The organism is Variovorax sp. (assembly GCF_965279555.1).
Classification (GTDB): domain Bacteria; phylum Pseudomonadota; class Gammaproteobacteria; order Burkholderiales; family Burkholderiaceae_C; genus Variovorax.
Genome location: NZ_OZ257247.1, coordinates 3,694,804 through 3,919,317 on the forward strand (window position 1 = coordinate 3,694,804; position 224,514 = coordinate 3,919,317).

Annotated in this window: 211 protein-coding genes, 2 tRNA genes and 3 pseudogenes (2 of these 216 cut by a window edge); 89 read left to right on the top strand and 127 right to left on the bottom strand. The window is 67.0% G+C overall.

Translation table 11 applies throughout. From position 1 onward, the window contains the following. Positions 1–1,579 carry the 3' portion of a penicillin-binding protein 1C gene (gene pbpC, locus ACQY8B_RS17480; protein ID WP_422087866.1) on the top strand. It extends 647 nt beyond the left edge of the window, so the window shows 1,579 of its 2,226 coding nt (coding positions 648–2,226); the start codon falls outside the window, past its left edge; it ends in the stop codon at positions 1,577–1,579. Then, positions 1,576–3,042 (top strand): TPM domain-containing protein, encoded by a 1,467-nt coding sequence (locus ACQY8B_RS17485; protein WP_422087867.1) that lies wholly within the window; start codon positions 1,576–1,578, stop codon positions 3,040–3,042. The genes pbpC and ACQY8B_RS17485 overlap by 4 nt, the downstream gene beginning before the upstream one ends. 6 nt (positions 3,043–3,048) lie before the next feature. Here ACQY8B_RS17485 and ACQY8B_RS17490 read toward each other — a convergent pair whose 3' ends face one another. Beyond that, positions 3,049–3,942, bottom strand: a complete 894-nt coding sequence (locus ACQY8B_RS17490; RefSeq protein ID WP_422087868.1) for a LysR family transcriptional regulator — start codon at positions 3,940–3,942, stop codon at positions 3,049–3,051. A gap of 348 nt (positions 3,943–4,290) precedes the next feature. Between ACQY8B_RS17490 and ACQY8B_RS17495 the strand changes: the two genes are divergently transcribed. After that, positions 4,291–4,971 carry a FadR/GntR family transcriptional regulator gene (locus tag ACQY8B_RS17495; protein ID WP_422087869.1) on the top strand — a complete coding sequence of 227 codons (681 nt, stop codon included), beginning with the start codon at positions 4,291–4,293 and terminating at the stop codon, positions 4,969–4,971. Continuing rightward, positions 4,968–6,293: a CynX/NimT family MFS transporter gene (locus ACQY8B_RS17500; protein ID WP_422087870.1), complete on the top strand. Its 1,326-nt coding sequence runs from the start codon at positions 4,968–4,970 to the stop codon at positions 6,291–6,293. Before ACQY8B_RS17495 ends, ACQY8B_RS17500 begins: the two co-directional genes overlap by 4 nt. A 13-nt stretch (positions 6,294–6,306) precedes the next feature. On the opposite strand, the gene ACQY8B_RS17505 is transcribed toward ACQY8B_RS17500, so the two are convergent. Beyond that, positions 6,307–7,107 (bottom strand): hypothetical protein, encoded by an 801-nt coding sequence (locus ACQY8B_RS17505; RefSeq protein ID WP_422087871.1) that lies wholly within the window; start codon positions 7,105–7,107, stop codon positions 6,307–6,309. A gap of 24 nt (positions 7,108–7,131) precedes the next feature. On the opposite strand from ACQY8B_RS17505, the gene ACQY8B_RS17510 reads away from it, so the two are divergent. The 3 genes from ACQY8B_RS17510 to ACQY8B_RS17520 all read left to right on the top strand — a co-directional run bounded on the left by ACQY8B_RS17510 (position 7,132) and on the right by ACQY8B_RS17520 (position 10,616). Further along, positions 7,132–7,773, top strand: a complete 642-nt coding sequence (locus ACQY8B_RS17510; protein WP_422087872.1) for an ABC transporter ATP-binding protein — start codon at positions 7,132–7,134, stop codon at positions 7,771–7,773. A 135-nt stretch (positions 7,774–7,908) separates the two neighbouring features. Continuing rightward, complete coding sequence (locus tag ACQY8B_RS17515; RefSeq protein WP_422087873.1) at positions 7,909–10,146, top strand: NADP-dependent isocitrate dehydrogenase; 2,238 nt, start codon at positions 7,909–7,911, stop codon at positions 10,144–10,146. Between the two features lie 119 nt (positions 10,147–10,265). Beyond that, a complete protein-coding gene (locus ACQY8B_RS17520) occupies positions 10,266–10,616 on the top strand; it encodes a DUF1161 domain-containing protein (protein ID WP_422087874.1) in 351 nt (116 codons plus the stop codon). Between the two features lie 15 nt (positions 10,617–10,631). Here ACQY8B_RS17520 and ACQY8B_RS17525 read toward each other — a convergent pair whose 3' ends face one another. Continuing rightward, the gene (locus ACQY8B_RS17525) at positions 10,632–11,192 is read right to left on the bottom strand and encodes a response regulator transcription factor (protein WP_422087875.1); all 561 of its coding nucleotides are present in this window, start codon (positions 11,190–11,192) and stop codon (positions 10,632–10,634) included. Between the two features lie 300 nt (positions 11,193–11,492). Here ACQY8B_RS17525 and ACQY8B_RS17530 point away from each other — a divergent pair, with 300 nt between their 5' ends. Continuing rightward, on the top strand, positions 11,493–12,431 hold the full coding sequence (locus tag ACQY8B_RS17530; RefSeq protein WP_422087876.1) for an AraC family transcriptional regulator: 939 nt from the start codon (positions 11,493–11,495) through the stop codon (positions 12,429–12,431). Here the strand turns inward: ACQY8B_RS17530 and ACQY8B_RS17535 are convergent. Both ACQY8B_RS17535 and ACQY8B_RS17540 read right to left on the bottom strand, forming a co-directional pair. Beyond that, entirely contained in the window at positions 12,403–13,290 is an 888-nt protein-coding gene (locus ACQY8B_RS17535; RefSeq protein WP_422087877.1) for an alpha/beta hydrolase, read from the bottom strand. The genes ACQY8B_RS17530 and ACQY8B_RS17535 overlap by 29 nt on opposite strands. A gap of 56 nt (positions 13,291–13,346) precedes the next feature. Continuing rightward, positions 13,347–13,907 carry a nucleoside 2-deoxyribosyltransferase gene (locus ACQY8B_RS17540; protein WP_422087878.1) on the bottom strand — a complete coding sequence of 187 codons (561 nt, stop codon included), beginning with the start codon at positions 13,905–13,907 and terminating at the stop codon, positions 13,347–13,349. Positions 13,908–14,272: 365 nt separating this feature from the next. On the opposite strand from ACQY8B_RS17540, the gene ACQY8B_RS17545 reads away from it, so the two are divergent. Further along, a complete protein-coding gene (locus ACQY8B_RS17545) occupies positions 14,273–15,031 on the top strand; it encodes an SDR family oxidoreductase (RefSeq protein WP_422087879.1) in 759 nt (252 codons plus the stop codon). A gap of 1 nt (position 15,032) precedes the next feature. Here ACQY8B_RS17545 and cynS read toward each other — a convergent pair whose 3' ends face one another. Further along, positions 15,033–15,476 (bottom strand): cyanase, encoded by a 444-nt coding sequence (gene cynS, locus ACQY8B_RS17550; RefSeq protein ID WP_422087880.1) that lies wholly within the window; start codon positions 15,474–15,476, stop codon positions 15,033–15,035. 49 nt (positions 15,477–15,525) lie between these two features. Beyond that, positions 15,526–15,939 carry a DUF1348 family protein gene (locus tag ACQY8B_RS17555; protein WP_422087881.1) on the bottom strand — a complete coding sequence of 138 codons (414 nt, stop codon included), beginning with the start codon at positions 15,937–15,939 and terminating at the stop codon, positions 15,526–15,528. An 86-nt stretch (positions 15,940–16,025) separates the two neighbouring features. Here ACQY8B_RS17555 and ACQY8B_RS17560 point away from each other — a divergent pair, with 86 nt between their 5' ends. From ACQY8B_RS17560 to ACQY8B_RS17585, 6 genes are all read left to right on the top strand, one after another. Further along, positions 16,026–16,616 carry a TetR/AcrR family transcriptional regulator gene (locus tag ACQY8B_RS17560; protein ID WP_422087882.1) on the top strand — a complete coding sequence of 197 codons (591 nt, stop codon included), beginning with the start codon at positions 16,026–16,028 and terminating at the stop codon, positions 16,614–16,616. Between the two features lie 65 nt (positions 16,617–16,681). Beyond that, entirely contained in the window at positions 16,682–17,569 is an 888-nt protein-coding gene (locus ACQY8B_RS17565) for a LysR substrate-binding domain-containing protein (protein WP_422087883.1), read from the top strand. A 109-nt stretch (positions 17,570–17,678) separates the two neighbouring features. Then, positions 17,679–18,836 carry an alpha-hydroxy acid oxidase gene (locus tag ACQY8B_RS17570; RefSeq protein ID WP_422087884.1) on the top strand — a complete coding sequence of 386 codons (1,158 nt, stop codon included), beginning with the start codon at positions 17,679–17,681 and terminating at the stop codon, positions 18,834–18,836. A gap of 128 nt (positions 18,837–18,964) precedes the next feature. Continuing rightward, complete coding sequence (locus tag ACQY8B_RS17575) at positions 18,965–20,311, top strand: MFS family transporter (RefSeq protein WP_422087885.1); 1,347 nt, start codon at positions 18,965–18,967, stop codon at positions 20,309–20,311. A 78-nt stretch (positions 20,312–20,389) separates the two neighbouring features. Further along, a complete protein-coding gene (locus ACQY8B_RS17580; protein ID WP_422087886.1) occupies positions 20,390–20,998 on the top strand; it encodes a hypothetical protein in 609 nt (202 codons plus the stop codon). A 285-nt stretch (positions 20,999–21,283) separates the two neighbouring features. After that, a complete protein-coding gene (locus tag ACQY8B_RS17585; protein WP_422087887.1) occupies positions 21,284–21,598 on the top strand; it encodes a hypothetical protein in 315 nt (104 codons plus the stop codon). 13 nt (positions 21,599–21,611) lie between these two features. Here ACQY8B_RS17585 and ACQY8B_RS17590 read toward each other — a convergent pair whose 3' ends face one another. The 15 genes and pseudogenes from ACQY8B_RS17590 to ACQY8B_RS17660 form a co-directional block, all read right to left on the bottom strand. Then, positions 21,612–21,950: a hypothetical protein gene (locus tag ACQY8B_RS17590; protein WP_422087888.1), complete on the bottom strand. Its 339-nt coding sequence runs from the start codon at positions 21,948–21,950 to the stop codon at positions 21,612–21,614. 229 nt (positions 21,951–22,179) lie between these two features. Continuing rightward, positions 22,180–22,602 (bottom strand): hypothetical protein, encoded by a 423-nt coding sequence (locus tag ACQY8B_RS17595; protein ID WP_422087889.1) that lies wholly within the window; start codon positions 22,600–22,602, stop codon positions 22,180–22,182. Positions 22,603–22,824: 222 nt separating this feature from the next. Further along, entirely contained in the window at positions 22,825–23,121 is a 297-nt protein-coding gene (locus ACQY8B_RS17600; protein ID WP_422087890.1) for a hypothetical protein, read from the bottom strand. Further along, on the bottom strand, positions 23,111–23,329 hold the full coding sequence (locus ACQY8B_RS17605; protein WP_422087891.1) for a hypothetical protein: 219 nt from the start codon (positions 23,327–23,329) through the stop codon (positions 23,111–23,113). The genes ACQY8B_RS17600 and ACQY8B_RS17605 overlap by 11 nt, the downstream gene beginning before the upstream one ends. Before the next feature lie 4 nt (positions 23,330–23,333). Beyond that, positions 23,334–23,768: a hypothetical protein gene (locus tag ACQY8B_RS17610; protein ID WP_422087892.1), complete on the bottom strand. Its 435-nt coding sequence runs from the start codon at positions 23,766–23,768 to the stop codon at positions 23,334–23,336. A gap of 50 nt (positions 23,769–23,818) precedes the next feature. Beyond that, positions 23,819–24,265, bottom strand: a complete 447-nt coding sequence (locus ACQY8B_RS17615; RefSeq protein WP_422087893.1) for a DUF4279 domain-containing protein — start codon at positions 24,263–24,265, stop codon at positions 23,819–23,821. Between the two features lie 2 nt (positions 24,266–24,267). Beyond that, positions 24,268–27,372 (bottom strand): RHS repeat-associated core domain-containing protein, encoded by a 3,105-nt coding sequence (locus ACQY8B_RS17620; protein WP_422089064.1) that lies wholly within the window; start codon positions 27,370–27,372, stop codon positions 24,268–24,270. Positions 27,373–27,918: 546 nt separating this feature from the next. Next, positions 27,919–28,767, bottom strand: a pseudogene (locus ACQY8B_RS17625) (DUF6531 domain-containing protein); the annotation flags it as partial. A 258-nt stretch (positions 28,768–29,025) separates the two neighbouring features. Next, positions 29,026–29,355, bottom strand: a complete 330-nt coding sequence (locus ACQY8B_RS17630; RefSeq protein WP_422087894.1) for an L-rhamnose mutarotase — start codon at positions 29,353–29,355, stop codon at positions 29,026–29,028. 21 nt (positions 29,356–29,376) lie between these two features. After that, on the bottom strand, positions 29,377–30,153 hold the full coding sequence (locus ACQY8B_RS17635) for an SDR family oxidoreductase (RefSeq protein WP_422087895.1): 777 nt from the start codon (positions 30,151–30,153) through the stop codon (positions 29,377–29,379). Positions 30,154–30,189: 36 nt separating this feature from the next. After that, positions 30,190–31,467: an L-fuconate dehydratase gene (locus ACQY8B_RS17640; RefSeq protein WP_422087896.1), complete on the bottom strand. Its 1,278-nt coding sequence runs from the start codon at positions 31,465–31,467 to the stop codon at positions 30,190–30,192. Positions 31,468–31,469: 2 nt separating this feature from the next. After that, positions 31,470–32,428, bottom strand: a pseudogene (locus tag ACQY8B_RS17645) (ABC transporter substrate-binding protein). A 29-nt stretch (positions 32,429–32,457) separates the two neighbouring features. Then, positions 32,458–33,483, bottom strand: coding sequence for an ABC transporter permease (locus tag ACQY8B_RS17650; protein ID WP_422087897.1), 1,026 nt, complete (start codon positions 33,481–33,483; stop codon positions 32,458–32,460). A gap of 19 nt (positions 33,484–33,502) precedes the next feature. Next, positions 33,503–35,009 (bottom strand): annotated as a pseudogene (locus ACQY8B_RS17655) (sugar ABC transporter ATP-binding protein). An 11-nt stretch (positions 35,010–35,020) separates the two neighbouring features. After that, complete coding sequence (locus ACQY8B_RS17660) at positions 35,021–35,896, bottom strand: amidohydrolase family protein (protein ID WP_422087898.1); 876 nt, start codon at positions 35,894–35,896, stop codon at positions 35,021–35,023. 172 nt (positions 35,897–36,068) lie between these two features. On the opposite strand from ACQY8B_RS17660, the gene ACQY8B_RS17665 reads away from it, so the two are divergent. After that, positions 36,069–36,872 carry an IclR family transcriptional regulator gene (locus tag ACQY8B_RS17665; RefSeq protein ID WP_422087899.1) on the top strand — a complete coding sequence of 268 codons (804 nt, stop codon included), beginning with the start codon at positions 36,069–36,071 and terminating at the stop codon, positions 36,870–36,872. On the opposite strand, the gene ACQY8B_RS17670 is transcribed toward ACQY8B_RS17665, so the two are convergent. From ACQY8B_RS17670 to ACQY8B_RS17680, 3 genes are read right to left on the bottom strand one after another with little or no spacing between them, the layout of a single operon-like run. After that, on the bottom strand, positions 36,860–37,834 hold the full coding sequence (locus ACQY8B_RS17670; RefSeq protein ID WP_422087900.1) for a tripartite tricarboxylate transporter substrate-binding protein: 975 nt from the start codon (positions 37,832–37,834) through the stop codon (positions 36,860–36,862). The two genes, ACQY8B_RS17665 and ACQY8B_RS17670, sit on opposite strands and share 13 nt — an antisense overlap. A 31-nt stretch (positions 37,835–37,865) precedes the next feature. Further along, entirely contained in the window at positions 37,866–39,212 is a 1,347-nt protein-coding gene (locus tag ACQY8B_RS17675) for a hypothetical protein (RefSeq protein WP_422087901.1), read from the bottom strand. Further along, the gene (locus ACQY8B_RS17680; RefSeq protein WP_422087902.1) at positions 39,209–41,947 is read right to left on the bottom strand and encodes a tannase/feruloyl esterase family alpha/beta hydrolase; all 2,739 of its coding nucleotides are present in this window, start codon (positions 41,945–41,947) and stop codon (positions 39,209–39,211) included. The genes ACQY8B_RS17675 and ACQY8B_RS17680 overlap by 4 nt, the downstream gene beginning before the upstream one ends. Positions 41,948–42,068: 121 nt before the next feature. On the opposite strand from ACQY8B_RS17680, the gene ACQY8B_RS17685 reads away from it, so the two are divergent. Then, positions 42,069–43,004 (top strand): LysR family transcriptional regulator, encoded by a 936-nt coding sequence (locus ACQY8B_RS17685; protein ID WP_422087903.1) that lies wholly within the window; start codon positions 42,069–42,071, stop codon positions 43,002–43,004. Continuing rightward, a complete protein-coding gene (locus ACQY8B_RS17690) occupies positions 43,001–43,996 on the top strand; it encodes a Bug family tripartite tricarboxylate transporter substrate binding protein (protein ID WP_422087904.1) in 996 nt (331 codons plus the stop codon). The genes ACQY8B_RS17685 and ACQY8B_RS17690 overlap by 4 nt, the downstream gene beginning before the upstream one ends. 21 nt (positions 43,997–44,017) lie before the next feature. Here the strand turns inward: ACQY8B_RS17690 and ACQY8B_RS17695 are convergent, their stop codons facing one another. Continuing rightward, positions 44,018–44,578, bottom strand: a complete 561-nt coding sequence (locus ACQY8B_RS17695) for a putative glycolipid-binding domain-containing protein (protein ID WP_422087905.1) — start codon at positions 44,576–44,578, stop codon at positions 44,018–44,020. A gap of 102 nt (positions 44,579–44,680) precedes the next feature. On the opposite strand from ACQY8B_RS17695, the gene ACQY8B_RS17700 reads away from it, so the two are divergent. From ACQY8B_RS17700 to ACQY8B_RS17710, 3 genes are all read left to right on the top strand, one after another. Next, positions 44,681–45,295, top strand: coding sequence for a YiiX family permuted papain-like enzyme (locus tag ACQY8B_RS17700; RefSeq protein WP_422087906.1), 615 nt, complete (start codon positions 44,681–44,683; stop codon positions 45,293–45,295). 183 nt (positions 45,296–45,478) lie between these two features. Next, entirely contained in the window at positions 45,479–46,669 is a 1,191-nt protein-coding gene (locus ACQY8B_RS17705; RefSeq protein ID WP_422089065.1) for a Y-family DNA polymerase, read from the top strand. A 14-nt stretch (positions 46,670–46,683) separates the two neighbouring features. Continuing rightward, positions 46,684–47,370: a TIGR02117 family protein gene (locus ACQY8B_RS17710; RefSeq protein WP_422087907.1), complete on the top strand. Its 687-nt coding sequence runs from the start codon at positions 46,684–46,686 to the stop codon at positions 47,368–47,370. Positions 47,371–47,380: 10 nt separating this feature from the next. On the opposite strand, the gene ACQY8B_RS17715 is transcribed toward ACQY8B_RS17710, so the two are convergent. Further along, the gene (locus ACQY8B_RS17715) at positions 47,381–48,427 is read right to left on the bottom strand and encodes a purine-nucleoside phosphorylase (protein ID WP_422087908.1); all 1,047 of its coding nucleotides are present in this window, start codon (positions 48,425–48,427) and stop codon (positions 47,381–47,383) included. Positions 48,428–48,541: 114 nt separating this feature from the next. Here ACQY8B_RS17715 and ACQY8B_RS17720 point away from each other — a divergent pair, with 114 nt between their 5' ends. Beyond that, on the top strand, positions 48,542–49,777 hold the full coding sequence (locus ACQY8B_RS17720; protein ID WP_422087909.1) for a DNA topoisomerase IB: 1,236 nt from the start codon (positions 48,542–48,544) through the stop codon (positions 49,775–49,777). Here ACQY8B_RS17720 and ACQY8B_RS17725 read toward each other — a convergent pair. The 5 genes from ACQY8B_RS17725 to ACQY8B_RS17745 all read right to left on the bottom strand — a co-directional run bounded on the left by ACQY8B_RS17725 (position 49,720) and on the right by ACQY8B_RS17745 (position 55,793). Continuing rightward, entirely contained in the window at positions 49,720–50,400 is a 681-nt protein-coding gene (locus ACQY8B_RS17725) for a hypothetical protein (RefSeq protein ID WP_422087910.1), read from the bottom strand. The two genes, ACQY8B_RS17720 and ACQY8B_RS17725, sit on opposite strands and share 58 nt — an antisense overlap. Positions 50,401–50,520: 120 nt before the next feature. Further along, positions 50,521–50,700 (bottom strand): DUF3606 domain-containing protein, encoded by a 180-nt coding sequence (locus ACQY8B_RS17730; protein ID WP_198085197.1) that lies wholly within the window; start codon positions 50,698–50,700, stop codon positions 50,521–50,523. Positions 50,701–50,811: 111 nt separating this feature from the next. Next, positions 50,812–52,314 carry a class I adenylate-forming enzyme family protein gene (locus tag ACQY8B_RS17735; RefSeq protein ID WP_422087911.1) on the bottom strand — a complete coding sequence of 501 codons (1,503 nt, stop codon included), beginning with the start codon at positions 52,312–52,314 and terminating at the stop codon, positions 50,812–50,814. A gap of 3 nt (positions 52,315–52,317) precedes the next feature. Then, positions 52,318–53,304 carry a Bug family tripartite tricarboxylate transporter substrate binding protein gene (locus ACQY8B_RS17740; protein ID WP_422087912.1) on the bottom strand — a complete coding sequence of 329 codons (987 nt, stop codon included), beginning with the start codon at positions 53,302–53,304 and terminating at the stop codon, positions 52,318–52,320. A 161-nt stretch (positions 53,305–53,465) separates the two neighbouring features. Beyond that, complete coding sequence (locus ACQY8B_RS17745; RefSeq protein WP_422087913.1) at positions 53,466–55,793, bottom strand: acyl-CoA dehydrogenase; 2,328 nt, start codon at positions 55,791–55,793, stop codon at positions 53,466–53,468. 106 nt (positions 55,794–55,899) lie between these two features. On the opposite strand from ACQY8B_RS17745, the gene ACQY8B_RS17750 reads away from it, so the two are divergent. From ACQY8B_RS17750 to ACQY8B_RS17760, 3 genes are read left to right on the top strand one after another with little or no spacing between them, the layout of a single operon-like run. Beyond that, on the top strand, positions 55,900–56,685 hold the full coding sequence (locus ACQY8B_RS17750) for a citryl-CoA lyase (RefSeq protein ID WP_422087914.1): 786 nt from the start codon (positions 55,900–55,902) through the stop codon (positions 56,683–56,685). Between the two features lie 10 nt (positions 56,686–56,695). Continuing rightward, entirely contained in the window at positions 56,696–57,859 is a 1,164-nt protein-coding gene (locus ACQY8B_RS17755; RefSeq protein WP_422087915.1) for an acyl-CoA dehydrogenase family protein, read from the top strand. 13 nt (positions 57,860–57,872) lie between these two features. Next, positions 57,873–59,237 (top strand): MmgE/PrpD family protein, encoded by a 1,365-nt coding sequence (locus ACQY8B_RS17760; RefSeq protein WP_422087916.1) that lies wholly within the window; start codon positions 57,873–57,875, stop codon positions 59,235–59,237. An 11-nt stretch (positions 59,238–59,248) separates the two neighbouring features. On the opposite strand, the gene ACQY8B_RS17765 is transcribed toward ACQY8B_RS17760, so the two are convergent. The 11 genes from ACQY8B_RS17765 to yaaA form a co-directional block, all read right to left on the bottom strand. Next, complete coding sequence (locus ACQY8B_RS17765; RefSeq protein ID WP_422087917.1) at positions 59,249–59,956, bottom strand: arylmalonate decarboxylase; 708 nt, start codon at positions 59,954–59,956, stop codon at positions 59,249–59,251. Between the two features lie 297 nt (positions 59,957–60,253). Beyond that, complete coding sequence (locus ACQY8B_RS17770; protein ID WP_422087918.1) at positions 60,254–61,264, bottom strand: Bug family tripartite tricarboxylate transporter substrate binding protein; 1,011 nt, start codon at positions 61,262–61,264, stop codon at positions 60,254–60,256. Between the two features lie 94 nt (positions 61,265–61,358). Continuing rightward, positions 61,359–62,513, bottom strand: coding sequence for a mandelate racemase/muconate lactonizing enzyme family protein (locus ACQY8B_RS17775; protein WP_422087919.1), 1,155 nt, complete (start codon positions 62,511–62,513; stop codon positions 61,359–61,361). 109 nt (positions 62,514–62,622) lie between these two features. Next, positions 62,623–63,510, bottom strand: a complete 888-nt coding sequence (locus ACQY8B_RS17780) for a LysR family transcriptional regulator (RefSeq protein ID WP_081265770.1) — start codon at positions 63,508–63,510, stop codon at positions 62,623–62,625. A gap of 13 nt (positions 63,511–63,523) precedes the next feature. Then, positions 63,524–64,414 carry a LysR substrate-binding domain-containing protein gene (locus ACQY8B_RS17785; protein WP_422087920.1) on the bottom strand — a complete coding sequence of 297 codons (891 nt, stop codon included), beginning with the start codon at positions 64,412–64,414 and terminating at the stop codon, positions 63,524–63,526. Between the two features lie 85 nt (positions 64,415–64,499). Next, a complete protein-coding gene (locus ACQY8B_RS17790) occupies positions 64,500–65,405 on the bottom strand; it encodes an SDR family NAD(P)-dependent oxidoreductase (RefSeq protein WP_422087921.1) in 906 nt (301 codons plus the stop codon). Positions 65,406–65,522: 117 nt separating this feature from the next. Continuing rightward, entirely contained in the window at positions 65,523–66,314 is a 792-nt protein-coding gene (locus ACQY8B_RS17795; protein ID WP_422087922.1) for a DUF4019 domain-containing protein, read from the bottom strand. A 38-nt stretch (positions 66,315–66,352) separates the two neighbouring features. After that, entirely contained in the window at positions 66,353–67,219 is an 867-nt protein-coding gene (queF, locus tag ACQY8B_RS17800; protein WP_081265767.1) for an NADPH-dependent 7-cyano-7-deazaguanine reductase QueF, read from the bottom strand. After that, complete coding sequence (locus ACQY8B_RS17805; protein ID WP_422087923.1) at positions 67,216–68,118, bottom strand: alpha/beta fold hydrolase; 903 nt, start codon at positions 68,116–68,118, stop codon at positions 67,216–67,218. The genes queF and ACQY8B_RS17805 overlap by 4 nt, the downstream gene beginning before the upstream one ends. A 14-nt stretch (positions 68,119–68,132) precedes the next feature. Continuing rightward, positions 68,133–68,975: a 2OG-Fe(II) oxygenase gene (locus ACQY8B_RS17810; protein ID WP_422087924.1), complete on the bottom strand. Its 843-nt coding sequence runs from the start codon at positions 68,973–68,975 to the stop codon at positions 68,133–68,135. Continuing rightward, the gene (gene yaaA / locus ACQY8B_RS17815) at positions 68,975–69,757 is read right to left on the bottom strand and encodes a peroxide stress protein YaaA (RefSeq protein WP_422087925.1); all 783 of its coding nucleotides are present in this window, start codon (positions 69,755–69,757) and stop codon (positions 68,975–68,977) included. Before yaaA ends, ACQY8B_RS17810 begins: the two co-directional genes overlap by 1 nt. 104 nt (positions 69,758–69,861) lie before the next feature. Between yaaA and ACQY8B_RS17820 the strand changes: the two genes are divergently transcribed. Next, positions 69,862–72,741 carry a valine--tRNA ligase gene (locus ACQY8B_RS17820; RefSeq protein WP_422087926.1) on the top strand — a complete coding sequence of 960 codons (2,880 nt, stop codon included), beginning with the start codon at positions 69,862–69,864 and terminating at the stop codon, positions 72,739–72,741. Positions 72,742–72,858: 117 nt separating this feature from the next. Continuing rightward, entirely contained in the window at positions 72,859–73,749 is an 891-nt protein-coding gene (galU, locus tag ACQY8B_RS17825) for a UTP--glucose-1-phosphate uridylyltransferase GalU (protein WP_422087927.1), read from the top strand. Between the two features lie 66 nt (positions 73,750–73,815). Here the strand turns inward: galU and ACQY8B_RS17830 are convergent, their stop codons facing one another. From ACQY8B_RS17830 to cysM, 3 genes are all read right to left on the bottom strand, one after another. Further along, positions 73,816–74,043, bottom strand: a complete 228-nt coding sequence (locus tag ACQY8B_RS17830) for a sulfurtransferase TusA family protein (RefSeq protein ID WP_422087928.1) — start codon at positions 74,041–74,043, stop codon at positions 73,816–73,818. Further along, entirely contained in the window at positions 74,033–74,617 is a 585-nt protein-coding gene (locus ACQY8B_RS17835) for an NUDIX domain-containing protein (protein ID WP_237679101.1), read from the bottom strand. Before ACQY8B_RS17835 ends, ACQY8B_RS17830 begins: the two co-directional genes overlap by 11 nt. 64 nt (positions 74,618–74,681) lie before the next feature. Beyond that, positions 74,682–75,584: a cysteine synthase CysM gene (gene cysM / locus ACQY8B_RS17840; RefSeq protein ID WP_422087929.1), complete on the bottom strand. Its 903-nt coding sequence runs from the start codon at positions 75,582–75,584 to the stop codon at positions 74,682–74,684. A gap of 42 nt (positions 75,585–75,626) precedes the next feature. Here cysM and ACQY8B_RS17845 point away from each other — a divergent pair. Next, a tRNA-Leu gene (locus ACQY8B_RS17845) sits at positions 75,627–75,711 on the top strand. 123 nt (positions 75,712–75,834) lie between these two features. Here the strand turns inward: ACQY8B_RS17845 and ACQY8B_RS17850 are convergent. Continuing rightward, positions 75,835–76,776 (bottom strand): SDR family oxidoreductase, encoded by a 942-nt coding sequence (locus tag ACQY8B_RS17850; RefSeq protein ID WP_422087930.1) that lies wholly within the window; start codon positions 76,774–76,776, stop codon positions 75,835–75,837. Between the two features lie 76 nt (positions 76,777–76,852). Here ACQY8B_RS17850 and ACQY8B_RS17855 point away from each other — a divergent pair, with 76 nt between their 5' ends. Further along, positions 76,853–77,917 carry a CDP-6-deoxy-delta-3,4-glucoseen reductase gene (locus ACQY8B_RS17855; protein WP_422087931.1) on the top strand — a complete coding sequence of 355 codons (1,065 nt, stop codon included), beginning with the start codon at positions 76,853–76,855 and terminating at the stop codon, positions 77,915–77,917. A 12-nt stretch (positions 77,918–77,929) separates the two neighbouring features. Beyond that, positions 77,930–78,910, top strand: a complete 981-nt coding sequence (locus ACQY8B_RS17860) for a Bug family tripartite tricarboxylate transporter substrate binding protein (protein WP_422087932.1) — start codon at positions 77,930–77,932, stop codon at positions 78,908–78,910. Between the two features lie 26 nt (positions 78,911–78,936). Here ACQY8B_RS17860 and ACQY8B_RS17865 read toward each other — a convergent pair whose 3' ends face one another. The 8 genes from ACQY8B_RS17865 to ACQY8B_RS17900 all read right to left on the bottom strand — a co-directional run bounded on the left by ACQY8B_RS17865 (position 78,937) and on the right by ACQY8B_RS17900 (position 88,244). After that, positions 78,937–79,701 carry an ABC transporter ATP-binding protein gene (locus tag ACQY8B_RS17865; protein ID WP_422089066.1) on the bottom strand — a complete coding sequence of 255 codons (765 nt, stop codon included), beginning with the start codon at positions 79,699–79,701 and terminating at the stop codon, positions 78,937–78,939. Between the two features lie 16 nt (positions 79,702–79,717). After that, complete coding sequence (locus tag ACQY8B_RS17870) at positions 79,718–80,497, bottom strand: ABC transporter ATP-binding protein (protein WP_422087933.1); 780 nt, start codon at positions 80,495–80,497, stop codon at positions 79,718–79,720. A 20-nt stretch (positions 80,498–80,517) separates the two neighbouring features. After that, entirely contained in the window at positions 80,518–81,726 is a 1,209-nt protein-coding gene (locus ACQY8B_RS17875; protein ID WP_422087934.1) for a branched-chain amino acid ABC transporter permease, read from the bottom strand. 10 nt (positions 81,727–81,736) lie between these two features. Beyond that, positions 81,737–82,666, bottom strand: coding sequence for a branched-chain amino acid ABC transporter permease (locus ACQY8B_RS17880; RefSeq protein WP_081265749.1), 930 nt, complete (start codon positions 82,664–82,666; stop codon positions 81,737–81,739). A 240-nt stretch (positions 82,667–82,906) separates the two neighbouring features. Continuing rightward, complete coding sequence (locus ACQY8B_RS17885) at positions 82,907–84,199, bottom strand: replication-associated recombination protein A (RefSeq protein WP_422087935.1); 1,293 nt, start codon at positions 84,197–84,199, stop codon at positions 82,907–82,909. A gap of 19 nt (positions 84,200–84,218) precedes the next feature. Then, positions 84,219–84,851, bottom strand: coding sequence for an outer membrane lipoprotein chaperone LolA (gene lolA, locus ACQY8B_RS17890; protein ID WP_422087936.1), 633 nt, complete (start codon positions 84,849–84,851; stop codon positions 84,219–84,221). Positions 84,852–85,027: 176 nt separating this feature from the next. Beyond that, positions 85,028–87,472 (bottom strand): DNA translocase FtsK, encoded by a 2,445-nt coding sequence (locus ACQY8B_RS17895; RefSeq protein WP_422089067.1) that lies wholly within the window; start codon positions 87,470–87,472, stop codon positions 85,028–85,030. Positions 87,473–87,569: 97 nt separating this feature from the next. Then, entirely contained in the window at positions 87,570–88,244 is a 675-nt protein-coding gene (locus ACQY8B_RS17900) for a Crp/Fnr family transcriptional regulator (protein ID WP_125947661.1), read from the bottom strand. Positions 88,245–88,423: 179 nt separating this feature from the next. Between ACQY8B_RS17900 and trxB the strand changes: the two genes are divergently transcribed. From trxB to rpmG, 3 genes are all read left to right on the top strand, one after another. Then, positions 88,424–89,383 (top strand): thioredoxin-disulfide reductase, encoded by a 960-nt coding sequence (gene trxB / locus ACQY8B_RS17905; protein WP_081265744.1) that lies wholly within the window; start codon positions 88,424–88,426, stop codon positions 89,381–89,383. 171 nt (positions 89,384–89,554) lie between these two features. Beyond that, positions 89,555–89,788 carry a 50S ribosomal protein L28 gene (gene rpmB / locus ACQY8B_RS17910; protein WP_007830293.1) on the top strand — a complete coding sequence of 78 codons (234 nt, stop codon included), beginning with the start codon at positions 89,555–89,557 and terminating at the stop codon, positions 89,786–89,788. A gap of 11 nt (positions 89,789–89,799) precedes the next feature. Next, the gene (rpmG, locus tag ACQY8B_RS17915) at positions 89,800–89,973 is read left to right on the top strand and encodes a 50S ribosomal protein L33 (RefSeq protein ID WP_007830291.1); all 174 of its coding nucleotides are present in this window, start codon (positions 89,800–89,802) and stop codon (positions 89,971–89,973) included. Between the two features lie 131 nt (positions 89,974–90,104). Here the strand turns inward: rpmG and ACQY8B_RS17920 are convergent, their stop codons facing one another. From ACQY8B_RS17920 to ACQY8B_RS17930, 3 genes are all read right to left on the bottom strand, one after another. Next, positions 90,105–91,319 carry a DesA family fatty acid desaturase gene (locus ACQY8B_RS17920; protein WP_422087937.1) on the bottom strand — a complete coding sequence of 405 codons (1,215 nt, stop codon included), beginning with the start codon at positions 91,317–91,319 and terminating at the stop codon, positions 90,105–90,107. Positions 91,320–91,451: 132 nt separating this feature from the next. Then, positions 91,452–92,723: an RsmB/NOP family class I SAM-dependent RNA methyltransferase gene (locus ACQY8B_RS17925; RefSeq protein WP_422087938.1), complete on the bottom strand. Its 1,272-nt coding sequence runs from the start codon at positions 92,721–92,723 to the stop codon at positions 91,452–91,454. Positions 92,724–92,764: 41 nt separating this feature from the next. Beyond that, positions 92,765–94,618 (bottom strand): M48 family metalloprotease, encoded by a 1,854-nt coding sequence (locus tag ACQY8B_RS17930; RefSeq protein ID WP_422087939.1) that lies wholly within the window; start codon positions 94,616–94,618, stop codon positions 92,765–92,767. A gap of 50 nt (positions 94,619–94,668) precedes the next feature. On the opposite strand from ACQY8B_RS17930, the gene ACQY8B_RS17935 reads away from it, so the two are divergent. Further along, the gene (locus ACQY8B_RS17935) at positions 94,669–94,905 is read left to right on the top strand and encodes a DUF1653 domain-containing protein (protein WP_422087940.1); all 237 of its coding nucleotides are present in this window, start codon (positions 94,669–94,671) and stop codon (positions 94,903–94,905) included. Between the two features lie 38 nt (positions 94,906–94,943). Here the strand turns inward: ACQY8B_RS17935 and ACQY8B_RS17940 are convergent, their stop codons facing one another. After that, positions 94,944–95,270, bottom strand: coding sequence for an I78 family peptidase inhibitor (locus ACQY8B_RS17940; RefSeq protein WP_422087941.1), 327 nt, complete (start codon positions 95,268–95,270; stop codon positions 94,944–94,946). Positions 95,271–95,306: 36 nt separating this feature from the next. Beyond that, positions 95,307–95,903, bottom strand: coding sequence for a phosphoribosylglycinamide formyltransferase (purN, locus tag ACQY8B_RS17945; protein WP_422087942.1), 597 nt, complete (start codon positions 95,901–95,903; stop codon positions 95,307–95,309). 129 nt (positions 95,904–96,032) lie between these two features. On the opposite strand from purN, the gene ACQY8B_RS17950 reads away from it, so the two are divergent. The 4 genes from ACQY8B_RS17950 (at position 96,033) to ACQY8B_RS17965 (ending at position 100,634) form a co-directional block, all read left to right on the top strand. Further along, positions 96,033–97,214 carry an acyl-CoA dehydrogenase family protein gene (locus ACQY8B_RS17950; protein ID WP_422087943.1) on the top strand — a complete coding sequence of 394 codons (1,182 nt, stop codon included), beginning with the start codon at positions 96,033–96,035 and terminating at the stop codon, positions 97,212–97,214. A gap of 12 nt (positions 97,215–97,226) precedes the next feature. Next, the gene (locus ACQY8B_RS17955) at positions 97,227–98,342 is read left to right on the top strand and encodes an acyl-CoA dehydrogenase family protein (protein WP_422087944.1); all 1,116 of its coding nucleotides are present in this window, start codon (positions 97,227–97,229) and stop codon (positions 98,340–98,342) included. 122 nt (positions 98,343–98,464) lie between these two features. Further along, on the top strand, positions 98,465–99,832 hold the full coding sequence (locus ACQY8B_RS17960) for an alpha/beta fold hydrolase (protein WP_422087945.1): 1,368 nt from the start codon (positions 98,465–98,467) through the stop codon (positions 99,830–99,832). A 13-nt stretch (positions 99,833–99,845) separates the two neighbouring features. Beyond that, the gene (locus ACQY8B_RS17965) at positions 99,846–100,634 is read left to right on the top strand and encodes an enoyl-CoA hydratase (RefSeq protein ID WP_422087946.1); all 789 of its coding nucleotides are present in this window, start codon (positions 99,846–99,848) and stop codon (positions 100,632–100,634) included. A gap of 2 nt (positions 100,635–100,636) precedes the next feature. Here ACQY8B_RS17965 and ACQY8B_RS17970 read toward each other — a convergent pair whose 3' ends face one another. Beyond that, the gene (locus tag ACQY8B_RS17970; protein ID WP_422087947.1) at positions 100,637–101,197 is read right to left on the bottom strand and encodes an HNH endonuclease; all 561 of its coding nucleotides are present in this window, start codon (positions 101,195–101,197) and stop codon (positions 100,637–100,639) included. Between the two features lie 166 nt (positions 101,198–101,363). On the opposite strand from ACQY8B_RS17970, the gene ACQY8B_RS17975 reads away from it, so the two are divergent. The 10 genes from ACQY8B_RS17975 (at position 101,364) to ACQY8B_RS18020 (ending at position 113,588) form a co-directional block, all read left to right on the top strand. Continuing rightward, a complete protein-coding gene (locus tag ACQY8B_RS17975; RefSeq protein WP_422087948.1) occupies positions 101,364–102,401 on the top strand; it encodes a bifunctional riboflavin kinase/FAD synthetase in 1,038 nt (345 codons plus the stop codon). Positions 102,402–102,533: 132 nt separating this feature from the next. Then, positions 102,534–105,383, top strand: coding sequence for an isoleucine--tRNA ligase (gene ileS, locus ACQY8B_RS17980; protein ID WP_422087949.1), 2,850 nt, complete (start codon positions 102,534–102,536; stop codon positions 105,381–105,383). After that, positions 105,383–105,895 carry a signal peptidase II gene (lspA, locus tag ACQY8B_RS17985; RefSeq protein WP_422087950.1) on the top strand — a complete coding sequence of 171 codons (513 nt, stop codon included), beginning with the start codon at positions 105,383–105,385 and terminating at the stop codon, positions 105,893–105,895. The genes ileS and lspA overlap by 1 nt, the downstream gene beginning before the upstream one ends. Before the next feature lie 147 nt (positions 105,896–106,042). Then, positions 106,043–107,062: a LacI family DNA-binding transcriptional regulator gene (locus ACQY8B_RS17990; protein WP_422087951.1), complete on the top strand. Its 1,020-nt coding sequence runs from the start codon at positions 106,043–106,045 to the stop codon at positions 107,060–107,062. Positions 107,063–107,107: 45 nt separating this feature from the next. Next, entirely contained in the window at positions 107,108–108,118 is a 1,011-nt protein-coding gene (locus tag ACQY8B_RS17995; RefSeq protein ID WP_422087952.1) for an ABC transporter substrate-binding protein, read from the top strand. Positions 108,119–108,319: 201 nt separating this feature from the next. After that, positions 108,320–109,135 (top strand): ABC transporter permease, encoded by an 816-nt coding sequence (locus tag ACQY8B_RS18000; protein ID WP_422087953.1) that lies wholly within the window; start codon positions 108,320–108,322, stop codon positions 109,133–109,135. A gap of 12 nt (positions 109,136–109,147) precedes the next feature. Next, positions 109,148–109,948, top strand: a complete 801-nt coding sequence (locus ACQY8B_RS18005; RefSeq protein ID WP_422087954.1) for an ABC transporter permease — start codon at positions 109,148–109,150, stop codon at positions 109,946–109,948. After that, entirely contained in the window at positions 109,938–111,002 is a 1,065-nt protein-coding gene (locus ACQY8B_RS18010; RefSeq protein WP_422087955.1) for an ABC transporter ATP-binding protein, read from the top strand. The genes ACQY8B_RS18005 and ACQY8B_RS18010 overlap by 11 nt, the downstream gene beginning before the upstream one ends. After that, positions 110,999–111,862 (top strand): phosphodiesterase, encoded by an 864-nt coding sequence (locus ACQY8B_RS18015; RefSeq protein WP_422087956.1) that lies wholly within the window; start codon positions 110,999–111,001, stop codon positions 111,860–111,862. Before ACQY8B_RS18010 ends, ACQY8B_RS18015 begins: the two co-directional genes overlap by 4 nt. A gap of 64 nt (positions 111,863–111,926) precedes the next feature. Next, positions 111,927–113,588, top strand: coding sequence for a Na/Pi cotransporter family protein (locus tag ACQY8B_RS18020; RefSeq protein WP_422087957.1), 1,662 nt, complete (start codon positions 111,927–111,929; stop codon positions 113,586–113,588). A gap of 27 nt (positions 113,589–113,615) precedes the next feature. On the opposite strand, the gene ACQY8B_RS18025 is transcribed toward ACQY8B_RS18020, so the two are convergent. Further along, entirely contained in the window at positions 113,616–114,620 is a 1,005-nt protein-coding gene (locus tag ACQY8B_RS18025; RefSeq protein ID WP_422087958.1) for a bile acid:sodium symporter family protein, read from the bottom strand. Between the two features lie 70 nt (positions 114,621–114,690). Here ACQY8B_RS18025 and ACQY8B_RS18030 point away from each other — a divergent pair, with 70 nt between their 5' ends. Continuing rightward, positions 114,691–115,620 (top strand): LysR family transcriptional regulator, encoded by a 930-nt coding sequence (locus ACQY8B_RS18030; protein WP_422087959.1) that lies wholly within the window; start codon positions 114,691–114,693, stop codon positions 115,618–115,620. Here the strand turns inward: ACQY8B_RS18030 and ACQY8B_RS18035 are convergent. Then, positions 115,574–115,999 carry a response regulator gene (locus ACQY8B_RS18035; protein ID WP_422087960.1) on the bottom strand — a complete coding sequence of 142 codons (426 nt, stop codon included), beginning with the start codon at positions 115,997–115,999 and terminating at the stop codon, positions 115,574–115,576. The genes ACQY8B_RS18030 and ACQY8B_RS18035 overlap by 47 nt on opposite strands. Positions 116,000–116,104: 105 nt before the next feature. Continuing rightward, a complete protein-coding gene (locus tag ACQY8B_RS18040) occupies positions 116,105–117,091 on the bottom strand; it encodes a quinone oxidoreductase family protein (protein ID WP_422087961.1) in 987 nt (328 codons plus the stop codon). A 102-nt stretch (positions 117,092–117,193) separates the two neighbouring features. Between ACQY8B_RS18040 and ACQY8B_RS18045 the strand changes: the two genes are divergently transcribed. Then, a complete protein-coding gene (locus tag ACQY8B_RS18045; protein ID WP_422087962.1) occupies positions 117,194–118,102 on the top strand; it encodes a DMT family transporter in 909 nt (302 codons plus the stop codon). Positions 118,103–118,218: 116 nt separating this feature from the next. On the opposite strand, the gene ACQY8B_RS18050 is transcribed toward ACQY8B_RS18045, so the two are convergent. The 4 genes from ACQY8B_RS18050 to ACQY8B_RS18065 all read right to left on the bottom strand — a co-directional run bounded on the left by ACQY8B_RS18050 (position 118,219) and on the right by ACQY8B_RS18065 (position 122,753). Then, positions 118,219–119,010 carry an SDR family oxidoreductase gene (locus ACQY8B_RS18050; RefSeq protein ID WP_422087963.1) on the bottom strand — a complete coding sequence of 264 codons (792 nt, stop codon included), beginning with the start codon at positions 119,008–119,010 and terminating at the stop codon, positions 118,219–118,221. A 33-nt stretch (positions 119,011–119,043) separates the two neighbouring features. Next, on the bottom strand, positions 119,044–119,997 hold the full coding sequence (locus tag ACQY8B_RS18055) for a DMT family transporter (protein WP_422087964.1): 954 nt from the start codon (positions 119,995–119,997) through the stop codon (positions 119,044–119,046). 39 nt (positions 119,998–120,036) lie between these two features. After that, the gene (locus ACQY8B_RS18060; RefSeq protein WP_422087965.1) at positions 120,037–121,650 is read right to left on the bottom strand and encodes a gamma-glutamyltransferase family protein; all 1,614 of its coding nucleotides are present in this window, start codon (positions 121,648–121,650) and stop codon (positions 120,037–120,039) included. A 131-nt stretch (positions 121,651–121,781) separates the two neighbouring features. Next, positions 121,782–122,753, bottom strand: a complete 972-nt coding sequence (locus ACQY8B_RS18065) for a Bug family tripartite tricarboxylate transporter substrate binding protein (protein WP_422087966.1) — start codon at positions 122,751–122,753, stop codon at positions 121,782–121,784. 95 nt (positions 122,754–122,848) lie between these two features. Between ACQY8B_RS18065 and ACQY8B_RS18070 the strand changes: the two genes are divergently transcribed. After that, entirely contained in the window at positions 122,849–123,781 is a 933-nt protein-coding gene (locus ACQY8B_RS18070; RefSeq protein ID WP_422087967.1) for a LysR family transcriptional regulator, read from the top strand. A 752-nt stretch (positions 123,782–124,533) separates the two neighbouring features. Here the strand turns inward: ACQY8B_RS18070 and ACQY8B_RS18075 are convergent. From ACQY8B_RS18075 to ACQY8B_RS18105, 7 genes are all read right to left on the bottom strand, one after another. Continuing rightward, the gene (locus ACQY8B_RS18075; protein ID WP_422087968.1) at positions 124,534–126,045 is read right to left on the bottom strand and encodes a tripartite tricarboxylate transporter permease; all 1,512 of its coding nucleotides are present in this window, start codon (positions 126,043–126,045) and stop codon (positions 124,534–124,536) included. Positions 126,046–126,064: 19 nt separating this feature from the next. Beyond that, complete coding sequence (locus ACQY8B_RS18080; RefSeq protein ID WP_422087969.1) at positions 126,065–126,553, bottom strand: tripartite tricarboxylate transporter TctB family protein; 489 nt, start codon at positions 126,551–126,553, stop codon at positions 126,065–126,067. A 144-nt stretch (positions 126,554–126,697) separates the two neighbouring features. After that, on the bottom strand, positions 126,698–128,506 hold the full coding sequence (locus tag ACQY8B_RS18085) for a GspE/PulE family protein (protein ID WP_422087970.1): 1,809 nt from the start codon (positions 128,504–128,506) through the stop codon (positions 126,698–126,700). Further along, the gene (locus tag ACQY8B_RS18090) at positions 128,503–129,288 is read right to left on the bottom strand and encodes a spermidine synthase (protein ID WP_422087971.1); all 786 of its coding nucleotides are present in this window, start codon (positions 129,286–129,288) and stop codon (positions 128,503–128,505) included. The genes ACQY8B_RS18085 and ACQY8B_RS18090 overlap by 4 nt, the downstream gene beginning before the upstream one ends. Next, a complete protein-coding gene (locus tag ACQY8B_RS18095; protein WP_422087972.1) occupies positions 129,288–129,821 on the bottom strand; it encodes a DNA-deoxyinosine glycosylase in 534 nt (177 codons plus the stop codon). The genes ACQY8B_RS18090 and ACQY8B_RS18095 overlap by 1 nt, the downstream gene beginning before the upstream one ends. 97 nt (positions 129,822–129,918) lie before the next feature. Continuing rightward, on the bottom strand, positions 129,919–130,359 hold the full coding sequence (locus tag ACQY8B_RS18100) for a hypothetical protein (protein ID WP_422087973.1): 441 nt from the start codon (positions 130,357–130,359) through the stop codon (positions 129,919–129,921). Positions 130,360–130,492: 133 nt separating this feature from the next. Beyond that, a complete protein-coding gene (locus tag ACQY8B_RS18105; protein WP_422087974.1) occupies positions 130,493–131,353 on the bottom strand; it encodes a TatD family hydrolase in 861 nt (286 codons plus the stop codon). 89 nt (positions 131,354–131,442) lie between these two features. On the opposite strand from ACQY8B_RS18105, the gene ACQY8B_RS18110 reads away from it, so the two are divergent. The 4 genes from ACQY8B_RS18110 (at position 131,443) to ACQY8B_RS18125 (ending at position 135,651) form a co-directional block, all read left to right on the top strand. Continuing rightward, a complete protein-coding gene (locus ACQY8B_RS18110; RefSeq protein WP_422087975.1) occupies positions 131,443–132,462 on the top strand; it encodes a S1C family serine protease in 1,020 nt (339 codons plus the stop codon). 40 nt (positions 132,463–132,502) lie between these two features. Further along, entirely contained in the window at positions 132,503–133,516 is a 1,014-nt protein-coding gene (locus tag ACQY8B_RS18115) for an AAA family ATPase (RefSeq protein ID WP_237679049.1), read from the top strand. A gap of 111 nt (positions 133,517–133,627) precedes the next feature. Then, a complete protein-coding gene (locus ACQY8B_RS18120) occupies positions 133,628–134,617 on the top strand; it encodes a DUF58 domain-containing protein (protein ID WP_422087976.1) in 990 nt (329 codons plus the stop codon). Next, the gene (locus ACQY8B_RS18125; protein ID WP_422087977.1) at positions 134,614–135,651 is read left to right on the top strand and encodes a VWA domain-containing protein; all 1,038 of its coding nucleotides are present in this window, start codon (positions 134,614–134,616) and stop codon (positions 135,649–135,651) included. The genes ACQY8B_RS18120 and ACQY8B_RS18125 overlap by 4 nt, the downstream gene beginning before the upstream one ends. Here the strand turns inward: ACQY8B_RS18125 and ACQY8B_RS18130 are convergent. Next, positions 135,635–136,264 (bottom strand): TetR/AcrR family transcriptional regulator, encoded by a 630-nt coding sequence (locus ACQY8B_RS18130; protein WP_422087978.1) that lies wholly within the window; start codon positions 136,262–136,264, stop codon positions 135,635–135,637. The genes ACQY8B_RS18125 and ACQY8B_RS18130 overlap by 17 nt on opposite strands. Before the next feature lie 64 nt (positions 136,265–136,328). After that, a complete protein-coding gene (locus ACQY8B_RS18135) occupies positions 136,329–136,931 on the bottom strand; it encodes a phenylacetic acid degradation protein PaaY (RefSeq protein WP_205367873.1) in 603 nt (200 codons plus the stop codon). Between the two features lie 149 nt (positions 136,932–137,080). Here ACQY8B_RS18135 and ACQY8B_RS18140 point away from each other — a divergent pair, with 149 nt between their 5' ends. From ACQY8B_RS18140 to ACQY8B_RS18240, 21 genes are all read left to right on the top strand, one after another. Then, positions 137,081–137,884, top strand: a complete 804-nt coding sequence (locus tag ACQY8B_RS18140; protein WP_422087979.1) for an enoyl-CoA hydratase-related protein — start codon at positions 137,081–137,083, stop codon at positions 137,882–137,884. Between the two features lie 3 nt (positions 137,885–137,887). Next, positions 137,888–138,331, top strand: coding sequence for a hydroxyphenylacetyl-CoA thioesterase PaaI (gene paaI / locus ACQY8B_RS18145; protein ID WP_106935490.1), 444 nt, complete (start codon positions 137,888–137,890; stop codon positions 138,329–138,331). Positions 138,332–138,346: 15 nt separating this feature from the next. Next, positions 138,347–139,660: a phenylacetate--CoA ligase PaaK gene (gene paaK, locus ACQY8B_RS18150; RefSeq protein WP_422087980.1), complete on the top strand. Its 1,314-nt coding sequence runs from the start codon at positions 138,347–138,349 to the stop codon at positions 139,658–139,660. Between the two features lie 42 nt (positions 139,661–139,702). After that, the gene (gene paaA, locus ACQY8B_RS18155; RefSeq protein WP_422087981.1) at positions 139,703–140,713 is read left to right on the top strand and encodes a 1,2-phenylacetyl-CoA epoxidase subunit PaaA; all 1,011 of its coding nucleotides are present in this window, start codon (positions 139,703–139,705) and stop codon (positions 140,711–140,713) included. After that, complete coding sequence (paaB, locus tag ACQY8B_RS18160) at positions 140,710–141,006, top strand: 1,2-phenylacetyl-CoA epoxidase subunit PaaB (protein WP_081265691.1); 297 nt, start codon at positions 140,710–140,712, stop codon at positions 141,004–141,006. Before paaA ends, paaB begins: the two co-directional genes overlap by 4 nt. 21 nt (positions 141,007–141,027) lie before the next feature. Then, positions 141,028–141,807: a 1,2-phenylacetyl-CoA epoxidase subunit PaaC gene (paaC, locus tag ACQY8B_RS18165; RefSeq protein WP_422087982.1), complete on the top strand. Its 780-nt coding sequence runs from the start codon at positions 141,028–141,030 to the stop codon at positions 141,805–141,807. Continuing rightward, positions 141,807–142,331, top strand: coding sequence for a 1,2-phenylacetyl-CoA epoxidase subunit PaaD (gene paaD, locus ACQY8B_RS18170; protein ID WP_422087983.1), 525 nt, complete (start codon positions 141,807–141,809; stop codon positions 142,329–142,331). Before paaC ends, paaD begins: the two co-directional genes overlap by 1 nt. Before the next feature lie 15 nt (positions 142,332–142,346). Further along, positions 142,347–143,432 (top strand): 1,2-phenylacetyl-CoA epoxidase subunit PaaE, encoded by a 1,086-nt coding sequence (paaE, locus tag ACQY8B_RS18175; RefSeq protein ID WP_422087984.1) that lies wholly within the window; start codon positions 142,347–142,349, stop codon positions 143,430–143,432. Between the two features lie 47 nt (positions 143,433–143,479). Then, positions 143,480–144,625 (top strand): ABC transporter substrate-binding protein, encoded by a 1,146-nt coding sequence (locus ACQY8B_RS18180; RefSeq protein ID WP_422087985.1) that lies wholly within the window; start codon positions 143,480–143,482, stop codon positions 144,623–144,625. A 142-nt stretch (positions 144,626–144,767) separates the two neighbouring features. Then, positions 144,768–145,796 carry a branched-chain amino acid ABC transporter permease gene (locus ACQY8B_RS18185; RefSeq protein ID WP_422087986.1) on the top strand — a complete coding sequence of 343 codons (1,029 nt, stop codon included), beginning with the start codon at positions 144,768–144,770 and terminating at the stop codon, positions 145,794–145,796. Continuing rightward, positions 145,793–147,700, top strand: coding sequence for an ABC transporter permease subunit (locus ACQY8B_RS18190; protein ID WP_422087987.1), 1,908 nt, complete (start codon positions 145,793–145,795; stop codon positions 147,698–147,700). The genes ACQY8B_RS18185 and ACQY8B_RS18190 overlap by 4 nt, the downstream gene beginning before the upstream one ends. A gap of 92 nt (positions 147,701–147,792) precedes the next feature. Next, positions 147,793–148,512: an ABC transporter ATP-binding protein gene (locus ACQY8B_RS18195; RefSeq protein ID WP_422087988.1), complete on the top strand. Its 720-nt coding sequence runs from the start codon at positions 147,793–147,795 to the stop codon at positions 148,510–148,512. A 144-nt stretch (positions 148,513–148,656) separates the two neighbouring features. After that, positions 148,657–150,717, top strand: coding sequence for a phenylacetic acid degradation bifunctional protein PaaZ (gene paaZ, locus ACQY8B_RS18200; protein ID WP_422087989.1), 2,061 nt, complete (start codon positions 148,657–148,659; stop codon positions 150,715–150,717). Continuing rightward, on the top strand, positions 150,714–151,478 hold the full coding sequence (locus ACQY8B_RS18205) for an SDR family NAD(P)-dependent oxidoreductase (RefSeq protein ID WP_422087990.1): 765 nt from the start codon (positions 150,714–150,716) through the stop codon (positions 151,476–151,478). The genes paaZ and ACQY8B_RS18205 overlap by 4 nt, the downstream gene beginning before the upstream one ends. Before the next feature lie 29 nt (positions 151,479–151,507). Then, on the top strand, positions 151,508–152,068 hold the full coding sequence (locus ACQY8B_RS18210; protein ID WP_422087991.1) for a methyltransferase family protein: 561 nt from the start codon (positions 151,508–151,510) through the stop codon (positions 152,066–152,068). Positions 152,069–152,176: 108 nt separating this feature from the next. Continuing rightward, positions 152,177–152,626, top strand: coding sequence for a hypothetical protein (locus tag ACQY8B_RS18215; protein WP_422087992.1), 450 nt, complete (start codon positions 152,177–152,179; stop codon positions 152,624–152,626). A gap of 160 nt (positions 152,627–152,786) precedes the next feature. After that, entirely contained in the window at positions 152,787–153,371 is a 585-nt protein-coding gene (locus tag ACQY8B_RS18220) for a phosphatase PAP2 family protein (RefSeq protein WP_422087993.1), read from the top strand. A gap of 107 nt (positions 153,372–153,478) precedes the next feature. After that, complete coding sequence (locus tag ACQY8B_RS18225; protein WP_422089068.1) at positions 153,479–154,453, top strand: glycosyltransferase family 2 protein; 975 nt, start codon at positions 153,479–153,481, stop codon at positions 154,451–154,453. Next, on the top strand, positions 154,450–156,078 hold the full coding sequence (locus ACQY8B_RS18230; RefSeq protein ID WP_422087994.1) for an ArnT family glycosyltransferase: 1,629 nt from the start codon (positions 154,450–154,452) through the stop codon (positions 156,076–156,078). The genes ACQY8B_RS18225 and ACQY8B_RS18230 overlap by 4 nt, the downstream gene beginning before the upstream one ends. Continuing rightward, positions 156,071–156,934 (top strand): ChbG/HpnK family deacetylase, encoded by an 864-nt coding sequence (locus ACQY8B_RS18235; RefSeq protein WP_422087995.1) that lies wholly within the window; start codon positions 156,071–156,073, stop codon positions 156,932–156,934. The genes ACQY8B_RS18230 and ACQY8B_RS18235 overlap by 8 nt, the downstream gene beginning before the upstream one ends. 136 nt (positions 156,935–157,070) lie before the next feature. Further along, positions 157,071–157,874 carry a CPBP family intramembrane glutamic endopeptidase gene (locus tag ACQY8B_RS18240; protein WP_422087996.1) on the top strand — a complete coding sequence of 268 codons (804 nt, stop codon included), beginning with the start codon at positions 157,071–157,073 and terminating at the stop codon, positions 157,872–157,874. A 37-nt stretch (positions 157,875–157,911) separates the two neighbouring features. Here ACQY8B_RS18240 and ACQY8B_RS18245 read toward each other — a convergent pair whose 3' ends face one another. From ACQY8B_RS18245 to ACQY8B_RS18275, 7 genes are all read right to left on the bottom strand, one after another. Then, positions 157,912–158,229 carry a hypothetical protein gene (locus ACQY8B_RS18245; RefSeq protein ID WP_422087997.1) on the bottom strand — a complete coding sequence of 106 codons (318 nt, stop codon included), beginning with the start codon at positions 158,227–158,229 and terminating at the stop codon, positions 157,912–157,914. 351 nt (positions 158,230–158,580) lie between these two features. Continuing rightward, positions 158,581–159,210, bottom strand: coding sequence for a flavin reductase family protein (locus ACQY8B_RS18250; RefSeq protein ID WP_422087998.1), 630 nt, complete (start codon positions 159,208–159,210; stop codon positions 158,581–158,583). Positions 159,211–159,234: 24 nt separating this feature from the next. Then, positions 159,235–160,803, bottom strand: a complete 1,569-nt coding sequence (locus ACQY8B_RS18255) for a TerC family protein (RefSeq protein WP_422087999.1) — start codon at positions 160,801–160,803, stop codon at positions 159,235–159,237. Between the two features lie 201 nt (positions 160,804–161,004). Then, positions 161,005–161,730, bottom strand: a complete 726-nt coding sequence (locus ACQY8B_RS18260; RefSeq protein ID WP_422088000.1) for a hypothetical protein — start codon at positions 161,728–161,730, stop codon at positions 161,005–161,007. 205 nt (positions 161,731–161,935) lie between these two features. After that, complete coding sequence (locus tag ACQY8B_RS18265; protein WP_422088001.1) at positions 161,936–163,240, bottom strand: c-type cytochrome; 1,305 nt, start codon at positions 163,238–163,240, stop codon at positions 161,936–161,938. After that, positions 163,237–165,486, bottom strand: a complete 2,250-nt coding sequence (locus tag ACQY8B_RS18270; RefSeq protein WP_422088002.1) for a molybdopterin cofactor-binding domain-containing protein — start codon at positions 165,484–165,486, stop codon at positions 163,237–163,239. The genes ACQY8B_RS18265 and ACQY8B_RS18270 overlap by 4 nt, the downstream gene beginning before the upstream one ends. Then, positions 165,483–165,986 carry a (2Fe-2S)-binding protein gene (locus ACQY8B_RS18275; RefSeq protein ID WP_081266484.1) on the bottom strand — a complete coding sequence of 168 codons (504 nt, stop codon included), beginning with the start codon at positions 165,984–165,986 and terminating at the stop codon, positions 165,483–165,485. The genes ACQY8B_RS18270 and ACQY8B_RS18275 overlap by 4 nt, the downstream gene beginning before the upstream one ends. A gap of 184 nt (positions 165,987–166,170) precedes the next feature. Here ACQY8B_RS18275 and ACQY8B_RS18280 point away from each other — a divergent pair, with 184 nt between their 5' ends. Next, positions 166,171–167,829, top strand: a complete 1,659-nt coding sequence (locus ACQY8B_RS18280; protein ID WP_428745031.1) for a SulP family inorganic anion transporter — start codon at positions 166,171–166,173, stop codon at positions 167,827–167,829. A gap of 40 nt (positions 167,830–167,869) precedes the next feature. Here ACQY8B_RS18280 and ACQY8B_RS18285 read toward each other — a convergent pair whose 3' ends face one another. From ACQY8B_RS18285 to ACQY8B_RS18320, 8 genes are all read right to left on the bottom strand, one after another. Continuing rightward, a complete protein-coding gene (locus ACQY8B_RS18285) occupies positions 167,870–168,442 on the bottom strand; it encodes a hypothetical protein (protein WP_422088004.1) in 573 nt (190 codons plus the stop codon). Beyond that, a complete protein-coding gene (locus ACQY8B_RS18290) occupies positions 168,439–168,909 on the bottom strand; it encodes an N-acetylmuramoyl-L-alanine amidase (protein ID WP_422088005.1) in 471 nt (156 codons plus the stop codon). Before ACQY8B_RS18290 ends, ACQY8B_RS18285 begins: the two co-directional genes overlap by 4 nt. Positions 168,910–169,273: 364 nt before the next feature. Then, the gene (locus ACQY8B_RS18295) at positions 169,274–169,903 is read right to left on the bottom strand and encodes a hypothetical protein (RefSeq protein ID WP_422088006.1); all 630 of its coding nucleotides are present in this window, start codon (positions 169,901–169,903) and stop codon (positions 169,274–169,276) included. Next, positions 169,903–171,498 (bottom strand): substrate-binding domain-containing protein, encoded by a 1,596-nt coding sequence (locus ACQY8B_RS18300; RefSeq protein ID WP_422088007.1) that lies wholly within the window; start codon positions 171,496–171,498, stop codon positions 169,903–169,905. The genes ACQY8B_RS18295 and ACQY8B_RS18300 overlap by 1 nt, the downstream gene beginning before the upstream one ends. Beyond that, positions 171,495–172,745, bottom strand: coding sequence for a toxic anion resistance protein (locus ACQY8B_RS18305; RefSeq protein WP_422088008.1), 1,251 nt, complete (start codon positions 172,743–172,745; stop codon positions 171,495–171,497). Before ACQY8B_RS18305 ends, ACQY8B_RS18300 begins: the two co-directional genes overlap by 4 nt. Before the next feature lie 49 nt (positions 172,746–172,794). Continuing rightward, positions 172,795–173,919: a hypothetical protein gene (locus ACQY8B_RS18310; protein WP_422088009.1), complete on the bottom strand. Its 1,125-nt coding sequence runs from the start codon at positions 173,917–173,919 to the stop codon at positions 172,795–172,797. A gap of 74 nt (positions 173,920–173,993) precedes the next feature. Then, positions 173,994–175,289, bottom strand: coding sequence for an aminotransferase class V-fold PLP-dependent enzyme (locus tag ACQY8B_RS18315; RefSeq protein WP_422088010.1), 1,296 nt, complete (start codon positions 175,287–175,289; stop codon positions 173,994–173,996). A 3-nt stretch (positions 175,290–175,292) separates the two neighbouring features. Continuing rightward, positions 175,293–176,189: a transporter substrate-binding domain-containing protein gene (locus ACQY8B_RS18320; RefSeq protein WP_422088011.1), complete on the bottom strand. Its 897-nt coding sequence runs from the start codon at positions 176,187–176,189 to the stop codon at positions 175,293–175,295. Positions 176,190–176,329: 140 nt separating this feature from the next. On the opposite strand from ACQY8B_RS18320, the gene ACQY8B_RS18325 reads away from it, so the two are divergent. Continuing rightward, positions 176,330–177,259 carry a LysR family transcriptional regulator gene (locus tag ACQY8B_RS18325; protein WP_422089069.1) on the top strand — a complete coding sequence of 310 codons (930 nt, stop codon included), beginning with the start codon at positions 176,330–176,332 and terminating at the stop codon, positions 177,257–177,259. A 115-nt stretch (positions 177,260–177,374) separates the two neighbouring features. On the opposite strand, the gene ACQY8B_RS18330 is transcribed toward ACQY8B_RS18325, so the two are convergent. From ACQY8B_RS18330 to ACQY8B_RS18375, 10 genes are all read right to left on the bottom strand, one after another. After that, a complete protein-coding gene (locus ACQY8B_RS18330; RefSeq protein WP_422088012.1) occupies positions 177,375–179,588 on the bottom strand; it encodes a ParB/Srx family N-terminal domain-containing protein in 2,214 nt (737 codons plus the stop codon). Positions 179,589–179,723: 135 nt separating this feature from the next. After that, a complete protein-coding gene (locus ACQY8B_RS18335) occupies positions 179,724–181,205 on the bottom strand; it encodes an N-acyl-D-amino-acid deacylase family protein (protein WP_422088013.1) in 1,482 nt (493 codons plus the stop codon). Then, positions 181,198–182,097: a MurR/RpiR family transcriptional regulator gene (locus tag ACQY8B_RS18340; protein ID WP_081266407.1), complete on the bottom strand. Its 900-nt coding sequence runs from the start codon at positions 182,095–182,097 to the stop codon at positions 181,198–181,200. Before ACQY8B_RS18340 ends, ACQY8B_RS18335 begins: the two co-directional genes overlap by 8 nt. A 10-nt stretch (positions 182,098–182,107) precedes the next feature. Continuing rightward, entirely contained in the window at positions 182,108–183,418 is a 1,311-nt protein-coding gene (locus ACQY8B_RS18345; protein ID WP_422089070.1) for an amino acid deaminase, read from the bottom strand. A 2-nt stretch (positions 183,419–183,420) separates the two neighbouring features. Next, the gene (locus ACQY8B_RS18350; protein ID WP_422088014.1) at positions 183,421–184,398 is read right to left on the bottom strand and encodes an ABC transporter ATP-binding protein; all 978 of its coding nucleotides are present in this window, start codon (positions 184,396–184,398) and stop codon (positions 183,421–183,423) included. 157 nt (positions 184,399–184,555) lie between these two features. Then, positions 184,556–185,587: an ABC transporter ATP-binding protein gene (locus ACQY8B_RS18355; RefSeq protein ID WP_422088015.1), complete on the bottom strand. Its 1,032-nt coding sequence runs from the start codon at positions 185,585–185,587 to the stop codon at positions 184,556–184,558. Beyond that, positions 185,587–186,426 carry an ABC transporter permease gene (locus ACQY8B_RS18360; protein ID WP_422088016.1) on the bottom strand — a complete coding sequence of 280 codons (840 nt, stop codon included), beginning with the start codon at positions 186,424–186,426 and terminating at the stop codon, positions 185,587–185,589. The genes ACQY8B_RS18355 and ACQY8B_RS18360 overlap by 1 nt, the downstream gene beginning before the upstream one ends. A 3-nt stretch (positions 186,427–186,429) precedes the next feature. Then, entirely contained in the window at positions 186,430–187,371 is a 942-nt protein-coding gene (locus ACQY8B_RS18365; RefSeq protein ID WP_422089071.1) for an ABC transporter permease, read from the bottom strand. A gap of 11 nt (positions 187,372–187,382) precedes the next feature. Next, a complete protein-coding gene (locus ACQY8B_RS18370) occupies positions 187,383–188,639 on the bottom strand; it encodes a lactonase family protein (RefSeq protein WP_422088017.1) in 1,257 nt (418 codons plus the stop codon). 16 nt (positions 188,640–188,655) lie between these two features. Then, the gene (locus ACQY8B_RS18375) at positions 188,656–190,230 is read right to left on the bottom strand and encodes an ABC transporter substrate-binding protein (RefSeq protein WP_422088018.1); all 1,575 of its coding nucleotides are present in this window, start codon (positions 190,228–190,230) and stop codon (positions 188,656–188,658) included. Between the two features lie 199 nt (positions 190,231–190,429). Between ACQY8B_RS18375 and ACQY8B_RS18380 the strand changes: the two genes are divergently transcribed. Beyond that, entirely contained in the window at positions 190,430–190,819 is a 390-nt protein-coding gene (locus ACQY8B_RS18380; protein ID WP_422088019.1) for a RidA family protein, read from the top strand. A gap of 8 nt (positions 190,820–190,827) precedes the next feature. Here the strand turns inward: ACQY8B_RS18380 and ACQY8B_RS18385 are convergent, their stop codons facing one another. Continuing rightward, positions 190,828–191,427: an ATP-dependent Clp protease proteolytic subunit gene (locus ACQY8B_RS18385; RefSeq protein WP_422089072.1), complete on the bottom strand. Its 600-nt coding sequence runs from the start codon at positions 191,425–191,427 to the stop codon at positions 190,828–190,830. A gap of 105 nt (positions 191,428–191,532) precedes the next feature. Here ACQY8B_RS18385 and ACQY8B_RS18390 point away from each other — a divergent pair, with 105 nt between their 5' ends. After that, a complete protein-coding gene (locus tag ACQY8B_RS18390; RefSeq protein WP_422088020.1) occupies positions 191,533–192,300 on the top strand; it encodes a sigma-70 family RNA polymerase sigma factor in 768 nt (255 codons plus the stop codon). 125 nt (positions 192,301–192,425) lie between these two features. Here the strand turns inward: ACQY8B_RS18390 and lolD are convergent, their stop codons facing one another. Both lolD and ACQY8B_RS18400 read right to left on the bottom strand, forming a co-directional pair. Beyond that, the gene (gene lolD / locus ACQY8B_RS18395) at positions 192,426–193,187 is read right to left on the bottom strand and encodes a lipoprotein-releasing ABC transporter ATP-binding protein LolD (protein ID WP_422088021.1); all 762 of its coding nucleotides are present in this window, start codon (positions 193,185–193,187) and stop codon (positions 192,426–192,428) included. Further along, positions 193,180–194,436, bottom strand: a complete 1,257-nt coding sequence (locus ACQY8B_RS18400) for a lipoprotein-releasing ABC transporter permease subunit (RefSeq protein ID WP_422088022.1) — start codon at positions 194,434–194,436, stop codon at positions 193,180–193,182. The genes lolD and ACQY8B_RS18400 overlap by 8 nt, the downstream gene beginning before the upstream one ends. A 143-nt stretch (positions 194,437–194,579) precedes the next feature. Here ACQY8B_RS18400 and ACQY8B_RS18405 point away from each other — a divergent pair, with 143 nt between their 5' ends. The 3 genes from ACQY8B_RS18405 to ACQY8B_RS18415 all read left to right on the top strand — a co-directional run bounded on the left by ACQY8B_RS18405 (position 194,580) and on the right by ACQY8B_RS18415 (position 198,707). Then, positions 194,580–195,548, top strand: a complete 969-nt coding sequence (locus ACQY8B_RS18405; RefSeq protein ID WP_422088023.1) for a hypothetical protein — start codon at positions 194,580–194,582, stop codon at positions 195,546–195,548. Continuing rightward, a complete protein-coding gene (recJ, locus tag ACQY8B_RS18410) occupies positions 195,545–197,362 on the top strand; it encodes a single-stranded-DNA-specific exonuclease RecJ (protein ID WP_422088024.1) in 1,818 nt (605 codons plus the stop codon). The genes ACQY8B_RS18405 and recJ overlap by 4 nt, the downstream gene beginning before the upstream one ends. 175 nt (positions 197,363–197,537) lie before the next feature. Beyond that, positions 197,538–198,707 carry a diguanylate cyclase domain-containing protein gene (locus tag ACQY8B_RS18415; RefSeq protein WP_422088025.1) on the top strand — a complete coding sequence of 390 codons (1,170 nt, stop codon included), beginning with the start codon at positions 197,538–197,540 and terminating at the stop codon, positions 198,705–198,707. Between the two features lie 38 nt (positions 198,708–198,745). Here the strand turns inward: ACQY8B_RS18415 and ACQY8B_RS18420 are convergent. The 7 genes from ACQY8B_RS18420 to ACQY8B_RS18450 form a co-directional block, all read right to left on the bottom strand. Further along, a tRNA-Thr gene (locus ACQY8B_RS18420) sits at positions 198,746–198,821 on the bottom strand. Positions 198,822–198,881: 60 nt separating this feature from the next. Further along, complete coding sequence (locus tag ACQY8B_RS18425) at positions 198,882–199,460, bottom strand: ClpXP protease specificity-enhancing factor (protein ID WP_422088026.1); 579 nt, start codon at positions 199,458–199,460, stop codon at positions 198,882–198,884. Between the two features lie 157 nt (positions 199,461–199,617). After that, a complete protein-coding gene (locus ACQY8B_RS18430) occupies positions 199,618–200,229 on the bottom strand; it encodes a glutathione S-transferase N-terminal domain-containing protein (RefSeq protein WP_081266420.1) in 612 nt (203 codons plus the stop codon). Between the two features lie 98 nt (positions 200,230–200,327). Continuing rightward, complete coding sequence (locus tag ACQY8B_RS18435) at positions 200,328–201,104, bottom strand: cytochrome c1 (protein WP_422088027.1); 777 nt, start codon at positions 201,102–201,104, stop codon at positions 200,328–200,330. 33 nt (positions 201,105–201,137) lie between these two features. Continuing rightward, positions 201,138–202,574 carry a cytochrome b gene (locus tag ACQY8B_RS18440; RefSeq protein WP_422088028.1) on the bottom strand — a complete coding sequence of 479 codons (1,437 nt, stop codon included), beginning with the start codon at positions 202,572–202,574 and terminating at the stop codon, positions 201,138–201,140. Positions 202,575–202,588: 14 nt separating this feature from the next. Further along, on the bottom strand, positions 202,589–203,206 hold the full coding sequence (gene petA, locus ACQY8B_RS18445; RefSeq protein WP_422088029.1) for a ubiquinol-cytochrome c reductase iron-sulfur subunit: 618 nt from the start codon (positions 203,204–203,206) through the stop codon (positions 202,589–202,591). Between the two features lie 190 nt (positions 203,207–203,396). Further along, complete coding sequence (locus tag ACQY8B_RS18450; protein WP_422088030.1) at positions 203,397–204,164, bottom strand: LuxR C-terminal-related transcriptional regulator; 768 nt, start codon at positions 204,162–204,164, stop codon at positions 203,397–203,399. A gap of 617 nt (positions 204,165–204,781) precedes the next feature. On the opposite strand from ACQY8B_RS18450, the gene ACQY8B_RS18455 reads away from it, so the two are divergent. The 3 genes from ACQY8B_RS18455 to mscL all read left to right on the top strand — a co-directional run bounded on the left by ACQY8B_RS18455 (position 204,782) and on the right by mscL (position 210,247). Further along, on the top strand, positions 204,782–207,112 hold the full coding sequence (locus tag ACQY8B_RS18455) for a beta strand repeat-containing protein (RefSeq protein ID WP_422088031.1): 2,331 nt from the start codon (positions 204,782–204,784) through the stop codon (positions 207,110–207,112). A gap of 187 nt (positions 207,113–207,299) precedes the next feature. Further along, positions 207,300–209,756, top strand: a complete 2,457-nt coding sequence (locus tag ACQY8B_RS18460) for a tetratricopeptide repeat protein (protein ID WP_422088032.1) — start codon at positions 207,300–207,302, stop codon at positions 209,754–209,756. A 59-nt stretch (positions 209,757–209,815) separates the two neighbouring features. Then, positions 209,816–210,247 (top strand): large conductance mechanosensitive channel protein MscL, encoded by a 432-nt coding sequence (gene mscL / locus ACQY8B_RS18465; protein ID WP_422088033.1) that lies wholly within the window; start codon positions 209,816–209,818, stop codon positions 210,245–210,247. On the opposite strand, the gene pdxA is transcribed toward mscL, so the two are convergent. From pdxA to ACQY8B_RS18480, 3 genes are read right to left on the bottom strand one after another with little or no spacing between them, the layout of a single operon-like run. After that, positions 210,234–211,283, bottom strand: coding sequence for a 4-hydroxythreonine-4-phosphate dehydrogenase PdxA (pdxA, locus tag ACQY8B_RS18470; protein ID WP_422088034.1), 1,050 nt, complete (start codon positions 211,281–211,283; stop codon positions 210,234–210,236). The genes mscL and pdxA overlap by 14 nt on opposite strands. Beyond that, complete coding sequence (locus ACQY8B_RS18475) at positions 211,280–212,053, bottom strand: Nif3-like dinuclear metal center hexameric protein (protein ID WP_422088035.1); 774 nt, start codon at positions 212,051–212,053, stop codon at positions 211,280–211,282. Before ACQY8B_RS18475 ends, pdxA begins: the two co-directional genes overlap by 4 nt. Then, positions 212,050–213,402 carry an MFS transporter gene (locus tag ACQY8B_RS18480; protein ID WP_422088036.1) on the bottom strand — a complete coding sequence of 451 codons (1,353 nt, stop codon included), beginning with the start codon at positions 213,400–213,402 and terminating at the stop codon, positions 212,050–212,052. Before ACQY8B_RS18480 ends, ACQY8B_RS18475 begins: the two co-directional genes overlap by 4 nt. Positions 213,403–213,698: 296 nt before the next feature. Here ACQY8B_RS18480 and ACQY8B_RS18485 point away from each other — a divergent pair, with 296 nt between their 5' ends. After that, on the top strand, positions 213,699–214,853 hold the full coding sequence (locus tag ACQY8B_RS18485; protein WP_422088037.1) for a S1C family serine protease: 1,155 nt from the start codon (positions 213,699–213,701) through the stop codon (positions 214,851–214,853). A gap of 144 nt (positions 214,854–214,997) precedes the next feature. Here ACQY8B_RS18485 and tatC read toward each other — a convergent pair whose 3' ends face one another. The 9 genes from tatC to ACQY8B_RS18530 all read right to left on the bottom strand — a co-directional run bounded on the left by tatC (position 214,998) and on the right by ACQY8B_RS18530 (position 219,863). Beyond that, positions 214,998–215,810, bottom strand: a complete 813-nt coding sequence (gene tatC, locus ACQY8B_RS18490; protein WP_422088038.1) for a twin-arginine translocase subunit TatC — start codon at positions 215,808–215,810, stop codon at positions 214,998–215,000. A gap of 66 nt (positions 215,811–215,876) precedes the next feature. Continuing rightward, a complete protein-coding gene (gene tatB / locus ACQY8B_RS18495) occupies positions 215,877–216,347 on the bottom strand; it encodes a Sec-independent protein translocase protein TatB (protein WP_081266432.1) in 471 nt (156 codons plus the stop codon). Between the two features lie 13 nt (positions 216,348–216,360). Beyond that, positions 216,361–216,606 carry a Sec-independent protein translocase subunit TatA gene (gene tatA, locus ACQY8B_RS18500; RefSeq protein WP_106935533.1) on the bottom strand — a complete coding sequence of 82 codons (246 nt, stop codon included), beginning with the start codon at positions 216,604–216,606 and terminating at the stop codon, positions 216,361–216,363. A 65-nt stretch (positions 216,607–216,671) separates the two neighbouring features. Further along, positions 216,672–217,031, bottom strand: a complete 360-nt coding sequence (locus tag ACQY8B_RS18505) for a histidine triad nucleotide-binding protein (RefSeq protein WP_422088039.1) — start codon at positions 217,029–217,031, stop codon at positions 216,672–216,674. A gap of 2 nt (positions 217,032–217,033) precedes the next feature. Continuing rightward, positions 217,034–217,405 (bottom strand): DUF4870 family protein, encoded by a 372-nt coding sequence (locus ACQY8B_RS18510; RefSeq protein WP_422088040.1) that lies wholly within the window; start codon positions 217,403–217,405, stop codon positions 217,034–217,036. Next, entirely contained in the window at positions 217,402–217,806 is a 405-nt protein-coding gene (locus ACQY8B_RS18515) for a phosphoribosyl-ATP diphosphatase (RefSeq protein WP_422088041.1), read from the bottom strand. The genes ACQY8B_RS18510 and ACQY8B_RS18515 overlap by 4 nt, the downstream gene beginning before the upstream one ends. Then, entirely contained in the window at positions 217,803–218,192 is a 390-nt protein-coding gene (hisI, locus tag ACQY8B_RS18520) for a phosphoribosyl-AMP cyclohydrolase (protein ID WP_422088042.1), read from the bottom strand. Before hisI ends, ACQY8B_RS18515 begins: the two co-directional genes overlap by 4 nt. Before the next feature lie 38 nt (positions 218,193–218,230). Beyond that, positions 218,231–219,010 (bottom strand): imidazole glycerol phosphate synthase subunit HisF, encoded by a 780-nt coding sequence (gene hisF / locus ACQY8B_RS18525; protein ID WP_422088043.1) that lies wholly within the window; start codon positions 219,008–219,010, stop codon positions 218,231–218,233. A 19-nt stretch (positions 219,011–219,029) separates the two neighbouring features. Then, complete coding sequence (locus ACQY8B_RS18530; RefSeq protein WP_422088044.1) at positions 219,030–219,863, bottom strand: D-hexose-6-phosphate mutarotase; 834 nt, start codon at positions 219,861–219,863, stop codon at positions 219,030–219,032. A gap of 133 nt (positions 219,864–219,996) precedes the next feature. On the opposite strand from ACQY8B_RS18530, the gene ACQY8B_RS18535 reads away from it, so the two are divergent. Together ACQY8B_RS18535 and ACQY8B_RS18540 are read left to right on the top strand one after the other, a co-directional pair. Beyond that, on the top strand, positions 219,997–221,304 hold the full coding sequence (locus ACQY8B_RS18535; protein ID WP_422088045.1) for a dicarboxylate/amino acid:cation symporter: 1,308 nt from the start codon (positions 219,997–219,999) through the stop codon (positions 221,302–221,304). 26 nt (positions 221,305–221,330) lie between these two features. Beyond that, entirely contained in the window at positions 221,331–222,203 is an 873-nt protein-coding gene (locus tag ACQY8B_RS18540) for an amino acid ABC transporter substrate-binding protein (RefSeq protein ID WP_422089073.1), read from the top strand. A gap of 21 nt (positions 222,204–222,224) precedes the next feature. Here ACQY8B_RS18540 and ACQY8B_RS18545 read toward each other — a convergent pair whose 3' ends face one another. From ACQY8B_RS18545 to hisH, 3 genes are all read right to left on the bottom strand, one after another. Then, positions 222,225–223,397, bottom strand: a complete 1,173-nt coding sequence (locus ACQY8B_RS18545; protein ID WP_422088046.1) for an AAA family ATPase — start codon at positions 223,395–223,397, stop codon at positions 222,225–222,227. A 29-nt stretch (positions 223,398–223,426) separates the two neighbouring features. Beyond that, positions 223,427–224,170, bottom strand: coding sequence for a 1-(5-phosphoribosyl)-5-[(5-phosphoribosylamino)methylideneamino]imidazole-4-carboxamide isomerase (gene hisA, locus ACQY8B_RS18550; RefSeq protein ID WP_422088047.1), 744 nt, complete (start codon positions 224,168–224,170; stop codon positions 223,427–223,429). Between the two features lie 154 nt (positions 224,171–224,324). Then, a protein-coding gene (gene hisH, locus ACQY8B_RS18555) for an imidazole glycerol phosphate synthase subunit HisH (protein WP_422088048.1) crosses the window boundary here: on the bottom strand, positions 224,325–224,514 show its final stretch. Its footprint extends 467 nt past the window's final position; 190 of the gene's 657 nt are visible here — the last part of the coding sequence; its start codon lies off the right edge, out of view; it ends in the stop codon at positions 224,325–224,327.

Genomic DNA, 224,514 nt, shown 5'->3' on the forward strand with positions numbered 1-224,514 from the left:
GGTGGCGCAACGCGCCTGCGACGTGCTGCGCACCATGGAGCCGCAGCAGAAGGTCGACTGCGAGGCATTGGATATGTTCACGAGCGCAGCGGTGCAGCGCCGGGCCTTCGAGCCGAACGAGGGCATCGCGCCGCATGCGGCGCGGCGTGTGCTGCGGGAACTGAGGGATGCGAAAGATACGAAGGTGGAAGCCGGCGTGCGCACCACGCTGCGCGCGCCGCTGCAGCGCTTTGCGCTCGACACCCTGCAGCGCCACCTGCGCGAACTGCGCGACCGCCATGTCGAAGACGGCGCGCTCGTGGTGCTAGACAACGCCACGGGCGAAGTGCTCGCATGGGTCGGCTCGTCGGGCCCGCTGAGCCAGGCCGCCGAGGTCGACGGCGTCACCGCGCTGCGCCAGCCCGGCTCCACGCTCAAGCCGCTGCTCTACGGCCAGGCCATTGCCGAGCGGCGCATCACCGCCGCCTCGCTGATCGAGGACTCGTCGGCGCAGATCAGCACCGCCAGCGGCCTCTACATTCCGCAGAACTACGACCGCCGCTTCAAGGGCCCGGTGTCGGCGCGCACGGCGCTGGCCGCGTCGCTCAACGTGCCCGCCGTGCGCACGCTGGTGATGGTTTCGCCCGAGGCCTTTGCGCGCGAGCTGCGCGCCGCCGGCCTGCCGCTGCGCGAGAGCGGCGACTACTACGGCTACAGCCTAGCGCTCGGCAGCGCCGAGGTGTCGCTGCTGTCGCTCACCAACGCCTACCGCATGCTGGCCAACGGCGGGCGCTACGGCACGACGACGCTGACCGCGCGGCCTGCATCCGCTGCATCCGCCGCGGCCAACAAGGCCCGGGCCGCCGAGCCGCCCCTGCTCGATGCGGGCGCCGCTTTCATCGTCGGCGACATCCTCTCCGACCCTAACGCCCGCACCCGCACCTTCGGCCTGGACAGCATCCTCTCCACCCGCTTCTGGACCGCCGTGAAGACCGGCACCAGCAAGGACATGCGCGACAACTGGGCCGTGGGCTGGTCGCAGCGCTACACGGTCGGCGTGTGGGTCGGCAACGCCAGCGGCGCGTCGATGTGGGACGTGAGCGGCACCAGCGGCGCCGCGCCGGTGTGGGCCGAGGTGATGCGCTTCCTGCACGCGCGCGAGCCCAGCCGCGCGCCCGCGCCGCCGCCCGGCGTGGTGCAGGCGCACGTGGAGTTCGGCCCCGGCGCCGACGGCGGCGCTCTGGAGGCCGCGCGCGACGAATGGTTCCTGCAGGGCACCGAGCAGCCGCTGTTCGCGCTGGACACCGGCATGGCCGGCAGTGCAGCGTCGGCGCGCATCACCGCGCCGTCCGACGGCACCATCATCGCGGTCGACCCCGACATTCCGCCGCTGCGCCAGCGCGTGCGCTTCGAGTCCGAAGGGCGCGGCGTGCAGTGGCGCATCGACGGCAAGCATTTCGCGCGAGGCAACAGCGCGCAATGGCTGCCCTGGCCGGGGCGCCATGTGATCGAGCTGGTCGACAGCACGGGCAAGGTGGTCGACCAGCGCCGCATCGAAGTGCGCGGCGCTGGCGTCGTGACCAAGAGCGCGCGCCGATGAGAGCGGGCTTCGCCAATCCCGCTGCGCACGGCTGGCTTCGCCTGGTCGCCTTGTTGATGGCGGTGGCCGCGGCGTTCGCGCTGTGCCTCCCCGCGCAGGCCAGGCAGGTGCCGGTGCCCGCGATGACCTCGCGCGTGGTCGACCTCACGAAGACGCTGAACGCCGAAGACGCCAGTTCCCTGCGCGAAGACATTTCCACCATCGAGCAACTCACGCAGGCCCAGCTCGCGGTGCTGATCGTGCCCACCACGGGGGAGGATTCGATCGAGCAGTTCGCCACGCGCGTCTTCGCGCAATGGAAGCTCGGCCGCCAGGACGAGAACGACGGCGTGCTGCTGCTGGTGGCGCTGAAAGACCGCCGCATGCGCATCGAGGTCGGCACGGGCCTGGAAGGCCGCATCACCGACATCCAGGCGGCCCGCATCATCGACGGCGAGATGATGCCGCGCTTTCGCAACGGCGACTTCGCGGGCGGCGTGAAGGCGGCGGTGCAATCGCTGTCGGAGCTGATCAGCGCGCCGCAGTTGCAGGTCGTGGACGAAGAGCCGCAGGCCGAGCCGCGGGACAAGGAGTCCTCGCTGCTGCACCGCGTGATCGACGCGTTCTCTACCGAGTCCAGCCAGTCGCGCATCAACATGACCTTGCTCGCGGTGATGCTCTGGACCATCGGCGTGGGCGTGTGGCACGGAAGCCGGCCGCGCCCGGCCGCGCCGCGCGCGGTGTCGCAAGGCAGCGGCAAGCGGGGCCGCAAGGGGCGGCGCGTGGATGCGCACCGGGCGCAGCGCGAGGGCGCGGGCGCACTATGGGCCGACCTGAAGACCGAGCCGCCGTCGCCCGATCAGCGCCGCTGGCCAACGGTGCTGGGCCTGCTCGCGGCCGGCCCGGTGGGCGCGACGCTGGCGCTGATGAACCTCGCGATGCCGTTCGTCCTTTTCATGCCGGTGGGCTTCATGTATGGGGTCGGCTACCTGTCGGGGCGGTTCAAGACCGCGCGCTACGTGTTCATCTGCATTGCACTGGCGATCGCGGGGCTCATCGGCCTGGGCTTCTACCTGGGCGCCGACAAGGTGCCCTGGATCGTCGCGGGCGTGCTCGCTACCGGCATCGTCGGTATCGGCCTCGCGGTGATCGTGGCGGGCGTGCGCGTTCACTGGAAGCGCGGCGTGCTCGGCTTCATGGTGCGGCTCGCGCTGGTGACGGGCGTCATCGGCTTCGCGTTCGTGCAGCTGCGGCCGGGCCCGGACCCCGACGAAACCTGGCTCGTCATGGCGCTGGTGAGCTTCATCGCGCTGGTGTTCGGGTTCTTCCCCGCCACTGGCAACGGCAGCGGTGGCGATGACGACGACCGCGACAGCGGCTGGAGCAGTAGCAGCAGCTCGTCGAGCGGCAGCAGTTCGTCGGACAGCTCCTCGTCCTCGAGCGGCGGCTCCAGCAGCGGCGGTGGTGCTTCGGGCAGCTGGTAGCCCGTACTAGAACGCCCTGAAGATGCCCAGGACGTAATCGACGAAGGTCTTGATCTTTGGAGAGTTCCGGCGCGACGGCAGATAGACCAGGTTGATTTCCTGCGGCTTCAGCTTCAGCTGCGGCAATACCGGCAGCAGCAGGCCACTGTCCACCTGCGGCTGGGCCAGCGACACTGGCACCAATGCAATGCCGCGGGACGACAGCGCCAGTTGCAGGATCAATTCCAGGTCATCCGACCGAAACACGCTTTGCACGCGGATGCGATGGGTCTTCTCGACGGCCGCGAGGTTGACCTCCCGCTTGCGCCCCTCCGCGCCGGTGGTCAGGAAAACATGCCGGGAAAAGTCCTGCAGGCTCTCGATGGCCGGATGCGGCGCCAGGTAGTCCGGCGCGGCGCACAGCATCAGCGCCTCGTCTTTCAAGTGGCGCGCGACCAGTTCGTCGCAGCCGTCGCGGCCGCGGCGGATGGCCACGTCGGCCTCGTCGCGCAACAGGTCGGCGCGGTCGTTGCCGGTCTCGACCACCACCTCGAGCTGCGGATAGGACGTCATGAATGCCGGCAGGTGGCTCATGAGCAGCGCCCTGCCGTAGTAGTGCGGCACCACGATGCGCAGCCGCCCCGTCACCGCGCTGCCGCCCGAAGACAGCTTGAGCATGACGTCGTCGAGGATGGTCAGCACATGCTGCGCCGCCACCAGGAATTCGCGCCCCTCTTCCGTGAGCGCGAATCGCGTGGAGCCGCGATGCAGCAGCAGATGGCCCACCGTGGCTTCCAGCCGCTGGAGCTGGCGCGAGGCGGAGGCCTTGGGTACGTTCAGCACATCGGCGGCTGGGGTCAGCCCCCCCAACTGCGCGGCTTTGGTGAACAGCCGCACGTCCGACAAAGAAAAGTCCTTCATTTCAGATTCGACGTGATCCGTTTTTCTTGTTATCTCCCTGGGCGCTCCCTGTTGGCGTGCTGGCGGGAGTGCCGAACACCGAGCAAAAGCAACTTAAAGATTCATAAGTGACCTTTAGTTTCATTTTCGGACAGCGAGCAGACAATTGGTAACGTTTGACTCAACGTTTCCCGAAGGTGGGGAAAAGTTCACCGTTTTGCCAAAAATCTTCGAATCCAGCTTGCACAATCGAGCGAACAGGCTTCACGACCGTTGCGTGCTGCGAAAGCGAGCAACCACCGCGCTCGCAGCCCGGTTTTTGTACAGCGGGCAAAATTCGTCCAATCATTGAATGAATAGGCCCATCTGATGCTTGCTCAAGCCCCTCGTACCTCCTTGGCGGACGCCGCCGCCGAAAGCATCCGCGCCGAGATCTCCGGCGGCCGCTGGGCAGTCGGCAGCCGCATTCCCATCGAGCCCCAGCTCGCCCTGTTGCTGGGCGTGAGCCGCGGCACGGTGCGCGAGGCGGTCAAGACGCTGGTGTCGCGCGGCCTGCTCGAAGTGCGGCAGGGCTCGGGCACCTATGTGCGCTCCGGCTTCGATCCCTCTTCCAGCCTGCAGAAAATGCGCCGCGCCAGCCTGCGCGACCAGTTCGAAGTGCGCCGCGCGCTCGAGGTCGAGGCTGCCCGGCTCGCGGCGGTGCGCCACACGGCCCGGGACCTGCGCCGGCTGAACACGCTGCTCGAAAAGCGCGGCGTGCCCGACGGCAGCGACGACGGCGCCGGCTTCATCGAGCGCGACCTGGCCTTCCACCTGGCCATCGTCGACGTGTCGGGCAACCTCGCGCTGGCCGAGACCTGCCGCTTCATCACCGGCTACATCAAGGAAACGATCGCCAGCACCATGGGCACCGCGCTGCCCGAACCCGACGAGGCCGCGCACCGCGCCATCATCGACGGCATCGCCAGCCGCGACCCGGACGTCGCCGCCGCGGCGGTGCGCGCATTCATGGCGCCGATGATCGACGCGCTGGCGCTGGGCACGGCATGAGCGCCGCCGCCCTCTCACGCGACGCCGCCGTTCAACGCAGCCGGCCGCCGCAGCCCGGCGCAGGCGGCGCGGCCGAAGACCTGCTGATCGACACCGAAGCCGACAACCGGCCCGCGCCGCTGCCCACGCCCGCGCCCAACCTGGGACGGCGCATCCTGCTCGGCGCGAGCGTGGTGCTGATCGCGTTCAACCTGCGGCCGGTGTTCGCCAGCCTCTCGGTGGTGCTGCCGGAAATCATCAAGGCCACCGGCCTTTCGGCCACCGCCGCGAGCCTGCTGACCACGCTGCCCATCGTCTGCCTGGGCGTGTTCGCGCCGCTGGCGCCGGGGCTCGGGCGCCGCTTCGGCACCGAGCGCACGCTGCTCGGCTGCATGGTGCTGATCCTGCTGGGCACGGTGCTGCGCGGCACCGGCAACATCCCGCTGCTGTTCCTCGCGTCGGCCATCGCGGGCAGCGGCATCGCGGTGTCGAACGTGCTGCTGTCGGGCCTGGTGAAGCGCGACTTCGCGAAGCAGGCGGCGCTGATGATGGGCCTCTACACCATGGCCGTGTGCGGCGGCGCCGCCAGCGCGGCGGGCCTCACCGTGCCCATCGAGCACGCGCTGGGCGGCGGCTGGACCATGGCGCTGGCCATGTGGGCGCTGCCGGCCGCGGTGGTCACGCTGATCTGGGCACCGCAGGCACTGCCGGTCAAAGCGGTGGCGAGCGAATCGGGCTTCACCGTGCGCGGGCTTTGGCGCGACAGGCTGGCCTGGCAAGTCACCTTCTTCATGGGGCTGCAGTCCGCCCTCGCCTACATCGTGATGGGCTGGCTCGCGCCGATCCTGCGCGAGCGCGGGCTCGGCAGCGAGACTGCCGGCTACGTGGTTTCGCTGTCCGTCATGACGCAGGTGGTGACCTGCCTCGTGGTGCCGGCGCTGGCGGTGAAGCTGCGCAACCAGCGCGGCCTGGCCGTGGTGCTGGCGGTGCTCACGGTGGCGGCCATGCTGGCGATGCTGTTCGCGCCGCTCGGCGGCGTATGGCTGTGGGCGGTGCTGCTGGGCATCGCGCAGGGCGGCACCTTCGCGCTGGCGCTCACGATGATCGTGCTGCGCTCGCCCGACTCGCACGTGGCCGCGCACCTGTCGGGCATGGCGCAGGGCGTGGGCTATATGGTGGCCGCCTTCGGCCCGCTGGTGGCCGGGCTGCTGCACGGCTGGACGGGGAGCTTTCGCGCCTCGTCGTGGCTGTTCATCGGGCTGGGCATCGCGCTGGTGATCGCGGGCCTCGGCGCCGGCCGCACCAAGCATGTGGGCGCGGTGACGGTGCCGCGCGGCGCCTGATCTTTCTTGCTGTCTACTGCGGCCCGCCGCCGCAGAAGTCGGCCGAGCCGCCACCGCTGCCATCGGCGGCAAAGCGCGAGCGCGTGCTGACGGTGGCCCTGGCCGGCACGTGCGCGGCCCAGTCGCTCTGCAGCCAGGTGAACTGCCAGCCGTAGGGGCCGCCGGCCTTTGCCGGCTCGCCGTAGGCGATGCGCAGGCTGCCGCTGCTTTCGTCGTGGCAGTGCTTCGAGGTCTTGTATTCCTTCTCGGAGAAGCAGGCGCGGATCATCTTGCTGCAAGAGAACGGAATGCCCTCGTACGCGGCCTTGGCGGACGCGGGATCGGCGTCCAGCGGCACGAAGTCGGCGGTGGAAAAAGACGCGCCGCCGCCCGAATAGCCCTCGAACTGGCGCTGCAGCACCGCCACGGCCCAGCGCCCGTCGGCCAGCGGATAAAGAGCCGGCGCGAGCGCGCGCTGGACCTCGCGGTTGCCCGCCTCGCCTTCCTTGACGGAACCGGCGTACCCGGTGAAGTCGTACACGCGATCGAGCTTCCAATCCGTGGCATCCGCCGCGCGCTTCAGCCGGCCCAGGGCCAGCGGCGCTTCCGACAGCACCACGTAGTCGCCGGGTGCGCCGCCGCGAGGACGATGGAGCGTCAGCGCCTTGGCGTCGCAGGGCTGGGGCAGCAAGGCGCACAGGTGGGCGCGCCAGTCGGCATCTATCGACTCGGGCTGCTTCACCGCGACGAAAACCTGCGCCGCCGGGGCGGCAACGGCGGGCACCGCGAACGGCAGCGCGGCCAGCAGCGCCGCGGCAATGGGCATTTTCTTCATGGGGCCGATGGTAAAACGCGGGCCGTGAACTCCGCCCCAACCTCTACTCCCATCCTGCAGTTGCAGGACATCGGCTTCGCCTACCCCGGCCAGAGCGCCATCGCGTCCGGCTGGACCGCATCGATCGGCGCCGGCGTGACGCTGCTCCATGGCGACACGGGCGCCGGCAAGTCGGCCCTGCTCCAGGTGATCGCGGGCGTGCTGCCCGCCAGCGGCCGGCTGACGGTGGCCGGCACCCGCCTGGACGCCTCGCCCGAGGCCTACCGCCGCCAGGTCTTCTTCGTCGACCCCGCCACCGACCGCTTCGACCAGCTCACCGCCCGCGAGTGCACGCGGCAACTGACCGAGGGCGACAGCGGCTTCGACCCGGCCGCCTGGCAGGCGCTGGTCGACGGCTTTTCGCTCGAGCCGCACCTCGACAAGAAGCTGTTCATGCTTTCCACCGGCTCCAAGCGCAAGGTCTGGATGGCCGCCGGGCTCGCTTCGGGCCGGCCGCTGGTGCTGCTCGACGAGCCGACCGCCGGGCTCGACGCCGGCTCCACCCGCTGCCTCTGGCGGGCGCTGACGGACGTGGCCGGGCAGGGGCGCCAGGCCGTGCTGGTCGCCAGCGCGGCGTTGATCGACACCGTGCCGCTGGCCGCTACCATCGCCCTGCCGCTGGATTGACAGAGCCTGCTGCGGGGAGATCGCACCCCGGATCGGCCACCCTCCTTCCGCCCGGCGACAATCGCCACCTTCGTGAACTGATTTATCCCTGAAGTTCACGCCACCCGACAACCCAGGATTTACGGACGCAAGCGCATGAGCTCGAAGCAACCCACCATCGTCTACACCCTCACCGACGAGGCGCCCCTGCTGGCGACCTACGCGTTTTTGCCCATCATCCGCGCCTTCACCAACCCGGCCGGCATCGACGTCACCACCAGCGACATCTCGGTGGCAGCCCGCATCCTGGGCGAATTCCCCGAATTCCTGAGCGACGACCAGAAGGTGCCCGACAACCTGTCCGAACTGGGCAAGCTCACGCTCAAGCCCGAAGCCAACATCATCAAGCTGCCCAACATCAGCGCCTCGGTCGCCCAGCTCAAGTCGGCGATCAAGGAACTGCAAGGCAAGGGCTACAAGATCCCCGACTACCCGGAGAACCCGACCTCGGACGAGGACAAGGACATCCGCGCGCGCTACAACAAGTGCACCGGCAGCGCCGTGAACCCGGTTCTGCGCGAAGGCAACTCCGACCGCCGCGCGCCCAAGGCCGTCAAGGAATACGCACGCAAGAACCCGCACAGCATGGCCGAGTGGAGCCAGGCCTCGCGCTCGCACGTCTCGCACATGCACGGCGGCGACTTCTACCACGGCGAAAAATCCATGACGCTGGACCGCGCGCGCAACGTCAAGATGGAGCTGATCACCAAGAGCGGCAAGACCATCGTGCTCAAGCCCAAGGTCGCGCTGCTCGACCGCGAGGTCATCGATTCCATGTTCATGAGCAAGAAGGCGCTGCTGGCCTTCTATGAAAAGGAAATCGAGGACGCGCACAAGACCGGCGTGATGTTCTCGCTGCACGTCAAGGCCACCATGATGAAGGTCTCGCACCCCATCGTGTTCGGCCACTGCGTGAAGATCTTCTACAAGGAAGCCTTCGAGAAGCACGGCAAGCTGTTCGACGAACTGGGCATCAACGTCAACAACGGCATGGTCGACCTGTACACCAAGATCGCCACGCTGCCCCAGAGCACGCAGGACGAGATCAAGCGCGACCTGCACGCCTGCCACGAGAACCGCCCCGAGCTGGCCATGGTCGACTCGGCCAAGGGCATCACCAACTTCCATTCGCCCAACGACGTCATCGTCGACGCATCCATGCCCGCGATGATCCGCAACGGCGGCAAGATGTGGGGCGCCGACGGCCGCCTGAAGGACGTCAAGGCCGTGATGCCCGAATCGACCTTCGCCCGCATCTACCAGGAGATCATCAACTTCTGCAAGTGGCACGGCGCCTTCGACCCCAAGACCATGGGCACGGTGCCCAACGTGGGCCTCATGGCCCAGAAGGCCGAGGAGTACGGCTCGCACGACAAGACCTTCGAGATCCCGGAAGACGGCGTCGCCAACATCACCGACCTGGACACCGGCGAAGTGCTGATGAGCGAGAACGTGGAGCAAGGCGACATCTGGCGCATGTGCCAGGTCAAGGACGCCGCGATCCGCGACTGGGTCAAGCTGGCCGTCACCCGCGCGCGCAACTCGGGCATGCCGGTGGTGTTCTGGCTGGACGCCTACCGCCCGCACGAGGCGCAGCTGATCACCAAGGTCAAGATGTACCTGCACGAGCACAACACCTCGGGCCTGGACATCCAGATCATGAGCCAGGTGCGCGCCATGCGCTACACGCTGGAGCGCGTCGTGCGCGGCCTGGACACCATCAGCGCCACCGGCAACATCCTGCGCGACTACCTGACCGACCTGTTCCCCATCATGGAACTGGGCACCTCGGCCAAGATGCTGTCGATCGTGCCGCTGATGGCCGGCGGCGGCCTGTACGAGACCGGCGCGGGCGGCTCGGCCCCCAAGCACGTGCAGCAGCTGGTGGAAGAAAACCACCTGCGCTGGGACTCGCTGGGCGAATTCCTCGCGCTGGCCGTCAGCCTGGAAGACCTGGGCCTGAAGACCGGCAACAAGAAAGCCGCCATCCTGGCCAAGACACTCGACACCGCCACCGGCAAGCTGCTGGACAACAACAAGAACCCGTCGCCCAAGACCGGCCAGCTCGACAACCGCGGCAGCCAGTTCTACCTGGCCATGTACTGGGCGCAGGAGCTGGCCGCGCAGACCGAAGACAAGGAGCTGCAGGCCCTGTTCGTGAAGCTGGCCGAATCGCTCACCAGCAACGAGAAGAAGATCGTCGAAGAACTGGCCGCCGTGCAGGGCAAGCCCGTGGACATCGGCGGCTACTACCTGGCCGACAAGGCGAAGTTCGAGGCGGTGATGCGCCCGAGCGCCACGCTGAACGCGGCGCTGGCTTCCGCGCAAGGCTGATGCGCTGACGAGGCGATGAGCCCGCGGGACGGCGGCAAGCGCCGTCCCCGGCTCACTCGCGCAGAGCGAGGGACGGAACTAGACTGTTCGCCCCCTCAGCTCTTCCAGGCAGGCCCCTCATGAAATACCGTCTGCTGATTTCACTCACGCTGGCCTTCGCGTGCGCCGCCCACGGCGCCGAAGACTGCGAGGCACTGCGTACCCGGATCGAATCGAAGATCGCCGCGGCCGGTGTCGCGCGTTTCGCCGTCACCGTCGTCGATGCCAGCGCAACGGCGGCCGGCCAGGTGGTGGGCAGCTGCGAACTCGGCGGCAAGAAGGTCGTGTACGAGCGCGACGTGGGACCGGTGCGGGAAGGCGTTGCTCCCGCGCCTGCTTCAGGGGCGCCGTCCAGCGGCAGCGAGCCGATCCTCACCGAATGCAAGGACGGCACCGTGTCCGTCGGCGGCGATTGCAAAAAGCAGCCGTAGCACGACGCCGCCGGATCAGCTACCCCGGGCCTCCAGGCCGAGCAGCCCCATCTGCATGCCTTCGCGCACGGCCTGCGCACGCGACTTCACTGCCAGCTTGCGGTAGATGTTCTTGACCTGCGCATCGACCGTGTGGGGCGAGCGGTAGCTCGTCTCGGCGATCTGCTTGTTGCTCAGCCCCTGGGAGACCATCCGCAGCACGTTGATCTCTCGCGGGGACAGCGAAGACCGCCCGCAGTCCGGGCCTGCCGGCTGCAGGCTGCGCACCCGCCTTGGCTTGGCGGGCGTCCGCACCGAAGGCACGTCGACCTTGACCTCGTGCATCTGGCGCGCATCCAGAATGCGCTGCGCGATCCGCGACGCCGTCGCCGCGTCGCCTTCCGCGACCAGCCGCATCAGGAAGGCCAGCTCGACCTCGTTCGCCTCGGAGAACAGCGAACCCACCGCGCCCGCCGCGGCCACGGAGTCCGTATGCAGCGCCTGCGCGGCCATGGACAGCGCGGCCGGCTCGATGCCGCGCTTGCCCTCGCGCATAGGCTCGGTGGGGATCCTCTTTGTCTTTTTATCGGACAGCATGTGTCGGCGCTCGCTCGGGAAGGGTGGAAAACTGCGAGACCCCTTGGCTGGGAGCCTCCGCGTGGCCCTGCAACCACGTCACCCCGAAGATTGCTTTCGTATGACAAACGGCCTTGACCGTGCGTCTCAGTTCTTGCGAGAATCCGCCGGAAATCCGTTATTTTTTGGCACTTTTGGTTTATTTTCAGGTTTTCTGAGAGCCTCTCCGCCTGATTCGGAGTGTTTTTGATGGGCTTGCGCGAGCTAGAAACCGGCGTCCGTTCCCCGCTGGGGAACCGCATCTCCCACAGCCATTTCGACGTGGCTGCGGAACCCCCACAGCGGCAATTCCTGGCCTGGCGTGAGCGCGTCGGCCATGTGATCGACGTGGTGCCCTCGTCGGCCGACATCGGCAAGCCGTTCCACGCGTCCATCGACCGGTACGAGGTCGGCGACATCGTCTTCACCGACTGCCGCTCCGACGCCATGCTGCTCGAGCGTTCGCTCGCGCGCATCTCCACCGACAACGTCCGCAACTACGCCTTCCATGTGTTCGCCGAAGGCGATGTCGACAGCGTGACCGTGCGCTCCTCGGCGCAGCGCGACGCGCCGGCCGCCGCGAAGTTCGTGGCGCTCGACATGGGGCAGCCGGTGCGCATGCATCGCAACGCCTGCCATGTGCTGACCTTCTTCGTGCCGGGAACGATGGTGCAGGAGGTCTTTCCGGACCCCGCGGCAGTGCACGCCCGCACGATGCAGCCCGACTCGCCCATCGCGCGGCTGGCGCTGGACCATACGGCCGCCCTCGGCCGGGAGATTGCGACGCTGAGCGCCCCGGCCGCCGAAAGCGCCGTGCGCGACGCCGTGCAGTTGCTGATCGCGGGCTTCGGCAAGCAGGCGCGCCTGAGCGGCGGCGCGCGTGCAGCCGCCCGCGCGGCGATGTTCGGGCAGGTGCGACGCTATGTGCAGGCCAACCTGCATCGCGCCGACCTGTCGCCGGAGAACGTGCTGGCGGCGCTGCACCTTCCGCGGCCGACCCTGTACCGACTGTTCCAGCATGAAGGCGGCCTGGGTGCGTACATACGCCACCTGCGGCTGCGGCATGCGGCCGACGACCTCGTGCGCTATCCGCACATGATGGTGACTGACGTGGCCTATGGCGTCGGGTTCAAGAGCCCGTCGGACTTCACAAGGGCTTTCCGACGGGCCTACAGCATGTCGCCGCAGGAATTCAGGGCTTCGTCGGGCGCGCCGCACTGACCACCCGCGCGATCCACGCCAGCAGCACGGCGACGACTTCGTCGCGGTTGACCTCGTTGAGCGTCTCGTGGCGCGCACCGCCGAAAACGTGGCTCGACACATCGCTCAGGCCCGCCTCGCGGTAGCGCTGCACCAGCGGATAGAACCACTCGGCCTTGTTGCTGACCGGGTCCTGGTCGCCGATGAACAGGTACAGCGGCAGATCGGGGCGGATGCGCTTTCGCATCGCCTCGGGCGTCAGGTCCGCCAGCTTCGCGAACATCGAGCCCAGCCCCTCGGCCGAGACGGTGAAGCCGCACAGCGGATCGGCGATGTAGGCATCGACCTGCGCCGGGTCGCGGCTGAGCCAGTCGAACGGCGTGCGCACATCGGGCAGCGCGGCGTTCATGTCCTCCAGCTTGAAGCCGGACTGCAGCGCGGCACCCAGCAGGTCGAGCGCCGAGGTGCCCGAAAGCACGGCACCCGCCAGCAGTGCGCTGTGCTCGACGAGGTAGTACTGCGTGGCGAACGATCCCATGCTGTGGCCCAGCAGGATCAGCGGCAGGCCCGGATGCACGCCGCGCACATGGCGGCTCAGGAGCGCCATGTCGTCCACCAGGCCGGCGAAAGCGCGTGGACCGAACTCACCCAACTCGCCGCGCGCGGCGGCGCCCTTGCCGTGGCCCCGGTGCTCGTTGGCGTAGACGACATAGCCGGCCTGCACCAGCGCTTCGGCCAGATGCCGGTAGCGCAGCGAATGCTCGCCCATGCCGTGCGCCAGTTGAATCACGGCGCGCTGCGTCGGGCCCTGCCAGCGATGCGCTTCGATCGCGATGCCGTCGTTGGAAGTCAGGTCGAAGTGCGTCTCTGTGCTCGGCATGCAGTGCTCCATTGAAAAGGGAACGCCATCCTAGGGGGTGGCGGGCGCAGCGGTGATCAGGGCTTTCCAGCTTCTTGCGCGCAGCGAACCCCAAGCAGCCCGGCCATCTTCTTCAAGGCCGCTTCCAGCGTGGGCTCGATGTGGATCGAGCAGGCCAGCATCAGGTTCAGCGGCTGGCCGAAGTCTTCGACGGCAATGCCGGTACCGCGCTCGCGCAGCATGCCGCTCGGGTCCTGCTCGCACGGCAATGCTGCCCGCACCCGGGCCGCATAGCTGCCCTCCGGCACGCCGTAGGCCGCGACGGGAATCCCCAGCGCAACCGCCGCCCCCACCTCGAACACCGTGCCGGAATCCGGCTCCAGGCCCCGGAAGCATTCGAGGTTGGCAACGACGCCATCGGCGCTGCGCAGCAGCCGCATGTTGGCTTCGTAGATCTTCCGTTCCAGGGGAATGGGAGACGGGTCTTCGCTGCCATCGGCCGGCGGCAGGGCGTCGAGGCCTGCCGCATCGCAAGCGGCGGCCATGCGGACGAAATGCGCCTTCGCGTCAGGGCGAAAGACATCCGGCCCGGCCAGGTAGACGCGCGGGCGTGGCGCGATGTCGGGAGCTTCTTGCATCGACAAAGCATCGGCGATTTCCGGGCCGGGCTCAATCCCGGCGGCGTGACGGGAAGCAACCGGCTGCCAATTTCATTCGTGGCGGATTGGGCAAGAAATACGTACGAACCGGCTACCACCCTGCCCGCGCTTTTCTGAAGAATCGCCACATTGCACAGCCCCGCGTGCCGCCCTAGCGCGAAAGTACCAAGCGGCACCCCGATCCAGGGTTGCCCCCGCCCCAGGTTTTGCAGGATCAGGCAAAAACCGCGTTCGATCCGGATACCGCCTGCGGCCCTTGCCGCGAGAAACTTCTCTCCATGCCCGGCACACGCTCTTCTCTGGTGTGCGCCCCACGGCAAACCGACCAGCACAAGGAGTTCTCCATGACCGCAATCCAGGAAAAAGTCGTCCTCATCACCGGCGCGAGCAGCGGCATCGGCGAAGCGACCGCGCGGCTGCTTGCGCGGCGCGGCGCCAAGGTGGTGCTCGGTGCGCGTCGCACCGACAAACTCGCGGCGCTCGCGGCCGAGATCGAGGCCACCGGCGGTACCGCCAGCTTCCAGCGCCTCGACGTGACGCACCGGCCCGACGTGGAAGCATTTGCCGAGTTCGCGCTCGAGACGCACGAGCACATCGACGTGCTGGTGAACGCCGCGGGCGTGATGCCGATGTCGCCGCTGTGGAACCGCAAGATCGAGGAGTGGGAACTCATGATCGACGTGAACCTGCGCGGCGTGCTGCTCGGCATTGCGGCCGTGCTGCCGACGATGCAGGAGCAGGGCTGGGGCCACATCGTCAATGTGGCGCCGGTGGCGATGCAGGGCGTGTCGCCCTCCTCCGCCGTCTATCACGGCACGCAGTACGCGGTGAACGCGATCTCCGAAGGGCTGCGCCAGGAGCACGCCGGCCGCCTGCACGTGACGATGATCAGCCCCGACGTGAACGGCCCTGGCGACCCGCTGGCCGAACGCATCGCGGCCAGCTACTCGCGCGAGCGCATGCGCACCAACCGGCGCATCGCGGTACCGGTGGATGCGGTGGCCCGCTCGATTGCCGGCGCCATCGAGGGCTACGGCATCACTGTCGACACGATGCGGCTGCCCTACAGGCAGAAGCCGCATCCCGCCGTGTACGTGCAGTGATTCAGTACGTCTTGTAGGGCAGGAACTTGCCCGACAGCACCACGTTGACCCGGTCGCCCTTCGGGTCGGCCTGGCGCTGGATGTCCATGCTGAAGTCGATGGCGCTCATGATGCCGTCGCCGAACTCTTCATGGATCAGTTCCTTGATGGTGGTGCCATACACGCTCACCACCTCATACCAGCGGTAGATGAGCGGGTCGGTCGGCACCGGCGTGGGCAGCGAGCCCTTGTAGGGCACCACCTTCAGCCACTTCTGCTCTTCCGGCGTGAGGCCGAAGATCTTGCCGACGACCTTGGCCTGCTTGTCGTCGAGTGTCATCTGGCCGAGGCAGGCGGCGGTGGTCCACTCTTTGGAGAGACCTACCTTCCTGGCCACGTCGGCCCACTGGATGCCCTTGCTCACCTTGACGGTGATGATCTTCTCCGTGACGTCGTTGCGGTTCATGCGGTCTCCTGTTTGAACAGTCCGGAGCAAGCAACAGCCGTGCCGGAGGTCATCGGAACTTGCGCTCCGCTTCCTTGATGGGCTGGTCGTTGATGCTCGCGAAGCGGCGCTGCATGAGGCCGTTCTCCGCGAACTCCCAGTTCTCGTTGCCGTGGCTGCGATACCACTGGCCCGCGTCGTCGTGCCATTCGTACTCGAAGCGCACCGCGATGCGGTTGTCCATGAAGGCCCACAGCTGCTTCTTCAGCCGGTAGTCGAGCTCGCGCGCCCACTTGCGCGACAGGAACTCGACGACCTGCTCGCGGCCGTTGACGAACTCGGCGCGGTTGCGCCACTCGGTGTCGGGCGTGTAGGCCAGGCTCACGCGCACGGGGTCGCGCGAGTTCCAGGCGTCTTCGGCAGCCTGGACTTTCTTGATGGCGGATTCGAGGGTGAAGGGCGGCAGCGGCGGGCGTGATTCCATGAGGGTCTTTCAATGAAGTGGCAAGAGGGAATGCGCCGCAATGTGCCACATGTAGACAGACCTGTCTACATGCCTACAATCGCACCATGGACATCTCCGCACTGCCGGCGCGCGAGCGCATCCTGCTCACCGCGCACGACCTCTTCTATGCCGACGGCATCCGCGCCACCGGCATCGACCGCGTCATTGCCGCGTCAGGCGTCACCAAGGTCACGTTCTACCGGCACTTCCCGTCGAAGGACGACTTGGTGCGCGCCTTTCTCGACCACCGCCACGGCCTGTGGATGGCCTGGTTCGTCGACGCGCTGGGCCGGCGCGGCGCGCAGCAGCGCATCGAGGGCGGGCAGGCGCTGATGGTGCTGGCCGACGTGATGGCCGAGTGGTTCGCCGACCCGGTGTTTCGCGGCTGCGCGTTCATCAACTCGGTGGTGGAAATCGGCGCCAGCGTGCCCGGAGCCACAGGCATCGCGCGCGAGCACAAACGCGAGATGGTCGAAGTCATCGCCGGCCTGCTGCCCGACGGGCCGCAACGCATGGCGCTCGCGCAGGCGGCGGCGCTGGGCGTGGACGGCGCCATCGTCAAGGCGCAGATGGGCGACGCGGCACTGGCGCGCGAAGCCGTCGACGACCTGCGCCGGCTGCTTCAGGCACTGACGGCCACGCTCGCCGCAAGTTAGGCCCCGACATCGGCACCAGGAAGCGTTCGATACCATCGAACCCCGCTGCTTTCGCCGACAAGAAGATGGTTTCACCGCGTCTCCCCTCGACCCAGGGCCTCCAGGCCTTCGAGGCCGTAGCGCGCCTGCGCAGCGTCAACCTGGCGGCCGAAGAGCTCAGCGTGACGCCCAGCGCGGTGAGCCACCGCATTCGCCAGCTCGAGATTCTGCTGGAGCTCAAGTTCTTCACCGGCAGCGACTTCAGCCTCAGCGCCGACGGCATGGCCTACCTGGCCCGCGTGCGCGAGGCCATTGCGGCACTGCAGCAAGTGCCCGGCCGCGAGCCGGCGTCGCAGATGCGGCGGCTGCGCGTGGCCGTTACGCCCACCTTCTCGCGGCAGATACTGCTGCCCCGCCTCGCGCGCTTTCGCGACACCTACCCGAACATCGAGCTGATGCTGCAGGTGACGGCGCCGGTGCGCAATTCCACACTCGAAGAGGTCGACCTGGAGCTGCGCTTCGGCACCGGCCCCTTTCACGACCGCGAGTTCTGCCAGCTGCTGGCCGACGAGGTGTCGCCCGCGTGCAGCCCGGCCTACCTGCAGCGCCACGGCCCGTTCGAGGGCGGCTTCTCGACCGATGCCGAGGTGTCGCGCTCGCAGTTGCTGCGCACGCCGCTGGAGTCGTGGCGCACCTGGTTCAAGGCCTGCGGCATCGGCCTGCCCGAGCCCGCCACCGGCCACCAGCTCACCGACCTGGGCCTGGCGCTCGATGCGGCGGCGGAAGACTTCGGCGTGGTGCTGATGCATTTGAAGCTCGGCAGCGCCTGGCTCGACAACGGCCGGCTCGTGCGGCTGTCGCAGCGCAGCGTGCCTTCGCCCAACGCCTACTTCCTGTGCTGGCGGCCCGGCACCATGGAACGCTGGGAATGCGCCACCTTCGTCGAGTGGCTGCGGCAGGCGCTGCGGGACTGAATTCTTTTCAGCAGAAGCCCCGGCTTTTTTCAGATGGCCGGGCTGGGCAGCTGCAGATAATGTCCGGTTAGCCCCCGCCAACCCACAAAGACCATCCAGGAGACGCCCCGTGCCCGACCTTTCCAAGATCACCAGCATCGAAGACCTGCGGGTGATCGCCAAGCGGCGCGTGCCGAAGATGTTCTACGACTACGCCGATTCCGGCGCCTGGACCGAGGGCACCTACCGCGCCAACGAGAGCGACTTCCAGAAGATCAAGCTGCGCCAGCGCGTGGCGGTGAACATGGAAGGCCGCTCGCTGCGCACCACCATGGTCGGCCAGGAAACCGCCATGCCGGTGGCCATTGCGCCCACCGGCCTCACCGGCATGCAGCACGCCGACGGCGAGATCCTCGGCGCCCGCGCGGCCAAGGCCTTCGGCATTCCGTTCACGCTGTCGACCATGAGCATCTGCTCGCTCGAGGACATCGCAGAGCACACCGGCCGACATCCGTTCTGGTTCCAGCTCTACGTCATGAAGGACCGCGACTTCATCGAGCGCCTGATCGAGCGCGCCAAGGCCGCCAACGTCACGGCCCTGCAGCTCACGCTCGACCTGCAGATCCTGGGCCAGCGCCACAAGGACATCAAGAACGGCCTCACCGCGCCGCCCAAGCCCACCATCAAGAACCTCATCAACCTCGCCACCAAGCCGGCCTGGTGCATGGGCATGCTGGGCACCAAGCGCCGCACCTTCGGCAACATCGCGGGCCATGCCAAGGGCGTGAAAGACCTGTCCTCGTTGTCGTCGTGGACCGCCGAACAGTTCGACCCCGCGCTCAGCTGGGCCGACGTGGAGTGGATCAAGAAGCTCTGGGGCGGCAAGCTCATCCTCAAGGGCGTCATGGACGTGGAAGACGCGCGCCTGGCCGCCAACAGCGGCGCCGATGCGCTCATCGTGTCGAACCACGGCGGCCGCCAGCTCGACGGCGCGCCCTCTTCCATCGCGGCGCTGCCCGCCATCGTGGAAGCGGTGGGCAGCGAGATCGAGGTGTGGATGGACGGCGGCATCCGCAGCGGCCAGGACGTGCTCAAGGCCCGCGCGCTGGGCGCACGCGGCACGCTCATCGGCCGCAGCTTCCTGTACGGGCTGGGCGCCTACGGCCAGCCCGGCGTGACGCGCGCGCTGCAGATCATCCAGAAGGAACTCGACATCACCATGGCCTTCTGCGGCCGCACGAACATCGACGACGTCGATTCGAGCATCCTGCTGCCCGGCACGTTCTAGGGCCTGTGGCCTGTGCGAAGGCCACTTCGGGGGTAGGCCGATGCGGCGCCGGCTGACACGGCGCACCCACGTGCGGGCGCAGAATGTTTTGGCAACAACAACATCGCCTGCACGGCGGCAAAGGCACCATGAGCGCAGTCACGCCTACCCATGGAGGCCAGACGGCTTCCTCTTCTTCGTCTTCTTCGTCCCCACCGCACTACAGCGCTGAAGAAAAACGCCACCGCGTCTTCGCGATCATGGCGGCCTCGTCGGGCAACCTGGTCGAGTGGTTCGACTTCTACGTGTATGCCTTCTCGGCGCTGTACTTCGCGCCGGCCTTCTTTCCCAAGTCAGACCCCACCGCGCAATTGCTGAACACCGCCGGCGTGTTCGCGGCCGGCTTCCTCATGCGGCCCATCGGCGGATGGCTGTTCGGCCGCGTGGCCGACCGGCTCGGGCGCAAGACCTCGATGCTGATCTCCGTCACCATGATGTGCGGCGGCTCGCTGGTCATCGCGGCGCTGCCCACCTATGCGCAGATCGGTGCGTGGGCGCCCTTCCTGCTGCTCATCTGCCGCCTGTTCCAGGGCTTGTCGGTAGGCGGTGAATACGGCACCACCGCCACCTACATGAGCGAGGTCGCGCTGCGCGGCCAGCGCGGCTTCTTCTCGTCGTTCCAGTACGTCACGCTCATCGGCGGGCAACTGCTGGCGGTGCTGGTCATCGTGGCGCTCGAACAGCTGCTGACCGAAGCCGAACTCAAGGCCTGGGGCTGGCGCATTCCCTTCGTCATCGGCGCCATCGCCGCCGTGGTCGCGCTGCTGCTGCGCCGCACGCTGCATGAAACGCAGAGCGCCGAGGCCCGCAAGAACAAGGAGGCCGGCAGCATGGCGAGCCTCTTCAAGCACCACACGCCGGCCTTCCTGACGGTGCTGGGCTACACGGCCGGCGGCTCGCTCATCTTCTACACCTTCACCACCTACATGCAGAAGTACCTGGTGAACACGGTGCACCTGCCCATCAAGACAGCGAGCTACGTCATGACCGGCGCGCTGTTCGTCTACATGTGCATGCAGCCGGTATTCGGCGCGCTGTCGGACCGCATCGGGCGGCGCAACAACATGCTGCTGTTCGGCGGACTCGGCGCGCTGGCCACGGTGCCCATTCTCACGGCCTTGCAGCACACCACCAGCCCGGTGCTGGCCTTCGTGCTCATCATCGTGGCCCTGGCCATCGTGAGCTTCTACACCTCCATCAGCGGCATCGTGAAGGCCGAGATGTTCCCGCCCGAAGTGCGCGCACTGGGCGTCGGGCTGGCCTACGCGGTAGCGAACGCCATCTTCGGCGGCTCGGCGGAATACGTGGCGCTGGGCCTCAAGTCGCTGGGCCACGAGTCGGCCTTCTTCTGGTACGTGAGCGCGATGATGGTCCTCGCCTTCGTCGTCAGCCTGCGCCTGCCGCGGCAGGCCAGCTACCTGCATCACGATCACTGAGGGCGCAAAACCCCTTTGTTCGGGCAATTCAGACCCGAAGCGACGGGACATACTTCCGGCCTCCAAGAGGAAAGAGGCATGAAGTCAAAGCTGGAAACAGCCATGGTGTGCGGCGTTGCCGTGCTCGTCTACGGCGCGCTGATCGGCGTCTTCGCGGCCTATCCACCAGCCGCCACCGGCGACTGGGCCGCATGGGCCCAGGCCTTCGGCTCGGTCACCGCCATTGGCCTGGGGCTGTGGGTCGTGCAGCGGCAGCACACGCTGGAAATGCAGCGCCGCGAGGCACGCAAGCTGGCGGCGCGGCTTTCAGTGCACCAGGGGGCGCTGCAACTGATCAACGCGGTTTATGTGGTCGCGGAGAAGGTCAAGTCGCACCCCGACGAAACCGCGCTCGACCTGCTTCACCTGTCGCTCGAAGTCGAAGGCATCACGTCCGCGCTGGCGAACGTCGACCACCTGCGTTTCGAGACCCCGCGTGCGATCGACGCACTGCTGGCGGCGCAGGCGGCTTCGAGAAAACTGCTGGCGCATCTGCAGCGGGCATATGACCTGTCGCTCGATGGGCGGGGGCACAAGTGGGCGCCGGTGAAGGAGTTTGCAGAGCAGGCCAGTGCTTTGGTGAAGCCGCCGATGGAGGCGTTTCGGATGGAAGTCGCCGAGGCGGAGAAAGTGGTGGCGCTGGGCTGAGGCCGGGGCTGCAAACATCGCGTGGCTATACTGCCGCCGTCATGTCAAAAACAGGCGTGATCGGGATTGGCCTCCCGCTGAAATCACTGCGACGCAAGCCGCAGTCACCCCGCAGGGTCTGCGGCTTCGTCGTTCGTGCCTCCAGTTTTGGCGGCTCGATGGGCGGGCGCGAGCCCGGCCGGTTTCACGCAAGTGGTTTCCCGGTAGGCCAACCCGTCGAGCCGCCGCCTCCGATTGGCCTCGGGTGCGTCGGTTTCAGCAAACCGAAACCCTTGGAGGCCAAACATGGCTGCATTTGCTCGCGCGTCCGCGCACATCCCTTCGCTCCCCGCATCCTCAGAAACCGCCAGCGTCGAATCGCTTGCCCTGCAGGCATGCGACGACATCGACAGCCTTCACGAGGTGCGGCGTGCGTATGCGGGCCTCGAGAAGCTCATCGCTTCACAGGCAGTGACCGACACGGAAGAGATTCATCCGACCCGCACCGAACTCAGCGCGCTGGTGCGAGTGGTCAATGACGAGCTGCAGCGGCGGATCGAAAAGGCCGACACCACGGTTCAGGCGCTACGTGCCTTGTTGGGTGAAGGCTGTTTGCAATGAACACGGGCAGCCTTCAATGCCACGCCACCAGCAGGCTGCAAACGAGCATGCCGCCCAACACAGGCAACCACAATCGCCGCTCGCGCCTGCTGGGTGTCATTGCATTGGCGACGCAACCCAGCACGCAATAGCCGACGACGATCCACGCGCCAAAGCGTGATCCCGCATGAAATTCCGGCAACGCCCATTGCACCCGGGCCAGGATGACCAGACTGGCTAGGCCCAACAGCAAGATCGAAAGCAAGGGAATGATTCGGGCAAGCAAAGGCAATCGCCCGCGCCATCTGCCACCACAGGTGAATTCCCCCCAGGGCATCCCCAGCACGAGCGCTGCCTGGAAGCTGGCAACCACGGCGCAGGCCAATAAGAAAACAGGCTGCATAGTGGGTCATGCATTCATCCTACGGTCTTCCGCTGAAATGAGGATGAAGGTCTGCTGAGCAAGAACTTAAGCCACCACGGTGGCATGGTTTACACCAACCGCCCCCTTGAAAGCCGGGGCGATTCATGGCGGTGATAAACAAGATCCGAAGAGGAGACCGGGTCCGAGGAAGGTTCGCGACAAACTGGCCGTTGCAAATTTACTTCGGCCTTTGCAAGTCTGGAAGCACCTCGATGCCGATGCGGACCCCGAGTCTTGACGCCAAAAGCATAGGCTCGGGCATGAGATCGCTGCCGATATTGAGCACCCCAGGTAACTGCACGATCACATGCAACTCACCACCGGATGACAGCAGCCGAGAAACGAAATCTTTTCGCCCTTCCAACCATCCGAGGATTTCGCCGACTTCGTCAAAAAATAGCCTCTGCCCCTCCGTCCATGAGACGTGCCCCCACATGGTGTCTCCGTGACCACCCTCACCTGCATTCCAGGAGTAATCGGGCTCCATCCCCAGCACAGCCGTGATTTCGCTCACCGGTATGTTCGTATTTTTTATCAGCAATCGGATGCTGTAGTAGTACGCAGTCTTCGTAGCGAAGTCACTCAGTTCTCGTTCACTCATCACCAATCTCCTCGTTGTTTACGACCGCGATCCTGCTTCCACGAGGGCTCTCTGTCCTTACTGCAAAGAACTTTCCTCCCAAGGAGTTCGGTCCAGCTTTAAATCGACGGGCTCTCGCTGAAATCGCTGCGCCTAAAGCCGAGGTCAACCTTCTACGCCATGTGGTTAAGAGCATCTCTGCTCATTGAAAGCCTATCTCGACTTTTGCAAAGCAAAGGCATCTCATTGCCCAACTTTCTCGCCGACATAGCGAAGCAGCGGAGCAACATGGGCCAGCATGATGGAGACGGCTTGATCTTTGTCATCAAGAATTGCCGACAAAAACTCCCAGTCGTCATAAAGTTGCCCGTGATCAAAGCTTTCTGGCTTCTTAGCGAAGTCATACCGCTCTCCTTCGGCCACGTCCCAGTAGCCGTCGTTTTCGAGCTTGACACTGATCTGCCCAAGGTCATGTTCCATGTGATCGAAAATTCGATTGATCACCAACCGGAGTTCGGTGAGATTTATCTCAAGTGCCATTTGTTCGCTCAGATTCTTCTAGCTGTTTTTTGAGATTGGCTATCTGACGCCGCGAACTGGCGATGCGGCTCGCGAGCGTGCCGTTGGCGTTGTAGGCGTAGCTGACCTGCTGCACGCTGCCGTTGATCAGAGTCTGCTTCTTGAAGGTGACGCGGCCGAAGGCGTCACGGGTGTACTCGGTGGTGCCGCTGCGGTCGATGATCTCCAACAGATTATGGCCGCGCACCCTCGTCAGCACGAGCGAACCTCACCGTCCTTTGCTGAATTTTGTCTACCCCCACAAATTCACCTTCCCCGACCATACTGACAGCATACGTCGCGTACTCGAACTTGGAACTGGGGAGCGGCCGACCGTCCTTGCTCATATATTTTCTCTTGAAGTTCGTGCCATCAAATGACCACTCGCCAGCATACGATACCTCTACGGCTTCTCCCTTTGAGTCGACGAATTTTTCGATTTCGCGGAATGCACCATCTTGATCAACCTTTGTGACGGCACGAGTCTTGGTTCCTTCGAAGTCGATCTCACTAAGCCACGTACCGACCAACTTTTGTCGGATGTTGTCTTCCGCGAGAGGACTTTTTTTCTCACACGAAACAATCGCAATCAGCAGCAGAGCAAGAACTAGTAATTTCAGTGCGCGCATAAGGTATTAGGGGTGACACGGCAGCTAGCACCACGTCCGCAGACGCAGCACTACTCTTGCGAATCATCGGGCTCAACATAGACATCGAACTGTAGTTCAACACCATGCTCGGCAAGCATTCGCATCAACGTGGGCGGAAGAACTGGGCCGCCGCCACGCCCGCTGCTTGCCCAGAAGCATGAAATGAACGCTCTGCTTCCGAAGGCGTGCATATCGTCGATTGATCGATTCGGCGCCAGCTGCTTCAACAACCACGCAATGTGATCTCCAAGCTCCAAACTCTCGACCATATCTTTGGAGGAGAGACGCCAGAAGTAGCGGGAAGGAACCGCCGGAGTAATTCGCAGCATGCCTCCCAACCTGGCGCGTCGCTTGATCAATTCCGGGGATTGCGTGTCAACAACGTCGTTGGATACCAAGCCAAGCACTCTCTGTGCAGTAACGCTGAGTTGGTCATCTGTATCGCTGCTAATAACTAAAGAACAGTAAGTTCGCATGACTACTCTTCTCCTCCACGTCCATACCCACCGCCGCCGCCCCGAATCAGTTCATTGACATTGGGCCGTTTATCGCCTTTGCTTTTTCCGCCTCGACCGCTTTTGCTCCCTTTTCCTCGCTCACCAGACTCTTTGTAGTCCTGATAAAGGGCATCGCAGACCTGCTTGTTGGGAATGTCGACTCCCCCGTAGTACGGTTTTTGTTTGTGCCACCAATCCTTGAAACCCTGATCCCTGCCGTACCCAAACCATGGATCGGCACTTGCAACGAGGCCCAATGGATCCATGAAGAGTAGCGGGTTCAGTTCGGCATAGGCAAATGGATTCCACCCGCCATCCAGCCCGATGGGATCAGGCTGGCTGTACCGCCCCGTCCTACTGTCATAGCTCCTGAAGTAGTTGTAGAACAGCCCCGACTCCTCATCTCCATACTGCCCCGGGTACCGCAGGTTGAACCTCACCTCCGCGATGTTCGTGGTGCCCGGGTTCGGTGTTGTCTCCGTGTTGGCGAACCTACTCCTTGCCGTGGTGGGCTTGTCTTCCCCGAACGCGCTGTAGCCCCACTGCCAGACCGCCTGCCCATTCGCATTCGCGAGCTTCCGTGGCGTATTCAGGTGATCGCTGTGCACGGCATAGGTGTTGCCATTGACGATGGCCGCAATCGGCATCGGCCCGTTGCCCGTCGGCAGGTAGATGTACTGGCTCTGCCCCGCACTGTTCGTGCCACCGCTGCCCACCTCCGCGATCAGCGTGCCCTGCTCGTCGTAGACGTAGGCATAGCCCAGTTGCTCCGCCTGTGTTGTCGTTGGACTCCACAGCTTCGTGAAGAACGCGATCAGGCTCTGCATGAACCCCGGGTCGGCCGCATTGCCCTGGCTCGGCGGATACAGCGGCTCCGTCTTGAACACCCGCTGCCCCAGCGCGTTGTGCGCGTAGCGCGTGGTCGGGCTGGTGTCCGTGGCACCTGTGGTCGATGCCGCCAGGCGCCCTTCGGCGTCGTAGGTGTAGCTGCGCAGGCCATCCGTCATCATGTCGCCGTTGGCGTTGTAGCCGTAGGTGACGCTGGTGTTGCTCGCGCCGTTGATGGTCTGGCTGAAGCCCGTGAGCCGGTTGCTCGTTGCACCCACCGTGTAGGTGCGGCTGGTGGTCTGGCCGTTCAGGGCCCGGGTGCTGCTGCTTCGGTTGCCGTTGGCGTCGTAGCCGAAGCCTGCGGTGTTGCCCGTGGCGTTGAAGCTCACGATGCGGCCCACCGCGTTGTAGCCCACGCTCCAGGTGATGTTGCCGCTTGCGATAGTGTTGTGCGTCGGGTCGCTGTCGCCGGGCTGGTAGAGGTTCTGCGTCAGGCTGGTGATGCGCCCGGCTGCGTCGTAGACGTAGCTGCTGAACTCGGTGCCGGTCAGCCGGCCTGCGGTGTCGTAGGCGCGGCTGGCTGCGATGGCCGGGCTCGAGAACGCCCAGCTCCACGCCGTGGGCTGGCCCAGCGGGTTCCAGGCGATGCCGCTGACCAGCGGGGTGCCGTTCCAGTTCAGGCCTGTCAGGCGCCCGGTGCTGTCGTAGACATGCGAGAGGCTTCCCCCGTTGGGGTAGCCGATGCTCGCGAGCGTGCCGTTGGCGTTGTAGGCGTAGCTGACCTGCTGCACGCTGCCGTTGATCAGGGTCTGCTTCTTGAGAGTGACGCGGCCGAAGGCGTCGCGGGTGTACTCGGTGGTGCCGCTGCGGTCGATGATCTCCGACAGATACCCTTTGCTGTTGGCCGTGAGGTCGTAGCGCAGGGTGGTGGTCTTGCCGTCGGCGAAGACCAGGCCTGTGGGGCGGCCCAGGGCATCGCGGGTGATGGTGGTGGCCTGGCCCAGGGCGTCGGTGATCTGGCTGGGCAGGCCGAGGTTGTCGTACTGGGTGTTGGCGGTGCCGACGTCGGCGCTGGCTTCGGTGGTGGCGTTGCCTTGGGCGTCGCGCCCATACGCAGTCACGACGCCCTTGAAGTCCTTGGCTTCGGTGATGGCGTCCAGGGCGTTGTACTTCAGGGTGGCTGTGGCGTTGGCCGCGTCGGTCACGGCCTTGACGCGGCGCAAACCGTCCAGGCCGTACTGGGTGCTCTGGTTCAGGCCGTTGGTGTTGCGTGTGAGTTCGCCATTCGCGTCGTAGCCGAAGGTGCTGGTCTGGTTGGGGCCTTCAGTCTTCGAGGACAGCCGGTTGATGTTGTTGACTGCACGGGCCACGCTCCAGGCCACGTTGCCGGCGCTGTCCTTGATCTGCTCAGCGGTGCGGTTGCCCATACCGTCGAGGGTGTAGGTGCCGGACTCGCCGCGGTTGTTGCTCCAGCCTGTGAGGCGGTGGGCTGCGTCGTAGGTGTACGTGAGGACAAGGCCTGTGGGCAGGGAGACTGTCTCTACCGTGCCGTAGGGCTTGTAGGTGAGGACGGTGGTCTGGCCGCCCACTGTCTGGGTCAGCAGACGGTCGCGGGCGTCGTAGGTGTAGGTGGTGACGAGGCCGTTGGGGGCCGTCGAACTCACGACGCGGTTGGCGTTGTCGTAGCCATAGCTGGTGACGTGACCTAGTGCATTCGTCGATGTGAGTACGTTGCCTCGCACGTCGTAGGTGTAGCTGGTGACTGCGCCGTTGGGCTCGGTGGCTGTAGCGACCAACTGTTGGGCGTTGTAGGTCCACTGCCAGACCTGCGCCTTGTTCGTCACCGTATCCGTGATGGTCTTCGACAGCGTGTTGCCGAAGGCATCGTAGGTGTAGGCCGTGGTACGACCGGCTTCCGTCACGAGCACAGGCAACGCAAAGGTCGCGTGCCATTGAGTGGTCACCGTCTGGGCATCGGGAGTGCCAGAGGCGTAGACCACGGTCGTAGGTAAACGGCGGGCGACATCCCATGTCGTCGTGGTGACCGCCCCCTTGAAGTCGGTCTCCTTGGTGATCAGGCCATTGGCATCCTGCACGCGACTGGCTGCGTCGCTCTTGCCTTCGCCAGAGGGCAACGAGCCCCCAGTCACAGCAAGCTTACCGAGCGTGGTGCCGTAGCTGTAGTTGCGGCTCGTGCCCAGCGGATCGACCACCGTGGCGGAGCTCGAGGACGGATAGCTGACCTGGTAATTGTCCACGGCGCCCGCCAGTTGGGTGCTGATTGCACGGCCTGTGCTGTCATACGCGAACGTGCCCCAGCGAACACCGGATTCATCGAAGATGCCGGTCAGCCCTTGAGGGAACGACGCGTTCTCGTAGACGAAGTTGTGGCCCTTGCCGTCGGGGTACAGGACCGAGGACAGGCGGCCTGCACCGTCGTAGGCGTAAGCGATGAAACGCCCATCCGGGGTCGCGATGGTGGTCAACTGGCCAGCACCGTTGTACCCAAACGCGAGGGTGCGACCGAAGTTGTTCGTAACGGTGGCCAGCCGCCCTGCACCATCGTAGTTGTAAGTAGTGGCCCATCCATTGCGGTCCATCGCAACCCGCAGCCTGCCTGAGCCATCGAAGCTGAGCGTGCTGTCGTCATCGGCGCGGCGATAGCTCCATGTGCCGGATGGGAGTTGGATCAGAGTGTCCGTGCTGTTGCCGGCAGTCCAAGTGGTGGCGCCAGGCGCCCGGCCGAAGGTGCGCACGTACCCTTCACCTGTGGTGATGGCAACGCCCAACGGGTCCGCGCTAGGCGTGGAGACCAGCTTGGTGCCGAAGTTGTGTGACCAGACCTGGCCAAGTGGGTTGCTGGCCCGGGTCGGATCGCCGGCCCAATTGCTTCGGTAGGTGCGAGTAAAGGACAAGGCGCCGGCGCCAGCGTCGAACCAGTCGGTTTCCGAGCGGTATTTTTCTGCGCTGGCAGGGAATATCGGAGTCGCCGTGCTCTGCCCGTCTATGCGACAAGCCTGAGGCTCAGGGGTAGCAGGTATGCAGCCGGTCTGAGTGCCATCCTCTTGATAGCCACGATTGCATTCGCAGCCGTTCGAGCTCAACGCACTATTTGACGGGCAGATAGCGCCACCATACTTCCATCCATAGTTGTAGACCCATGCGCACCCCGTATTGAGTTGGCCAATTGCGCAATACGAAGCACCTCCGCCCCAATCCAGCCATGGACCGCTTCCGCATTGAGGGTTTGCTGGATGGTCGAATCGAGTGCAGACCTGAAAGCCCCAGCTGTTCGTCCAGGACGGCATATGTGGATTCCAAGCGCTGGCTTGTACCCATTGATGCCTTGCGATTGCCATCGCGGTGCCTGCCGATTTTGTGTACACATAGGATCCATTGACCGGCATGGCAACACCGTTGTACTGAAAATATCCTACTTCTTCGCCGGGGAACGCGGCCGTCGCCGTCCGGCCGAGCACCGCGATAAAGACGACAGCGGAGCAGAGCACTCTGTTTGCGATAGCCCGTCGAGCTGACGAATGCTCCTGAGTGCTAGGCTTCGCAGAGACATATATGACGCCTCGCTGCGCCCGTGCAAATGTTCTTACAGGCCAAAGCGTGGAACAAATGGCCCACTGCAGCAGTCTCAGCATTCCCAGACCCTCCCTCGTTCTGCAAAGATTCTGTGGTCGCGGCTTCGCACTTAGCGCAACGCCCCGACTTCCTTTTTTCTTGCACGGATCACCCCTCAAGTGACGCGCGCCGACTCACTGCGCGCTCCCTACAAGTTGTTTCAGATTAGCCGAAAGACCGCAGGCAGACAACGGCAGATCAATGACAAAGCGATTTCAGCAAGCGCTTGAGCATATGGACCGGCAATACCCAAACTGTCGCGAACAAATCACCAGCACCTACAACTCAAATATCCTCCCCATCCCCACCCACTTCTCTCCCACAGGCGTCCAAGGCGTAGCCGCCTGAAACTTCCACATAAGTTCTTCCCACTCCCTGATCTTCGGATCATTCTTCGAAGCCAGCGCCATCGCTTCCGCGTCATACCGCGCGTCGTCCGTCTCCATCAGCATCACCATCCGCGTACCCAGCCGATAGATCTCCATCGCAGTCACGCCATGCGCGACAAGATGCGCCCGCACCTCGGGCCATATCTCGCGGTGATACGCCTCGTACTCGGCAATCAACGCCGGATCGTCCTTCAGATCGAGGGCAAGGCAATGGCGCATGAAAACTCCAGTCCAAGAAAATCAGGTCAACGCCCGGTCCAGGTGCGTATACCCGCCGTCCACGAACACCCACTGTCCCGTCGTGTGCGAAGCGCGCTCCGACAGCAGGAACACGACGTTGTCCGCAATCTCCTGCGGCGTGGTCATGCGGTGCCCGAGCGGGATCTTGCTGGTGATCTCTTCCAGCTTGCGGTCGGGTTCGTCGAAGGCCGATATCCATCGCTGGTAAAGCGGCGTCATCACTTCGGCAGGAATCACCGCGTTCACGCGCACGCCGTCTTCCAGCAGCGACGCGGCCCACTCGCGCGTCAGCGACAGTTGCGCGCCCTTGGCCGCCGTGTAGCCGCTGGTGTTGCCCTGCCCCGTCACTGCGGTCTTCGACGAGATGTTGACGATCGCGCCCCTGCTCGCCTTCAGATGCGGCAGGCAGTAGTGCGCCATCACGTAGCAATGGATGAGGTTGCGCTCGAGCGAACCTATGAAGGCCTCGCGCCCTGCTTCCAGGCCCACGCTGTCGTTCACGCCGGCGTTATTGACCAGCCCGTCGATGCGGCCGAACTCCGCGGCGGTGTCGGCCACGGCCTTGGCGCAAGCCGCCTCCTCCATCAGCTCGAACTGAAAGAACCGCATGCGCGGCTGCAGCGCGCGCAGCGCTTCTTCGAACGGCGCATCGAGCGGATTCTTGCCGCAGATCACCGGCACCGCGCCCTCGCTCGCCAGCGTCATGGAGATGGCAGCGCCAATGCCGCTGCCGCCGCCGGTGACGAGCACCACCTTGTCTTTCAGATGCAGGTCCATGGTCGGGAGATGCCTTTCGTTTGGTGTGATCCGGTCTCAGCCCCGAAAGCGGTAGCGTTCGAGCGATTCGGGTTTCATGGTGATGGAGAAGCCCGCGCCCTTCGGCGGCATGTAGGCCGCATTGCGGATCTCGCAGGGTTCGATGAAGTGCTCGTGCAGATGGTCGACATACTCGACCACGCGGCCTTCGCGCGTGCCGGAGATGCAGAGGTAGTCGATCATCGACAGGTGCTGCACGTACTCGCAAAGGCCCACGCCGCCGGCATGCGGACAAACGGGCAGCTTGTACTTCGCGGCCATGAGCATCACGGCAAGGATCTCGTTCACGCCGCCAAGGCGGCATGCGTCGATCTGCACCACGTCGATGCCGCCGCGCATGATGAACTGCTTGAACATGATGCGGTTCTGGCACATCTCGCCCGTGGCCACCTTCACGGGCGCCACGCCTTCGCGGATCTTGCGGTGGCCCTCGACGTCGTCGGGGCTGGTGGGCTCCTCGATGAACCACGGCTTGGCAAAGGCCAGTTGTCGCACCCAGTCGATGGCCTGGTCGACTTCCCAGACCTGGTTGGCGTCGATCATCAGGTGGCGGTCGGGGCCGAGCACTTCGCGCGCCACCGTCAGGCGGCGGATGTCGTCCTGCAGGTCGCGTCCCACCTTGAGCTTGATGTGGTTGAAGCCGGCGTCCACAGCCTCCTGCGCGAGCATGCGCAGCTTCTCGTCGGAGTAGCCGAGCCATCCGGCCGACGTGGTGTAGCAGGGGTAGCCCTCGGCCTTGAGCGTGGCGATGCGCCCGGCCTTTCCCTTCGCAGCTTCGGTGACGAGCGCCAGCGCCTCTTCAGGCGTGATGCAGTCGGTGATGTAGCGGAAGTCGATGCAGCGCACGAACTCCTCGGGGCTCATGTCGGCCACCAGCTGCCACACGGGCTTGCCTTCGGACTTGGCCCACAGGTCCCACATCGCGTTGACCACAGCGCCGGTGGCCAGGTGGATCGCGCCCTTGTCGGGGCCGATCCATCGCAGCTGGCTGTCGGAGGTGACGTGGCGCCAGAAGCGCCCCATGTCCTCTGCCACCCATGCAAGGTCGAGCCCCACCACCAGATGGCGCATGGCCTCGATGGCCGCGCAGCAGATCTCGTTGCCGCGCCCGATGGTGAATGTGAGGCCGTGGCCCTCGAGCCCCGGCTGGTCGGTTTCGAGCACGACATACGCCGCCGAATAATCCGGGTCGGGGTTCATCGCGTCGGAGCCGTCCAACTGCTGCGAGGTGGGAAAGCGCACGTCGAGCACGCGCATCGATCGGACTGTGGTCATGCTCAGTCGTACAGCACGGCTGCGATCTTGGGGTCGGCAATGTTGGTCTTGTCGTACCAGAAGAACCCGGTGTCCACCACCTTCGGCAGCTTCTCGCCCTTGATCGCCTTCACCGCCATCTCCACGGTCTTGTAGCCCATGCCCACCGGGTTCTGCGTGATGGCGCCGGCCATGCTGCCGTCCATGATCGCGTTCTTCTGCTGCTTGCCGGAGTCGTAGCCGATGATCACGACCTTGCCGTTGCGCTTCATCTCTTTCACGCCGTTGACCACGCCGATGGCGGAGCCCTCGTTGGCGCCGAAGATGCCCTTGAGGTTGGGCGAGGCCTGCAAGATCGACTTGGTGATCTCGGTCGACTTGAGCTGGTCGCCGCCGCCGTACTGCACGCTCACGATCTTGATGTTCGGGTAGGTCGACTTGATGCGGTTGACGAAGCCGTCGCGCCGGTCCACGCCGGTGCGGCTGGTCTGGTCGTGCACCACCAGCGCCACTTCGCCGCTCTTGCCGATCAGCTCGGCCATCTTGTCGGCGGCCAGCGCGGCGGCGGCCTTGTTGTCGGTCGTCGTGGTGGTCACGGGTATGTCGCTGTCCACGCCGGAGTCGAAGGCCACCACCGGTATCTTCGCGGCCTGGGCCTTCTTCAGCAGCGGGATGGCAGCCTGGCTGTCGAGCGCGGCAAAGCCGATGGCCTGCGGCTTCTTGGGGCCAGCGCGGCGGAGAGCATGTCGATCTGCTTGTCGACCATGGCCTCGGTCTCGGGGCCTTCGAAAGTGACCTTGACCTTGAAGTCCTTCGCGGCCTGCTCGGCGCCCGACTTCACGGCCTGCCAGAACTGGTGCTGGAAGCCCTTGGACACGAGCGGGATGTAGACCTCCTGTGCCTGCTGCGCGTGCGCCGCAAAGCCCGACAGGCCGATGAGGGCCGCACCCAAAGTGGTGGTGACTGCTCTTCTCTGGATCATGCGATGTCTCCTGTGGTTGTGAAATCAGCTCAATGCTTGCTGCCGCCGCGCCGGCGCAGAATGTCCGCGTACACGGCAAGAATGATGATCACGCCCGTGACCACGGTCTGCCACTCTTGCGCGACCGAAAGAATGCGCAGGCCGTTGGTCAGCACGCTCATGATGAAGGCGCCGATGATCGTGCCGACGATGGTGCCGGTGCCACCGCTGAGCGACGTGCCGCCGATGACCACCGCAGCAATCGCATCGAGTTCGTAGCCCTGCCCCAGCGCAGGCTGCGCCGAGTTCAGGCGCGAGGCAATCAGCAGACCCGCAATGCCGCAGATGCCGCCGCTCACCGTGTAGACCACGACCTTCCAGAAATCGGTGTTCACGCCGGAGAGCCGCACCGCTTCTTCATTGCTGCCGAGCGCGAAGGTGTAGCGCCCCAGGATGGTCTTGTTGAGCACGATGCTCGCGGCAACGGCCACCAGGAACAGGATGAGCACCGCATTCGGAATCGGCAGCGACGGGATGACATAGCCGATCAGCGAATCCTGCGAGACGGCTGTAAAGCCCGGCGTGTCGTTGAAGTAGATCGGCTTGGTGCCCGATATCACCAGCGACAGGCCCTTGAGCAGCATCATCATGCCCAGCGTGGCAATGAACGGCGGTATCTTGAGCTTGGCAATCAGCACGCCCGACACGAAGCCGGCCACCGCGCCGAAAAGGATCGCGGCCGCAATGCCGAGCGCGAGCGGCATGCCCATGTAGGTGAGCACCACGCCGGCCATGACGGCGCAGAAGGTCATCAGCGTGCCCACCGACAGGTCGATGCCCGAAGTGATGATGACGAAGGTGCAGGCAATCGCCAGCACGCCGTTCACCGCGGTCGATTGAAGAATGCTCACCAGGTTGTCGGCCTGCAGGAACTGCGGAGACGCGATGCTGAAGAACACCATCAGCACGATCAGGCTGGCGAAGGCCAGCATCTTCTGCCGCGTGGCCGGACGAAAGAGCCGCGCCTTCAGCGAGAAGCCGGGCGTGGCAGCGGTGGTGGCGGTGGGGTTCGTCAAGGGGTGTCTCCAGTCGTCGTCAGGGGGCGGTGGCGGCTTCGCGGCGGGTGGCGAGCTGCATGATCTTTTCCTGCGAGGCTTCGCGCCCCGCCAGTTCGCCGGTGATGCGGCCTTCGCACATCACCAGCACGCGGTGGCTCATGCGCAATATCTCGGGCAACTCCGACGAGATGATCACGATGGCCTTGCCCTGCTCTGCCAGCGCGTTGAGCAGGCGGTAGATTTCGGCCTTGGCACCCACGTCGATGCCGCGCGTGGGCTCATCGAAGAAGAGCACGCCGCAGTCGCGCAGCAGCCACTTGGCGATGACGATCTTCTGCTGGTTGCCGCCCGAGAGCAGCCGCACCTGCTGGTGGGTCGAGGGCGTCTTGATGTTGAGCTGCTTCACGTAGCGCCGGCCGGCGGCCTCGATGGCCGCCTGGTCGAGGAACACGCCCATCGACACGAACTTCTTCATGCTGGGCAACACGATGTTGGTTTCCACGTCCATGCCCGTCGCCAGGCCGAAGTGCTTGCGGTCTTCCGAGAGGTAGCCGATGCCGTGCGACATCTTGCGGCGACCTGATCGACACCTTCTTGCCGCGCACGCGGACTTCGCCCGAGTCGATGGCGTCGGCGCCGAACACGGCGCGCGCAAGCTCAGTGCGGCCCGCGCCCATGAGCCCCGCAAAGCCAAGGATCTCGCCTTTGCGCAGCACGAAGCTTGCATCGCGCACCATCGAGCCGCGGTTGATGCCCCTGGCCTCAAGCACGATCTCGTTGCCCGAGGTGTCGGGAAATTCGTTCTCCACATCGGTGAGCTGGCGCCCCACCATCATGGCAATGAGCGAATCCATCGGCGTTTCGGCCATCGGCACGGTGGCGATGTACTGGCCGTCGCGCATTACGGTCACGCGGTCGGCAATGCGCTTGAGTTCGTCCATCTTGTGCGAGATGTAGACCACGGCCACGCCCTGCGACTTGAGCTGCCCGATGATGCGGAACAGGTCGGCCACTTCCTCGTTGTTCAGCGCGGCGGTGGGCTCGTCCATGATGAGCACGCGCGAATCGAAGGACAGCGCCTTGGCGATCTCCACCATCTGCTGCCTGGCCACCGTGAGTTCGCCCACCGGCGTGCGCGGGTCGAGCCGCAGGTTCATGCGCTCGAATATGCGTTGCGTCTCCGCGCGCATGGCCTCCTCGTCGATGAACAGGCCCAGGCGCCCGCGCGGCTCGCGGCCGATGAAGATGTTCTGCGCCGCGCTCAGGTGATTCATCAGGTTCAGCTCCTGATGGATGATCCCGATGCCCAGTGCCTGCGCGGCGCGCGGGCTATCGATGTCCACGGGCCGGCCGTCGAGCAACACCTCGCCGGAATCCTTGCTGTAGACGCCCGCGAGCACCTTCATCAGCGTGGACTTGCCGGCGCCGTTCTCGCCCATGAGTGCATGCACCTCGCCGGGCAGAAGATCGAACTGCGCCTTGTCGAGAGCGCGCACGCCGGCAAATGACTTGCAGAGGTCGCGGATGGTGACGATGGGTTGCATGAGGGCTCCGTTCATTCGCTGGCAAGGCCGTAGAAACGCCGCGCGGTCCCGGCCCATACGTCGTCCTGCTCGCTCTGCGCGAGCCCGCCGATGCATGCCTCGCTGATTGCGATCCAGCCCGCGTAGTCGCCGGCCAGCGTGAGCACCGGCCAGTCGCTGCCCCACATGAGGCGCGACGGCCCGAAAACGTCCAGCAGGTGCTCCCACACCGGGCGCACGGCGCGCAACGCTGCCTCCACATCGCCATGCATCGCGGCCGGCGCCTCGCCCCACAGCCCCGAGAACTTGCAGCACACCTGCGGCATTGCGGCAACCGCCGCGATGTCGGCGCGCCATTGCGCGAAGGCCTCGCCGTCGTTCGCGCCCACGGGCGGCTTGGCCGCATGGTCGATGACCACCGGCAACTCGGGCCAGTGCCTGAGAAAGCGCAGCAGCGGCGGCAGGTGCCGTGGCTTCACCAGCGCGTCGAAGCGCAGGCCGAGCCGTTGCAACGTGCGGATGGCATCGGGGCGCGGGCGGCATGCGATCCACGCGTCGTCGGGCTGGTCTTGCAGCATCGGCCGCACGCCCTTGAACTTCGGATGCCCCGCCATGCGCTCGAGCACCGCGCCCGCGCCAGGCCGGCTCAGCTCGACCCAGCCGACCACGCCGCCAATGAAGCCATGAGCCGAAGCCAGGTCGAGCATGAATTCGGTCTCGGCCTTCGACTCGGCGGCCTGCACCAGCACCGTCTGGCTCACGCCATGCGCCGAAAGCAGCGGCGCCATGTCTTCGGGCATGAAGTCGCGCAGCAGCGGCGCAACCGCGGGCTCGTCGGCGCGCAGCCACTGGTAGTCACCGCGTGCGGGCCGCCAGAAGTGCTGATGGGAGTCGATGCGCTGGATCATCTCGCGTCGTCCGCCGCTTTTGCCGCGGAACGCCTTGCCCCTCTAGTCCATGAGTGAACATAGTATTTACATGCGAATGTTCAGCGTCAATAAGGCGCGCTCGGTGCTTACCCGTAATACGAAACTTGCAATCGCTCCAATCTGCTGATGAAATTCACCAGTGAACAAAACAATGCAAACTGAGCTTTCGTCCAAGGCCACCGACGAGCAGGACCGCTACCGCGCGCCCGCGCTGGACAAGGGGCTTGACATCCTGGAGCTGCTGGCCGACCAGCCCGACGGCCTGACGCGCGGCGAAATCGTGAAGGCGCTGGACCGTGGCCCGAGCGAGATCTACCGCATGCTCGAACGGCTGGTGGCACGGCAGTACGTGCTGCGCTCGCTGGCGGGCGACCGCTACAGCCTGAGCCTGAAAATGTTCGACCTGGCGCACCGCTATCCGCCGGCGCAGCGGCTGGTCACGCAGGCATTGCCGGTGATGGACCGCTACGTGAAGGAAGCCGAGCAGTCATGCCACCTGGGCGTGTACGACCGGGGCAACGTGCAGATCGTTGCGCAGGTCAACAGCCCGGCCGCGAGCAACATGACGGTGCGGCCCGGCACGCGCGTGAACCTGCTGGACACGGGCTCGGGCCAGGTGCTGCTGGCCTGCGAGTCGGCCGAGCGCCGCAGGCAGATGCTGGCCGAGCACGTGGCGCTCGACGGCGAAGTGCAGATCCCGCCCGACGAACTGGAGCACATGCTCGAAGCCGTGCGCGCCACCGGCTACAGGCAGCGCGAAAGCCTGCAGTACTTCGGCGTGATCGACATCTCGTGCCCCATCCTCGGGCCGCGCGGGCATGCATTGGCGGTGCTCACCACGCCGTACATCCGGCGCATCGACCGCCACGCGATTCCGTCGCTGGACCGCGCGCGCGAGCTGATGCTGCAGGCCGCGCGCGATCTGTCGCTGATGGCCGCCGCTCAGTCAGCGTAGACGCCGGCCGCCTTGATGATGGGCGTCCACTTGGCGATTTCTTCCGCCACGAACTTCTTGTGGCCCGCGGGCTCGATGCGCCCGTCGGTCGCCACCACCGCGCCCAGCAGTTCCTCGCGGTGAATGAAGTCGGGGTCTTTCAGCGCCGTCTTCACCGCGTCGCTCAGCTTCTTCAGCACCGGCGCGGGCGTGCCCTTGGGCGCATACAGGCCGTGCCAGATCGTGACCTGGAAGTTCTTCAGGCCGGCCTCGTCGAGCGTGGGCAGGTCTTTCAGCGCCGGCAGCGCGAGACGCTTGGGCGTGGTCACGGCGAAGGCCTTGACCTTGCCGGACTGGATCTGCGGCGTGGTGTTGGTGGTCTGGTCGCACAGCAGGTCGATCTGCCCGCCGATCAGGTCGGTGATGGCGGGTGCTGTGCCCTTGTAGGGAACGGCTGTCATCTCGGTCTTGGTGGCGCTCTGGTAAAGCAGGCCGCACAGGTGCGACGCCGAGCCCACGCCGGCATTGCCGATGTTGATCTTGCCCTTGTTGGCCGCGATCCAGCTCGTCAGCTCCTTGTAGTTGGTGGCCGGAATGCTGGGCTTGGAGATGAGCGTCATCGGCACGTCGTTGACGATGCCCAGGTATTCGAAGTCGCTCTCCACCTTGAACGGCAGGTTGCGCACAAGGCTCGGCACGGTGGCCATCGCGATGTGGTTGAGCAACAGCGTGTAGCCGTCCGGCGTGGCGCGCGCCACCTTGGCCGCGCCGATGGAGCTGCCGGCGCCGGGCACGTTGTCGATGATCACCGTGCCGCCGCCGAGCGGCTTGCGCAGCGCCTCGGCCAGGTCGCGGGCCACGCGGTCGGTCGGGCCGCCGGCCGCGAAGGGCACGACGATGGTGATCGACTTTCCGCCCGGAAAGTCTTGCGCATGAGCGCCGCCAGCAATGGCGATCGCCGCGAGGGCGAACAGTTTTTTCATGGAGTCTCCGTCGAGTTGAGATAAAGGGAAATCAGGGTGCACGCGAAGGCACGCGGCTTTCGAGCGCGGGCGGTTGCCACGCGGGCTGGATGTGGCAGCCGTTCTTGCCGTCGGTGTCGTAGCGCGGCATCAATGCCTTGCAACGCTGCGCGAGGCCTTCGGGCGTGGGTTTCTCGCCCTTGTCGATCCAGTCGAGCAGCGCGGTGAAGAGCGCCGGGTATTCCGAATCGCTCAGGTAGCTGTGCTCTCGCTCGCTGCTGAAGCTCTGCACCAGCAGGCGGCCGGTGCCGGCCGCGTCGCGGATGCGGCGGTACGAGTTCTCCAGTTCGACGAAGGCCGTGGGGTCGTCGATCGCATGCAGGCCCACAGTGGGCAGCGACGTGCGGCCGGTGGGCTGGCTGTCCGCCGCCAGCGCGCCCTTGGCCTGCGGGTCGGCTGCGTAGCGCAGCACGCCGGCATTGAGTGCCGCGTCGTCGGCCGAGCCGCTGTAGACCGCGCCGATGTTGCCGAAGGGGTTGCGCCCGCCGAGACGCTTCTGCACCAGGTCCTGGAACAGCCAGGTGGCCCACGTCAGGTGGCCGAGCAGCGAGCGCTCCTGGATCTTCACGACCGAAAGAATGGTCTTCAGCCGCGCGGCCTGCTCGGGCGTGCGCTGCGCGGCGGGCAGGCCAACGCCGGTGCATTCCTTGACGCGCGCGGCAAGGTCGGCGCGGGTGAGCTTCGAATCGAGCGGCAGGCCCATCCACAGCGGGTATTGCGGCTCGTCCGGCTTCGGATGGTTGTGGCAGACGTACTGGTACACCACGCGCAGGTCGAGCCGGAAGTCGTAGGCGCTGTTGCCACCGCCGAGCACGCCGCTGGTGAGCATCAGGCCGTCGTAGGGACTCTTCGCTCCACCTGCGGGCGCATACAGTTCCGCCGCCTTCGCCGCCACGCCCGCGCCGTAGCTCTGCCCGTGCAGCAGCGTGCGATGCGGCTGGCCGAAGTGGCGCACGAAGATCTGGCGCAGCCGCTCGGTGTCTTCGGCCGCCATGGTCACGCCATAGCCGCCGCGCCGGTAGGTGGAGCCGGCCCAGGCATAGCCGGCCTTCACGGTGACGGCCCAGCGCTTGAGGTCTTCCTCGCTGCGCTCGAGCTTGGGCGGACCGGTCTCGGGGCCGCCGTGGGCGTGCATCACGAGCACGTGGTTCCAGTCTTTCGGAATCGCTATCCAGTAGAGGGCGCCCGTGCCGTCCTCACCCGTGTAGCAGCGCGCGGCGTCGGGCACGGGCGACGGGCAGGTCGCCGCCTTCGGCGCCGTCGATGCCGCGTGCGCGGACAGCAGCGGCGCCGCGCCAATCAGGGCGAATGCAGCGAGCTGCGAGAGTCGGTTTTTCAATGGCGTACTCCTAGTTCCAGCGCCGCGTTCGCTCCCGGGGTGGAGACGAATGCCAGGACACCGCTGTTGAAGATGAAATTGCCTGGGCGGCCCGCATCGGCTTGCGCTACGCCCGGCACCGGGGCGTCGTAGCCCAGGGCGGCGGTCGCGCCACCCAGATTGAACGCGCTGCCGGCCACCGTCGCATCATGGTTCTCCCCCTTCACGCTCAGCATCGCGAAGCTTCCGTCGGCAACGCCGGCCATCAGGCTCTGCTGCAATGCAAGGACGCGCATACCCGAACTGGTCGCCGACACGCGCACCAGGTGCAGCGGCACTGTCGCGCCGTTGACCTGGCCGATCACCATCGAGCCGCTGCGCGTGCCGCCGGTGACGACGGCATTGCCTTCAGGCGGCGTGGTGAAGACGTTGAACGCACCATGGCTCGCGTCGTAGGTGATGTAGCCCTTCTCGGTCTGCGCGCAGTTGGCGTCGTAGGTCATGAAGCTGCCGGAGACCGGGTCGCGGCAGTACTGGAAAGTGCCCGCGTTGCGCAGCTTCACGGCCGCGCCGTAGGCAGTGGCGCCGCCCGGATCCTGCTGCAGCACACCCGCCGCGTTGAAGGTGTTGGCGATCGACTTGAAATCGGCGGGCGAGGCCGCGTTGTCGTAGGTCTTCTGGAAGGCCAGCAATGGCGCGAAGCCGCCGCCGCTCGGCGCATTCACGCCGCCCGACAGCACGCCGCCCGCGCCGAAACTGAACACCGCCCCGCTCTCGCCGCTGGCATAGCTGCAGCTGCCCTCCGACACCAGCGAGCCGGTGCGCAGCGTGCCGGCGGCGCGCTGCAGGCTTGCGTCGATGGTCACGGTATAGGCCATGGTGGCCGGGTCAATCTGCACGCGCAGTTCTTCGCCGAAGCTGTTGCCGCCCTTGTAGCTGGTCACGGAGGCGGGCAGGTTCGGGCAGGCCAGCGGGTCGCCGACTTCTGTCACGCAGCTGTAGTTGACCGCCGCATCGAGGCTGCCGCTGCCACGGTACTTGGGCCACGACGGGAACTGGCACAGCGGACGCGTGCGGCCGTAGGTGCCGGCCACCGCGTCCACCGCCACGCCGGTGGCGGGTGCGAGCCCGCCCTCCACCCAGCCTTCGAGCGCGGCCAGCGAATCCCAGTTGGGAATGAAGCTGCCGGTGCCGTGGCCCATGCCGGGCACGGTGTAGAAGCGCACGTTCTGGTCGACCGAAGCCTGGCCCACCGTGGCGATGAGCTGCTTGTAGTAGTCGATGGTCGAGTTGGGGCTGATCACCTCGTCGGCCAGGCCGTGCAGCATGATGAGCCGGCCGCCATGCGCGAAGAACGGCGCCAGGTTGGGGTTGGTCGCGTCGGTGAGGTTCGACACCTCGGTCACGCGCACGGCATCGCTGCCCGGGTTAAATGGGTCGAAGGTCAGCGTGTTGAAGCTGGCATCGCGCTTGACGAAGAACTTCACCCACTGGTCGCCGGTGACGTACATGTTGGCGTCGGAAGACGTGGCGGGATTGCCCGGCACGTTGCGCGTGCCGAGGTCGCGCGTGGTGTACGGCCCCGCCACCAGCGCGCCTTCGAGCAGGTTGTAGCCGCCCGCGCGCTTCACGCCGTTGGCCAGCGAATAGGTGGTGAAGTCCAGCGGCAACTCTATGGCGTGCACGGTGTCGATCTGCGCGTCCGACAGGCAGGTCTTGCTGGTCTTGGTGCCATCGGGGCAACGCAGCGAAGCCACGATCTGCGCATTGAGCATGCGGCAGCTCTCGACGTTGCTCACGATATTGTCGGCCGCGCCGTCGAGCTTGTCGCAAGCCTGCATCGCGGCCTTCTGCACCATCAGCGTCTCGCTCAGGTCCATCCAGCCGTCAATGCCGTTGTTGTAGTAGAGCGCGCGGCCCACGGCCACGTTCGACAGCCGCGTGCCGGTGTAGTTGAGCGCGGGTTCGTTGGCGATCACGCCGTCGTAGTCCTCGGGCCAGCGCTGGATGTAGCTGAGCGCATCGCGCCCGCCGGTCGAGGTGCCCAGGAAGTAGGCGTGCTTCGGCTTCACCGCATAGCGCGCGAACACCAGCGCCTGCGCCACGTCGCGCGTCTTCTTGAGCGAGTTGCCGCCGTAGTTGGCAAGCTGCTCGTCGTTGGCCGCGAACTTGCCGTCGGTGATGCTGCTCGACTGGTGGCCCGAGTCGTCGCCGTAGGTGGCGTAGCCCAGCGCCAGCGGCGCGGGCTTGCCGGCGGGGCCGAAGCGGATGAGCTCGGTGCCGTCGATCAGCACGCCGTCGAAGCCGCCGCCGCCGAAGTGGATGGTCTTCTGGTTCCACTTCTCGGGCAGGTTCACCGCGAAGTTGATGACCGAGGCACTCGGGTCGACCGGCTGTATGGTGCCGCGCACGCGGCAGTAGTCGCCGAGGGTGTTGCCCGCATCGCCCGCTGCAACCGGCGTGGCGCTGGTGACGGTGGCGCCCTGGGTGGGCAGGCTGATCAGCGAGGCCGGCAGGCTCTTGCCGTTCAGGTCGGCGCAGGCAACCACCGGCTGCACCGGCGGGGGCGGCTGGTTGTCCGGCGGATCGTTGGCGGGCGGGTTACCGCTGGCGGGCGGCGTGGTCGGCAGCAGGCCGACGCTACCGCCTCCCCCGCCTCCGCCACCACCGCAGGCAGCAAGGATCAGTGAAACCAGCGAAAGGCCGATCGCATGCAGGACGGCACGAATCATCGAGGCAGGGCGCTTTGTGCGCATGGGTTTGTCTCCGGCATGCGGCCTCGTCGGGCCGCTTGTTCTTGAATGGGCGGCCGGACGATAGATTCGGTGTGACTTAGGGTCAAATAAAATAACAAGGCACTTTCAATACCAAAAATATATGGACATAAGGGCACTGCGCTACTTCGTGGCCGTCGCGGGCACCGGCCACATGACGCGCGCGGCCGAGCAACTCGGCATCCAGCAACCACCGCTGAGCCTGCAGATCAAGGCGCTGGAACGCGAGCTGGGCATGCCGCTGTTTCGCCGGCATCCGCGCGGGGTGGCGCTCACCGACGCGGGCCGGCTGTTCCAGGCCGAGGCGCTGCGCATGCTGCAGGACATGGAGTCCATGAAGCAGCGCATGGCCCGCGTGGCCAAGGGCCAGGCCGGCACGCTCGCGGTCGGCTTCACCAGTTCGGCGGCGGCGCACCGCTTCATGCCCGAGGCGCTGCGCGCATTCCGCCGCGCCTACCCCCTGGTGGAGCTGCAGTTGCGCGAGGACAACGCGGCCGAGCTCACCGAGGCACTGGCCGCCGGGCGGCTGCACTGCGGCCTGCTGCGCGTGCCGGTGGCGCGGCCCGAGGGGCTGGTGTTCGAGACGCTGCTGCGCGAGCCGGTGCTGGTGGCCATGCCCAGCGACCATCACTTTGCCCTCGCCCGCTCCAAGGCTTCACGCCCGCTGCCGCTTGCCAGGCTGTGCGAGGAAGGCATCATCCTCGTGCGGCGGCCGGGTGCGCCCGGCCTCTATGCCGAACTGCTCGCGCTGTGCCACGCCAAGGGGCTGCGCCCGCGCGTGGTGGCCGAAGTCGATCGCATGATGACCAACCTGAACCTCGTGGCCGCGGGTGTCGGCCTGTCGGTGGTGCCCGCCTCGATGACTGGCGTGCACGCGCACGCCATCGCCTACATGCGGCTGGCCGACGGCGGCCAGCTCGACGCGCCGCTCACGCTGGTGTCGCGCGCGGAAGAAGACAACCTGCCCGCGCAGCATTTCGCGGCGCTGCTGCGCAAGCTGGCAGGCGAGCACGCGAACAAGGACCCGGCGGCGCCATGAGCGCGCAGGCAAGGCGCCGCTTTGCGCAGGGTGCGGGCGCCTTGTTCGCCGCCGCCTGCGCGGCACCGGGCCTGCTGCGCGCGGCCCCTTCCGCCTGGCCCCGCCGCGCGGTGCGGCTGATCGTGGTGTACCCGCCCGGCGGCGTGAGCGACGGCATGGCCCGCGTGCTGGCCGAACCGCTCGCACAGGCGATCGGCACGCCGGTGCTGATCGAAAACCGTCCCGGCGCTGGCGGCAGCCTGGGCATGGACGCGCTCGCGCGTTCGGCACCCGACGGCTGCACGCTGGCCTTTTCGGCCATCAGCCCGCTCACGCTGCATCCGCTGCTCGCGCGCGTGCCCTACGACCCGCAGCACGCCTTCGTGCCCGTGGCCAGCGTGATGCGCACGCCGGTGCTGGTGGTCGGCACGCCGGCATTCGCGGGGCGCGGCTTCGGCGCGCTGATCGCGCAGGCGCGCAGCCGGCCGGGCGCTGTGCGCTGGGCCACCTCTGGCGTGGCCACCATCGGGCACATGGTGCTGGCGCAGGTGCGCATGCAAAGCCGCACCGACATCACGCACATCCCCTACCAGGGCGGCGGCCCGCAGCTCAACGATGCGCTCAGCGGGCAGTTCGAAGTGCTGTCCACCAATGTGGCCGCGCAACAGCTGCAGTACATCGAGGGCGGCCGTTTCCAGCCGCTGGCGGTGGGCGCGCCCGCGCGCATCGAGGCGCTGGCCGAGGTGCCGACGCTGGCGGAGCTGGGCTTCGAGAAGGCGAACCGCGATTCGCTCTTCGGCATCTTCGCGCCGGCACACACACCGGCCGCGGTGGTGCAGCGGCTCAATGCAGAGATCAACCGCGTGCTGGAGAGCGACGGCGTGCGTGCGCGCCTGCGTGAGGCCTACAACCTGCCGGCAGGCGGCAGCACAGAAGATTTCGCTCGCGAGATCGTCATCGACCGGCGGCGCAACCGCGAGCTGGTGGCGGGCGACCGTTCGCAGTTCGACTGAGCGCGGCGGCAGCCGCGCAGTTCAGCCTTCGGCCCAGAGACGCGGATAGTCCTTCACGAAGCCGTCGGGCGTGGCGACCAGCACCGCGCTGTAGTCGAAGCGCCTTGCCTCGTAGGCGTACTCGGTCTCGCTGCGCCGTTCGTAGCGTTGCGCCAGTTCGCTCAGCACGCCGCCGCCGTCCAGGTCGACCCAGGCTGCCGGCGCATCGGCGCTCTCGCCCTTCTCGAGGTTGAGGCGCCGCAGCTGCAGCAGGTTGGTGGCGGGCGTGAAACCCAGGTCGAGATCGACGCAATGCGACATGTCGGGCACGGCTTCGTCGTTGAGCTTCCAGTGGCCTCGTGCGTCGCGCGTGATCGACAGGTCGATGGCCGAGCCGCCGAGCCAGCCGCGCACGGTGCCCCATTGGGTGTGCCAGTGCAGGTCGCAGCGCACGCGGTAGTGCAGTTGGCCGATGCGGCCGTCTTCCATGCGGAACACGGCGGCACCGTCGAGTTGCCAGGCAGAGGCATTGCGTTCGAGGCGGCAGGCGTCGTGACCCGGTGCGTCGAGCCTGCGCCAGAGAATGGAGGCGACGGTTTGCATGGCGCGGATGATGGACCGGCATGCTGCAGTGCGCAAGCCTTGTCCCTTCGTCATGGCCGAAGAAAAATGGCCGCCGGTGCATGCCGGACAATGCCCGGCACCATGACCAAGCTCCCCGCGGCGCTCGCGCTGCTCCTGTCCGTCTTCTTCTGCGGCGCCGGCCACGCCGCGGCCGCGCTGAAAGACGGCGACATCGTCTTCCACACCTCGCGCTCGGCGCAGAGCGTGGCGGTGCAGCGCGCCACCGGATCGCGCTACAGCCACATGGGCATCGTGCTGATGCGGGGCGGCAAGCCCTACGTGTTCGAGGCGGTGTCGACGGTGCGCTACACGCCGCTCGCGCAATGGACCGCACGCGGCAACGGCGGCCACTACGTGGTCAAGCGGCTGCGCGATGCCGACCGGTTGCTGACGCCGGGCGCGGTGGCCACGCTGCGCGCCCGCACCGCCGATTTCGAGGGCCGCCCTTACGACCTGACGTTCGAATGGTCGGACCAGCGCATCTACTGCTCCGAACTCGTGTGGAAGCTCTACCAGCGCGCGCTGGGCGTGCGCATCGGCGAGCTGCAGAAGATCCGCGAATTCAACCTGACGGACCCGGCGGTGCGCGCCAAGATGCGCGAGCGCTACGGCGACAGGGTGCCGATGGACGAGCCGGTGATCTCTCCGGTGGCGATGTTCGAGTCGCCGTTGCTCAGGACCGTCGAGACGCGCTGAGGGGTTTTCAGGGTGGCGCTCACGCCGCCGGAGGACATTCGCGGAGGGGAGTACCCGGCGGCCTGTGCACACGCCCTGAACTCAACCTTCAGCAGGCAAAACCACCCCACCCGCGAGACAATCGTTGCCGTGAGTTCCCAGCCCCCGTCAGCCCCGCCGATCCGCCGCATCGCCCACCTCGACATGGACGCCTTCTATGCGTCCGTCGAGCTGCTGCGCTATCCGCAGCTCAAGGGCCTGCCGGTGGTGATCGGCGGCGGGCGCCGGCGCGTGGACGAGGCCATCCGCGACCTGCCCGAAGGCGGCACGCTGGCCGACATTCCGGTCGATTCGTTCCCGCGGCTCAAGGACTACACCGGCCGCGGCGTGATCACCACCGCCACCTATCCCGCGCGCCAGTTCGGCGTCGGCTCGGCCATGGGGCTCATGAAGGCCGCCAAGCTGTGCCCGCAGGCCATCATCCTGCCGGTGGACTTCGATGAATACCGGCGCTTCTCGCGCGCCTTCAAACAGGTCATTTTGGAAGTCGCGCCGCTCATGGAAGACCGCGGCGTGGACGAGGTGTACATCGACTTCACCGACGTGCCCGGCGGCCAGCGCGACGGCGGGCGCTCGCTGGCGCGGCTGCTGCAGAAGGCCATCGTCAGCGAGACCGGGCTGACCTGCTCCATCGGCGTGGCGCCCAACAAGCTCATCGCCAAGATGGCGAGCGAATTCAACAAGCCCAACGGCATCTCGGTGGTCTATGAAGACGACCTCGAATCGCGCATCTGGCCGCTGCCCTGCCGCAAGGTGAACGGCATCGGCCCCAAGGCCGACGAGAAGCTCAAGCGCTTCGGCATCGAGACCGTGGGCCAGCTCGCGGCGCGCGACCGCGACTGGCTCATCGCCAACTTCGGCAAGGCCACCGGCGCATGGATGCACGAGGTGGCCTGGGGCCGCGACGACCGCCCGGTGGTGACGCAGAGCGAGCCCGTGTCGATGAGCCGCGAAACCACCTTCGACCGCGACCTGCATGCGGTGCGCAACCGCGCCGAACTGGGCGCGATCTTCACCAGGCTGTGCGAGCAGGTGGCCGCCGACCTGCAGCGCAAGGGCTACGTAGGCAAGACGATCGGCATCAAGCTGCGCTATGACGACTTCAAGATCGCCACGCGCGACCAGACCATCGGCCACTTCACCGCCGACGCCAAGACCATCCGCCAGACCGGCGGCCAGTGCCTGAAGCGCGTGCCGCTGGAACGGCCGCTGCGGCTGCTGGGCGTGCGCGTGGGCGCGCTGGCCAAGGCCGGCAGCCCCGAGGCGCTGGCGCCTGCCGGCGGCGCGCAGCGCGCGGCATCGGAGCCGGTGGCGACCACGGCGTCTCTATTCTGAAGGGCGCCACCACCATGCTGAAACGCTGGCTCCGGCGCATCGCATTCACCCTGCTGGGGCTGGCCGCGCTGATCGGGCTGTATGTCGCGGTCGCGTGCGCGCTGGTGTTCTTGCCGGCCAACGGCGCGAAGCCGGCCGGCGATGCGCCCGCCGAAGTGCAGGCCTGGGTGCTGAGCAACGGGGTGCACACCGACTACGTGTTCCCGGTCCGCTCGGCCAGCATCGACTGGCTGCAGGTGTTTCCGCTGAAAGACTTCAAGGCGCCGCCGCCCGATGCCGAGTTCATCGCCATCGGCTGGGGCGACCGCGAGTTCTACCTGAACACGCCCACCTGGGGCGACCTGACGGCCTCGCGTGCATTCGGGGCGCTGTCGGGCGGCAACCGCTCGCTGCTGCACGTGAGCTACCTGCGGCGCGGGCAACTGGGCCGCGGCGCATTCGAGCTGCCGCTGTCGCAGGCCCGGTACGCGCAGCTCGTCGGCCATGTGCGCGCCAGCCTGCCGCCGGGGCCGGCGCAACCCATCGCGGGCGCGCACTACGACAGCCAGGACGCCTTCTATGAAGCCGAGGGCGCCTACAACCTCTTCGAGACCTGCAACACCTGGATCGGCCGCGGCCTGCGACAGGCGGGCGTCACGGTGAGCCGGTGGACGCCCTTCGATTTCACCGTGACCTGGCACCTGAAGCCGGCGCGGCCCTGACCGGGCAGGCTCAGGGCTTGGGCACGCCGCCCTGCCACTGCGGCCAGTTGGCCACGATGTGGTCGACCACGCGGCTGCCCACGCGCTCGACGTTTTCCACCGTCTCGGCAAAGCCGCCAGCCGTTTCGCCGGGGGCCGGGTCCAGGTGCTGCAGCGTGGTCTCCTTCGGATTGCCCTGGTCGAAGTTGACCGCGCCGCGCAGGCTCATCACGCGGTCGGTGCCGTGGGTGCGCTTGATGACCAGCGTGATGGCGGCCGCCTCCATCTCGGTGATGACGTAGTCGTCGGCGCCGTAGAGCTTGGCGATGTACTGCGCCTGCTTCGACATGCCCGGGCCGTGGAAGAAGGTGTCGCCCGTCATGTGCGTGCCGGTGCCGACGAATGGTGCGCGGCGGGCCGCCGCGTCGGGGTAGCGCAGGCGGTACTTGCGGGCGGATTCGGAGTCTTTCAGCGGCGTGTCGGCCGACAGCTTCATGGCCCAGCGCACGAGGTCGGGGTTGAGCTGGAAGCGGCGGTACTCCTCGTAGCCCTTGCGCGGCATGAAGGTCGGCTGGCCGGGCTTGTTTTCTTCCGGGGCCCAGCGGTGGCCCAGGTCGTAGTCGACCAGCCAGGTGCCCCAGTTCACCTCGCCGATGGTGCCGCGCGAGGGCGGCGTGCCGGCCACGCCGGAGATGACGTAGTAGGCCTGCGAAAAATCGAGCCGCGGGTTCAGCAGGATGGCCTGCATCGAAGACGACGAGTTGACCTTGCCCATGCCCAGCACCGCGCCGCACACGCCGTCGGTGTTGCAGTACACGGGCTGCAGCGCGCCCGGCACGGCGATGGGCTTGGCGTCTTTCCAGTAGCGCTCGTACCAGTGCTGGAATTCGCCGGCGCGGTCGCCCGTGTTCTGGCCGATCTCGAACATGGCGGCGACGAACACCTTGACCTTCACCGGCGTGGCCGAAGCCGTGGCCGGCACCGAGGTGGAAGAGGTGGAAGCGCAGCCCGTGGCAAGCAGCGCGGCGGCCGGCAGCAGGAGCCAGCGGCTACGGAAGGACGAGGGGCGGAAAGACATTGGGAAGCTCCGGAAGCTCGATAAGGCAAAGAACAGACGGGCCGCATTTGCGGCGTCCTACAGGCGCCGATTGTCGGCGCTGGCAAAAACGGTGCGTACCACCACGCAAACCCCATGCCGGCTACTGCTCTTTCCACCTCTCCCGCGTCGCAGCCGTCCTCGAGGCCGCCTTCGAAGCCAACACCCATCGCCAACGGGCTGGTCTACGTGAACCCCGACATGCCGGGCATACGCCGCCTGAAGCACGGCGAGCGTTTTCGCTACCGCGACGCCAAGGGCCAATGGCTGCGCGACGTGGACGAAATCTCGCGCATCCGCATGCTGGCCATTCCGCCGGCCTACACCCAGGTGTGGATCTGCCCGCTGCCCAACGGCCACCTGCAGGCCACCGGCATCGATGCACGCGGACGCAAGCAGTACCGCTACCACGCCGACTGGCGCGTGATGAAGGACGAGACAAAGTTCGAGCGGCTCGAAGCCTTCGCGCTCGCGTTGCCGCGCATCCGCGCCCGCGTGGCGCGCGACCTGCAGCCGGACAAGAAAAACAAGGCGCCCGACCGCAGCCAGGTGCTGGCTGCGCTGGTGCGCCTGCTCGATACCACCCTGCTGCGCATCGGCAACGAAGAGTACGCAAGCAGCAACGGCTCCTACGGCCTCACCACCCTGCGCAACCGGCATGTGGACGTGAAGGGCACGGCGCTGCGGCTGCGCTTCAAGGGCAAGAGCGGCGTGATGCACGAGGCCAGGCTGGAAGACCCGCGCGTGGCCAAGGTGGTGCGGCAGTGCCAGCAGTTGCCCGGGCAGGCCCTGTTCCAGTACGCGGGCGAAGACGGCGAGTTGCACAGCGTGTCGTCCACCGACGTGAACGACTACCTTGCCGAAGCCTCGCCCGGCGAGCGCTTCACCGCCAAGGACTTCCGCACCTGGCACGGCACGGTTCAGGCGCTGGAGCTCACGCGGCTGGCCTGCGAGCCGGGGCGCAGCGCGGCGGACGGCACCCGCTACAGCGCCAAGGACATCCTCGCGGCCGTCGCCAAGCAGCTCGGCAACACGCCCGCTGTGTGCAAGAAGGCCTATGTGCACCCGGCCGTACTGGCGCTGGGCAGCGCGCTTTCGGACAACGATGAAGACGCAGCCACCGCGCTGTTCGAGAAGATCGCGGGCCGCAAGACCGCGCGGCCTTCACGCGGGCTCTATGCGGCCGAACGCCGGCTGCTGGCCTTCCTGCGCACGCACCGGCAAGGGCAGGCGCGCGCGGCGGCGGGCAGCAGCCGCCGAAGCGGCAGGAAGGCTCAGGCCGCGGTGGCGAGCGCGAAGCGCACGCTGTCGCCGTCCACGGCAACGACGTAACCCAGGTCTTCGGCCAGGTTCTGCAGCGCGACGGCATCGATGGCCAGCGCACGCGGCGCGCGATGCGCATCGAGCACGGCATCGGTGCCGCCCGCTTCGCGCGCCAGGGCCGAAAGCCGCAGCGCATTGGCACCTTCCGCCTGCACGCGGATCGTGCCGGCTTCGTCGGCACTGTCGTGCAGGTAACCGAGCACGCCGAGGAACAGATAGCGCAAGGCCGCCGCGGCGGGCCAGCGTGCTTCGTCCTCGCTCGGTTCGAGGGCGGGGTCGATGTCGACCGTCACGCCGTGCAGGTCGAAGGCCGCGCGCATCAACGTCGTGCACTGCGCCACCAGCGCGCTGCGGGCGATGCCGTCGTCGGTGGTCGCCAATTCCCAGTCGCGCAGCGAGCGGATGGCGGCGACAAGTTCGGCCACCTGGTTGTCGATCAATGCCACCCGCTCTTCGCAGGCGGCGGCGTCGACGGTGGCTGCGCTGACCTGCCGCTTGAGCATCAACAGCGCCATGCGGATCACCGAGACCGGTGCCGCCATGTCGTGCCGGAGGGCGGGCAGGGCCCGGGTGAGCAGCTCGTGGCGCACGCCTGCGGCGATCCAGCTGCGCGCGCTGGGAGAAGACTTCATGGCGCGGCTGCCAGCGGCGTGAGGTTCATCGACACGGTCACGGGTACTTCCTGAAACGAGAGGGAGCAACAAGTATCGTGCCCGGTTACCGCGCCGGGTGTAGGAACGAGCCTACGAGACTCAGGGCTTGCCCAGGTAGGTGCGCACGTCCTTCACCTCGACGCCGGCGGCGGCGATGGCCGAGCGCAGCTGCGCCTCGGTCACGCCCAGCGTCTGGGTCCAGTAGCGCACTTCGTGCGCCTCGTTCACGTTGATGCGGGTGGCGTCTTGCGGCCCGCGCTTGCTCAAGTCATCGGCCATGGTGCTTTCCTTTGTAGAAGACACCACGATGCGGCGCCCCCCAAAGACGGGCCGAAGGACTGCGGCGCGCCCGCTTGCAGGAAAACGTGAAGCGCCCGGCGGCACACCTGCCTACGCAAGGCGCGAGCGCGCCTGCAATTCGCGCTTGAGCAGCTTGCCGTTGGCGGTGGTCGGCATGGTGTCGATCACCTCGATGCGGGATGGGCGCTTGTACGGCGACAGGTGCTCCACCAGGTGCGCGCGCAGCGCCGCCTCGTCGAGCACCGCGCCCGGCTTCAGCTCCACGAAGGCGACCACCTGCTCGTTGCCATCCGCCTCGGGCACGCCGACCACCGCGCACAGGTGCACGCCGTCGAAGCGGCCGATGACCGCCTCGACCTCCGCCGGATACACGTTGAAGCCCGAGCGGATGATCATTTCCTTCAGCCGGCCCGCCACGAACAGCGCGCCGTCGGGCCCGAAGCGCCCGAGGTCGCCGGTGGCATACCAGCCGCCGGGACGCATCACCTGCGCGGTGGCGGCCGCATCGCGGAAATAGCCGAGCATGAGCCCGGGCCCGCGCAGCCAGATTTCGCCGGTGTCGCCTTGCGGCACGTCTTGCCCCTCGATCGACACGATGCGGGCCTCGCCGCCCTCCACCGCATGGCCGGCCGCCGTGTCCGAGCGAGGCGCCTCGGTGCGCGTGAGGAACACCGAGCCCGCGTACTCCGAGAGCCCGTAGCCGTAGTGCAGCGGCTGGCCGAACAGCCGCTCCACGCGCTGCTTGAGCGCGGGGTCGAGCGGTGCCGAGCCGGTGTACACGTAGCGCAGATGCGGAAAGCGCGGCACCACGCGCTCGCTGTCGATGTGGGCCAGCAGGCGCGCGTACATGGTCGGCGGGCCGAGCAGGTTCGACACCTGCTCGTGCGCCAGCGCCTGCAGCATGTCGGCCGGCGAGAAGCTGCCGCGCAGCACCAGCGAAGCGCCGCCGGTGAGCGCGGCCATCAGCACGGTGCCGATGCCGAAGATGTGCGTCATCGGCAGGAAAGCGTAGGCACGGTCGTGCTCGCTCAAAGCCCTCACACCAGCCGATACCCGCCCGAAGTGCAGCAGCCCGCGGTGCGAGACCATCACGCCCTTCGGCGTGCCCGACGTGCCGGAGGTGAAGATGATGGCGGCGGTGTCCGCCAGGGCCGGGTCGGGCTCGGTGCGTGCTTGTTCACGGGTTGCCGAGCGCATCACACCGGCAAGTGCCGACGGCACCGCACCGGCGCGCCGGGCGTGCTGTTCGGCCGCCTGCGAAGCGCCGGTGGTGAAGCAGCAAAGACGCGCGTCCGCCCGCTCGACGATCGCCGCTATCTCGCCCGGCGACATGCGCGCGTTCACGCCGCAAGACCATGCGCCGATGCGGCTGCACGCCATCAGCAGTGCGATGTGCGCGGCGCAGTTCTCGGCCACCAGCACCACGCGGTCGGTCGGCCGCACGCCGGCGTCCCGCAGGTCTTGCGTGGCGGTCTCGGCCATCGCCTGCAGCGCCGCGCAGGTGGTCGTTGCGCCGGGCTCGAGCAGAAAGGCTGCCTCAGGCGTGCGCGCCGCGCGCGTCTCCAGCAGGTCGTGAATGCGTGGTGGCTGCATCGCCTATTCCGCCTCGATGCCCTTGGACGCCGTGGCCCAGAGCTGCCGGTCGGACTTGCCCTTGGTCGCGAGCAGGTCTGCCGCGCCGGCCCACACGTCATAGCCCTGCTCGCGCAGGCGGCTGGCAATGTCTTCGCGCGCCAGCATCTTCTGCGCGGCGGCGTTCATGCGCGCGACCAGTGCCGGGTCCATGCGCGCCGGGCCGTACAGGCCGAACCAGCCGCCCACGTCGTAGCCCGCCACGCCCGACTCGATCATGGTCGGCACATCGGGCAGCATGCGGTTGCGCTGGCGCGAGGTGACGGCCAGCGCGCGCACCTTGCCGGTCTGTATGAAGGGCTTGGAGGTCGCGATGATGTCGAACATCATCGTCACCGTGCCCGCCATCACGTCGGCCAGCGCGGGCGCGCTGCCCTTGTAAGGCACGTGGGTGAGCTGCACGCCGGTCATCTTCTCGAGCAGCGCGCCGCTCAGGTGGTTCGACGCGCCCACGCCCGCCGACCCGTAGAACACCTTGCCGGGCCGCGCCTTCGCATAGGCCAGCAGCTCGGCCACGCTGTGCACCGGCACGTCGTTGTTGACGACCAGCACATTGGTGTAGTCCACCAGCGGCGCGATGGGCACGAGGTCCTTCATCGGATCGAAGGCCATGTGGCGCTGCACGTTGGGGTTGATGGTGATGGTCGGGCTCGCGCCGAAGAACAGCATCGTGCCGTCGGCCGCGGCCTTGGCCACCGCGTCGCCGCCGAGCGAGCCGCTCGCGCCGGGGCGGTTGTCCACGATCACCTGCGTGCCCAGCGCCTGGCTCAGCGCGGGCGCGAGCAGGCGCGCGGCACCGTCCACCGGGCCGCCGGCCGAATAGCCGACCACCAGCTTGATGAGCGGCGGCAATGGCTGCTGCGCGAAAGCGCGGTGCGGCAGTGCGCCAAGTGCCGCGCTGCCGGCCAGCGCGGTGACGAACTGGCGGCGAGAGAAGCGATTCGATGTCATGAGCGTTGTCTCCTGTTGTTGATCTACAAGTCAAGCTCAAAAGCCAAGCAGGACTGTTCTTTCGTGAAACACCGCGGAACCGGCTTTGCCGGGCCGCAGGTGTTGCCCCCGGCAGGGGGTTGGCGAAGCGACACGAAGTGCGCGAAGACTGGGGGCGAGCCTCATACAGGCAAATCGAGGACCTGCCGACCGAGGATGTTGCGCTGTATTTCGTTGGTGCCGCCGTAGATCATTGCGGCGGTGGAGCCGATGAGCGGCGAGAGCACGTTGAAGCTCTGCCCGTCGAGCAGTTGGTCGCCGGCCACGGCACCCTGCTCTTCGGCTGCCTCGACCAGCAGCGCGCCAATGCGGTGATAGGTCTCGCTGGCCCAGATCTTCAGCAGCGACACCGACGCGGGCAGCGGCTTGCCCGCCCGCACGATGTTCGCGAAGCCGGTGTAGGCCGCCGACAGGTCGAGCACGTCGAGCCGCAGCGCCGCGAAGCGCTGCGCGAACACCGGGTCGGCAAACAGCCGCCGCGCCTGTGCCAGCCGCGCCAGTTGGCCCAGCGCGTACTGCGACTGCTTGGGGCTGCCCAGGAAGATGCGCTCGAAGCCCAGCAACGCCTTCGCGATGGCCCATCCGCCGTGCAGCTTGCCGACCAGGTTCTCCGCCGGCACGCGCACGTTGTCGAAGAACACCTCGCAGAACTCCGGCTCGCCAGCCAGCGTGCGGATGGGCCGGATGGTGATGCCCGGCGTGCGCAGGTCGCACAGCAGGAAGCTGATGCCCTCCTGCTTGCGCGCGTCCTTGTCGGTGCGCACCAGCATGAAGATGTGGTTGGCGTCCTGCGCAAGCGTGGTCCAGATCTTCTGGCCGTTGACCACGAAGTGCTCGCCCTGCGCGTCGCGCGCGGGCATCGCCTCGGTGCGCAGGCCCGCGAGGTCAGAGCCGGCATTGGGCTCGGAATAGCCCTGGCACCACACATGCTCACCGCTCAGGATGCGCGGCAGAAAGCGCCGCTGCTGTTCGGGCGTGCCGTGCTGTATGAGCAGCGGGCCGATCATCACGATGCCCTGGTCGGGCGCGCGCGCCACGCCGTGCTGCTCCAGTTCCTCGATCCACGCGATGAGCTTGTCTGCCGGCAGGCCCATGCCGCCGTGTGCCTGCGGCCACGCGGGCGCGATCCAGCCTTGCGCCGACAGCGTGAGATACCACTCGCGCATCTCGCTCCAGCGCGCGCGGTGCGACAGGTAGCGCAGCTGTGCCGGATAACGCTGCTGCAGGAAGGCGCGCACCATGCGGCGGAAATCGGCCTCGGGCATCGCCGCCCAGTCAGCGGTGCGGGGAAACCCGCCCTGCCAGTCCGCGCTTCCCACAGCAGCCTCCGCATCGCGCGACAGCGAGGCATGGCGGAGCCGATGCGCGCTGGCATTGCCCAGCCAGGCCGACAGGCACAGCACGCGCTTGTAGAACAGGCTCAGGTCGCATTCCTGCGTGTAGCCGATGGCGCCATGCAGCTGCACCGAGGCGCGCGAGGCCTGCAGCGCGGCAGCCGTGCAGCGCGCGTTGACGCGGCTGGCCTCGGCCTCGAGTCGATCCGCCGGCAAGCCCTGTGCCGCCACCGCCAGCACTTCATCCAGCGTGGCCTGCGCCACTTCCAGGTGGATGAACATGTCGACGCAGCGGTGCTGCAGCGCCTGGAAGCTGCCGATGGGCTTGCCGAACTGCGAGCGCGTGCGCAGGTAGGCCAGCGTTTGCGCGAGCATGGCCTGCCCCGCGCCCAGCAGTTCGGCCGACTGCAGGATCTGCCCGCCAGCGAGTGCCCGGCGCAGCGCCTCCTGCGCGGCCGGGCCTTCGGCCAGCACCGCATCGGCCGGTAGCCTGACCTGCTCGAAGCGCAGGTTCGACGCCTGGCTGCCGTCGACCAGCGGGACCAACGTTTCGCTCACGCCCGCAGTGCCGCGCGGCATCCACAGCAGCACCGCGTCGTCTTCGCCACGCGCCGACACGAGCCAGCCGCTGGCGGCCGCGCCGGGCAGCACCATGAGCTTTTCGCCCTGCAGCAGCACGCCGCCCGCATCGCCTGCAAGCGCTTCGCAGCCGCAGGCCAGTGGCACCGCGCTGAGGTCGCCCGCGCTCTCCTGCCACGCCAGCGCCGGCAGGCTGCTACCCGCGACCAGCTCGGCCAGCAGCGCATCGGCGCGCGGGGTGTGCAGCTCCGACAGCAGCAGCGCGCTGAGGCCGGCCACGGCCAGCAATGGCTCCGGCGCCACGTGCTCGCCGGCCGCGCGCAAAATTTCCGCGGCACCGGCCAGCCCCAGCGCGAGGCCGCCGGCCGATTCGGGCGCCAGCATGCCGGGCCAGCCCAGTGCGGCGATGTCGCGCCAGCCCCCGGCCTCGTCGGCATCCGGCTGCTCCATGCGCTGGCGCCGCCGCTGGGTGGCACGGCTGCGAACGAAGTAGTCGAGCGCCGATTCGCGCACCGCCGAAAGTGATTCAAGGTCCATCGCAGCAGCGTGCCTGAAGACCCCGCCGCCGAGCATTTGCATTTGCCGAAGGGAGGGTTTCGCAATCAGAGAGCCACCCCGCGCGAGGCGGGGCTAGATTCGGCGCATGACCACCAAGATCAAGAAATCCCTGCATACGGAGCTGGGCCACAGCACCCCCGACAAGATCACCGTGCGCGGGCGCGACCTGCCTTCGGAAATCCTCGGCCACCTGAACCTCGGCGACATGGCGTTCCTGGAGCTGACCGGGCGCATCCCGACGCCGCAGGAATCGGTGACCTTCAATGCCATCGTCGTGACGCTGGTGGAACACGGCATCACGCCCAGTGCATTGGCGGCGCGCCTCACTTATGCGGGCGCTCCAGAGGCACTGCAGGCCGCCGTGGCAGCCGGCCTCTGCGGACTGGGCACGGTGTTCGTAGGCAGCACCGAAGGCGCGGCCAGGATGCTCTACGAAGCGATTCCCTTCGGCGAGAAGCCCACGCGCCCGCTCGCCGACATGGCGAAAGACATCGTCGCCGACCACCGCGCGCGCAAGCAGATCGTGCCGGGCCTGGGCCATCCGCTGCACAAGCCCATCGATCCGCGCACGCCGCGCCTGTTCCAGATCGCGGCGGAGAACGGGCTCTCCAGCCACTACGTCGCGCTGATGCAGGCGGTGCAGGAAGAAGCCGAGCGCGTGTCGGGCAAGTCGCTGCCGATCAACGCCACGGGGGCCATCGGCGCGATTGCGGCCGAGTTCGGCTTTCCCTGGAAGATCATTCGCGGCTTCGGCGTGATGGCACGCGCCATCGGCCTGGTGGGCCACATCCTCGAGGAGATCGACGACCCGATGGCGGTGGAGATCTGGCAGCGCGTGGAGAAGGAAGCCGGCGGCCCGCGCCAGGACTGAGCAAAGACCGATGAACAACGCCAACGACAAGAACTACCCCGACATACGCGATGCCGTGCGCGACCTGTGCGCGCAGTTTCCCGATGCCTACTTCCGCAAGATCGACGAGGCGCGCGGCTACCCCGCCGAGTTCGTCGATGCGCTCACCAAAGCCGGCTGGATGGCCGCGCTGATTCCGCAGGAGTACGGCGGCTCCGGCCTGGGCCTGACCGAGGCCTCGGTCATCATGGAAGAGATCAACCGCTGCGGTGGCAACTCCGGCGCCTGCCACGGCCAGATGTACAACATGGGCACGCTGCTGCGCCACGGCAGCGAGGCGCAGAAGCGCAACTACCTGCCGAAGATCGCCAACGGCGAGCTGCGCCTGCAGTCGATGGGCGTGACCGAGCCCACCACCGGCACCGACACCACCAAGATCAAGACCACCGCCGTGAAGAAGGGCGACCGCTACGTCGTCAACGGGCAGAAGGTGTGGATATCGCGCATCCAGCATTCGGACCTGATGATCCTGCTGGCGCGCACCACGCCGCTGGCGGACGTGAAGAAGAAGTCCGAAGGCGTGTCGATCTTCATCGTCGACCTGCGCGAGGCCATCGGCAAGGGACTCACGGTGCAGCCCATCCTGAACATGGTGAACCACGAGACCAACGAGCTGTTCTTCGAGAACCTCGAGATCCCGGCCGAGAACCTGATCGGCGAGGAAGGCCAGGGCTTCAAGTACATCCTGGACGGGCTCAACGCCGAGCGCACCTTGATTGCGGCGGAGTGCATCGGCGACGGCTACTGGTTCATCGACCGGGTTACCGCATACACCAAGGAGCGCGTGGTGTTCGGCCGGCCCATCGGGCAGAACCAGGGCGTGCAGTTTCCGATTGCCGAGGCGTTCATCGAGGTGGAAGCCGCGAACCTGATGCGCTACGAGGCCTGCCGTTTGTTCGATGCGCACCAGCCCTGCGGCGCGCAGGCCAACATGGCGAAGTACCTTGCGGCCAAGGCGAGCTGGGAAGCCGCCAATGCATGCCTGCAGTTCCATGGAGGCTTCGGCTTTGCCTGCGAATACGACATCGAGCGCAAGTTCCGCGAGACGCGGCTCTATCAGGTGGCGCCCATTTCGACGAACCTGATCCTGAGCTACGTGGCCGAACACATGCTCGGCCTGCCCCGTTCGTTCTGAAGGACCTGATCGCATGAACTCCATCGACCACCCGAGCAAGACGCTCGCGACCTTCGCCGCCGAACTGCGGTTCGCAGACATTCCCGCCCCCGTGCTGCGCCGCACCGAAGACCTGATGCTCGACTGGCTCGGCTCGGTGCTTGCGGCGCGCACTGCGCGCCCCATCCGCAGCATCGAGCGCTTCGCCCGGTTGATGGGCCCGGCCGAAGGGCCAAGTGAAATACTGACCTCGCGCCAGACCAGTTCACCGCTGTTCGCCGCGATGGTGAACGCGGCGGCCTCGCACTTCGTCGAGCAGGACGACGTGCACAACGGCTCGGTGTTCCACCCGGCCGCCGTCGTCATTGCGCCGGCGCTGGCCGTGGCGCAGAGCATCGGCGCGAGCGGCGCGCAACTGCTGACGGCGGTGGTCGCCGGCTACGAGGTCGGCATTCGCGTGGGCGAATTTCTCGGCCGCTCGCACTACAAGACCTTCCACACGACCGCGACGGCGGGCACGCTCGCGGCTGCCGCCGCCGTGGGCCGCCTGCTGGAACTCACGCCGCAGCAAATGCTGCACGCCTTCGGCTCGGCAGGCACGCAATCGGCCGGCGTATGGGAGTTCCTGCGCGACGCGGCCGATTCCAAGCAATTGCACTGCGCACATGCAGCGGCCAGCGGGCTCATGTCGGCCTACCTCGCGCAAGACGGCTTTACCGGCGCCGCGAAGATCCTCGAAGGCGCGCAGGGCCTTGGCGTCGGCATGTCGAGCGACGCCGACCCGGCCAGGCTCACCGACGGCCTCGGCACGCGCTGGACGCTGGCCGAGACCTCCTTCAAGTACCACGCCTCCTGCCGCCACACCCACCCCGCCGCCGACGCGCTGCTGCAGGTGATGAAGCAGAACGACCTGAAGCCCGCCGACGTGTCGCGCGTGACCACGCACGTGCACCAGGGCGCCATCGACGTGCTGGGCCGTGTGGACGTGCCGGCTACTGTGCACCAGGGCAAGTTCTCGATGGGCACGGTGCTGGGCCTGATCGCGGTGCACGGCCGCGCGGGCCTGGGCGAGTTCGACCGCGACTTCCTCGCGCCCGAGGTCTCGGCCTTCCGCGAGAAGGTGACGATGGAACTGGACGACGAAGTCGACACCGCCTACCCGGCGCGCTGGATAGGCAAGGTCAGCGTCCACACAACCGACGGCCGCAGGCTGCAGGGCCGTGTGGACGAGCCTAAAGGCGACCCGGGCAACAGCCTGGACCGCGCGGAGATCGAGGACAAGATGCAGCGCCTGGCGCACTACGGCGAAGGCGCTACCGCCGACGAAGCGAAGGCGCTGTGCGAGCGGGTCTGGCGGTTGGCCGACACGCCGCGCGTGGGGCGCTGGCTGATCGGCTGAGCTGAACTGGGTCAGGCGAACAGGCGCCCCTGACCGGGCACGCGCGGATCGAGCCCGGCGGTGCCGACAAGGTCCCAGAAGCCGGCGGGCGAACTCGACACCACGGGCACCCGCAGGCGCGCTTCGACTTCGCGCACCGCATCCAGAGTGACCAGCCCGCCGCACGAGATGAGGATGCCGTCGGCGCCGGGTTGGGCATCGAACACCTTCAGGCACAAATCGACGAGCACCTGCGTCGGCACTTCGCCCACGGCTTTCACGTCGGAGATGGAAAGGCCTTCGAGCGCGAGGGGCTCGAAGTCGCTCTGCTCCAGGTACTTGCGCAGGTGCAGGTTGACTTCGTCGATGTACGCGGTGGCCACCGCCACGCGTCGCACTCCGAGGTGCCGCAGTGCGCCGACGATGGCGTTGCTCATGGTGGTGCAGGGCAATCCGGTGGCGCGTGTCATCTCGGCTTCGAGTTGCCGGTTGAAGGCCGCGCCGCGAAAGAAGCTCAGCGAGGTGCCCATGAGCGAGACCGCGCTCACGCCCTCCTCCTTGAGCGCGACGGCCTTCTCGACCACCGAGTCGATGACGTCGAGATAACCGCGCGTCGAGATTTCTCCAAGGCCCAGGCCTTTGGCACTGAAGCGGATGCGTTCGCCGTAGAGCAGCGGGCCGTCTACCGGCACCGCGCCGGCTGCGGGGGGGACTATCAGGCCCAGGTGAGGTGTGGTCATTTCAATGGCTCCATGTTTTTCTGGCTCTTGTTCGGGGTATGTGCACAGGCCACCGGGTACTCCCCTCCGCGAATGTCCCCCGGCCTTCGGCCTCCTCCTTTATTTCGCTGCGGGGAGCACCCGGCGCCCTGTGCACGATGGGCGCGGCGCTTGTGCGAGCCGATCAACAAGTGCTCTGAACGCTCACGCTGGCGGGGTACCTTGCGCAGCGAAATAAAGGAGGAGGGGCGAAGCCCCGGGGGACATTCGCGGAGCAAGGTACCCCGTCGGCGTGAGCGAGCCCTGAAACAGCAGAAATCAGTTCCCCTCAGCCACGATGCGCTGGTCAGAAATGATCTTCTTCCACCGCGAAGTCTCCGCAGCCATGTCCTTCCCAAGCTGCGAAGGCGTTGAATAGGCACGCAGCGTGCCCTGCGCCGCAGCTGCCGCACCGGCCTCCGGCGTATCGAGCACCGACTTCACCGCAGCCGACAGCTTCTCGACCACATCGTTGGGCGTGCCCGCGGGTGCCAGCACGAAGATGCGCGGCGCCACGTCGAACCCCGGCAACGCATCGGCCAATGGCGGCACGCTCTCCGCGCCTTCGAGCTTGGCCGTGTTCATCAGCGCCACCGCACGCAGCTTGCCCGCCTTGGCCTGCGCCATGCCGGCCGTGGCGCTCACCACGCCAAGAGGAATCTGCCCGCCGATCACGTCGGGCACGATCTGCGCGGCGCCGCGGTACGGCACATGCACCACCGAACTGCCGCTGGCCTGCTTGAGCATCTCGAAGCCCAGGTGCTGCACCGTGCCCACACCCGAGGTGGCGTACGAATAGCGCGAGGCGTTGGCCTTGAGTTCCTTCACCAGCTCGGCCGGCGTCTTCGCGGGAAAGTCGTTGCCCGCGACGATCATCAGCGGCGAGATGAACGCGCCCGCCACCGGCTTGAAGCTGGTGAGCGGATCGATGCCGATCTTCGGCTGCAGCAGCTTGGCAATGAGCAAGGCGCTGTCGCCCATCATCAGCGTGTAGCCGTCGGGCGGCGCCTTGGCGACGAACTCGGCCGCGATCAGGCCGGTCGCGCCGGTGCGGTTCTCCACCAGCACCTGCTGGCCCAGCACGGCCGACAGTCGCACGCCGAGCAGGCGGGCAACCGCATCGACACCACCACCGGCCGAATAACCGACCACGAGCCGAATCGGCTTGTCGGGGTACTTCTGGGCCCAGGCCACGGGCGCCGCGAGGGTGAAGGCGCTCGCAAGGCCCAGGGCGGCCATTGCGCGCAGTGCATGGCGGCGCGCGGGTCGAATCGCTTGTCTGGCTTTCATCTTGTCTCCGTTGTCTTGGTCGGAATCGCCGGCCGTCTGTCGCGGCCTGGTCGTGAAGGAAAGTGTCGCCGGAAGGCAGCAGCCGGCCGGCTGCTCAGGCCTTCCCCTTGCCGTGCGAGGTCGGCAGCTTCGCCAGCTCGCGCACGCGGTCGGCATTGGGCGCGAAGCCCAGGCCCGGTGTCTCGGGCAGCGTGAGCCAGCCCTGGTCGGGTACCGGCAGGCCGTCGAAGATCTGCTTGAGCATCTGCACCGCAACGTAGTGGTACTCGACCAGCCCGCCGTTCGACACGCCCGCATGCAGGTGCATGTTGTGGAAGGGCCAGGCGCCGCCGTTGTCGATGGGCACGTTGAAAGCCTGCGCCATGCCCGCGATCTTCAGCACCTGCGAGTAGCCGCCCGAGATGGTCACGTTGGGCTGCAGCACGTCGACCGCCTGGTTCACCAGCAGGTCGCGGAAGCGGAAGGCCAGGCCCTCGTTCTGGCCGCAGGCCAGCGGAATGCGGGTGCGCGTGCGCAGCTGGGCCATCTGGCGCACGTCGTTCTGCGTGAGCGGCTCCTCGAAGAAGCTGATGCCGTAGGGCTCGATGCGGTGCGCCAGCTCGGTGGCGTGGAAAAGGTCGAGCCCGCAGTTGGCGTCGACGTACAGCTTCACGTCGGGGCCCACGGCCTCGCGCACCGCCGCCACGCGGCGCACGTCTTCGGCGATGACCTCGTCGAGCGGGCGCAGCTCGTCGCGGCGTGCGAGCGCATGGTTGCCGACGGTCATCTTCAAACGCTGGAAGCCCTGCGACACCCACAGCCTTGCGGCCGCCGCGAGCTGGTCGCGCTCGAAGAAGCCGAAACCGAAGGTGGCGTACACCGGCACCCTGGCGCGCGCGCCGCCGAGCAGGCGCCACAGCGGCTGGCCGAGCGCCCTGGCCTTGATGTCCCACAGCGCAATGTCCAGCGCGGCGATGGTGTGGCTTGCATAGCCGGTCTGGCCGCGCGGCGAGAGCAGCCAGTAGAGCTTCTCCCACAGGCGCTCGGTGGCCATCGGGTCTTCGCCGATCAGCGCGGGGCCGGCCACCTCGCGCACGGCGGCGGCGATGATTTCTTCTTCGGTGATGGCGGTCATGCCGTGGCCGACGAGGCCGGTGTCGGTCTCGATCTCTGTGAGGCACAGCGACAGCGAGGTCTGCTTGTTCAGGCCGACCACGTCGATGGTGACGGGAATGTTCAGCGGCGTGGCGCTGACGCGAACGATCTTCAAGAGTGTCTCCTTTGGTTTGCGCGATCTTTGCGCGTGGGCCGCCGGAGAACAATTCGTTTTTGGCGAGCGCGAGGCTTCGCGCGGCGCGAAGCCTCGCGTGCCCTCGCGTTCAGTCCGGCCGGCCGAGGTGCTCCAGCACGGAGCGCGCGGCCACGGTCAGGTCTTGCTGCCTGCGCACGCACAGCAGGTGCCGGCGCAGCGCCCAGGGCGCGTCGAGCTTCAGGCAGCGCAGCCGCAGTATCTGCAGCTGCGGCAGGATGGCCGCGTAGGGCAGCACGCCGATGCCCACGCCCTGCTCCACCATGCGGCACACCATGTCGAAGCTGCCCACCTGCATGCGCACCTTCAGCGGCACCTGCGCCTCCAGCGCGGCGGCCAGCAGCACCCGGTGCAGCGCGGTGCCTTCGCGCACCACGATATGGTCGTAGCGCAGCACTTCTTCCACGCCAATGCGCTTGCGCCGCGCGAGCGGGTGGTCGCGCGCGATCACCACGGCCAGTTCGTCGTTGCGGTACGGCAGGCATTCGAGGCCTTCGGCGGGCGTGTGGCTCTCGATCACGCCGATGTCGGCCAGGCCCGCCTGCACGGCCTTCACCACCTCGGTGCTGGCGCGCTCCTGCAGGTCGATCTTCAGCACCGGGTGCAGCCGCAGGAAGGAGCCGATCTGCGCCGGCAGGAACTGCGCGATGGTCGACGCGTTGGCCGTGATGCTGACCACGCCCGCCACGCCGTTCTGGAAATCGTCGAACTCCGCGCCGAGGCGGTCCATGGCCGAGAGCACGGCGCGCGCATGCAGCAGCAGCCCGTGCCCCGCCGAGGTGAGCGTGACGCCGCGCGCATGGCGCACCAGCAGCGGCAGCCTGGCGCGGGCCTCGAGGTCGGAGATGCGCTTGCTCGCGGCCGCAAGCGCGATGTGGCAACGCTTGGCGCCTTCGCTGATGCTGCCGTGGTCGGCCACGGTCACGAACAGGCGCAGCGACTTCAGGTCGGCGGACATGGCGTGCGCGCCCTCAGTGCGAAACAAGGTGATCGAACAGCTCGCGCGCCGAGGCCGGCAGCTGCTCGCGATTGCGCGCGATCAACTTCAGTTCGCGCTCGGCCCAGGCATCGCTGAGCGCCACGGTCGAAATGCGCATCGCCATCGACAGTCTCTGCGCGGAAGATGCAGGCAGCACGCCGACTCCCACGCCCGCCTCGATCATCAGGCAGATGGCCTCGAAGCTGCTGACCTGGATGCGCGGGTTGAAGCCCCGGCCGGCCAGCTCGGCGCGGCGCTGCAGGAAGCGGTGTATGGCGCTGCCGTGGTGAAGGCCCACGTGCTGCTCGTCGAGCGTGTCGGCGAAAGCTACCGACGGTGCGCCCGCCAGATGGTGCGCGACCGGCACGACCAGCACGAGCTGGTTGCTGCCGAAGGGGCGCGCATCGAAGTCGCCCGTGTGCACGTCGCCCGCGAGGATGCCGATGTCGGCCTCGCCATCGGCCACCGCGCGCACGATCTCCTCGCTCAGGTATTCCCGCAGGTCCACCTGCACGGCAGGATGCTGCGTAAGGAAGCCGGCCAGCTTCTGCGGCAGGTACTCCGTGATCGAGGTGGTGTTGGCGAACACCCGCACGTGCCCCTTGATGCCCTTGCCGAAGTCCTGCATGTCGCAGCGCAGGTGCTCCATCTGCTGCATCACGCGCTTGGCGTGATACAGCACGGCCTGCCCGGCGGCGGTGAGGCTCACGCCCTGCGCGCTGCGGTGCAGCAGCTTGCCGCCCACGGCCTCTTCCATCTGCTTGATGCGGGTGGAGGCTGCGGCCAGCGAGATGCAGGCCTTCTCGGCACCGCGCGTGAGGCTGTGCGCGTCCGCCACGTAGACGAACAGTTTCAGGTCGAACAGGTCGAAGTGCAGGTTCACCGGGCGCGGGCACGAAGGAAGAAGGGAACGCGCATTGTCCGGCGAATGACGCCGAAGCTGCGCCCGGCCTCCTGCGGGTTTGTCCTCAGACCGGGTCCCAGCTGAACACGTCGGCCGAACGGTCCAGCGGGAAGAAGCTGGCGCGCATCGCGGGCATGGCGTGCTCGGCAATGCTCTGCGGCGTCCAGCCTTCGGAGCGGTGGATGGAGCGCACCGGGCGCGGCTGGCTGATGAGCGAGATCTCGTTGTTGCGCACCGAGAAGATCTGCCCGTTGACCGCACCGGCCGCATCGCTCGCCAGATAAACCGCGAGCGGCGCGACCTTGGCGGGCGTCATCTGCTTGATCTTGTCGACGCGGGCGCGCTGCTCGTCGGTGTCGGTGGGAATGGCGCCGATCATGCGGCTCCAGGCAAAGGGCGCGATGCAGTTGGAGCGCACGTTGAATTTCTGCATGTCCAGCGCGATCGACTTCGACAACGCGACGATGCCGAGCTTGGCCGCCGAGTAGTTGGCCTGCCCGAAGTTGCCGATGAGGCCCGAGGTCGAGGTCATGTGCACCAGCGCGCCCGAGTTCTGCTCCTTGAAGTGCGTGGCCGCCGCGCGGCTCACGTAGTAGGAGCCGTACAGGTGGACCTTGAGCACCGAGTCCCACTCGTCGACCGACATCTTGTGGAAGAAGCGGTCGCGCAGGATTCCCGCGTTGTTGACCACCGCGTCGATGCGGCCGAAGCTGTCGAGCGCGCACTGCACGATGTGTGCGGCGCTGGCGGCATCGGCCACGTTGTCGGTATTGGGCACCGCCTGTCCGCCGGCCGCGCGGATCTCGTCGACCACCTGCTGCGCGGGGCCTGCACTGCCGCCTTCGCCGTCGAGCGCGGCGCCGATGTCGTTGACCACCACCTTCGCGCCATGCGCCGCCATCGCCAGCGCGATGTCGCGCCCGATGCCGCCGCCAGCGCCGGTGACGACGACCACTTTTCCTTCAACCATGCTTGTCTGTGCTCCGGATGCTCGTTCGACCGCGGTTCGCGGGTCGATTCCAGAATGCCACAGGGAGCGGGCTGCGGGTTTCGGATTTCCGAAGAGGGGCTTCGCCCCGGCACGGGCTCAGCAGCGGGCGCTGGCCTTGAACGCCGCCAGTTGCTCGGGCGTCATTCGCTGCTGCGTGGCCCTGTCGATGTAGTTGGCTTCTTCGCGAATGACCTGGAACGAGCCATCAGGCTGACCGCGCCAGACGACGTAGCCGCAATGGATGTCGATGTTCTGGAACTGGCTCACCAGATCGGCTGCGATGTAGACACCGGGCCGCGGTGCAGACGGTGGGTTGTCGTAACGCGTGATCTTCCGGATGCGGCGGCTCGTGGCTGGCCCGGCAATCGCGCTGAACTTTCTTCCGGCGCCGCTCCAGCTCTCTTGCGAAGCCGTGGCCTTCATCGAATCGGCAAAGAAGCCATAGGCCTTCGCAAAATCACCGGCATCCTTGGCCTTTAGGTACTGGTACGTCAGCAACTCGACCTGCTTCTGGTCTTCTTCGGGCGTCGATGGCCGCTCCCTTGCGGGGGAGGCAGCGCTTTTCTCCTGGGCGACCGATCCACATTGAATTTCCTGCCGGAGCACCAGCTCGCCGGGGGCTCTTGAGGACGCCGGCTCGATGGGTTCCTGGCGCGCGAAGCTGTAGCGCCCGAATGTGACCTTGTTTTCGCCGCACAGCTTCTGTGCTGCGGGCGTCAATTGGGCTTGCCCGGCCGCTATTTCCAGCGGCTCGCTCGCCTTGAGCGTCAGCTCATACGCCGCATTGCCAAGCTGCCTGACGGCCACGTCTTCGCCCGCGATTGCGGGATACGCCGTTGCCATGAAGAGAAACGCGCCAGCGGCCGCGTGTGAAAGCACTGAACGCATTTTTCTTCTTTCTTGCGGCCGGACAAAAAGACTTCGGCTTACTGCCGCGCAGTACGGATATTCGCGGGCAGCGCCTGCGGCCAGCTCGTGCGGAACGGGTTGATGTCCAGCCCGCCGCGTCGCGTGTAGCGCGCATACACCGCGAGCTTGGTGGGCTTGCAGCGGCTCCAGATGTCCGTGAACATGCGCTCGGCGCAGGGCTCGTGGAATTCGTTGTGATTGCGAAAGCTCACGATGTACGCGAGCAGGCCGGCCTGGTCGATGGGCGGGCCGCTGTAGCGGATCTGCACGCTGCCCCAGTCGGGCTGGCCGGTGACGAGGCAGTTGCTCTTGAGCAGGCGGCTGGTGAGGGTTTCGTTCACGTGCACCTGCGTGGTGTCGCTGCTCAGCAGATCGGGGGCGGGCTGGTAGCGGGTGCACTCGATGTCGAGCCGGTCGAGGTCGAGGCCGTCGATCTCATGCACCGGTTCGCGGTCGAACAGCTCGGGCGTGAGCAGCTTCACGCCGATGCCGCCCGACTGGTCGCTGCCGCGCCAGGCGGCCTCGGCGAGGTCGGTGCGCAGGTGTTCGCGCACGGCGTCGATGCTCGCGAAGGTGCTGTTGTTGAAGCTGTTCAGGTAGAGCTTGAAGCTCTTGCTTTCGATGATGTTGGGCGTCTCGCACGGGATGGTGAAGTGCGCGATGGCCAGTTGCGGCTTGCCGCGCGCATTGAGCCAGCTCACCTCGAACGCGGTCCACAGGTCGGCGCCGAAGAAGGGCAAGGCGCCGGACTTGATGCCCATGGCCTCGCGCTGCGTGGCGCGCGCGATGGGGAACAGCAGCGAGGGGTCGTAGTGGTCGGCGTAGGCCGAGGCGCGGCCCAGCTGCGATTGCTCGGGGGTATTGGGGTTGTGGTCTGTGCTCATGGCTTTGAATCTCGGGCTTCGGCCGCGTGCGCGAACGGTGCGATGTGGTTGGCGAGGATGGCGCACACCTCGGGCGGCAGGTCGTGGCCCATGCCGGGAATGGAAACGAAGCGCGAACCCGGAATGCGCCGGGCGGTGTCTTCGCCGCAGGCCATGGGCACGAGCGCGTCGGCGTCGCCGTGCAGCACCAGCGTCGGGCACTGGATGCGCGGCAGCACCTGGGGGCGCTCGTCGTCGGCGCCGATGGCGAGCATCTGCCGCATCAGGCCGGCCGGGTGGTACGAACGCCGCATGCTGAAGGTCAGGCGCTCGGCCAGCTCTTCGTCGGTCTGGGGGTAGGCGGGGCTCTGGATCAGCCGCAGCAGCCTGATGCTGTGCGCCACCAGTTCGGCCTCGCTCTTGCCCAGCGGCCGGCGCATGAGCATGGTCGTCACTTCGCGGCGCGGCCCGGGCAAGCCGCGCGCGCCGCTGGAACTCATGATGCTCACGAGGCTGGTGCTGCGCCGCGGCGCGAAGGCGGCGATGCGCTGGGCGATCATGCCGCCCATCGAGGCGCCGACGATGTGGGCCTTGGCGATGCCCAGCGCGTCGAGCACGCCGAGCGAATCGAGCGCCATGTCCTGCAGCGTGTAGGCAGAGCGCACCTTGAGGCCCAGGCGGTGGCGGATGGTCTGCCACACGACGTTGCCGGTGCCCGCGTGGTCGAAGCCCTGGCTCAGGCCGATGTCGCGGTTGTCGTGGCGCACCACGCGAAAGCCTGCGTCCACCAGCTGCTGCACCAAGCCGTTCGGCCATGCGACCAGCTGCATGCCCAGGCCCATGATGAGCAGGATGACGGGACGCCCTTCGCCTCCGGTGTCGTCGACTTCGATCTGCAGCCCGTTGGCGGTGACTTTCATCGGTTTCTTTTTGCCTACTTGAACTCGCGCTCGCGCAGCCACTTGGTGGCGACCCACTTCTCGCCCGCCAGCACCGGCGCGCCGCCGTGCAGGGTGCGGGTGACGGGGTCGGGCCGGTCGTAGCTGAAGAACACGCCGGTGCCGCGCACCGGGGCCACCTCGAGGCCCACGTCGGGGAAGGTGGTGGCGCCGCCGCCCTCGGGCTCCTGCAGGTACATGACGAGCGTGGCCACGCGCTGGCCGCCGCGCTTGAGGATGGTGGGCGTGCCGGGCTCGCCGGGATCGAAGTAGTCGTAGTGCGGGCGGTACTGCGCGCCGGGGGCGTAGCGCAGGATCTGCAGGCCCTCGCCGAACTCGAGCGGCCAGCGCAGCAGCATGGCGATGCGCTGCTCCAGGCGCGCGACGATCTCGTTTTCGCCGCGCTCGAAGAACATGCCGTCGCTGGTGCGGTCGACGTTGAGCACCTCGCCGCCGGTGCGCGTTTCCACGGTGAGCGAGCGTGCCAGGCGCACCCGCGCGGCGGCGATCAGGCCTTCGCATTCCTCCCCCGACAGCAGGTTGCCGAACACCACCACGCGCGGATGCCGCATGGTCTGCAGCACCTGCACGCAGCGATCGCCGGCATCGAGGTACAGCGGCGCACCGTCGAGGTCGGGGCCGGGCATTTCGGTGCGCACGGGCGGCAGCGCCACCTCGACGTTGGGGAAACCGGCTTCGAGCTGGGCCAGCGCCGTGTCGGCGGCGGCGTCATGCCAGCCGGCCGCGCGCATGGACGCGCGCAGCGCCGGCACCGAGTGCCCGGCCGCGAGCTGGGCCACCAGCCATTCGCGCAGTTCCGGACTGATCGCTTGCGACATCAGACTTTTCTCCTGAATACCAGCCTGTCTGGTTTGGACACGCCAGCGTCGAAACCATAACCTTCGAGGTCGAACTTTTCCAGTGCCTTGGGCGTGGCTGCCTTGTGCTGCACAGCCCAGCGGGCCAGCAGGCCGCGCGCGCGCTTGGCGAAGAAGCTGACGATCTTGTACTTGTCGCCCTTCCACTCCTCGAACACGCATTCGACCACACGGGCCTTGAGCACCTTCCTGTCGACCGACTTGAAGTACTCCTGGGAAGCCACGTTGATGACCACCGGCGTGCGGTCGGCCGCAAGGCGCTCGTTCAGGTGCTCGGCGATGCGCGAGCCCCAGAAGGCGTACAGGTCCTTGCCGTGGCGGTTGGCCAGCGCGGTGCCCATCTCGAGCCGGTAGGGCTGCAGCAGGTCGAGCGGGCGCAGCAGGCCGTAGAGGCCGCTGAGGATGCAGACGTGGTCTTGCGCCCAGTCGAGCTGCGCCCGGGTAAGCGTGCGGGCATCGAGGCCGCCGTAGACGTCGCCGTCGAAGGCGAAGGCGGCCTGGCGGGCGTTCCTGGCGGTGCTCTTGCTCGACCAGGCCTCGTAGCGGGCCACGTTCAGGGCCGAGAGCTTGTCCGACAGGTGCATCAGCTCGGCGATCTGCTGCGGCGACTTCTCGCGCAGCAGCTTGATGAGTTCGACCGAGGGGCCGCGCGGGGACTCGAAATGGGGTTGGGTGGCGGGGATTTCGGAGGGGACCGGGGTGTCGTAGTCGAGCGACTTCGCAGGGGAGAGCAGGAACAGCATCCCGGAATTATGAGTGGCCGAAGTGACCGGAGGCAGCGCCGGTAAAATCACCGGCAATCCCACCTCGTTACGACGGCACCCGAGGGTGCCGTTTTGCATTCCCCATGAGCGAACCCACCACCTCCCCCGCCCAACCCGGCCTCGACAGCCTGTCGAAATCTTTCGAACCCGCCGCCATCGAGGCGCACTGGGGCCCGGAATGGGAAAAGCGCGGCTACGCCAAGGCGGGCTTCCGCGGCACTCAGCAGCCCAAGGAAGGGGCCGAGTCGTTCGCGATCCAGCTGCCGCCGCCCAACGTGACGGGCACGCTGCACATGGGCCATGCGTTCAACCAGACGATCATGGACAGCCTCACGCGCTACCACCGCATGAAGGGCGCCAACACGCTGTGGGTGCCGGGCACCGACCACGCGGGCATCGCGACGCAGATCGTGGTGGAGCGCCAGCTGCAGGAGCAGAAGGTCAGCCGCCACGAGCTCGGCCGCAAGAACTTCGTGGCGCGCGTGTGGGAGTGGAAGGAAAAGTCGGGCAACACCATCACGCAGCAGATGCGCCGCATGGGCGACACGGTGGACTGGAGCCGCGAGTACTTCACGATGGACGACGACCTGTCGAAGGTCGTGATGCACACCTTCGTGAAGCTGTACGAAGAAGGCCTCATCTACCGCGGCAAGCGCCTGGGCAACTGGGACCCGGTGCTCAAGACCTCGGTGAGCGACCTCGAGGTCGAGAGCGAGGAGGAAGACGGCTTCCTCTGGCACCTGTCGTACCCGCTGGAAGACGGCAGCGGCGCGCTGACAGTAGCCACCACCCGGCCCGAGACCATGCTCGGCGACACGGCCGTCATGGTCCACCCCGAGGACGAGCGCTACAAGCACCTGATCGGCCAGCGCGTGAAGCTGCCTCTGGTGGGCCGGCTGATCCCGATCATTGCCGACGACTACGTGGACAAGGAATTCGGCACCGGCGTGGTCAAGGTCACGCCCGCCCATGACTACAACGACTACGCGGTCGGCCAGCGCCACAAGCTCGAGATGATCGGCGTGCTGACGCTGGACGCGACCATCAACGACAAAGCGCCCGAAAAATACCGCGGCATGGACCGCTTCGTGGCGCGCAAGGCCGTGGTGGCCGACCTCGACGCGCTGGGCCTGCTCGTCGAAGTGAAGAAGCACAAGCTGATGGTGCCGCGCTGCGCGCGCTCGGGCGCCATCGTGGAGCCGATGCTCACCGACCAGTGGTACGTGGCCATGACCCGCCCCGGCGCCGACGGCCAGTCGATCGCGCAGAAAGCCATCGACGTGGTGAAGTCGGGCGAGGTGCGCTTCGTGCCCGAGAACTGGGTCAACACCTACAACCACTGGATGGAGAACATCCAGGACTGGACCATCTCGCGCCAGCTCTGGTGGGGCCACCAGATTCCCGCCTGGTACGACGAGGAAGGCAACGTGTACGTGGCGGAAGACGAAGCCGCCGCGCAGGCCAAGGCGCCGGGCAGGAAGCTCACGCGCGACGAGGACGTGCTCGACACCTGGTATTCGTCGGCCCTTGTGCCCTTCTCTTCGCTGGGCTGGCCCGAGAAGACCAGGGAGCTGGAGCTGTACCTGCCTTCCACCGTGCTGGTGACGGGCTACGACATCATCTTCTTCTGGGTCGCCCGGATGATCATGATGACCAAGCACTTCACCGGCAAGGTGCCGTTCAAGGACGTCTACATCCACGGCCTGGTGCGCGACGCGCAGGGCAAGAAGATGAGCAAGTCCGAAGGCAACGTGCTCGACCCGGTCGACCTGATCGACGGCATCGCGCTGCCCGAGCTGCTGGACAAGCGCAGCCAGGGCCTGCGCAAGCCCGAGACCGCGCCCACCGTGCGCAAGAACACGCAGAAGGAGTTCCCGGACGGCATTCCGGCCTTCGGCGCCGATGCGCTGCGCTTCACCTTCGCTTCGCTGGCCTCGCTGGGCCGCAGCATCAACTTCGACTCGAAGCGCTGCGAGGGCTATCGCAACTTCTGCAACAAACTGTGGAACGCAACGCGCTTCGTGCTGATGAACTGCGAAGGCCAGGACTGCGGCCTGCTGGAGCACACGAAGGAAGACTGCAAGGTCGGCGGCCCGGCCCACGGCTACCTGAAGTTCAGCCGCGCCGACTACTGGATCGTGTCGCAGCTGCAGCGCGTCGAGGCCGAAGTGACCAAGGGCTTCGAGGAATACCGCCTCGACAACGTGGCCAACACGATCTACCAGTTCGCCTGGGACGAGTTCTGCGACTGGTACCTCGAAATCGCCAAGGTGCAGATCCAGACCGGCGACGACGCGCAGAAGCGAGCCACGCGCCGTACGCTGATCCGCGTGCTCGAAACGCTGCTGCGCCTGGCGCACCCGGTGATTCCGTTCATCACGGAAGAGCTGTGGCAGAAGGTGTCGAAGGTTGCGGGTCGCGAGGGCGAGTCGATCATGGTGGCGGCGTATCCGCAGAGCCAGCCGGAAAAGATCGACGAGGCGGCCGAGGCTTACGTGGCGCGGCTGAAGAGCCTGGTCGACGCATGCCGCACGCTGCGCGGCGAAATGAACGTGTCGCCCGCGATGCGCCTGCCGCTGTACGCCGTGGCCGACGACGCCGAGGGCGCTGCCTTCCTGCGCGAGGCGGCGCCCGTGCTGCAGGCGCTGGCCAAGCTCAAGGAAGTGAAGGTCTTCGACGACGAGGCCTCATGGCAGGCGGCCGCGGAAGCGGCGCCGGTGGCGGTCGTGGGTGCCGCGCGCCTGTGCCTGCACATGGAAATCGACAAGGCAGCCGAGAAGCTGCGCATCGGCAAGGAAATCGCGCGCATCGAGGGCGAGATCGCCAAGGTGCACGGCAAGCTCGGCAACGAGGCCTTCGTGGCCAAGGCGCCGCCTGCCGTGATCGAGCAGGAGCGCAAGCGCCTGGCCGATTTCACCGCCACGCTGGAGCGCCTGCGCGACCAGCTTGTGCGCCTCGGCTGACAGACGGAGTAAATACCGGGCGTTTAGGATGCTGGTTCGGCACTTGCTTGCCGCTCCTGCGACCACTCCCGGGACATCCCCCTTTCCTTCTTCCAACGAACCGACGCCGAACTGCCCATGTCCACACCATCGACACGTATCCGCAAGGCTGTATTTCCCGTTGCGGGCTTTGGCACCCGCTTTCTGCCCGCCACCAAGGCACAGCCCAAGGAAATGCTGCCGGTGGTCGACAAGCCGCTGATCCAGTACGCCGTCGAAGAGGCCTACGCCGCGGGCATCCGCGACATGATCTTCGTCACCGGCCGCAACAAGCGCGCCATCGAGGACCACTACGACACCGCCTACGAGCTCGAAAGCCAGCTCGAGGCCAGCGGCAAGACTGCCCTGCTGAACATTGCGCGCTCTGTCATGCCCGACGACATGACCTGCTCCTACGTGCGCCAGCCGCGCATGCTGGGCCTGGGCCATGCCGTGCTGTGCGCCGAGCACCTGGTGGGCAACGAGCCCTTCGCCGTGCTGCTGGCGGACGACCTGATGGTCGGCCCCAAGGGCGGCGAACCCGTGCTGGCGCAAATGACCGCGGCCTTCGCCCGTCTCGGCGGCTCGCTGCTGGCGGTGCAGGAAGTGCCGCTGGAGCACGTCAAGCGCTATGGCATCGTGGCCGGCGACGCCGTCGAGGAAGGCCTGGTCAAGGTCAGCAAGATGGTCGAGAAGCCGAAGCCAGAAGACGCCCCCTCGCGCCTGGGCGTGGCGGGCCGCTACATCCTGACGCCGGGCGTCTTCGACGAGATCCGCAACCAGCCCAAGGGCGCGGGCGGCGAGATCCAGCTGACCGACGGCATCGCGGCGCTGATGAAGAAGGAATCGGTGTACGCGTACTCGTACAAGGGCATCCGCTACGACTGCGGCAGCAAGGAAGGCTTCCTGCAGGCGTCGGTGGAACTGGCGCTGGCGCACCCCGAAGTGGGCGCGGAGTTCCGCGAGTACCTCAAGAGCCTGAAGCTGTAAACAACGCACGGCGCGCATCGCGCTTGTGCAAAGGGCCGCTGCTGCGGCCCTTTTCTTTTGGCTTTGTCAGCGGCGCTTCAGCACATGGATGAAGTCGGTGCCGATGGTTTCCTGTTCCATCAGCTCGTTGCCCGTCTGGCGCGCAAAGGCCTGGAAGTCGCGGATCGACCCGGGGTCGGTCGACACCACCTTCAGCAATTGCCCGCTCGCCATCTCGTTGAGCGATTTTTTCGCCTTGAGGATGGGCAGCGGGCAGTTCAGCCCACGCGTGTCGAGTTCGCGGTCAACTTGCACTTCCACGCTCCTCGGGCTCCGGCGGCAGGTTCAGGCCGCGGCGGCGTTCTTCGTTTTCCGCGGCGGTGAAGAACACGGGCTCGTGGCCGCGCGTTCGCAGCCAGTCGGCCAGCGCATAGCCGGTTCCGGCAGGCCAGCACTTCAGGTCGGGCAGGTCGTAGAGGCGGTAGTCGACCAGTTCGGGCGAGAGCTTCACCTCGCCGTCGGCCACCACGTGGTAGGCGATGATGACCTGGTTCATGCGCTGGAAGTCGTAGGCACCGACGATCTTGAGGGCGCTGACGTCCAGGTTGGTTTCTTCCTTGACCTCGCGCGCAACGCCCTCCTCCGGCGTCTCGCCGGCTTCCATGAAGCCGGTGATCAGCGCGAACATCTTGCCCGGCCAGGCCGCATTGCGCGCCAGCAGCACCTGGCCGCGGTACTCGACGATGGCCGCGAGCACGGGCGTGGGATTGTTCCAGTGCGTGTGGCCGCAGTTGGGGCAGCGCAGGCGCTCCTTGGGGCCGCCGTCTTCCATCAGCGCGATCCACTCGAGCGGCGTGGCACAGACCTGGCAAAACTTGGGATGGGGCATGGGGTCTCTTTTCTTTTTATGGCGCCGCCCGCGTGGAGTCGGGCCGCGGGTTGGCTGAAGACGATCAGGCCGGGAACACGCCGGTGGAGAGGTAGCGGTCGCCGCGGTCGCAGACCACGAACACGATGATCGCGTTCTCGACCGTCTTGGACACCTCGAGCGCAGCCCAGAGCGCACCGGCGGCCGAGATGCCGCCGAAGATGCCCTCTTCGCGCGCAAGGCGACGGCACATTTCTTCCGCGTCGTCCTGGCTCACGCTGATTTCCTGGTCGACCCGGCTCGGGTCGAAGATCTTCGGCATGTATTCGGCCGGCCATTTGCGGATGCCCGGAATGCGCGAGCCTTCGGCCGGTTGCGCGCCGATGATGCGGATGGCGGGGTTCTTCTCTTTCAGGAAGCGCGAGACGCCGGTAATGGTGCCGGTGGTGCCCATCGCGCTCACGAAATGGGTGACCTTGCCCTTGGTGTCGGCCCAGATCTCGGGGCCCGTGGTCTCGTAGTGGATGCGCGGGTTGTCCGGATTAGCGAACTGGTCGAGCACCAGGCCCTTGCCCTGCGCGACCATCTGCTCGGCGAGATCGCGCGCGTATTCCATGCCGCCGCTCTTGGGCGTGAGCACCAGTTCGGCGCCGAAAGCCTTCATGGTCTGGGCACGCTCGACGGAGAGGTCCTCCGGCATGATCAGCACCATGCGGTAGCCCTTGATTGCCGCGGCCATGGCCAGGGCAATGCCCGTGTTGCCGGAGGTGGCTTCGATCAGCGTGTCGCCGGGCTTGATTTCACCGCGCTCCTCGGCGCGCTTGATCATCGAGAGGGCCGGCCGGTCTTTCACCGAGCCTGCTGGATTGTTGCCTTCCAGCTTGCCGAGAATCACGTTGCCACGCTTGGCGTTTTCTGCGGCATGGATGCGTTGCAGGGCGACCAGGGGGGTCTTGCCGATGGCATCTTCGATCGTCGGATAATTCATGGCAGCCACTGTGCCATAATTTTGGGCTTCGTTCAGAACCCTGCCCGGGTGGTGAAATTGGTAGACGCAGGGGACTCAAAATCCCCCACCGAAAGGTGTGCCGGTTCGATTCCGGCCCCGGGCACCAAACTTTGGCTCGCCCCCAGGCTGCGCGGCACTTCGTGTCCGCTTCGCCTTCCCCCTGCCGGGGGCAACACCAGAGGCCCGGCAAAGCCGGTTCCTCGGTGTTCCTGGAATTGGCCTCCCCCAACTACGACTGCTCGTTGGCCTCCATCAGGCCTGTATGCACTGTCGGATGCACCAGCCGCACCCGCAGCTCGCGCTTGAGCCGCGTGTTGTCCAGCCGTCGCGATTCCCCCATGAAGCTCAGCAACTGCAGCGGCAGCTGCCGCTCGGCCTCGCCGCGGGCCACGCGCGGCGGGCGGGGCATGCCGTACAGGTCGGCAGCCAGGTCCATGTAGTCGCCCATCTTCAGTTCGGTGTCGTCCGATGCGTGCACGACGCGCTGCGGCTTGCCGCGGAACAGTGCGGCCTCGCAGGCTCGCGCCAGGTCGTCGGCGTGGATGTGGTTGGTGTAGACGTCGTCCTCATGCCGCAGCACGGGGGTGCCGCGCTGCAGGCGCCCGCGTGGCGTGCCGTTTTCGCGGTCCGGCGCGTAGATGCCGGGAATCCGCAGGATACTGGCCCGGATGCCGGCACTGCGGCCCAGCCAGCGCACGGCACGTTCGGCGTCCACGCGGCGGTGCGAGCGGGGCGTGTCCGGCCGCACGCCGCGCGTTTCGGACACGCGGGCGCCTTCGCAGTCACCATAGACGCCGCTGGTCGAGCCGTAGACGAAGGTCGAAGGCACCGAGCGCAGCCGCAGCGCGCGCGCCAGCGCGGTAGTGCGCTGGTCACGCCACCAGGCAGCGCCACCGTCGCGGGCCGGCGGCGCCAGGTGCAGCACCCGGGTCGCGATGCCCGCCAGCCTGCGCAGGGTGGCCGCGTCGTCCAGGTTGCCCACCAGCGGGCGCACGCCGGCTGCCCGCAGGGCGGTCACCCGGTCCTTGGAGGAAGTGAGCGCCACCAGTTGCATGCGGCCCGAAAGATCGCGCGCGACGCGCTGGCCGACGTCGCCGCAGCCCACGATGAGAAGGCGCTCGCGCCGGAAGCGCGCCGGCAGAGCGCCGGAGGGGCTATTGATTGAAGGCAAAATCCTGTTCCTGTCCCAATTCAGTTGCTCCCGCGCTGTTCGCAGCGTCCAGGAGATTACCCCCCGAAGAATACCGATGACTGCTACAGCGCCGCATGAGGCGGGCTTTTCCATCACCGTCGAGCCCAGCGGGCGCCATTTCGTGGCGCAGGGCGACGAAACCATCCTCGCGGCCGGCATCCGGCAAGGCATCGGCCTGCCCTATGGCTGCAAGGACGGCGCCTGCGGCTCCTGCAAGTGCAAGAAGCTGTCGGGCGAGGTCACGCTCGGCCCCCACCAGAGCAAGGCCCTGAGCGCCGAAGAACAACTGGCCGGCTTCGTGCTGACCTGCTGCGCCCACGCCACCAGCGACGTGGTGCTCGAGTCGCGCCAGGTCACGGAAGCCGGCGCGCTGCCGATCCGCAAGATGCCAGTGCGGGTGATGGCGCTCACGCGCCAGTCGCACGACGTGATGCTGCTGCGCCTGCAACTGCCGGCCGGCGAGCCGCTGCAGTTCTACGCGGGCCAGTACGTGGAATTCATCTTGCGAGACGGCGCCCGCCGCAGCTATTCGATGGCCAATGCGCCGCACACCGTCGGCGTGCCGGGCACGGGCATCGAGCTGCACCTGCGGCACCTGCCGGGCGGCAAATTTACCGACCACGTGTTCGGCACGATGAAGGAAAAGGAAATCCTGCGCATCGAAGGCCCCTTCGGCAGCTTCTTCCTGCGCGAGGACTCCGACAAGCCGATGATCCTGCTGGCCTCGGGCACCGGCTTTGCGCCCATCAAGGCGCTGCTGGAGCACATGCAGTTCAAGGGCATCACGCGGCCCGTGTCGCTCTACTGGGGCGGCCGCCGCCCCGAAGACCTGTACATGGACGCCTGGGTGCGCGAGCAGATGCCCAACATGCCCCAGCTGCGCTACGTGCCCGTCATCTCCAACGCGACGCCGCAGGACAACTGGACCGGCCGCACCGGCTTCGTCCACCAGGCCGTGCTGGAAGACTTCGCCGACCTGTCGGGCCACCAGGTCTATGCCTGCGGCGCGCCCATCGTGGTCGATTCGGCCAAGCGCGACTACGTGGCGCAGGCCGGGCTGCCCGAAGAAGAGTTCTTTGCAGACGCGTTCACCACCGAGGCCGACAAGGCCGTTCCCTGAAGACTACAAAAAATGAAGACGAGACATTTCCTTCTCACCCTGCTCGCCAGCGCCACCGCCCTGCTGGGCACCGGCACCGCCATGGCACAGCAACAGCAGCGCCCCATCCGCCTCGTCGTGCCCTACGCGGCCGGCGGCCCGATCGACAACACCGCGCGCATCCTGGCCGAGCGCGTCAAGGACACGCTGGGCCCGGTCATCATCGACAACAAGCCCGGTGCGGGCGGCAACATCGGCGCCGACATCGTGGCGAAGGCACCGCCGGACGGCCTGACCATCGGCATCGCGGCCACCGCCACGAACGCGGTGAATCCGTGGCTCTACAACAAGATCCCGTTCAACGCCGCGACCGACTTCGCGCCGATCACGCAGATGGTCCGCGTGCCCAACGTGCTGGTGATGAACGCCGACACCGCGAAGCGCCTGAACATCAACAGCGTGGCCGACCTCATCCGCTACGCCAAGGCCAACCCCGCCAAGCTCAACTACGGCAGCGGCGGCAACGGCAGCGCGGGGCACCTGGCTGGCGAGCTGTTCAAGAAGGAAGCCGGCATCTTCGCGGTGCACATTCCGTACAACGGCGGCAGCCCGGCGCAGCTGGCGCTGATCTCGGGCCAGGTCGACTTCAATTTCGACAACCTCGCCACCGCCGCGCCGAACATCCGCTCGGGCAAGCTGAAGGCGATTGCAGTGACGACGCTGCAGCGCAGCAGTTCGCTGCCCGAAGTGCCGCCCATCGCCGAAACGCTCAAGGGCTTTTCCATCGACACCTGGTGGGGCCTGGTGGCACCGGCGGGCACGCCGCACGACGTGGTCGTGAAGCTGAATCAGGCGTTCGTGGCCGCGCTCAATGCGCCGGAAACGAAGACGCGCTTCGCCGGGCTGCTGGCCGAGCCGGTGGCCAGTTCGCCGGAGCAGTTCGGTGCGTTCATGAAGAGCGAACTGGCGAAGTACGAAGCCGTCGTCAAGGCGACTGGCGCCAAGGTCGACTGAAGCCGCCCCCTCTCGGGGGCCTTTGTCTATTCGCCCAGGTACGCGGCCCGCACGCGCGGGTCGCTCAGCAGGGCCTTGGCCTCGCCGCTCATGGTGATCAGGCCCGACTCCATCACGTAGCCGCGGTCGGCCAGCTGCAGCGCGCGGTTGGCGTTCTGCTCCACCAGCAGGATGGTCACGCCCTGCGAGGCCACGGTCTGCACCACCTCGAAGATCTTGTCGCACATGATCGGCGACAGGCCCATGGTGGGTTCGTCCAGCAGCAGCACCTTGGGGCGCGCCATCAGCGCGCGGCCCATGGCCAGCATCTGCTGCTCGCCGCCCGACATGGTGCCGGCCAGCTGGTCCTTGCGCTCCCGCAGGCGCGGGAAGGTGACGAAAACGCGCTCCATGTCGCTCACGATCTCGGCCTTGTCCTTGCGGATGTAGGCGCCGATCTGCAGGTTCTCGGTGATGGTCATGCGCGTGAACACGCCGCGGCCTTCCGGCACCATCACCAGGCCCTCGGCCACCAGGTCCCAGGCGCCGCGGCCCTTGATGCTGCGGCCCAGGAACTCGATGTTGCCGGCCCCGGCCGGCAGCGTGCCGGTGATCGCCTTCATGGTGGTGGTCTTGCCGGCGCCGTTGGAGCCGATCAGCGAGACCAGCTCGCCCTCGCGCACCTCGAAGTCCACGCCCTTGACGGCCTGGATGCCGCCGTAGCCCACCTTCAGGCCGCTGACCTTCAGCAGCGTCTTGCCGGCCGCCTTGGCCTGCGCGGCGCTGGCCATGGTGTCTTGTTCGCTCGTCATCGTTGCTGTCGTCATTTCAGTGGCCTCCGGTGCCGAGGTAGGCCTCGATCACCTTCTCGTTCTTCTGCACGTCCATCGGCGTTCCCTCGGCAATCTGCTTGCCGTAGTCCAGCACGGTGACGCGGTCGCACAGGCCCATGATGAGCTTGACGTCGTGTTCGATGATCAGGATGGTGCGGTTGTCGCGGCGGATGCGGTCGATCAGCTCGCGCAATGCCACCTTCTCGGTGGAGTTCATGCCCGCGGCAGGCTCGTCCAGCGCGATGAGCTGCGGATCGGTGGCCAGGGCGCGCGCGATTTCCAGGCGACGCTGGTCGCCGTAGCTCAGCGTGCGCGCCTTGTAGTCGGCGAACTTGCCGATGCCAACGTAGTCGAGCAGCTCGTGCGCGCGCTTGGCGATGGCGGCTTCCTCGGCCTTGAAGCTGCCGGTGCGCAGCATGGCGCCGAACACGCCGGAGTTGGTGCGGATATGGCGCCCGACCATCACGTTTTCCAGCGCCGTCATCTCGGCGAAGAGGCGGATGTTCTGGAAGGTGCGCGCAATGCCGGCCTTGGCCACTTCATGCACGGCCGTCGGCTGGTAGGGCTTGCCGGCCAGCTCGAAGGTGCCGCTGTCGGGCGTGTACAGGCCGGTGATCACGTTGAAGAACGTGGTCTTGCCCGCGCCGTTGGGGCCGATCAGTCCGTAGACCTGGCCGCGCTTGATGGTGATGCCCACGTCCGAGAGCGCCTGCAAGCCGCCGAAGCGCTTGGAGATGCCGCGCACGTCGAGGATGGTGTCCGTTGTCGTCGTCATGTTGATTTCTCCTTCGGCGTTCACGGATTGATCGACATGGGACGCGAGGCCGCACCCGGCAGCTCGTCGGCGGGCGTATCGATGCCCGGTGCATGGGTCTGCAGCGAGCCCGGGGCCACCGCGGCATGGGTCGGGTCGACGGGCACGCCGCCCTTCTTCGTCAGGGACTTGCCATGCTCCGGCGACGGCCACAGGCCGCGCGGGCGCACCAGCATGATGATGATCATGGCCAGCGCGATGAACAGCTGGCGCAGGATGGACGCATCGAGGCGCCCGTCGGTGGCCGCCTGCAGCGGACCGGCCACGTAGCGCAGCACCTCGGGCAGCGCTGCCAGCAGCACGGCGCCCAGGATCACGCCGGGCAGGTGCCCGATGCCGCCGAGCACCACCATGGCCACGATCATCACCGACTCCATCAGGCTGAAGGACTCGGGCGACACGAAGCCCTGGAAGGCCGCGAACATCGCGCCCGACACGCCGCCGAAGCTCGCGCCCATGCCGAAGGCCAGCAGCTTCATGTTGCGGGTGTTGATGCCCATGGCCTTGGCGGCGATCTCGTCTTCGCGGATGGCCATCCAGGCGCGGCCGATGCGCGAGGTCTGCAGGCGGTGCGAGATGATCACGGTCGCGACCACGAGCGCCAGGAACAGGTAGTAGTACAGCGACACCGAGGAGATCGTGAAGCCGTCGAACTTCCATGCCTTGCCGAGGTCGAGGCCCCAGAACTTGATGGAGTCGATGGCCGTGATGCCCTTGGGCCCGTTGGTGATGTTGACGGGCTGGTCCAGGTTGTTCAGGAACACGCGGATGATTTCGCCGAAGCCCAGCGTGACGATGGCGAGGTAGTCGCCGCGCAGCTTGAGCGTAGGCGCACCCAGCAGCACGCCCAGGCAGCCCGCCACCACCAGCGCCAGCGGTATCACGATCAGCAGCGAGGTGTGCATGCCGTTCGGGAACATCTGCGCGAACCACGGGAAGGTCTCGGTCAGGTGCGACGAGCCCATGAGCGCGAAGAGATAGGCACCCACCGCGAAGAAGGCCACGTAGCCCAGGTCGAGCAGGCCGGCGTAGCCGACCACGATGTTCAGGCCCAGTGCCAGCAGCACATAGAGCAGAGCGATGTCGGCGATGCGCACCCATGCGTTGCCCTGCATCTGCAGCAGCAGCGGCAGGGCGAGCACGGCGATGGCGCCGATGATGTAGAGCGCGAGGTTCTTGCTGTTCTTCATGTCTCGCTCCTTACGCACGGTCCGCCACGCGTTCGCCGAGCAGGCCCGACGGACGCAGGGTGAGCATGACGATCAGCACGATGAACGCGAAGATGTCGCTGTAGTTGCTGCCCAGCACGCCACCGGTGATGGTGCCGATGTAGCCCGAGCCGATGGCCTCGATGAGCCCCAGCAGGATGCCCCCGACCACCGCGCCCGCGAGGTTGCCGATGCCGCCGAACACCGCGGCGGTGAAGGCCTTCAGGCCGGGCAGGAAACCCATCGCGTGCTGCGCGATGCCGTAGTTCGACGCGTACATCACGCCGGCGATGGCCGCAAGCACGGCACCGATGATGAAGGTGGCCGAGATGACCATGTCGGGGCGGATGCCCATGAGGGCGGCCACCCGCGGGTTCTCCGCGGTGGCGCGCATCGCGCGGCCGAGCTTGGTGTAGTTGACCAGCCACATGAGCACCACGAGCGAGAACGCCGTGACGCTGAGGATCATCACCTGCGTGGGCGAGATCACCGCGCCGCCCACGTGGATGGGGTCGGTCGGCAGCAGGTTGGGATAAGCCTTGTTGGTCGGCTTCCAGATGATCATCGCCAGCGTCTGCAGCAGGATCGACATGCCGATGGCGGTGATCAGCGGCGCGAGCTTGGGGCTGTTGCGCAGGGGCCGGTAGGCCACTTTCTCGATCACGAAATTGAGGGTTGCCGCGACGATGCAGGCAATGATCAGGGCAATGAGCAGAACCAGCCAGCCCGGTGTGTTGGGCATGCCGTCCTTCATGAGGCCGATGATGGTCCAGCTCGTAAGAGCCCCCACCATCAATACTTCTCCGTGCGCAAAGTTGATCAGATTGATGATGCCGTACACCATGGTGTAGCCCAAGGCTATCAAGGCATACATGCTGCCGAGAACCAGACCGTTGATGATCTGCTGCAGCAAAATGTCCATATCTCGTTCCCTATGTGTTGCACCGTTGCGGGGTGCCATTCACCCACCGGGGCACCGGTTTGGCGCCCCCAGCTTGATAAGCAAAAAACCAGCCAACATGTGTCGCCGGCGGATTTGTGGGCGGGATTGTAGTCACGCGCCAGCGCTGATTTGGTGCGTGTTGACCGGGGTTTACCCGCTCACCTCATGCTGTATGTGCGTGAGTTCATGCACGGCTTGCGCGCATGTTGCAAGACCGTATCAGTCGTTGCCTTCAGCGTTCAGGCGACGCAGTTCCCGGAGCTTTTCGCCGATGCGGATCTCGAGTCCGCGATCGACCGGCTCGTAGAAAACCTGGCCTTCCAGGCCGTCGGGAAGGTAGCGCTCGCCGGCGGCGAAACCGCCCTCCTCGTCGTGCGCATAGCGGTAACCCTTGCCGTAGTCGAGCTCTTTCATGAGCTTGGTGGGTGCATTGCGCAGGTGCATGGGCACCGGGCGCGTGCTGTCCTTCTTCACGAGCGCGCGCACTGCGTTGTAGGCCTTGTAGACCGCGTTCGACTTGGGCGCGATCGCGAGGTAGACCACGCACTCGGCAAGCGCCAGTTCGCCTTCGGGGGTACCCAGTCGTTCGTAGACCTCTGCTGCGTCGAGCGCGAGGCGCAGCGCGCGCGGATCGGCCAGGCCGATGTCTTCGCTCGCCATGCGCACCAGCCGGCGAGCCATGTAGCGCGGGTCGGCGCCGCCGTCCAGCATGCGCACGAACCAATAGAGCGCAGCGTCGGGGTCGCTGCCGCGCACCGATTTGTGCAGCGCGCTGATGGTGTCGTAGAACTGCTCGCCGCCTTTGTCGTAGCGCCGCATGCGCTCGCCCAGCACACGCAGCAGCCATTCGTCGGAGATGTTCGAGAGCTTCTCGGCGCGCGCCGCGACAGCCAGTGTTTCGAGCGTGTTGAGCAGCCGGCGTGCATCGCCGTCGGCATAGGCCACGAGGCGGTCGACCGCCGTGGCATCGATGGCGGGCACGGCCTGGATGTCCTGCGCGCGCGTCACGATCTGCTTGAGGTCGTCTTCGTTGAGCGACTGCAGCACGTACACGGCGGCACGCGAGAGCAGAGCGGAGTTGACCTCGAACGACGGGTTCTCGGTGGTCGCGCCAATGAAAGTGAAAAGGCCCGACTCCACATGCGGCAGAAACGCGTCCTGCTGGCTCTTGTTGAAGCGGTGCACTTCGTCGACGAAGACGATGGTGCGTTGCTGCGTGAGCCCGTCGCGGGCCGCGGTGGCGAGGTCCACGGCTTCGCGGATGTCCTTCACGCCGCCGAGCACCGCGCTGATGCTGAGGAACTGCGCGTCGAAGGCATCGGCCATGAGCCGCGCGATGGTGGTCTTGCCGGTGCCGGGCGGCCCCCAGAGGATGCACGAATGCGGCTGGCCCGACTCGAACGCGATACGCAGCGACATGCCCGGCCCCAGCAGATGCTGCTGGCCGATCACTTCGCCAAGCGTGCGCGGACGCAGGCGCTCGGCGAGGGGTTGATGCGCGCTCGTGGCCAAACCTGTGGTGCGTCCCGGCCTACTGCTTGACGACGTCGGCGCCAGCAGGAGCCTTGAAGTCGAACACGCCGGCCGGCAACGACGGATTCACTTCGACCTTGCTGAACTTGAGCACCGAACGCTGGCCGAAGCTGTCGAGAATCTCCAGCGCCGCGAGCGCGTCTCCCTGGAAGCCCACCTGCACACTCTGCAACTGGCCGTCCTTGTTCTTCGGCGTGGCCTTGACCCATTGCAGGCCGTCACGGTCGGGCGTGGCCTCGAGCGAGAAATCGGCCTGCAGCGCCTTCAGGTCTGGCGCGGCGGCAATCAGCGCAGCGGGCGTGGAGCCCAATGCCTGAGCCTGTGCGCGCTGCGTGACCTGGTTCAGGTCGGCGTCGTATAGCCACAGCGTCTTGCCGTCGGCCACGATGCTCTGCGCAAAGGGCTTCTGGTAGTCGAACTTGAATTTGCCGGGGCGCTGGAATTCGAAGGTGCCGGTCGATGTCTTGGTGCGGCCCGGCTGGCCTTCACGCGACGGCGCGGTCACGGTCTGGGTGAAATCGGCACGGCCGGACTTGACCGTCTTGACGAAGGTTTCGAGGCTTTCGAGCCCGCCCGCCCACGCGTTGGCGGAACACACGAGGCCGATCAATAGCCAATGACGCAATTTCAATTTGAATTCCTCGCAATAGCTTTTCGGGCTGTGGCACGGGACGTGACACTGAACTTCGACCCTACCCGCCACGAATTGCGGCAGGTGTAGGCCTTGATGAAGATTTGCAATGCCGGATGGCTTTTTGCAAATTTCCTTTCAGCCCGTAACCTGAAATACCGGTTCGTCCCCGCGAATTACTCCGCCGCGCGCGCCGGCACCAGGATTTCGCGCTGCCCGCTGCCGCTCATGGCGCTGACGAGTCCGGCCTTTTCCATGTCCTCGACCAGGCGGGCCGCGCGGTTGTAGCCGATCTTCAGGTGGCGCTGCACCAGCGAAATGCTGGCCTTGCGGTTCTTGAGCACGACCTCGACCGCCTGGTCGTACATCGGGTCCTTCTCGGCATCGCCGCCGCCGAGCATGTCGCCGTCACCGTCGCCATCGACCGTGCCGCCTTCGAGCACGCCCTCGATGTAGTCGGGCTCGCCCTGGCTCTTGAGGTAAGCCACCACGCGGTGCACTTCCTCATCGCTCACGAAGGCGCCGTGAACGCGGATCGGCAGGCCGGTGCCGCTGGGCATGTAGAGCATGTCGCCCATGCCGAGCAGTGCTTCGGCGCCCATCTGGTCGAGGATGGTGCGGCTGTCGATCTTGCTCGACACCTGGAACGCGATGCGGGTCGGGATGTTGGCCTTGATCAGGCCGGTGATCACGTCGACGCTGGGGCGCTGCGTGGCAAGAATCAGGTGGATGCCGGCGGCGCGCGCCTTCTGCGCGAGGCGGGCGATCAGCTCTTCGATCTTCTTGCCGACCACCATCATCAGGTCGGCCAGCTCGTCGATCACCACGACGATGTGCGGTTCGCGCTTGAGCGGTTCCGGATCGTCGGGCGTCAGGCTGAAGGGGTTGTAGATGAACTCCTCCCGCGCCTTGGCTTCGTCGATCTTGGTGTTGTAGCCCGCCAGGTTGCGCACGCCGAGCTTGCTCATGAGCTTGTAGCGGCGCTCCATCTCGGCCACGCACCAGTTCAGGCCGTGGGCCGCCTGGCGCATGTCGGTGACCACGGGCGCCAGCAGGTGCGGGATGCCTTCGTAGACCGACATTTCGAGCATCTTCGGGTCGATCATCAGCAGACGGACGTCGCGTGCCTCTGCCTTGTAGAGCAGCGAAAGGATCATCGCGTTGATACCCACCGACTTGCCCGAGCCGGTGGTACCGGCCACCAGCACGTGCGGCATCTTCGCGAGGTCGGCCACCACGGGGTTGCCGATGATGTCCTTGCCGAGGCCCATGGTGAGCATCGACTTGCCTTCGTTGTAGATCTGCGAGCCCAGGATTTCACTGAGCTTGATCGACTGCCGCTTGGCGTTCGGCAGTTCGAGCGCCATGTAGTTCTTGCCAGGGATGGTCTCGACCACGCGGATCGACACCAGCGAGAGCGAACGCGCGAGGTCCTTGGCGAGGTTGACGATCTGCGAGCCCTTGACGCCGGTGGCAGGCTCGATTTCATAGCGCGTGATGACGGGGCCCGGCGAAGCGAGCACCACGCGCACCTCGACGCCGAAGTCCTTGAGCTTCTTCTCGATCATGCGCGAGGTCATCTCGAGCGTGTCGGAAGAGACGGTTTCCTGGCGCGCCTGCGCGGCGTCGAGCAGGTCGACCTGCGGCAGCTTGCTGTCGGGCAGTTCCTTGAAGAGCGGCTTCTGGCGCTCCTTGACGACGCGATCGCTCCTGGGCACCTCGGTCATCGCGGGCTCGATCTGCACGGGCGGCGACGGAACGCGGCGCTTGGGTCGCGGCTCGATGCGGATTTCGTCCTCGTCGTCGGCGAAGGCGGCCGACGCGGAGGGCATGGACGGCTCGCCGCCCCTGTCCGCCGTGTCGCCGCCGCGCGTGAACGCGGGCTCGTCGGCCTCGGCGCGCTCGCGAGCGGCCTGCTTGCCCATGGCAATGTCGGCGGCCATTTCGCGCTTCTCGCGGCGCGACTCGAAGAGCGAGTAGGCACGTGCACCGATGCGCTCGGCGATCAGGCTCCACGAGAAGCGGAACACCAGTGCCGAACCGATCACGCCGCCGGCAATGGCCACCAGCGCCGAGCCTGTGAAGCCAAGCCAGCGCACGCTGGCCGGGCCCACCAGGGCACCGATCGCGCCGCCGCCGGCGCCGCCCGGCAGGTGGCCTTCGAGACGGTACAGGCGCGACCATTCGAGCATCGCACTCGCGCACAGCAGCAGCGCGAGACCGAACCAGAAGGCAAGGCGGCTGCGGTTGAAGCGGCCGCGCGGAGCCTGCTCGGCCGCCGAGGTCGGTTCGCCGCCGCGCAGCCAGCTGGCCAGCGACGACAGCCAGGCGCGCAGCCCGGCTGCAAGGCACCACCACACGGAATAGCCCGCGGCAAAGTAGCTGCCATCGGCCAGCCAGGCGCCGAAACGGCCGCCCCAGTTCTTGATTTCGCCCCCGGTGCCCGATGTCGACCAGGCGGCATCGGAAAGCGTGAAGCTCAGCATTGAAAGCAGCCAGAACAACAGCGCTGCGAATCCTGCAATCAGCGTGATTTCGTGGGCGAAGCGCATGGCGCGCGTGCGCACGGGTTGCCCATCGGCGGCAGAGGAAGATTGAAGCGTATTGAGCGAATAGGTCATGAAAAACACGGCGCCCGGTCCAGAAAATCGGGGGCCGGACACACGAACACTACAACAAAAGGCCGGAGCCGCCCGCAGCGGACCCGGCCCCGGAAGCTCAAGCCAGGGACAGGAGCCGTTCCTTGACGATCATCGACCCGTCGTCCAGGGTCTGCACGAAGCCGCGCTCTTCGAGGTCCTTCATGACGCGGCTCACCATTTCGCGCGAGGCGCCGACCATCTTCGCCAGGTCCTGGCGGGAGATCTTGTCGCGCACCTTGAGGTTGCCCGCGCCGTCTTCGATGGCGAACTCGAGCAGGGAGCGGGCCACGCGGCCGTATACGTCCATCAAAGCCAGCGATTCGATCTTGCGGTCGGCGTGGCGCAGGCGCTGCACCAGGCCGCGCATGATGTTGTAGGCCATCGAGGAGTTCTCGGGCAGGCAGCGCGCGAAGGCGTCGCGGCCCAGCATGAGCACGTCGCACTGGATCTCGGTGCGCACGGTGGCAGAGTGCGGCTCGTCGTCGATCAGGCTCATCTCGCCGAGGTAGTCGCCGGGGTGCAGCGTGGCCAGGATGACCTCGCGGCCGCGGCTGTCGGCGCTGGTGACGCGGGCACGCCCGGTCAGGATGATGTAGAGCGCATCGGACTTCTTGCCCTGCTCCACGACGACTTCGGCGCGCTTGAAGCGCTTCTTGATGATCGCGTCCGCGATGCTGGCGGACTGCGTGGCCGTCAGCGACGCGAACAATGGAACGCGCCGAAGCAATTCGAGGTTGGACAGCATCGACATTTATCAATCCCTGCTACAGCACGCGGAGCGGTCCAAAAGCAAGCCAATGGATTACTACAATCGCGCGCATTGAAAACACCGTTCACCCGGTGTTGAACCGGGCGGTGATACTCCATATATATCGCTACCACCCTGAAAATGTACACGCTGAATCAGCGTATATCCTAGGTTTTCTACTCATGTCCGCTCCTCAACACGCCAAGGTTTTGATTCTCGGCTCCGGCCCCGCCGGCTACACCGCCGCCGTCTACGCAGCCCGCGCAAACCTGCAGCCGCTGCTCATCACGGGCATCGCCCAGGGCGGCCAACTGATGACCACCACCGAGGTCGACAACTGGCCGGCCGACGTTCATGGCGTGCAGGGGCCGGAGCTGATGCAGCGCTTTCTGGAGCATGCAGAGCGCTTCAAGACTCAGATCGTGTTCGACCACATCAACAAGGTCGACCTGAGCAAGCGCCCGTTCACGCTGACCGGCGACAGCGGCACCTACACCTGCGACTCGCTGATCATCGCCACGGGTGCTTCGGCGAAGTACCTGGGCCTCGATTCGGAACAGAAATTCATGGGCCGTGGCGTCTCCGCGTGCGCAACCTGCGACGGCTTCTTCTACCGCGAGCAGGAGGTCTGCGTGATCGGCGGCGGCAATACCGCCGTCGAGGAAGCGCTCTACCTCGCCAACATCGCCAACAAGGTGACGCTGGTGCATCGCCGCGACAAGTTCCGCGCAGAGCCCATCCTGATCGACAAGGTCAAGGAAAAGGTCGCCGAAGGCAAGATCGTGCTGAAGCTGCACAGCGAACTCGACCAGGTGCTGGGCGACGACACCGGCGTGACGGGCATCCGCATCAAGAATACGCAGACCGGCGCCACCGAGCAGATCGACCTGAAGGGCTGCTTCATCGCCATCGGGCACCATCCCAACACCGACATCTTCCAGGGCCAGCTGGAAATGAAGGACAACTACATCCTGACCCGCTCCGGCCTGCAGGGCTTCGCCACGATGACCAGCATTCCGGGCGTCTTCGCCGCTGGCGACGTGCAGGACAACGTGTACCGCCAGGCCATCACGAGCGCGGGCACCGGTTGCATGGCTGCACTCGACGCACAGCGCTTCCTGGAGCAGGACGGCACGCTCTGAGCGGCCGGTTGCCCAAAAGGGCTATAATCCGAGGCTTTGCCGAAACAGGGCTCTCTCACGAGTCACGGCAAAGTCGGGGTACCGCCACCCGTTTCTGGCGAGGTCAAGCTGCAAAACACCTGCAATCGCCGCGGTTGCGCCGGTGCCAGCTGTTCAAGAAAGAGTGTCCACATGGCACGCGTATGCGACGTAACGGGCAAAGGCCCGATGGTCGGAAACAACGTTTCCCACGCCAACAACAAAACCAAGCGCCGGTTCCTGCCGAACCTGCAATATCGCCGTTTCTGGGTCGAGACTGAAAACCGCTGGGTTCGCCTGCGCGTTTCGAGCGCCGCACTGCGCCTGATCGACAAGAACGGTATCGACGCCGTGCTCGCAGACCTGCGCGCACGCGGCCAAGCTTAAGGAGCTGAATCATGGCAACGAGCAAAGGCGGACGCGAAAAGATCAAGCTGGAATCCACCGCGGGTACCGGCCACTTCTACACGACCAGCAAGAACAAGAAGACGATGCCTGAAAAGATGTCGATCATGAAGTTCGACCCCAAGGCGCGCAAGCACGTCGAATACAAGGAAATCAAGCTGAAGTAATTCAGCCCTGGTTTTCCAAGACAAAAACCCGCTGCTTACCCAGCGGGTTTTTTGTTGCCCGTCGAATCGCAATTGACGGACACAAAAAAGCCGACCCGGAGGTCGGCTTCTTGATTTGAGCGCGTGAGGCGTTAAGCGCGCGCAGCGCGCAGGCGCGTAGAGAAGTCGCGCAGGCCGGCAATGCCGCTGGCTTCCGCACGATGGCACCAGGCCGCCAGATCGGCTGCCAGTTGCTCGCGCGACTGCGAGGTGTTCAGCCAGAGCTGACGCAGCTCTTCGCGCATGGTGACCATCTTGTCCAGCACCGGGTGCGCAGCACGCGCCTGGGAGACGTGCGTGCGGGCCGAAGCCGGCACCTTGTCGTCGTCCCGGTGCAGCCAGCGCTTGGCGGCCTTGAGCACCGACAGGTCGGCACCCTTGGTCTTCAGCGCTTCCAGTTCCTGGCTGGTAGCGCGGCGCATTTCGCGCGCATAGCCAGCCATGACTTCGTATCGGTTGGCGATGACGGCTTCGAGCGTCTTCTCATTGGCCACGGGCTGGATGTCGCCCATCAGCATCTTCGGCGGCACCTTCTTGACCTTGGCCCAGCCCAGCTTCTGCAGCGCCTGGATGTAGATCCAGCCGATGTCGAACTCGTACTTCTTGACCGAGAACTTGGCCGAGGTCGGGTAGGTGTGGTGATTGTTGTGCAGCTCTTCGCCACCGATGATCAGGCCCCAGGGCATGATGTTGCGGCTGGCGTCGGGCGCCTCGAAGTTGCGATAGCCCCAGTAGTGGCCGATACCGTTGATGATGCCGGCGGCGGTGATGGGAATCCACAGCATCTGGACAGCCCACACGGCCATGCCGAGCGTGCCGAACAGCGCCAGGTTCAGGATCAGCATGAGGCCCACGCCTTGCCAGCTGTAGCGCGAATACAGGTTGCGCTCGATCCAGTCATCGGGCGTGCCGTGACCGTAGCGCTCCATCGTTTCCTTGTTCTTGGATTCGGCGCGATAGAGTTCGGCGCCGCGCCAGAGCACTTCGTCGATGCCCTTGACCTGCGGGCTGTGCGGGTCGTCCTGGGTTTCGCACTTGGCGTGGTGCTTGCGGTGAATGGCAACCCACTCCTTCGTCACCATGCCGGTGCCGATCCAGAGCCAGAAACGGAAGAAATGCGAGGGAACAGGGCCCAGATCCATGGCCCGGTGCGTTTGCGTCCGGTGCAGGAAGATGGTGACCGCGGCAATCGTGATGTGCGTGGTGACGAGCGTGTACAGCACGACTTGCCACCATGCAATGTCCCACAGGCCGTGTCCGAGCCATTCGATGGCCGCGTTCAAAACGGCGGAGTCAGGAAGCAACATTGAATCAGGTACTCCATGGCCACACGAAGGTGCAGCCTTCAGATAACAGGCGATTTTAAAGGCGAGGGCCTAGAACAAGCCCTTTAAACCTTCAAGAAATGCGCAGATTAACCCTAGTTTGGAGTGCAATCCCTATTTGCGGTTCCATACGGCGGCGAAGAAACCGTCGGTTGCATGGCGATGCGGCCACAGCCGCAGGTAGCGCTGGCCGCGCTCCCCGCCTGCACACAGGGCCTCGAAACCCTCGACCTTGAGCCCTTGGAGCAGCTCGGCGGCGTCCAGAGGCACGAAATCGGGGTTCGCGGCGCCAAAAGCCTCGGCAATGGCCTCGTTTTCCTCCGGCAACACGCTGCATGTGGCGTAAACCAGACGCCCACCCGATTTCACCAGCCGCGCCGCGCTCTGCAGGATGGCGGTCTGCTTGAGCGTCAATTCCTCTACCGCCTTGGCCGACTGACGCCATTTCAGGTCCGGATTGCGCCGCAGCGTGCCCAGCCCCGAGCAAGGCGCATCGACCAGAACGCGGTCGATCTTGCCCGCCAGGCGCTTGATGCGGTCGTCGCGCTCGTGGGCAATGGCGGCCGGATGCACATTCGACAGCTTGCTGCGCGCCAGCCGCGGCTTGAGCGCGTCGAGCCGGTGCGCCGACGTATCGAAGGCGTAGAGCCGGCCGGTGTTGCGCATCGTCGCGCCGATGGCCAGCGTCTTGCCGCCGGCGCCGGCACAGAAATCGACCACCATTTCGCCGCGCTTGGCGTCCAGCAGCAGCGCCAGCAGTTGCGAGCCTTCGTCCTGTACCTCGATGGCGCCGCGGGCAAAGGCGTCCAGCTTGGTCAGCGCCGGCTTGCCTTCGATGCGCAAGCCCCAGGGCGAGAACGGCGTTGCTTCCGATTTGATAGCAGCCTTCGCAAGCTCAGCCTTCACGTCCGCGCGTTTGTCGGTCAGCGCATTGACGCGCAGGTCGAGCGGCGCCGGTTGCTGCAGGCTCTCGACCAGCGGCCAGAAGCCGTCGCCAAGTTGCGCCTTGAGCGGCGCGACCAGCCATTCCGGCAAGTTGTGGCGATGGCGCTCGAGCAGGTCGTCGGGCTTCACTGCGTCGCAGTTGTCGAGCCAGCGCTTTTCGGTGTCGTTGAGCGCGCTTTTCAGGAAATCGCGCGGGCCGTAGAAGCCGAGGATCGCCATGCGGCGCTCCTTGGAGCCGGTGCCCGAAGGCGAAAGATGGTCGAACAACAGCTTCTTGCGAAGCACGGTGTAGACGGTTTCGGCAAGTGTCGCGCGCTCGCGCGGGCCGAACTCGCGGTGGTCGCGGAAAAACCGCGAAACGACCTGGTCGGCCGGGTGATCGAATTTCAGGACAAGGCCGACCAGATCGGCGGTGGCCTCCAACAGGGCTTTGGGGTGCATGGCCCGATTGTCTCAGCCAGCCGGACCCTCGGACCGAAGGGCTATGCGCTGCGCGCCCAGACGACCCCGAAAGCCTCGCGCTCGATGTCTTCCAAAGTGGGCGAATGGCCCGCCCACAGCACCAGCGTGGCGCCGGGCAAAGTGAGCGTCTGCTCCAGCTGGCGACACATGTGCCAGCGGTCTTCGTCGTCCAGCCCGGGTAGTTCGACGAACACGACATACGCACGGCGCCACGGAAATTCCCGAAGGTTCTTGCGGACCAGCCATGCCCGCGACGCGGGCAGGCAGCGCACGAGGTCGGCGCGCAGTTCGCCCAGTTCGTAGTCGTTCAGGTCATGCCGCGATATCTGGCTGAAAAACGGCGTACCCGTGATTTCTTCCCAGGCACGCGCCTCGGCTTCCTCCGCGTCCTTGAGCCGGCCGCGCCACAGCTTGAGCGCCATCTCGTCGTGCGGCCCGGCGTCCGGGTCTTCGAGCGAGGCCACGGCACTCTTGGCGGCCCACCAGCGGCTGGCCGCGCCGGAGCCGTGCAGCCGTTCGAGCACCACCAGCCGGGCTGCGCGGTCGCTTGCGGGCAGCATCTGGACCAACCCGCGCAGCGCGCCGGGATGCTCGGGCGCGATCAGCAAGGCGCTCTCATAGCGGATTCGCACCGGCGCCAAGGGGTTGAGCCGGCGCTCGGAATCGGCCCATTCGACCATTTCGTCCGGCGTGTTGCGTTCACCGCGCGCGGCCAGAACGTCGATGCGTTCGCGGATGCGCGCACGGTGCGCGTGATGCTGTTTCCAGTCCGCGGCGTGGGCCCGGCACCAGCGGTCGTCGAAATATTCAATCCACTTCTTCCGGTCTGCCAGCAGTTCGAGCGCCGGGCGCACCGACCACTCGGGCAAGGCCGCCTTCTGGTCGAGGGCCTCCAGCCGGTCGCGCAGGACCGGGTGGGTGTCCTCCAGGTCGCTCACGCGGCGCATCGCCTCGCGCAACGCCTGGCGCGCGAAGTCGTCGGCCGGCGGCGTGCGCACCCGCTTGCGCAGGGCGGCGAACGGCCCGGGCGGCAGCGGCTCGCGCTCAGCGCGCGCCCAATGCCAGGGCCAGAACTCGTTGGCGTACCAATTGCCCTTGATCGCGATCTCGGTCAGCGCGGCGGCAGCCACCGAGGTGCCCAGCAGACGCCCGGAAATGCGGTCGGCCTCGTATTCGTCCTGGCGGGCCAGCGCGAAGGTCTTGGCCGCGAAGCGCGGGAAGTACCAGCGGAAGAAGGCTTGCGAGAAAAGCGCCATCACGCCCTCGTCGCGCTGCAGGCTGGCATCGAGCTTGAGCCACGACAGCCGCGTGCGGTAGATCCATGCGCTCAGCTTGCCGTGATTGCCGCGCAGGTGGCCGTATTCGTGCGCCAGCACCGACAGCAGCCGCCGGCGGTCGAGCATCATCAAGAGCGGCAGGCCGACGTTCAGCGAGTTGACGGCGCCGCCGAACAGCCCGAAGCGAGGCACCTGGCGGATGCTGGCATTGAACTCGTCGTCGAGGTAGACGTGATGGACCGGCGGCCCCTTGATCCTGGCCCGGATGCGGTCAAGCGCCTCGAAGAGCGCGGGCGCGTCGTCGCGCTGCAGTTCCACGCCCTCGGGCTCGTCGAAGCGCACCCACAGCGCGCGCAGCGTAGCCCAGAGCAGGCCGCCTGCGAACAGCAGCAGCCAGCCGCGGGTGAAGGTGAAGCGTTCTTCGCGGACCGGCAGCAGCACCCAGGCGATGAGGCCTACCGCGAGCCCCAGGCAGCCGAGCACCCACAGGTAGCCGAGCGCGGCAAAGGCCGCCACGCTGCGCCGATAGCGCGCACTGTCGTCCGCGCTGGCATGCTCGCTCAGTCGAACCAGGTGAACAAAATCAGCGCGATCCATCCGACTCCCGTCAAATCAAGCCACGACAGTTTTTGAAGAAAGAAGCCCCGTTGAACAACGACGACGACCTCCCTCCCCTGATCGAAACACCTCCCGGACGCTACCGCCACTACAAGGGCGGCGAATACGAGGTGCTCGGCACCGTCCGCCACAGCGAGACCCTGGAGCCGATGACGCTGTACCGCGCCTTGTATGGAGCCCACGGACTCTGGGTGCGCCCTGCCGCCATGTTCGGCGAGACCGTCGAGATCGACGGCGTGCCGCGGCAAAGATTCACTCCGATCTAGTCAAGAAGGCCCGGCCCGGGGCCGCTTGACGAAGCGCGTCAGCCGCAGCGAACCTCGGTCACGCGGTTGCGCGCGTCGACGTCCAGGTTCAGGCGTCCGCCATTGAGTTCCATCGTCGCTGCCTCGCCGGGCTTCAGCACCCGCACCAAGCCTGCTCCGGCGCGCACACGAGCGGCGGCTTCGAGCTGCGGCGTCAGCGGCTGGCCGACCGCGAAGCGGGCACCATCGGCGTTGCACTGATAGACCGGCGCCGGGGGTGGCACGGGCGCGGCGGGTGCCGGCGCGGGTGCGGGGGCCGGGGCGGCGCAGCCTGCAAGCAGGGCGACGGCGCCGGCAACGGTCAGCAGCAGCGATTTGGTTTTCACTTCGAACTCCCCAAAACCCGCGAATATAAAACAACTTCAAGGGTTGTGACTCGATGTATCAACCAGCCATCCGGCGATCGCTCGTGGATACAACAAGTGCTCCTGCGCCAGCACCCGGCCAGCCAGGGTGGCGGCCGTGTCGTCGGGCAGCACCGGCACCGCGGCCTGCGCCAGGATCGGGCCGTGGTCGAGTTCGGTCGTCACCTGGTGGACGGTCACGCCGGCCACCTTGCAGCCCGCCTCGATGGCGCGCTGATGCGTGTGGAGCCCCGGGAACGCGGGCAGCAGCGAGGGGTGGATATTTATAAGCCGCCCCGCATAGCGCCCGACGAAGCCGGGCGTCAGGATGCGCATGAACCCGGCCAGCACCACCAGCGCGGGCGAATGAGCGTCCACCGCTGTCGCCAGGGCCTCGTCGAAAGCCTCGCGGGTCGCGAACTCCTTGTGCGGCACCACGGCGGTGTCGATGCCGTGCGAACGGGCAATGGCCAGCCCGCCGGCCTCGGCCTTGTTGCTGATGACCGCGGCAATGCGGGCGCCGAAGCGCTCGGCCCAGCGGTCGCGCTCGGCGGCGTGCACGATGGCCGCCATGTTGGAGCCGCCGCCGGAGATCAGGATCACGATGTTCTTCATGGGAGGCGGGATTATCCGCGCCGTGCTTGTCGCGACGCGGACACCGTTTCACAGCACGACCGTGCTAAAACTCACGGTTCCGGAGACACACCGCGTCTGCGGTGAACCGATCAACACAGCGAGGCACGCATGGATTTGAGCTTCACACCCGAAGAACAGAAGTTCCGCGAAGAGGTTCGCGCCTGGGTCAAAGAAAACCTTCCCCAAGAGATTTCGCACAAGGTGCACAACGCGCTCGAGCTCACGCGCGACGATTTGCAAGGCTGGGCCAAGATCCTCGGCAAGAAGGGCTGGCTGGGCTACGGCTGGCCGAAGGAATTCGGCGGCCCGGGCTGGACTGCCGTGCAGCGCCACCTGTTCGAGGAAGAAACCGCCCTCGCCGGCGCGCCGCGCATCATTCCGTTCGGCCCCGTCATGGTGGCACCGGTGATCATGGCCTTCGGCAATGCCGAGCAGCAGAAGCGCTTTCTTCCCGGCATCGCCAGCGGTGAAGTCTGGTGGAGCCAGGGCTACAGCGAGCCCGGATCGGGTTCCGACCTCGCCTCGGTCAAGACCAAGGCAGAGCGCAAAGGCGACAAGTACATCGTCAACGGCCAGAAGACCTGGACCACGCTCGGCCAGTACGGCGACTGGATGTTCAACCTGGTGCGCACCAGCAACGAAGGCAAGCCCCAGACCGGCATCAGCTTCCTGCTGCTCGACATGAAGTCGCCCGGCGTCACCGTGCGTCCGATCAAGCTGCTCGACGGCGGCCATGAAGTGAACGAAGTGTTCTTCGACAACGTCGAAGTGCCCGCCGAGAACCTGATCGGCGAAGAGAACAAGGGCTGGACCTACGCCAAGCACCTGCTCTCGCACGAGCGCACCAACATCGCCGACGTGAACCGCGCCAAGCGCGAACTCGAGCGCCTGAAGCGCATCGCCAAGAGCGAAGGCGTGTATGAAGACCAGCGCTTCCGCGACGAGATTGCAAAGCTCGAGGTCGACATCGTCGCCCTCGAGATGATGGTGCTGCGCGTGCTCTCCGCTGCAACCTCGGGCAAGAACTCGCTCGACGTGGCCGGCCTGCTCAAGATCCGCGGCAGCGAGATCCAGCAGCGCTACAGCGAACTGATGATGCTGGCCGGCGGCCCGTATTCGCTGCCGCTGATCCGCGAAGCGATGGAAGCCGGCTGGCAGGGCAACTTCCCGGGCGGCAACCCGGCGCTCGCGCCGCTGACGTCGACCTTCTTCAACATGCGCAAGACCACCATCTACGGTGGCTCGAACGAAGTGCAACGCAACATCGTCGCGCAGACGGTTCTGGGCTGAGGAGACACGAACATGGATTTCAATTTTTCCGACGACCAGGAACAACTGCGCGACGCCGTTCGCAAGTGGGTCGACAAGGGCTATGACTTCGAGCGCCGCCGCGGCATCGAGGCCAAGGGCGGCTTCTCGCGGGAAGCCTGGGACGAGCTGGCCGAACTCGGCCTGGGCGGCCTGTACATCAGCGAAGACGACGGCGGCCTGGGCATGGGCCCGGTGGCCGGCATGGTCGTCATGGAAGAACTCGGCCGCGGCATCGTGCTGGAGCCCTTCGCGCAGACGCTGATCGCCGGCGCGGTGCTCAGCGGCTATGCCGACGCGGGCACCAAGGAAGGCTGGCTGCCGCGCATCGCCGGCGGCCAGGCCATCGTGGTCCTGGCCTACCAGGAGCGCAAGGCGCGCTACCGCCTGGACGTGTGCGACGCCCACGCCGCCAAGAGCGGCAACGGCTGGTCGCTGAACGGCGCCAAGAGCGTGGTGCCGGTCGGTGACGAAGCGGACGCCTACCTCGTGCCCGCCAAGGTCGACGGCAAGATCGCCCTCTTCCTGGTCGAGCGCAGCGCCAGCGGCGTCGAAGCCCGCGGCTACGGCACGCAGGACGGCGGCCGCGCGGCCGAAGTGGTGTTCGACAAGGCCGACGCCACGCTGGTCACGCTCGACGGCCTGGCAGCGCTCGAATACGCGGTGGACGTCGGCATTGCCGCCACCTGCGCCGAAGCAGTGGGCGTGATGGACAAGACCGTGGCGCTCACCGTCGACTACATGAACCAGCGCAAGCAGTTCGGCGTGACCATCTCGACCTTCCAGGCGCTGCGCCATCGTGTCGCCGACATGAAGATGCAGCTCGAACTCGCGCGCTCGATGAGCTACTACGCGACGCTCAAGCTCAACGCCCCGGCCGACGAACGCCGCCAGGCGCTCGCGCGCGCCAAGTACCAGCTCGGTGTGTCGATGCGCTACGTGGCCGCGAATTCAGTGCAGCTGCACGGCGGCATCGGGGTGACCGACGAGTACATCGGCAGCCACTACTTCCGCAAGCTCACGCAGCTCGAGCTGACTTTCGGCGACACGCTGCATCACCTGGGTGAAGTGTCGGCCCGCATGCAGGACACCGCCGGCGTCTTCGCCTGACAACGACGGCGACACCTGCGACCCGGCAACGCCGGTTTCATGGTGTTCCGATAGCATCCAACGCCCGCCCGCTCTTGCGCCGGCGGGCGTTTTCACGTGGACTCCAGCCCCAGGAACGAAACATGCAATCCCGCCGCACCCTTCTAGCCATGGCCGTCATCGGGACAGCCGCCACCGCCATGCTGACCGCCTGCGCCACCTCTTCGTCGCCCTCGCCGTCGTATGCCGAGCGACCGCCCATCGTGTTCGTTCACGGCAACGGCGATTCGGCCGCGCTCTGGCAGACGACGATCTGGCGCTTCGAGTCGAACGGCTGGCCGGCCGACCGGCTGTTTGCCTTCGACCAGCCGAACCCGCTCGCGCGCGACGACGATGCCGTGGCCCAGCCGGGACGCAGCTCCACGGCCGAATCGGCGGTGTTCCTCAAGGCGCAGGTCGACAAGGTGCTGAAGGCCACTGGCGCTTCCAAGGTGGTGCTGATCGGCAATTCGCGCGGCGGCAACACCATCCGCAACTACGTGCAGAACGGTGGCGGCGCGGCCGTGGTGAGCCACGTCGTGCTGGGCGGCAACCCCGCGCACGGCATCTGGGCGGTGAAGGGTTTCCGCGAGAACAACGAGTTCTCGGGGCTGTCGGGTTTCATGCAGCAGCTCAATGCGCCCAAAGGCCCGGACGGCCAGGAAGTCACGCCGGGCGTGAAGTGGATGACCCTGCGCTCCGACAACAACGACAAATACGCGCAGCCCGACGGCGTGTGGATCGGCGCCCCAGGCAAGCCGACCAACATCGGCTTCGACGGCCCTGCGCTCAAGGGCGCGACCAACGTCGTGCTGCCGCGCGTGGACCACCGCGAGACTTCGTTCTCGCCCGCGGCATTCGCGGCCACATGGCAGTTCCTGAGCGGAGAAGCACCGCGCACCACCGCCGTGGTGCCTGACACGAAGGTCGTGCTCGACGGCCGGGCGATCGGCGCCGAAAACCTCGCGCTCAATGGCGCGCAAGTAACGATTTATGCGGTGGACCCGGCAACCGGCGCGCGGCGCGGCGAGGCCGCGCACACCAAGTCGGTCGGCGCCGATGGCCGCTGGGGCCCGTTCAACGCACGCGGCGACACCGCCTATGAATTCGTCCTGAGCGCACCGGGCTACGGCACCACGCACATCTACCGCAGCCCGTTCCCGCGCAGCGGCGGCTTCGTGCACCTGCGGCCGGAACGCGTCACGCCGGCCGACAACGGCGCGAGTTCGGTCGTCGTCTTCACGCGTCCGCGCGGGTATTTCGATGCCCAGCGCGACACCATGCGCTTCGACGGCAAGAGCCCGCCGCCCGGCGTGCCACCCAAGGGCGCGGGCGTGGCCACTTCCAGGCTGCGCCTGGAAGGCGGCGGCGCGCCACGCGCTGTGACCGGCGAATTCAACGGCGAGCGCATCACCGGCCTGACGTGGCCGGCCGCACAGGAGCACGTGACGGTGCTCGAGCTGACCTACTGAAGAGGCACCCGCCATGACCGACCCCGCCACTCCCTTCGTGCTGCAGTCGCGCGACGCGCGCGGCGTGATCACGTTGACGCTGAACCGCCCGGCCTCGTTCAACGCCCTGTCGGAAGGCATGCTGGGCGCGCTGGAGCAGGCGCTGGGCGACATCGCGGGCGACGAGGGCGTGCGCGCCGTCGTCATCGCGGCGGCCGGCAAGGCCTTCTGCGCCGGCCATGACCTGAAGGAAATGCGCGCGGAGCCCTCGCTTGAGTACTACCAGCAGCTGTTCGAACGCTGCGGGGCGATGATGCTGTCGATCCAGAAGCTCGATGTGCCGGTGATCGCGCGCGTGCACGGCATCGCGACCGCGGCGGGCTGCCAGCTGGTGGCCGTGTGCGACCTGGCGGTGGCGTCGAGCGAAGCCCGCTTCGCGGTCAGCGGCGTGAACGTGGGGCTGTTCTGCGCCACGCCGAGCGTCACGCTGTCGCGCAACCTCGGGCGCAAGGAAGCCTTCGAGATGCTCGTGACTGGCGAATTCATTGGCGCGGAAGAAGCGCGCGAGAAGGGGCTGGTCAACCGGGTGGCGGCGCCCGCGGAACTCGACGCCGCCGTCGAAGCGCTGGTGGCGAGCATCGTCGCCAAGCCGCGCAAGGCGCTGGCGCTGGGCAAGGCCCTGTTCTACCGCCAGCTCGAAACCGGCATCGAGGCCGCCCTGGCCGACGCCAGCCAGACCATGGCCTGCAACATGATGGACGAAAGCGCGCTTGAAGGCGTTCAGGCCTTCATCGAGAAGCGCCCGCCTTCCTGGAAGCGTTGAAGCTAGGTGTCGTGCAGCCGCGAGCTTTGCGGCAGGTGCGCCATCAGGAACTCCATCTGGTCGGCCAGGATGCGCCTGTTGCGCAAGATGAAATCTTCCCAGAGGCTGGGCACGTACGGCGCGTAAAGCAGCGGCATGCCGGCCTGCTCGGGCGTGCGGCTGCTCTTGCGGTGGTTGCACGGCTTGCAGGCCGTGACCACGTTCATCCAGGTATCGATGCCCTTCTGGGCAAAGGGAATGATGTGCTCGCGGGTGAGCTCGTCTTCATGGAAGTGCCCGCCGCAATAGGCGCAGACGTTGCGGTCGCGCGAGAACAGCTTGCTGTTGGTAAGCCCCGGCCGCTGCGTGAAGGGATTGATGCGCGGCACGCCCTTGGTGCCGATGATGCTGTTGATCGCGATCTGCGATTGCTCGCCCGTGATGGCGTTGTGGCCGCCACGGAACACAGCCACCTGCGCGCCCACCTCCCAGCGAACTTCGTCCGCCGCATAGTGGATCACCGCCTGTTCCAGCGAAATCCATGACTGGGGCAGCCCTTGGGCCGACAGCTTCAAGACCTTCACACACGCCTCCTCGAAAAGGGAGAGAACACGGAAAGACCAGGGACACGGAGCGCGTTGGAGACCCACGCCAATCAACGCACTGCGTCACAATATACCGGCTTTGTGACAAATCGGCCTGATTCGCCCAATTGACGGGCGAAAGGCGCTATCAAAAAGATACTCACCGATGCAGGTTTTCCGCGGCTTCCGGCACCCGGGCGTAGCCCCCGCCTGCGCCCTCACCATTGGCAATTTCGACGGCGTGCACCGTGGCCACCAGGCCATGCTCGCGCTTTTGCAGACCGAGGCCCGCCAGCGCGGGCTGCCGAGCTGCGTGCTCACCTTCGAGCCCCACCCGCGCGATTATTTCGCCGCGCTCACCAGAAAACCCGACCTGGCGCCGGCGCGCATCGGCACGCTGCGCGACAAGCTCAGCGAGCTGGCCGCCTGCGGCGTGGCGCAGACCATCGTGCTGCCCTTCGACAGCCGGCTGGCCTCCCAGACGCCGGAAGAATTCATCCAGAACGTGCTGGTCGACGGACTGGGCGCGCACTACGTGCTGGTGGGCGACGACTTCCGCTTCGGCGCCAAGCGGGCCGGCGACTACGCCATGCTCGACGCGGCAGGTGACGCCCGCGGCTTCGACGTGGCGCGCATGAACAGCTATGAAGTGCACGGCCTGCGGGTTTCCAGCTCCGCCGTGCGCGAAGCACTGGCCGAAGGCCGCATGGCCGACGCCCAGACGCTGCTCGGGCGGCCCTACACGATTTCGGGCCACGTGGTTCATGGCCGCAAGCTAGGCCGCGCGCTGGGGGCCTCGGCACCAGGCCTGGACGACGGCTTCCGCACCCTCAACCTGCGCTTCAAGCACTGGAAACCGGCCGCCAGCGGCATCTTCGCGGTGCTGGTCCACGGCCTGGCCGACCAGCCCCTGCCGGGCGTGGCGAACCTGGGCGTGCGCCCCTCGCTGGACGCCAATGACGTCAACGGCGGGCGGGTTCTGCTGGAAACCCATTGCCTGGAGTGGCCCTCGCATCTGGGTACCGAAGGGGCCTACGGTAAAATCGTGCGCGTGGAACTCCTGCACAAACTGCACGACGAATTGCGCTACACCAGCCTCGAGGCCCTCACTGCGGGCATCGCGAAGGATGGGCGCGACGCACGCGCGTTCTTTGCATCCACCCACGCCGAAACCCACCGCCAGACCACGCGCGACCGAATTTAGCCCTGCACGCCCGTGCTGCCGCCCTTCGACAAGCTCAGGGCGAACGGCTATACCTTCCGCACCGACACGCTTCATGCAGTTCGGGCTGAGCCTGTCGAAGCCCCCTAGAAGCCTTCCGCTTCGCACCCCAACATGTCTGACGCTGCTTCCCCCAAAGATTACCGTTCCACGCTGAACCTGCCCGACACCCCCTTCCCGATGCGCGGCGACCTGCCCAAGCGCGAACCGGGCTGGGTGAAGGAATGGAACGACGAAGGCCGCTACCACCGCCTGCGCGACGCCCGCCACGGCGCGCCCAAGTTCATCCTGCACGACGGCCCGCCGTACGCCAACGGCCAGATCCACATGGGCCATGCGGTGAACAAGATCCTCAAGGACATGATCACCAAGGCGCGCCAGCTCGAAGGCTACGACGCGCTCTACGTGCCCGGCTGGGACTGCCACGGCCTGCCGATCGAGAACGCCATCGAAAAGCAGTACGGCCGCAACCTGAGCCGCGACGAGATGCAGGCCAAGAGCCGCGCCTTCGCCACCGGGCAGATCGCCCAGCAGATGGCCGACTTCCAGCGCCTGGGCGTGCTGGGCGAATGGGACCATCCCTACAAGACCATGGACTTCGCCAACGAGGCCGGCGAGCTGCGCGCGTTCAAGCGCGTCATAGAGCGCGGCTTCGTCTACCGCGGCCTGAAGCCGGTGTACTGGTGCTTCGACTGCGGCTCCTCGCTGGCCGAATTCGAGATCGAATACGCCGACAAGAAGAGCCAGACCATCGACGTCGCCTTCAAGGCTCACGAGCGCGAGAAGGTGCTCAAGGCTTTCGGCACCGACCACACGATCCTCGGCGACATCTTCGCCGTGATCTGGACCACCACCGCGTGGACCATCCCGGCCAACCAGGCGATCAACCTCAACCCCGAGCTCGAGTACTCGCTGGTCGACACCGAGCGCGGCCTGCTCATCCTTGCCAACTCGCTGGTCGAGATGTGCATGACGCGCTATGCGCTCGACGGCAAGGTGCTGGCCACGGTCAAGGGCGAGAAGCTGGGCGGCCTCGAATTCGAGCACCCGCTGTACGACGTTGACGCCGGCTACAGGCGCCTGTCGCCCGTGTACCTGGCCGACTACGCCACCGCCACCGACGGCACGGGCCTGGTGCACTCCTCGCCCGCCTACGGCGTGGACGACTTCAACTCCTGCATCGCCCACGGCGTGGCGTACGACGACATCCTGAACCCGGTGCAGGGCAACGGCAGCTACGCGCCCGACTTCCCGCTGTTCGGCGGCCAGAACATCTGGAAGGCCGTGCCGGTCATCATCGCCGCGCTGCGCGATGCCAACCGCCTGCTGACCACCGAGACCATCACCCACAGCTACCCGCACTGCTGGCGCCACAAGACGCCGGTGATCTACCGCGCCGCGGCGCAGTGGTTCGTGCGCATGGACGAGGGCGAAGGCGTGTTCACCAAGGACAAGGCGCCCAAGACGCTGCGCCAGACCGCGCTCGACGCCATCGAGCAGACCAGCTTCTACCCGGAGAACGGCCGCGCGCGCCTGCACGACATGATCGCCGGCCGGCCCGACTGGTGCATCAGCCGCCAGCGCAGCTGGGGCGTGCCGATCCCGTTCTTCCTGCACAAGGATTCGGGCGAGCTGCATCCGCGCACCATGGAAATCCTCGACCAGGCCGCCGACATCGTCGAGAAGGGCGGCATCGAGGCCTGGAGCCGCGTCACGGTCGAGGAAATCCTCGGCGCCGAAGATGCGCCGCACTACACAAAGAGCACCGACATCCTCGAGGTGTGGTTCGACTCGGGCTCGACCTTCTCCCACGTGCTGCGCGGCACGCACCCCACGGTGCACCACGACACGGGGCCGGAAGCCGACCTGTACCTCGAAGGCCATGACCAGCATCGCGGCTGGTTCCACTCGTCGCTGCTGATCGCCTGCGCGCTGGAAGACCGCGCGCCGTACCGCGGCCTGCTGACGCACGGCTTCACGGTCGATGCCAAGGGCATCAAGATGAGCAAGTCGCTCAAGAACGGCATCGACCCGCAGGAAATCAGCAACAAGCTGGGCTCGGAAATCATCCGCCTGTGGGTGGCCGCGAGCGACTACTCGGGCGACATCGCCGGCGACGACAAGATCCTGGCGCGCGTGGTCGATGCATACCGCCGCATCCGCAACACGCTGCGCTTCCTGCTTGCGAACACCAGCGACTTCGACGCCGCCAAGGATGCGGTGCCGCTCGACCAGCTGTTCGAGATCGACCGCTACGCGCTGTCGCGCGCGGCGCAGTTCCAGGCCGAGATCCTCGCGCACTACAAGGTGTACGAGTTCCATCCGGTGGTGGCCAAGCTGCAGATCTACTGCTCGGAAGACCTGGGCGGCTTCTACCTCGACATCCTGAAGGACCGGCTCTACACGACGGCCCCGGGCTCGCTCGCACGGCGCAGCGCGCAGACGGCGCTGTGGCACATCTCGCAAGCCATGCTGCGCTGGATGGCGCCGTTCCTGAGCTTCACGGCCGAAGAGGCATGGAAGTTCGTGGGCACCGGCAAGCCGGGCGAATCGATCTTCACGCAGACCTACAGCAAGTTCGACGCGCCCGACGAGGCCCTGCTCGCCAAGTGGAACCGCATCCGCGAGATCCGCGACGTGGTGAACAAGGACATCGAGACGGTTCGCGGCGAAGGCAAGGTCGGCTCGTCGCTGCAGGCCAACCTGCAACTGACGGCACCGGCCGACGACTTCGCGCTGCTGAATACGCTGGGCGATGACCTGAAATTCGTCTTCATCACCTCGGCCATCGCGCTGGCGGCCGGCGAGACGCTGTCGACGGTGGTGACGCCGAGCGCCGCGCAGAAGTGCGAACGCTGCTGGCACTACCGCGACGACGTGGGCCACGATGCGGCCCATCCGACGATCTGCGGGCGCTGCACCAGCAACCTGTTCGGCGCCGGCGAATCGCGGAGCTTTGCCTGATGGCCGCCGCCCGCTCCATGTCGGCCTCGCGTTCGCGCGGCGGCAGCATCTGGCCCTGGCTGGGGCTGGCGGTGATCATCGTGATCATCGACCAGTTCACCAAGACGCTGATCCTGGGCTACTACAAGCTCGGTGACGCGACCTACGTGACGAGCTTCTTCAATGTCGTGCGCGCGCACAACACGGGGGCCGCGTTCTCTTTCCTCGCGGATCACTCGGGCTGGCAGCGCTGGCTGTTCACGGCCATCGGCGTGGCGGCGGCGGTGTTCATCGTGTGGATGCTGAAGTCGCACGCGGGGCAGAAGCTGTTTTCGTTCTCCATGGCCTGCATCCTGGGCGGCGCCATCGGCAACGTGGTCGACCGGATGATGCACGGCTACGTGGTCGACTTCCTGAGCTTCCATGCGGGGAACTGGTACTTCCCGGCATTCAATGCCGCGGACAGTGCGATCACCCTCGGGGCTATCTGCCTGATCCTGGACGAGATCCGGCGGGTTCGCCGGGGCAAGTAAGTTTTCTCAGGGGCCCCGCGGGGCCCCTTCTTCTTGGGGCTGTCCACCCCTCGCCAAAGCCCTTCGGGTTTTTCCCGCTTTCGAACGATGTCATAACAAAGTCATACTGCGGCGGTCCAATGTAATCGATTACATGAACACCGCACGATGAGCATTCAAGACGTAGCAGCCAAAGCCGGGGTCTCCGTGGCCACGGTTTCGCGCGCTTTCAACTTTCCCGACAAGGTCACGCCCGCCACCCGCGAACTGGTGGAACGCGTGGCGCAGGAACTCAATTACCTGCCGAACGCCAGTGCGCGCACCCTGCGCACGCAACGCAGCCGCGTGCTCGGCATCGTGCTCCCCACGCTGCTGAACCCGACCTTCGCCGAGTGCCTGCAGGGCATCGCGCGGGCGGCCGTCGCGGGCGGCTACGCGATCATTCCCGTCACCACCGGCTACCGGCTCGACGAGGAAGAACGCGCCGTCCACCTGCTGCTGGCGGGCAATGTCGACGGGCTGATCCTCGTGGTGTCGAACCCCTCCACCTCGGCCACGCTGCCCCGGCTCCAGGCCGCCGGCGTGCCCTACGTGCTGGCCTACAACCGCCATGCGGACCACCCCTGCGTATCGGTCGACAGCGAAGGCGCGGTGGCTGACGCGGTCACCCGGCTCGTGCTGCTGGGCCACCGGCGCATCGCGATGGTCAGCGGCACGCTGGCCGCATCCGACCGCGCGCAGCAGCGCTACCGCGGCTACCTCAAGGGCATGGCCGACACCGGGCTCGACGCACAGCCGCTGATCGAAGTGCCCTTCGTCGAGACCGCCATCGACGCGCTCTCCCCTCACCTGCAGGCACGCCAGCGCCCCACCGCGCTGATCTGCTCGAACGACCTTCTGGCCATCCGCAGCATCCGCGCCGCACACCTCAGCGGCCTTTCGGTGCCCGAGGACCTCAGCGTGGTCGGCTTCGACGGCATTGCGCTCGGCGAAGACCTCACGCCCGCGCTCACCACCATTACCCAGCCCAACAGCGACATCGGCCGCCAGGGCGTCGAGCTGCTGATCCAGGCCATCTCCGGCGGCACCACGCTGCAGGCCGATTCGAGCCTGCTGCTTCCCCATTCCTTCCGAGACGGCGAGTCGTGCGCTTCGGCGCGCGAAGACAACAACGCCGCGACTTTCTGACCTCACCAACCTCGTTCTCCGACTCATCCTCCAAGGAGCTCCCGCATGTCCTCTCGCTTCCATCGCCTGGCCCGCCTGGGCCTGATCGCCGCCACGCTCGCCGCCGGCAGCGCCATGGCCCAGACCGCCATCTGCTACAACTGCCCGACCGAATGGGCCGACTGGGGCACCCAGCTGAAGGCCATCAAGGCCAAGACGGGCATCACCGTGCCGCCCGACAACAAGAACTCGGGCCAGTCGCTGGCCCAACTGGCGGCCGAAAAAGCCAGCCCCGTCGCCGACGTCACCTACCTCGGCGTGACCTTCGCGGTGCAGGCCGCCAAGGACGGCCTGGTCGAGCCCTACAAGCCCGCTGCGTGGAAAGACATTCCCGACGGCCTGAAGGACCCGGCCGGCAACTGGTTCACCATCCACTCGGGCACGCTCGGCTTCATGGTCAACGTCGACGCGCTCAAGGGCAAGCCGATTCCGAAGTCGTGGGCCGACCTGCTCAAGCCTGAATACAAGGGCCTGATCGGCTACCTTGACCCGGCCTCGGCCTTCGTCGGCTACGTCGGCGCGGTCGCGGTGAACGAAGCGCGCGGCGGCACGCTCGACAACTTCAAGCCGGCCATCGACTACTTCAAGGCGCTGCAGAAGAACGAGCCGATCGTGCCGAAGCAAACGTCGTATGCGCGCGTGCTGTCGGGCGAAATCGCGATCCTGCTCGACTATGACTTCAACGCCTACCGCGCCAAGTACAAGGACAAGGCCAACGTGGCCTTCGTGATCCCGAGCGAAGGCACGCTGGCCGTGCCCTACGTGATGAGCCTGGTCGCCAAGGCCCCGCACGCGGCCGACGCCAAGAAGGTGCTCGACTTCACGCTGTCCGACGAAGGCCAGGCCATCTGGGCCAAGGCTTATCTGCGGCCGGTGCGCGCGAACGCGATGCCCAAGGAAATCGAAGCCCAGTTCCTGCCTGCGAGCGACTACGCCCGTGCCAAGAGCGTGGACTACGGGCGCATGGCAGCCGCGCAACGCGCTTTCTCCGATGAGTATTTGAAGGAAGTGCGCTAAGTCTCGCTTCGTCGCTCTGGGCGCGCTCTTTTCGGGGCGCGCTCACGCCGACGGGGTGCCTTGTGCACAGGGCATCGGGTGCTCCCCGCAGCGAAATAAAGGAGGAGCCCGAAGGGCGGGGGACATTCGCGGAGGGGAGTACCCGATGACCTGTGCACGCACCCCGAACAAAGCCGACCAAAACACAACGATGGGCAAAAAATGAAAACCGCCTGGAACCCAAGCTGGCGCCTGCTGGCCTGCGCAGCGCCCGCTGCCGCCTTCTTCGCGGCCTTCTGGCTGCTGCCGGTCGTGCGCCTGCTGACGCTGCCCGCCGACAAAGGCTGGGCAACCTATTTCGCCGTGCTCACTGATTCGCGCTACCTCGCGAGCATGGCCAACACGGTCGTGCTCTCCATCACGGTCACGCTCGCCACCCTGGTGCTGGGCGCGGCAGTGGGCATCTACCTCGCGCGACATGCCTTCGTCGGCAAGCGCATGCTGCTGTCGCTGCTCACGCTGCCGCTGTCGTTCCCGGGCGTCATCATCGGCTTCTTCGTGATCCTGCTGGGCGGGCGCCAAGGCGTGGTCGCGGACCTGAGCGACAGCCTGATCGGCCAGCGCGTCACCTTCGCCTACGGCCTGCTCGGGCTTTTCCTGGCCTACCTGTATTTTTCGCTGCCGCGCGCCATCGCCACCTACGCGGCGGCCGCCGAGTCGATGAACACCCAGCTCGAGGAAGCCGCGCGTTCGCTCGGCGCCTCGCGGCTGCGCGTGGCACGCGACGTGTGGATGCCCGAGCTCGCACCCACCACGCTGGCCTGCGGCGCGATCCTCTTCGCCACGTCGATGGGCGCCTTCGGCACGGCCTTCACGCTGGCCAGCAAGTTCGAGGTCATTCCCATCACCATCTACAACGAGTTCACCAACTACGCCAACTTCGCGCTCGCCGCGTCGCTGTCTATTTCGCTGGGCATCGTGACCTGGCTGGTGCTGTTCGTGGCGCGCCGCTTCGGCGCGAATCCCGTCGCACGCTGAGGCACACCCATCATGCGAAAGAACACACAGGCCAAGGCGCCCTTCCTGCTCGCCGTCACGCTGATCGTGAGCCTCTTCATGATCGCGCCGATGCTCCTGTCGGTCATGGCGGGCCTGGTCAACAACTACAGCACCGGCCTCAAGAGCGGCTTCACGCTGCGCTGGCTCGGCGAGGTGTGGGAAAACTACGGCGGCACCGTCGGCTGGTCGATCGCGCTGGCAGTGGCCTGCGTGATCGGCACCGTGCTGATCGGCGTGCCCTGCGCCTATGCGCTGGCGCGCAGCCGCTCGCGCGCCGCACGCATCTTCGAGGAGCTGCTGACGCTGCCGGTCGCGGTGCCGGGCCTTGCCACGGCGCTTGCGCTGATCCTCGCCTACGGCCAGCTCACGGCTTTCCGCCAGAGCTTCGCCTTCATCCTCGTGGGCCACATGATCTTCACGCTGCCCTTCATGGTGCGCACCGTCAGCTCGGCCTTCGAGCGCGACGACCTGCTCGCGCTCGAGGAAGCCGCGCGCTCGCTGGGCGCGAACTTCCGCCAGCGCTTCATGGGCATCCTGGTGCCGGCCGTGTTCCCCGCCATCGTGGCCGGCAGCCTGATGGTCTTCACGCTCTCCGTCGGCGAATTCAATCTCACGTGGATGCTGCATACGCCGCTCACGCGCACGCTGCCCGTGGGCTTGGCCGACAGCTATGCCTCGATGCGCATCGAAATCGGATCGGCCTACACGCTGGTTTTCTTTGCCGTCATTCTTCCGGTGCTGTGGGCCTTGCAGTACCTTGCCAACCTCATGCAGAAACGCCATGGAACTTGAACGCATCACCATCGACATCGCCAACTGCGCGAAAACCTATGCCGACGGCACGCGCGGCCTGCAGCCCACCGACCTGCGGGTGGAAGCCGGCGAAGTGCTGGCGCTGCTCGGCCCCTCGGGCTGCGGCAAGACCACGCTGCTGCGGCTGATTGCCGGGCTGGAAGCGCCCGACGCGGGCAGCCGCATCGTTTTCGGCGACCAGGACGTGACGCAGCGCCCGGTCGAACACCGCGGCGTGGGCATGGTGTTCCAGAGCTACGCCCTCTTCCCGCAGATGACGGTGGCGGCCAACATCGGCTACGGCCTGCGCATTCGCGGCGTCTCGCCCGAAGAAGAAAAACGCAGCGTGGGCGAGCTGGTCGACCTGGTGCGCCTGGGCGGCCTGGAGAACAAGCGCCCCTCCGAGCTTTCGGGAGGCCAGCGCCAGCGCGTGGCCCTGGCACGCGCCGTGGCCGTGCGCCCGCGCGTGCTGCTGCTCGACGAGCCGCTGGCCGCGCTCGACGCCAAGCTCAAGGAATCGCTGCGCGACGAGCTGGCCGAACTGCTGCGCCGCCTGCACATCACGGCCATCCACGTCACGCACGACCAGCAGGAGGCGCTGGCCATTGCAGACCGCCTCGCGGTGATGCGCGCCGGGCGCATCGTGCAGGTGGGCCGTGGCGAAGACCTCTACCGCGCCCCCGCGCACCCCTTCGTGGCCGAGTTCCTGGGCCGGGTCAACCGGCTGGAGCGCACGGCCGACGCCATCGCCCAGGGCGTCGTCCGAATCGGCGGAACCACCCTGCCCTGCCCGAGCGCCTGGCGCGACCATGCAACCCTGCTGGTGCGCCCCGAAGACATCGAAGTCGGCGCGCCCCAGCTGGACTGGGCCGCCGGCATCGTCGAGCGCCGCACCTTCCTCGGCGACCGCGTCCAGCTGCACCTGCTCGCGCAGGACCAGCCCTTGCTGATGGCCGACGTGGGGCGCGACAAACCTTTCAAGCCAGGCGACACCGTGGGCTTGCGCATTCACCCTGACCGCCTGATGACGTCGCAGGAGACCATCACCGCATGACGACAAGCAACACACCCCACGACACCACCTTCCTGGTCCAGCTGACCGACCTGCACATCCGCGAGCCGGGCCGGCTGGCCTACGGCCGCATCAACACCGCGCCCTATCTGGAGCGCGCCGTGCAGTCGGTGCTGGCGCTGCGCCAGCCGCCCGACGCGGTGGTCGTCACCGGCGACCTGACCGACTTCGGCCGCGCGGCCGAGTACGAGCACCTCGCGCGCCTGCTGGCCCCGCTGAACATGCCGGTCTACCTGATGCCCGGCAACCACGACGACCGCGACCAGCTGCGCCGCAGCTTCCCCGGCCACGCCTACCTGGGCACGGGCGCCGACACCGACGGCTTCATCCAGTATTCGGTGCGCGTCGGCCCGCTGCGGCTGCTCACGCTGGACACCTGCGTGCCCGGCGCGAGCCACGGCTCGCTGTGCGAGAAGCGCCTGGCCTGGCTCGAAGCCCAGCTGGAGGCCTGCCGCGGCGAACCCGTGGTGATCGCCATGCACCATCCGCCGTTCGAGACGCTGATCGGCCACATGGACGAAATCGGCCTGCTCCAGGGCTCGGAAGCGCTCGAGGCGCTGGTCTCGCGCCATCCGAACGTCGAGCGCATCATCTGCGGCCACCTGCACCGCGCCATCGACGTGCGCTTCGGCGGCACCATTGCCTCGACCTCGCCGGCCCAGGCGCACCAGGTCTGCCTCGATCTCGCGCCCGACGCCCCCTCGGCCTGGACGCTGGAACCGCCCGCTTTCCGTGTCCATGCGTGGCTGCCGCGCAACCGCCGGCTGGTGACGCATCTGGCGGCTTCGGGTAGCTTTGAAGGCCCTTATCCTTTCCACGACAACGGAGCGCTTATCGACTGATTCGCTATCTTGTGGAAAATGGGGTCGAAACGAACCAAAACGAAAAGGATAGAACCCGACACCCATGAAGCATCTTCTGAACCTGCTGGCGGCAGTCGCATTGCTGGTGTGGGGTACGCACCTCGTTCGTACCGGCGTGCTGCGCGTATTCGGCGCCAACCTGCGCAAGATCCTCGTGCAGAGCATGCGCAACCGCTTCACCGCCGCCCTCTCGGGCATCGGCGTGACCGCCCTGGTGCAATCGAGCACGGCCACCTCCCTCATGACCTCGTCCTTCGTCGGGCAGGGCCTGGTCACGCTGCCGGCGGCGCTGGCGGTGATGCGCGGCGCCGACGTGGGCACCGCGCTGATTTCCGTGCTGTTCTCGGCCGACCTGTCGTGGCTGTCGCCGATGTTCATCTTCGTGGGCGTGGTGCTGTTCATCACGCGCTCGGCCTCGGTGGCGGGGCGCGTGGGGCGGGTTCTCATCGGGCTGGGGCTCATGCTGCTGGCGCTGCAGCTGGTGGTGGAAGCGACCGAGCCGCTGTTCTCGTCGCCCGCCGTGCGCGCGCTGCTCGCGTCGATCAACAGCGACGTGCTGCTCGAGATCACCATCGGCTCGGTGCTGGCCATCGTGGCCTATTCGAGCCTCGCGGTGGTGCTGCTGGTGGCGGCCATGGCCACCTCGAACGTGGTGCCGCTGGACGTGGCGCTGGGCCTGGTGCTCGGCGCCAACCTCGGCAGCGGCCTGCTGGCGGTGCTGACCACGGCCAAGTCGGCGGTGTCGGTGCGGCAGGTGACGATCGGCAACCTGCTGTTCAAGGCGCTGGGCGTGGCCATCGTGGCACCCTTCATCGGGCTGTGGATCCGCTACGTGCAGCCCGAGCTGCCGAACCAGGCGCACGGCGTGGTGCTGTTCCACCTGGGCTTCAACGTCATCATCAGCGTGGGGTTCATCGGGCTCACCCAATGGGTGGCCAAGCTGGTGACGCGGCTGCTGCCGGTGCCGCAGCAGCCGGCCGGCGCCATGCGGCTGCACCACCTCGATCCGTCGGCGCTGTCGACCCCTTCGCTGGCCATTTCGAACGCGGCGCGCGAGGCGCTGCACCAGGCCGACATCGTGGAGACCATGCTCATCGGCACGCTCGACGTGATCCGCCACAACGACCTGCGGCTGGCGCAGGAACTCCGCCAGCTCGACGATGCCGTGGACGAGCTGTACTCGGCCATCAAGTACTACATGACGCGCATCTCGCGCGAGGCGCTGGGCGAGGAAGAAAGCCGGCGCTGGACCGACATCATCAGCTTCACGATCAACATGGAGCAGATCGGCGACATCATCGAGCGGGTGATCATCGACATCGAGGACAAGAAGATCAAGCCGCAGCGCAACTTCTCCGAAGCCGGCATGGCAGAGATCGTGGAGCTGCACGGCCGGCTGATCGCCAACCTGCGGCTGAGCATGAGCGTGTTCCTGAACGGCAACGTGCGGGACGCCCAGAAACTGCTGGAAGAAAAAGTGCGCTTCCGCGACCTGGAGCGGGCCTACGCCACCACCCACCTGGACCGCCTGTCCGACCGGACCACGCTGAGCATCGAGACCAGTTCGCTGCACATCGACCTGATCAGCGACCTGAAGCGCATCAACTCGCACATCTGCTCGATTGCGTATCCGATCCTGGAGTCGGCCGGGGCGCTGGCGCCGAGCCGGCTGAAGGATCCCCAATTGAGCCAGGCGGAGAGCTGACCTGACAGCGCCCCGGCCGGAAAGAAGCTACTTCTGCCCGGCAGGCTCAAGCGTCGGGGCAGCTTCCTGCCCCCGCCGCGCATAGCGCTGCGCCAGCACCGCGCACACCATCAGCTGCATCTGGTGGAACAGCATCAGCGGCAGCACGATGGCACCCACGGCGTGGGAAGCGAACAGCACCTTCGCCATCGGGATGCCGCTCGCGAGGCTCTTCTTGGAGCCGCAGAAGACGATGGTGATCTCGTCCGCCTTGTCGAAACCCAGCTTGCGCGCGGTGAAGGTCGTGAGCGTGAGCGCCAGTGCCAGCAGCACGGCGCACACCAGCAGCAGGCCCAGCAGCGCGCTCACGGGAATCTGCTTCCAGAGCCCCTCGATCACCGCCGCGCTGAACGCGGTGTAGACCACCAGCAGGATCGAGCCCTGGTCCACGAACTTGAGCACCGCCGCGCGCTTCTGCACCCACTTGCCGATGACCGGGCGCAGCAGGTGGCCGGCCAGGAAGGGCACCATCAGCTGCAGCAGGATGCGGCCGATCGAATCGAAGGACGAGGTGGCGCCGCCGTTGTGCGGCAGCACCACCAGGTTCACCAGCACGGGCGTGATGAACACACCCAGCAGCGTGGACGCCGAGGCGCTGCAGATGGCGGCCGGCATGTTGCCGCGGGCCATCGCGGTGAAGGCGATGGCCGACTGCACCGTGGCCGGCAGCACGCACAGGAAAAGCACGCCGGTGTAGAGCTCGGGCGTCACCAGCGGCGACAGCGCCGGCTTGAGCGCGAGCCCCAGCAGCGGGAACAGGACGAAGGTGCTCGCGAACACCAGCAGGTGCAGCCGCCAATGGGTGATGCCCGCCATGATCGCCTCGCGCGACAGCTTGGCGCCGTGCAGGAAGAACAGCAGTCCGATGGCGACCGTGGTCAGGCCTTCGAAGAAATGCGCCACGCGCCCGCTGGCGGGCAGCAGGCTGGCGATGGTCACGACCGTGACGAGGGCGAGCGTGAAGTTGTCGGGGAGGAAGCGTGAACGGGCCATGGAACGCATTGGACGCCGCCTCCATTCAAAAGAGAAATGGATTTATCTGATGGATATATGATTCGAGTGCATGAATGTCACGCTTCGCCAGCTTCGCGTGTTCCGCTCGGTGGCCGAGGGACGCAATTTCAGCCGCGCCGGCGACCAGGTCGGCCTGAGCCAGCCGGCGGTCAGCCGCTCGATCCTGGAGTTGGAGTCGCAGCTCGGCCTCAAGCTGCTCGACCGAACCACCCGCGAGGTGGTGTTGACGGAAGCCGGCCAGTCGCTCGCAGCCCGGCTCGACCGCGTGCTCGACGACCTCGACCAGACCCTGCAGGACGTGGCCGGCCTGGCCAGTGCGCGTGGCGGCAAGGTGCGGGTGGCGAGCAGCCCCACGCTGTCGGCCAACCTGATGCCCGGCTGCATCGCTACCTGCGCGGTGCAGGCGACGGGCATCCAGTTCCTGCTGCTCGACCGCATCCAGCAGGACGTGCTCGACAGCGTACGCAGCGGCGAGGTCGACTTCGGCGTGGTGATCGAGCCCTCGGAGGCCGAGGACCTGCATTGCGAGGCGATCCTCGACGATCCCTTCGTGCTCGTGGTGCCCCCCGCGCACCGGCTCGCGCAGAAGGCATCGGTGCGCTGGACGGCGCTCGACGGGGAATCCCTTGTGTTGCTCGACCATGCCTCGGGCAGCCGGCGGCTGATCGACCAGGCGCTGGAGCGGCATGGTGCGCACTGCGAAGTGAAGCAGCAACTCGGCCATCCGACCACCGTGTTCCGCATGGTCGAGGCGGGCATCGGCATCAGCGTGATGCCGGAGCTTTCATTGCCGCCGGAGGGTCTGCCGCAGCTCGTGGTGCGGCCGCTGGTGCCACGCGTTCAGCGGGCGATCATGCTGATTCGCCGCCGCAACCGGGCGCTTTCGCCGCTCGCTGAGCGGGTGTGGGGCATCGTGCGCGAGACAGCCGCGCTCAGTGCGTCAGCGGAGCCCGGTTCGACGACACAGAGGGATGGCTGAGCCGCGCCTGCCGCTGACGCACGCAGAAGTCGATCAGGTCCTCCACCTCGGTGGCCTTGTCGAACACCGCGTCGGCGCCGAGCAGGGCGCACTTCCGGCGCATCTCGGGCGTGGCGTAGTTGCTCAGGACCACCATTTTCTGCATCGGATGCCGGTCGCGGCAGGCCTCCAGCACGCGGAAACCGGTGCCGTCCTTCAGGAACAGGTCGACGATGGCCAGATCCCACTGGGACGGATTGCGCGTGAGCCAGCGCGTGCCCTCGGCTTCGGATTCGGCCTGGCCGATGGGGTCCACCCGCGCTACCTCGCGCAAGGTGCCCACCAGGTTCTCGCGAATGGTGGGGTTGTCTTCGACGATGTAGGTGCGAACGGTGTTCATGCGGCTTTGCCTCTGGCTTTGACCCAAGGCTACAAAGTGCGCCACTCACAAGTCGAAGGCATGACACCACTGCACGGGTAGGACAAGACTGTCCTTTCCGTCTTATCAGAGCGTGAGGATCGTGCAGCCCGTGGTCTTGCGCGCCTCGAGGTCGCGGTGCGCCTGCCGCACGTCGTCCAGTGCATAGCGCTGGTCGATCGGGATCTTCACAGCGCCGCTTCGCACCACCGCGAACAGGTCGTCGGCCATGGCCTGCGTGCTCTCGCGCGTGGACATGTGGGTGAAGAGCGTGGGCCGCGTCACGTACAGCGAGCCCTTGGAGGCGAGCGTGCCGAGGTTCACCGGCGGCACCGGACCCGAACCGTTGCCGAACACCGCCAGCAGGCCGAAGGGCCGCAGGCAGTCGATCGAGCCTTCGAAAGTGTCCTTGCCGACCGAGTCGTACACCACCTTCACGCCCTTGCCGCCGGTGATTTCCTTCACCCGCGCCGCGAAGTTCTCGGTGCTGTAGTTGATGGCGTGCGCCGCGCCGTGTTCGAGCGCCAGCTTGCACTTGGCGTCGCTGCCTGCCGTGCCGATGAGCTGCAGGCCGAGCGCCTTGGCCCACTGGCAGGCGATGAGCCCCACGCCGCCCGCGGCCGCGTGGAACAGGATGAAGTCGCCGGCCTGCAGGCCTTCGGCCGGCAGCGTCTTCTTCAGCAGGTACTGCGTGGTGAGGCCCTTGAGCATCATGGCCGCGCCGGTCTCGAAGGAGATGTCGTCGGGCAGCTTGCACACGCACTTGGCCGGCATCACGCGCAGCTCGCAGTACGAGCCGGGCGGCGGGCTGGCATAGGCGGCGCGGTCGCCGGCCTTCAGGTGCGTCACGCCCTCGCCCACCGCCTCGACGACGCCCGAGGCCTCCATGCCCAGCTGCAGCGGCATGGCAAATGGATAGAGCCCGCTGCGCTGGTAGGTGTCGATGAAGTTCAGGCCCACCGCCTTGTGGCGGATGCGGATCTCGCCGGGGCCGGGTTCGCCGACCTCGACCTCGACGATCTTCAGTTCTTCGGGACCGCCGGGGCGATCGATACGAACGGCTTTGCTCTTCATGATGGCAGTCTCCACGCGCAGGAAAAAAGTAGAGGTGCATCCTGCCATGTTTGCCTTTCCCGCGACAGCACGGGGCATTGCCACCCGTTAGAGTCGGCGCCCATGCAGACACAGCCGCAGCGCCTCACACCCCTCGTCGTTTTCATGCTGGTCGTTCCGCCGCTTCTTTGGGCAGGCAACGCCGTGGTCGGGCGCCTCGTGCGCGAGCTGGTGTCGCCGCTCACGCTGAACTTCGTGCGCTGGGTCATCGCATTCGTGATCGTGCTGCCGCTGGCCGCGCAAGTGCTGCGCCGCGACAGCCCGCTGTGGCCGCACTGGCGGCGCTACGCGCTGCTGGGCCTGCTCGGCATCGGGCTCTACAACGCGTTCCAGTACCTCGCACTGCAGACCTCCACGCCGATCAACGTCACACTGGTGGGCTCCAGCGTGCCGCTGTGGATCCTGGCGACCGGCGCCCTTTTCTTCGGTGCGCGCATCAGCGCACGCGAGGTCGGCGGCGCGCTGCTGTCGATGGCGGGCGTGCTGCTGGTGCTCAGCCGCGGCGAATGGCGGCAGTTGATGGCGCTGCGGCTGGTGCCGGGCGATCTCTACATGATCCTCGGCTCCATCGCGTGGGCCTTCTACAGCTGGATGCTGGCGCGCACGCACGAGCCCGGGAGCGTGCGGCAGGACTGGTCCGCTTTCCTGATGGCGCAGCTGGTGTTCGGCCTTGCGTGGTCGGGCGCGCTGGCGGCCGGCGAATGGACGCTGACCGACGCGCACATCGACCTCGGCTGGCCGCTCGTTGCGGCCATGCTGTTCATCGGCATCGGCCCCGCGGTGCTCGCCTACCGCTGCTGGGGCACCGGCGTGCAGCGCGCGGGCCCGCAGGCCGCGAGCATCTTCATGAACCTCACGCCGCTGTTCGCGGCGGTGCTCTCCGCCGCGTTCCTGCGCGAACTGCCGCACTGGTACCACGGTGCGGCATTCCTGCTGATCGTGGGCGGGATCGTGGTGTCGTCGCGGCGCTGAGCCAAGTACGAACCCTTCAAGCAAACACCGAGGAACCGGCTTTGCCGGGCCTCAGGTGTTGCCCCGGTAGGGAGGTGGCGAAGCGACACGAAGTGCGCGCAGCCTGGGGGCGAGCTTTAGTACGTGCCGGGGTAGGCACCGCCGTCGGCGAGAACGTTCTGGCCGGTCATGTAGCCGGCATGCATGCTGCACAGGAAGGCGCAGATGGCGCCGAACTCGGCCGGCGTGCCGAAGCGCTTTGCAGGAATGTTCTTCTTGCGGGCTTCCCACACGGTGTCGAAATCCTGGCCCGTTTTCTGCGCCGTGCCGGCCATGGTGCCCTTCAGCCGGTCGGTGTCGAACGAGCCGGGCAGCAGGTTGTTGATGGTCACCCCCTGCGCCGCGATGGGCGTGCGCGCCACGCCGGCCACGAAGCCGGTGAGGCCGCTGCGTGCGCCGTTCGACAGGCCCAGGATGTCGATCGGCGACTTCACCGAGCTCGACGTGATGTTCACGATGCGCCCGAAGCCGCGCTTGGCCATGCCATCGACCGTGGCCTTGATGAGCTCGATGGGCGTGAGCATGTTGGCATCGACCGCCTTGATCCACGCCTCGCGGTCCCAGTTGCGGAAGTCGCCGGGCGGCGGGCCGCCGGCGTTGGTGACGACGATATCGAAGTCGTGCCCCAGCGCGAACACCGCGGCGCGGCCAGCTTCGGTGGTGATGTCGGCCGCCACGTGCTTGACGAACGGGCCCGATGCACCTGCAGCCTCGGCCAGCTTCTTCGCCGCGGCTTCGAGCGCCTCGGCGCCGCGCGCGACGATCACCACGTTCACGCCCTCGCGCACCAGCGCCTCGGCGCAGCCGTAGCCCAGCCCCTTGCTCGCGCCGCACACCAGCGCGGTCTTGCCTGCAATACCCAGATCCATGTTGTGTTTCTCCAGTGAGTCCGGCAAGAGGCTTCAGCGCCCCTTGCGGGTGAAAACGAAAATGCCCGCGATGACGAGCACGGTGCCGGCCGCGATCCACGGCGTGAACGGCTCGCCGAGTATCACCACCCCCATGAGGATGGTCGACAGCGGCCCGATCATGCCGGTTTGCGCGGCCACCGCCGGGCCGATGCGCTCGATGGCCATCATCACCATGAGGACGGGCACCGCCGTGCACAGCGTGGCATTGAGCACCGACAGCCAGATGACCTCTGGCGCGAGCCCGAAGGCCACGCTCATGGGCCGCGTCAGCACGAACTGCAGGATGCACAGCACGCAGGCCACGGTAGTCGCCAGGCCCACGAGCCGCAGCGAGCCCAGCCGCTTGACGAACTCGCCGCTGTAGACAAGGTAGCCCGCATAGCTCACGGCGCTCAGGAACACCAGGAACGCGCCCCAGGCCGCCGCACCGCCGCCCTTGCCGCCGCCGGTCCACAGCTCGTGGCCGAACACCAGCAGCACGCCGGCGTAGCTCACGACCATGCCGAGCACCTGAGGCCGCGTAGGGCGGCGCCGGTACAACAGCCAGCCGAAGAACAGCACCAGCGTCGGGTTGAGATAAAGAATGAGCCGCTCGAAGCTGGCCGAGATGTAGGCCAGCCCGGCAAAGTCGAGAAAGCTCGCGAGGTAGTAGCCCGAGAAGCCGAGCCCCACCACGCCGAGCCAGTCGCGCGCGGTGAGCGACGGCTTGCCGCGCCCGGCCCACCACGCCATGACCGCGAACAGCGGCAGCGCGAACAGCATGCGCAGCATGATGAGCGTCACCGCGTCCACGCCGTAGCGGTACGCGAGCTTGACGATGATGGCCTTGCCGCTGAACGCGATGGCGCCCAGCGTGGCCAGGATCAGGCCGGTGGCGATGCCCTTCCTGGCGGCATCGTGGGAGGGTCGAGGGGGGATGCCGGCCGTCGCGGCTGTCTTGTTCATCCCCCGATCATCGCGGCAAGCTCAAACCCTCGCTTGTGCTCAGTAACCCGCCGCCACGCCGTCGCGGCGCGGATCGCTGGCAGCCACGTAGCCTTCGACCGAAGGCTCGCCCGCGCGCCAGATGAACTGGCCCGCGCCGAAGTCCTGGTACGAGTCGTTGATCACTTCCAGGTGGTGGCCCAGGTCGCGCAGGCCCTGCACGGTGCTTGCGTTCATCGCGGCCTCGACGTTGATCTCGAGCCCCGCGTTGAAGCGCCAGCGCGGCGCGTCGCAGGCGGCCTGCGGGTTCTGCTTGTAGTCGAGCATGCGCACCAGCATCTGCATGTGGCCCTGCGGCTGCATGTTGCCGCCCATCACGCCGAAGCTCATCACCGGCTGGCCGTCCTTGGTGAGAAATGCCGGGATGATGGTGTGGAACGGGCGCTTGCCCGGCGCCACCACGTTGGGGCTCTCGGCCTTCAGGCTGAAGCCGTGGCCGCGGTTCTGCAGGCTGATGCCGAACTCGGGCTCCACGCAACCCGAGCCGAAGCCCATGTAGTTGCTCTGGATGAAGCTCACCATCATGCCGCTCTCGTCGGCCGCCGTGAGGTAGATGGTGCCGCCCTTCACCGGGTTGCCGGCCTTGAAGTCCTGCGCCTTCTTCACGTCGATGAGGCGCGCGCGCGAGGCGAGGTAGGCGTCGTCGAGCATCTGCTCGGTCGTGACTTCCATCGTCTTGCGCTCCGACACATAGCGGTACACGTCGGCAAAAGCCAGCTTCATGGCCTCGATCTGCAGATGCTGCGATTGCACCGAGTCGACCGGCAGCGAAGCGATGTCGAACTTCTCCAGGATGCCCAGCGCGATCAGTGCCGCGATACCCTGGCCGTTCGGTGGAATCTCGTGCAGCGTGTGGCCGCGGTAGTCGCGCGAGATGGGCTTGACCCACTCGGGCTGATAGGCCGCGAGGTCGGCCACGGTGAGCGCGCCGCCCTGCTCGGCCGAGAACTTCGCGAGCGCCTCGGCGATTTCGCCGCTGTAGTAGGCCTCGCCCTTGGTGCGGGCGATGGCCTTGAGCGCGCGCGCGGCGGCGGTGAAGCGGAACAGCTCGCCGACTTCGGGCGCGCGGCCCCAGGGCAGGAAGGTCTGCGCGAAGCCCGGCTGCGACTGCAGCACCGGCGTGGCGGCGGCCCACTTGCCCTGCACCACCGGCGGCACCAGGTAGCCGCGCTCGGCGATGTCGATGGCCGGTGCCAGCAGGTCGGCGAAGGGCAGCTTGCCGAAGCGCTCGCTCAACGCCACCCAGCCGCGCACGGCGCCCGGCACCGTGACGGAGTCGATGCCGCGCATGGGCGGATTGGCGGCGTCGGCACCGTACTTGGCCTTGAAGTATTCGGGCGTCCAGGCCTTGGGCGCGGGGCCCGATGCATTGAGGCCGTGCAGTTCCTTGCCGTCCCACAGGATGCAGAAGGCGTCGCTGCCCAGGCCGTTGCTCACCGGCTCGACCAGCGTCATCACCGCCGCGGTGGCAATGGCCGCATCGACCGCGTTGCCGCCCTGCTGCAGGATGCGCAGCCCGGCCTGCGAGGCCAGCGGGTGCGAGGTCGACACCACGTTGCGCGCGAAGATCGGGATGCGGGTGGAGAGGTAAGGGTTGGCGTAGTCAAACTTCATACAGTGCCTTCAAAGATAGCTTGAACAAATTCAGGAACACCGCGGAACCGGCTTTGCCGGGCCGCTGGTGTTGCCCCCGGCAGGGGGAAGGCGAAGCGACACGAAGTGCGCGCAGCCTGGGGGCGAGCCCATTACTCGTTGGTGATCTTGCGGTCGACCACGATCTTTTTCCACTTCGCGGCGTCCACCGCCACCATCTTCGCGAACTGGTCGGGCGTGCCCGGCGTGGCGGGCTCGATGCCCAGGCGCGCGAGCTTTTCTTTCACCTCGGGGTCGGCCAGCGAGTCGTTCGCCGCCTTGTTGATCTTCGCGACGATGTCCGCGGGCAGGTTCTTCGGGCCATAGAAGCCGAACCAGGTGTTCGACTCGTAGCCGGGGAGCGTGTCGGCAATGGGCGGCAGCTCGGGCGCCAGCGGGCTGCGCTTGAGCGAGGTCACGCCCAGCGCGCGCAGGCGGCCGTCGCGCACATGCGGCATGCCGGTGGGCAGCGAGTCGAACAGCACGTCGACCTTGCCGCTGATCAGGTCGGGAATGGCCAGCGCCGTGCCTTTGTAGGGAATGTGCGTGACGAACACGCCGGCCTGCGCCTTGAACAGCTCCGCCGTGAGCTGCACGATGGTGCCGTTGCCGCTCGATGCGTAGTTGAGCTTGCCGGGGTTCTTCTTGGCGTAGTCGATCCACTCGCGCACCGTCTTGGCGGGCGAATTGACCGGCACCAGCATGATGCTGGCCGCGTCGCCCACGTGGGCGATGGGCGTGAAGTCGCGCACCGTGTCGTAGGGCAGCTTGCTGACGGCCGGGCCGATGGAGTGCGTGCTGGTGGTGGCCAGCAGGATGGTGTAGCCGTCGGGCGCGGCCTTCGCGGCCTGGTCGGAACCGATGGCGCCGCCGGCCCCGGGCTTGTTGTCGACCACCAGGGTGGTGCCGAGCTTCTCACTCATCTTCTGTCCCAGCGTGCGGGCAAACAGGTCGGTGGCACCGGCCGCCGGGAACGGAACGATCAGGCGGATCGGCTTGTTCGGGTAGCCCTGGGCCAGGGCGGCGGAAGACGCGGCCATGCCGAGCGCAACGGCAAGCACCTGGAGGAAGCGGAGGCGTTTCATGTGCGGAATTCTGTGCCTGTGGAGAAAAAAGGATGCTATGCAGCAGCGGCGCATCAAGCCAGATAATTTCGCTTATTCAACTATCAACACCGTTTATGACAAAGGGCGCCACGGAAGACATCTCGCTGCAGCAGCTGCGCGCGCTGACGGCGGTGGCCGAAACAGGCAGCTTCACCCTCGCGGCCGAGGCGCTGCAACTCACCCAGCCCGCCATCAGCCACCTCATCAAGCGGCTGGAGGAAGAGCTGGCGCAGCCGCTGGTGGTGCGCGGGCGCCGCATCCGCATGACCAACGCGGGCCAGATGATGGTCGACACCGCCGTGCGCGCATTGCGGCTGATCGACGAATCGGTGGACGCCTGCCGATCGCAGTCGCAACTGCGCGAGGGCCGCATCGTGCTGGCGGTGGGGCACCTCACGGCCGGCGCACTGCTGCCGCCGCTGCTCGGCCGCTTTTCGCAGAAGCACCCGACACTCGCGACCACGCTGCTCGACAGCACGGCCGAGCAGATGATCTCGCGCATCCTCTCGCAGGAGGCCGACCTGGGCTTCGGCTCGGACATCGGCCAGAAGCACTCCGAACTGGCGACCGAGCCGCTGTTCTCCGAGCGCATGGCGCTGTTCGTGCGCGACGACCATCCGCTGGCGCAGCACGCGGTGGTCGAGGCCCGGCACCTGGAGGGCCTGCCCTTCATCCACGTCAACCCCGACGCCAACGTATGGCGCGCCGTGAGCCGACAGCTTGCAAGCGCGGCCAACGTGTACCCGCACGTGGTGCACCATGTGTCGATGCTGTCGACCGCGTTCGGCCTGATACAGGCGGGTGCGGGCGTGGCGCTGGCACCGCGTTATGTGGAGGTGCTGATGCCGGCCAACCTGCGCGCCGTGAACGTCACGCGGCCCACGCTTGAATACCCGGTGGTGGCCATACGGCTGGCCAAGCATCCGCTGAGCCCGGCGGCGATGGCCTTCCTGGCGATGGCGCGCCAGCATATGAAGCCGCCGCGTTCTCTTTCGATCAGGCCCTGACTCTTTTTCGTTCGGGGTGCGATCACGCCGACGGGGTACCTTGCTCCGCGAATGTCCCCCGCGGCTTCGCCGCTCCTCCTTTATTTCACTGCGCAAGGCACCCCATCGACGTGATCGTGAAGCGCCGTCGTGGAAGCTGCATTTGTTGGCGCTCGCCGAAACTTCGTGCCGCACAGCGCGGCGATTTCGTCGGGTTCCTCTCTAGAGTGGATGCCCCTGTCACTTCACACCCCACCAAGGAGACGAGAAAGGCGCAACACACCCACTGCTGAGAGTTTTGAAGGCTGCTTGCCTCGCGGTCGGTGCGAAGGCAGCGATGCAGATGCGAGGTAAAGACCCGGCGGATCTTCTCGAAAACACCCTCTCGCAACTCGAAGCTCTGCTGTGGATCTGCCACGGTGAAGAGATCGACCGGTGCAGCGGTGACGGACCCGACAACTCGACAACCTGCTCTGGCTAGCGGCCGATCTCGCCCGCTAGGCAGGCCAACTTTTCCAGTCGAACGAAATGGCGAGGCGCGCAGCGCCCAAGCCAGGACCGGCCTGAACGCCCAAGCCTCGCCCCAGGTGCGCAGGGCGCCGGGTGCTCCCCGCAGCGAAATAAAGGAGGAGCCCGAAGGGCGGGGGACATTCGCGGAGGGGAGTACCCGGTGGCCTGCGCACCCGCCCTGAACAGCAGCCCCCACCATCGACAACAGCACAAACAAAAACGGCGCCCGAAGGCGCCGTCTCGAAGCGAGCAAAACCAGAAGATCAGTCTTCGACGAAAGCTTCTTCGCGCTTCGACTTCACAGCCGGCAGCAGCACGATGATCAGCAGCAATGCAGCTGCAGCCAGCAGGCTAGCCGAGATCGGACGCGTGACGAACACGCTCCAGTCGCCACGCGACAGCAGCAGCGAACGGCGCAGGTTCTCTTCCATCATCGGGCCCAGGATGAAGCCCAGCAGCAGCGGCGCGGGTTCGCATCCGAGCTTGAAGAAGGTGTAGCCCACCAGACCGAAGATGCCGACCATCCACACGTCGAAGGTGTTGTTGTTGGTCGAGTACACGCCAATCGCGCAGAACAGCACGATCGCCGGGAACAGGTACTTGTACGGCACCGACAGCAGCTTGATCCACATGCCGATCAGCGGCAGGTTCAGGATGATCAGCATCGCGTTGCCGATCCACATCGAGGCGATCAGGCCCCAGAACAGTTCCGGGTTGCTGGTCATCACCTGCGGGCCGGGCTGGATGTTGTGGATCGTCATCGCGCCCACCATCAGCGCCATCACCGCGTTGGGCGGAATGCCCAGCGTCAGCAGCGGGATGAAGGAGGTCTGCGCACCGGCGTTGTTGGCCGACTCGGGAGCCGCCACGCCGCGGATGTTGCCCTTGCCGAAGGGCACTTCGCCCGGCTTCAGCTTGGTCTTCTTCTCGATCGTGTAGGCCGCGAAAGCCGCCAGCAGCGCGCCGCCGCCCGGCAGGATGCCCAGTGCCGAACCCAGCGCGGTGCCGCGCAGCACCGCGGGCGTCATGCGCTTGAAGTCTTCCTTGGTCGGGAACAGGCCCGAGACCTTGGCGGTGAACACTTCGCGCTCGTCGTCGGGACGCGAGAGGTTGGCGATGATTTCGCCGTAGCCGAACACGCCCATGGCGATGGCCACGAAGCCGATGCCGTCGGTCAGTTCGGGAATGTCGAAGCTGTAGCGCGCCACACCCGAGTTCACGTCGGTGCCGACCAGGCCGAGCAGCAGGCCCAGCACGATCATCGCGATGGCCTTGAGCAGCGAGCCCGAAGCCAGCACCACGGCGCCGATCAGGCCCAGGATCATCAGCGAGAAGTATTCGGCGGGGCCGAACTTGAAGGCCAGCTCGGTAAGCGGCGGTGCGAAGGCAGCCAGGATCAGCGTGCCGACGCAGCCCGCGAAGAACGAGCCCAGGCCAGCGGCAGCGAGTGCCGGACCTGCGCGGCCCTTGCGTGCCATCTGGTAGCCGTCGATCACGGTCACCACCGACGATGACTCGCCCGGCAGGTTCACAAGAATCGCGGTAGTGGAGCCGCCGTACTGCGCGCCGTAGTAGATGCCGGCCAGCATGATCAGCGCCGACACAGGGGGCAGCGCGTAGGTGGCGGGCAGCAGCATCGCGATGGTCGCGACCGGGCCGATGCCGGGGAGCACGCCGATCAGCGTGCCCAGAATACAGCCGACCAGGCAGTACAGCAGGTTGGTGAAGGTAAAGGCAACGCCAAAACCCATCGAGAGGTGTTCAACCAATTCCATGATGTGAGCAGCTTTCTTCTCAGCCGGTGATGAAGGTCGGCCAGACCTGGATCTGGAGCTTCAGCGCCCAGATGAATGCAACGTAGCTGCCCACGGCCAGGACGGTCGCGAGGATCAGCACTTTCTTGAGGTCGAACTCGCTGCCTGCGAGGCTCGAGATGATCACCAGCGCGTAGATCGCGATGATCATGCCCATGGCCGGCACGCCGATGCTTGGCAGGCCGCCGAGCAGAATGCCGAATGCGAGGTTGGCGCCCAGGATGAACACCACCTGCTTCCAGGCCCACTTGCCGATCTTTTCGCCGTCGTTGGTTTCAACGGTGAGGCCGCTGAACATGATCCCCAGGCCGATGAGAGCCATCAGGATGCCGAGCATCAACGGGAAGTACCCCGGACCCATGCGGGCGCCGCTGCCCACGCTGTAGGTGGTGGCGCCCCATGCGAACGCCACGCCCACGACCGTGAACATCAGACCCGAGAAAAAGTCTTTCTGACTTTTGATTTTCACAACCGAACTCCTCGAATATTTTCGATGGAGGCGATTGTGGAGTCAGCTTCCGGTCAGCCCGATGTGGGTTCCACTAACCGAAGGCCTAGGGATAACCCGAAAGGCCACACGGGCCTTTGCGTGGCCTTTGCGGCTTTTGCGCGGCTATTCGAGCGGCGGCGTGGCGCTGAGCACTTCCTCGATGGTGGTCACGCCTTCGGCCACGCGCAGCGCGCCGGCCAGGCGCAGCGGTCGCATGCCGTCGATCACGGCCTGGCGACGAAGGCCCGCCAGGTTCGGCTCTTTCGTCACCTGCGTCTTGAACGACTCGCTGATGCTCAGCAGCTCGTAGAGACCCATGCGGCCCATGTAGCCGGTCATGCGGCAGTCTACACAGCCCACCGGCTTGTACGCGCGCACCGAGCCCGTGATCTGCCAAGGCTTGACGATGGTCTCCAGGCTCTCGCGCGTGACGGTGTCGTCGGGCTGCTTGCAGTGCGGGCACAGCGTGCGCACCAGGCGTTGCGCGAGCACGCCCAGCATCACCGCATTGATGAGGTAGGAAGGCACGCCCAGCTCCATGAGCCGCGTGATGGCGCTTGGCGCGTCGTTGGTGTGCAGCGTGCTGAACACCAGGTGGCCGGTGAGCGCGGCCTGCACCGCCATCTCGGCGGTGGCAAGGTCGCGGATTTCGCCGACCATGATGATGTCCGGGTCCTGCCGCATCAGCGCGCGCAGGCCCTCGGTAAAGCCGAAGTCGAGCTGCGGCTGCACCTGCGTCTGGTTGAACGACGGCTCGATCATTTCGATCGGGTCTTCCACCGTGCTCACGTTGACCTCTTCGGTCGCCACGCGCTTGAGCGTGGAGTACAGCGTGGTGGTCTTGCCCGAGCCCGTGGGCCCGGTCACCAGGATGATGCCGTTGGGCCGCGTGACCAGCTGTTCCCAGCGCTGCGCATCGTGCTGCGCGAAGCCCAGCGCGTCGAGGTCCTTCACGGCGGTGTCGGGGTCGAAGATGCGCATGACCATCTTCTCGCCGAAGGCGGTCGGCAGGGTCGACAGGCGCATTTCGACTTCGTCGCCGCGCATGTTGCGGGTCTTGATGCGGCCGTCGAGCGGACGGCGTTTTTCGACGACGTCCATGCGTCCGAGCAGCTTGATGCGCGCGACCATCGCGTTCATCACGCCCATCGGCATCTGGTAGGCCGGATGCAGGATGCCGTCGATGCGAAAACGGATCACGCCCTGCTCGCGGCGCGGCTCCAGGTGGATGTCGCTCGCGCGCTGGTCGAAGGCGTACTGCCAGAGCCAGTCGACCACCTGCACCACGCTCTGGTCGTTGGCGTCGAGCTGCTTGTTGCTCTTGCCCAGCTCCACCAGCTGCTCGAAGCTCGCGCCGCCGGTGTTGCCGCCGGCCTTCTGCGCGGCGCGCACCGACTTCGCGAGCGCGAAGAACTCGGCCGTGTAGCGCTGGATGTCAGCCGGGTTGGCGACCACGCGGCGCACCGTGCGGCGCGACTGGCGCTCGACTTCGGCGATCCAGTCGGTGAGGAAGGGCTCGGCCGTGGCCACCACCACTTCGTTGGGCAGCACCTGCACCGGCAGCACCTTGTGGCGCTCTGCATAGGCAGCGCTCATGGTGTCGGCCACCTTGCCCACGTCGACCTTGAGCGGATCGATGCGCAGATACGTGAGGCCCGCACGGCCCGCGAGCCACTGCGTGAGCATTTCCAGGTCGAGCGGCTTGCCGTCGCTCTCGCGGGTCATCGCCACGTTGGCCAGGCGCACCAGCGGTGCCTGCCGGCTTTCGGCCTGGGCGCAGCGCGCGATGGTGCGCTTGGCTTCGACCGGGGAGATCACGCCGTCGGAGGCGAGCCATTCGATCAGGCGCCGCAGTTCGAGCGGGCCTTCGTGGCGCAAGGCCAGCGGGGCGGGGGCGGGGGCGGGGGCGGAAGCAGCGGGTACAGCGCTCATGAGCCGGTGGTTCGGGTGAGTGTCGGGTTCTGGGGTTTGAACACCCGCAGCCACTTGGGTGCGGGCAAGCCCCATCGAGTCTGGATCGTTTGGGCGCGCTCGGCAAGCACCTCGCGCTTGGGGCGGCTCGGCGTGCGCTGCGCGAGCACCACCGTGTTGCCTTCGCGCGTCGGCTTGAAGGCCCAGACCGCGTCCGCGCCGAAGGCACTCGCGATCTTCTCGAGGCTGCGCTCGTAGCTCGACGAGCGACCGAAAAGGTTGACGGTCATGCAACCGTCATCGGTAAGCAGCGCGCGGCAGTCGGCGTAGAAGTCTTCGCTGTCGAGCACCGGCGCTGCCGCCTCGTGGTCGTAGAGGTCGACCTGCAGCGCATCGACCGTATCGTGCCATTCGGGCTTGCGGATCTCGGCGGCCGCATCGGCTATCACCACGCGCAGCTTCGGGTCGTCCGGCGGCAGCTTGAACCAGCCGCGGCAGGCCGACACCACTTGCGGATTGAGCTCGATCGCGGTGGTGCGCATGCGCAGGATCTTGCGGCTGAACTTGGTGAGCGTGGCCGCGCCGAGGCCGAGCTGCATCGCGTGGCGGCTGGCCACGGTCTTGCCGTCGGCAAACAGCAGCCAGGCCATCATGCGCTGCACGTACTCGAGCTCGATCTCGAAGGGCGCGTCGATCTTCATCGAGCCCTGGACCCATTCGGTGCCGAGGTGCAGATAACGGATGTCGCCCCAGTCGGAAAAATTGACTTCGGGAAGAGAGACGGGGGTTTTGCTCGATGCCATCAGACGACTAGATTGTGGGCAGCCATGACCTCGCGCCAGGCGCCGAGCTTGCGCTCGAAACTCCATGACGCATTGGCGGGGCTGGTGGAAGGCAGCTGGTAGACCGGCACGCCCAGCGTTCGGGTGTGGCGCGCGTGCTTGAAGCTCTCGCCGCCGTTGTGGCCGATGGCCGCGAGCTTAGGCAGATGCAGCCCGGCGATGTCGTTCACCACGGGCGCGCGGATGGCCGAGTCGAGACTGCCTTCACGCTCGCAGGACGCATACACGTCCCACACGCCCAGGCCGCGATCGAGCAGCCACCGGCAGCGCGGCCCGTAGCTGTCGGCGCCCGAGGGAAGGGGAATGTCGGGCCACACGGCTTGCAGGATCTTCCAGAACTGGTTTTGGGGGTGTGCATAGTACTGCTGCCGCTCGAGCGACTTGACCCCGGGGAAGCTGCCGAGGATGAGTACGACGGTCTTTGGCGAAACGATGGGCTGCAGGCCGGTGAGCACGGCGCTGGCGGCGGCATCGGGTGCGACGGGAAGCTTCATGGACGGTATCGTGCCACCGCCTTCCGCCAGCGAGCAAAAATGAAAAAACCCGCCGGAGCGGGTTTTTTTGCGAATGCCGGAACAGGTCCGGGCTTGCTTACTTCTTGGCGGCTTCGTTCTCGGCCGTGCCGGGGATCTTCTCGCCGATGGCCTTGCCGGTGGAGCGCATGCCGTCGGCGGTCTTGTGGCCGGCGTTCTCAACGACTTCGCCCGTCTTGGCGGCGGCATTCTTGGTGGCGTTGGTGGCCTTCTTGGTGGTGCGCTTGGTGGCGTTCCATGCCTTCTTGGTGCCCTTTTCGGTGGCGTTCACGGCCTTCTTGGTCGTGCGCTTGGTGGCATCGTATGCCTTTTCCGCTCCACGCTCGGTGGCGTTCACAGCGTCCTTGCCGGCTTCCTTCACCTTCTCGGTGGTGCTCGGCTGGGCGGTGGCCGGCGTGGCGGTGGCGGGTGCCGTGGTCTGGGCCACAGCCGACACGCCGATGGAGGCGAGCGCCAGCGCGAGGACAACGGGCATCGTGCGAATGAAAGACGTGGTCATGAAAAGGCTCCTTGTTGGATAAAGTTTTTAGCAGTGACTGACTTGCCACTGGTCTAGCAACGAGCTAGCGAACCCAAAGGATGACAGCAAATTTGCAACCTCTGCATACACGGATGCAGGTCGGGACATTGGCCTACGCGATGTGGGGCGCGCGTTCCGACATGGCCATGAGACTCTGGAGCCGCGGAAGCACTTCGAGCGCATTGCGCGTGGTGGCCGCGGCCAGCTCCTCGATGCCGATGCCCCTCAGCCCGGCCACCACTTCGGCGATGCGCGGCAGCTCGCCGGGCTCGTTGCGGCCCTGCGCCTGGCCGGCGTCGCGCTGGGCCTGCGTGCGATAGAGCCAGTGCGGCTGGATGTCGGGCGCATCCGTCTCCATCACGATCGATTCGATGGGCAGGCTTGCCGCCAGCCGCCTGAGCTGCAGGGCGCGCTCGAAGGTCACCGCGCCGCCGAAGCCCAGCTTCAGCCCGAGGGCGATGCACGCATCGGCCTGCTGCTCGCTGCCGTTGAACGCATGGGCGATGCCCAGCCACGGCTTGCCGCCCGCCGTCTGCCGCAGATGCTTGAGCACCTTGTCGACCGACCGCCGCACGTGGATGAGGATGGGTAACCCGTGTTTGCGTGCCAGTTGCAACTGAGTGTGAAAAAACCGCTCCTGCCTGTCGCCGTCCAGGCCCTCGACGAAGTAGTCCAGCCCGATCTCGCCGACCGCCACCAGCCGGGGGTCGTCGCGCCGTGCGGTCAGTTCGGCGTCCAGCGCCTCCAGATCGGCGTCGGCGGCCTGGCCGGTGCACAGCGGATGGATGCCCAGCGCATAGACGTCGCCCTGCAGGTGGGCCAGCTCCCGCACGGTCTGGAAATTGAAGGCGGCCACCGCCGGAATGACGCACATCGCCACACCCCGCTCGGCCGCGCGGGCGCGGACGGCGGGCATCTCGGCACCGAATTCGTGCGCGTCAAGGTGGCAGTGGGTATCGATGAAGGTAGCCATCGCGCGATGATGCCCGAAGGGATGCGCAGGCTCGGAAAGCGTGCTACTGTGAACTCCTTCACGCGATATTTTTTGCCGGAGGTGCTCCGATGCGCAGGCCTGCTTTCTACAGCCGATCGCCCCGCACGCTGCCACCGGCCGCAGACGATGCGGCCGATCGGGCGGATGCATCGGCATCGGCCGAAGCGCACGACGCTGGCCGCGCCGCACCACCGCTTGTTCCCGCCCAGCCCGCGAGGACGGGCTGGCAGCCCGGGCGCCGCAGCTTCGCCTTGCTCATCGTGCTGTGCACCGCCCTCGTCACCGGCACCGTGCTGTGGGCGCCCCGGCCCGGCGGCAAGGCGCTCGCTCAGAAAGACATAGACGCGGCCGTGCTGCGCACGCTGCAGACCAACACCCTGCCCTCGCCCGCCGCCAAGGCGGCCGACATCATCCGGCCGTCGGTGGTGCGGGTGGTGAGCTATGGCGAAGAGAAGAACACGCCGGAAGCCAGGATCCAGAAGCGCGGCCGCAACATGGCCAAGGGCAAGTCGCCGGAAGCACCGAACGACGGAGGCCCGTCGGGCGAAGTAGAGCGCGGCGTGGGCACCGGCGTGGTGATCGTCGACAAGGGCGTCATCCTCACCAACCTGCACGTGGTCGCGGGTGCCGACAAGATCAAGGTCACCTTCTACGACGGCCTGGAAGCCGTGGCCACCATCACCGGCGTGCAGCCCGAGAACGACCTCGCGGTGCTGCAGGCGCAAACCGTGCCCGACGACCTGATTCCCGCCACCATGCGCTCCACCGCCGACCTGCGCTCAGGCGACCAGGTGGCCGCGGTGGGCTTTCCGTTCGGCATCGGGCCCTCGGTGTCGGCCGGGGTGGTGTCGGGGCTCAAGCGCTCTTTCCGCTCACCCGAGGGCAAGCAGGAGCTGGGCAACCTGATCCAGTTCGATGCCGCCGCCAACCCGGGCAATTCGGGCGGCCCGCTGATCAACATGGACGGCGAGGTGCTGGGCATCGTCACCGCCATACTGAACCCGACGCAGCAGCGCACCTTCATCGGCATCGGCTTCGCGGTGCCCATCGAGAACGCCGCCTCGGCCGCCGGTTCGCCGCCGTTCTGATCTTTTACCCAGCGTCTTTTCTTCTTCGAAAGTCCTTCGCATGAGCACAGAGACAGCCGCCCCCACGCCCGCCGGCACCGCTGAACTGATGGAGCAGATCCTCTACGAGGTCAAGCGCGTGGTCGTCGGCCAGGACCGCTTCTTGGAGCGCGTCATGGTCGCCATGCTCGCGGGCGGGCATCTGCTGGTGGAAGGCGTGCCCGGCCTTGCGAAGACGCTCACCATCAAGACGCTGGCCGACACCGTGCGCGGCCAGTTCAAGCGCATCCAGTTCACGCCCGACCTGGTGCCGGCCGACCTGGTGGGCACGCGCATCTACAACCAGAAGACCGGCGAGTTCAGCACCTCGCTGGGCCCGGTGTTCGCCAACCTGCTGCTGGCCGACGAAATCAACCGCGCGCCGGCCAAAGTGCAGAGCGCGCTGCTCGAAGTGATGCAGGAGCGGCAGGTGACCATCGCGGGCGAGACCCACAAGGTGCCGCGCCCCTTTCTCGTGATGGCCACGCAGAACCCCATCGAGACCGAAGGCACCTACCCGCTGCCCGAGGCGCAGGTCGACCGCTTCATGATGAAGGTCATGGTCGACTACCCGAGCGACGAGGAAGAATTCGTCATCGTCCAGCGCGTGATCGGACCGCCCGTGGCAGCCACGCCGGTCGCCACCACCGAGCAGCTGGCCGAGCTGCAGGCCGAGGCGCGGCGCGTGTATGTCGACCCCTCGCTCATCCAGTACGCGGTGAAGCTGGTGTCGGCCACGCGCACGCCCGAGAAGCACGGCCTGAAGGACCTGCGCCGCTTCATCACCTTCGGCGCCAGCCCGCGCGCCAGCATCAGCCTGACCGAAGGCGCGCGCGCCCTGGCGCTGCTGCGCGGCCGCAGCTACGCACTGCCCGAGGACATGACCGCGCTGGTGCCCGACGTGCTGCGCCACCGCGTGACGCTGTCCTACGAAGGCCTGTCCGAAGGCCTGACGCCCGACGGACTTGTCGACAAGATCATGCGCGCCGTGCCCGCTCCTCCGAAGCCCCTGGAACATGAAAAGCTGGTGGCCTGAAATGCGCGCACCCCCAGTTTTCGCGCACTTCGTGTCGCTTCGCCAACCCCCTTGCAGGGGGCAACACCTGCGGCCCGGCAAAGCCGGTTCCGCGGTGTTCCCTGAAATCGCATGAAAAGCTGGTGGCGTAAGGCCCCCGCGGCCGCGAACGACGAACGGCTCGCCGCTGTAGCCGGCGGAGCGGAGCGCGCGCTGCGCCGGCTCGAGTGGACGGTGATCCGCCGCCTCGACGGCCTGCTGCAGGGCGACTACCGCACGCTGATGCGCGGTGCCGGACTCGACCTGGCCGACCTGCGCGAATACCAGCACCACGACGACGTGCGCCACATCGACTGGAACGTCACCGCGCGGCTGCAGACGCCCCATGTGCGCGTGTTCACCGAAGACCGCGAGATGACCGCATGGTTCGTGCTCGACCTGAGCCGCTCGGTCGACTTCGGCTCGGGCCTGAAGGCCAAGCGCGAGATCTCTGCCGGCTTCGTCGGCGTGCTCGCGCGGCTGCTCACGCGGCACGGCAACCGGGTGGGGGCGCTGGTCTACGGCAGCGACCTCGAAGCGGTGATACCGCCGCGCAGCGGGCGCCGCCATGTGCTGCACCTGCTGCATGCGATGGACAGGCGCGCCGACAAGGCAGAGGGCACGCCCCAGCAAAAAGGCATGACGCGGCTGGACACCCTGCTCAAGTCGGCCGCCACGCTGATGCCGCGCCGCTCCACCGTGTTCGTGGTGTCCGACTTCCTGAGCGAGCCCGGCTGGGAGCGCCCGCTGGGCCAACTGGCGCAGCGCCATGAAGTGATTGCGGTGCGCCTGTTCGACCCGCTGGAACTGGAGCTGCCCGATCTCGGCTTGGTTCCGCTGCGCGACGCCGAGACCGGCGAGCAGCTCTGGGTCGACACCCACGATGCGGGCTTTCGCAAGCGCTTCGCCCGCATCGCGGCCGAGCGCGAAGCCGCTTTGCGCAGCGCGCTGGCCAAGGCCGGCGTCGACGCGCTCGAACTCTCGACCAGCGACGACCTGGTGGAAGCCATCGTCCGTTTTGCCGATATGCGCAAGCGCCGCACGCGCATCGGCCTCGCAGGCATGAAGGCGGTGGCAGCATGACTTTTCTCTGGCCTCAATTCCTCTGGCTGCTGGCGGCGCTGCCGCTGCTGGTGCTGCTCTACATCTGGCTGATACGCCGCAAGAAGAAGCTGGCGGTGCGCTATGCCAGCCTGTCGATCGTGCGCGAGGCCATGGGCGCCGGGCAGACGATGCGCCGCCACATTCCGCCCGCGCTGTTCCTGCTGGCCATGGCCGCGATGCTGGTTGCCGCGGCCCGGCCGATGGCGGTGGTGGTGCTGCCGTCGAACCAGCAGACCATCATCCTCGCGATGGACGTGTCTGGCAGCATGCGCGCGGCCGACGTGCTGCCCAACCGGCTGGTGGCGGCGCAGGACGCGGCCAAGAGCTTCATCAAGGACCTGCCGCGCAGCGTGAAGGTGGGCGTGGTGGCTTTCGCGGGCAGCGCGCAGGTGGCGCAACTGCCGACCACCAACCATGAAGACCTGGTGACCGCCATCGACAGTTTCCAGCTGCAGCGCGCCACCGCCACCGGCAACGCCATCGTGGTGTCGCTGGCCACGCTGTTCCCCGACGCCGGCCTGGACGTTGAGCAGTTCAGCGCGCCGAGCCGCCAGCGCGGCGCGGCCATCGACTCGTCGGAGAAGAAGCTCAAGGACTTCACGCCCGTGGCGCCCGGCTCTTTCACCTCGGCCGCGATCATCATGCTGACCGACGGCCAGCGCACCACCGGCGTCGATCCGCTCGACGCCGCCAAGGCCGCCGCCGACCGCGGCGTGCGCATCTACACGGTGGGCGTGGGCACGGTCGACGGCGAGACCATCGGCTTCGAGGGCTGGTCGATGCGCGTGCGCCTCGACGAGGACACGCTCAAGGCCATCGCGCAGAAGACCAATGCCGAGTATTTCTACGCCGGCACCGCGAGCGACCTGAAGAAGGTCTACGAGACGCTGAGCACCAAGCTCACCGTGGAGAAGAAGGAAACCGAGATTTCGGCACTGTTCGCGCTCGGTGCAGCGGTATTGACGCTGCTGTCGGCGGGGCTGTCGCTGCTCTGGTTCAACCGGATTCTTTAGAGCCGGCAGGCACCTGGGGCGACTTCACCGCCCCGATGCCCCCCAGGAACAGATCGGCCACGATCGGCGCAATGGCCGCGTGGTCTAGCCGCCCATCCGGCTTCATCCAGGTGAACATCCAGTTGATCATGCCGAACAGCAGCATGGTCAGCGGCTTGGCGAGGTCGTCGCTCGGCGCGCCGGGGCGCAGTGCGGAGACGGCGCGCGCAAAGCCCGCGACCACCTCGCGCTCCTTGTCGAGCACGCGCTCGCGGTCGGCCTCTTCGAGAAAGCGCACGTCGTCGGTCAGCACGCGGTGCGCGTCCTGCGCGCCGGCGTATTCCTCGACGATGCGGTAGATGAAGCGGCGCAGGCGCTCTTCGTCGGTGTGCGTCGAGGCCTCTTCCTCGGCCACCAGGGCCGCGAGCTTGGACACGTGCGTCTCGGCGATGCTGATCAGCAGGCTGCTCTTGTCCTTGTAGTAGTGGTAGAGCGTGGCCTTCGAGAGGCCGCAGGCCTCTGCCACCTGGTTCATCGAGGTGGCGGGGTAGCCGCTGCGCGCGAACAGTTGCGCGGCCTGCGCGAGGATCAGTTCACGCTGGTCGTCGTAGGTGGCGGATCTTCCACGCGGCATCGGGTCGGTTTCCTGGGTTGGGCTGTTGGAACAACGCGCGATCTTGCACGAAGCGCGATCGAGATCAGCCGCGCCTGGTCGCGATGAGCGAGCGCACGTCGGTGGCCGGCAGGCGCGGCCTGCCCTGCTCCACCCGGGCGAGCGGCGCCACCTCGTGCAGGCTGGCGAGGCTGCGTACCGTGAGGGCCTGGTAGGTCTGCGTGCCTTCCAGCTTCCAGGCGATCTCGTCCTCGGTCAGCTCGCGCTTCACCTTGGCCGGGATGCCCGCCACCAGCGAGCGCGCCGGCACCTTCATGCCGGCCGGCACGAAGGCGCAGGCCGCGACGATGGCCTTCTCGCCGATCTCGGCCTCGTCCATGACCACCGCGTTCATGCCCACCAGCGCGTCGCGCCGCACGATGCAGCTGTGCAGGATCGCGCCGTGGCCGATGTGGCCGTTGGCCTCGATCACCGTGTCGTTGTCGGGAAAGCCGTGCACGCAGCAATGGTCCTGCACGTTCGAGCCCTCCTCCAGCACGATGCGGCCGAAGTCGCCGCGCAGGCTGGCGCAGGGGCCCACGTAGCAGTTGGGGCCGACGATCACGTCGCCGATGAGCACGGCCGTGGGGTGCACGTAGGCGCTCGGATCGACGACCGGGATCACGCCGTCGATGGAATAGCTGGGCATTCGGTCTCCTTTGTCTTCGGGTCTCAGGGTTTGCCCTGAAGCGACCCCGCTTGTGTCGGAATCGAGGTCGATCCTAAAATCAACCGAACGGTCGGTCAATAGTGTTTGCACGCCAGGCCGCCTCCCACGAAGGACGAAAGAGACACGCAATGACTGAGCCTTTGGTACTCATCAGCAACGCGGGCGCGGTGCGCACGCTGAGCCTGAACCGCCCCGCGGCGCTCAACAGCTTCACCACCGGGCTGCATGCCGAGCTGATGGCCGCCCTCGAAGCGGCGGCGAACGACGAGGTCGTGCGCTGCGTGGTGCTCACCGGCGCCGGCCGCGCCTTCTGCGCGGGGCAAGACCTGGCCGACCCGTCGGTCGCGCCCGACCCCACGCCCGGTGCCGCGCCCAAGGACCTGGGCCACGTCATCTCCAGCTACTACGCCCCGCTCGTCGCGCGCCTGCGCTCGATGCCGGTGCCGGTGGTTGCCGCCGTCAACGGCGTGGCCGCCGGCGCGGGCGCCAACCTGGCGCTGTGCTGCGACCTCGTGGTGGCCGGCCGCTCGGCCAGCTTCATCCAGGCCTTCACCAAGATCGGCCTCGTGCCCGACACGGGCGGCACCTGGCTGCTGCCTCGCCTCGTCGGCTCGGCGCGCGCGCTGGGCATCGCGATGCTGGGCGACAAGCTGTCCGCCGAGGAAGCTGCGCGCATCGGCCTGATCTGGCAGTGCGTGGACGACGCGGCTCTGGCCGAAACGGCCGCCGCACTCGCCACGAAGCTGGCGGGCATGCCCACCCGCGCACTCGTCGCCACCCGCCAGGCCATGGCCGCCGCGCAGGACATGGACCTGGACACCGCCCTCGCCGAAGAAGCCCGCATCCAGCGCGACCTGGGCAACGCCGACGACTACCGCGAAGGCGTCGAGGCCTTCCGCGCCAAGCGCGCGCCCGTCTTCAAGGACCGCTGAGCCATGACCGACACACAACGCACGCCGCAGCAGACGGCCGAATACGTCCGCGACGGCATGTTCGCCAACGACAACGCCACCAAGGGCCTGGGCATGCGCATCGTCGAGGTCGGCCCCGGCCAGGCCACGATCGAGATGCGCGTGCGCTCAGAGATGCTCAACGGCCACGCCACCTGCCACGGCGGCTTCATGGCCACGCTGGCCGATTCCACCTTCGCCTTCGCCTGCAACTCGTACAACGAGCTGACCGTGGCCTCGGGCTTTTCCATCGACTTCATCGCCCCGGCGCGCGAGGGCGACCTGCTCACCGCGCGCTGCCACGAGGTGTCGAAGGCCGGCCGCACCGGCGTGTACGACACCGAGATCACCAACCAGCGCGGCGAGCGCATCGCGATGTTCCGCGGCCGCTCGTACACAGCCAAGGGCCGCCCCGCCGTCGCTGCCTGAGGAGACATCCAGACCATGACAGCAAGACACCCAGCCCCCGGCGAACTCGACCCGATCGAAACCGCCAGCCGCGACGAGATCGCGGCACTGCAGCTCACCCGCCTGCGCGCCACGCTGCAGCGCGCCTACGACAACGTGCCGCACTACCGCCGGGCCTTCGACGCCAAGGGCGTGCACCCCGACGACCTGAAGTCGCTCGCCGACCTGTCGAAGTTTCCGTTCACGGTGAAGAGCGACCTGCGCGACAACTACCCCTTCGGCATGTTCGCCGTGCCGCGCACGCAGGTGGCACGCATACATGCGTCGTCGGGCACCACCGGCAAGCCGACAGTGGTGGGCTACACGAAGAACGACATCGACACCTGGGCCGACCTGGTCGCGCGCTCCATCCGCGCGGCGGGCGGGCGCGCCGGCGACATGATCCACGTGTCCTACGGCTACGGCCTGTTCACCGGCGGCCTGGGCGCGCACTACGGCGCCGAGCGCGCGGGCTGCACCGTCATCCCCATGTCGGGCGGCCAGACCGAGAAGCAGGTGCAGCTCATCCAGGACTTCAAGCCCGACATCATCATGGTCACGCCCAGCTACATGCAGGTGATCATCGAGCAGTTCGAGCGCCAGGGCCTCGACGCCAAAGACAGCTCGCTGAAGATCGGCATCTTCGGCGCCGAGCCGTGGACCGAAGCCATGCGCCGCGACATCGAGGCCAAGGCCGGCATCGACGCGGTCGACATCTACGGCCTCTCCGAAGTGATGGGCCCCGGCGTGGCCAGCGAATGCGTGGAAAGCAAGGACGGCCCCGTGATCTGGGAAGACCACTTCTACCCCGAGATCATCGACCCCGAGACCGGCGAGCTGAAGGCCGACGGCGAAGAAGGCGAACTGGTCTTCACCTCGCTGAGCAAGGAGGCCATGCCCATCGTGCGCTACCGCACGCGCGACCTCACGCGCCTGTTGCCGCCCACCTCGCGCTCGTTCCGCCGCATGGGCAAGATCGTCGGGCGCAGCGACGACATGATGATCATCCGCGGCGTCAACGTCTTCCCCACGCAGGTAGAGGAGATCGTGCTCGCGCACGAGCGCCTGTCGGGTCTCTACCAGGTGCACGTGCGCCGCGACGGCCTGCTCGACGAGGTCGAGGTGCACTGCGAGCTGCAGCCGCGCACGAGCGTCGACGAGAGCGAACGCAAGGCCATCGCGAGCTGGGTGCAGGACCGCGTGAAGACGCTGGTCGGCATCTCGACCACGGTGCGCGTGTTCGACCCCGACTCCATCGAACGCACGCAGACCGGCAAGGCCCGGCGCGTTTTCGACACCCGGCCGCGCTGAACGCGCACGCCGTTTCAACCCTCTTTGCAAAAGGACACGCACATGTACACCCAGGCAATGGACACCATGGGCAAGGACGCAGGCGACGGCAAGCAGAAGGTCGTGCGCTCCGCCGAAGAGATGCGGCTCGAGGAACGCTTCGACGCCCACATCGACGCCGGCGACTTCATCGAGGCCAAGGACTGGATGCCCGAGCACTACCGCAAGACGCTGGTGCGGCAGATCAGCCAGCATGCGCACTCGGAAATCGTCGGCATGCTGCCCGAGGGCAACTGGATCAGCCGCGCGCCCACGCTCAAGCGCAAGGCCATCCTGCTGGCCAAGGTGCAGGACGAAGGCGGCCACGGCCTCTACCTGTATGCCGCGGCGGAGACACTGGGCACCTCGCGCGACCAGATGTTCGACGCGCTGCACAGCGGCAAGGCCAAGTACAGCTCGATCTTCAACTACCCCACGCTCACCTGGGCCGACATGGGCACCATCGGCTGGCTGGTGGATGGCGCGGCCATCATGAACCAGGTGCCGATCTGCCGCTGCTCGTACGCGCCGTATGCGCGCGCCATGATCCGCATCTGCCGCGAGGAGAGCTTCCACCAGCGCCAGGGCTACGAGGCGCTGCTGACCATGATGACCCACGGCACCGACGCGCAGAAGGCGATGGTGCAGGACGCGGTCAACCGCTGGTGGTGGCCCTCGATCATGATGTTCGGCCCGCCGGACGATCAGTCGCCCAACAGCGCGCAGTCGATGCGCTGGGGCATCAAGCGCTTCAGCAACGACGAGCTGCGCCAGAAGTTCGTCGACGCCACGGTGGAGCAGGCCCGCATCCTCGGCGTGACCCTGCCCGACCCCGACCTGAAGTGGAACGAAGAGCGCCAGGCGCACGACTTCGGCGCCATCGACTGGAGCGAGTTCTGGCGCGTGATCGGCGGTGACGGCCCTTGCAACCGCGAGCGGCTGCAGGCCCGTGTCGACGCCTGGGAAGACGGCGCATGGGTGCGCGAAGCCGCAATGGCCCATGCCAACAAGCAACCAATGAAGGAGGCGGCATGACCGTCGAACAGAAACAAGAGTGGCCCCTGTGGGAAGTGTTCGTGCGCAGCAAGGCCGGCCTCGACCACAAGCACTGCGGCAGCCTGCACGCGGCCGATTCGAAGATGGCGATCCAGATGGCGCGCGACGTGTACACCCGCCGCCAGGAAGGCAGCAGCATCTGGGTGGTGCGCTCCGAGCAGATCGTGGCGAGCGACCCGGGCGACAAGGACATGTTCTTCGATCCGGCGGAAGACAAGGTCTACCGCCACCCGACCTTCTACGCGCTGCCCAAGTCCGTGGACCACATGTGAGCGGCCATTGACGGGAACATCATGCAAGCATCGATCGAACTGAACCGCACGCCCGCCGTGCAGTACCTGCTGCGCATCGGCGACACCTGCCTGGTGCTGGCGCAGCGCCTGGGCGAGTGGTGCGGCCATGCGCCCGTGCTCGAAGAGGACATCGCGATGGCCAACATCGCGCTCGACCTCGTCGGCCAGGCCCGTGCGCTGCTCACCCACGCCGGCAAGCTCGAAGGAGCCGGCCGCGAGCATGACGAAGACCAGCTCGCCTACCTGCGCGAGGAGCGCGACTACTTCAATCTCACCATCGCCGAGCTGCCGCGCGGCGACTTCGCCTTTGCCGTGGTGCGCAACACCATGGTGTCGACGCTGCTCAAGCTGCTGTGGCAGCGCCTGGCCGCATCGAGCGACGCCGAGGTGGCCGCCATCGCCGGCAAGGCGGTGAAGGAAGCGCGCTACCACCAGCAGCATTCGGGCGACTGGGTCGTGCGCCTGGGCGACGGCACGGAAGAATCGCGCCGCCGCACGGAGAAAGCGCTGAAGCAGCTCTGGCTCTACGTGCCCGAGCTGTTCGAGAGCGACGCCGTGGATGCCGAAGCCAGCGCCAGCGGCCTCGGCCCGGCCTGGAGCGAGCTGCGCGATCCCTGGCTCGCCGACATGCAGCAGGTGCTGGACGCCGCCGGGCTCGCCATGCCCAAGGAAGCAGCTTTCCGCAGCACCGGCAAGCAGGGCGTGCACAGCGAGCACATGGGCTACATCCTGGCCGAGATGCAGCACCTGCAGCGCAGCTTTCCCGGAGGCGTGTGGTGATGAACGCGCTGGCCTCGCGCGTCGATGCGGCGTGGGCCGTGCTGCACACCGTGCCCGACCCCGAGGTGCCGGCCGTGTCGGTCTGCGACCTGGGCATCGTGCGCGACGTGATCGAGCATGACGACGGCCTGGAGATCGTGCTCACGCCCACTTACTCCGGCTGCCCCGCCACCGAAGCCATCGAGCACGACGTGCTGGCCGCCATCGAGCAGGCCGGCCTGGGCCGTGCCCGCGCCACGCTGCGCCGCGCGCCCGCATGGACGAGCGACTGGATCAGCGAGGAAGGCCGCGCCAAGCTCAAGGCCTACGGCATCGCGCCGCCCGCCCACCTCACACCCGAAGCCGCGGCCAACACCGCCATGCCGATCAAGCTCTTCGGCCGCATCTCCGGCGAGCGCATCGCCTGCCCGCGCTGCGCGAGCGAGCGCACCGAACGCCTCTCCGCATTCGGCTCCACCGCCTGCAAGGCCCTGTACCGCTGCATGGCGTGCAAGGAGCCGTTCGAACACTTCAAGCCGATCTAGAAAAGCACCCCCGCGATGAGCACCCTCTTCCATCCCCTGCGCGTGAAGGCCATCGAGCCCGACACGGCCGAGGCCGTCATCGTCTCCTTCGAAGTCCCCACCGACCTGCAGGAAGTGTTCGGCTTCACGCAAGGCCAGTACCTCACGCTTCGCAAGGACATCGACGGCCAGGACCTGCGCCGCTCCTATTCGATCTGCGCCGGCCTCGACGACGGCGAATTGCGCGTCGGCGTGCGCAAGGTGCGCGGCGGCGTGTTCTCCAACTGGATCAACGCCAACCTGCAGCCCGGCGACACCCTGCAGGTGATGGCGCCGCAGGGCCGCTTCTTCGTGCCCATCGAGCCTTCCTCTGCGCGGCACCACGTCGGCATCGCGGGCGGCAGCGGCATCACGCCGATCCTGTCGATCATGAAGACGGTGCTGGCGCGCGAGCCCGCGAGCCGCTTCACGCTGATCTACGGCAACCGCCAGCTGCAGTCCACGATGTTCAAGGAAGAAATCGAGGACCTGAAGAACCGCTACATGACCCGGCTGGTGCTGCAGCACGTGTTCTCCGACGAGCACACCGATTCGCCGCTGGGCTTCGGCGTGATGAACCGCGAGAAGATCGGCGAGTTCCTGCAAAGCGTGGTGCCGGCCGCGCAGATCGACCATGTGTATGTGTGCGGCCCGTTCCAGATGAACGACGAGGCCGAGGCCGCGCTGCTCGCGGCCGGCGTGCCCGAGGAACGCATCCACATCGAGCGCTTCGGCGTGGCGCTGCCCTCGGCCACGCAGGTCGGCGCGGTGGTGCACGAGGCCCGGCCCGGCGACGCCAAGCAGTCGCGCATCACCATCGTGCGCGACGGCCTGCAGCGCGAGATCACCTTCACCGAAGGCCAGCCCAGCATCCTCGACGCGGCTTCGGCGGCGGGGCTGGAAGTGCCGTTCTCTTGCACGTCGGGCGTGTGCGGCACCTGCCGCGCCAAGCTGGTGGACGGGGAAGTCCGAATGGAGCGGAACTTCGCTCTCGACAAGAATGAGGTGGCCGCCGGTTTCGTGCTGACCTGCCAGGCGCACCCCCTCACCGAATGCGTCACCCTCTCTTTCGACGAGCGGTGATAGATACTTCAGTCCTCAACAATTTTTCAACCCGGAGACAAGCCCAAATGAAATTCTTCAAGCCCTTGCTGATCGCAGCGCTGTGCGCCACCGCCGCCGCCTCGTGGGCCGACGTCAATGTCGGCGTGACCATCTCGGCCACCGGCCCGGCAGCGTCGCTGGGCATCCCCGAGAAGAACACCATCTCGCTGATGCCCAAGACGATCGGCGGGCAGAAGATCAACTACATCGTGCTCGACGACGCCTCCGACACCACCGCGGCCGTCAACAACACGCGCAAGCTCATCGCCGAGAACAAGGTCGACGTGATCCTGGGCTCGACCACCACGCCGGCCTCGCTCGCCATGATCGACGTGGCAAGCGAGGCGCAGACGCCGATGATCTCGGTGGCCGCGTCGGCCCGCATCATCGAGCCGATGGACGCCAAGAAGAAGTGGGTGTTCAAGACGCCGCAGAACGACATCATGATGTCCCTGGCCATCGCCGAGCACATGGCCGCCAACGGCGTGAAGACCGTCGCCTTCATCGGCTTCTCCGACGCCTACGGCGAAGGCTGGTCGCAGGAATTCGCCAAGGCCGCGGACCTGAAGAAGATCAAGGTCGTGGCCAACGAGCGCTATGCCCGCACCGACACCTCGGTGACCGGCCAGGCCCTGAAGATCATGGCCGCCAAGCCCGACGCGGTGCTGGTCGCCGGCTCCGGCACGCCGGCCGCGCTGCCGCAGAAGACGCTGAAGGAACGCGGCTACGGCGGCAAGATGTACCAGACCCACGGCGTGGCCAACGCCGACTTCCTGCGCGTGGGCGGCAAGGACGTGGAAGGCACCTTCCTGCCCGCCGGCCCGGTGCTGGTGGCCGAGCAGCTGCCGGCCAGCAACCCGGTGAAGAAGTCCGCGCTCGCCTATGTGGCCGCGTATGAAGCCGCCTACGGCAAGGGCTCGGTCTCGACCTTCGGCGCGCACGCCTGGGACGCCGGCCTGCTGATGAGCTCGGCCGTGCCGGCCGCGCTGAAGAAGGCACAGCCGGGCACGCCCGAATTCCGTGCAGCACTGCGCGACGCACTGGAGCAGACCAAGGATGTGTCCGGCGCGCACGGCGTGTTCAACATGACCGCGCAGGACCACCTGGGCCTGGACCAACGCGCCCGCGTGATGGTGAAGATCGAAAACGGCGCCTGGAAATACCAGCCCTGATATATCCCTGGGCTCGCCCCCAGGCTTCGCGCACTTCGTGTCGCTTCTCCCACCCCCCACCGGGGGCAACACCTGAGGCCCGGCAAAGCCGGTTCCTCGGTGTTTCCGATCTGAATCACGGGCGACGCCCGAAGGTTGTTTTATGGATTCGCAGATTGCCCTGTTGCTGGGGCAGGACGGCATCGTGAACGGAGCGGTCTACGGACTGATGGCGCTCGCGTTGGTGCTGGTGTTTTCGGTCACGCGCGTGATCTTCATTCCGCAGGGCGAGTTCGTCGCCTTCGGTGCGCTCTCCATGGCCATGCTGCAGGCCGGCCGCGTGCCGTCCACGCTGTGGCTGCTGCTGGCGCTGGCCGCGGCGGTGCTGGTGGTGGAGTTCTGGCGCTGGAAACGCGGCGCGGTGGTCGACTGGGCCTCCGCGCTCGCATGGTGCGTGGTGCTGCCTGCGGCCGCGGCCGCGTTGGTGCTGCTGCTCAAGCCCACGTCGATGACGGGCCAGACGCTCACCACGCTGGTGCTCATCATGCCGCTGGGCCCGCTGCTCTATCGACTGGCCTACCGGCCGCTGGCGGACGCCAGCGTGCTGATGCTGCTGATCGTGTCGGTCGCGCTGCACGGCGTGCTGGTCGGCCTGGGCCTGCTGTTCTTCGGCGCCGAGGGCTCGCGCACCGCGCCGTTCTCCGAAGCGCGCCTGGACATCGGCGGCATCCCCGTCAGCGGGCAGTCGCTGGTGGTGGTGGGCGTCACGCTGCTGCTGGTGATCGCCATGTTCCTGTTCTTCGGCCGCTCGATGGTCGGCAAGGCGCTGCGTGCCACCGCCATCAACCGCGTGGGCGCGCGGCTGTCGGGCATTCCGACCGAGCTGTCGGGCGACCTTAGCTTCGCGCTCGCGGCGCTCATCGGCGCTGTGTCGGGCCTGCTGATCGCGCCGATCACCACGGTGTATTACGACACCGGCTTCCTGATCGGCCTGAAGGGCTTCGTGGCCGCCATCGTCGGCGGGCTCGCGAGCTATCCGCTGGCGCTGGCCGGCGCGCTGCTGGTCGGCCAGCTCGAAGCCTTCGCCTCCTTCTGGGCCAGCCCGTTCAAGGAAGTGCTGGTCTTCACCCTGATCATTCCCGTGCTGTGGTGGCGTTCGCTCAACAGCCATCATGTGGAGGACGAGGAATGAACCCGTCTTCGAACAATCCCGCCGTTCCCGCCCAACCCGAAGGCAAGCCGCTGGTCACGCCGCGCCAGCTCACGCTGGTGCTGGTGGTGCTGCTGGCGCTGTCGTGGGGCTTCCTGCCCGAATTCACCGTCTCGGTGCTCAGCAACATCGGCCTCTATGCGCTGGTCGCGGCCGGGCTGGTCATGCTGACCGGCGTGGGCGGCATGACCTCGTTCGGCCAGGCCGCGTTCGTCGGCATGGGTGCCTACGCGACCGCATGGATCTGCACCTCGCCCACCGCCGCCGCATGGCTGGGCGGCATGGTCGCACCCGGCCTGCTGCCGTGGGCCGGCCTGCTGCTGGGGCTGCTGTTCACCTTCGCGCTGGCGTGGATGCTCGGCGCGGTCACGCTCAAGCTGCAGGGCCACTACCTGCCGCTGTGCACCATCGCCTGGGGCCTGAGCCTCTACTACCTGCTGGGCAACATGGAGTTCCTCGGCGGGCAGACGGGCATCACCGGCGTGCCGCCGCTGGTCATGGCGGGCGTGTCGCTCGCCACGCCGCGCGCGCTGGGCGTGGTGATCTGGGCGGTGTTGCTGCTCGCGCTGTGGGCGTTGCACAACCTGCTCGATTCGCGCGAAGGCCGCGCCATCCGAGCGCTCAAGGGCGGCCGGCTGATGGCCGAGTCGATGGGCGTGGACACCGCGCACCACCGCATCAAGCTGTTCGTGCTGGCCGCGCTGCTGGCGGCGGTGTCGGGCTGGCTCTATGCGCACATGCAGCGCTTCGTGAACCCGACGCCCTTCAACCTGAACATCGGCATCGAGCTGCTGTTCATGGCGGTGGTCGGCGGCGCGGGCCACCTGTGGGGCGCGGTGCTGGGCGCGGCGCTCATCACGCTGCTGAAGGAGAAGCTGCAGGACGTGCTGCCCGCGCTGCTGGGCACCAGCGGCAACTTCGAGGTGATCGTGTTCGGCCTGCTGATGCTGTTCGTGCTGCAGCGATTCTCGGACGGCCTGTGGCCCACTCTGGCGCGCATCACGCGCCGCTGGGTGCGCGAGGACGCTACGGCCAGGAAGCCCGCCGCCGCAGCCTCGAAGACGCCGGCCGTGCAGCTCGCGCAACGCACGCTGCCCGCCAGCGGCGAACTGCTGCTGCAGGCCAGCGACGTGAGCAAGCGTTTCGGCGGCCTCGTCGCCAACAACGCCATCTCGATGACGCTGAAGGCCGGCGAGATCCACGCGCTGATCGGTCCGAACGGCGCCGGCAAGAGCACCTTCTTCAACATGATCTCGGGCGTGGACGACCCCACCTCGGGCGAGGTGAAGCTGGCCGGCCAGCCGATGGCCACCAGGCCTTCGCGCGCCTTTGCCGCGCTGGGCCTGGGCCGCACCTTCCAGCATGTGCGCCTGCTGGGCCAGCGCAGCGTGGTCGAGAACGTCGCGCTCGGCGCCCACCTGCGTGCAAAGCGCGGCTGGCTGGCCGCCATGCTGCGCCTGGACCGCGCCGAAGAAGCCGCGCTGATGGCCGAAGCCCGCAAGCAGATCGAACGCTGCGGCCTCGGCGCGCATGCCGACACGCCCGCCGCATCGCTCTCTCTCGGCCAGCAGCGCGTGGTGGAAATTGCCCGCGCGCTCGCCGGCCAGCCTTCGGTGCTGCTGCTCGACGAACCCGCCGCCGGCCTGCGCCACCTTGAAAAGCGCGCCCTCTCGGTGCTGCTGAGCCAGTTGCGCGCCGAAGGCCTCGGCATCCTGGTGGTGGAGCACGACATGGAGTTCGTGATGAACCTGGCCGACCGCATCACGGTGCTCGAGTTCGGCACCGTCATCGCCACCGGCACGCCCGCCGAAGTGCAGGCCAACCCGCGCGTGCTCGAGGCCTACCTGGGCGGCGCCGACGACGAACTACTGGAGGACGCACGATGAGCGTTGCAGGGCCGCCCCAAAACGCGAAGGCCCCCTCGGGGGGAAGCGCAGCACACGAAGTGGCAAGCGTGGGGGCACGCTACAGCCATCCTTTGCTTCAACTCGACGGCTTCTGCGTCGCCTACCGCACCGTGGAAGCTGTGCACAGCGTGCGCCTGCAGGTGAACGAAGGCGAGATCGTCACCGTGATCGGCCCCAACGGCGCCGGCAAGACCACGCTGCTGTGCGCGGCCATGGGCCTGCTGCCTTCCACCGGCCAGCTGATGCTGAACGGCGAGCGCATCGCGCGCCCCGGCGTCGAGACCATGGTGGCGCGCGGCGTGGCGCTGGTGCCCGAACGGCGCGAGCTCTTCGGCGAAATGTCGGTCGAAGACAACCTGCTGCTCGGCGGCTTCTACCAGTGGCGCAAGGGCAAGCGCGACCAGCGCGCGCGCATGGACGAGATCTTCGAGATCTTCCCGCGCCTGAAGGAGCGCCGCCCGCAGATGGCCTCCACGTTATCGGGCGGCGAACGCCAGATGCTGGCCATCGGCCGCGCGCTGATGGCGCGCCCGCGCCTGTTGATGCTCGACGAGCCCTCGCTGGGCCTGGCGCCGCTGGTGGTGCGCGAAGTGCTGCGCGTGGTGTCGCAGTTGCGCAGCCACGGCGTGTCGGTGCTGCTGGTCGAACAGAACGCACGCGCCGCGCTGCAGGTGGCCGACCGCGCCTACGTGCTGGAGATGGGCGCCGTGGCGCTCGAAGGCAAGGCGCGCGATTTGCTGCATGACCAGCGGATCATCGATACCTACCTGGGTATCGGCAAGAAGGAGTGACTTGACTTTCACCCTCCCCCGCTGGGGGAGGGCAGGGGTGGGGGCACGGCGGCCTCCACCGCCGCGCAGCCTTCGAGGACGGGGCTGCCCCCATCCCAGCCTTCCCCCAGCGGGGGAAGGAGCAACACGCAAAGGACTCGCACCATGACCACCACCCTCCAAAGCTACATCGCCGGCCGCTGGATCGGCCAGCAGGCCGCGCAGCAGTTGCGCAGCGCCGTCAACGGCAAGCCCGTGGCAAGCACCCACGCCGAGGCCATCGACTTCGCCGAGGCCCTGCAGTACGCGCGCCGCACCGGCATTCCCGAGCTCATGAAGCTCGACTTCCAGCAGCGCGCCGAGCGCCTGAAGGCGCTGGCCAAGTACATCGCCGCGAACAAGGAAACGCTCTACGCCATCTCCGCCCACACGGGTGCGACGCGCGCCGACAGCTGGATCGACATCGAAGGCGGCGCGGGCACGCTGAGCGCCTACGCCGGCATCGGCACCAACGAGCTGCCCTCGGGCAACCTGGTGCACGAAGGCCCCGCATTCCCGCTCGGCAAGAAGGGCGGCTTCGCGGGCACGCACATCCTGGTGCCGCGCGGCGGCGTGGCGGTGCACATCGACGCGTTCAACTTCCCGGTGTGGGGCCTGCTCGAGAAATTCGCGCCCAGCTTCCTCGCGGGCATGCCCTGCATCGGCAAGCCGGCCACGGCCACCAGCTATCTGACCGAAGCGCTGGTGCGGCTCATCGTGCAGTCGGGCATCCTGCCTGCAGGCAGCCTGCAGCTGGTCATCGGCAGCACGGGCGACCTGCTCGACCGGCTCGAAGGGCCGGACGTGGTCACCTTCACCGGCTCGGCCGATACCGCCGCCAAGCTGCGCGTGCACCCGAACATCGTGCGCCAGTCGATCCCGTTCAACGCCGAGGCCGACTCGCTCAATTGCGCGATCCTCGCGCCCGACGTGACGCCCGACGACGAGGAGTTCGATCTCTTCGTGAAGGAGGTTGCGCGCGAGATGACCATCAAGGCCGGCCAGAAGTGCACTGCAATCCGCCGCGCGATCGTGCCGCGCCAGCATCTCGACGCGGTGGCCGAGCGGCTGCGCGCGCGGCTGGCCAAGACCGTGGTGGGCGACCCGTCGCGCGAAGAAGTGCGCATGGGCGCCCTCGCCTCGCGCGACCAGCAGGCCGACGTGGCCGAACGCGTGGCCACGCTGCTGCAGGGCGCGGAGCTGGTGTACGGCGAGCGCGACGGCTTCTCGCCGGTGGGCGACGGCGTGAGCGAAGGCGCCTTCTTCGCGCCCACGCTGCTGCTGAGCCGCAAGCCGCTCGAACACGATGCCGCGCACGACGTCGAGGCCTTCGGGCCCGTCAGCACGCTGATGCCCTACGACGGCATCGACGAGGCGCTGGCACTGGCCGCGCGCGGCCGCGGCAGCCTGGTGGGCACGCTGGTCACGCGTGATCCGGCCATCGCCGCCAAGGCGATACCGGTGGCCGCCGCATGGCATGGCCGGCTGCTGGTGCTCGACCGCGAAGCCGCCGCCGAATCGACCGGCCACGGCTCGCCGCTGCCGCAGCTCAAGCACGGCGGCCCGGGGCGCGCCGGCGGCGGCGAAGAACTCGGCGGCCTGCGCGCCGTGAAGCACTACCTGCAGCGCACCGCATTGCAGGGATCGCCCACCATGCTGGCCGCCATCACCGGCGAGCACGTGCGCGGCGCGGCCGTGCGCGAGAGCGAGGTGCATCCGTTCCGCCGCTATTTCGAAGACCTGCGTGTCGGCGATTCGCTGCTCACCCATCGTCGCACCGTCGGCGAGGCCGACATCGTGGCCTTCGGCGGCATCTCGGGCGACTATTTCTACATGCACTTCGACGAAGTGGCGGCGAAGCAGTCGCCCTTCGGCAAGCGAATCGCGCACGGGTACTTCGTGCTGTCGGCGGCGGCCGGCCTGTTCGTGTCGCCCTCGCCCGGCCCGGTGCTGGCCAACTACGGCCTGGACACGCTGCGCTTCACCAAGCCCGTGGGCATCGGCGACACCATCCAGGCGCGCCTGACCTGCAAGCGCAAGATCGACCGCAACAAGAAAGACGCGAGCGGCCAGGGCCAGGGCGTGGTGGCCTGGGACGTGGAGGTGACGAATCAAGACGGCGAACTGGTCGCCAGCTACGACATCCTGACGCTGGTCTCCAAGAAGCCGGAAGCGGTGCAGGCATGACGATGTTCGATCTCACAGGCAAGGTCGCGCTGGTCACGGGCGGCAACGGAGGCATCGGCCTGGGCATGGCGCAAGGGCTTGCCAAGGCCGGCGCGCGCGTCATCGTGGCCGCGCGCAATGCGCAGAAGTCGGCCGCCGCGGTCGAGGCGCTGAAGGCGCTGGGCAGCGACAGCTTCGCGCTCGAAGCCGACGTGAGCGACGAAGCCTCGGTGCAGAAGCTGTTCGACGACGCCGCCGCGCGCTGCGGGCGGCTCGACATCCTCGTCAACAACGCCGGCACCACGGTGCGCAAGCCCGTCGACCAGCTCGCGCTGGCCGAATGGCACAAGGTGATGGACACCAACCTCACCAGCGCCTTCCTGTGCAGCCGCGCCGCGCATGCGCACCTGAGGGCCGCGGGCGGCGGCAAGATCATCAACATCGGCTCGATGATGTCGATCTTCGGCGCGCCCTATGCGCCGGCCTACGCTGCCAGCAAGGCCGGCATCGTGCAGCTCACGAAGTCGACCGCGCTCTCCTGGGCGCCCGACAACATCCAGGTCAACGCGATCCTGCCCGGCTGGTTCGAGACCGAGCTCACCGACGGCGCGCGCAGCCAGATCCCCGGCCTGTACGACCGCGTGGTGGCCCGCGCCGCCGCAGGCCGCTGGGGCCAGCCCGCGGATATCGCCGGCACCGCCGTGTTCCTGGCGAGCGCCGCGTCGGACTACGTGACGGGCACCGCGATTCCCGTGGACGGCGGGTTTTCTATAGCCGGATAGTTCACCGTGGCCGTGTAAATTCGGCCGCCATGCTCTTCTGGTTCCAGATCTTCGCCTTCGTCGTCGGCACCGCCGCGCTGCTCTACGCGTCACGCGGCCCGCTGAGCCGGCCCGGCTCGCACGGCTTCTACCGCTTCTTCGCATGGGAATGCATGCTGGTGCTGGCTCTGGTGAACCTGCCGTGGTGGCATGACGATCCGTTCTCGGCCAGGCAGATCATCTCCAGCACCTTCTTCGTGCTGTCGATCTGGCTGCCGATCCATGCGGTGCGCCTGCTCAAGGCGCAGGGCAAGCCGACCGAGGCGCGCAACGACGACCCCGCGCTCTACGGCTTCGAGAAAACCTCGGCCATCGTCAGCACCGGCGCCTTCCGCTACATCCGCCATCCCATGTACACGGCACTGATGCTGCTGGCCTGGGGCGCGTTTCTCAAGCAGTTCAGCTGGCTCACGCTGCTGCTGGTGCTCGCGGCCACGGTGCTGCTGTTCATGACGGCGCTGCGCGACGAGCAGGAATGCATCGCGCATTTCGGCGATGCCTACCGCGACTACATGCGGCGCACGCGGCGCTTCATTCCGTTCGTTCTGTAGCTGCGCGGCGCGGGCGCGCGCCTTATACCGCAGGCCCATGCCGCTACCTTGCGGGATGCTGACCCGCACGATCAGGTTCCGTTCACACGAACCTCCTAGCATTCGCACATGCTTCTCGCACGCGTCCGCCATTTCGCCAGAGCGCACTACCGTTGGTGGTGCGTGGCGGGGCTGCTGCTGATTTTTCTCCAGCCTTTCATCGCGGCCCACTTCCGCTGCGACGGCCTGGAGGACGAGCCGATGCTGCGGGTGCGCAGCGTCAGCGACACAACGCAGTTCGAGGCCGACGACCGCGCCGACCATCCGAGCGACCACGAGACCACGGTCTTCGCCCAGGCGCCGGCGAGCATCGACCACCCCGACGCCTTCGACTTCGGGCTGAGCACGCTCATGGCCATGGTGCTCGCGATGCTGCCGCTGGCCGTGGCAATAGCACGGCTTGCCACGGCCATCGTGCGCGAAGCGCCTGAACACGTGCCACCGCACGGCGGCGCGCCGCCTTGCGCGCAGCCCTGGCGACGCCTGCCGCCCACCGCTGCCCCGCCCTACGGGATCTGAGAAACCGACGCCGCGCGCGTCGCGTCCTCCTGCTGACTCCGCGCAGCAGGCCTCTCTTCCTCGTCTAAAGGACTGACATGTCCACATTTTTCAGGTGCGCCTGCCGCACCTTGCGCAGCCCTGCGCCTGTTGTTCGCATTCATCCGCAAGGAGTGGCGCCATGGACGCGCTGAACCTCGCATTCTTTCACTGGATCTACGCCGGCAGCCATCCCACGCCATGGGTGCTTTCGGTCGCCATCGCCTTCGCGCTCTGGGGCAGCTGGCTCGGCGCGGGCATCGTCGCAGTGACGCTGTGGCGGCAACGCGCCGACCGCGCCTACCTGTGCATCGTGGCCGCCGCCGCCGGCGTGACCTCGCTGCTGGCGCACACCATCGCCACGGCCCTCAATGTTCCGCGCCCCTTCGCCGCGGGGCTGGGACAGTCATACATCGAGCATGCGAGCCGCGGCTCGATGCCGAGCACACATGCGGCCGTCATGTTCATGGTCGCGCTGGCCTTCATGCTGCGCCCCGGCCTGCGCCGCATCGGCATGCCGCTGCTCGCGCTGGCCGCCGCCACCGGGTGGGCGCGCGTGTACGTGGGCGTGCATTTTCCGGCCGACATCGTCGCAGGCCTGCTGCTGGGCGCGGTCGTCGCCGGCGCAATCGCCATCGCGCGGTGGCTCTTTCTCTTCTTCGTCCCGCGAACTGGCCGCGCACCCGCCGACAGCCCGGCGACCAGCTCTCTCTGGAGGCACTCATGATCTCTTCGTCCACCGCAAGACATTCGCGCACCGGCGCCGGCATCACCCCTGACACGGCCTTCCCGTCCGGCACCTCCGGCGCCCCCGAGCCGCTGGCCCAGGCCGGCATGCCCGACGCACCCGCCGCCGACGCGCGCAGCATCTCGTGCGTCATTCCCTGCTACAACGAGGCGGCCAATCTGCGCCTGATGCTGCCGCTGCTCGAGGACATCCTCTGGGCCACGCGGCTGCGCTGGGAAATCATCGTGGTGGACGACGGCAGCACCGACGACACCGCCGCCGTGGCCGAGGCATGGTGCGAGCTCGCGGGCTTTCGCTGCATCTCGCTGTCGCGCAACTTCGGCAAGGAAGCCGCGCTCACCGCCGGCCTTGCGGCGTCCACCGGCGACGCCGTGGTGCTGCTGGACGGTGACCTGCAGCACTCGCCCGAGCTGATCCACGCGATGCTCGCCCAATGGACGGCGGGCGCCGAGGTGGTCTACGCGGTGCGCGAGCAACGCAGCGACGAAAGCCGCTTCAAGCAGCTCGGCAGCAAGCTCTTCTACAACCTCGTCAATTCGTCGGACCGTTTCGAGGTGCCGAAGGACGCGGGCGACTTCCGCCTGATGGACCGCAAAGTGGTCGACGCGCTCATGGCCATGCCCGAGCGCAGCCGCTTCATGAAGGGCCTCTACGCCTGGGTGGGCTTCCGCGCCGTGGCGCTGCCCTACACGCCCGCGCCGCGCGCAGAAGGCACCACCAAGTTCAACGCGCGCCGGCTGATCGGCCTGGCCATCGACGGCCTCACCGCCTTCACCACCTGGCCGCTGCGCATGGTGAGCGTGGTGGGCCTCCTGCTTGCGGTGCCGGCCTTCGGCTACGGCACCTACGTGACCATCGACCACCTGCTGTTCGGCAACTCCGTGTCCGGCTGGACCACCATCGTCGTGAGCCTGATGTTCTTCATCGGCATCCAGATGATCTCCACCGGCATCGTGGGCGAATACATCGCCCGCATCTACGAGGAGGTCAAGGGCCGTCCGCTGTACGTGGTCCGGCGCGAACACGGCAAGGGACTCGAGTCCGAGACCGGGAAACCATGAGACGACGTGCTTCCTGGTGGACCTCGCCCCGCCCCCTCTGGCTCATTGCCGCGCTGTTCGCATGGCTGCTCGCGACCGCATGGGTGCGCCCGCTGATGGCGCCCGACGAAGGGCGCTACGGCGGCGTGGCGCTCGCGATGCTGCGCTCCGGCGACTGGCTGGTGCCGCGGCTGGACGGCCTGCCCTTCTTCCACAAGCCGCCGCTGTTCTACTGGATCGGCGCGGCGGCGATGTCGGTCACGGGCCCGGTCGAATGGGCGGCGCGGCTGCCTTCGATCATCGGCGCGGGCACTGCGGCGGCGGCGCTGTTCCTGTTCCTGCGGCGCTGGTCGACGCTGCGGCAGGCGCTGCTGTCGACCGTGGTGCTGGTGACCACGCCCTTCTTCTTCCTGGGCGCGCAGTTCGCCAACCTCGACATGCTGGTGGCCGGGTGCATCTCGGCCACGGTGCTGCTGGCCGCCGGCGCGGCGCTGGCGCGGGAGCGCGGCGAGCCGTGGCGCGCACTGCTCGCGGGCGCCTACCTGACGGCCGCGGCCGGGCTGCTGGCCAAGGGACTGATCGGCCTGGTGCTGCCCGGTGCGGTGCTGGTGCTGTGGTGCGCAGCAACGCGCAAGACCGTGGTGCTGAAGCTCGCGCTGTGGCTGCCGGGCTGGGCGATCCTGCTGGCGGTGGCGGGCCCGTGGTTCGTCGCCATGCAGCTGAAGTATCCCGAGTTCTTCGACTACTTCGTCATCACCCAGCACTTCCGGCGCTTCGCTTCGTCGGGGTTCAACAACGAGCACCCTTTCTGGTTCTACATACCGGTGCTGGCGGTGCTCACGCTGCCGTGGTTCGCCTGGGTGTTCGTGCCGCGCGGCAAGGACGACAAGGACAGCGCGCCCCGATCGCGCCTGTCCGACGTCGACTGGCTCATGTGGATCTGGCTGGCGGTGATCGTGGTGTTCTTCTCGATGCCGCGATCCAAGCTGGTCGGCTACGTGCTGCCCGCGCTGCCGCCGCTGGCCTGCCTGATCGCGCAGCGCGTGCTGGCCGGCCGCGTCGTCGAGAAGCTGCTGCCCGGAATGCGCGCCACGGCGGCGGTTGCAGCCGCGCTGTGCGTGGTGTGCGTGGTCGCGGTCGCCATCTACTCGGTGCCTCCGGGCACGCGGCTGCGGCTGCCGGCGGGCCAGTCGGTGGCCCCGGGCGACCAGGTGATGATGCTCGACAGCTACTACTACGAGATCCCGTTCTACTGGAACCTGCGCCAGCCGGTGCTCGTGTCGGACGACTGGAAGGCCGCCGCCATCGACACCCGCGACAACTGGCGCAAGGAGATCTTCGATGCGAGCCGCTTCGAGCCCGCGCGCGCCGACGCCACGCTGGTCGACCGGACACAGCTCGCGCCCGTGCTGTGCGTGCCGCGCACCACCTGGCTGGTCGGGCCGATCGCCTCGCAGCTGTCGAACCCCTGGCTGGGCAAGGCGCAGCTGGTGGCGGTCAACGAAAGCATGGCTGCATGGCGCTTCCAGGGAAGCGCCACGCGCGACCCGGACTGCCTGGGCACCCCTGCCCCTGCGCCCGCGCCTGCCGGTGCCGCCCTACCCTCCCCTCCCGTGCCTGTCCCCTCCACGAATGGCAATGACTGATACATCCAGCCCGCTGGGGCCGACGATGCGCCACCTCTGCGTGTGCGCGGACGACTTCGGCATGAGCCCCGGCATCAACGCCGCCGTGCTCGAGCTTTCCGAGCTGGGCAAGATCTCCGCGACCGGCGGCATGGTGCGGCGCGGCGCATGGGTCGCGGGCGCACGGGCGCTGCGGCGGCTCGACACCGCGCGGCTGGACGTGGGCCTGCACCTGGACCTCACGCGGCCCGACACGCCCGACGGCCCCGAGCCCGGCCTCGCGGGGCTGATCGCGCGGACCTACACGCGCACCGTGTTCTCGCCCGTGCTCCACGCCGACATCCGCGACCAGTTCACCCGCTTCGAAGACGCGATGGGCCGCGCGCCCGCGTTCGTCGACGGCCACCGGCACGTGCACCAGTTCCCGGTGGTGCGCGAACTGCTGGTCGACGAGATCGTGCGCCGCTACCCCCAGTCGCCGCCGTGGGTGCGCTACACCGCGCCGGGCGCCAGTAACGGCCCCGACCGGCTGAAGGCCCGCGTGATCCACGCACTGGGCGGCGCGCGGCTGGCGGCGCTCGCCAAGGAGCACGGCATTCCGGTGAGCCGGCGCCTGCTCGGCGTGTACGACTTCACCGGCGACGTGCAGGGCTACGAAGCGCACCTGGCCGAATGGCTCGCAGCCTGCCGCACCGGCGACGTGCTGATGTGCCACCCGTCGACCGGCATACAGCCCGGCGACCCGCACGGCTCGGCGCGCATGCGCGAATACGCGGTGCTGCGCGCGCTCTCGCTGCCGCCTCGAGGGCAGGCAGGCGGGATCGCGATCACGCCGCTGTCGCAAGTCTTCAGGCGTGGCGAACTCGCCCATGCATAGGACCGGTTTCGCCGGGGCCGGCTATCTGGCAGCCTTCCTTTGGGTGGCGGCGCCGGCCAGGTAGGCAAGCCACTGCCATGTGCAACATGGGGGCGCTAACATGCGCGCCTCCTCATCCGCGCAGCCCGACTCTCCCATGCCCTCTCCGAAAAGCACCGCCTTTCCCTCGGCGGCGCAAGCCGCACTGCTGTTCATCGCGCTGTGCCTGTGCGAGATCGTCGTGGGTGCGGCGCTGCGCGATGCCAACCGGTGGCTCGGCCTGAACGGCATGCAGATCGGCGTGCTCTCTGCCGTGCTGGGCAACGGCTGCGTGTTCGCGGCGGTGATGCATGCGCAGCAGCTCACATGGCGCGAGTTGTTCCACCAGTCGCGCGCTTCCGCCGGCGTCACGCTGCTGCTGGTGGTGCCGCCTGTGCTGCTGCTGGTGCCCGCGCTGCTGCTGACCATCACTTCCGCCTTCAACCTGTTGGTACGCATCGCGCCGCTCTCGGCCTGGGAAGAAGCCATGTTCAGCCGCATGGCCGACGGCAGCGTCGCGGCCGTGCTGGCGGTGTGCGTGGTGGCGCCGCTGCTCGAGGAAATGCTGTTCCGCGGCATCGTGCTGCGCGGCTTCCTGCAGCGCTATCCGCGCTGGCAGGCCATCTTCCTCTCGGCCCTGCTGTTCGGCGCCGCGCACATGAACATCTACCAGTTCGTGGTCGGCTTCATCATGGGCACGGTGCTCGCGTGGCTCTACGAGCGCACGCGCTCGCTCATTCCCTGCATCGCGCTGCATGCCGCGTACAACAGCGCCACGCTGCTGTTCGCGGACTGGCTCGATGCCGCGTCGCCGGTACGCCTGCTGTGGGTCGCGCTGCTTGCACTTGTCGCAGCCGTGTGCGGCACGCTGGTGCTGAGGCTGATGCTGGTGGCCAGGCCGGCGCGGCGCACGTCGGCCTAGATCGCGGATCGGAGCCACGCATGTTGGGTCGACGCATCTACTTGCCGGACCGCAATGGAACCGGCAGCCGCGTCGCATCGTCGATGACTCCAAGTCTGCACTTGCGTGTGCCGAAAAGAATCGGGATCACGCCCTCCTCGTAGGCGAAGCCGCCGTCAAGCGAGTAGTTCTTTCCAGCTTCCAGCACCGTCTTGATCGCAATCTTGCATGTGCGATTGCCGGACGCCATTTCGAAGTAGACGAGGGTTATTTCTTCGTTCGCGGGGACTTTGACATAGCCCTCGGGCCTGCTCTTGGACGACCGGACGTCGAATAGATTGCCGGAGCCTAGACCACGGGCCTGATCGCCCGACATCCACACGCTGATCGACTCATGTCGCCCGGAAGCTCCGAGCAGAACACTCCGCAAATTAGCACTAGGTATGCCGTCGGGGAGCGCGTACGGTATTGGCGGCGTACTGCTGCACGCTGCGAGGATGGCTGTGCAAGAAGCAGTCACGATGGAGCGAAAAAGCCGGCCCGATGGCAGACGAGGTGCAAGATGCTTGTTCATATCAGTTAGGCAGCCGTCGCTCGCGGATTCGGCCAGCGAGTGTGCCGAGGTTTCAAAGGCGAGAGATTGTGAGAGTGAGACGGGCGAGGACCACGGGCCTTTGTCACGAAAGAGCCCTATTGCTCGGACTACCGGCAGCTTCGGAGCCGATGCTCAGCTGGTCGCGGAGACACGTTGATGCTGCAAGGTCTGCGGCCGCGCATCGACCGCCTCCCCGTCGACGATGAAGTGGCCGCCCGCCACGTGGTGCAGCGTGCGCAGCTCGTCATGCCCGTCGAAGTTCCAGCGCCCGTTGGCGAACACGCGCGAATCGGCCTGCGCGGCGATCACCTCGCCCAGGAACAGGTCGTAGCTCTGCTGGATATGCGGCTCGGGCAGCAGTCGGCATTCGAGCCACGCCGCGCAGCCTTCGAGCAGCGGCGCATCGGTGGCCGTGCCCGCGAAGGTCTGCAGGCCATAGGCCGCGAACTTGTCGTGCCCCGACTGCTCGACGATCTCGCGGCCGGAGCTGTTGCCCAGCGCTTCCGTCAGGTCGAGCTGCGCGCGCGTGGGCACCTGCAGAGCGAAGCTGCCGGCACCTTCGAGCAGCACGCGCGTCCAGGTGCTCTTGTCGAGCACCACCGCCACCTTGGGCGGCGCGAAGTCCAGCGGCATGGCCCAGGCCGCGGCCATGATGTTGCGCTGGCCGCCGTGCGCCGCGCTCACCAGCACGGTGGGGCCGTGGTTCAGCAGGCGGTAGGCCTTGTCGAGGGGAACGGGCAGGCGGTGGTGGGAGGCGTTCATGGCATGGGCTCTTGCAACAGCAGTTCAGTTCCCTGATTCTGTCGCAGGCAGGCGCCGCACCACCACCGTGCGGATACGCTGCGCGTCAACGTCGGTCACCTCGAACTCGCAGCCGTCATGCACCCATTTCCGGCCCGGCGAAGGCAGGCCGCCGAAGCGCGCGAGCAGGAAGCCGGCGACCGAGGTGTAGCTGTCGTCGTCGCTCAGCAGGCCGTGCGTCTGCAGCGCCTGCTCCAGCAGGTGCAGGTCGGCGCTGCCGGACACGGTCCAGGTGTCGGCGGCGGTCTGCTGGATTTCCAGCGTCTCGTCCTCGTCGGGAAACTCGCCCGCGATGGCTTCGAGCACGTCGATGGGTGTGACCACGCCGGTCAGCGTGCCGTGCTCGTCGTTGACCAGCGCAAGCTGCCCGCGCGCGCCGCGCAGCGTGTCGATCAGGCGGATCACCGTGGTCGACTCGGGCACGTAGATCGGCGCGCGCAGGCCGCCGCTCTCGTCGATCTTTCCGTGCCGCAGCAGGTGGCCCAGCAGGTCCTTGGCGCGTGCCACGCCCACCACCTCGTCGAGCGAGCCGCGGCACACCGGGAAGATGCCGTGCGGCGTGTCGAGCAGCTGCTCTCGCACCGCCTCGGGGTCGTCGTTCAGGTCCACCCAGGAGATGTCGGCGCGCGGCGTCATCACCGAGCGCACGTTGCGCTCGGCCAGCGACAGCACGCCGCTGACCATGTTGCGCTCCTCGACCGCGAAAGCCGGCTCCGGCAGCGGCATGGCCCCTTCGGCCGAGGCACCGGCCAGTGCCGGTTCGCCCGGCGCGCGGCCGCCCAGCAGCCGCAGGATGGATTCGGCCGTGCGGTCGCGCAGCGGACGGCGCGCCTCGTGCTTCAGCGCATTGCGCTTGGCCCACTGGTTCAGCGCCTCGATCATCACGGAGAAGCCGATGGCGCCGTACAGGTAGCCCTTCGGAATGTGAAAGCCCAGGCCCTCGGCCACCAGGCTCAGGCCGATCATCAGCAGGAAGCTGAGGCACAGAACCACCACCGTGGGATGCGCGTTGACGAAGCGCGTGAGCGGCTTCGACGCCCACAGCATGATGCCGATCGAGATGACCACCGCCGCCATCATCACCGGCAGGTGGTCGACCATGCCCACGGCGGTGATGACCGCGTCGAGAGAGAACACCGCGTCGAGCACCACGATCTGCGTCACCACCAGGCCGAAGCTCGCATAGGCCGTCGAGCCGCCGGCCATGTGCGTCACGCCCTCGAGCCGCTCGTGCAGCTCCGACGTGGCCTTGAACAGCAGGAACAGGCCGCCCACCAGCAGGATCAGGTCGCGCCCCGAAAAGCCCTGGCCGAACACGGTGAACAACGGCGCGGTCAGCGTGACCAGCCACGAAACCACCGACAGCAGCCCCAGCCGCATGAAGAGCGCCAGGCCCAGGCCCAGCCGCCTGGCGCGGTCGCGCAGGTGAGGCGGCAGCTTCTCCGCGAGGATCGCGATGAAGATCAGGTTGTCGATGCCCAGCACGATCTCCAGGACGACCAGCGTCAGGAGACCGATCCAGGCGGCGGGGTCGGTGAGCAGTTCAACGATCATGGCGGAAGAAGAAGGCGCGGCAACGCGTGCGGCCCGGCATGGCGCGGGCCATGTCGGGCAACGACGGGGAAAAGGCGGGATGGACGGGAGCCGCGAAAAGGTCGGTCGCGGCGCACGGAGACAGGCGGAAGCTGGCGCAGGCCAGCGGCCTACTGGGAGGCTCGGAGGAGGATTTCACCCCTCCAGTCTATCGAACCCGCATCAGCCGGCCGGCAGGCGCTGCATCAGGCAGGCCAGCAGCACCGGTTCGTTCTCGATCTTCGAGCGGTCGATGCGGCGCGTCCGGCCGTTCGCGATGATCACCAGATGCTCGTCCACCAGCACGCCGTCGGTCTCCGATTGCGTGTGCACCGTGTCGATGCTCGACCACGCGATGAGCTGCCCCTTGTGCACCAGCCCTTCCGCATTCATGCCCAGCGCGCCGAAGTCCACCGTGTCGCCGGCATGCATGCGCCGCTCGACCTCGCCGCGCAGCACCCTGCCGATCGCCTCTTCGATCTCGGCCCGCAGCGCGTCCGCGTGATCCCAAAGGCCGAGCCGCAGCCGCGTGGTCTTGCCGCGCCGCGTGGTGATCAGCATGTGGTTGCGGCCGTGGCGATGGCGCAGCCGCGTCACGTCGGCAAAGGCGACGATGCGCCGGCCGAGCTGCAGGCCGTGCGCGCCCAGCGTCAGCACCGGTGGCGTGCGCCACCACGCGAAGAAATCTCCGCCCCGCCAGACGATCAGGTAAAGCCCCACCGGAACCGCCATCGACGCGAGGAAGAGCATGCCTTCGTCGGACACCGGTTCGCCATCGGAAAGAAAAGGCAGGATGAAGATCCGCGCGGGCACCAGCATCACCGCGCACAACGCATAGACCACGGCCAGTCCGCCCAGCACACAGTAGAACGCGTGGCGGGGAAAGATTCTGGCGTGACGGATAGGCATGTGGACTGCCCAATGCGTGGACAGCGGGCGGGGAGCGTGGATCGAAAAAAGCAGGGGCACACCTTAACAGCGCGATGCGGTCCGAACGCGCATGCGCACGGCGTCGCGGGGCTCTTTTTTCCGGTATCGGCGCCGCGTCGACAGGGCCGATAGGTAGGAAGACTTAAGTTCCGCGCGGGCCGTTGCCTGACCTCTGCTTAAGCACTCACTGCGCGCGCTGCTTCGCCACGAACTCCGGCGTCACCGTGCCCTGCTTGTTCCCGAACTGCGCGATGACGTAGTTCGCGAGCGCCGCGACTTCGGTGTCCGTGTATGCCTTGTCGAACGCGGGCATGTAGACCTCGTTGTCATGCAAGCGCATCTTCACGCCCCGCAAGATCATCTGCGTGACGTTCGCGCCGCCGGGGTCGTTCACGCCGCGCGTTCCCAGTAGCGACGCGTAGTTGGTCTGCTGCCCTTGCCCGTTCCACTGGTGGCAACTGGCGCATGCCGCGGCGAAGAGCCTGAGCCCCTGCTCATGCCCTTCGGCCGTGTTGGCCGCCGGCGCGGCCGCGCTCGAGGCCACGGCCCAGGGCGCCTTCGCATCGATCTCGATCGGCTCCTTGCCGGACTTCGCGGGCACCGTGCGCAGGTAGCTCACCAGCGCCGCGGTGTCCTCGGCCTTCAGGTACTGCAGGCTGTGTTCCACCGCCTCGCCCATCGGCCCCGAGGCCGAGCCCCGGCCGTCGGCGTGCCCCGTCGTGAGGTACGCGGCAATCTCCGCGTCGCTCCATCCGCCGATGCCGTTCTTGGCGTCCGACGTGATGTTGTAGGCGCGCCAGCCCTGGACAGTTTCGCCCGCCAGGTTGTTGCTGGTCTCCAGCGCGAAGGCAAAGTTGCGCGGCGTGTGGCATTCCGCGCAATGGCCCAGCGCGGTGGCCAGGTACTTGCCCTGGTTCCATGCGGGCGGCTGCGACGGATCGGCCTCGAAGCGGCGGCTCTTGAAGAAGGCCGCGTTCCAGAAGCCCATGGCCCAGCGCTGGTTGAACGGAAAGCCGAGGTCGGCCTCGCGGTTCGGCTGCTTCACCCGGGGCAGGCTGAAGAGATACGCCTTGATCGCGAGCACGTCCTTGCGGCTGAGCGCTGTGTACGAGGTGTACGGGAACGCCGGGTACAGGCGCTGCCCGTCGGCGCGCACGCCGTCGTGCATGGCGCGTACGAACTGGTCGTCGCTCCAGTTGCCGATGCCGGTGGCCGGGTCGGCCGTGATGTTCGACGAATAGATGGTGCCGAAGGGCAGCACGAAAGGCAGCCCGCCCGCAAAGGGCTCACCCTTGCCGGGCACCGTGTGGCACGCGATGCAGTCGGCGGCCTTGGTGAGGTATTCGCCACGCACCAGCAGCGCCGCATCGGCCGGCGCGCCGGCCAGCACGGGCGCCTCGCCCTCCGACTTGTCGGTGCGGTTGAGAAAGAAGTACAGCGCCGCGCCCACCACCAGCACGGCCACCAGCAGCTTGAAGAGTCGCTTCATGCCGTGCTCCTTTCACCCGGTGCCGTATGCGCGGCATCGGCGATCTTTTTCTTCAGCGCCTCCTTGTCCTGCACCAGCAGCGCGCGGTTCACGGGCAGCGCGCGCAGGCGCACGCCGGTGGCCGCGAAGATCGCGTTGGCCAGCGCCGGCGCGGCGATGGCGGTGCCGACTTCGCCGAGCCCGCCGGGCGCCTCACCGCTCTTGACGGTGTGGACCTCGACCGGTGGCGACTCGTTGATGCGCAGCATCCGGTAGTCGTGGAAGTTGCTCTGCTCGATGGCGCCCTCGCGCAGCGTGATCTCGCTGAACAGCGCGGCGCTGAGACCGAACAGCAGGCCGCCCTGGATCTGCGCCTCGATGGAACCCGCGTTCACCGCAATGCCGCAGTCGAGCGCGACCACCGCGCGCCGCAGCCGCACCTCGCCCTGCGGCGTGACCTCGACCTCGATCATGGCGCACACGCGGCTGCCGAACGGGTCGCCCACGGCCACGCCTCGCCCCACGCGTGCCGGCAGCGCGCCCTTGCCCCAGCCGATCTTGTCGGCGGCCAGGTCGAGCACCGCGAGCGTGCGCGGGTTCTTCTTCAGCAGCGCGCGCCGGTAGGCCACCGGGTCCTTCTTCGCGCGCTGCGCCAGTTCGTCGATGAAGCTCTCCAGCACGAAGAGGTTGTGCGTCGGCCCCACGCCGCGCCACCAGCCGACGTTCAGGCCGCTCGGCATGTCGTGCCGCACCCATTCCACCTTGAGGTTCGGCAGGTCGTAGCAGGGCTCGGCGACGCATTCGATCAGGTCGCCGTCCATGCCGTCCTTGCCCATGAAGGCCGGGGCCCAGCGGCCCAGCACGGTGCCGCCGGAGATGCGGTCGCCGAACCACAGGATCTGCCCGTCGCCGTCGACCACGGCCGAGATGTCGTCGTGGTACATCGGCCGCACGATGTCGTGGCGGATGTCTTCCTCGCGCGTCCACACTACCTTGAGCGGATACGCCACCTGCTTCGCAAAGGCCACGGCCTGCTCGACCGAGTCGGTCTCCAGCCGCCGGCCGAAGCCGCCGCCCAGGTACTGGTTGTGCAGCACGACCTTGTCCTCGGCCAGCCCGGTGATCCTGGCGGCCACGCTCACGCAGCGCGCCGGCACCTGCGTGCCGACCCAGATCTCGCACCCGTCGGGCCGCACATGCACCGTGGTGTTGAGCGGCTCCATGGTCGCGTGCGCCAGCATCGGCAGGTCGTAGGTGGCCTGCACCAGCGTGCCCTCGGGCCGCTTGCCGGTTTCCTTGCCGACGATCGCCTTGTCCTTCGCGAGCGCATCGGCCAGCGCCGAGCGCAGTTGCTGCGTCGTGAGCGTGGCGTTCTGCCCCGGCGTCCACCGTATCTTCAGCGCGTCGAGGCCCCGCTTCGCGGCCCAGAAATGCTCGCCCACCACGGCGACCGCGTCCTTGATGCGCAGCACGTCGATCACGCCGGGAATCGCGCGCGCGGCCTTGTCGTCCACCGAGGCCAGCACGCCGCCGAGCGTGGGGCTGGCCTTGACAGTCGCCACCTTCATGCCCGGCACACGCACGTCGATGCCGAACTGCGTGCTGCCGTTGACCTTGCCGGCCGAGTCGACACGCCGCAGCGGCTGTCCGATGAGCTTGAAGTCCTTTGGCTCCTTCAGCGCCACCTTGGCCGGCATCGGCAGCTTCGCGGCTGCCGCTGCAAGCGCGCCGAAGCCGAGCTGCCGATTCGAAGCCGCGTGGCTCACCACGCCGCGCGCGACCGTGCAGCTCGCGGGGTCGACGCTCCATTGCGCGGCGGCTGCGCCGACCAGCAGCGTGCGCGCGACGGCACCGGCCTCGCGCAGCACGGCGTAGGTGCCGCGCGTGCTGGTCGAGCCGCCGGTGATCTGGCCGCCGAGCAGCGGCATGCCATAGAGCGCTTCATTGGGCGGCGAATGCTCCACGCGCACCTGGTCGAGCTCGACGCCGAGTTCCTCGGCCAGCAGCATCGCCGAGCCGGTGTAGATGGCCTGGCCCATCTCGACCATCGGCATCACGAGGCGCACGCCGCCGTCGGCGTCGATCCGGATGAAGGCGTTCGGCGCGAAAGCCGGGTTGCCGTCCGCGAGCGCGGCGGCCGCGTCCGCGGGCTGCTGGCGCGCACTGATGGCCGCAAAGGCCTTCCCGCCGCCGACCCAGGTGAAGGCCAGCGCCAGGCCGCCGGCCTGCAAGGCGGCGCGCCGGCTGATTCCGGCGGCGGCGCTCACGATGCGCTCCTGGCCGGCATCGTCACCACCGACTGCAGCACCTCGGGCTTGCCCGTCGCGGCCTGCTTGATGGCCGCCCGGATGCGCGAGTAGGTACAGCATCGACAGACGTTGCCCGACATGGCGAGGTCGATGTCGGCGTCGCTCGGGTTGGGCGTGCGCTGTATCAGCGCCGCGGCGGACATGATCTGCCCGGACTGGCAGTAGCCGCACTGCACCACGTCGACGTCGAGCCAGGCCTTCTGGATGCTCTGGCCGGCCGGGGTCTGCGCGATGGCTTCGATGGTGGTGACGGCCTTCTTGCCGATCGCGCCGACCGGCAGCACGCAAGAGCGCACGGGCTGGCCGTCGAGGTGCACGGTGCAGGCGCCGCACTGCGCGATGCCGCAACCGAACTTGGTTCCTGTAAGCCCCACGATGTCGCGCAATGCCCAGAGCAAGGGCATGTCGTCGGGAGCGTTGACAGCAACGGACTGGCCGTTGATGTTGATATCAATCATGGGCCCTGCCTTTTCTGCTTGTTTCATCGGGGGTCGGCACTGCACCATAGCGCCAGTTTGAAAAATGCGCTTGGGCTTTTCCAGACCCGCCAGGAATCGCCAACAAAAGTTTTCATCGTCAGCTTCCGGTCCGCCAGCGGCTGCCAGCATCCCGCGACAACAAAAAAGCAAAAAGGCCATGTCCATGTCCGCAGAAGCCGCATCGCCGCCCGGCGCCACCCGCCGCCCCGGCGTCGCAGACCTCGTGGCCGGCGTCTCCATCGCCGGCCTGCTGCTACCGGAGGCGGTGGCCTATTCGGGCATCGCGGGCCTGCCGCCCCAGGCCGGGGTGATCGCGCTCTTCGCCGGCCTGCTGGTCTACGGCATCTTCGGCAGCAGCCGCTTCGCGATCGTCTCGGCCACCTCGTCTTCGGCCGCGGTGCTGTTCGCGGCCACCACGTCGATGCCGGGCATCGACACGGCCACGCGGCTGGCAATGGGCGCCGCCATCGTCGCCCTGGCCGGGGTGTTCTTCGTGATCGCGGGCATCGCGAAGCTGGGCGCGGTGTCCAGCCTCATCGCCAAGCCGGTGCTGCGCGGCTTTGCGCTGGGCCTGGCGCTGACCATCGTGGTCAAGCAGCTGCCCAAGGTGCTGTCGGTGCAGCCGGCGCACAGCGACTTCTTCCGCCTCTTCGCCGGACTGGCCGGCGAATGGCGGCACTGGAACCTGGCCGGCGCGGCGATGGCCTTGGCCGCGTTGCTGCTGCTGCGCGGGCTCTCGCGCTGGCGCGCGGTGCCGGCGGCGCTGCTGGTGATCGTGGCCGGCATCTTGCTCGACGTGAGCGGACTGTGTCACGCGTGGGGCGTGGCCGCCGTGGGGCCGATCTCGCTCGACTTCTCGCACCCCGGCGTGCCGCAACTCGACCGCGCGCAATGGCAGAACCTGGGCGGGCTCGCGTTCGCGATGGCGCTGATCCTCTATGCGGAGTCATACGGCTCGATCCGTACCTTCGCCATGCGCCACGGCGACAACGTATCGGCCAACCGCGACCTGCTGGCGCTGGGCGGCGCGAACATGCTGTCGGCGCTGTTCCAGGGCATGCCGGTGGGTGCGGGCTATTCGGCCACCTCGGCCAACGAATCGGCGGGCGCGCAGAGCCGCGCGGCGGGCATCGTGGCGGGGCTGGTGGTGGGGGTGGCGGTGTTCACGCTGCTGCCGTGGATCGCGCACACGCCCGAGCCGCTGCTGGCGGCCATCGTGATCAACGCGGTGAGCCATTCGCTCAACCCCTCGGCGCTGCGGCCGTATTTCCATTGGCGACGCGACCGCCTGGTGGCGCTGGTGGCGGTGGCCGCCGTGCTGGTGCTGGGCGTGCTCGACGGGCTGCTGGCGGCCATCGGCGTGAGCCTGTTGCTGCTGCTGCGCGGCTTCTCGCGGACCACGGTGAGCTGGCTCGGCCGGCTGGGGCAGAGCCACGACTATGTCGACACCGCCCGCCACCCCGAGGCGGCGGTGCCGCCGGGCGTGCTGATCGCGCGGCCCGAGGTGCCGCTGTTCTTCGGCAATGCCGATGCGGTGTTCGCGTCGATCCGCGCACGCATCGACGCCACGCCGGGCCTGCGGCGCATGGTGCTGAGCCTGGAGGAGTCGCCCGACCTGGACGCCACCAGCATCGAGGCGCTGTGCGACTTCGCGGCCTACGTGCGCGTGCGCGGCCTGCGCCTGTCGCTGGCGCGGGTGAAGGACGACGTGCGCGACCTGCTGGCCAAGGTGAACTCGCCCGATCTGCACGCTGATGTCTATGCGCCTTGGAGCGTGGACGATGCGGTGCAGCCAGAAAACAGGACACCACGCCCTTCTTGATCACGTGCCGCAGGAGGCCGCGTGTTAGACCGTGTGGATTTCAGTTCTTGGGGTGTGGTTTCGGCTCGCGGCTTTCGCGCAGAGCTTTAAGCCGTGGTTCCGCCTGACCTGGTGGAATCTGACCTTCTGCCTCCAGTCGCTTGAGGCGCCGTTCATCTGCCCGATTCAGAGCATCTTTGAGCATTGCCATCTTGCGATCGTTGCAGGGCTCGCAGTCGTAGTAGCTTCCAGGGTCAGTCGTGGGTCCAAGCGCCTCGTCCAACTCTGCGGTACTGATTCTCCCCGTGGGCTCGATGCCGATAGCGAGGATTTTTCCGTTCTTGAAAGTAACGAGCGCACTGCCCTCACATCCGGTTTCTTGCGCCTGCGGCACGAGATACGACCTCTTTGAGACCCTGCGCATATGACGTAGCGCATAGAGCACATCTTCGACAGTCAAGACAACATCGTGACAATCTAGAAGATCCTTGTTCTCCCACGCTGTTCTCCCCGACGGGTTATCGATCTTGATCGACCTTACGAAGGCTGCCGGATAGCGCTTGTCTGCCGCGTGAACCGACGGGGCCAAAGAGACGGTAGCCAGCGTTACCGCAAGAGCGATGACTTTTCTCATGGCGTCGGGACCACCAAATTCCAATTCGCACCTTGTGCCTCTGTCGTATTTTTTCTGCTGGCTTCAGGATGTCGGAATATCTCGCTCGGTGCGATCTGCATTGAGTCCTCGAGCGCCTTGACATGCCACGAAAGTGCTTGGTTCTGGGCGGTGGTCGCAGGGTAGTCCCGCGGAGAGCACTTTCCGGTGATCAGGCACCTCGCCTTCAGCGGCCCGACATGGTTCGTGCGCTGGTAGATCGCGGCGGTCTGGTAAATAGTGCCATCGGTGTCGACAAGAAAGTGCGCGCCATTGGCCTTTGGGCGTGTGTAGCTGTTCAGCGAGGATGCTGAAGTTTCCGCATCGGTCTGGTGCACGACGATGCCTGTGATCGTGCTTGTACGCCTACCGCGTTCGATCGCAGGGCTACGCGCATTGCGGACTTTCGCGTGAATGATCATTCCATCCGGGTCAATTTGAATTGCCATACGGCCTCCCGGAAATTAATTTCTCGTTGTTGATGTGGGCACTCCGGGACATGCAGGTCATCAACCTGCAGGCTTGCTTCGATGTGCCCGCCCAGGATGATATCGACCCGAACATTTGATTTGTAGCGGCCCGAGTTGCCGCTTTTCTGCGTCACCGCAGACGCAGCATTCGGGTCGGTCAGCGCAATGCGGCCTGCCGCCTGAACTCGCCAGGGCTGCCGCCCGTGTGCTCGCGAAACACGCGGCTGAGTGCGAGAGGTTGCCGAAGCCCGAGGCCGGCGTGGAGGCCTTCACGGAGCTGCGCTGGATCACGGTGCAGACGACGCCGCGCCACTATCCGTTCTGAGCTTCTGCGCGGCTGGTTTCAGCTGGCCAGGAAGTCGGGCTGGCGGAATTTCTTCTCCAGGAACTGCCCGTTGGCCACCAGCGCGGCGGCATCGCTCGACGCCACGTTCGCGACGATCTCGCGCAGCTTGGCATCGAGCAAGCCCAGCTGTTCGCCCAGCAACTGGCGCGCCGTCTTGCCATCCTTCACCGCATGCGTCATGCGGAAGGCCGGCGGCAGCGCGACGTAGTTGGCGAGGGTCTCGGGCAGGTAGCGCAGCACGGTCTCGCGCACGGTGAACAGGTCGTCGCCGTGCGAGCCGGCGCCCACCAGCCGCGGCAGCACCTCGCCCACCGAGCCGCGCACGTTGTCCAGGCTCTTGCGCATGTCCTCGGTCAGGTGCGGCTGCGCCTGCGCGACCACGCGGTCGAGGCGCTCCAGCGTCTGCTCCACGCTGAGGCTGTCTTCTATGCGGCGCTCCAGCTCGGGCGCCTTGCGGCCCATCAGCCAGCCGGCCACGTACAGGCCGGCGGTGATCAGCAGCCAGCCCCGGTCGATCACGCCCGCGAACAGCAGCGCCGGCCCCAGCAGCGCCAGCGCGCAGCCCAGGATGTTGCCGTTGCCGTACAGGAACAGCAGCGCGCGCAGCTTCAGCGAACGCTCCGGCATCACTGGTAGCCCCGGATTTCCTTGAACACCTGCGCCAGCCGCAGCTTGCGGCCGTCGAATTCGCGGCCGCCCGAAAGCTGCGCGATCTGCCGCATCTCGTCCACGTTGCCTTCGCCGAACAGGATCGGGAAGATGCGCGCCGGCAGGCCGCTTGCGGCGTAACGGTCGCGGAACTCGCCGGGCCGCAGGCCGGAGTTGTTCTCGCCGTCGGTCAGCAGCACGATGCTGACGAAGCGCCCGGGGTCGTTCTGCTGCTCCTGCCGCGCGAGGTCTTCGGCGGCGGCCAGCGCCGAGTAGATGGCGGTGCCGCCGTCGGCCTTCATGGCATCTGCGCGCTGGCGCAGCTCGGCGCGGGCGCTGTCGATCTGGTCGGCGTCGAAACGCACCCACACCGGTGCCTGCACCTGCGTGGCGAAGGTGATGAGCACCACGCGCTCGCGGCTCTGGAAGGCGCTGTAGCGCGTGCTGGCGGTGGCCGCGGCGGTGCTGGCTGCATCGGCGCCGGACAGCAGCTTGAGCGCCTCGCGCATCGACTCCAGCCGCGCGCCCTGCATCGAACCGCTGAGGTCGAGCACGAAGATCGAGGTGGCGGGCTTGCGCCACTGCGACTGGTAGGTGCCGAGCACCGCGTCGATCACCTCCAGCCGGTTGGGAAAGCCCAGCTCGGCCACGGCGGCGGTGGGCAGCGCGCTGGCGGCGGGCACCTCGGGGTTGGCGGGTCGCAGGAAGGCGGCCGACAGCGCGTCGCGCTGGAACGGCGCGGCCTTGAGCGCGCCGACCAGCTGGGTATAGGCGTCTCGCTTGCGGTCGTTGAGCAGCATCAGCGGATAGTCGGCCGAGATCATGCCGTCGCGCGGATAGATCAGCGCGAGCTGGTCGGCCTTGGGCAGCTTCTCGTTGGCGCGCAGGATCACAGCCTCGTAGTTGACCATCGCGTCGATGGCGGACGGGTCTTTCACGTAGGCGTCGGCCAGCCAGCCAGAGCTGCCCGCCGTGAGCTTCTGGCCCGAAAGAAAGGCCTTGAGCGTTTTCTCGTCCACGTCCTGCGCCGTCAGGTCTTCCGTCTTGCCGGCCAGCGCGGAGGCCACGGCGAACAGCGCGCTCATGCCGGTGTTGGAGCTGGTGGCGTTGGTCATGCCGTAGCGCAGCTGGCCGGAGCCCGCGGCCTTGGCAATTTCGGCCCAGCCCGGCGGCTTCTTGTTCCAGCCGAGCTGCGCAGCCTTGGCGTTCTTCACGCCGAGCGCAATGCGCGAATAGAAGAGCTTGTCGCGCGCCAGCGGCTTGGTCTGCAGCGCCAGCGCCGGGTACGCGCCGTTGGGCGGCAGGATCGCGTCGAAGCGCTCGCCGGCGTTGATGCGCTCGACGATGTCCAGCGTGCCGGCGTACGAGAACTTCACCTCCACGCCCGCAGCCTTGGCGGCATCGACGATGGGGCCTTCCAGGTCCTTCAGCTCCGAGCCCGCGAGGATGGTGAAGGCGGCTGTATCTGCTACAGCCGCCGCGGTGCCCTGCGGTTCATCCCTGCCGCAAGCCGCAAGGCCCAGCGACAACGCCGCCAGCAGCGTCAGCGCCAGCCGGCGCGGCCACAGGCTCACAGCGCGACCTCGCCGCGCGGCTGCTGCAGCGCCTCGTTCGTTTCCTGGCGGCGCACGCGGTCGAGGTAGGTGCGGCTCTTGGCGACTTCATTCGTCAGCGTGTCCACCGTGGTCTGCATGGAGTCGAGCGCCCGGCTCTTGAAGTCGGCGATCGTGTCCATGGTCTGGTAGATGTTGGCAAAGGCCTGCTGCAGCTTGGCGATCTCGATGGTGCTGGAGGCGGCCTGCTGGTGGATGGCGCTGCTCTGGTCGCGCAGCATCTCGCTGGTGCTGGCGATGAGGTTGCCGGTGGTGGCGTTGAGCGCGCTGATCTGGTCGAGCACCAGCTTCTGGTTCGACAGCGCCTGCGCCACGATCACCGCGGTGCGCAGCGCGGCCACGGTGGTGGTGGTGGCGCGGTCCACGCCCTTCATCAGCTCCAGGTTGTTCTTGCGGATCATGTCCAGTGCCAGGTAGCCCTGGATGTTCACCGCGAGCTGCGTGAGCAGGTCGGTGACCTTCTGGCGAGCGTAGAACAGCATTTCCTCGCGGATCACGCGGGCCTTCTCGGGGTCGGTGGTTTCCAGCGCGCGCGCCTTGGCGTCGAGCTGGCCGTCGAGCGCCTTGCCGATGTGCACGTACTTTTCGAGCCGCTCCATCAGCGTCCAGAGGTTGACCTTTTCCTGCTCGATGGCGGTGTTGTCGCGCAGCAGCTCGTCCTTGCCGCGCTTGAGCGATTCGATGATCGCGTTCAGGTGCGACTGCGACGACTGGTAGCGCTCGAAGTAGGCCAGCAGCTTGTTGCCCAGCGGAATGATGCCCAGCAGCTTGCGCGCCGAGAACAGGTCGCCCTGCTTCGAGGGATCGAGGTCTTCCACCTGGTGGCGCAGGTCGATCAGCGACTGGCCGATCTGCGCGCCCTTGTCGAACAGGCCGTTTCGCAGCGAGCCCACGGGCCGTTCGAGCATGCGGTTCGACACCGACGCCGAGGCCTCGATGTCCTTGCTGCCCATCGAATGGATGCGCTCCACCGCTTCCTTGAACTGCGGATGCTGGCTGTCGTGCTGGGTGATGTCGTCGATGAAGCGCGCCACCTGCGCGTCGAGCTCGGCCAAGTCCTCGGGCTTCAGGCGCACCTTGCCGCTGGCCGATTCGACCGGCACCGGCGCGACGGGCGCGGGCGGCTCCAGCGTGAAAGCCTGGGGCGGCTGCAGGTCGATGGGAGCGGCAGCGGTGGTGGTGGTTGCGGTGGTGACAGGCGCGTTCATGGTCGATCCTCGGTTCGTTCGTTGTGTGTTTGTTCGTTCGCTTGCTGATTCACTTGAAGCGGGCTTCGATGCCCGCGGTCATTCGTTCGAGCCACTCGAAGCTCGGCGGGTCGATCACGTCGACCAGCACCTCGGGCACCTTCACGCCGCGCGCGGCCCAGGTCTCAGGGCCCTTGGTGTCGCCGCCGGTGCGGTAGCCGTATTCGTGGGCCAGCTCGCGCAGGGCCGGGTCGTTCTCCAGCGCCGCACCCAGGCGCGCACCGGCCGGCGTGTAGGGCACCAGCACATGCTTGGAGAAGACGGTGGGCTTGGGGTACATCAGCACCATGTCGCTCTTGAGCCGGTCGGGGTTCTTGAGCCAGAACTCGACCATCTGCGACTCGTAGGCCACCAGCAGCGGCGCCTTGCCCATGCCGAGCGCCAGGTAGTCTTCGAACGGGCCGGCCGACGACTGCTCCTGGAAGCCCTGCCGCAGGAAGAGCGGCGCGACCACCGGCATGACACGGTCCACGTCCTGCTGGCTCTGCACGATCTGCTGGCTGTTGGCGAGGTAGCTCGCCAGCGCAAGGTACATGGCTGCCGAGTTTGAGGTGCGCACGTCGGTCGAGTTGATGAGCAGCGACTTGCTGGTGGAGAACGCGCTGCTCGCCTTGAGCTCCTTCCAGCGCGTGCCCTTCTCGATCATGGCCATCAGGCCCGGCAGGTCGACCACGTAGTAGAAGTCACCCTGCTTCTGCGCAATGCCGTTGGCCACCAGGATCTCGGCTATCGGCCGCCAGCTGGCCAGCACGATGGGCGTGTAGAACGGGTTGAAGACGTTGGGCGCCTTGGCCAGCGTCTTGAGCTGCGCCGCGGCAGGCGCGCCCGAGGGGAATCCGAAGTCGAACTTGCTGGCGTCGTAGCGGCTGGCAATGGCGCGGGAGCCGGCCTTCTCGACCACAACCGTAATGCCCTGCGCGGCAAGGGCCTTCTGCACGCGCGAGTCGGCAAAGAAGGTTTCTTTCTCCGAGCCGATCAGGCCGCGCAGCGTGACCTGTTTCTCTTGCTCGATGCGGGCCGCCGCGGCGGTGGCCGATTCATCGTGCAGGCGGGTGTTCGAGTACCAGACGCCGCCCGCCACCGCGGCCAGCAGGACCGCGGCCAGCACCGGCGCGATCAGCTTGCGAATTTCCAAGTCTCATGCTCCTCGCCCCCTGTGAGCGGGGGTCGAGAAACATTCTGCCGACGCAATATGACGAAATATGACAGTCAGGTGTCAGCGGCGATCCGGGCGGTGATGTGCAGGAATTTCTCTACGTCGGCCACCGAATTGCAGTGCAGCGGCGACACCCGCACCGTGCCCGCTATGCCGAAGGATTCGAGCATGCGCTTCGAATAGATGCTGGTGGCCACGCGCTCGTACACGGTCACGCCGTGCTTCGCATACTCGACCACCGCCTGTGTGCAGTCGATGCGGTCGAAGCCGATGCCCAGGATCAGGTCGCGCTTCGTCAGGTCCTCGTGGTCGAGGAACACCTCCACGCCGCGCATCTCGCGCATGCCGGTGGCGTTCTCGTTGCCGTCCAGCAGCACGGCAAGCAGCGCGCGCTCATGCAGCTCGATGTGGGTGATGCCGGACACGAAGAGGCCGCGGCGGTCGGTGGCGTCGGTGAAATGCCCGCCGAGCCAGCACACGTAGTCGACGATCTCGGTGAGCACCGCGAACTGCCAGGGTGCCGAGCTGCCCAGGTCCCAGTAGCCGGCCTTCTTGCCGGCCAGCTTGTGGTGCGGCAGCACCGCCGCACGCTCGGACAGCCACGACAGCCCCGAGCCCCGGCAGCCGAAGAACTTGTAGGGCGCGAGGTTGATGCCGTCCACCGGCGTCTTCTGCAGGTCGATGAGGCCGTGCGGCGCGTGCTGCACGGCGTCGACCAGGATGTAGAGGTCGGGCTTGATCTCGCGCGCGCGGCGCACGATGGCCTCCATGTCGAGCTTGGCGCCCGAGATGTTCGACGCGTAGATCACATTGAGCAGGCAGGTGTCCTTGTCGACCAGCCGCACGATCTCTTCCACGTCGATGCCGCCGGTAACGGGGTTGCTCGGCGCCACCCGCAGTTCGCGGCCCAGGCGCTCGGCGTAGAGGCTCATCGCGTCGAAGGCCGAAGGGTGTTCGAGCACGGTGGTGACCATGTTCGTGCCCGGCACGTTCTCGGCAATGGCGCGCACCATGTCGAACATGGCGCCCGACGCGGAGAACGAGGCGTACACGCTGCCGCCCTTGGCATTGAGGATGGTGCGCAGGTCTTCGCTGCCCCTGGCCTGGATGTCCTGCAGCTCGACGGCCGTGGCGTGGATGCGCTCGGCGTTGTCGGGTATGGCGTCGACCTGCGCGAAGCGCTCGACCGCCGCCTTCAGCCGGAACGATCCGCCGGCGTTGTCGAAGTACAGGCGCTCGCGCCCGTGGTGGTCATGCTCGACGCCGATGAAGCGCTGCTGCACCTCGCGCATCAGCTCGTCGGAGAAGGCCAGGCCTCGCGGGTATTGCTGTTGGAGTTCGGCTGCCATCGGTCAGACGCCCTTGTTGTTGGGGTTCTTGTAGATCTCGCGCACCGCGTCCGTCATCGGGAAATTCAGATTCGCGTTCTTCGGCGGGATCGGCGACATGAACCACTTGGTGTAGAGCTGTTCGATGGCGCCCGACTTCATCAGGCCAGTGACGGTCTCGTCGACGAGTGCCTTGAACTGAGGGTCGTCCTTGCGCAGCATGATCCCGTAGGGCTCCTGGCGCAGAGATTCCTTGAGGATCTTGTAGTCGCCCGGGTTGGTCGAGCTGGCGATCATGCCGGCCAGTTGCACGTCGTCGAGCACGTAGGCGTCGGCGCGCCCGCTGGACAGCAGCAGGAAGCCGTCCGATGTGTCCTTGCCGGCGATCTCGTGGACTTCGATGGCGCCGTTCTTGCGCACGCCGCGCAGCAACTGGATCGAGGTGCTGCCGGTGACGGTGGCCACGTTCTTGCCGTTCAGGTCTGCGAAGGTGTTGATGCCCGAGTCCTTGCGCACCGCGGCGGTGATGTTGGTCACGAAGTGACTGGGCGCGAAGTCGACCTGCTGCTGGCGCTGGGTGGTGTTGGTGGTGGTCGCGCAGTCGAGGTCGACCGTGCCGTTCTGCAGCAGCGGAATACGGTTGGCCGAGTTGAGCATGGTGTAGCGCACATCGAGCTTGGCCAGGCCCAGCTTGGCCTTCACCGCGTCGACGATCTTCAGGCAGATGTCGTTGGTGAAGCCGATGGACGCGCTGTCGGAGCCGAGCTTGTACGAGAAGGGGATCTGGCTGTCGCGCCCGCCGATCTGGATGATGCCACTGTCCTTGACCTTCTGAAGCGTGCCGCCTTCCTGGGCGCTGGCGGCGCCGCAGGCGAAAGCGAGGGTGAGGCCGAGCGCGAGGGGCAGTTTCCTGAGGTCCATGGTGGTTCCTTGAAGAGTCGATGACGTTGGCTTGGGCGAATCTTCTGCCTCGCATTGAATTTCTAAAAGCGATTTTTTGTGATCGAATTACATGAATTAAAGAGATTCGTTCGCCCAATTTCCGGGAGCCTCGCACCGTGATGACCTTCAAGCAACTCGAAGCCCTCTACTGGATCGCCCGGCTGGGCGGCTTCGCCCAGGCGGCCAACCAGCTGCATGCCTCGCAGTCGGCCATTTCCAAGCGGGTGCACGAACTGGAGCTGTTGTTCGACACCGAGCTGTTCGACCGCAGCCAGCGCACCGCGCGGCTTACCGAGAAGGGCGAGGAGATGTACGTGCTCGCGCAGAAGCTGCTGGCGCAGCGCGACGCGGCCATCGAGCAGTTCGGCAAGCCCGGCGTGGTGGAGCGGCGCATCCGCATCGGCGTGACCGAGCTCACGGCCATGACCTGGCTGCCGCGGCTGGTCGGGCTGATCCGCCAGCACTACCCCAAGGTGATCTTGGAGCCCGACGTGGACGACAGCCTGAAGCTGCGCGACAAGCTGCGGGCCGACGAGCTGGACCTGGTCATCGTGCCCGAGACCTTCGCCGACTCGCGCATGCCGCACAAGGTCATCGGCAAGGTCAGGAGCATGTGGATGTGCAAGCCCGGGGTGGTGCCCGCCACCGGCACCATGCGGCTGCACGAGCTGGCGCGGCACCGCATGCTGGTGCAGGGCAACAGCTCCGGCACCGGCCGCGCCTACGACACCTGGATGAAGGAACAGGGCGTGCAGCCGGCCGACGTGATCGTGGTGAGCAACCTGGTGGCGCTGACCGGGCTCACCGTGTCGGGCCTGGGCGTGAGCTACCTGCCGCGCCAGTGCCTGGAACCGCTGGTGGCGGCCGGCATGCTCGCGGTGATCGAGGTGACGCCCGCGCTGCCGCTGGTGCACTACGTGGCGATGCACAAGGGCGAGCACCGCAGCGCCCTCACCTCGTCGATCGTGATGCTGGCGCAGGAGTGCTGCGACTTCTCGAGGATGTTCCAGGCGCAGCCGGCGGCGGAAGACGAGGCGCGCGGCGGCTGAAGGCTAGGCGGAAGGGGCGGCCGGCGTGGCGCCGTGCGTGTCCTGACGGGCCGCACAAGAAAAAAAGCCGGGACAATGCCCGGCCTTGGGTCTCGCGCAGCGAGTTACTGGAGCCCTATTTCGCCGCGAGCGAAGAGCGGTAGTCCAGGGCGTACGCCAGCTTGCCGGGCTTGGCGGCCGTCATCGGCGTGTTCAGGTCATTGAAGGTCGTGGTGTCGAACGTCGAGAGCTTGCCCATCTGCAGCGCAGTCAGGCCCGACGAACCGATGATGGTGGCGTCCGGGGTCGCGTTCATCAGGCCCGAGGCGGTCTGGATGGCCTGCAGGTAGCTCGTCGCATCGGTCAGCTTGTAGGCCGAGAGCTTGAGGCTCTGCGGCGCGGCCTGCAGCCATTCAGACCAGTAGAACTCCAGGAACTCGGTGCTGTTTGCCGGCTGCTTGTAGCCGAGGTCGCGAGTGAAGTACAGCAACGCGCGGTACGGATCGTCCTTCAGCCCGTTGCTCAGGCCCAGCAGCGGCGGCAGTTCGGCCGGCGTGATGGGGCTGCCGTCGGGCAACTTGAGCCACACGAACTTGTTCTGGCGCATCGTGCGCCAGAAGCTGGCGTTGTTCAGGTCCATGTAGTGGCCCTTCTTCACCACCTTGACCTTGACTTCGGGGCCGCCGCCGTTCGGCGCTTCCCAGAAGCTGGTGAGGGTATGGTGGCCGTCCGTCAGGTACAGCGCGCCGCGCGGGCCGACCACGGCGGACTTCAGCGCGGTGATGTCGAAGGCATTCTTGGTCGAGCAGGTGAAGCTGCCGGGGTCGGTCAGCAAGGAAGTGCCCGCGATGACCGTCGAGCCCTTGGCACCGTCGGTCAGGCCCACGGCTTCGCAGTAGTCGTCGAATTCCTTCTTCCACTGCGTCGAGTCGTTGCCGGCCGAATCCTTGGTTTTGCGGTAGCGCCCCTGCTTGTAGTAGATCTGGTCGTAGCCGATGGCCGGCTGCGTGGGATGCGCGTCGCCGATGCGGATGTCCATGGCGCTGCCGACGGTGGCCGACGCATAGGTATTGCTCACCGCAGGCACCGGCAGCACACGGCACACACCCGAGATATGCGTAGCCGCCACGCCCGTGCTCGCACCCGAGCCGATGTAGTACGCCGTCTGCTTGCCCACGGGCAGCAGCACGCGTCCGATCTTCTGGCTGTCGGCCCACTGGCCGGCGACGAGGCCGTTCATGCCTGTGACGGGGGAGGTCGCCGAGCCGCCGATGCCCGCGTTGGCGCTGAGCTTGACGTCGTTGTCGATGGTGTCGGTCTGTAGCAGGTTGGCGCCGATCGACACGAAGTTGCGCTGCGTGCGGCCAGTGAGCACGCCGGTGGCGGCGTCGAGTTCGGGCTGGCTGCACAGCCATTCGCCGTCCAGCGCGGTGGCGGCCAGCGCGGTGGTCGCGCTCTGCAGCACCCAGGTGCCGGTACGGAAGCTGCCGTCGGCGGCGGTGGTTGCAAATTCGTCGGCGAGCAGCGTGGCCGCGCCAGACTGCGCGTTGACCATGACGCGGCCGATGCGCTGGCCGCCCAGGGTCAGCGCCAATGCGCCGGGGTAGGTCTTCTGGTCGTCTTCGGCGGCGAGCAGGCCAGCCTGGCCCGAACTGCAGCTGTCGGCATAGGCCTGGCCCATGCAGGCACGTACGCTGCCGTCGGCCTTGATGCTCAGTTGGCCGAAGTCGGATGCGGGGGCGCCCTGCACCATGCCCTTGGCGTTGTACGCGCTGGTGAGCTTGATGAAGTTGTACACGCCGGCCAGGCGCGCCATGTCGGCCACGCCCTGGTTCGATGCGGCGATCTCGCCCTGCAGCACCGCGCCGTTGCCCGCCTTGAGGTTGGGCACCTGCGCCAGCGAACCGCTGAGCAGGCTGCCGTCGAGCTGGAAGCGCAGGCTGAGCTTGGGCAGCGCGGCGATCAGTGCGTCGGGCACGCCGGTGCCGGCGATGGCTGCGAAGTTGCTGGCCAGCAGCGAACCGTCGGCCTGGGTGGCGTAGCTTGCGCTCACCGAGCCTGCGAGGCCGAAGCGCGAATCGACGAAGCGCAGCGTGAGCTTGCCGGCGGCAGGCTGGTCGAGCGTGATGGACACGGTGTCGCCGAAGCTGGCAGTGCCCGTGTATTGCGAGCCACCCGCGAGCGGCTGCAGCGCCGAGGGCTGCGAGCCCTGGTTGCCGTTGCCCGAAGCACCGGCAACAGGAAAGAAATTACCTCCTCCACCACCACCGCCGCCGCAGGCAGCGAGCGAAATGGCCGCGATGCCGGCCAGGCCCGCGACGCGAGCACAAGTCCATTTAATTTTTGTCATGAGAGTCCACAGAAAGGGGCTGAACACGCCGGGACAAGCCTTGACCCGGAGCTGCTGAAAGCGGCCCGATTTTGTGAACTTAAGGTGACAACTTTGTGAATAACCGTAAGCAAAGGGCTCCAGCCGACGAGCGGCCTAGGCCCCGCGCGTCAGCATCCGCCCCGCGCGCGCCAGCACGCGCGCCTCGGCCTCGCCGCCGCGATAGGCCAGCACGCCGTTCACGAACACGCGCTCCACGCCCAGGCTCACGCCGTGCGGCTTGTCGTAGGTGGCGGTGTCGGCGATGGTCTCGGGGTCGAACACCACCACGTCGGCCATTGCACCAGCGCGCAGCAAGCCGCGGTCGGCGATGCGCATGTTGCGCGCGGTCATGCCGGTCATCTTGTGCACCGCCTGTTCCAGCGTGAACAGCCGGCGCTGGCGCCAGTAGCGCGCGAACACGCGCGGGAACGCGCCCCACAGGCGCGGATGCGGATGGCGGTCGTGCGGCAGGCCGTCGCTGCCGATCATGGTGAGTGGATGCGCAATGACGCGCTCCACGTCTTCCTCCTGCATCTGGAAGTAGCAGGCGCCGCCGGGCTTCAACCGCAGGCAGGCCTCCTGCTCGGTGGTGCCCCACTCGCGCGCGATGTCGGAAATGAGCCGGCCGGTCATCTCCGGATGCGGGTCGGACCAGGTGAGCAGCACGTCGATCACGCCGTCGACCAGGTCCTCGCGCAGCACCGTGGAGCCGGCCACGTAGGGATACACGTCCATCGCGATCTTCTGGCGCTGCGCGAGCGACTCGATCAGCGGCAGCGTTTCCTTGGTGCGGCCCCAGTTGGCGGGGCCGGCGCACTTGTGGTGCGAGATGACCAGCGGCACGCCGGCAGCGAAGGCCGAGTCGCCGGCCTCGTGCAACGCCTCGATGATCTGCTGCATCTCGCTGCGCAGGTGCGTGGCGTACACACCGCCGTGGCGTGCCACCACGCGCGCCAGCGCCGTGACCTCTTCGGCGGGCGCGGCAAAGGCTTCCTCGTAGAACAGGCCCGAGGACATGCCGTGCGCGCCGTCGGCCATGCAACTGTCGAGCAGCGCTTCCATGCGCGCCAGTTCGTCGCCGCTTGCCGGCCGGTCGAGCGCTTCCATGGTCGCAAAGCGCAGGGTGGTGTGGCCCACCAGCGCGGCCACGTTGAGCGCGGGTTGTATCGCATCGACCGCGGCGCGGTACTCGGTCATGGTCGCGTGTTTGAACGAATCGGCACCCAGCAGCGTAAGTGGCGGCAGCGATTGCGGCGTGCGGTACGGCGCGAGCGAAATGCCGCAGTTGCCCGTCACCACGGTGGTGATGCCCTGCGACACCTTGGGCAGGCACAGAGGGTCGCGCAGCACGATGGCGTCGTCGTGCGTGTGCGCGTCGATGAAGCCGGGTGCGATGACCTTGGCACGACAGTCGACGATGTCGATGTTGGCCAGCGCCAGGCCTTGCGGCAGCCGCTCGCGCAGGCCCTCGCCGAGCGCGACGATGCGGTCGCCCTGCAGCAGCACGTCGCCGGGCCACGAAGGGCCGCCCGAGCCGTCGACCACCAGGCCGCCTTCGAGCAGCACAGCCTTCGATGATGTGTTGTTGTCAGCCATGCTTGACTCCTCCGCCGTCCCAGCTCTGCAGCGGATGCGTGGTCGCATCGATGCCGTGCCGCTGGAATGCGTCGCGCGCGCGTTGCAGGCGCTGCACCGCGGGTTCGCCGCGCCGCTGCGCCACGAGCACCGTCAATATCTCGATGGCCGTGAGGTGCGTCAGGTAGGCGTCGATGCCCACGTGCATCACCGCGTCGTCGGGCACCGACAGGCCCAGAAGAAAGTCCGCCTTGGCCGCGAGCGCCGTGCCGGGCCGCGTGAGCGCGACCACCTTGGCACCCTGCCCACGCGCGATGTCCACCGCATCGAGCAGCGACGGCATGCCGCCCACGTGCGAGATGGCGATGACCACGCCGCCCGGCCGCTGTGCAGCACCGGCCACCTGCTGCAGGTGGTAGTCGGCCCAGGCATTGGCCGACAGGCCCAGGCGGAAGAGCCGCGCCTGCAGGTCGTTGGCCATGAACCAGGAGGTAGCGCCCGCGCCGTACAGGTCCACGTGCGGCGCCGCCGCGATGGCCGCCACCGCGCCGTCGAGCACCTGCATGTCGAGCTGGCCGCGCACGCCCGACACCGACGCCGCCGCGCTGCGCGCGATCTTGCCGACCACTTCGTCCGCCGCGTCCTCGATGTTCACGCGGCGGTGCAGCGGCGAGCCGCCCAATGCCAGTTCCTGCGCGAGCGCCAGCTTGAATTCGCGCAGGCCGGCAAAGCCGAGGTCGCGGCAGGTGCGCATGATGGTCGGCACCGAACTGCGCGAGCGCTCGGCCAACTGCTCGAAGCTTTCTTCGAGCACGCGGTCGGGGTCTTCGAGGATCAGGTCGAGAATCGCGCGCCGCGTCGCCGGGGCGTCGCTGCGTATCTGCGCGATTTTCTGGAGCAGGGAGGGTGTCATCGGTGCGCGCTCAGAAGTGCATGGCGACGGCGTCGCTCACGCGGTAGTCGTTCTCGACCACCGGCATCCAGTGCCATTTGTCGAAGGTGGTGCAGGGGTGCGAAATGCCCAAGCCGACACGGTCACCCACCTTGGGCGCCTCGGCTTCCTCGCTCGCATCCCAGCGCAGGTAGGCGTGCTGGTCGTTCAGCGCGGTGATCTTCCAGCCGGCAGGCACTGCAGCCGGTTGCAAGGCGCCGCGCGCCGCACGCGCGATGGGCACGGGCAGCGAGAGGTCGAAGGAGATGTCGCGCTTGCCCACGGCCAGGATCGCCAGGCCGGGCTCGGGGCGCGACTGCACCGTGGCCCAGACTTCCATCGCGGGCACCAGGCTCTCGCCGCAACCGCAGCCCAAGCGCTCGTCCACCGCGCTCACCATGCGCTTGTAGAAGCCGTGGTCATGCGTGACGTAGCAGCCCGAGCGCAGCAGTCCGCGCACCGGCGCGCCGAGCGCCGGCTTCAGCCGGCCGGCCACGAGGTCGAAGATGGCCGAGCCGCCGGCCGAGACCAGCACTTCGTCGGTCTCGAAAAGCTTCTGGGTGTCGCAATGGCGCGCCACGGCTTCCACGCGGTCCATCAGCACCTTGGCATAGGCTGTGTCGGGCTCGCTCTGGCCGGTGGCGCCCTGCCCTTCGTAGCATTCGATGCCCACGAGCCTGACAGCCTCGCTCGCACGCAGCCCCGTGGCCAGCGCGATGGCTTCCTCATGCGTGCGGCAGCCGGTGCGGGCGCCGTCCACGCCGATCTCGATCATCACCTCGAAGGGCACGCTGGCGGGATGGCGGTTCGACCAGTCCTCGATCAGCGCGAGCTGCGCAAGCGAATCGACGAGGAACACGATGCGCAGGTCGGCATGCTGGCTCAGCAGCATCTGGATGCCCGCAAGGTCTTCGTCGCTCACCACCTGGTTGGCAATGACCGTGCGGCGCGCGCCGGCCGCCACGCCAACAGCCAGTTGCGTGACGGTGGCGAAGGTCAGGCCCCAGGCGCCCGCGTCGAGCTGGCGCTGAAAGAGCTGCGGCGACATGGTGGTCTTGCCGTGCGGCGCGAGGTCGATGCCCCACTCGCGCACGCGCGCCTGCATCCAGGCCAGGTTGTGTTCCAGCGCCTCGCGCTTGAGCACGGCCAGCGGCAGCGGCAGGTCGCCGGCGAGCACGTTCCATCCGGCGGCGCCGACTTCGCTGCGGCGGCGCGGCGACTGCGTGCGCGGGTAGCCCTTGAAGTTGCTGCCCAGCAGCGGGTCGTTGAAATCGTTGGAGACGGTCACGTTCGTGTCGGTCATGGTCATGCGGCGATGTTGGAGAGCAGTTCTTTGCGGATGCAGGCGCTGTAGTGTCCTGCTGAAATTTCTTCGAGCGGCGGCACAGTCTGGGCGCAGGCTTCGATGGCATGCGGGCAGCGCGTGCGGAACACGCAGCCCGAGGGCGGCGAGATGGGGCTGGGAATATCGCCCTTCAGCGCGATGCGCTCGGTCGCCACCTCCGGGTCGGGCTTCGGGCTCGCGGCCAGCAGCGCCTGCGTGTAGGGATGCGAAGGCCGCGCGAACAGCTCGTCGGTGGTGGCGACTTCCATCACCTTGCCCAGGTAGAGCACCACCACGCGGTCGCACAGGTACTCGACCACGTCGAGGTCGTGCGAGATGAAGAGCATCGTGAGGCCCAGGCGCTCGCGCAGGTCGGCCAGCAGGTTGATGACCTGCGATTGAATAGACACGTCGAGCGCAGACAGCGGCTCGTCGGCCACGATGAACTCCGGCTCCACCGCCAGCGCACGCGCCACGCCGATGCGCTGGCGCTGCCCGCCGGAGAACTCGTGCGGAAAGCGGCTCGCATGCTCGGCGCGCAGGCCCACGGTTTCCAGCAGCTCGGCGATGCGTTTGTCACGCGCGGCCGCGCCCTTGTGCAGGCCGTGCGTGGACAACGCCTCGCCGAGGATGGCGCTGATGCGCATCTTGGGGTTCAGGCTGGCGTACGGGTCCTGGAAAATGATCTGCAGCTTGCTGCGCAGCTTGCGCATGCGTTCGCCCGACAGCGCGCCGATGTCGTCGCCGCGGTACAGCACCTGGCCGCTGGTGCGTTCGAGCAGGCGCAGCACGGTGCGGCCGATGGTGCTCTTGCCAGAACCCGATTCGCCGACGAGGCCCAGCGTTTCGCCGGGCTGGATGGCGAAGGACACGTCGTCGACCGCACGCACCGGGCGGTCGCTGCTGCCGAAGTATTTCTTGAGTCCGCGGACTTCGATGAGGGGAGCTGCGGTGGTCATCGTGAGGTCTTGGTTTTGGCTCCCTCCCCCGCTGGGGGAGAGTTGGGGTAGGGGCACGACGGCTCTGGATGAAGCACTGCGCCGAACGAACGCCGCTTGCCCCCATCCCAGCCTTCCCCCGGAAGGGGAAGGAGCAACACACCAGACAGCGTGCGGGTCATGCGACCCTCGCCAAAGGTTGCGCCGCCTGCACCCGAACGCAGCGCGCCTCGCGCCCATGATGGGTTTCGATCAGCGGTGGCATCGCCGCGCTGCACTCTGGCAACGCAAGGTCGCAGCGCGGCTCGAAGGCGCAGCCCGGCGGCGGCGCGAGCGGGCTCGACACCTGCCCGCGAATCGCGAACAGCCGCTTGGGCTTGGGCTGCCCCGGCAACCGCGCCTTGCCCGGCAGGCAGGCCAGCAGGCCTTGCGTGTACGGATGCTCGGGCTGCGCGAACAGCGGCCGCACGGGAGCGCTCTCGACCACGCGGCCTGCGTAGAGCACCACCACGTCGTCCGCATGGTGCGCGACCACGCCCAGGTTGTGGGTGATGAAGAGAATGCTCATGCCCGTCTCTGCCTGCAGCCGGCGCATGAGTTCCAGGATCTGCGCCTGGATGGTCACGTCGAGCGCAGTGGTGGGCTCGTCGGCGATCAGCAGCGTCGGGTCGCAGGCCATGGCCAGGGCAATCATCACGCGCTGCCGCATGCCGCCCGAAAGCTGGTGCGGATACTCGTGAATGCGCTGTGCTGCGGCCGGGATCTCGACCAGCTCCAGCATGCGCAGCGCATGGGCCAGCGCCGCCTTCCGGTCCAGGCCCTTGTGCAGGCGCACGCTCTCTGCAATCTGCTCGCCGATGGTGAACACCGGGTTCAGGCTGGTCATCGGCTCCTGGAAGATCATCGACAGCTGGTTGCCGCGCAGCGAGCGCATCTCGCGTTCGCCGATCTGAAGCAGGTCGAGTGTCTTGCCTTCGCGCGTCACGAACGACGCAGTGCCGCTGACCTGCGCGTTCGCCGTCTTGGGCAGCAGGCGCATCAGCGTGAGGCTGGTGACCGACTTGCCCGAGCCCGATTCGCCGACCAGCGCCGTCGTCTTGCCGGGCTGGATGGAAAAGCTCACGTCGGCCACCGAACGCACGAGGCCGTCTTCGGTGGGGAAGCTGGTGCTCAGGTTGCTGACCGCGAGGCGTGGAGTTGTGTTCGTCATCACGATGTTTTCTTGAGCTTCGGGTCGAGCAGGTCGCGCACGCCGTCGCCCAGCAATTGCAGCGACAGCGCCGTGAAGATGATCGCGAGCCCCGGGAACAGCACCACCCAGAAGGCCTGGTGCGCGTACTGCTGGCTGCCCGCGACCATGGTGCCCCAGGTCGGGATCTCGGGCGGCACGCCGACGCCGAGGAACGAGAGCCCCGCTTCCGCCAGGATGGCGTAGGCGAAGATGAAGGACACCTGCACCAGGATCGGCGACATCAGGTTCGGCAATATGTGCCGCCACAGGATGCGCGAGGTGCGCACGCCCAGCGCGCGCACGGCTTCGACGAACAGCAGTTCGCGCACCACCAGCGTCGAGGCCCGCACCACCCGTGCCACGCGCGGCGTGTACACCAGCACCAGCGCCAGCACGGTGTTGATGAGCGATGGCCCGAGGATGGCCACCAGCGCGATGGCCAGCAGGATGTCGGGGAAGGACATCATCGCGTCGACCACGCGCATCAGCGGCGTGTCGAGCCTGCGGAAGAAGCCGGCCATCAGGCCCAGGACCGTGCCGGCAACGACCGCGCCCAGCGCAGTGAGCGCCGCGATGGCCAGCGAGTAGCGCGCGCCGTGCACGATGCGCGAATACATGTCGCGGCCCAGCTCGTCGGTGCCGAGCAGGTGATCGGCGCTCGGCGCTTTCAGGCGTTCCAGCACGGCCGTGTCGTTGGGGTCGGCGGAGGCGAACAGCGGCGCGCCGATGGCCATGACGGCAATCACCAGCAGCACCAGCGCGGAGACCATCACGATGCGGCGGTGCATCAGCTGGCGGAGCATTCGGGGCATACGCATCGCTCAGACCTTCACGCGCGGATCGACCACCGCATACAACAGGTCGATCGAGAAATTGATGAGCACATAGATCGCGGCAATCACGAGCAGCGCACCTTGAATGACCGGGTAGTCGCGCCGCAGCACGGCACTGACCACGAGGTTGCCCACGCCGGGCAGGCCGAACACGGTCTCGGTGATGACGGCGCCGCCGATCATCAGCGCGACCGTGAGGCCGATCACCGTGACGATGGGCACCAGCGCGTTGCGCAGCGCATGCTTGAGCACCACCGTGCTTTCGCTCAGGCCCTTGGAGCGCGCGGTGCGCACGTAGTCTTCCCCGAGCACATCGAGCATCGAGGCGCGGGTGAAGCGGATGATGAGCGCGGAGTTCAGCAGGCCCAGTACCGCGGCCGGCAGCACCAGCGAATGCAGCCGCTCGGCCAGCGCCGCATCGGGTGCGCCATAGCCCGACACCGGGAACCAGCCGAAGGACACCGCGAAGATCTGTATGAGCACGATGCCCAGCCAGAAGCTCGGAATGCTCGCGCCCAGCATCGCGATGCCGGTGAACAGCTGGTCGACCGCGCGCCCGCGGAACACGGCCGAGACGATGCCGCACGGCACGCCGATCAGCGCCGCGATGGCCACCGCCATCAGCGCGAGCAGCGTGGTGGGTTCGGAGCGCTCCCACAGCGCCTGCGTCACGGGGCGCTGCAGGAAGATCGAAGTGCCCAGGTTGCCCTGCAGCACCTCGCGCAGCCAGAAGCCGAACTGCACGGGCAGCGGCTTGTCGAGGCCGTACTCTTTCTGCACGCGGGCGATGTCGGCGGCGGTGGCCTGGTCGCCCAGCAGCACCGAGACCGGATCGCCCGAGGCCGCGCGCGTGAGCACGAACACGAGCACCGCCACGATGGCCAGCACAACCAGCATGCCGGCCGCCCGGGAGGCGATGTAGCGGAACAGCGATTTCTTCATCACGCGGAAAACTCGATGGCTGCCGCGCTGCCCACTGCAACGTACTGGCCGGTGAACTGGATGTCGCCGCCCTTGACGCGGAAGACCGTCACGTTGTCGCCCTGCTTGTTGTGGCACACATAGAGGAAGCGGCCGCTCGGGTCGAGCGTGCAGCTGCGCGGGTAGTTGCCTCGCGACCATTCCTCGCGCACCAGCGTGGGCGCGCCGGAGCGTGCGTCGATCTTGAAGAGCGAGATCGAGTCGTGCAGGCGGTTCAGCGACACGAAGTGCCGGCCGTCCGGCAGCATGCGGATGCCCGATGCGTAGCTGGTGCCCTTGAAGCCCTTGGGCAGCGCGGAGGTCTCGCTCACCGGCGTGAGCACGCCGCTGGCATCGTCGTAGCGCATGAAGGCGATGGTCGAGGCCTCCTCGTTCACCAGGTAGAACCACTTGCCGTTCGGATGGAAGATGAAATGGCGCGCGCCCGAGCTTTCGGACACGGCCACCGTGCTGGGCTGGCTCAGCACGCCGGTGCCACGGTCGAAGCGGTACGAAATGACGCGGTCGAGCCCCAGGTCGGCCACCAGCACGAAGTTGCCCTTCGGGTCGGCATGCACCATGTGGGCATGCGGGCCGTCATGGTCGCTGGTGGCAAAGCCTTCTTGCGAACGCGCGGCGGCCGGCACCACGTCGGCGCCGGGCTTGCACGCGGTGGCACCGCAGGCGTCGGCATCCTTGTAGACGACGGCGGCGCGGTCGGTGTCGGGCGTGCCGTCGGCGCGCAGCGCGATCACGCTGATGTCTCCGCTGGCGTAGTTGGCGGTGAAGAGAAAGCGCCCATCGGGGTGCACGCTGATGTAGGCCGGGTCCTTGCCGCCGCAGGCCGTCTCGGAGACGAACGACAGCGCACCATCGGCGCCGATCCGGAAGGCCGAGACCGAGCCGGCGTCGAACTCGTTAGCCGCATACAGCATCGGCAGCTTCGGGTGGCGCGCCAGCGACGCGGGGTTGCGCAGCTTGGCGCCCTCGCCCGTGCTGGCCACGGCCGGCGGCGCGCCGGGAATGGGCTTCAGCGCGCCGGTCGCGCTGTCGAGCACGAACTGGTGCACGCCCAGTCCGCGCCCGCCGCGCCACGGCTTGCCGCCGTCGCTGTAGGTGCCGACGTAGGTGTAGACAGGGCCGGAGGTTGCGGCCCGGACGGTGGAGGCTGTGAGGCCAAGGGCTCCGAGGCCGGAGGCCAGTGCGCTGGCTTGCAGAAGTTGGCGACGCGACGGCATGGCTGTACTCCCCGCCTTACTTGATCTTCGCGTTCCAGAAGAACGGCCAGGTCGCGGGCGTGTAGTTGTCCAGCGCCGGGCTCCTGGCCGAGAGGCCGTTGAACTTGCCGACGTTGATGTACGGCACTTCGTCATACACCACCTGCTGCACCTTCCCCCACAGCGCGCCGCGCTTGGCCGGATCGCTTTCCACGTTGAAGGCCTGCAGCGCCGACTTCTTGGCGGGCGAATCCCACCAGCCGGGCGCGCCGTCGCCGAGTTGCGGCGGCGAGAGCATGGGCTCGGGGAACTGGCCCGAATGGGTGACGTAGACGTCCCACAGCTTGGCGTCGTTGCGGCGCTGCACCAGCGTGGCCCAGTCGACCACGTTGAGGTCGACCTTGAAGCCGGCGCGCTTGAGCTGCTCGGCCATCAGCAGCGCCATGTTGTAGTGGAAGTCGTATTGGCGGCTGGTGAGCACGCGGATCGGCTCGCCCTTGTAGCCGGCCTTGGCCGCGAGTTCCTTGGCCTTGGCGGCGTTGCGCTGGTTGTACTGGTCGGCGCCGGCCGTCGAATAGAAAGGCGAGCCCTTGGGGAAGTGATTGGCCTCGGCCACGAAGAAGCGCGTGTCGCCGAAGCCGGCCGCGAGCATCTCGCCTTCGCCCAGCGCAGTCTGGATCGCCTGGCGCACCGGCTGGCTGGCGGCCACGCCTTCCTTGGTGTTCAGCACGAGGTACGGGAAGCCGAACGAGGGCGTCATGATCGGCACGGTCTTGCCGCCCGACTTCTCCAGGCGCGGTAGCGCTTCCACCGGCAGCAGGTCGGCAAAGTCGTACTGGCCGGCCAGCGCGCCTTCGACGCGGGTGCTGGCGTTGGGCACAGGCACGAAGCGCAGCTCTTCAATGGCCGCTTCGCGCTTGCCGCCATAGCCGCTCGGGGCCTCCTTGCGGGCCGAATATTTGTCGAAGCGGGTGAGCAGCACGAACTGGTCGGGGCGGCGCTCCTTGAACTTGTAGGGGCCGGTGCCGACGAAGTCCTTCAGCGGCGAGGCGATCGAGTCCTTGGCCATGATGGCCGCCATGCCGCTGGGCAGCGCGAGCTGCGAGAGCAGCGGCGCATAGGGTTCCTTCAGCACCACCTCGACGGCCAGCGGGCCCTTGGCCTTGAGGCTGTCGATTTCCTTGCCCACGGCCTTGCCGCGCGGCGACTGGTCCATCCAGCGCTGCAGGCTGGCCACCACATCGTCGGCGTTGAGCTCTCGGCCGTTGTGCAGCATCACGCCGCGGCGCAATGTGATGGCGTAGGTCTTGCCGTCGGCCGAGATCTTCGGCATGCCCTCGGCCAGCATCGGCACCACGTTCCACTTGGCGTCGAAGGTGTAGAGCGTCTCGTACACGTGCTGCATGATGGTTCCGACCAGGTCTGCGGTGGATGCCATCGGGTCGAGCGTCTGCGGCTCGGCCACCATCGCCAGCGTGGCGAAATTGCGCGGGCCCTGGGCATGGGCGCTCTGGTGGGGCAGCGCGGCGCACAGCATGGCGAGCAGGGAAGCGCCCAGCAGGCTGCGCTTCGACAGCATGGGCAGGCGCTGGACAAGACCGACGTGGGGCATGGGGGACTCCTTCATGGGGCGGGCGAGTTTGTGAAAGAAATTTTCTTTTCGGCCCGGACTTTGAAGCACTATCCATGCCAAATCATCCGTGTTAACCCTTGCCTGAGGGTTTTTCTGAAATAGATTTTCAGATTGGATGGATACTTGCGGCTTCCCATACCCACATAGCCAGACAGTTCTTCAACCTCCAGGAGTCCCCATGCCTCTCGAATACCTCGGCGCCCCGCCCCTTGCCTCCGACCGCCAGGTGCGTCCGTTCTCCCCGGCCGTGCGCGCCGGCGACTTCGTCTACGTGTCGGGCCAGGTGCCCGTCGACAAGAACGGCGAGCTGGTGGCGGGCGGCATCGAGGCGCAGACGCGCCAGGTGATGGAAAACATCAAGACCGTGCTGGCACTGGCCGACGCCACGCTCGACGACGTGTGCAAGAGCACCGTGTGGCTGCAGGATGCGCGCGACTTTGGTGCCTTCAACCGCATCTACATGGGCTACTTCGGCGAGAACAAGCCGGCACGCTCGACCACCGAGGCGCGGCTGATGATCGACGCGCGCGTCGAAATCGACGTCGTCGCGTACAAGCCCAAGGCCTGATCAGCCTCTCAGCCTTTCTGCAGTTCGGTCTTGCGCTGGATGATGCGCGAGACCAGCCCGTATTCGACGGCTTCTTCAGCCGACAGCCAGCGGTCGCGCTCGATGTCGGCCAGCACCACGTCGATGGGCTTGCCGGTCTCGCGCGCGATCTCGTGCGCGATGCGCTGGCGGGCCTTGATGATCTCCTGCGCCTGGATGGCAATGTCCGTCGCCTGCCCGCCCGCGCCGCCGCTGGGCTGGTGGATCAGGAAGCGCGTGTTGGGCAGGCACACCCGGCGCTCGCGCGGCGCCGCCAGGAACAGGTGCGTGGCCGCGCTGCCGACCCAGCCGGTGCCGATCATGTTCACCGGCGCGCTGATGAAGCGCACGATGTCGTGGATGGCGTCGCCCGACTCCAGGTGCCCGCCCGGCGAACTCACGAGGATGTCGATGGGCTTGTCGGCGCTGTCGGCATCCAGCGCGATGAGCCGGCGCGTGACGTCGGCAGCCACCGAATCGCTGATGCTGCCGAAGATCAGCAGCGTGCGCGACTTGAACGCCTTTTCCTCCAGGTAGGAGTTGCGCGGCTCGGCAGTGGCGGCGGGCTTGGTGTCGTCATCGGATTCCATCGAGAACATGGGCATGTCGGGCATGAAGAAAGCTCCTGTGGTTGGACTGTCTTGACGAACAAGCCCACAGTTTCGTGACATTGCGGGCTATGGCAAGCTGCGGCGATGCTCGATGAACGCTATCTCTCGCAATTCCCGGCACTGAGAAGCCGGCTGGTTCGCGCGGCGGCGCGCATGCTGGGCGGCGTGGCGGAAGCCGAGGAGGTGGTGCAGGACACCTACCTGCGCGCGCTCGAGGCGGGAGACAAGCCCGGACCCGACTCGACGCAGGCCTGGCTGACCACGGTGATGCAGAACCTGGCCATCGACCGGCTGCGGCGCGACAACTGGATGCAGCGCTGGCTGCATGAAGCCGGAGGGCTGGCAGCCCAGGCGCCGTCGGCGGAAGCCGATGCGGCGCAGGCCCAATCCATCGAACGAGCGCTGCGCCTCATCGCCTCCAGGCTGTCGCCGGCCGATGGTGCCGCCGTGCTGCTGCGCGAAGTCTTCGAAGCCAGCTTCAAGGAAATTGCAGAGGCCAGCGGCAAGACCGAGGCGGCCTGCCGGCAGCAACTGCATCGCGCGCTGCTGCGGCTGCGCCATGAAAGGAACGAAGACGAAGCCGGACCGGATGCGGTCTTCCACGTCTACCGGCAGGCGCTGGGTGACTGCGATGCGCGGACGCTGCTTGCGCTGCTGCGGCAGCCGCCGACACGGGCCGTTGCAATGTCGACTGCCTTTACCCCCGCCCGGACGCAGCGCACCGCCTGCCAGGTCGTGCAGATCGGTGGTCGGCTCGGGCTGGTGCTGACGCTGGGAGGAAAGGTCTTGTGCGTGCTGCCGCTAGACGCGAGGCCGGTGGACGAAGAACAGGAAGCAACTCTGCCGTATTAGCCCCTTCCCCCTCTGGGGGAAGGTTGGGATGGGGGCAAGCGGCCTTCAAAAAGCTGCGCGGCGCTCAATGCCGCCGAGCCCCCACCCCTGCCCTCCCCCGGCGGGGGAGGGAGAAAGACAAAGAATCAGCCCGCCAACCGCCCAGCCACCAGCTGCAGCACCCGGTCACACCGCTTCGCCAGCTCCTGGTCATGCGTGACCATCACGAACGCCGTGCCGTGCCGGTGCGCCAGGTCGAGCATCAGCGCGAACACCGTGTCCGCCGTGCTGCGGTCGAGGTTGCCGGTGGGCTCGTCGGCCAGCACGCAGGCGGGCTGCGTGACCAGCGCGCGCGCAATCGCCACGCGCTGGCGCTCGCCGCCTGACAGCTCGGCCGGCCGATGGTGCAGGCGCTGGCCCAGGCCCACGCTTTCGAGGATCTTCGATGCCGCATTCGCGGCCGTCGTCGGCTCCACGCGCCGGATCTTCAGCGGCATCGCCACGTTGTCGAGCGCGCTGAACTCCGGCAACAGGTGGTGGAACTGGTAGACGAAGCCCAGGTGCTGGTTGCGCAGCCGCCCCTGCTCGGCCGCGTCGGCATGGGCGATGTCCTTGCCCAGCAGTTCGACCTTGCCCGAGGTGGGCGCGTCGAGCCCGCCCATCAGGTGCAGCAGCGTGCTCTTGCCGGAGCCCGAGGCGCCGACGATGGCCAGGGTTTCGCCCGCACGCACGTCGAGGTCGACGCCATGCAGCACGGTCAGGTCCAGCCGGCCTTCGTGGAAACGCTTGGTGAGGCCTCGGGCCTTCAATACAACACCATTGGCGCCGGGCCGCCCCAAGCCGATGGCGGCCCCCTCGGGGGGCAGCGAGGACACGGCAGTGCCGAGCGTGGGGGTCATTTCACTCATAGCGCAGGGCCTCGGCCGGGTTCACGCGGCTGGCGCGCCAGCTCGGATACAGGGTGGCCACGAAGGACAGCACCAGGGAAATGATGGCAATCGGCACGATGTCGCTTTGCTGCGGATCGCTCGGCATCTTGCTGATCAGGTAGATGTCCTTCGGCAGGAAGCTCGCATGGAACAGCCGCTCCAGGAAGGGCACGATCACGTCGATGTTGTAGGCAATGCCCAGCCCCAGCAGCAGCCCGGCCACGGTGCCGATCACGCCCACCATCGCGCCCTGCACCACGAAAATGCCCATGATGCTGCGCGGCGAGCTGCCCAGCGTGCGCAGGATGGCGATGTCGGCGCGCTTGTCGGTCACCGTCATGACGAGCGTGGACACCAGGTTGAAGGCCGCTACCGCCACGATCAGCGTGAGGATGATGAACATCATGCGTTTCTCGACCTGCACGGCCGCGAACCAGGTCTTGTTCTGGCGGGTCCAGTCGCGGATGAGGAATTCGCCCGGCAGGCTCACGGCCAGCTGGTCGGCCACTTCGCGCGCTTCGTTGAGGTCCTTGAGCTTCAGGCGGATGCCGGTCGGGCCTTCTAGGCGGAACACCTTGGCGGCGTCCTGCTCGTGGACCATGGCGAGCGCCGAGTCGTACTCGTAGTGGCCGGAGTCGAAGGTGCCGACCACGGTGAACTGCTTCAGCCGCGGCACCACTCCAGCCGGCGTGACCTGGCCGCCCGGCGCCACCAGCGTGACCTTGTCGCCCGGCTGCACGAACAGCGAGCGCGCCAGCTCGGCGCCCAGCACGATGCCGAATTCGCCCGGCACCAGCTTGTCGAAGGTGCCGTGGGCGGCAATGCTGTTGGTATCGGTCACTTCGGGCTCGAGCTTGGGGTCGATGCCGCGCACCACCGTGCCCTTCATGTCTTCGCCGCGCGCAATGAGCGCCTGCGTGTTGATGAAGGGCGCCGCGCCGATCACCTCGGGATGCTTGCGCGCCGCCGCCATGATTTCTTCGAGCTGCGGCAGCGCCTGCCCGTCGCGCGAGAAGATCTCGATGTGCGACACCACGCCGAGCATGCGGTCGCGCACTTCCTTCTGGAAGCCGTTCATCACACTGAGCACAATGATCAGCGCCGCCACGCCCAATGCGATGCCGAGCATCGATACACCGGAGATGAAGGAGATGAAGCCGTTGCGCCGCGTTGCCCGGCCTGCGCGCGTGTAGCGCCAGCCGAGCTGCAGTTCATAGGGGAATCGCATCAAATTTCCCGCCGAGCCGCCTCAAGGAAAATTTGCCCGCCCTCGGGGGGCAGCGAATACGCGAAGTGATGAGCGAGGGGGTAGGTCATACGTCGGAATTGTGGCATTCCGGATGACCTCAGGGCTTCCCGGACAATAGGGAGATGGCCGAAACCCTCCCACGTCACCTGTTGATCCCCTTTGCCGGCCGCGGTTCCCCGGCATGCCGCGCGGCGCTGCCCACATTGCGGCTCCCCAATCTCGAGACCCTGCTGCTGCGCCTGACCCTCGCGGACACCGATTCGCAGGACGAAAGCACGCGCTCCCCCCCCCACGAACGCGCGCTCGCGCGGGCGCTGGGCATTCCGGCCGCCGACGGCTGCATTCCCTGGGCCGCGCTCGAGGCCCGGCGCCTGGGCATCGCCGCAGCCGGCGACACCGAGGGCTGGGGCCTGGTCACGCTGTGCAATTGGCAGGTCGGCATCGACGACGTGGTGCTGGGCGATCCGTCCGCCATCGAGATCGACGCCGGCGAATCGGCCGCGCTGCTGGAAGCCGCCCGCCCCTTCTTCGAGGAAGACGGCATCGCGCTGCACCCCTCGCCCGTGCCCGGCCGCTGGCTGGCGCGTGCGCACATCTTCGACGGGCTGGCCACCGCCTCCATCGACCGCGCCGTGGGCTGGCCCATCTCGCAGTGGTCGCCGCTGGCCGAGGCGGCCCGGCCGCTGCGCCGCCTGCAGAACGAAATGCAGATGCTGCTCTACACCCAGCGCGTGAACGACGACCGCGCCGCGCGCGGCGTGCCACCCATCAACTCGTTCTGGCTCAGCGGCACCGGCGCGCTGGCGGCGCAGCCCCTGCCGAGCGCCGCCTCCGAAACCACCGTGAGCGAGGCCCTGCGCGTCGCCGCCATCCGCGACGATGGCGTCGGCTGGGCCGCCGCCTGGCAGGCGCTGGACGCGGGCGACATCGCCTCGCTGCTGGCCGACTACACGCGCGGCGCCGATGTATCGCTCACGCTGTGCGGCGACCGCGCGGCGCAGCGCTACACCGTGCAGCAGCGCGGGCTCAGCCGCTGGGCCAGGAGCCTGTTCGACCGCAAACGCGCGGCCGAAGTGCTGGAGTCGCTATGAAGATCGTCGACCGCGAGATCCCTCCGCGCACCGTCTGGGCGCTGGAGCAGGCCGGCGTGCACCCGCTGCTGGCCCGCCTGTTCGCAGCGCGCGGCGTGCGCGCCAAGGACGAGCTCGACGACGGCCTCGCCCGCCTGCTGCCGCCCGACACCCTGCGCGGCGCGCAAGACGCCGCCGTCCTGCTGGCCGACGCCATCGCGCAGGACAAGCGCCTGTGCATCGTGGCCGACTACGACTGCGACGGCGCCACCGCCTGCGCGGTCGGCGTGCGCGGCCTGCGCCTGCTGGGCGCCAGGAACGTGAGCTACCTCGTGCCCGACCGCGTGGTCGACGGCTACGGCCTCACGCCGCCCATCGCCGAGCGCGTGGGCGACAGCGGCGCCGACATGCTGATCACCGTCGACAACGGCATCGCCAGCGTCGAGGGCGTGGCCGCCGCCAAGGCGCGCGGCCTGCAGGTGCTGGTGACCGACCACCACCTGCCGGGCCCGGAGCTTCCCCTGGCCGACGTGCTGGTCAACCCGAACCAGCCCGGCTGCGAGTTCGAGAGCAAGAGCATCGCGGGCGTCGGCGTCATGTTCTACGTGCTGCTGGCGCTGCGTTCGGAGCTGCGCAGGCGCGGCGTGTTCGACACGCCTGCGCCCGCCGCCGGGCCGCCCCAAGGCGGGCCAGCCTCCCTCTCGGGGGGTGGCGAAGCACACGAATTGGCAAGCCGGGGGGCAGGCAAACCCCAGCCCAAGCTCGACGCGCTGCTGCCGCTGGTCGCGCTCGGCACGGTGGCCGACGTGGTGAAGCTCGACGCCAACAACCGCCGCCTCGTGGCGCAAGGCCTGCGCCGCATACGCGCCGGCGCAATGCCTGCCGGCGTGGCCGCGCTGTTCAAGGCGGCAGGCCGCAATGCCTCGGTGGCCACCACCTTCGACTTCGGCTTTGCGTTGGGCCCGCGCATCAACGCGGCCGGCCGGCTGGCCGACATGACGCTGGGCATCGAATGCCTGCTGACCGACGACGCCGGCCGCGCCGAGGAACTCGCGCGCATGCTCGACGGCATCAACCGCGAGCGGCGCGACATCGAGGGCGGCATGCGCGACCAGGCACTACTGCTGGCCGAGTCGCTGTTTTCCACCAGCACCGATGGCGAGGGCATCGCGGCACCGCCGCCGGCCATCAGCGTGTTCGACGCGGCATTCCACGAAGGCGTGGTGGGCATCGTGGCCTCGCGCATCAAGGACCGTTTCCACCGACCGACCTTCGTCTTCGCCGCGAGCGGCGCGCCGGGCAAGGAGCAGGAGCTCAAGGGCTCGGGCCGCTCGATCCCGGGCTTCCACCTGCGCGACGCGCTCGACCTCGTGGCCAAGCGCCACCCGGGCGTGCTGCTGCGCTTCGGCGGGCATGCGATGGCGGCCGGCTGCACGGTGGCGCGCGAGCATTTCGAGACCTTCGAGAAAGGCTTCGCCCAGGTCGCCCGCGAGCTGCTGGCCGAGACCGCGCTCACCCGGCAGATCGAGACCGACGGGCCCATAGCGCGCGAGTACATGCGCATCGACCTCGTCGACACGCTGCACCGCGAGGTCTGGGGCCAGGGCTTCGCGCCGCCGACCTTCAGTGAAGAGGTCGAGGTGGTGTCGCAGCGGCTGGTTGGCGAAAAGCACCTGTCGCTCAAGCTCAGGCACCAGGGCCAGCCGATCGACGCCATCTGGTTCAGCCACACCGAACCACTGCCGCCCAGGGTCAAGCTGGCGTTCCGGCTCGACGCGGACGAATGGCAGGGCGTGCGCCGGCTGCGCTTCCTGGTGGAAGGCGCGGAGTTCTAGCGGGAAAAGCACACGGCGCGTTGCGATAGCGACAATTTGTGAGACACCGTGCATGGCACGACGTGGCCTCGCGGATACGATCGGTTACCCGCCTTTCCAAGGCACTTTCGCCTCGAACTGCCCGGATGCCGTTTCTGTCCCGCTCCAGCTCCCCTTTCATCAAAGGCCCTCGCCCATGACCGACGGCGTGAGCTATGGCCTGCTGGCCGGCCTGATGGCCTGCGGCCTCGTGCTGCTGCTGGTGTTCGGCACGTTGATCCACGGCTATTACGTGCTGGCCTGCGGCTTCGCGCTGCTTGGTTTCGCCGGAATGAACAATCTGGCGCCGAGCGATCCGCTCGCGCATTGGGCGGCAGCGGCGCTGGCACTCTGGGCGATCTTCCGGCTGCAATTCGCTCGACAGTTGCTGCGGCTGCGGCATTTCGCGCCACGGCTGGACCGGGTCGCGCAGGGGGTCGGCATCGCGCTGGTGCTGACCTTGCTGTACGCCTCGGTCGAGACACAGCTGGCGTGGACGCTGCGCGCCGTGCAGGGGCTGGTGGTCGCCGCCACCGTGGTCCTGGTGGCCGGCGCGCTTTTCTCGTTGCGCGGCCTGCGCTGGCCAGCGCTGCTCTTCTGCGTCGGCGCCCTGCTGCTGCTGGCGGGCATCTCCATCACCCGCCTGCCGAGCTGGAGCGAGCCGCCCTGGACGCCCGGACGGCCGAACATGGCGCAAGCCGCGGCGATCGCGGAGCTCGTGATGCTCGCCCTGGCCGTCGGCGCCCGCCTGCGGCATGTGCTGCGCTCTGAAAAGGCGCTGGAGGCGCGCACGCACGCGCTGATGGGCGCCATGGGCACCGACGCCCTCACCGGAGCCACCAGCCGCGCCGGCTTCGAGAGCCGTGGCGACGAATGGCTGCACGAAGGCCGGCCGTTCTCGCTGATGCTGGTCGGCCTGAACGGTTTCAGCCGCGTGAACGAACGGCACGGCCGCGCGGGCGGCGATGTGGTGCTCACGGCCATCGCGCAGCGGCTGCGCCAGCAGGTGCGCGCCGACGACATGGTGGCGCGCCTGGGCGACGACGAATTCGCATTGCTGCTGGCCGGCAACCCGACCCGCCAGAAGCTCGCGGAGATGGCGATACGCATCGAGACCGCGGGCGCGACGCCGGTCGCTTACGAAGGCAGGCTGCTGGCGGGCGGCGAGCTGAGCATGGGCATCGCCTGCCATCCCGCCGACGGCGACACCCTCGCCAGCCTGATGGCTTCGGCGGGCGAGGCGCTGCAACGCTGCAAGCGCCAACGCATGGGGCCTGCTTATGCGTTCGCGGGCGAGCATTCGGGCGGCTCCGCCCGCGGCACATGAAAAAACCCCTGGATCACGAATGAGCCAGGGGTTTCGAATGGTGCCGCTTGTCGGAATCGAACTGACGACCTTCCGCTTACAAGGCGGGTGCTCTACCAATTGAGCTAAAGCGGCTGGTGAATTTCTTCAGTGCGTGATTCTAGTGGCGTGGCCGGCATGGTCCGGCCGGCCGGCTCACTTGATGCGTTTCAGCGACGGCCTGGAGCCACCACCGGCCGGCGGGCGCGGCGGCTCGTCGGCGGGATCGGTAGCGGGGCCGGCGTCGACCGTTTCGTCGGCATCGTCGCCCGTCACCAGATGGACGATCTTGCTGGCGTCGCCCTCGGTGCCGCGCGAGGCATCGCGCAGCGGCATGCGCGCGGGTCCTTGCGGCGAAGGCGCCGGCGCATCGGCGTGGCTGTTGCCGCTGTCCGACGAGGAAGCGGCGGGCACCGGCGCGGGAAACGCCATGCCCTGCCCGTTCTCACGCGCGTAGATCGCGATCACACGGCCCACCGGCACGCTGATTTCACGCGCACTGCCCGCGAAACGGGCCTTGAATTCGATGAAATCGTTGCCCAGCTTGAGCGAACTGGTCGCGTCGAAGCTGATGTTGAGCACGATCTCGCCGTTCTTCACGTACTCGCGCGGAACCTGGACGGTGTCGTCGACCTGCACCGCGACATAGGGAGTGAACCCGTTGTCGGTGCACCATTCATACAGCGCCCGGATAAGGTACGGGCGGGTGGAAGACGACTCGAGCGCGTTGATCATGAAATTGGTACCGTGCAATCGCGAAATCGCGGCCTCGAATTGGCCACTGTCTCTTCGCGGAACACCGCGGAACCGGCTCTGCCGGGCCGCAGGTGTTGCCCCCGGACGGGGGTTGGCGAAGCGACACGAAGTGCGCGAAGCCTGGGGGCGATCTTAATTACTTTCGCATGACCTTTTCGGACGGCGTCAGTGCTTCGATGTATGCGGGGCGCGAGAAGATGCGCTCTGCATACTTCAGCAGCGGCGCCGCGTTCTTGCTCAGGTCGATGCCGTAGTAGTCGAGGCGCCACAGCAGCGGCGCGATGGCCACGTCGAGCATCGAGAAGTTGTCGCCCAGCATGTACTTGTTCTTGAGGAACACGGGGGCCAGCTGCGTCAGGCGGTCGCGGATGTGCGAGCGGGCCTTTTCGAGCGCCTTGTCGTTGCCCTTGGCGGTACGGTTCTCGAGCGTCGACACGTGCACGAACAGTTCCTTCTCGAAGTTGAGCAGGAACAGGCGCACGCGGGCGCGGTCGACCGGGTCGCCGGGCATCAGCTGCGGATGCGGGAAGCGCTCGTCGATGTACTCGTTGATGATGTTCGACTCGTACAGGATCAGGTCGCGCTCGACCAAAATCGGCACCTGGCCGTACGGGTTCATCACGCTGATGTCTTCGGGCTTGTTGTAGAGATCGACGTCGCGAATCTCGAAGTCCATGCCCTTTTCGAACAACACGAAGCGGCAGCGGTGGGAAAAGGGGCAGGTCGTTCCTGAATACAAGACCATCATGGCGAGAGACTCCTAAAAATCAAAAAGAGTGGGTCGCGTTGGCAACCCACTCTGTGGGACCGGATGCCTTGGGTGGCGCCCGGTCGGCGTGGACGGAACTACTTGACGTCTTTCCAGTACGAGGCGTTCAGTCGCCACACAAAAACCACCGACAAGGCCAGGAACAGCAGCACCCACACGCCGATGCGGATGCGGGTGTTCTGTGCCGGTTCGGCCATCCATTGCAGGTAACTCACCAGGTCGCCGACGGCATTGTCGTACTGCACGGGTGTCAGGGTGCCGGGAGTGACTTGCTCCCAGCCCTTGAACACTTCGGTTTCGTGGCCGTGCTGTTCGACCTTGGTGTAGACCGGGCGGCGTTCGCCTTGCAGTTCCCACAGGGGGTTCGGCATGGCGACGCTGGGGAACGCAAGGTTGTTCCAGCCGGTGGCTTTGGTGTCGTCGCGGTAGTAGGTGCGAAGGTACGTGTAGAGGTAGTCGGCACCCGTGCCGCCGTGGCCGGCACGCGAACGCGCAACCAGCGTGAGGTCTGGCGGCGTGGTGCCGAACCATTCCTTGGCCTGGCGTGGATCGATGTTGGCCTTCATGGTTTCGCCGACCTTGTCGGTCGTGAACAGAAGGTTGTCCTTGATCTGCTGCTCGGTGATGCCGATGTCCTGCAGGCGGTTGTAGCGCATGAACGCTGCCGAGTGGCAGTTCAGGCAGTAGTTGACGAACAGCTTGGCGCCGTTCTGCAGCGCGGCCATGTCGTTGGTCTTGGTGTTGGCCTTGTCCCAGGCAATACCTTCGGACTCGGCCGACGCGGCTGCGGAGAAGGTCAGGCCCAGGGCCAGACCCAGGACCGCGAGCCAGCCGGAAATGCTTTTCTTCTTCATCGTGTTTCTCTCAGCTCTCTTGGGCAGCATGTCTCAATGGGCGGCGAAGACCACGCGCTCGGGCACGGTCTTGAACTCGCCCTTGCGGCTCCACCACGGCATCAGCAGGAAGAAGCCGAAGTAGACCAGCGTGCCGATCTGCGAGACGGTCTGCGCGATGTCGAGCGCGAACGACCCGATGACCAGGTTGCCCCAGACGCCCGGCGGCTGGATGCCCAGGTAGCCGAGGATCAGGAAGAAGAAAACGAAGGCGCCGTACACATACTTGTGCCAGCTCGGACGGTAGCGGATCGACTTGACTTCGCTGTGGTCCAGCCACGGCAGGAAGAACAGGATGATGACCGAGCCGCCCATCACGACCACGCCCCAGAACTTGGCGTCGAAGGACTTGAGCAGGAAGATGACCACGGCGGCCACCACGATGAGCGCGACCTTGAAGGCCGTGCCCGACTTGCCCTTGACGAAGTTCAGGATGGCGCCCGCGGCGATGATCAGCGAGAACACGTTGACCATGTCGTCGGTGGTCGCGCGCAGCATCGAATAGAACGGCGTGAAGTACCAGACCGGCGCGATGTGGTTCGGCGTCTTCAGCGAATCGGCCGGAATGAAGTTGTTGTACTCGAGGAAGTATCCGCCGGCTTCAGGCGCGAAGAAGATCACGGCCGAGAAAATGGTGAGGAACACCACCACGCCGAAGATGTCGTGCACCGTGTAGTACGGGTGCGACGGAATGCCGTCGAGCGGATGGCCGTCGGGACCGCGCTTGGCCTTGATCTCGATGCCGTCGGGGTTGTTCGAACCCACTTCGTGCAGCGCGATCAGGTGGGCCACCACGAGACCCAGCAGCACCAGCGGCACGGCGATCACGTGGAAGCTGAAGAAGCGGTTCAGCGTGGCGTCGCTCACCACGTAGTCGCCGCGGATCAGCAGGGCCAGGTCGGGGCCGATGAACGGGATGGCGGCGAACAGGTTCACGATCACCTGGGCGCCCCAGTAGGACATCTGGCCCCAGGGCAGCAGGTAGCCCATGAATGCTTCGGCCATCAGGCACAGGAAGATCGCGCAGCCGAACACCCAAATGAGTTCGCGCGGCTTGCGGTAGCTGCCGTACATGAGGCCGCGGAACATGTGCAGGTACACCACGATGAAGAACGCCGAGGCGCCCGTCGAGTGGATGTAGCGGATGAGCCAGCCCCACGGCACGTCGCGCATGATGTACTCGACCGATGCGAACGCCTGGCTCGCATCGGGCTTGTAGTGCATCACCAGGAAGATGCCGGTGACGATCTGGATCACCAGGACCAGCATGGCCAGCGAGCCGAAGATGTACCAGAAGTTGAAGTTCTTCGGCGCGTAGTACTTGCCCCACTGGTCGTTCCAGAGCTTGCTGAGCGGGAACCGGTTGTCGACCCAGTTCAGCAGCTTCTCGCTGGCAGGAGCGTTGGGGGAAATCTCGTGGAATTCAGCCATGTTCTTATTCCGCCTCAGGCCTTCTTGGAGTCTTCACCGATCAGGAGCTTGGTGTCCGACAGGTACATGTGCGGCGGCACCGGCAAGTTGTCGGGCGCGGGCTTGTTCTTGAAGACTCGGCCAGCCAGGTCGAAAGTGGAACCATGGCAGGGGCAGAGGAAGCCGCCTTCCCAGTCGGCGGGCAGCGAGGGCTGCGGGCCGGCCTGGAAGCGGTCGCTCGGGGAGCAGCCCAGGTGCGTGCAGATGCCGACCACGACCAGCACTTCGGGCTTGATCGAACGGTGTTCGTTCTGTGCGTACTTGGGGGTGAATTCGTCGGGGTGGCGCTTGGACTGGGGGTCGGCGAGTTGCCCGTCCAGCTTGGGAAGTTCCGCGACCTGCTCGGGGGTGCGCTTGAGGATCCAGACCGGCTTGCCTCGCCATTCGACGGTGATCTTCTCGCCGACCTTGAGGCCCGCGATGTCGACCTCTACCGCTGCGCCGGCGGCTTTGGCCTTCTCCGAAGGCTGGAAAGTGCTCACAAAGGGTATGGCGGTTGCCACGCCACCCACCACGCCGGCACAACTGGACGCGATCAGCCAGGTACGTTTGCCTGTGTCGATCCGGGGCGAGCCGGAGGTCATGTCACTCATGGGGATCCTCTTGTCTTCTTCGCTGGAGCAGGGCCAACCCTTGGCTTGAACAGGGTCAACCGGAGATTGTAGCGGGGCGCTGGGGGAGAATTCAACGGGCGTATTACCCCCTGCCCGCCTGCCGGCGAGCATAGAGGCCCGTTCGAGGTGGTGCGCCGAATGGCGACGAGTGCCGTCGCCGATGCTGTCTTCAGTTCAGCAGCCCGTGCTGCATCGCTTCATGAACCGCCTGGGTTCGGGACTTCACGGACAGCTTGCGATAAATGCTCTTGGCATGAAACTCGATGGTGTTGACCGACAGGTAGACCGCATCGGCGATCTGGCGATTGCTCCAGCCCTGTGCGATCAGCCGAAGCACCTTCAGTTCCCTGGGCGACAGCAAACCGCGCGGCAGCTTCTCGACCGGTGGAGCTTCTTCGCGCTGCTCCTGTACGCGGATCGGCTCGATCGTGCGTGCCTTGGCGGATGCGGCAATCGAACCCAGGATGCGCCGCGCGATGCGCGAGTCCATCGGCGCGCCGCCGCGCTCCACCGACCGCAGCAGGTACGCGAGTTCGATGTCGTCCACTTCAGTCAGCAGGTAGCCGATGGCACCCGCGGCGATTGCGGCGCCCACCAGTTCCTGATCGTCGGTATCCGACATGCCGACGCTTTCGATGCCCGGATAGTTCTGGCGCACATGGTGCAGCAGCGAGATGCCGTCCTTCGATGGCAGCCGCATGTCGACCAGGGCCAGGTCATACGGCAGTGCGGCCAGCAGGTTGCAGGCTTCGGCGCGGCTCGACGCCACCACGATGCGGCGGCGCGGCGCAAGCTCGGCCAGTATGCGCCGCATGCGATCGGCAACGGCGAGATCGTCAGCGACGATCAACGCTGCATGAAAGACCCCGCCATACATCTGCGCAACCGAAGACAGCGGCCGCACGGATTGGCTACGGACACTCATATTCATTTCCATGACCGCACTCCCCTGGCGACACGGAAAACCGTGTCCATGTAGGCATTGGCAAAGCTCGAAAACAGATTGACCACGCGACATCCCCTCTGGCTCATTGCTACCCACGGGTAGCTTCGAAATGTTGTCTTTCGTTTCAGATGTCGCAGGAACGATGCCTGCGCGGGACAGCACCGTGCGAACAGGCGTGCCATTGCCTGTAGTACTTTGATTTCATTGAAAAAATTGCTCCGAACAGACCGTGCAAAGCGGTCTTGAGACAACCTGGAAAAGGCCGTTTTTGCGCCGTTGTTACGTGGCGTTTGGAGCGCGCGTTACGTAGCACCGCGCAACGCGAAACACGCTCGACTTCGCATGTCGGCGCATCGCCCACGGATTTATGTGATGCCCGCGAAGCCGCATGGGCATTGGCTTTGCGGGCCACTCCACTTTTTTTCGAACTTGCTTCGAAGCACTCGCGGGACCGCAGAACTACGGATCCCGGTGATGTTCAGCAAGTACCTCGATTCCTAGCATCGGTTGCACCGGGTAACGCAATGAAACCCGACCCTGCTTTCACGCGACGAGGGCGCATGGAAGCCCGGACGTTGCCATCGATACATCAAGGAAAAAAGGTCCAAATGACTACATCCAAGCGCTCTGCTGTTCGCTCTTCTTCCAACATGCGCAAAGCTGGCGCCAGCCGCCTTCTTGCGTCCGTGCTGGTGGGGGCCGGTTATGTGATGACGCTGCCTCTGGCGCATGCACAGGTAACGATCGGCAATGCATCCGTGGTTGTTGACCCGCCGGGCAATGGTTTCTTCAACATCACCAGCAATAACAGCGGCGTATTGACCGCAGGGGCCGGCATCAGTACGCCGACGCTGAGCGCCGGCAGCATCACCGCCGCAACCGTCAACGCCGGCAGCGTCAGCACTGTCGACCTGACCGCAAGCAACGGCACGATCAACACACTGAGTTCCGCAAGCATCACCTCCGGTACCGTCAACGCCACCAGCGTCGGCACCGTCGACCTGACCGCCAGCAACGGCACGATCAACACACTGAGTTCCGCCAGCATCACCGCCGGCACCGTCAACGCCACAAGCGTCGGCACCGTCGATCTGACTGCAAGCAACGGCACGATCAATACGCTGAGCTCCACCAGCATCACCGCCGGCACCGTCAACGCAACCAGCGTCGGCACCGTCGACCTGACTGCGAGCAACGGCACGATCAATACGCTGAGCTCCACCAGCATCACCGCCGGCACCGTCAACGCCACAAGCGTCGGCACCGTCGATCTGACTGCAAGCAACGGCACGATCAATACGCTGAGCTCCACCAGCATCACCGCCGGCACCGTCAACGCAACCAGCGTCGGAACCGTCGACCTGACCGCCAGCAACGGCACGATCAATACGCTGAGTTCCGCAAGTATCACTGCCGGTACCGTCAACGCAACCAGCGTCGGAACCGTCGACCTGACCGCCAGCAACGGCACGATCAACACACTGAGTTCCACCAGCATCACCGCCGGCACCGTCAACGCCACCAGCGTCGGCACCGTCGACCTGACTGCGAGCAACGGCACGATCAATACGCTGAGCTCCACCAGCATCACCGCCGGCACCGTCAACGCAACCAGCGTCGGAACCGTCGACCTGACCGCCAGCAACGGCACGATCAATACGCTGAGTTCCGCAAGTATCACTGCCGGTACCGTCAACGCAACCAGCGTCGGAACCGTCGACCTGACCGCCAGCAACGGCACGATCAACACACTGAGTTCCACCAGCATCACCGCCGGCACCGTCAACGCCACCAGCGTCGGCACCGTCGACCTGACCGCGAGCAACGGCACGATCAATACGCTGAGCTCCGCAAGCATCACCGCCGGCACTGTCAACGCCACAAGCGTCGGCACCGTCGACCTGACCGCGAGCAACGGCACGATCAATACGCTGAGCTCCACCAGCATCACCGCCGGCACCGTCAACGCCACCAGCGTCGGCACCGTCGACCTGACTGCCAGCAACGGCACGATCAATACGCTGAGCTCCACCAGCATCACCGCCGGCACCGTCAACGCAACCAGCGTCGGCACCGTCGACCTGACTGCGAGCAACGGCACGATCAATACGCTGAGCTCCACCAGCATCACCGCCGGCACCGTCAACGCAACCAGCGTCGGAACCGTCAACCTGACGGCAAGCAACGGCACGATCAACACGCTGAGCTCCACCAGCATCACCGCCGGCACCGTGCACGCCACCAGCGTCGGCACCGTGAACCTCACGGCAAGCAACGGCACGATCAACACGTTGAACGCCACCAACGTCAGCACGACCAATCTGTCGGCGGCCAGCGCCACCGTCAACGCACTGACCGCCAACTCGGTGAGCGCCACGACGGTGAACGCAAGCACGGTGAATGCGGGCACGGTCAACGCCACCAACGGCAACTTCCAGACGATCACCGCGGCCAACGGCAACATCACGGTGCTCAACACGCAGACCGGCAACATCACCACGATCAACGCGGTGACGGGCAACGTCACGACGTTGAATGCGGGCACGGTCAACGTGACGGGCAACGTAACGGCCGGCGGCACGATCACGGCGGGCAATGGCGTGGTTGCGAACGGTCGCGTGCAGAACGTGGCGCCTGGCATCCTGCCCACGGATGCGGCGAACATGCAGCAGTTGAACCAGGTGCGGGCCGAGACACAGGACGCGCGCAAGACCGGCAGCACTGGTGCCGCGATTGCGTTGGCGGCGGCCTCGGTGCCTGCGCTGGAGGCCGGCAAGCAGTTCGGCGTGGGTGTCGGCGTCGGTTCCTACGATGGTCGCTCGGCCGTCGCGGCCGCTATCAGCTTCCGCCTCGGCGAGTCGTCGCAGATCAAGGTGAACGTCGGCACCGGCCAGAGCGGCAAGATCGGCGGCGGGGTCGGCGCTTCCTGGTCCTGGTAAGCGCGCCTGGCGCGGCGGCGGCATGGCGTCCGCCTCCCCGCGCCAGCCATGAAAAAAGAAAGCCGGCCCCTATACTGGGGAGCCGGCTTTCCTGCATCTGCATCGAGGTCGGCGTGTCCCGGCTGACCTCCTGACCCGTTCATTCCACGGCTTCATGAACTCATCTGCACTCGCCCCTTCTCCCACCTTGACCGCGGAAGATGCCGGTCGCCTGCTGGAGCAGGGCCTGACGCTGCATCGCGTGGGCCGTTTCGCTGAAGCCCTGCAGATCTATGCCGACCTGCTCGCCCGCGTGCCGGAGCATGCCGACGCGCTGCACCTCACCGGCGAAGCCCTGTACCGCCAGGGCCGCCCCCGGCTGGCATTGAACTACGTGAACCGCGCCATCGCGCAGTCGCAACACCCGTTCTACTTCAACACACGCGCAACGATCTTCATGCACCTGGGCCTGCTGCCCGAGGCGCAACAGGACCTGAGCCGCGCGATCAAGGCGCTGCCCCACTACCCCGAGGCCTACGTGAACCTGTCGGCGGTCTATCGCCAGCAGAAGAAGTTCCGCCAGGCGCGAGAAGCCGCATCGGAGGCCACGCGCCTCGCGCCGCTGGTGCCTGCCGCCTGGAACAACGCCGGCGCGATCGACATGGAGCAGAACCGCTTCGACGAGGCGGTCGGGCAGTTCATGCAGGCGCTGAAGCTCGACCCGAAGTACACCACCGCGCACAAGAACATCGGCAAGATCCGCGCGCACCAGAAGGACTGGTCGGGCGCGCTGGATTCGCTCGCACAGGCCGCGGCCGACCCGCTGGACTTCGAAGCGTCGTACCTGCTGGCCAGGGCGCTGCTCGACGGCGGCCGCGCCGAGGAAGCCATTGCGCCGATGCAGCACGCCATGCGCAACTGGTCCGCCGAAGACCGGCACAAGGTGCTGTCGGACCCCGAAGGCATCGCGGCGCTGTACGGCGTGTGCGGCACGCTCGAAGGGGCGTCGATGCGCTTCGACGAATCGGCCGAGCTCTACAAGCTGGCGCTCGAAAGCCTGCCCGAGAACGAACTGCTGCTGAACAACCTGGGCACGGTGAACTTCCGCCTCGGCGACTACGACAAGGCCATTGAAGTGCTCAGGAAGGCGCTGGAGGCGCATCCGCGCCAGGTGCTCGCACGATGCAACCTGGGCGTGACCTACGTGATGGCCGGCCAGTCGGAAGCGGCAATTGCCGAGTTCCAGCAATGCCTGCGGGACGACCCGGCCTTCATGCCCGCAATGGTGTGGATGCTCGGCGAGAAGGCGCATATCGCCCATTGGGATGGTGTGCCCGAACTGCGCGCGCGCATTGCTTCGCACCTGGACAACCCGGCCAACGACCAGGCGGTGTCGTCTTTCATCCTGATGTCGAACTACGACGACGCCCGCCGGCTGATGCACTGGACCCGGCGCTCCGCCACGGTGGCCCACAAGGCCTCGAGCATCAAGCCCTTCGCCGACGCCGGCGCGCGCCGCACCTCGCCGCGCATCCGCGTGGGCTACTACTCCTTCGACTTCCGCAACCACCCGGTGGCCCACCTGACGGCCGAGCTCTACGGCCTGCACGACCGCAAGGATTTCGAAATCTTCGTGTACTCCTACGGCCCCGACGACGGCCACCCGGCGCGCGCGCGCATCGCGGCGTCGGCGGAGCATTTCGTCGACATGCACGGCCAGTCGATACAGCAGATGGCCGAGCGCATCCGCGAGGACGAGATCGACATCCTGATCGACCTCTCGGGCGACACGCGCGGCGCCAAGCCGCAGGTCATGGCCTACCACACGGCCCCCGCGCAGCTCATGTGGCTCGGCTACATGGGCACCAGCGGCTCGACCAACTACGACTACCTGGTGTCCGACAACTTCCTCTCGCCCCAAGGCACGGAAGACTGCTACACCGAGAAGCTGCTGCGCCTGCCCGAGACCTTCCAGGTGATCGACACGAAGCGCCCCGTCAATCCGCACAAGGCCACGCGCGCGGCGCACGGCCTGCCGGAAGACGCGTTCGTGCTGTGCAATTTCTCGCAGTCCTTCAAGATCCAGCCCGAGACCTTCGAAGCCTGGGTTCGCATCGTTCAGGGCATCCCGAACTCGGTGCTCTGGCTCGCGCAGGGCCCGAACGGCTTCGAGCAGAACCTGCGCGCGCACTGGGAAAAGGCCGGCCTCGCGGCCGAGCGCCTGATCGTGTCGCCGCGCATGCCGGTCGACCAGCACCTGGCGCGGATCGGCCTTGCCGACCTGTTCATTGACACTTTTCCCTACAGCAGCGGCGCCACCGCGAACGACGTGCTGTGGTCGGGGGTGCCGCTGCTGGCGCTCACGGGCTCTACGATGGTGTCGCGCATGGCGGGCAGCCTGCTGGGGGCCATCGGGCTGCCGGAGCTGGTGGCCACGAACCATGACGAATACGTCCGCAAGGCCATCCACTACGCCACGCACCCCGGCGAACTCGCGGCGCTGCGTGCGCGGCTGGTGGCGGCCAAGGAGGCGCGCAGCGGCTACTTCGACACGCCGCGCTTCGTGCGCCATCTCGAGGACGGCTTCAGGCAGATCGCCGCGCGCAGTCGTGAAGGGTTACCTGCCGCGCACGTCGATGTCGCGCAGCGCCCGCTGGAGAAGTGAGCAATCGCGGGCATACTCGGCTCTCCTTCAACAGCAGAGCTCCAGCAGCCTTTTGAATCATGAGCATCCTCAGTGAATTCAAGGAATTTGCCGTCAAGGGCAACGTCATCGACCTCGCGGTCGGCGTGATCATCGGCGGCGCGTTCGGCAAGATCGTCGATTCGCTCGTGACCGACATCATCATGCCGCTGGTGGGCCTGGTGTTCGGGAAGCTCGACTTCTCCAACCTCTACGTGGTGCTGGGCACCGCGCCGGCCGGCGTGGCGAACACGCTGGCCGACCTGAAGAAAGCCGGCGTTCCCGTGCTGGCCTACGGCAACTTCATCACCATCGCGGTCAACTTCGTGATCCTGGCCTTCATCATCTTCATGATGGTCAAGCAGATCAACCGCCTGAAGCGCAGCGAAGAGCCGGCACCGGCCGCCGCGCCCGCAACGCCCGAAGACGTCGTGCTGCTGCGCGAAATCCGCGACAGCCTTAAGCGCCCCTGAGGGCTCGTGCCATGCGCAATGCCTCGATGAGGCTGGACGCATCGGCCTGCCCCGTCCCCGCGATGTCGAACGCGGTGCCGTGATCGGGGCTTGTGCGCACCAGCGGCAGCCCCAGCGTCACGTTCACGCCCTTCTCCACGCCCAGGTACTTGACCGGGATCAGGCCCTGGTCGTGGTACATCGCAATCACCACGTCGAATTCGCCACTGGAAGGCACACCGCCCTTGGCGCGCGCGCGCATGAACACGGTGTCGGGCGCATAGGGCCCGTGGGCGTCGATGCCTTCGGCGCGCGCGGCCTCGATGGCCGGCGCGATGATCTCGCGCTCCTCTGAACCGAACAGTCCGCCCTCGCCCGCATGCGGGTTCAGGCCCGCTACGCCGATGCGCGGCACGCGGCCCAGCGCATGCGTCAGGGCACGGTGCGTGATGCGCAGCGTCTCGAGCACGCCCTCGAAGCGGACGGCCTCGATGGCCTGTCGCAGCGACACGTGGATGCTGACGAGCACGGTGCGCAACTCGTCGTTGGCCAGCATCATGCGAACCGGCACCTCGGCCACGGTGCGCCCCAGGTGCGCGGCGGCCTCGGCCTGCAACAGTTCGGTATGGCCGGGGTAAGGAAAGCCGGCGGCGGACAGCGCCTCCTTGTGCAGCGGTGCGGTCACGATGGCGGCGACCTCGCCACGCAACGCGGCCCGCGCAGCCCAGACCACGCATTCGCCCGCCACGCGCCCGGCCTCGGCGCTGACCTGGCCGATCTCGATGCCAGAAGGCGGCGCGATCACCTGCAGCACCGGGATGCAGCGCGGCGGCACGGTGGCAGCCTCGGCGACGGATTCGATCTCGAGCACCGGCCAAGCCAGCTCGCCCGGCGCGGCCAGCGCCTGCGAGGCCTGGCGCATCGTGCCCACATCGCCGGCAACGAAGGTGCCGCGAGTGGCATCGGGCGCCTCGCGGAAGGCCTTGGCAATGATCTCCGGGCCGATGCCCGCGGGGTCGCCCAGGGTGATGGCGATGGGGGTGTTCACCGCGCTCATGCCGGGTTGTCGATGTCGATGAACTCGTGCAACAGCCCGAGTTGCGCGGCCACGTGCCCGGCCACCGCCTGCGCGCCGTAGCGCTCTGTGGCATGGTGCCCGCAGGCCAGGAACGCCACGCCCATCTCGCGCGCGTAGTGGGCCTGCGGCTCGGAGATCTCGCCGGTGATGAAGGCGTCGGCACCGGCCGCGATGGCTGCCTCGAAGTAGCCCTGGGCACCGCCCGTGCACCAGGCAACGGTCTTGATGGGACGCTGCGCGGTGTCGAGCAGCGTGACGGGCCGCTTCAGCACGCCCTCCACATGGGCGGCAAGCGCCTTGGCATCGGCAAAGCCCTCGCCGTTTTCGCGCGTGCCCAGGAAGCCCAGCTCCTGTTCGCCGAAGCGCCCGGTGGCGCCGGGATGGGCGACGAGCCCCAGTTGCAGGCCGAGCTGCGCGTTGTTGCCCAGCTCCGGGTGGGCATCGAGCGGCAGATGGTAGGCGAACAGGTTGATGTCGTGGCCGAGCAGCAGGCTCAGGCGCTGCTTCATCCAGCCGGTAACGCAGCCGCTCTGGCCGCGCCAGAACAGGCCGTGGTGGACGAAGATGGCATCGGCTTCGGCATGGATGGCGGCTTCGATCAGCGCGCGGCTGGCGGTCACGCCCGAGACGATCTTGCGGACCACGGTTCGCCCCTCGACCTGCAGGCCGTTGGGTCCGTAATCCTTGAAGCGCCCGGGGGCGAGCAGCAGGTCGAATGCGTGAAGCAGTTCGTGGCGGGTGGTGCTCATCGCGACATTGTCGCGCGCCCCGCAGGCTTCACGCCGTCGCGCATGGCATGGCCACGCACGGCAAGCGGCAGGAGCGCAAGCAGGAAGCCCAGGGCCGCCAGCACCGCCACATAGTGCGCCGGCGCCATGGTGTCGTGCTGCAGCCAGAGCGTGAGGATCACCGGCGTGAGCCCGCCGAACACCGCATAAGACATGTTGTAGGCGAACGAAAGGCCGGTGAACCGCACCGGCGCCGGGAATGCGCGCACGCCAGCGATCGGCACCGTGGCGATGGTGCCCACGAACAGGCCGACCAGCCCGTAGTGCCAGAACAGCGTGGCCGGCGTGCCGGGCAGGCCCGTGTAGAACAGATAGGCCGTGGCGAACAGGCCGCTCCAGCCGACGAGCATCACGGTGCGGGTGCCGACACGGTCGCTGGCCCAGCCCGCGAGCATGCAGCCCAGCGTCAGGGTCAGCGTGGCCAGCGCGTTGGCTTCGAGCGACAGCGCGGCCGGGATGTGATGCACCTTCTGCAGGTAGGTGGGCGTGTAGAGCACCACCACCACGATGGCGGCCGACAGCACCCATGTCAGCAGCGCGACGTAGACGCAGGCCAGCCGGTGCTCGCGCAGCACGGTGCGCAGCGGCAGTTCGCGCGCCACGCTGCGGCGGCCGGCCAGCTCCTTGAACACCGGCGTCTCGTGCAGGAAGCGGCGCAGGTACACCGACACCAGCCCGAACACCCCGCCCAGGATGAACGGAATGCGCCAGGCGAAGTCGCTCACCTGCTCGGACGAGTAGTGGCGATTGATGGCCACCGCGATCAGCGAGCCCAGCAGGATGCCGCCGGTGATGCCCGAGGTCAGCATGCCGATGCCCAAGCCGTAGCGCCTTGCCGGCACATGCTCGCCCACGAACACCCAGGCGCCCGGCATTTCGCCGCCGATGGCCGCGCCCTGCAGCACGCGCATCAGCAACAGCAGCAGGGGCGCCGCCACGCCGATGCTCGCGTAGGTCGGCAGCAGGCCGATCACCAGCGTGGGCGCCGCCATCAGGAAGATCGAGAGCGTGAACATGCGCTTGCGGCCGAAGATGTCGCCGAAATGCGCAATGACGATGCCGCCCACCGGGCGCGCCAGATAGCCGGCCGCGAAGATGCCGAAGGTCTGCAGCTGCCGCAGCCAGTCGGGCATGTCCACCGGGAAGAACAGCGCCCCCAGCACGGTGGCGAAGAAGACGTAGATGACGAAGTCGTAGAACTCCAGCGTGCCGCCGAGGGCGGACAGGGCCAGGGTCTTGTAGTCGCTCGTGCCGAGCGTGCGTGCCGGCGCCGGCTGCGCGCCGTCCGGGAGGGTTGCTTCTGGGGTCATGGCTGACGGAGAAATCGTTGCTGCGCGCACCGGTCCGCAAGACCGGGTGGGAACGGGAGGCGGCGCGCCGACGAAACGCCTGGCCGCATCCGCCGGGTGGGCAGCGCGGGAGGCCTGGAAAACACGGTCCGGATCGGAACCGACCCGGAATGCTAGGGGTTATCCCGGATTCACGCAGCCGGCCGGCCCCAATCTCGACCGCCCGGCGCGGTTTATGAGCCGTGCCGTTGAGGGACAATCGCAGGCAGTGCCGCGCCTGGAATGGCGCTCTTCGAACGTCTTCCCATCAAGTTTTCATGAAACGTACCTGGCTGCTTTTTGCCCAAGCCGTGACCGTCCTGCTCGCGGCGTACTTCGTCGTCGCAACGCTCAAGCCCGAATGGCTCAACAAGCGCTCGACCTCGTTGGGCGGCGTGGTTTCGGTCGTGCAGGCGCCCACGGGCAACCCTGCCACTACAACGCCCGGCAGCCTGGCCGCGCCGGCCAAGAAGGCATCGCCGGCGGTGGTGAGCATCAACACCAGCAAGGCGGCCCAGCGCCATCCGCGCAGCAACGATCCGTGGTTCCGCTTTTTCTTCGGCGACCAGGACGACCAGCCCCAGGTGGGCCTGGGCAGCGGCGTGATCGTCAGCACCGACGGTTACATCCTCACCAACAACCACGTGGTCGAGGGTGCCGACGAGATCGAAGTGACGCTGAACGACAGCCGCCACGCGCGCGGCAAGGTGATCGGCACCGACCCCGACACCGACCTGGCCGTGCTCAAGATCGAGCTCGACAAGCTGCCGGTGATCGTGCTGGGCGACTCCGACGCGCTGCAGGTGGGCGACCAGGTCCTGGCCATCGGCAACCCCTTCGGCGTGGGCCAGACCGTGACCAGCGGCATCGTCTCGGCGCTGGGCCGCAACCAGCTCGGCATCAACAATTTCGAGAACTTCATCCAGACCGACGCGGCCATCAACCCCGGCAACTCGGGCGGCGCGCTGATCGACGTGAACGGCAACCTGCAGGGAATCAACACCGCGATCTACTCGCGCTCGGGCGGCAGCATGGGCATCGGCTTCGCGATTCCGGTGTCGATGGCCAAGATCGTGCTCGAGGGCATCGTCAAGGAAGGCCAGGTGCGCCGCGGCTGGATCGGCGTGGAGCCGAGCGACCTCTCGCCCGAACTGGCCGAGACCTTCGGCGTGAAAGCCGACTCGGGCGTGATCATCACCGGGGTGCTGCAGAACGGCCCCGCGGCCAAGGCCGGCATTCGCCCGGGCGACGTGATCACCTCGGTGGGCGAGAAGAAGACGGACAACGTGCAGGCGCTGCTGACCGCGGTGGCCGGCCTGAAGCCGGGCAGCACCTCGCGATTCGCGCTGCAACGCGGCAGCGACAAGATGGAACTGGACGTGACGCCGGGCCTGCGGCCGAAGAGCCCGGTGCGGCAAGTGCCGAATGAATAGGCTCGCCCCCAGGCTGCGCGGCACTTCGTGTCCGCTTCGCCTTCCCCCTGCCGGGGGCAACACCTGAGGCCCGGCTAAGCCGGTTCCTCGGTGTTCTGGAATTCGGGGCCGCCCTCGGCGAGCACCGGTCAGGGATTCACCGGATCAGCTGGATGATGCGGAGTCGGCGCTTTCTTCGTCTTCCTGCTTCTTGCCGCTGCTCGCGAAATACTTGGCGCCGATGATGCCCACCTCGTACAGCAGGCACATGGGCACCGCCAGGGCCAGCTGCGACACCACGTCGGGCGGCGTGAGCACCGCGGCCACCACGAAGGCCACCACGATGAAGTAGCCGCGGAACGACTTCAGTTTCTCGATGGTGACCATCTCGAAGCGCACCAGCAGCATCACGACGATCGGCACTTGGAAGGCGACGCCGAACGCGATGTAGAGCGAAAGAATGGCCTCCACGTAGGACGAAATATCGGGCGTCGCCTGCACCGCCGCGGGCGCGAAACGCTGGATGAAGCTGAACATCTTGTCCAGCACGAAGAGCTGCACGAACGCGATGCCCGCATAGGCCAGCAGGCTGCCGAAGAAGATCAGCGGCAGCGCGAACTTCTTTTCGTGGCTGTAGAGGCCCGGCGCCACGAACATCCACGCCTGGTACATGAGCCAGGGCAGCGCCAGCAGCACGGCCGCCATCATCAGCACCTTGAGCGGCACGAAGAACGGCGAGAACACGCCGATGGCGATGAGCTTCGCGTCGTGCGGCATGTGGGCCTTGATCGGCATGGCGATCAGGTCGATCAGCCCGCCGGGACCCGGCCAGATGGCCAGCAGGATGCCGGCGACCACGAGCCCGTAGACACAGTAGAGCAGACGGTCGCGAAGCTCGACCAGATGCGCCACGAACGGCTGCTCGGTGCCCGCCAGCTCGTCTTCTTTGTCTTTGTTCTTGTTGTCGGAATCGGCCATTGGAAAAGAAGATAGCGTGACGTCGGCCGGCGTGCGGCGCGCGCAGAACGCGGTGTTGTGGATGCGCTAGTTGATCTTGTTGATCGTGTGCGGACGGAAGCGCGCAACGCGCGCCGCGCCCGATAGCGCCTTGGTGCGCACGCCGTTGCGCGCCTTGTACCACTGCGGCGTGGCGCCCTGCTTCAGGCGCCAGTTCTTGCGCGGGTGCTTGTACTCCGGCGGCGGTGGCGGCTCGGGTTCGGCCAGTGCCGAAAGGGTTTCGCCCGAACCGGAGAACTGCTTTTCGAAGTCGCTCGCACCTGTGTGGATGCTGTGCTCGACGTCGCGCGCCGCATCCTCCACGGTGGTCTTCATCTTGCGCAGTTCGTCGAGCTCCATAGAGCGGTTGACTTCGGCCTTGACGTCGTTGACGTAGCGCTGCGCCTTGCCGAGCAAGGTGCCGACGGTGCGGGCCACGCGCGGCAGCTTTTCCGGGCCGATGACGATCAGCGCCACGACGCCGATCAGCGCCAGCTTCTCAATGCCGAGGTCGAGCACGTGCGGACCGTGCTCAGGACTTCTGGCGCGCTTCGACGTCGATCGTCGACTTGTCGCCGTTGGCCGGCTGGCCGGTCACTTGCTGGGCGGGGGCCGACGGAGCGGCGGCATCGGACGAGCTGCCGTCCTTCATGCCGTCCTTGAAGCCCTTGACGGCGCCACCAAGGTCCGAGCCCATGTTCCGCAGCTTCTTGGTGCCGAAGATCATGACCACGACGAGCAGCACGATCAGCCAGTGCCAGATAGAAAAAGAACCCATGGAAGACTCCTAAGAATGTGTCCGATTTTAGTCGGGCGTAATGTGACAGTTTGGCTTAATGCGGCTCAGCCGCGAAGCCATGGCCGGGGGCCGCCCATGACATGGACATGGAGATGGTGAACCTCCTGTCCACCCTCGGTGCCCGTGTTGATCACGACCCGGAAGCCGCCTTCCGGATAGGGCCTGCAGCCCTGCTCCAGCGCCAGCTTGGGTGCCAGGGTCATGATCTTGCCCATGAGGGCCGCGTCCTCGGGCGCCAGCTGGGCCATGGAGGCGATGTGCTTCTTGGGCACCAGCATGAAGTGCACCGGCGCCCACGGCGCGATGTCGTGGAAGCCGAACAGTTCTTCGTCTTCGTAGACCTTGCGCGAGGGAATCTTGCCCTCGATGATTTTGCAGAAGATGCAGTTGGGATCGTGTGACATGTTCAGACAGCCATCGGCTTGCGTTCGCTCCAGTTCAGCCAGCCCTTGACCAGCCGATAGATCATCCACACGGCCGTGGCGAAGAGGATGGGGAAACCGACCAGGATCCAGATGGTGATGAACCCCAGGATGGACCAGCACAGGCCCCACCAGAAGGTGCGGATCTGCCAGGTGAAGTGGCTCTGGTAGAGCGTGCCCGCGGCATCTTCGCGCTTGAGGTAGTTCAGCACGATGCCCACGATGCCCGTGAGGCCGCCGGTGAACCACGACAGCGCATACAGCACGTAGACCGCCAGCGTGATCTGGCGCAGGCTCTCGAGCTGCTCGGGCGTCTTGCCCGAGGAGAAGTCGTCGATCGTCGTGATGTCGTTCATTCGGAGACCCCGCCTTTTTCTTCGCTGCTGCGCTGCTGCACCTTGCGCAGGGCTTTTTCCTCGATGCCGCTGGTGCCCTCGCGGCGCTCCAGTTCCGAGACCACGTCGGCCGGCGAAAAACCGTAGTGCGCCAGAGCCACCATGGTGTGGAACCACAGGTCGGCCACTTCGTACACGACCTTCGAGCGGTCGCCGCCATGGTCGGCGTCCTTGGCGGCCATCACGACCTCGGTGGCTTCCTCGCCGATCTTCTTGAGGAAGGCATCGGGGCCTTTGTGCAGCAGGCGCGCGACGTAGCTTTTCTCGGGGTCGCCGCCGCGGGCGGGAAGGCGCGTCTCGATGACCGCGGCCAGGCGAGCCAGGGCGTCGGAGATGTTGTCGTTGCTCACGGTGGCCGTCATTTGTAGATCGACTCCGGGTCTTTCAAGACAGGTTCGACCACGGTCCAGTTGCCGTTCTCGTACTTGCTGAAGAAGCAGCTGTGGCGGCCGGTATGGCAGGCGATGCCGGGCTCGTGGCCGAGCTGGGTAACCTTGAGCAGCACCACGTCGTTGTCGCAGTCCAGGCGGATCTCGTGCACGGTCTGCACATGGCCCGATTCCTCGCCCTTGAACCAGAGCTTGCCGCGGGAACGGCTGAAATACACCGCGCGACCCAGTTCGGCGGTCTTTTCGAGCGCCTCCCGGTTCATCCACGCGAACATCAGGACGTCGTTGCTGCCCTGTTCCTGCGCGATGACCGGCACCAGGCCGTTCGCGTCCCACTTCACTTCATCGAGCCAATTCATGGAGATATTGTCGGGGATAGAAAAAGACCCTCAAAAGCTCAGCTGCGCACGGGAATTCCGCGCTCCGCCATGCGGGCCTTGGCCTGCCCGACGGTGTATTCGCCATAGTGGAAGATGCTGGCGGCCAGCACCGCGTCGGCGCCGCCGTTCTGGATGCCGTCGGCCAGGTCGTCCAGGCTGCCCACGCCGCCCGAGGCGATCACCGGCACGCCGACCGCGTCGCTCACCGCACGGGTCAGCGCCAGGTCGAAGCCGCTCTTGGTGCCGTCGCGGTCCATGCTGGTCAGCAGGATCTCGCCGGCGCCCCGGCGGACCATCTCGGTGGCCCACTCGACGGCGTCGAGGCCGGTGTTCTTGCGCCCGCCGTGGCTGTACACGTCCCAGCCGGCGCCGCGGGTGGCGGCTTCTTCCGGAGTACGGCGCTTGGCGTCGATGGCCACCACGATGCACTGCGAGCCGTATTTCTGCGAAGCGGCGTCGATCACGTTCGGGTCTGCGATCGCGGCCGAATTGAAGCTGGTCTTGTCGGCGCCCGCGTTGAGCAGCCGGCGCACGTCGGCCACGGTTCGAACGCCGCCGCCCACGGTCAGGGGGATGAAGACCTGCGAGGCCACGGCCTCGATGATCGGCAGGATCAGGTCGCGGCCGTCGCTGGTGGCGGTGATGTCCAGGAAGGTCAGCTCGTCTGCGCCCTGCGCGTTATAGCGCGCCGCGATCTCGACCGGATCGCCGGCGTCGCGCAGTTCGAGGAAGTTGACGCCCTTGACGACACGGCCGCCGGTGACGTCGAGGCAGGGAATGATGCGTTTGGCAAGCATGGGATGAACCGGAAAAGAATCAGGGAACGCAAAGCTGTTGCCAGCCCTGCCATTGGGCGCCGGGTGCCAGCAGCACCGGCTCGTCGATGCGGGCCGCCTCGACGCAGAGCATGTGGCGAAAGCCGTCTTCGGGCATGTCGGCGAGTTTCGCACCGAGCACGGCGCCGGGGTTCCAGACCACGGTTTCGGTACAACTGGCGCTTTGCGAGATTTCGAGGGTGCCGGCGGGCTGCACCAGCCGCAGCGGCTGGGCGGGCGCGGCATAGACGCTGTCGAATTCGGCGTTGAAGTGCAACGCCGGCGCGGTTTCCACATGGCGGTCGTCGCGCAGCGAATCCCATCGGTTGGCGCCCTGCAGGCCTTCGAGGCGCACCTGGGCGATGTCGTCGACCCGCAGATAGGTGTGCAGCGCCGCGGCGAAGGTCCAGGGCGCATGGTCGGTGTTGAGCAGCGTGAGCGCCGTGCGCAGCTTGCCGGCGGCCAGGGTGGCTTCGAGCCGGGCCTCGAAAGCGTGCGGCCAGAGCTTGCGGGTGGCTTCGCTGTCGCGCAATGTCAGCCGGAGTGTGTCGGGCGCCTCGGCGGCCTGGGTTTCCCAAGGCAGATTGCGCATGAAACCATGCTTGGGCAGCATGCCGCGCTGGTTGAACTGGGGGCAGCAGATGGGTACGCCGCCGCGAATGGCCGCCTGCCCGTCGAATATGGCGCGCGGGCTCAGGTAGAGCCTTTCCACCCCGTCGGCCGTGGCCCAGGAGAGCACTTGCGCGCCATGCAGCGCCACGGTGATGGTGCTACCGTCGGCGCCCCGGACGCGGACGGCGGGCTGGCCGCGAAACTCGATCGAGCTGATTTCCATGAAAGGAATTGTAGGCAGCGCCCGCCGCATGGCCGACACATGGAATTGGGCGCCGGGAGCCATTGCGTGCCATGGGGCTTCTTCGATACCCTGTGGCCGAAGAAATACTCACACACGACAAAAGGGGATACGCATGAAAAAGAAGCTGCCGATGGCCGCCTGGATCCTGATCGCCATGGTGCTCGGTATCCTCGTGGGCTACATGATCTTCACGAGCTTTCCGGACAAGAAGGCCGCGAAGGAAATTGCCGACTACGTCTCCATCGTCTCGGACGTGTTCCTGCGCCTCATCAAGATGCTGATCGGGCCGCTGGTGTTTTCCACGCTGGTGGTGGGCATCGCGCACATGGGCGACGCCAAGTCGGTCGGACGCGTCTTCGGCAAGGCCATCGGCTGGTTCCTGACCGCGTCGCTGGTATCGCTGGTGATCGGCCTGGTCATGGCCAACCTGCTCAAGCCCGGCGAGAACCTGGGCCTGCCGCTGCCCGACATCGGCGCCTCGGCCAACCTCGCGACCTCCAAGTTCACGCTGAAGGACTTCGTGAGCCACACGGTGCCCAAGTCCTTCGTCGAGGCCATGGCCAACAACGAAATCCTGCAGATCGTGGTGTTCTCTATGTTCTTCGGCGTGGCGCTCGCCTCGCTGGGTGACAAAGCCAAGACGCTGGTGGCGGCCATCGAGGAGCTGTCGCACGCCATGCTCAAGATCACCGGCTACGTCATGAAGCTCGCGCCGCTCGCGGTGCTGGCCGCCATGGCCGCCACGGTGGCGGTCAACGGGCTGGGCATCCTGCTGAAGTTCGCGGTGTTCATGGGCGACTTCTACCTCGGCCTGTTCGTGCTGTGGAGCGTGCTGACGCTGGCGGGCTTCGTGTTCCTGGGCCCGCGTGTGTTCAAGCTGCTGGTGCTCATCAAGGAAGCCTTCTTGCTGTCCTTTGCCACCGCCAGCTCCGAGGCGGCCTATCCCAAGATCCTGCAGGCGCTCGACCGCTTCGGCGTCAAGCGCAAGATCTCCAGCTTCGTGATGCCGATGGGCTATTCGTTCAACCTCGACGGCTCGATGATGTACTGCACCTTCGCCGTGCTGTTCATTGCCCAGGCCTACGACATCCACATGCCGATCAGCACGCAGGTCACGATGCTGCTGATCCTGATGCTCACCTCCAAGGGCATGGCGGGCGTGCCGCGCGCCTCGCTGGTGGTGATTGCCGCCACCCTGAACCACTTCGACATTCCAGAGGCCGGGCTGCTGCTGATCCTGGGCGTGGACACCTTCCTCGACATGGGCCGCTCGGCCACCAACGCGGTGGGCAACTCCATCGCCACCGCCGTGGTCGCCAAGTGGGAAGGCGAACTGCTCTCCGAAAGCGACGCCGAGGTCAACGCCAAGGCGCTCGACGAGGAGGCCAGCGCCACCCTCGCCCATCCGGCGCACGCATGAGCCGCGACGCCATGAAGCGCATCGGCATGCTGCTCGCGACCGTGGTGCTGGCCGCGGCGGCGGTTCCCTCGCAGGCGCAGACGCTCGCCGGTACGCTGGCCAAGGTGCGCGCGAGCGGCTCCGTCGCCATCGGCTACCGCGAGTCGTCGGTGCCGTTCTCGTTCCTCAACACGCGCAAAGAACCCATCGGCTATTCGATCGAACTGTGCCGCTCGCTGGTGAGTTCCATCGAAGACGCGGTGAACAAGAGCCTCACCATCCAGTGGGTGCCCGTCACGTCGGACTCGCGCATCGACGCGGTCGTGAGCGGCCAGGTCGACCTGGAGTGCGGCTCGACCACCAACAACCTCGAGCGCCAGAAGCGCGTGAGCTTCTCGCCGACGATGTTCGTCTCTGGCACCAAGGTGCTGGTGCGCAAGGGCTCGCCGATCAAGTCGTTTCGCGACCTTGCCGGCAAGAAGGTGGCGGTGACGGCCGGCACCACCAACGAGAAGACGCTGCGCGACCTGTCGGCGAAGTTCAAGCTGGGCATCGACCTGCTGGTGGCGCGCGACCATGCGGAGTCGTTCGGGCTCGTGAAGAGCGGGCAGGCCGACGCCTTCGCAACCGACGACGTGCTGCTCTACGGCCTGATCGCGCAGGACGCCGCCAAGGCCAACTATGAGGTGGTCGGCGACTTCCTCTCCTACGACCCCTACGGGATCATGTACCGCAAGGATGATCCGCAGCTGAACAAGGTCGTCGTCGACGCCTTCCAGGTGCTCGCGGAAGACGGCGAGATCGAGCGGCAGTACAAGCGCTGGTTCCTGCGCAAGCTGCCGACCGGGGAAAGCATCGACCTGCCGATGAGCGCGCAGCTGCAGACGATCATCCAGACGATGTCGGTGAAGGCCGAGTAAGCCTTCACCCGGCGACCGCCGTCACCGTACCGGCCACTCCCAGCGCGGGATCTCGCTCATGTCGAGGTTGGCGATGCGCGTCTCGCCCAACCGTTTCTCCAGCACCACGGGCTGCACGCCGTCGCTGTCCTCCAGCGCGGCAATCAGGCGCGCGGCGTGCGACACCACGATCACCTGCGAGCCGCGCGCGGCCTGCGCGATGAGGCGGCCGAGGGCCGGAAGCAAGTCGGGGTGCAGGCTGGTCTCGGGCTCGTTGAGCACCAGCAGCGCGGGCGGACGGGGCGTGAGCAGCGCCGCGATCCACAGCAGGTAGCGCAGCGTGCCGTCGGACAGTTCGGCGGCCGTCAGGGGCCTGAGCAGGCCGTGCTGGTGCATCAGCGTCTCGAAGCGGTCGCCCGACGCGCGCACCTCGACGCGGGCGCCCGGAAAAGCGTCGTCCACCGCGCGGTCGAGCGCTTCGCCGTCGCCGATCTCACGGATGGTCTGCAGGGCCGCGGCCAGGTCGGCGCCGTCGTTGGCCAGCACCGGCGTGCGGGTGCCCAGCTGCGGCTGGCGCGCGGGCGCCTCGGCGTCGGAGCGGAAGTGGTCGTAAAAGCGCCAGGAGCGCATCTGCTCGCGCAGCGTGAGCATCTCGGGTGCGTCGCGCGGGTCGGCGTGCTCGGTCATCATGCTGGCGAAAGCCGGGATCGGCCGGCCAACGGCCTGCCAGCCCTTGCCTTCGCGCAGTCGCAGCGCGGCGCCCTTGCGGTCGACCAGTTGCGTCGACAGCCGCAGCAGCGGGCCGCTCCAGATGGCCTCGTGCTTGATTTCAGGGTCGTGCGAGAAGGCCGTCGACGGAACCGGCGGCGGCAGGCCGATGTCGATGGCGTAGCCGAAGTCTTCGGCCGTGGTGCCGGCAAAACCGAGCTTGAGCGCGACCGGCTCGCTGCGCGTGGTGCCCTGCACCGGCTGCTCGCCGCGCAGCATGGCGGCCGAGAAGCGCTCCGGCCCCGCCCACAGCGTGGAAGACAGCCCGCCTTCGCGCACCAGCGAACGGATCACCCCGCCGTTGGCGATGTCGGCCAGCAGCCGCATCGCCCGGTACACGCTCGACTTGCCGCTGCCGTTGGCCCCGGTCACGACCGTGAGCCGGCCCAGCGGCACCGTCAGTTGCCGCAGCGAGCGGTAGTTGGCGATGGCGAGCGCGGAAAGCACGCGCTGCAGGGCTTAGGGGCGCAAAGGCGTCAGGCGCCGGCCAGTTCGTCCGCGCGGGCCTGCGCGGCGGCGAAGTCGAGATCGCCCGAATAGATGGCGCGACCGCAGATCACGCCCTCGACGCCGTCGGATTCGACTGCGCAGAGCTTGTCGATGTCCAGCATGTTCGACAGGCCGCCCGAGGCGATCACCGGAATGGTCAGCGCCTGCGCCAGCTTGACGGTGGCCTCGATGTTGATGCCCGAGAGCATGCCGTCGCGACCGATGTCGGTGTAGATGATCGACTCGACGCCGTAGTCCTCGAACTTCTTGCCCAGGTCTGCGACCTCGTGGCCCGTGAGCTTGCTCCAGCCGTCGGTGGCGACCTTGCCGTCCTTGGCGTCCAGGCCCACGATGATGTGGCCGCCGAAGGCGCTGCAGGCGTCTTTCAGGAAGCCGGGGTTCTTGACCGCGGCGGTGCCGATGATCACGTAGCGCAGGCCGTCGTCGATGTAGCGCTCGATGGTGTCGAGGTCGCGGATGCCGCCGCCGAGCTGCACCGGAATGTCGTCGCCCACCTCTTTCAGGATCGCCTTGATCGCCGCGTGGTTCTGCGGCTTGCCTGCAAAGGCGCCGTTCAGATCGACCAGGTGCAGCCGCCGCGCGCCGGCCTCGACCCATTTGCGGGCCATTGCAGCGGGGTCTTCGCTGAAGATGGTGGACTGGTCCATGTCGCCCTGTTTGAGGCGAACGCAATGGCCGTCTTTGAGATCAATGGCGGGAATGAGGAGCATGGTGCCGGTCAGCAGGAGCGAGGGTTCAAGAAAAGAGAGCGGAATTTTTCAAGGACACCATGGAACCGGCTTGGCCGGGCCGTTGGTGTCGCCCCCGGTAGGGGGTTGGCGAAGCGGACACGAAGTGCCGCACAGCCTGGGGGCGAGCAACATGTCATGGATTCCAGTGGAGGAAGTTGCGATACAGCTGCAGCCCGTGGTCCGCACTCTTCTCCGGGTGGAACTGGGTGGCAAAAATGTTATCGCGTGCAATGGCTGCGGTAAAGCTCGCGCCGTAATCGGCCTCGCCCACGCTGTGCAGGGCGTCGGCCGGCCGGGCGTAGAAGCTGTGCACGAAGTAGAAG

Coding starts and splice junctions, on each gene's coding strand:
- ACQY8B_RS17485 (WP_422087867.1), top strand. CDS start 1,576: ATGAGAGCGGGCTTCGCCAATCCCGCTGCGCACGGCTGGCTTCGCCTG.
- ACQY8B_RS17490 (WP_422087868.1), bottom strand. CDS start 3,942: ATGAAGGACTTTTCTTTGTCGGACGTGCGGCTGTTCACCAAAGCCGCG.
- ACQY8B_RS17495 (WP_422087869.1), top strand. CDS start 4,291: ATGCTTGCTCAAGCCCCTCGTACCTCCTTGGCGGACGCCGCCGCCGAA.
- ACQY8B_RS17500 (WP_422087870.1), top strand. CDS start 4,968: ATGAGCGCCGCCGCCCTCTCACGCGACGCCGCCGTTCAACGCAGCCGG.
- ACQY8B_RS17505 (WP_422087871.1), bottom strand. CDS start 7,107: ATGAAGAAAATGCCCATTGCCGCGGCGCTGCTGGCCGCGCTGCCGTTC.
- ACQY8B_RS17515 (WP_422087873.1), top strand. CDS start 7,909: ATGAGCTCGAAGCAACCCACCATCGTCTACACCCTCACCGACGAGGCG.
- ACQY8B_RS17520 (WP_422087874.1), top strand. CDS start 10,266: ATGAAATACCGTCTGCTGATTTCACTCACGCTGGCCTTCGCGTGCGCC.
- ACQY8B_RS17525 (WP_422087875.1), bottom strand. CDS start 11,192: ATGCTGTCCGATAAAAAGACAAAGAGGATCCCCACCGAGCCTATGCGC.
- ACQY8B_RS17535 (WP_422087877.1), bottom strand. CDS start 13,290: ATGCCGAGCACAGAGACGCACTTCGACCTGACTTCCAACGACGGCATC.
- ACQY8B_RS17540 (WP_422087878.1), bottom strand. CDS start 13,907: ATGCAAGAAGCTCCCGACATCGCGCCACGCCCGCGCGTCTACCTGGCC.
- ACQY8B_RS17545 (WP_422087879.1), top strand. CDS start 14,273: ATGACCGCAATCCAGGAAAAAGTCGTCCTCATCACCGGCGCGAGCAGC.
- cynS (WP_422087880.1), bottom strand. CDS start 15,476: ATGAACCGCAACGACGTCACGGAGAAGATCATCACCGTCAAGGTGAGC.
- ACQY8B_RS17555 (WP_422087881.1), bottom strand. CDS start 15,939: ATGGAATCACGCCCGCCGCTGCCGCCCTTCACCCTCGAATCCGCCATC.
- ACQY8B_RS17560 (WP_422087882.1), top strand. CDS start 16,026: ATGGACATCTCCGCACTGCCGGCGCGCGAGCGCATCCTGCTCACCGCG.
- ACQY8B_RS17565 (WP_422087883.1), top strand. CDS start 16,682: ATGGTTTCACCGCGTCTCCCCTCGACCCAGGGCCTCCAGGCCTTCGAG.
- ACQY8B_RS17575 (WP_422087885.1), top strand. CDS start 18,965: ATGAGCGCAGTCACGCCTACCCATGGAGGCCAGACGGCTTCCTCTTCT.
- ACQY8B_RS17580 (WP_422087886.1), top strand. CDS start 20,390: ATGAAGTCAAAGCTGGAAACAGCCATGGTGTGCGGCGTTGCCGTGCTC.
- ACQY8B_RS17585 (WP_422087887.1), top strand. CDS start 21,284: ATGGCTGCATTTGCTCGCGCGTCCGCGCACATCCCTTCGCTCCCCGCA.
- ACQY8B_RS17595 (WP_422087889.1), bottom strand. CDS start 22,602: ATGAGTGAACGAGAACTGAGTGACTTCGCTACGAAGACTGCGTACTAC.
- ACQY8B_RS17600 (WP_422087890.1), bottom strand. CDS start 23,121: ATGGCACTTGAGATAAATCTCACCGAACTCCGGTTGGTGATCAATCGA.
- ACQY8B_RS17610 (WP_422087892.1), bottom strand. CDS start 23,768: ATGCGCGCACTGAAATTACTAGTTCTTGCTCTGCTGCTGATTGCGATT.
- ACQY8B_RS17615 (WP_422087893.1), bottom strand. CDS start 24,265: ATGCGAACTTACTGTTCTTTAGTTATTAGCAGCGATACAGATGACCAA.
- ACQY8B_RS17630 (WP_422087894.1), bottom strand. CDS start 29,355: ATGCGCCATTGCCTTGCCCTCGATCTGAAGGACGATCCGGCGTTGATT.
- ACQY8B_RS17635 (WP_422087895.1), bottom strand. CDS start 30,153: ATGGACCTGCATCTGAAAGACAAGGTGGTGCTCGTCACCGGCGGCGGC.
- ACQY8B_RS17640 (WP_422087896.1), bottom strand. CDS start 31,467: ATGACCACAGTCCGATCGATGCGCGTGCTCGACGTGCGCTTTCCCACC.
- ACQY8B_RS17660 (WP_422087898.1), bottom strand. CDS start 35,896: ATGATCCAGCGCATCGACTCCCATCAGCACTTCTGGCGGCCCGCACGC.
- ACQY8B_RS17665 (WP_422087899.1), top strand. CDS start 36,069: ATGCAAACTGAGCTTTCGTCCAAGGCCACCGACGAGCAGGACCGCTAC.
- ACQY8B_RS17670 (WP_422087900.1), bottom strand. CDS start 37,834: ATGAAAAAACTGTTCGCCCTCGCGGCGATCGCCATTGCTGGCGGCGCT.
- ACQY8B_RS17680 (WP_422087902.1), bottom strand. CDS start 41,947: ATGCGCACAAAGCGCCCTGCCTCGATGATTCGTGCCGTCCTGCATGCG.
- ACQY8B_RS17685 (WP_422087903.1), top strand. CDS start 42,069: ATGGACATAAGGGCACTGCGCTACTTCGTGGCCGTCGCGGGCACCGGC.
- ACQY8B_RS17690 (WP_422087904.1), top strand. CDS start 43,001: ATGAGCGCGCAGGCAAGGCGCCGCTTTGCGCAGGGTGCGGGCGCCTTG.
- ACQY8B_RS17695 (WP_422087905.1), bottom strand. CDS start 44,578: ATGCAAACCGTCGCCTCCATTCTCTGGCGCAGGCTCGACGCACCGGGT.
- ACQY8B_RS17700 (WP_422087906.1), top strand. CDS start 44,681: ATGACCAAGCTCCCCGCGGCGCTCGCGCTGCTCCTGTCCGTCTTCTTC.
- ACQY8B_RS17705 (WP_422089065.1), top strand. CDS start 45,479: ATGGACGCCTTCTATGCGTCCGTCGAGCTGCTGCGCTATCCGCAGCTC.
- ACQY8B_RS17710 (WP_422087907.1), top strand. CDS start 46,684: ATGCTGAAACGCTGGCTCCGGCGCATCGCATTCACCCTGCTGGGGCTG.
- ACQY8B_RS17715 (WP_422087908.1), bottom strand. CDS start 48,427: ATGTCTTTCCGCCCCTCGTCCTTCCGTAGCCGCTGGCTCCTGCTGCCG.
- ACQY8B_RS17720 (WP_422087909.1), top strand. CDS start 48,542: ATGCCGGCTACTGCTCTTTCCACCTCTCCCGCGTCGCAGCCGTCCTCG.
- ACQY8B_RS17725 (WP_422087910.1), bottom strand. CDS start 50,400: ATGAAGTCTTCTCCCAGCGCGCGCAGCTGGATCGCCGCAGGCGTGCGC.
- ACQY8B_RS17730 (WP_198085197.1), bottom strand. CDS start 50,700: ATGGCCGATGACTTGAGCAAGCGCGGGCCGCAAGACGCCACCCGCATC.
- ACQY8B_RS17735 (WP_422087911.1), bottom strand. CDS start 52,314: ATGCAGCCACCACGCATTCACGACCTGCTGGAGACGCGCGCGGCGCGC.
- ACQY8B_RS17740 (WP_422087912.1), bottom strand. CDS start 53,304: ATGACATCGAATCGCTTCTCTCGCCGCCAGTTCGTCACCGCGCTGGCC.
- ACQY8B_RS17745 (WP_422087913.1), bottom strand. CDS start 55,793: ATGGACCTTGAATCACTTTCGGCGGTGCGCGAATCGGCGCTCGACTAC.
- ACQY8B_RS17750 (WP_422087914.1), top strand. CDS start 55,900: ATGACCACCAAGATCAAGAAATCCCTGCATACGGAGCTGGGCCACAGC.
- ACQY8B_RS17755 (WP_422087915.1), top strand. CDS start 56,696: ATGAACAACGCCAACGACAAGAACTACCCCGACATACGCGATGCCGTG.
- ACQY8B_RS17760 (WP_422087916.1), top strand. CDS start 57,873: ATGAACTCCATCGACCACCCGAGCAAGACGCTCGCGACCTTCGCCGCC.
- ACQY8B_RS17765 (WP_422087917.1), bottom strand. CDS start 59,956: ATGACCACACCTCACCTGGGCCTGATAGTCCCCCCCGCAGCCGGCGCG.
- ACQY8B_RS17770 (WP_422087918.1), bottom strand. CDS start 61,264: ATGAAAGCCAGACAAGCGATTCGACCCGCGCGCCGCCATGCACTGCGC.
- ACQY8B_RS17780 (WP_081265770.1), bottom strand. CDS start 63,510: ATGTCCGCCGACCTGAAGTCGCTGCGCCTGTTCGTGACCGTGGCCGAC.
- ACQY8B_RS17790 (WP_422087921.1), bottom strand. CDS start 65,405: ATGGTTGAAGGAAAAGTGGTCGTCGTCACCGGCGCTGGCGGCGGCATC.
- ACQY8B_RS17795 (WP_422087922.1), bottom strand. CDS start 66,314: ATGCGTTCAGTGCTTTCACACGCGGCCGCTGGCGCGTTTCTCTTCATG.
- queF (WP_081265767.1), bottom strand. CDS start 67,219: ATGAGCACAGACCACAACCCCAATACCCCCGAGCAATCGCAGCTGGGC.
- ACQY8B_RS17805 (WP_422087923.1), bottom strand. CDS start 68,118: ATGAAAGTCACCGCCAACGGGCTGCAGATCGAAGTCGACGACACCGGA.
- ACQY8B_RS17810 (WP_422087924.1), bottom strand. CDS start 68,975: ATGTCGCAAGCGATCAGTCCGGAACTGCGCGAATGGCTGGTGGCCCAG.
- yaaA (WP_422087925.1), bottom strand. CDS start 69,757: ATGCTGTTCCTGCTCTCCCCTGCGAAGTCGCTCGACTACGACACCCCG.
- ACQY8B_RS17820 (WP_422087926.1), top strand. CDS start 69,862: ATGAGCGAACCCACCACCTCCCCCGCCCAACCCGGCCTCGACAGCCTG.
- galU (WP_422087927.1), top strand. CDS start 72,859: ATGTCCACACCATCGACACGTATCCGCAAGGCTGTATTTCCCGTTGCG.
- ACQY8B_RS17835 (WP_237679101.1), bottom strand. CDS start 74,617: ATGCCCCATCCCAAGTTTTGCCAGGTCTGTGCCACGCCGCTCGAGTGG.
- cysM (WP_422087929.1), bottom strand. CDS start 75,584: ATGAATTATCCGACGATCGAAGATGCCATCGGCAAGACCCCCCTGGTC.
- ACQY8B_RS17855 (WP_422087931.1), top strand. CDS start 76,853: ATGACTGCTACAGCGCCGCATGAGGCGGGCTTTTCCATCACCGTCGAG.
- ACQY8B_RS17860 (WP_422087932.1), top strand. CDS start 77,930: ATGAAGACGAGACATTTCCTTCTCACCCTGCTCGCCAGCGCCACCGCC.
- ACQY8B_RS17865 (WP_422089066.1), bottom strand. CDS start 79,701: ATGACGAGCGAACAAGACACCATGGCCAGCGCCGCGCAGGCCAAGGCG.
- ACQY8B_RS17870 (WP_422087933.1), bottom strand. CDS start 80,497: ATGACGACGACAACGGACACCATCCTCGACGTGCGCGGCATCTCCAAG.
- ACQY8B_RS17875 (WP_422087934.1), bottom strand. CDS start 81,726: ATGAAGAACAGCAAGAACCTCGCGCTCTACATCATCGGCGCCATCGCC.
- ACQY8B_RS17880 (WP_081265749.1), bottom strand. CDS start 82,666: ATGGACATTTTGCTGCAGCAGATCATCAACGGTCTGGTTCTCGGCAGC.
- ACQY8B_RS17895 (WP_422089067.1), bottom strand. CDS start 87,472: ATGACCTATTCGCTCAATACGCTTCAATCTTCCTCTGCCGCCGATGGG.
- ACQY8B_RS17900 (WP_125947661.1), bottom strand. CDS start 88,244: ATGTCGATGCTGTCCAACCTCGAATTGCTTCGGCGCGTTCCATTGTTC.
- trxB (WP_081265744.1), top strand. CDS start 88,424: ATGTCCGCTCCTCAACACGCCAAGGTTTTGATTCTCGGCTCCGGCCCC.
- rpmB (WP_007830293.1), top strand. CDS start 89,555: ATGGCACGCGTATGCGACGTAACGGGCAAAGGCCCGATGGTCGGAAAC.
- rpmG (WP_007830291.1), top strand. CDS start 89,800: ATGGCAACGAGCAAAGGCGGACGCGAAAAGATCAAGCTGGAATCCACC.
- ACQY8B_RS17920 (WP_422087937.1), bottom strand. CDS start 91,319: ATGTTGCTTCCTGACTCCGCCGTTTTGAACGCGGCCATCGAATGGCTC.
- ACQY8B_RS17925 (WP_422087938.1), bottom strand. CDS start 92,723: ATGCACCCCAAAGCCCTGTTGGAGGCCACCGCCGATCTGGTCGGCCTT.
- ACQY8B_RS17930 (WP_422087939.1), bottom strand. CDS start 94,618: ATGGATCGCGCTGATTTTGTTCACCTGGTTCGACTGAGCGAGCATGCC.
- purN (WP_422087942.1), bottom strand. CDS start 95,903: ATGAAGAACATCGTGATCCTGATCTCCGGCGGCGGCTCCAACATGGCG.
- ACQY8B_RS17950 (WP_422087943.1), top strand. CDS start 96,033: ATGGATTTGAGCTTCACACCCGAAGAACAGAAGTTCCGCGAAGAGGTT.
- ACQY8B_RS17955 (WP_422087944.1), top strand. CDS start 97,227: ATGGATTTCAATTTTTCCGACGACCAGGAACAACTGCGCGACGCCGTT.
- ACQY8B_RS17960 (WP_422087945.1), top strand. CDS start 98,465: ATGCAATCCCGCCGCACCCTTCTAGCCATGGCCGTCATCGGGACAGCC.
- ACQY8B_RS17965 (WP_422087946.1), top strand. CDS start 99,846: ATGACCGACCCCGCCACTCCCTTCGTGCTGCAGTCGCGCGACGCGCGC.
- ACQY8B_RS17975 (WP_422087948.1), top strand. CDS start 101,364: ATGCAGGTTTTCCGCGGCTTCCGGCACCCGGGCGTAGCCCCCGCCTGC.
- ileS (WP_422087949.1), top strand. CDS start 102,534: ATGTCTGACGCTGCTTCCCCCAAAGATTACCGTTCCACGCTGAACCTG.
- lspA (WP_422087950.1), top strand. CDS start 105,383: ATGGCCGCCGCCCGCTCCATGTCGGCCTCGCGTTCGCGCGGCGGCAGC.
- ACQY8B_RS17990 (WP_422087951.1), top strand. CDS start 106,043: ATGAGCATTCAAGACGTAGCAGCCAAAGCCGGGGTCTCCGTGGCCACG.
- ACQY8B_RS17995 (WP_422087952.1), top strand. CDS start 107,108: ATGTCCTCTCGCTTCCATCGCCTGGCCCGCCTGGGCCTGATCGCCGCC.
- ACQY8B_RS18000 (WP_422087953.1), top strand. CDS start 108,320: ATGAAAACCGCCTGGAACCCAAGCTGGCGCCTGCTGGCCTGCGCAGCG.
- ACQY8B_RS18005 (WP_422087954.1), top strand. CDS start 109,148: ATGCGAAAGAACACACAGGCCAAGGCGCCCTTCCTGCTCGCCGTCACG.
- ACQY8B_RS18010 (WP_422087955.1), top strand. CDS start 109,938: ATGGAACTTGAACGCATCACCATCGACATCGCCAACTGCGCGAAAACC.
- ACQY8B_RS18015 (WP_422087956.1), top strand. CDS start 110,999: ATGACGACAAGCAACACACCCCACGACACCACCTTCCTGGTCCAGCTG.
- ACQY8B_RS18020 (WP_422087957.1), top strand. CDS start 111,927: ATGAAGCATCTTCTGAACCTGCTGGCGGCAGTCGCATTGCTGGTGTGG.
- ACQY8B_RS18025 (WP_422087958.1), bottom strand. CDS start 114,620: ATGGCCCGTTCACGCTTCCTCCCCGACAACTTCACGCTCGCCCTCGTC.
- ACQY8B_RS18030 (WP_422087959.1), top strand. CDS start 114,691: ATGAATGTCACGCTTCGCCAGCTTCGCGTGTTCCGCTCGGTGGCCGAG.
- ACQY8B_RS18035 (WP_422087960.1), bottom strand. CDS start 115,999: ATGAACACCGTTCGCACCTACATCGTCGAAGACAACCCCACCATTCGC.
- ACQY8B_RS18040 (WP_422087961.1), bottom strand. CDS start 117,091: ATGAAGAGCAAAGCCGTTCGTATCGATCGCCCCGGCGGTCCCGAAGAA.
- ACQY8B_RS18045 (WP_422087962.1), top strand. CDS start 117,194: ATGCAGACACAGCCGCAGCGCCTCACACCCCTCGTCGTTTTCATGCTG.
- ACQY8B_RS18050 (WP_422087963.1), bottom strand. CDS start 119,010: ATGGATCTGGGTATTGCAGGCAAGACCGCGCTGGTGTGCGGCGCGAGC.
- ACQY8B_RS18055 (WP_422087964.1), bottom strand. CDS start 119,997: ATGAACAAGACAGCCGCGACGGCCGGCATCCCCCCTCGACCCTCCCAC.
- ACQY8B_RS18060 (WP_422087965.1), bottom strand. CDS start 121,650: ATGAAGTTTGACTACGCCAACCCTTACCTCTCCACCCGCATCCCGATC.
- ACQY8B_RS18065 (WP_422087966.1), bottom strand. CDS start 122,753: ATGAAACGCCTCCGCTTCCTCCAGGTGCTTGCCGTTGCGCTCGGCATG.
- ACQY8B_RS18070 (WP_422087967.1), top strand. CDS start 122,849: ATGACAAAGGGCGCCACGGAAGACATCTCGCTGCAGCAGCTGCGCGCG.
- ACQY8B_RS18075 (WP_422087968.1), bottom strand. CDS start 126,045: ATGGAATTGGTTGAACACCTCTCGATGGGTTTTGGCGTTGCCTTTACC.
- ACQY8B_RS18085 (WP_422087970.1), bottom strand. CDS start 128,506: ATGAGCGCTGTACCCGCTGCTTCCGCCCCCGCCCCCGCCCCCGCCCCG.
- ACQY8B_RS18090 (WP_422087971.1), bottom strand. CDS start 129,288: ATGGCATCGAGCAAAACCCCCGTCTCTCTTCCCGAAGTCAATTTTTCC.
- ACQY8B_RS18095 (WP_422087972.1), bottom strand. CDS start 129,821: ATGAAGCTTCCCGTCGCACCCGATGCCGCCGCCAGCGCCGTGCTCACC.
- ACQY8B_RS18100 (WP_422087973.1), bottom strand. CDS start 130,359: ATGACCACGTCTTTCATTCGCACGATGCCCGTTGTCCTCGCGCTGGCG.
- ACQY8B_RS18105 (WP_422087974.1), bottom strand. CDS start 131,353: ATGGCTACCTTCATCGATACCCACTGCCACCTTGACGCGCACGAATTC.
- ACQY8B_RS18110 (WP_422087975.1), top strand. CDS start 131,443: ATGCGCAGGCCTGCTTTCTACAGCCGATCGCCCCGCACGCTGCCACCG.
- ACQY8B_RS18115 (WP_237679049.1), top strand. CDS start 132,503: ATGAGCACAGAGACAGCCGCCCCCACGCCCGCCGGCACCGCTGAACTG.
- ACQY8B_RS18120 (WP_422087976.1), top strand. CDS start 133,628: ATGAAAAGCTGGTGGCGTAAGGCCCCCGCGGCCGCGAACGACGAACGG.
- ACQY8B_RS18125 (WP_422087977.1), top strand. CDS start 134,614: ATGACTTTTCTCTGGCCTCAATTCCTCTGGCTGCTGGCGGCGCTGCCG.
- ACQY8B_RS18130 (WP_422087978.1), bottom strand. CDS start 136,264: ATGCCGCGTGGAAGATCCGCCACCTACGACGACCAGCGTGAACTGATC.
- ACQY8B_RS18135 (WP_205367873.1), bottom strand. CDS start 136,931: ATGCCCAGCTATTCCATCGACGGCGTGATCCCGGTCGTCGATCCGAGC.
- ACQY8B_RS18140 (WP_422087979.1), top strand. CDS start 137,081: ATGACTGAGCCTTTGGTACTCATCAGCAACGCGGGCGCGGTGCGCACG.
- paaI (WP_106935490.1), top strand. CDS start 137,888: ATGACCGACACACAACGCACGCCGCAGCAGACGGCCGAATACGTCCGC.
- paaK (WP_422087980.1), top strand. CDS start 138,347: ATGACAGCAAGACACCCAGCCCCCGGCGAACTCGACCCGATCGAAACC.
- paaA (WP_422087981.1), top strand. CDS start 139,703: ATGTACACCCAGGCAATGGACACCATGGGCAAGGACGCAGGCGACGGC.
- paaB (WP_081265691.1), top strand. CDS start 140,710: ATGACCGTCGAACAGAAACAAGAGTGGCCCCTGTGGGAAGTGTTCGTG.
- paaC (WP_422087982.1), top strand. CDS start 141,028: ATGCAAGCATCGATCGAACTGAACCGCACGCCCGCCGTGCAGTACCTG.
- paaD (WP_422087983.1), top strand. CDS start 141,807: ATGAACGCGCTGGCCTCGCGCGTCGATGCGGCGTGGGCCGTGCTGCAC.
- paaE (WP_422087984.1), top strand. CDS start 142,347: ATGAGCACCCTCTTCCATCCCCTGCGCGTGAAGGCCATCGAGCCCGAC.
- ACQY8B_RS18180 (WP_422087985.1), top strand. CDS start 143,480: ATGAAATTCTTCAAGCCCTTGCTGATCGCAGCGCTGTGCGCCACCGCC.
- ACQY8B_RS18185 (WP_422087986.1), top strand. CDS start 144,768: ATGGATTCGCAGATTGCCCTGTTGCTGGGGCAGGACGGCATCGTGAAC.
- ACQY8B_RS18190 (WP_422087987.1), top strand. CDS start 145,793: ATGAACCCGTCTTCGAACAATCCCGCCGTTCCCGCCCAACCCGAAGGC.
- paaZ (WP_422087989.1), top strand. CDS start 148,657: ATGACCACCACCCTCCAAAGCTACATCGCCGGCCGCTGGATCGGCCAG.
- ACQY8B_RS18205 (WP_422087990.1), top strand. CDS start 150,714: ATGACGATGTTCGATCTCACAGGCAAGGTCGCGCTGGTCACGGGCGGC.
- ACQY8B_RS18210 (WP_422087991.1), top strand. CDS start 151,508: ATGCTCTTCTGGTTCCAGATCTTCGCCTTCGTCGTCGGCACCGCCGCG.
- ACQY8B_RS18215 (WP_422087992.1), top strand. CDS start 152,177: ATGCTTCTCGCACGCGTCCGCCATTTCGCCAGAGCGCACTACCGTTGG.
- ACQY8B_RS18220 (WP_422087993.1), top strand. CDS start 152,787: ATGGACGCGCTGAACCTCGCATTCTTTCACTGGATCTACGCCGGCAGC.
- ACQY8B_RS18225 (WP_422089068.1), top strand. CDS start 153,479: ATGCCCGACGCACCCGCCGCCGACGCGCGCAGCATCTCGTGCGTCATT.
- ACQY8B_RS18230 (WP_422087994.1), top strand. CDS start 154,450: ATGAGACGACGTGCTTCCTGGTGGACCTCGCCCCGCCCCCTCTGGCTC.
- ACQY8B_RS18235 (WP_422087995.1), top strand. CDS start 156,071: ATGACTGATACATCCAGCCCGCTGGGGCCGACGATGCGCCACCTCTGC.
- ACQY8B_RS18240 (WP_422087996.1), top strand. CDS start 157,071: ATGCCCTCTCCGAAAAGCACCGCCTTTCCCTCGGCGGCGCAAGCCGCA.
- ACQY8B_RS18245 (WP_422087997.1), bottom strand. CDS start 158,229: ATGTCGGGCGATCAGGCCCGTGGTCTAGGCTCCGGCAATCTATTCGAC.
- ACQY8B_RS18250 (WP_422087998.1), bottom strand. CDS start 159,210: ATGAACGCCTCCCACCACCGCCTGCCCGTTCCCCTCGACAAGGCCTAC.
- ACQY8B_RS18255 (WP_422087999.1), bottom strand. CDS start 160,803: ATGATCGTTGAACTGCTCACCGACCCCGCCGCCTGGATCGGTCTCCTG.
- ACQY8B_RS18260 (WP_422088000.1), bottom strand. CDS start 161,730: ATGCCTATCCGTCACGCCAGAATCTTTCCCCGCCACGCGTTCTACTGT.
- ACQY8B_RS18265 (WP_422088001.1), bottom strand. CDS start 163,240: ATGAAGCGACTCTTCAAGCTGCTGGTGGCCGTGCTGGTGGTGGGCGCG.
- ACQY8B_RS18275 (WP_081266484.1), bottom strand. CDS start 165,986: ATGATTGATATCAACATCAACGGCCAGTCCGTTGCTGTCAACGCTCCC.
- ACQY8B_RS18280 (WP_428745031.1), top strand. CDS start 166,171: ATGTCCGCAGAAGCCGCATCGCCGCCCGGCGCCACCCGCCGCCCCGGC.
- ACQY8B_RS18285 (WP_422088004.1), bottom strand. CDS start 168,442: ATGAGAAAAGTCATCGCTCTTGCGGTAACGCTGGCTACCGTCTCTTTG.
- ACQY8B_RS18290 (WP_422088005.1), bottom strand. CDS start 168,909: ATGGCAATTCAAATTGACCCGGATGGAATGATCATTCACGCGAAAGTC.
- ACQY8B_RS18295 (WP_422088006.1), bottom strand. CDS start 169,903: ATGCCGGAGCGTTCGCTGAAGCTGCGCGCGCTGCTGTTCCTGTACGGC.
- ACQY8B_RS18305 (WP_422088008.1), bottom strand. CDS start 172,745: ATGAACGCGCCTGTCACCACCGCAACCACCACCACCGCTGCCGCTCCC.
- ACQY8B_RS18315 (WP_422088010.1), bottom strand. CDS start 175,289: ATGGCAGCCGAACTCCAACAGCAATACCCGCGAGGCCTGGCCTTCTCC.
- ACQY8B_RS18320 (WP_422088011.1), bottom strand. CDS start 176,189: ATGGACCTCAGGAAACTGCCCCTCGCGCTCGGCCTCACCCTCGCTTTC.
- ACQY8B_RS18325 (WP_422089069.1), top strand. CDS start 176,330: ATGACCTTCAAGCAACTCGAAGCCCTCTACTGGATCGCCCGGCTGGGC.
- ACQY8B_RS18330 (WP_422088012.1), bottom strand. CDS start 179,588: ATGACAAAAATTAAATGGACTTGTGCTCGCGTCGCGGGCCTGGCCGGC.
- ACQY8B_RS18335 (WP_422088013.1), bottom strand. CDS start 181,205: ATGGCTGACAACAACACATCATCGAAGGCTGTGCTGCTCGAAGGCGGC.
- ACQY8B_RS18340 (WP_081266407.1), bottom strand. CDS start 182,097: ATGACACCCTCCCTGCTCCAGAAAATCGCGCAGATACGCAGCGACGCC.
- ACQY8B_RS18345 (WP_422089070.1), bottom strand. CDS start 183,418: ATGACCGACACGAACGTGACCGTCTCCAACGATTTCAACGACCCGCTG.
- ACQY8B_RS18350 (WP_422088014.1), bottom strand. CDS start 184,398: ATGACCACCGCAGCTCCCCTCATCGAAGTCCGCGGACTCAAGAAATAC.
- ACQY8B_RS18355 (WP_422088015.1), bottom strand. CDS start 185,587: ATGACGAACACAACTCCACGCCTCGCGGTCAGCAACCTGAGCACCAGC.
- ACQY8B_RS18360 (WP_422088016.1), bottom strand. CDS start 186,426: ATGCGTATGCCCCGAATGCTCCGCCAGCTGATGCACCGCCGCATCGTG.
- ACQY8B_RS18370 (WP_422088017.1), bottom strand. CDS start 188,639: ATGCCGTCGCGTCGCCAACTTCTGCAAGCCAGCGCACTGGCCTCCGGC.
- ACQY8B_RS18375 (WP_422088018.1), bottom strand. CDS start 190,230: ATGCCCCACGTCGGTCTTGTCCAGCGCCTGCCCATGCTGTCGAAGCGC.
- ACQY8B_RS18380 (WP_422088019.1), top strand. CDS start 190,430: ATGCCTCTCGAATACCTCGGCGCCCCGCCCCTTGCCTCCGACCGCCAG.
- ACQY8B_RS18385 (WP_422089072.1), bottom strand. CDS start 191,427: ATGGAATCCGATGACGACACCAAGCCCGCCGCCACTGCCGAGCCGCGC.
- ACQY8B_RS18390 (WP_422088020.1), top strand. CDS start 191,533: ATGCTCGATGAACGCTATCTCTCGCAATTCCCGGCACTGAGAAGCCGG.
- lolD (WP_422088021.1), bottom strand. CDS start 193,187: ATGAGTGAAATGACCCCCACGCTCGGCACTGCCGTGTCCTCGCTGCCC.
- ACQY8B_RS18400 (WP_422088022.1), bottom strand. CDS start 194,436: ATGCGATTCCCCTATGAACTGCAGCTCGGCTGGCGCTACACGCGCGCA.
- ACQY8B_RS18405 (WP_422088023.1), top strand. CDS start 194,580: ATGGCCGAAACCCTCCCACGTCACCTGTTGATCCCCTTTGCCGGCCGC.
- recJ (WP_422088024.1), top strand. CDS start 195,545: ATGAAGATCGTCGACCGCGAGATCCCTCCGCGCACCGTCTGGGCGCTG.
- ACQY8B_RS18415 (WP_422088025.1), top strand. CDS start 197,538: ATGACCGACGGCGTGAGCTATGGCCTGCTGGCCGGCCTGATGGCCTGC.
- ACQY8B_RS18425 (WP_422088026.1), bottom strand. CDS start 199,460: ATGATCAACGCGCTCGAGTCGTCTTCCACCCGCCCGTACCTTATCCGG.
- ACQY8B_RS18430 (WP_081266420.1), bottom strand. CDS start 200,229: ATGATGGTCTTGTATTCAGGAACGACCTGCCCCTTTTCCCACCGCTGC.
- ACQY8B_RS18435 (WP_422088027.1), bottom strand. CDS start 201,104: ATGAAGAAGAAAAGCATTTCCGGCTGGCTCGCGGTCCTGGGTCTGGCC.
- ACQY8B_RS18440 (WP_422088028.1), bottom strand. CDS start 202,574: ATGGCTGAATTCCACGAGATTTCCCCCAACGCTCCTGCCAGCGAGAAG.
- petA (WP_422088029.1), bottom strand. CDS start 203,206: ATGAGTGACATGACCTCCGGCTCGCCCCGGATCGACACAGGCAAACGT.
- ACQY8B_RS18450 (WP_422088030.1), bottom strand. CDS start 204,164: ATGGAAATGAATATGAGTGTCCGTAGCCAATCCGTGCGGCCGCTGTCT.
- ACQY8B_RS18455 (WP_422088031.1), top strand. CDS start 204,782: ATGACTACATCCAAGCGCTCTGCTGTTCGCTCTTCTTCCAACATGCGC.
- mscL (WP_422088033.1), top strand. CDS start 209,816: ATGAGCATCCTCAGTGAATTCAAGGAATTTGCCGTCAAGGGCAACGTC.
- pdxA (WP_422088034.1), bottom strand. CDS start 211,283: ATGAGCGCGGTGAACACCCCCATCGCCATCACCCTGGGCGACCCCGCG.
- ACQY8B_RS18475 (WP_422088035.1), bottom strand. CDS start 212,053: ATGAGCACCACCCGCCACGAACTGCTTCACGCATTCGACCTGCTGCTC.
- ACQY8B_RS18480 (WP_422088036.1), bottom strand. CDS start 213,402: ATGACCCCAGAAGCAACCCTCCCGGACGGCGCGCAGCCGGCGCCGGCA.
- ACQY8B_RS18485 (WP_422088037.1), top strand. CDS start 213,699: ATGAAACGTACCTGGCTGCTTTTTGCCCAAGCCGTGACCGTCCTGCTC.
- tatC (WP_422088038.1), bottom strand. CDS start 215,810: ATGGCCGATTCCGACAACAAGAACAAAGACAAAGAAGACGAGCTGGCG.
- tatA (WP_106935533.1), bottom strand. CDS start 216,606: ATGGGTTCTTTTTCTATCTGGCACTGGCTGATCGTGCTGCTCGTCGTG.
- ACQY8B_RS18505 (WP_422088039.1), bottom strand. CDS start 217,031: ATGTCACACGATCCCAACTGCATCTTCTGCAAAATCATCGAGGGCAAG.
- ACQY8B_RS18510 (WP_422088040.1), bottom strand. CDS start 217,405: ATGAACGACATCACGACGATCGACGACTTCTCCTCGGGCAAGACGCCC.
- ACQY8B_RS18515 (WP_422088041.1), bottom strand. CDS start 217,806: ATGACGGCCACCGTGAGCAACGACAACATCTCCGACGCCCTGGCTCGC.
- hisI (WP_422088042.1), bottom strand. CDS start 218,192: ATGAATTGGCTCGATGAAGTGAAGTGGGACGCGAACGGCCTGGTGCCG.
- hisF (WP_422088043.1), bottom strand. CDS start 219,010: ATGCTTGCCAAACGCATCATTCCCTGCCTCGACGTCACCGGCGGCCGT.
- ACQY8B_RS18530 (WP_422088044.1), bottom strand. CDS start 219,863: ATGGAAATCAGCTCGATCGAGTTTCGCGGCCAGCCCGCCGTCCGCGTC.
- ACQY8B_RS18535 (WP_422088045.1), top strand. CDS start 219,997: ATGAAAAAGAAGCTGCCGATGGCCGCCTGGATCCTGATCGCCATGGTG.
- ACQY8B_RS18540 (WP_422089073.1), top strand. CDS start 221,331: ATGCTGCTCGCGACCGTGGTGCTGGCCGCGGCGGCGGTTCCCTCGCAG.
- hisA (WP_422088047.1), bottom strand. CDS start 224,170: ATGCTCCTCATTCCCGCCATTGATCTCAAAGACGGCCATTGCGTTCGC.